Source organism: Bradyrhizobium sp. KBS0727, assembly GCF_005937885.2.
GTDB lineage: Bacteria > Pseudomonadota > Alphaproteobacteria > Rhizobiales > Xanthobacteraceae > Bradyrhizobium.
In genome coordinates, this window is the sequence record NZ_CP042176.1 from 987,501 (window position 1) to 1,215,298 (window position 227,798).

Consider the following 227,798-nt stretch of genomic DNA (forward strand, 5'->3'; position numbering starts at 1 on the left):
GGTTCTGGCCGCGCAAAAGGACGTCGACGCGATCACCGACAAGATTCCGGAGAATGCCAAGCCGGATCCGAAGATCGATGCGCAGCTCGACGCGGTCGCCAAGAAGGCCGGCTTTGCCAGCTATGACGAATACAACACTGTCGTCGACAATATCAGCCTGGTGCTGGGCGGCTTCGATCCCGCCACCAAGAAATATGTTGGAACCGAGACCGTCATGAAGGCCCAGATCGCCCAGGTCGAGGCCGACAAGAAGATGTCCCCCAAGGACAAGAAGGCCGCGCTGGCCGACCTCAACGAGGCCCTGAAGTCGCCGCCGCCGGCGGTCGAGAACAAGGGCAATATCGATCTGGTCGGAAAATACTACGACAAGCTCGCGGCCGCGCTGGCCGATAGCCAGCAATAAGTCCGATCGGCGAGATCAACGAAAAGCCCCGGAGAAACCTCCGGGGCTTTTTGCCGTTTTGATAGGAATTCTCAGGTGCGGGTGCGCATCCGCATCATGAAGCTGTCGTAGCTCAATTCCGCGACCTGCATCCACGCCAGCGATTCGTTTCTGAAGGCGGACAGGCTCGCATACATCTTGTTGAAGTGCGGATTGGTCTTGGACAGGTCCGCGTAGATTTCGTTGGCGGCGCTGTAGCAGGCCTCCAGCACTTCCTGCGGGAACGGCTTCAGGATCGCGCCGGCCACCAGCAACCGCTTCAAGGCCGGCGGGTTGACGTAGTCATATTTGCCGGTGACCCAGGTGAAGGTATCGCGCGAAGCACTTTCAATCGCGGCCTGATAGTGCCTCGGCAGCGCGTTCCACTTGTCGAGGTTGATCACGTTGTGGCCCTGGCCGGTGCCCTCCCACCAGCCCGGATAATAGTAAAATTTCGCGACCTTCACGAAGCCGAGCTTCTCGTCGTCGTAAGGCCCGACCCACTCGGCGGCGTCGATGGTGCCCTTCTCCAGCGCCGGATAGATATCGCCGCCGGCAATCTGCTGCGGCACGCCGCCGACCTTGGCGATGATGGTGCCGGCAAACCCGCCGACGCGGAATTTGAGGCCCTTGAAGTCCTCCATCGACTTGATCTCCTTCCGGAACCAGCCGCCCATCTGGGCGCCGGTCGAGCCGGTCGGAATGCACATCGTGTTGGATTCCTTCAGGAGGTCGTTGAGGAGATCCTGCCCGCCGCCGAACAGCAGCCAGGAGATGTGAGCCCGCGTGTTCAGTCCGAATGGCAGCGAGGTGCCGAAGGTGAATGCCGGATTCTTGCCCCAGTAGTAATAGAGCGCGGTGTTGCCCATTTCGACGGTGCCGTTCGACACGGCGTCGAGCACTTGCAGGCCCGGAACGATTTCACCGGCGGCGAACGATTGAATCTGGAATTTGTTGTCGGTGATCTCGGCCACGCGTTTGACGAAATATTCGCAGCCGCCGTAGAGCGTATCGAGTGCCTTCGGCCAGCTCGCCGTCAATCGCCACCTGATTTCAGGATTCGATTGAGCGATCGCGGGTGCAGCTACTGCGCTCGCAGCGAGACCGACACCACCGACCTTCAAGAAATCACGACGTTTCATGCGCTTCCCCTGTGTGCTTGTGATGCATGACCAAGGAGCAACGATCTTGAATGTCGTTTTCTTTTTGCCGATGGCCGATGCTGGATTGGTGATTGAAAATACGGGCCCTGAAACCGAGGCTCTTGGTCTTCGATACAATTCCCCCGAATTGATGGACCTCCGGTCAGGATGACCAATTGGCCATCGATAATCAAGCGTTCTGCGTCGGCCGCAGTTGCGAGAAGCCGCACTTTCCGACCAGACGAAAGGCTAAGACCGCACGCTGACGCGACCGGCTCCGTCTGCTACTGAAAGCGCCAATTGGCGCTGGAGCATGGAATGGCTGACAAGAAAGTAGTGGTGGCAGGCGCGACCGGACTGGTCGGCAATGCCGCGTTGCGGCACTTCGGCGGCACGGGTGGGTGCGACGTTGTAGCGCTGGCGCGGCGCGAGCCGCGCGAACTCTACGGCGCCCGTTACGTTCCGATCGACCTTGCCGATCCCGCGCAATGCCTGCGGGCCGCCGCTGAAATGAACGGCGCAACCCATCTCGTCTATGCCGCGCTTTATGAAGCGCCGAGCCTGATCGACGGCTGGCGCGACGCCAACCAGATCCGTACCAACGACCTGATGCTGCGCAACCTGATGGCCGCGCTCGAGCCGGTGGCGCCCGGGCTTCGCCACGTCGCGCTGCTGCAGGGCACCAAGGCCTACGGTGTCCATGTCCGTCCGCTCACGGTGCCGGCGCGCGAAGGCCGCTCCGAAATGTACGAACAGCCGAATTTCTACTGGGCGCAGGAGAACTTCTTGCGCGAGTTACAAAAAGGCAAGCACTGGCACTGGAGTATTCTGCGCCCGGTCCTGATCGTGGGCCTCGCCATGGGCGGCGCGATGGATCTGATCCCGCCGCTCGGCGTTTACGCGGCGATGCTGCGCGAGCAGGGCCGCGCGCTCGATTATCCCGGCGGCGCTGCGAGGGTGTCGCAGGCGGTCGACGTCGATCTGCTGGCGCGCGCCATCGCATGGTCGGGCGAGGCGACAGCGGCGCGCAACGAGGCCTTCAACGTCACCAATGGCGATGTCTTTACCTGGGAGAATGTCTGGCCGGCGATTGCAGATGCGCTCGACATGAAGCCGGGCGCCGCCGTGCCGCTGTCGCTGGCGCAGGAATATCCGAAATGGATCGCGCCATGGGACGAACTGCGCCGCAAGCGTGATCTGGTTGCGCCGGATCTGGAGGCCTTCGTCGGCCTGTCGTTTCAATATGCCGATTACAGCATGCGCCACGGTCAGACCCAGTCGGGTCCGCCGTCGATCGTCTCGACCGTGAAGATCAACCAGGCCGGTTTTACGGAGATGATGGATACCGAAGCGATGTTCCGCAAATGGTTCAGGCAGGCGCGGTCGAGCCGGCTGCTGCCTTAGACGCTCGACGAAAATGCCGCTTCCATCGCCTTGCGCGTCTTGATGGTGTCGTTGTTGGCATCGACCTCGACGTCGCTCCAGCGCACCACCGCACCGTGGGCAACGTTGTTCTTCAGCTTGACGCGATGGGCGAGCCCGATCGGCAACGCGCCCACGGCGAGGCTCGCGGACGCCGGCATCAGTTTTCCCCACACCGTGTAGCCGCCTTCACCATCGAGCATTTCTCCCGCTTTCAGGTCGCGCTTCGCTATGGCTGCGACGTCGCCGCGAAAGCCGTGCGGTTGCCCGGTCGGCTCGTTGCGCAGCGCCGCCGACAGGATCGAGATGTTCAGCTCCAGCCCGATCAGATGGTAGGGCTTGTACATCGCGGCATAACGCCCCGAGGCGTCGGTCTTCAGCCCGTATTGCTTGAAACAATCGGCGGCGTAGTCGTTCGGTGCTTCCAGCACGACGTAGACGCCCCAGCGCAGGTCGCGGAACACCGGACGCCCGTCGCGTTCCAGCGACGACACCACTTCGACCACGCCGGATTTCTCCAGCACGCCACCGTGATCGCGCGGCCTCATCACATGCGGCAGGTCGTCGACGCCGCAGGGCGGGAACAGCAGGCCGTCCGTGGGGACGTCGAGCCCGGTGGCGTTGGCGATCGCCGCCATTTCGATCGCGGATTTGGTACCGTCCAGAAACGAATTGAACATTTGCGGGTTCATACCGGCGGATTGCGCTTCGCCGGCCGTCAGCCCGTAGTGGCTCCAGACGCCGTCCGGGGTCACGTCGTGATAGGCGGGCAGGTATTTGGTGCCCTTGCCGGCGGCGACGACGCGAAAGCCTGTCGCGCGCGCCCAGTCCACCATCTCGGCGGTGAGCGCCGGCTGGTCGCCATAGGCCAGCGAGTAGACCACGCCGGCCTTGCGCGCCTCCTCGGCGAGCAGCGGCCCCGCCAGCACGTCGGCCTCGACATTGACCATCACGACATGCTTGCCCGCCGCAATCGCCGCGCGGGCATGCCTGATGCCGACCGCGGGGTTGCCGGTGGCTTCCACCACGACATCCATCGCGCCACCCGCGATCGCGCGCAGGCCGTCGTCGGTGAAGGCCGTCCGCGCGATCCGCGCCTGGTCCCAGCCGACCGTGCGGCAGGCCTCGCGCGCCCGATCGCGGTCGAGATCGATGATGATGGGTACCTCGAGCCCCGGCGTGTGCGGCACCTGCGCAAGAAACATCGAGCCGAATTTGCCGGCGCCGATCAAGGCAACGCGAACCGGCTTGCCGGCCGCGAGGCGCGCGTTGAGGAGATGATGAAGGTTCATGGGGGATCCGATAAATAGCCGGTCATTCCGGGGCGCGACGCAGTCGAATCCCGAGATGAAAAGTAATGTCGACCTTCCGGGTTCGACGCTGGCGCGTCGCCCCGGAATGACGGTGCAAACTTACTCCGCCGCCTGCCGATGTGCGCGCGCCAGCCGCAGCAGCGCATCGTCGTCGACGGTCTGGATCGGCGTGAAATCGCGATGGGCGATGTATTCCGGCCGCGTCGGCGTGCGGATGTAGTTCGAGACCGCGTTCAAGGTCAGATAGACGATCTTGCGCGGGTAGGGCGTGATGTTGCCGGCCGAACCGTGCACCAGGTTGCCGTGGAACATCAGCATGCCGCCGGCCTTGCCGGTCGGTGCGACGATGCCGCCTTCCTTCACCAGCCTGGTCACGGTGGCCTCGTCGAGTGTCCACAGCGGATAGGACGTGGTCGCGAGGTCATGCGCGGCCGGCAAATCGCCGGCGTGCTGGCTCCTTGGCACCAGCATCAACGGGCCGTTGATCGGCATCACCTCGTCGAGGAAGATCGCGATGTTCATCGCGCGCGGCAGCGGCATGCCGTCGTCGCGCTTCCAGGTGCCGTAATCCTGGTGCCACTGCCAGACGTCGCCGGTAAAGGCGGATTTGGCGTTGATCTTGTACTGATGCATGTAGACCTTCTCGCCGAACACCTGCTCGACCGGGTCGATCATGCGCGGATGGGCGCCGAGCGCCCCGAACGCCTCGTTGTAGAGATGGGCGGCAAAGGCGGTCCGCGGCGCGCCGCTCTTCTCGCGCCACACTTCGGGGCGGTCGGTGTCGTAGATGTCCTCGGCCTCGCGTGCGAGGTAGGCGACTTCCTCGGGGCTGAACAGCTCGGGCAGGAACAGCCAGCCTTCGCGGTTGAACGTGTCGATTTGCTGCGGCGTCAATTTCATGGCGTTCTCTCCTGTGTGTGTTTTGTCATTCCGGGGCGCGCGAAGCGTGAACCTCAGATGCGCAATTGCGCATCGGGGAATCTCGACCTTCCGGGTTCGATGCTTCGCATCGCCCCGGAACGACGGCGTTCTAACTACGCGGCCCTATCGGTCGCCTTCAGTCTCTCCTCGGTCATCCGTCCCGCCGTCTGCGCATGTGCCAGCGCCGTGGCCTCCGCCGCCTTGGCGTTGCCGGCCAGGATCTGGGCGGCGATGGTTTCGTGTTCGGCCCAGGCGCTGTCGCGGTAGTCGAGTTCGGCCAGCACCGTCGCCATCGAGCGGCGCATATGCGGCCATTGCGGCGCGATCATTTCCTCGATCGCGGGATTGCCGGCGAGACGATAGATGGCGCTGTGAAAGTCGACGTCGAGCGCGATCAGTTGCGCCAGCGGCGTGTTGCCGCCGATCGCCCGCCCGGCCTGCAGCGCCGCCTCGAGTTGCGCGCGCCCGGTTGGATCCGTCCCGGCCCGTGCTGCGGCAAGCCGCGCGGCGAGGGCGTCAATGGCGCCGCGCACCTCGTAGAGCTGGCGAATGCGCGAGGGGTCCAGCCTGGTCACCTCAAATCCGCGGCGGCCGCTTTCGGCGACGAGGCCCTGCCGGTGCAGCAAATGCAGGGCGTGCGAAACCGGCTGGCGCGAGACGCCGAGCCGTTCGGCCAACTCATTCTGGCGGATGCGGTGACCCGGCGGCAGCGAGCGATCGGTGATCGCCTCCAGGATCCGGGCGTAGACCTGGTCGATCAGGTTCGGGAGCGGGTCCAGAGGAATCATACCAGTGTCCAATTTGGAATACGGAATTCCGTATTCGGTAACTAACCCCGGCAGGAGGGTGGGGTCAAGGGCGAACATCCCGGGTAGGGAAACCGCGGGGTAAGGAACCGCTGGTGCTAAATTTACCGTTGCGCGCTAAACAACGACCCGGCCGAACCGGCTGGGCTTTCGCATCCGTTGCCCTGATCCGCTCAAGCCGCCCCATCTCTCCCGTCAGAGTTCTGATCCGTGCTGCGACCGACCATCCGAAAACGCATTCTTGGCATTGCCATCGGCTTGATCTTGCTGATGGCGATCACGTCGGCGTTGTCGACAGTGATGACGCGAAAGATTGCTCATCAGCTCGAAGAGTTCAGCACCAAATATGTCGAGGCCTATGGCCATCTGGCGCGGATGAATATCCGCTCGCTGGAGCAGGCGCTGGCGATGCGGCGGATGGTGATCACGAAAATGCAGTCGCCGCCGGACGATGCCGGGTTCGCCGATCGCCAAAAGACTTACGAGGCCAAGGGGCAGGAAATCGACCAGGAAGCCCAGGCGGCGCGCGCCCTGATCAACGCGATCATCGACGATACCTCCACCGCGTCCGACAACGCCCGGCTCGGCCGGATCGACGACCGGATCGAACACGTCAACGGCGATTTGCGCCGCTATCTCAGCGAGGAATACAAGCGGCTGTTGTCGCTGCTCGAAGCCGGCAATTTTCAGGCAGCCAGGTCCAGCCTGATCCTCTCCGACACATTTCGTGACGAATTCAACCAGAAGGTCGAGGAAATCCGCACGGATATGATGGCGCAGGTCCGCAGCGATTCCATCGTGACGATGCGCGACCAGCAGACGGCCATTGCCATATCAGCCATCCTGACGGTGCTGGCGGCCATCCTCGGCCTGATGTTCTCGCTCTTCATCAGCACCGGCATCACGCGCCCGGTGCGCCGCTTGCTTGACGGCACCCGCGCGGTCGAGGCCGGCCGGCTCGACGGATCGATCGACGTCACCACGCGCGACGAAATCGGGCAATTGACGTCCGCGTTCAACAACATGGTCGAGCAGTTGCGCTACAAGGAGCGGTTGCGCGAAACCTTCGGCAGGTATGTCGACCCGCGCGTCGTGGAAGGGCTGATCGACCCGAAGTCGCTGACGTCAAGCGACGGCGAACGGCGGGTGATGACGGTGCTGTTCTGCGACATGAAGGGATTTACCGGCCTCAGCGAGGGCATGACCCCCCAGGGCCTCGTCAAGGTGATGAACCACTATCTGTCGACGATGTCGGGGCCGATCCGCAGCCATCGCGGCATCATCGACAAATATATCGGCGACGCGATCATGGCCTATTGGGGCCCTCCCTTTACGGAAAGCGACGAACAGGCGCGGCTGGCCTGCCTGGCCGCCGTCGAGATGGCCCGTCGCGGCGTGGCACTGCGGACCGAGCTGCCCGAATTGCTCGGCGTGCGGACCATCCCGAGCGATTGCACCATCCGTATCGGCATCGCGACCGGCGAGGTGCTGGTCGGCAGCATCGGCTCGGAATTCATGATGAGCTACACCGTCATGGGCGATGCCGTGAACCTGGCGTCGCGCCTGGAAGGCGCCAACAAGATCTACGGCAGCGGCTCACTGGCCTCGGAACCGACGATCAAGGCCGCCGGCGACGCGGTCGAGTTTCGCGAGATCGACCGGCTGGTCGTTGTCGGCCAGAGCCATCCCGAGGCGGTGTTCGAGATCATGGGATGCAAGGACGAACTCGACGAAAGCCAGTTACGCCTGCGGGAGTGTTATGCCGAAGGGCTGGCCGCCTATCGCGCCCGCCGCTGGGACGACGCGAGCCAGGCTTTCCATGCGGCGCTCGACGTTGTTCCAGGCGACGGGCCGTCGACGGCGATGGCGCGGCGTGTTTCGCATTTCCAGGCCAATCCGCCGGCTGCGGATTGGGATGGCGCGTGGCGCCTCGATCAAAAGTAACGCGGCCTTTACGCCGCCAGAAAATCCAGCACCACTTCGCAAAATTCCTGCGGCGCCTGTTCGAACATCCAGTGGCGGGTGCCCGGGATCACGGCGGTCCTGGCGCCGGGAATATGCTCGGCCAGCACGCGCCATATCAGGGATAACGCGCCCTTGGTGTCGCCGCCGCCGATCAACAGCGTCGGCGTCCTGATCGATGCCGCCTCGCTCTTGGCAAAAGGTCTGCGGTTCTCTCCGACCTGACCAATCAGCGTGAAAATATTGTCGCGCAATTGCTGCTTCGGTGCGGCCGGCAGGCGCGCCCAAGTGCCGTCGCCGTCGATGCCGTCAACGAACAAGGCCAGCGCGCCCTCGATATCACCGGTCCTGATTTTTTCCACGGCTGCCGGAATGCGCACGCCGATCGGGGTGAAGCCGGGAGTTTCGGTCACGGGATTGAGCGTTGCATCGAGGTCGCCGCCCGGTTCGGCGAGCACCAGTTTTCGCAGCCATTCGGGCCGCGCCTGCGCCACCCGGAAGCCGATATGGCCGCCGCGGGAATGGCCCAACAGGTCGACGGGTCCGGTATTGAGCTTCTCGATGACGCCGATGACGTCGGCGACATGCTGCGCCATCAGATAGTCGGTGCCGACGCCGTCCCAGTGTTCGGGGAAAAAGCGACGCAGGCTGAGTGCAATCACGCGGCGTTTTTTGGACAGCGGCCCGAGCACGGCATTCCAGGTGCGGAAATCGCCGAGCGTGCCATGCACGCAGACCAGCAGTGGTCCGCGGCCGATATCGAGATAGGCCATGTCGTAGCCGTTGACGGTGAGCGCCTGCATCGCGATCAGGCCCCCGCCAGGAAGTCGAGCACGATCTCGCAATATTTCTGCGGCGCCTGTTCGAACATCGGATGCGTGGCGCCCGGGATCATCTCGGTGCGCGATCCCTTCACATTCGCCGCCAGCGCATGCAACACCTGCGGCAGCGTCCCCTTGGTATTGGCGCCGCCGATGAACAAGGTCGGTGTCTTGATCGCTTCGGCGTCCGCCTTCGAGAAGGGTGGGCGCTGGTCTTTCATCTGCCCGATCAGCGTGGTGGCGTTGTCGCGCAGCAGCTGCTTGGGCGTCGCCGGCAACCGCTTCCAGGCGCCGGGGCCTTCCAGCGCATCCATGAAAATCTGCAGGCCACCGTCGATGTCGCCGTTGGCGATCACCTCGGCGGAAGCCGCTATGCGCGCCGCCAGCGGCGAGGGGCCGGGCTTGAACGCAGGATCGAGCGTGGCATCCAGCTCGCCGCCGGGTTCGGCCAGGATTAGCTTGCGCAGCAAGTCCGGCCGGCGCTGGGCGACGCGGAAGCAGATATGCCCGCCGCGGGAATGGCCCATCAGATCGACCGGCTGGCCGTCCAGCTTCTCGATAAAGGCGATGAGGTCGTCGACATGCTGTGCGATCGAATAGGTGTCGCCGACGCCGTCCCAATGCTCGGGAAAGAAATGCCGTAGCGACACCGCGATTATCCGGTGCTTTCGCGTCAGCGGGCCCAGCACCGACGACCAGATCCGGAAATCGCACAGCGAGCCGTGCACGCACACCAGCGGCGGCGCCTGCCCGGTGCTCTCGCCGACCTCGAGATAGGCCATGTCATAACCGTTGACGCTGAGCGTTTGCATGGGAGGCTCGTGAAGATGGGAGGGGCTGGAGGCCATTGAATGGCTGACGCGAGAACCCCAGATCAGCGGAAGTTGTTTACGCCGTCAAGTTCCCTCAGGTTTCGGGTGGATAGCAATAATCTCCAAGCCTAGATTTGGGCTGGAAACGAAGCTGGTGGCATTGAACGGGAGAATTGGAGCCAGCCATGACCGGGCACCATTTTGCGATATTCGACACCGCGATCGGCCGCTGCGGCATCGTCTGGGGCGAGCGCGGCATCACCTCGGTGCAATTGCCGATGGGCAACGAGAAAATGACCCGCACCCGCCTCCAGCAGCGCCATGACGATCTCGTCGAGGCGCCGCCGCCGGCGAAAGTACAGGCCGCGATCGACGGGATTGTCGAACTGCTGGAGGGCAAGCCGAACGACCTCGCCGACGTCGTGCTCGATCTCGACGATGTTCCGGCCTTCAACCGCGGCGTCTACGACATCGCGCGCACCATTCCGCCGGGCAAGACGCTGACCTATGGCGATATCGCCAAGAAGCTCGGCGGCGTCGAGCTGTCACGCGACGTCGGTCAGGCGCTCGGGCGCAACCCCTGTCCGATCGTGGTGCCCTGCCATCGCGTGCTGGCCGCCGGTAACAAGCCCGGCGGTTTCTCCGCCAATGGCGGGGTGGTGACCAAGCTGAAGATGCTGGAGATCGAAGGCGCCCCGGTGAACTACACGCCGAGCCTGTTCGACTGAGCGCGGACTTTAGCGTCCCTTGAAATCGGGCTTCCGTTTCTCGTTGAAGGCGAGCACGCCCTCGCGGCGGTCTTCGGTCGGGACCATCCGGTTGTAGGCCTCGATCTCGAGCGCCAGCCCGTCGCGCAGCGACGACTGCAGGCCGCGATGGATCGACAATTTGGCTTGCCGCACCGAGATCGGCGCATTGCGGGCAATATGCGATGCGGTCGCCAACGCTTCCCGCAACAGATCGGCCTGTGGGAATACTTCGTTGACGAGACCCCAGGCGTGCGCTTGCGTCGCCGTAAAGGGCTTGCCGGTCAGGATCAGCTCCTTGGCGCGGCGCTCGCCGACGGCGCGCGGCAGCGTTTGCGTGCCGCCGCCGCCCGGCATGATGCCGAGTGTCACTTCGGTCAGTGCAAAGCGCGCGGTGTCGGCGGCGTAGAGGAAGTCGCAGCATCCGGCGATCTCGCAGCCGCCGCCATAGGCCGCACCGTTGATCGCGCCGATGATCGGCACCGGGCAGTCGATCAGCGCCCGCACCATCCGTTCGAAGATGACATGCTGACGCGTCCATGCCTCGTCGGTCATGCCGCGGCGTTCCTTGAGGTCGCCGCCGGCGCAGAAGGCCTTTTCGCCCGATCCGGTCAGCACGATGCAGCGCAGGGCTTTGGGATCGAGCGCCACGTCTTCGAAAAACTGCACGAGGTCGCGCCCCATCTGGGTGTTGAGCGCGTTGGAGGCGTCCGGCCGGTTCAACCGGACGATCGTCACGTGCTCGCTGACAGTCTCCAGCGCCAGGGTTTCGAATTCAGGCGTTTTCGTGAGGGAACTCATATGACCTCGCAGGAAAATCCGTTGCCGGCACGGCGAATCTTTCCCGCCGACGGGGAGGGGAAATGCGCGGTGCAGCACAGCGTTTCGGTGTCGCAATAGCGCTCCATGAAGCCGCGCCGCGTTGCGGCTGCCTGGGCCTCGTCGACGTCGAACTTCGCCGACAATTCCGGATACCGCGTCTGCAACGGGGTATGCATCAGATCGCCCGAGAACACCGCGTCGTCCTTGCCGCGGCCGAAGGTGAAGGCGACATGGCCGGGCGTATGGCCCGGCGTCGGCAGGATGCGGGCGTGATCGCCGATCTGGTGGTCGTCGCGCACGATCTCGGCCTGTTTGGCTTCGACGACCGGCAGCACGCTGTCGGCGAACGGCGGCACCGGCGTTTTCGCGTGCGTCTCCGTCCAGTAGTCGAATTCGGTCTTGCCGAACACGTAGCGCGCCTTCGGGAAGGTCGGCACCCAGCGGCCGTTGTCGAGCCTTGTGTTCCAGCCGACATGATCGACATGCAGATGCGTGCACATCACGTAGTCGATGTCACCTGGCGTAAAGCCCGCGGCAGCCAGCGCGCGCAGATAGGTGTCGTCGGTCTTCATGTTCCATTTCGGACGTTGCGGCCGCGGCTTGTCGTTGCCGATGCAGCTGTCGATCAGGATGGTGTGGTGCGGCGTCTTCACCACATAGGACTGGAAGCACAGCATCAGCACGTCCTTGTCGTCGAGAGCGCCAACCTGCTGCATCCACGACCGGTTCTCGGCCAGAACTTCCGGCGTCAGGCCCGGCAGCATCTCCAGCGCCGGCAGGAAAGAAGTTTCCTGCTCGATGATGCGATGGATGGTGAGGTCGCCGACAGTGAAGTTGAGTTTCATGCCTTCTCCTCGATTTTTCCTGGGCTCAGCCGGGCGGCGATGCCGCGCCGCCGCGCGCCGCCGCGGCCAGCACAAGCATGGCAGCAAGGCCGAGACGCCGCACGCTGTCGTCGCCTTCGCCCATGCTGCTGTCTCCGAGGGAAGGATTACGCCGTCGGCGGCACCGAGATTTTCACCGACGGCCGCTCCAGCATTTTCTGATGGAAGGCGTCGAGCCTCGGATAGGCCTTGCGCCAGCCGCAATCGGCAAAGCGGAAATCGGCATAGCCGAGCACGCAGACGAGGCCGATCTGGGCGATGTTGAACGGACCCGACAATACATCAGACTTGTTCTCGAACCGCGCCATGCCGGCCCAGGCCCGGTTCCAATGGTCTTTATGCCAGTCGCTCCAGCGCAGCCCTTCCGGGCGCACCATTTTCTCGTAACGGCACAGCAGCATCGAATCGAGCATGCCCTGCAGCAGGGAATGGTCGCTCTTGACCTTCCAGCGCTCGGGGCCGGAAGCCGGGACCAGCTTGCCGCCGCCGGCGAGTTCGTCGAGATATTCGACGATGACGTAGGAATCGAGCAGCACGTCGCCGTTGTCGAGGATCAGGACCGGCAGCTTCTTCAGCGGCGTGATCTTCGAATATTCCTCGTTGGGCTGGCCCGGGGCGACGGCGGCCGGAACGAACTCGATCTTGTCGACCAGGCCGGTCTCGATCGCGGCGATGCGTACCTTGCGGGCGAATGGCGAGGCAGGAGAGAAGGTGAGTTTCATTTTTTAATCCCTTGGAGGGTTTTTCCCCGTCATGCCCGGGCTTGTCCCGGGCATCCACGTTCTTGCTGCTGGTGGAGAGAAGTCGTGGATGGCCGGGTCATCTGGCGCGAAGACGCGCTTCGCGCTTCTGCCCGGCCATGACGCGTTAGGTTGGTCAGTCTCTACGCCGCGATGATTTCCTGGCGCTGCTCGCCGAGGCCTTCGATGCCGAGGGTGACGACGTCGCCGACATTGAGGAACTGCGGCGGCTTCATGCCGGTGCCGACGCCGGGAGGCGTGCCCGTGGTGACGATGTCGCCGGGCAGCAGCGTCATGAACTGCGAGACGTAGGAAATGCACTTCGCCATGGTGAAGATCATGGTCGAGGTCGATCCGGTCTGGCGGCGCTGGCCGTTGACGTCGAGCCACATCGACAGCTTTTGCACATCAGGGATTTCATCCCTGGTCACCAGCCACGGGCCGACCGGGCCGAAGGTGTCGTGCGACTTGCCCTTGGTCCACTGACCGAGGCGCTCGATCTGGAAATTGCGTTCCGAGACGTCGTTGCAGACGCAATAGCCGGCGACATGATTGAGGGCATCGGCTTCGCTGACATACTTGGCGCGGGTGCCGATGATGGCGGCGATCTCGACTTCCCAGTCGAGCTTGGTCGAGCCGCGGGGTTTTTCGACCGCGTCATTGGGGCCGGACAGCGCGGTGTTGGCCTTGATGAAGAAGATCGGCTCGGTCGGAATCGGCGATCCGGTTTCCTTGGCGTGATCGACATAATTGAGGCCGATCGCGACGAATTTCGAGATGCCGGTGACCGGCGCGCCGAAGCGCGGCGAGCCGCTGACGGCGGGCAGCTTGGACGCATCGAGGCCTGCGAGCTTGGCCAGCGAGGCCGGCGCATAGGCCTCGCCGTCGAGGTCCTTCACATGGGCGGAAAGATCGCGCAATTGGCCGGATTTATCGATCAGGCCGGGCTTTTCCGCACCCTTGGCGCCGTAACGAACAAGCTTCATTTTCTTCACTCCCTGGCGGGTTTTCTTGAGGATTTATCGACTTGGAATGCTTTTGGAACAGCGCGGGGGGAAATTCAACTGCCGATGCATGGTCGCGCTGCATTGCACACCCTCATCCTGAGGAGGCCGCAACGCGGCCGTCTCGAAGGATGGGCCGCGGCCTCATGGTTCGAGACGGCGCAAGCGCCTCCTCACCATGAGGGGAGAGAGGACAGCAATCAGCCCAACGCGATGAACTTGAAGGCAGCCCCCTCGCGCTTGATATGGCCGGCATTGAAGTGTCCGCCGATCACCAGCGTCGGCGTATCGGCAAAGCGCGAGAACAACTCGCGCCGCGTCGCCGCGGACTGTTTTGGATCGGAATCCGCGGTTGACGACCAGTCGAGATGGGCCATCTGGCAGGGATGGTGGGCGACGTCGCCGGTGAGCAGGGCTTCGTGGCCGTCTGACTTGATGTGGATGCTCACATGGCCGGGGCTGTGGCCGGGCGTCGGGATCAGGGTGATCTCGTCCGCGAGCCGGGCATCGGAGGCGACCAGATCGGCCCAACCGGCGTCGGCGATCGGTTTCACGGAATCGTTGAACACGGCCAGTTTATCCAGCTCTTCGTGGCTGTGGTCGCGCCAGTGCTCGTATTCGGTCTTGCCGAACACGTATCGCGCCCCAGGGAAAGTCGGCACCCATTTGCCGTCGACCAGTTTCGTGTTCCAGCCGACATGGTCGACATGCAGATGGGTGCAAAGCACGGTGTCGATGCTGTCGGGCGCGAAGCCGGCCGCCGTCAGGGTCTCGAGGAACGGATCCTTGCGGTTGTTCCAGGTCGGCACGTTGCGGCCCTGCTTGTCGTTGCCGAGCCCGGTATCGACGATGATCCGGTGCGACGGCGTTTCCACCAATAGCGAGTGGATCGACATTTTCAGCCGGCCTTCCTCGGTGGCGAAATGCGGGATCAGCCAGGGCAGTTTCTGGGTCTCTTCATTGGTCGCGAGCGGCAGGATGAAGCGGGTGCTGCCGACGGTTTCCATTTCGACGACCTTGGTGATTTTGACCTTGCCCACATTCCAGTGCATCCGGCGCTTCCCTGTTTTATTCGGCGTTCTTGTTCCGGCTTACCGCGCGCAGTCGACGATGACGGTGCCGAGCTTGTCGCCCTTCTCCACCGCCAAATGCGCCTGCGCAGTGTCCGACAGCGCAAACTGGCCGGCGACGTTGTGAAGACGGGGGCCGGCCGCGAGCCATTTCGTGATGTCGGCCTGGGCTGCCGCCAATAGTGACGGCGGCAGCGCGAACAGCACCAGCGCGCGCAAGGCGATGCATCTTTCCATCAGGTCGCGCATCGGCACCAGCGGCGTCCGGTTGCCGTTGGTGGCGTAGATGGCGATGGTCGAATTCATGGCCATCAGTTTCAAGGTGATCTCGATGTTGCCGCCGAAATCGACATCGACCACGCGGTCGACGCCGCGCTGCCCGGTGAAGGCCAGCACCTTCGCGATGACGTCCTCGTTGCGGTAATTGATGACGAGATCGGCGCCGGCGAGCCGCGCCTGCTCCGCCTTTGCCGCCGAACTGACGGTCGCGATCACCTTGGCGCCGCCCCATTTGGCGAGCTGCACGGCATAATGGCCGACAGCGCCGGCGCCGCCGGTGACGAGCACGGTCTGTTCCGCGATCGGTCCGTCGCAATAGAGGCAGCACCACGCCGTCATGGCGGGGATGCCGAGCGTGGCGCCTGATGCAAACGACAGATGGTCCGGCAGCGGCGTCACCAGATGTTCGGCAAGCGTGATGTACTCGGCCGCGGTACCGAAAGCGCGGCCGTTGCGCTGGCCGTTGAACAACCAGACCCGCTGACCGACCTTCAATCGTGTGACGCCGTCGCCGACCTGATCGACAATCCCGGCGCCATCGCTGTTCGGAATCACGCGCGGATATTCCAGCGCGCGATAGCTGCCGCCGCGGCGGCCGACATCGGCGGGGTTGACGCCGGACGCCTCCAGCCGAACCCGGACTTCGCCCGGGCCCGCCACCGGCGTCGGCATCTCGCCACAGGTCAAAACCTCGGGCGCGGGGCCCGTTCGTTCGTACCAGACTGCTTTCATCTAACGCCCCTTCGGCGGCACTAGAGCGTGCCCGGAAATGCGCCGCCGTCGAGCAGGATGTTCTGCCCGGTGATGAAGCCGGCCTTGGCGCTGCACAGGAACGCGCAGGCCTCGCCGAATTCCTCGGGATCGCCGAAGCGTCCGGCCGGATTGAGCTTGGCGCGTTCCGCCAGTACCTGCTCCACGGAAAGACCGCGCTTTTCAGATTCGCCCTTCGCCGTGCCGCGCAGGCGGTCGGTGTTGAAAGGGCCGGGCAACAGGCCGTTGATGGTGACGTTGTTGATGACGGTCTTGCGTGAGAGGCCGGCGACGAATCCGGTGAGGCCGGCGCGGGCGCCGTTGGAAAGGCCCAAAATCTCGATCGGCGCCTTCACCGCGGCTGAAGTGATGTTGACGATGCGGCCGAACTTGCGCGCCATCATGCCGTCCACCGTCGCCTTGATCAGTTCGATCGGGGTCAGCATGTTGGCGTCGATCGCCTTGATCCAGTCGTCGCGGGTCCAGTTGCGGAAGTCGCCGGGCGGCGGGCCGCCGGCGTTGTTGATCAGGATATCCGGATCGGGGCAGGCTTTCAGCGCGGCCGCGCGGCCGTCCGGCGTGGTGATGTCGCCAGCCACCTCGGTGACGGTGACGCCGGGGTTGGCTTTGCGGATTTCATCGGCGGTCTTTTTCAGCGCTTCGGCGCCGCGCGCCGTCAGCGTTACGTGCACGCCCTCGTTGGCCAGCGCCATTGCGCAGGCACGCCCGAGTCCCTTGCTGGATGCGCACACGATGGCGCGGCGGCCTTTGATTCCAAGATCCACAGTTTCACTCCCGTTATGTCAGGTGATTTTTTGAAGTCCGATGGGGGCACTGTAACCAAGTCAGGCATCCCTGATAAGTGCCTGCGCGCTCACCGAAACGCATATCAGTAAGGCTATTATATCTGCTGGTTTCGCTTCAGCCGATCGAGGGTGGCGGCGACATTCGGCGGTAGCGATTTGACGCCTTTTTGTCCGGCCGCCGAGAGCCATGGCCGCAGGTGCGAGCCGGTCAACCAGGGTGGCTGAAGCCGCGGCGGCAGCATCTGGTCGACGACCAGAACGACGGTAACCGCGATCAGGCCGACGCGCACTGCGCCCAGCACGGCGCCACAGAGCCGGTCCACGATGCCGGCTTGCGTTCCGGTGGCCTCGTCGACCGCCACCCGCGCCAGCTTTCCGAGCGCCATGCCGGCGAACAGAAAGATGCCGAAGAACACCAACCCGTTCTGCCCCAGCACGGAGGCGAGATTGCCGCTCGCGGACGGCGACAGCGCGGACATCGCCCACATCGCGATCGGCGCTGCCACCAGATAAGCGAGGATCGTGACCGCGCTGCGCACCAGTCCGGTGTTGAAGCCGGTGACGATGGCGAACACCAGGCCGACACAGACGATGCCATCGAAACTGTTCATGGCGAAACTCTCCGCCGGCTCCAGTACGATGGTTGTATCAAGGAACCGGGTTCGCGATTGCTAAAATCGTCTGTATCCGCGTCATTGCGAGCGAAGCGAAGCAATCCATGCTTCCGCCGCAACATGGATCGCTTCGTCGTGGAGCCTGTCATCGGGCGCGCATTCGCGCGACCCGGTGGCTCCCTTGCACAAACGCTTTGCGTTTGTTGCAGGCAATGACGGGCGCGGCTTACCCCGCCCGCATCTCGGCCTTGATCATGTCGGCGGCCTTCTCGCCGATCATGATGGTCGGCGCGTTGGTGTTGCCGCCGATCAGGGTCGGCATCACGGAGGCATCGACCACGCGCAGGCCTTCGAGGCCGTACACTTTCAGCTTGGGATCGACCACCGCCATCGGGTCGTTGACGCCCATCTTGCAGGAGCCGACCGGGTGATAGACGGTATCGACGCGCTGGCGCAGCAGCTTTCGGATGTCGTCGTCGGTGTGCACGCCTTCGGTGTACATTTCCTTTTTCTGCAGCGCCTTCAGCGCCGGGGTCTCCATCAGCCGCCGCGTGGTCTTGAAGCCCGCGACCATGGTCTCCAGATCCGCCTCGTCGCCGAAGAAATTCGGATCGATCAAGGGCGCAGCGAACGGATCGGCGCTGCCGAGCGCGACGGTGCCGCGGCTCTTCGGCCGCAGCAGGCAGACGTGGCAGGTGAAGCCGGTGCCGCGATGGCGCTTGCGGCCGTGATCGTCGGCCATCGCCATGCCGAAATGCAGCTGGATGTCGGGGATGTCGAGGTCGGGGCGAGTCTTGAGGAAGCCGCCGCATTCGGCGAAGTTCGACGTCATCGGCCCGCGGCGTTCGCGCCGATACTGGCCGACGGCACGTAGCAGCCGCGGTATGGCCTTGAGCGAGAGGCCGTTGAAGTTCGGATTGTCGGACATGTAGCCGAACACGAAATCCGGATGGTCCTGCAGGTTTTGTCCGACACCCGGCAGATGATGTACGCTCGCAATGCCGTGCTTGCCGAGCGCAGCAGCATCGCCGACGCCGGACAATTGCAGCAGTTGCGGGGTCTGGAACGCGCCGGAAGCTACGATCACCTCGCGCCGCGCGCGGATATGCTTCAGCTCTTTGCCCTGGCGGTATTCGACGCCGACGGCGCGCTTGCCCTCGAACAGGATGCGGGTCGCATGCGCGCCGGTCTCGACCCGCAGATTGGCACGGTTATTCATGTGCGGATGGATATAGGCGCGCGCCGCGCTGCAGCGCTCGCCGTTCCGCTGCGTCACCTGGTAGATGCCGAGCCCTTCGTGTTCGTCGGCATTGAAATCCTCGCGAAGGCGAAACTGTCCTTCCTGCGCCGCCTGCAGGAAGATCTGCTGCACCGGATTGTCGGTGCGCAGCTTGTTGACGGAGAGCGGACCGTCCTTGCCGTGATACTCGCCGCCGAAATCGGCGTTGTTTTCCGAGCGCTTGAAATAGGGCAGCACGTCGCTGAACGACCAGCCGGTGTTGCCGAGCGAGGCCCATTGATCGTAGTCCGCACGGTGGCCGCGGATATAGACCATCGCGTTGATCGCCGACGAACCGCCGAGCCCCTTGCCGCGCGGCTGATAGCCGATGCGGCCGTTGAGGCCCTTCTGCGGGACGGTGTTGAAAGCCCAGTTGTTGACGTTGCCGGCGACCATCAGCACCAGCGCGAACGGCGTCGTCACCACCCAGTTGTCGTTCTTGCCGCCGGCATCCAGCAGCGCCACCGAGGTCCGCGGATCCTCCGACAGCCGTCCCGCCACCGCGCAACCGCCGGAGCCGCCGCCCACCACCACGAAATCGTATGTATCCGTCACGCGTATTTCCCCCAGTTGTTCTTGTTCGTCATTCCGAGGCGATGCGTAGCATCGAACCCGGAATCCCGAGGCTTCTCGGTCGTTATTCGCCCCAAAACTCCGCTTTTGCGGGGTTTATGGCAAGGCCGGTTCCAAACGGTGGTTTTGCCGCGTTTTCGGCGTCACAAAAACCTCAAAAACCGAGGCATTGGGCCTTTCCAAAGCAGGTGCACGTTGATACATACCCCTCGCACCCGATGGCTTTGCCCGGGTTGCCTTCTCAGGAAGCCTCCGGTCGGGACGATCGACGCCCAAAGCGTTGGCCGCTTTCGCTTCGGATCAGTTTTTCGAAAGGCATCGCAACGGTTTAACGCGGGGTGGAGCAGCCCGGTAGCTCGTCAGGCTCATAACCTGAAGGTCATAGGTTCAAATCCTATCCCCGCAACCAAGCTAAGATGCTGAATTTAAAGCACTAGATTGAAAAGCCGCCCTTTGGGGCGGCTTTTTTCTTTTCAAGAATCGCCACCGAGTCGCCACGGCGCTAAATTCGTTTGCCTGGCTTTGGCCGGATGTTTGTTGCCGGCAAAGCGTGGTCGATCTCCATAGGCGTTCGATCTGTTCGAGAACCGTGCCGCATGTTCGAATCCCTCTCGCTCCGCCAGCTTGGCCGCAGCCGTCTGTTCTCTGCGCGAAGATGTTGGCAATTGAGCCCAGTATTTGCAGCGATTTCTAATTTGGGTTCCGGGCCTCTAAACGGCGGAATGGGCCGGAAATCCCGGCTTTTCGCGCGTTTAAATTTGTCTCTGAAGCTTCGGTTTACCGAATTCAAGGGGTCTACGGCCTGATCCGCGAATATACCCGTCTTGCGGAGGCTATCGGTGGAGACCAGTTCGATCAGGACTGTTCAAGCGAAATGTGCGGGCTAGCGCTACGCGCTTAGATGTCCATGGATGGTCAAGCGGTCAAAGCGCAGATGTTCACTCCGTTCTTCACGACCAAACCGCCTGGTGAAGGCACTGGACTTGGCTTGTCGATGAGTCATGACATCGTTGTGAAGCAGCATGGCTGCAGGATCGATGTGGAGACGAATTCTGGAGAGTTCGCCGAGTTTATTATCACATTGCCGCGCAACGACAGCATGGCCGCCCGCCGGAAAGTGGAATGACCCGCGATTGGTGCCGAACGGACAGGCCGACTGCATTGAACGATTTCTGCTGCAACGGCAAACCGGTTTGTCTTCTTTGACGTTGGGTCAATCGCTTGTCTACTTGTTGGCACGCTTTCGAGCGATCGGCTGACCAGATGTGCCCCAGTTCCACGCGGCGGATCAGGACGCCGAAGGACAGATGCAGTTGCGCAGCCGTAGCGGCTTTCGACCTCGCAAAGTCTCAAGCACGGCTGGAGGCAACGGCTATGACGTCTGCGCTCTCGCTCGACCGACCTGCCGACAAAAACTGTAAATAACTCATTAAGTTAGCTGGCAGCACTTTGAATTGAAGTGTTGCCATTGGGAGACAGGGGCTGACGCGGTATCGGGCGTAAGCTCTACGTGGAATTTGCACCAAACGTCCTTAAACCGGGGATTGATCATGAAGAAGATATTATTGAGTGCGGTGGCTCTCGTCGTGCTGGGTATGGCTGCTCCTGCATCCGCTGCTGATCTTGCGGCACGGCCTTACAAGGCGGCCCCAATCGCAGCTCCGATGATGTACGACTGGTCGGGGTTCTATATCGGTGCGAACGGCGGGTACGGCTGGGCGCGGCAATGTCTTGATATCACCCAGGTGGGTGCCGTTAACGTGTTCAGCGAAGGCTGCAATGATAAGGGTGGAGGCGTTGTCGGTGGCCAGATCGGTTACCGCTGGCAAGCAAGCAACTGGGTGTTTGGATTGGAAGCTCAGGGCGACTGGGCCAATCTTCGTACCGAGCGTGTTTTCGTGAATACGCCATTGCTGGCCACAAACACCTGGAAATCCACCATCAATGGTCTGGGCCTCTTCACCGGTCAGGTCGGTTATGCCTGGAATAACACTCTTCTTTATGTGAAGGGCGGCGCTGCTGTTGCAAACCAGCGCTTTGACATCTTCAATACTGCAACCGGCATCGGCCTCGCGCAGGCGGAGCGGACCCGGTGGGGTGGGGTGGTCGGCGTGGGCTTGGAGTACGGCTTCTCGCCGAACTGGACTGCCGGCATCGAATACGATTACCTCTTCAGAGAGAGCGACAGCCGCACGATCTTGACGCCTACCCTGCAAGTCCCCTCGGTCACCGCCAACACCAGGACAGATATCAGCATGATCACTGGCCGCATCAGCTACAAGTTTGGCGGTTACGGTGCTCCGATTGCAGCCAGGTACTGAGCTAGTCTGCATTTCCTGCGTAACACTAAAGCCCCGGCATAGTCCGGGGCTTTTTGTTCTTAGCCCGCTCCCGCGAGTGCTGCGGCCGCGGTGCCTTGTTGCCGGTCACGCTCTGTGAGCGGATCTCATTGTAGTTTTTACGCGGACCCCAAAAAGCACTTCAGGCTTCCTGATGATCTTGCTTGCCGGCCCGAAACACCATCGACACAGGCGCCGCCGTGTCGCCATTACTTGCGCAAGGACGTTTCGTCCGGAATCTGCGGGTGATCTCCCAATTCAACAATCGAGCCGATCGAAAGCGTCCAGGCCGTGTTGCTGAGACGACCGTTAGCATAATCGCTGATCCAACCTCAGGACAACCGCCCCGATTTCGTCCTGAACTTACAGACATGGCCCCAGATAAAACGGCCGCCATGGGGGATGGCGGCCGTTACTCAGGTGCGGTGGGGGCACCGCTTCCGGTGGGCAGTGGATGCTCTGGAAATTAACTCATAGAAGATTTTGAACCGGCCGGTTTGATCAATGTCAACACAGGGTTGCCATTCAACGCGTTGCGGGTATTCCCAAAGCAGGCCTCAAAGATGCAAACCGCATTCAATTGATTCATAATCATAACAACGTCCTGACCATTGATCCGGATCAACCGGTGGCCTCAGCTTTCGGGCAGCTTAGCGCAACGGCTATTGCAGCCGCGTTAGCCAAATCAGGACGTCAATGGCCGACACTTGGTACGTTACATTTGAAGTTCACAAACGCGGTGCATTGCCCAGAAGGCGAAGCCCGCGACAGACCAAAACGTTTGATACCGAAGTGCAAGCCAAGAGTTTTGCGCGAGCCAAACTTGACGAGGGGCTGGTCGTCTATGCCGGCACAATCAACCCATCCCGTCCGAGACGGTTGATTCCGTCTGTCGGAATCTCGAATTGGATTGAGGAAGAACGAGATTAGAATACCGCAAGTTCTCTAGGCGGGATTATGGTCGCGAAACGCGGAGCTGAGTAAGCGACTGCCGCGAGCGCATGTTGCTTGTCACTTGGGCCAAGCGACCGCTTCTGGGGCGCAAAGCGGTCAGTCATTACGACGGGTGGATACGCTTTCGCCATCGGGCGTTGCCTGGCTTTGCCTCACGCCCCCTTCGAAGTACACGCGTGTTCCGTCCCAGGAACACTCAACGATTTCGATTTGCCCGTTCCGCCCTTGATAACGCCCCAGCAATTTCACGGCCGACAACCACATTAAGAGCTAAGCATCATAACACATGCGCTAAACATCTATTATCATGTGACGTTCAACGCGCCAACCGTTTCGGAATTGCACATAATGTTTCCGTACCCTTGCGAGAAAATCGGGTAAATCCGCTCGGCCGTCTCAGTTTGTTTCCAATGAATCAAGATTTGCATATGATATACTTTGCATCCAAACTGATGCTCGAAACAATAGTTTGGATAGTATAGATATATTCGACGTAAATCTCACTGGAGACGGCCATTAGATGATTACGGCCAACCAACTGAGGGCGGCCCGTGCGCTGCTGAACATGGATCAACGGCAAACTGCCGATCTTGCAGATCTTTCAGTCCCTACCATCCAGCGCATGGAGGCGAGCGACGGCGTTGTCCGCGGGAACGTCGATTCTCTGATGAAGCTGATTTCCGCGCTGGAGAATGCCGGGATCGAATTGATCAATCCGGGTGTTACGAGCTCAGCCGGCGGCCGCGGCGTTCGCCTCAGGGAAGATGTTACGAAGCCAAAGATGAAGAACATGAAGCAGTCCAAGCCCTCGCTGCTGCGGACTTTGGCGCGGACTCGATGAATAGTGTGGAAGACGCTCAGACAGCATTTCAAGATCAATACGCGGCGTCGGTTGCGGCATGCGCGTCTGCTCCGAAACTGGCCACGCAAACGCTCGCCGGTGCCGACCACAATATGGGCGCGGCAGCGTAGGGGCCGAGCTGCCAATTCATCGCCACAAGGATGTCGGGAGGCGGCTGCAGGGCAAGCCGGCTTGGAATAGCCGAAGTCGTTTCCAGAGCCTCAAGTGGAAGTGGCGCTTTTTGCCGTTCGATCGAGCAGGGAAAGAAGTCCCTGCAAAATCGTAACGGGCGGTGGCGGACAGCCCGGAATATGAAGATCGACGGGAACGATCTGCGAGACCCCTCCGACCACCGCGTAGCTGCCGGCAAAACACCCGCCATCTCGTGCGCAGTCTCCGAGGGCAATGACCCATTTCGGGTCGGGGGTCGCATGATAGGTTCGCTCCAGTGCATCGCGCATGTTCTTGGTCACGGGCCCCGTGACCAAGAGAACGTCGGCGTGGCGTGGAGAGGCGACGAAGCGAATACCAAAACGTTCGACGTCGTAATAGGCATTGCTCAGCGCATGGATCTCCAGCTCGCAACCATTGCATGACCCGGCATCGATTTCGCGGATCGAGAGGCTTCTGCCGAGGCGTCGCCGGGCGGCACGCTGCAAGGCCGTGGCGAGTTCTTCGACGGCGGCCTCGTCGAGCGCGGGAGCCTGCTCCGTGAGCGGGCCCCGGAAGAAATTTTGAAAGAGAAGTTTGCGCATCGTCTTCTCCTACAGGTCCTGCCCGGAATAGGAACAGTTGAACGATTTGTTGCAGAGCGGGAAGTCGGCGACGATGTTGTTTTCGATGGCCGCTTCGAGCAGCGGCCATTGAAACCAGGATGGATCGCGAAGATGGCAGCGGTCGACCCGGCCACCGTCGAGCCGGAGCCAGACCAGGATGTCGCCCCTGAAACCTTCGACCAGCGCCATGCCCTCGCGCGGCTCAGCCACGGAGGGGATCGGTACGTTCAGCGGGCCGCCGGGAAGCCGCTCCAGAATCTGATGTACCAAGGAAAGACTCTGCTCGACTTCCCGAATCCGGATCCAGACGCGGGCATTGACGTCACCCTCGTCGAGCACCGGCACCTCGAAACGCAGATCGCCATACGGCGGATAACCGGGAGTGCGACGGGCATCGAACGTCCTCCCGGACGCGCGACCCACATAGCCTCCGGCACCGTATTGTTTTGTTAACGCCGCCGTGACGATACCGGTGTCGACGGTACGATCCTGAAGCGAGGCGGTGTTGTCGTAGAGTTCGACCAAGACGGGAAAGCGAACGTGGACATTGTCGAGCACCGCGCGGATGCTTGCCTGCCCCTTTTCGTCGAGATCGCGAACCAGCCCGCCGGGCACGATGACGTCTCGCATCAGGCGGTGACCGAAGGCTGTGTTCGCGGCGCGGAGAATGTCCTCACGCAGCACGTTGCAGTGGGCCTGCATCAAGCCGAACGACGCGTCGTTGCAGATCGCGCCGATATCGCCGAGGTGATTGGCAAGCCGCTCAAGTTCGGCCAGCAGCCCCCGCAGCCAGACCGCGCGGTGTGGCACTTCCAGTTGCAGGGCAGCCTCGACGGCCTTCGAAAACGCATAAGCATAGGCGACGGTGCTGTCGCCCGATACACGTCCGGCGAGTTGCGCGGCGCGCTCGATACTGGCACCTCGCATCAGCCCTTCTATACCCTTGTGGGTATATCCCAGCCGCTGTTCCAGCCGGACCACGGTTTCGCCGCTGGCGGTGAACCGGAAATGTCCGGGTTCGATAATGCCGGCGTGCACCGGACCGACCGCAATCTGGTGCAGGCCATCGCCTTCCGTCGGCAGGAAGCTGTAGGGCGAAGTCGTCGCCAGCGCGTCGATTCGACTTCCCAACGGGAAGCGCACGCCCCAGCGGTTGTGATCGAGCCAGGGCCGGGTGTCGGGCAAGCCTTCCGCCGACAGTCCGAACAGATCATTGACCGCGCGCTCCAGCCGAAGCGCCGGCGGGTGGTACTTGCCGACGGAAGGGTAAACGCGATCAGGGCAGTCCAGGCTGACGACCGCGATCTCAGCGGTATCCCGGTCCATAATCGCCATGTGTACCGCCGAGAGTTCACCCCAGAGCCCAAGCAGGCTCCAGCGTCCCTGTGCCAACTCGCTTGCTGCAAATTGCCAGACCGAAGCGTCAACCACGACGCGCGGCCACGGATGATGTTGCTGGATCTTGCGGCCTTCCAGCATCAGGTCAATCAGCGACGGCATGTCACGTTTATCCTCCGCTATCCAAGGAGACGAGCCACATTCTGGAACCAGACCACGAGCGGCGCGGGCAGATAGATTCCTGCGCCCAGAACCAATGAAAGATGCGCAAACATCGGCACGTAGGAAGCTTCCGCCGACGCCGTGCTGCCGCGGGGCGCGCCGAAGGCGACGCTGGTCAGGCGCAACGTCAATGCGCCAAACGCCAGCAGAAGCCCGAACACCAGCACGATCGCCAGTAGCGGCTGCCGCGCGAAGGTCGAACTCACGACGAGAAATTCGCTCATGAAGATGCCGAGCGGCGGCAGTCCGGCGATCGCGACCACGCCCACTACGAAACCCCAGCCTAGTGCTGGATGGGTCACCGTCAGGCCGCGGATCCTGTTGATCCGCTGCGTGCCCTTGATCTGCGAGATATGGCCGACGGCGTAGAAGATCGCCGACTTGGTCAGGCTGTGCATCACCATGTGCAGCAATCCTGCAAAATTGGCCAGCGGGCCGCCCATCCCGAACGCAAACACGATGATGCCCATGTGTTCGATCGAGGAGTAGGCGAACAGCCGTTTGATGTCCCGCCGGCGGTAGAGCATGAAGGCGGCGAAAACCAGCGAGACCAGACCCATCGTCACCATCAGCGGGCCCGGAGCGATCGCGTTAGGATTGGCGGCGAGCAATATCTTGAAGCGAAGCAGCGCATAGAGCGCGACGTTCAGAAGCAGACCGGACAGCACCGCGGATATCGGGGTCGGGCCTTCGGCGTGGGCATCGGGCAGCCAGGCATGCAGCGGCGCGAGGCCGACCTTGGTCCCATAGCCGAGAAACAGGAATATGAAGGCAACATTGAGCAGGGCCGGATCGAAGGCCGCCGCATGCTGGATCAACAGCGTCCAGACCATGCCGTCCTGGCCTTCGCCGACGATCGGCCGCGCCGCCATGTAGACGAGGATGGTGCCGAACAGGGCGAACGCAATTCCGACGCTGCCCAGGATAAAATATTTCCACGCCGCTTCCAGCGCGGCGTGGGTGCGGTAGATGCCGACCATCAGCACGGTGGTGAGCGTGGCGATTTCGACCGCCACCCACATCAGGCCGATGTTATTCGACACGAAAGCCAGATTCATACCGAACATCATGGTCTGGAACATGGCGTGGTAGAAACGCAGATAAACCGGCGTCAATCGCTCGGTATCGAGTTCGTGGGCGATATAGCTCGCGCTGAAAATGCTGGTCGTGAAGCCGACGAAGGTATTGAGCACGATGAAGACGATGTTGAGATCGTCGATCAGCACGTAGGGTCCAGGCTGCGGTCGCTCGATGACGAAGAGGGAAAGCGCCGATAGAAACGTCGCGAGACTTGCAATGACATTCAGCCGCGCCGTCAGCCGGTAGCCGGGCAGGATGGCCAGCAACGCTGCCGAGCCGATCGGAATCAGCAGCACCGCCGCCACGGGATCGAAGGAAGGCAGGTTCATCGGTGCTCGCCCCGGTAGTCGTCGAGGGCGGAAACGTCGACGGAATCGAAGCGTTCACGGATCCGGAACAGGAAGATACCGATGACGATGAAGGCGATCAGGATCGAGAACGCCACGCTGATTTCGACCACCAGCGGCATGCCCCTGGCGCCGGTGGCCGCCAGCACCAGTCCGTTCTCGAGCGACATGAATCCCACGACCTGGCTGACGGCATTGCGCCGCGTCACCATGACCAGAAGTCCGAGCAGAACGACCGAGAGTGCGAAGGCGAGATCCTCGCGCGCCAGCGGATCGGCCTCGGCGGTGACCCGCAGCATCAGCACCATGGAGAGCGCGACCAATGCCATCCCGGCCAGCATGGTCGGGCCGATCCCCACGGCCGACTCAATGTCGCGATGAATGCCAAGCTGCTTGATGATGCGATGCAGCGCCACCGGAATAACGATCGCCTTGAAGACGAGGGCGATGGCCGCCGTGATGTAGAGATGCGGCGCTCCCTGAACGAAGGCTTGCCAGGCGACCGAAAGCGCCAGCACGACGGCGTGCAACGCAAAGACGTTGAGCAGCGAATAGAGTCGATCCTGGTACAGCATCATGAAGCTGATCAGGACCAACCCGCCGGCCAGCGTGTGCGAGACGTCGAAGGCGAGGCTGTGCATCTGCATCAGAAGCTCCTCGACACGAACAGCAGCAGCGTACCGAGCAAGCCCAGCATGAGTGCGGCCCCAAGGAATTGCGGAACGCGGAAAACGCGCATCTTCGCCGTGGCGGTTTCAAACAGCGCAAGGAAGAAGCCCGCTGCCGCAAGTTTGACGATATAGGCTCCGGCGCCGACGGCATACGACAGCGGACCGGTACCGAAGACTGCGATCTTCCAGGGCAGGAACACGCAGGCGATCAGCGAGATATAGAGCAGCAGTTTGAGGAAGGCGCCGAATTCGATCATCGCGAGATGACGTCCGGAATATTCGAGCACCATCGCCTCGTGCACCATGGTGAGTTCCAGATGCGTGGTGGGGTTGTCGATCGGGATGCGCGCGTTCTCGGCGAGCGCGACCATGATCAGCGCGATCACCGCCATCCCCAGCGATACCCGTAGTCCGACGTAGGACGAGGCCATGAAATTGGCCACGGTCGAAAGCTGGGTCGAGCCGGCTACCAGTGCCAGGCAAAAGAAGATTAGCAGCATCGCCGGCTCTGCGAGTGCTGCGATCATGACCTCGCGGCTGGAGCCGATGCCGCCAAAGCTGGTGCCGACGTCCATTCCTGCGAGCGCCAGAAAGAAGCGTGCGCTTCCGAGCAGCGCAACGATGGCGATCAGATCGGCGGTCCAGTTGAACAGCAGGCCTGTCGCAAAGGTCGGCACCAGCGCGGCGGCAACCCAGATCGCGGCAAAGGTCACATAGGGTGTCACGCGGAACAGCCACGAGGCGTTGTCGGCCAGCACCACCTCCTTGCGGAGCAAGCGCAGGAGGTCGCGATACGGCTGTAAGACCGACGCTCCCTGGCGCAGTACCAGCCGCGCCTTGATCTTGCGCACGAAGCCGGTCAGCAGCGGCGCGAGCAGCAGCACCAGCAGCATCTGCACACCCTGTACCACGATGTCTGAGATCACGACCATATCGCGAGCACCAGAAGCAACGTGACGAGGGTGGCAAAGACGAGACTGAGATATCGCCGGATAGTCAGGAACTGGAGACGGTTGAGCCGATCGGCTGAAAAGCCGACCGCACCCGCGATTGGCTGATAGATTCCCTCCCAGACCAGATCATGCAATTCGATCCGCAGCCGCGCCGGCCTGGTATCTCCGGGGGCCGGCATGTCGACGTGGTCGCGCGCGCTAAACACGAGTGTGCCGAAAACTCGGCGGATCGGCTGTGCGAAGCTTCCGGCCGAATACTGGGCCGCAGGCGTCGGGTCGGAGAAACCGCAACCCCAGGCGGGTCCCCGCCGCAGCGCATGCGAGGCGAAGCGATGGATAACGAAGACGGCAAGAGAGGCGGATATGGTGATGAATAGCATCACCAGCAATCCGTTGTACGAACTGCGGCTCTCCGCAATCGGCACGATTGAAAGCCAGGGTTCATTGGCCTGGATCGGCATGCGGCCACCGAGGATCTCGGTCGTGACCGGCGAAAGCGCATCGATCACCAGTCCCGGCAGGATTCCGGCCAGCAGGCAAAGCGCGGCAAGGATAAACATGGCTGACAGCGAGTAACGGTCGACCTCGTGGGCGGTTTCCGCGGCCGTGCTACGCGGCCGCCCGAGAAACGCTATCCCGTAGGCCTTGACAAAGCAGGCCGCGGCCAACGCGGCCGCCAGGGCCAATAGCGCGCCAACCGCGGGCACCGTGACCTTCAGCGCCCATTGCGGCAACTCCGGACTTTGCAGCACCGCCTGGAACATCAGCCATTCCGAAACGAAGCCGTTGAAGGGCGGCAGTGCGGAGATCGCGACGCAGCCGACGAGAACGACGAAGCTGGTGCGCGGCATGCGATGAATGAGGCCACCCAGCCTGTCCATGTCCCGCTCGCCGGTCGCGGTCAGGACCGCGCCGGCGCCGAAGAACAGCAGGCCCTTGAAGAAGGAGTGATTGAGCACGTGAAACAGCGCCGCCGTGAAGGCCAACGCCGCCGCGAGCTTCAGTCCGTTGGCCTGGAAGGCCAGGGCGAGGCCGAGGCTGGCAAAGATGACGCCGATGTTTTCAATCGTGCTGTAGGCCAGCAGGCGCTTCAAATCCTTTTCCATCATGGCGTAGAGGATTCCCATGACGGCGGTGATGCCGCCGAGGATCAGCACGACGACGCTGGCCCACCAGGTTGGTGGCCCCAGCAGGTCAAAGATGACGCGAATGAAGCCGTAGATCGCGACTTTGGTCATGACGCCGCTCATCAGCGCCGACACGTGGCTGGGGGCGGCGGGATGCGCGAGCGGCAGCCAGACATGCAATGGCACGAGACCGGCCTTTGAGCCGGCGCCGAGCAGCATCAGGATCAACACCAATGTCGCGGCGTAAGGCGTGTGTTGTGCGGCGCGGATGGCCGCGAATCCGTAATCTCCCGCCGGTCCCGCCAGCAGGCCGAAAGCCAGCAGCAATGCGAGCGTGCCGAAGCTTGCCATCACCAGGTAAACATAACCCGCCTTCGCGTTGCCCGGTTCACGATGGTGCGACATGACCAGCGCCCAGGAAGCGAGCGACATGAATTCCCAGCAAAGCAGATAGGAAAACGCGTCATCCGCCAGTACCACAAGATTCATCCCGGCCAGAAAGGCAGGAAAGAAGGGAAGGACGCGGTGCGGCGCCGGATCGTGGTGGCCATAGCCAAGACCGTAAAGGCTGGCCGATGCGCCTCCCAGATTGACGACGACAAGGAAGAACGCCGCCAGCGCATCGAGGCGGAAATGGGCGCCGAGCCACGGCAGTCCAATCGGCAAGGTCAGGCCGGAGTCATTGAGAACGTCACCGAGCAGACAGCGGATCGACCCGAACAATGCGACCAGGGAAACAGCCATAGTGACGCCGTAGACAATTGCCGTGGAACTCTTCGCGCCGCTCAGAACGAGCGCAAGCCCGGCGATCCCCAACAATCCCGCGGCACATGACATCTGCAAAACAACGGGAGACATCAAGCGCGGCCCCGCGTTCCGTTCGATGCTTTGTGTTCTCGCTGACTGTCCAAATCGGCTTTAGCTGAACGCGAATTCATCTTCAGTCGCACGCCGCGGCCCTGCGAATTGCTGAGGGCTCCTTCGTCGATCATCTCGATCCCGGCGGCGTCGAATGCGGCAATCAACTTGACCAGCGAATCGACATTGCCTCGAACCAGCGCTTCGCTTGCCTCCATTCGCTGGATGGTAGGCGCGGAAAGTCCGGAGAGTTCTGCGAGTCGGCGCTGATCGATGCCGAGCAGCAACCTGGCAGCCCGCAATTGAGCTGCCGTGATCATCGATATCTGTTTCACCGTCGGGATCCCGGCCAATATCAAACATCATTTTCCATCCTAACTAATGATGTAATATTGTCAATAATTGATATCTAGGATATCTATTCTAAGGGATGCATTTCAGGCGCTGAAGTACGCGTTCGCGGGGTCCGGGCATATCGATCACCGGCGCAGCTTGAGCGAGACATTCTGCTCGCGCAGCAAACGGCCGTGCCCCGGAGTTTCTCAGGGCTGGTTGGAGGACGAGAGGGGCCTGCTATTTCGTTCAGACCGGGCCGCGGACTGCCGGCCTTGGCTCAGATCAGCAAGAAATACTCTAATCTTCTCAAAGGCCGCCGAATGAGGACCAATGACGCTTCAAATGGCCGCCGTCAGCGAATGTCGGTATCGGTGGTTGCGCCTCCCCGCAACCAAGTTGATGAAAACCCCAGCAATCTGAATAGATTGCTGGGGTTTTGTTTTTGAGGTCGAACCGTCGCCCGAACAAAATCAATGGCTCAGTTTGGTAGGTTCAAATCGCCCGCAACCAATTGCGGAATGCATAAGCGCAGCGGGCGAACGGCGATGATGGCGTATTCCTTCGTGTCAGCGAGGAGGGTTTCGAGAAATGCTTGGCCTTACGGATCGTTGACGTGCAATCCGATCATCCTCGTCGTCGAACGGCGGAACGCATCTCTGTGGAAATGGCGGTTGATAGCGCCGCGTCGCCCGCTCGCGCACCGAACACCAGAGTAAGGCCAACTCAGTTGGCGGCGTTTCCCGCGCGCAGAACGAGCCGGATGCTCGGAGCGACGGTTCAAGCGACCGACCTAATCCTTTTGGTGTACCCCGCGGTAGTTTCCCAAGCCGGAATAAACTTCCTTGCAGGGGCAGGAGCTAAAGCGCCCGATAGTCTGTGGATGATCCAATTGCCTAGTCCAGGCGTCGACAATGTCCGATCCACGATCACGAACGCCGGAGCTAAATTTCCGCCGAGGCATTAGCTATGCTGGCGGCCTGGTCGTAATTGGAGTGATCTATTTCGCCCTGGCAAAAGGCGGGCTTGCTCTCGCCTCCATTAATCCTAGCGCAACGCCAATTTGGCCACCAACGGGTGTCGCGCTGGCGGCGGTGTTGTTGTGGGGATATCGGATTTGGCCCGCAATTTTCACGGCGGCGGCGATCGCCAATGCGACGACCGCCGGCTCGGTTGCCACCGCAATCGCGATTGCGACCGGTAACTCTCTTGAAGCGGTAGTTGGCGCTTACCTGATCAATCGATGGTCGAGCGGATGTGGTACGTTTTCGAGGCCAAATTCTGTCGCGAAGTTTACTCTGATTTGCTTCGTAATCGCGACACCGATCAGCGCCAGCATTGGACTGACCAGCCTGGCAACCGCCGGGTACATCGAACGAACGAATTTCGCGAACGCCTGGGTCACATGGTGGCTGGGAGATGTGACCGGCGCGCTGGTCATTGCCCCCGTTATCGTGCTTTGGGCGTCGAGCCACTACCGCGCTTTCAACCGCAATGAATTTTTAGAGACGGTCGGCGTCCTCGTAACGGCGGCGGCTGTTGGACTCATAGCTTTTAGCCCCCTGATCGAGCAAACGCCGAGCCGCGATCCACTGGGTTTTCTTGCGATCCTGCCAATGTTGTGGGCGGCGTTGCGCCGTGGTCCACGTGACACCGCAACGGTTGGGCTGGTGCTTGCGGGCATCACGATTTGGGGAACGCTCGCGGGCGGCGGCCCCTTCACGACCGCGGATCTCAACGTTTCGTTCCTGCTGGTGTTGATGTTCTTGATCAGTATTACCGTTCCAAGCCTGTTACTGAGCGCCGACGTCGAGGTGCGCAAGAAAGCAGAGAAACGTCTGCGCAGCGCGCAGATCGAACTGGAACGGAAGGTTGCAGAGCGCACGCAAGAGCTGGAACTCGCCAATGCCGCAAAATCGCGCTTTCTTGCCATGGCAGGCCATGATTTGCGGCAGCCATTACATGCGCTAGGGCTGTTCGTTGCCCAGCTGCGCACACCGCTCAGATCGGGAGAAAGGACGAGGACGATCGAGCGGATCGATGCAACGCGCAAAGAAATGGATGAAATGCTCAATTCGCTCCTGGATATTTCCAGGCTCGATGCCGGGATCCTTACACCCAATCTTACCGAATTCCCGATCGCGCGCCTGTTGCAAAAAATTGAGACGACGTTCGATCAGGCAACGCGGGAAAAAGGCTTGCGTCTACGCGTTGTGCGAAGTGAAGCCTGGGTGCGGAGCGACACCATGCTGCTGGAACGCATACTGCTCAATCTGGTATCCAATGCTGTGCGCTATACATTGCGGGGCGGAATCATCGTCGGATGTCGCCGGCGCGGTGGAATGTTGCGTATCGAAGTATGGGACAGCGGTCCCGGCATTCCTGAGGACCAGAAGCAGAATATCTTTGGCGAGTTTTTTCAGCTTCCTGCCCCAGGACGGAACCCGTACGGCAGCCTGGGGCTCGGCCTGGCTATTGTCGACAGGCTTCGCGTACTTCTCAACCATCAAATCGACTTAACTTCGACTGTGGGTCGAGGTTCGCGATTCGCAATCCTGGTTCCGATGGTCGATGAATGCGTCAGGTCCGACGAGTCCGTCGACTCACCTCACCCCGCAGCCTTTGCGGTAGAAGGCAAGGTCATTCTTGTTATTGCCGATGCTACAATTCAGCAGGAGGGAACAGGCGGATTACTTGGCAAATGGGGATACTCCGTCTTTACCGCCGGATCCGACGAAGCTGCACTTATCCGACTTGCTGAGCGCCAACAACGCCCCGATCTCATCATCTCGGATTATCATCTTGCGAGCGGAAAGACCGGGATCGGAGCGATTGACCAAATCAATGCGGCGTTTGGTTCATCAATTCCAGCTATTCTTATCAGCGGCGATACGGCACCTGAACCACTGCATCACGCCAAGGATCGAGGATACATTTTGCTGCACAAGCCTGTCGACCCAATGCGGCTCCGCGCTGTCGTGCACGAACTCTTTAGGGATCATGACGATAGGAGAGACACCGGGGCGGCTTTATGACTCAGATTTCGGCGGCAATTCCCAGCCCATTTTCCCCGCCTTGATTACTGCCTCGGTGCGGCTCGTTACGCTGAGCGCCTTGAGTATGACCGTGATGTGGTTCTTAACTGTCGGCACTGCCATATTGAGGGTCTTGGCAATGGCCTTGTTGCTTTTTCCCTTCATCAGCAGCGCAAGCACTTCAGTCTGCCGATCGGTCAACCCGAGACCCTTGAGAGGGTCGCGCGTCGCCAGCCTATTTGCAGGCCGCGAAGACGTTGTTTCCTCCAGAATCGCCGAGGGAATGTAAATACCGCCCGAGAACACTAACTTGATGGCGTTGAGCATCACCTCACGTTCGGTGGTTTTCGGGATGAAACCCAGCGCGCCAAGTTTGAAAGCGCGCTTGACTGTATCTTGATCATCCGAGGACGAGAGAATGATGATAGCAATGGTCGCATAGCGGTCACGCAGTTCGCGGAGGACAGAGAAGCCATCCCGATCAGGCAGATTGATATCAAGCAAAATGAGGCTCATGTCGGGATGTTCGTCGACTATGCGCATTGCCTGACGGCTGTTCGAAGCTTCAAATATCGCGGCGTCTCGCTTCAGTTGTTTCAGGACACCGTGCAACGCCTCGCGGATCAATGCATGATCGTCGACGATAAGTACCTTCATAAAGCGCTCTCCGTCATCCAATTGCACGGAGATCCAATTGAAAAAAATCATACACCCGCCATCGGGTCTTTGGCGAGGAAGAAGCTGGCGAAAGACCGGCTCCCGAAACCGCCCATCCTCCATCGTTGGCCCAACCAGCGATCCGCGGTCCGGCACTCAAGGTAGGAGCCGAATGCCGTTGTGTGCTGTAGTTGCAATCACCTCACAGCAGGACGGAAGAGAGCGAGTGCGGACCACGAGGCTCAAGGTCTCCTGTCCTGTGCGCAATGGGTGAAGAGTTCATGAAGAGTCTGACGGATGTCAAATTGATGCCGAGATCCGTACGGTACCTTGATCATAGGACCTAGGAACCTCTCCGGGTGGACCTTCGGCTGATTGACGCGCCGTGCCGTTGAATGATGATCGTCGACCGACCGCCTCACGCGTTACGAGGTTCGACCAAGCGCCGCGATATGATCGTTATCGCAATAGCTGTTGTGGCCGGGTTCGGCGTGAAGCAGTTTTAGCCGCGGTGTTGTCACAAACCGGCAGTACGGCGGCAAAATTTTTTATCAAATTGGGTCCCTCTTGCAGCGTGCTCGCACGCCGAACGAGGCAACCAGATGCATGATCGAACTGCCACCCCGAAGCCGTTGGTAGGCGCGCTGCCGGAGCTGAAAGGCGACGGCCGCGATCTGCGCATTGATGCGTGCCGCGGCATCGCGCTCTGGTGCATCTTTCTTGACCATGTCCCCAACAACATCGGGAGCTGGCTGACGCTGCGTAACTACGGCTTCAGCGATGCCGCGGAAGTATTCATGTTTGTCTCGGGTGTGACCTGTGCAATGGCCTACGGCAAGGCACAGTTGCGCGGGGGCTGGACCGGCGCGATCGGCCGGACGCTGTGGCGAAGCTGGGATATTTATGTTGCATTTCTGCTGCTCACGCTCGCCTGCGCCATCATGGTTCACCTCGCGGGCGGCGGCCGTCTTGCCGACGAGAGCAATATGCGCATTCTGTTGGAACAGCCGGGCGTGACGCTCGCGCACGCGGCGATCCTGCAATACCGCCCCGTCAACACCGATGTCTTGCCGCTCTTCGTGCTCTATCACCTTTTGTTCGTGCCGCTGCTGTGGCTGCTACTGCGCGTGCCGAACGCAACGATCGGCGCGTCGCTGTTGCTTTACGCGCTGGTGCACGTCTTCGGCTGGACCATCCCGGCATGGCCGAGCAGCCACTGGTTCTTCAATCCGCTGGCTTGGCAGCTGCCGTTTGTGCTTGGCGCGTGGTGGATCATCGAGGGCAAGAGATTCCGGCCGTGGGTGGCTTCACACACCGCGCTTGTGGCTGCCGTTCTCTATCTGGTGTTCAGCCTCATCATCGCATTGAGCTGGAGCATCAAACCGCTGGAAGCACTGGTCCCGCAGGCGTTGCTGAAGCTGCTTTACCCGATGGACAAATCGAATCTCGATCCGTTGCGACTGCTGCATTTTTTGGCCCTTGCGGTTCTGGTTGTATGGTTCGTGCCTCGCAATTGGCGAGGGCTGACGTCGGCGGTGATGCGCGGCGCCATTCTCTGTGGCCAGAACTCGCTGCCAATCTACTGCCTCGGCGTTCTGCTGACGCTCGCCAGCCACTTGGCGCTGCTCGACATCTCGGAGGGGCTGACAATGCAGATCGCGCTCAGTGTTGGTGGCATCCTGGTGATGATCGTGGCGGCGACGCTACTGAACCTGGTCAAGATCAAACCCAGGCAGCAGTCGCAGGCGAAGCCCGTCGAACAGCCAACCAATTTTGAGATGGTCATCAATCTCCAGACAGCCAAGGCGCTCGGCGTTGATATTCCGCCCACGCTGCTCGCCCGTGCCGTCGAGGTGATCGAATATAGAGATGCTGCCTGCTCCGGTGCGCGAGTCCGGAATTAATGGCACCTTTGAGACATTGAAGTCCTGCTTTTCCAAGGATTTATTCCGGCCATCGAACAGGAGCCAAGGCCATGATTTCCCGAAGGACCCACAAGGTAGCGGTGCTGATCGCGACGTACGTCGTGTTTGCCTGCGTAGCGGCATTATTGTCGGTCAACCTGACATCACCCACCAGCGCCGAGCTCGGCGCTGACTGGCAGTGCAGCCGGTTTGCGCTCGTATTCTCGAGCTGCACCATGGTACGTGCACACGAGCGGGTTTCACCGGCGTCCGCAAGCGGACCTAATACACGACAAACCGGACACCATGCTGCGAATGCCAGCTGAAATCAGCGGATACGCTCTGCGACGGCTCCTGCTCCCGACCGTGCCGAACTGACGTTCCGCGTCGGAGCATCGGATCATAACGAGGTCGCGGTTTTCCCCGCGGTGCTTGCGGCCCTGAGGTGGTCGGCCCCGAAGGCCCGCATCGCGGTAAGCACGGTTGATCGCCATCGACTCGGCACAGCCCGCCCTTGGCGGGCTTTCGCGTTTTGCGCTATCTGTTCGCTTTGATGGGGAGTGACGCCGATGCCGTTCTGGACTTGCGAACAATGTGGCGCCCAGTTTCCTGATACGGCCGTGCCGCCCTCGGCGTGTCCGGTTTGCGAGGACGAGCGGCAGTATGTGAACTGGAAGGGCCAGAGCTGGCTTGCCCGCGAGGATATGGCGAAGCGTTTCAGGCTGGCCTGGCGCGATGATCTCGGCATCGCGGGATTAGGCGTTGAGCCCGGCTTTGCGATCGGGCAACGCGCCTTGCTGCTGCCGGCGGGCGACGGCTGCGTGATGTGGGATTGCGTCCCCCTGGTGACGCGCGAGGCGGTGGACTATGTCCGCTCGCTTGGCGGGCTGAAGGCGATTGCGATTTCCCACCCGCATTATTATGGCGCGGTCGCCGACTGGAGCGAGGCGTTCGGCGGCGTGCCGGTCTATCTGCATGGCGAGGATCGCGGCTTCGTTACGCGGCCGCATCCCGCCATCGTGCCGTGGACCGGCGACAGCCATCGGATCTCGGATGACATCATGCTGGTGCGGACCGGCGGACATTTTGCCGGCGGCACCATCCTGCACTGGCGCGCGGGCGCGGGAGGGCAGGGCGCGTTGCTCACCGGCGATGTCGCGATGGTGGCGATGGACCGCCGTTCGCTGAGCTTCATGTACAGTTATCCGAACTACATTCCCCTCAACGCGGCGGCGGTGAATCGCATCGCGCGCGCGGTCGCGCCGCTGGCGTTCGATCGCATCTATGGCGCCTGGTGGGGCCGCAATATCGCGGGCGACGCCAAGGCGGCGTTCGACGCCTCGGTGCGGCGATATCTGGCGGCGATTGCGGGCTAGTGTTCCCGGCATCCGCCGCAATCTTGCCACCCCGGATCGCTTCGCTATATCAGGGCATTCCCATCCACTTCGTTTCGCGAGTGAGCCCCCTATGACCACGACCACCGCCGCCCCCGAATCCCAGCCGTTCCAGGCCGAGGTCGCCGAACTCTTGAACCTGATGGTGCACTCGGTCTATTCGGAGACCGATATTTTCCTGCGGGAACTGATTTCGAATGCCTCCGACGCCTGCGACAAGCTGCGCTATGAGGCGATATCGGCACCGGAACTGATCACCGACGGCGCGCCGCCTGTCATCCGCATCGTGCCGGACAAGAAGGCGAATACGCTCGCTGTGATCGACAGCGGCATCGGCATGGACCGGCAGGAGCTGATCGACAATCTCGGCACCATCGCGCGCTCCGGCACCAAATCGTTCCTGTCGCGGCTGACCGAGGCCAAGGACGGCGCGGGCCTGATCGGCCAGTTCGGCGTTGGTTTCTATGCAGCCTTCATGGTCGCCGAGCGCATCGTCGTCACCAGCCGGCGCGCCGGATCGGATCAGGTCTGGGTCTGGTCGTCCTCGGGCGGCAGCGGATTCGAAATCGCGCCGGGCAGCGATGAGGATGCCGCCCGCGTCACGCGCGGCACCGAGATCGTGCTGCACCTGAAGGAGAACGCAAAAAAGTATCTCGAAACCCACGAGATCGAGCGTATCGTCCGTGCCTATTCCGACAACATCCAGTTTCCGATCGAACTGGTTCCGGAGGAGGGTGAGCCGCGCCAGATCAATTCGGCCAGTGCGCTGTGGCAGCGGCCGAAATCCGAACTTGCGCCTGAAGATTACAAGCAGGCCTATCAGCAGATCGCCGGCGCGTTCGACGAGCCCGCGATGACGTTGCACTATCGCGCCGAAGGCCGGCAGTCCTATGCGGTGCTGCTGTTCGCGCCGTCCACGAAACCGTTCGACCTGTTCGACCAGGCGCGCAAGGGCAAGGTCAAGCTCTACGTCCGCCGCGTCTTCATTGCCGACGACGCCGATCTCTTGCCGGCCTATCTGCGTTTCATCCGCGGCGTGATCGACAGCGAGGACCTGCCGCTCAATATCTCGCGCGAGATGCTGCAGAACAATCCGCAACTGGCGCAGATCCGCAAGGCCGTCACCAGCCGCGTCGTTTCGGAACTGGAGACGCTCGGCGACAAGGAGCCGGAAGCGTTCGCCAAAATCTGGGACGCGTTCGGCGCCGTCATCAAGGAAGGCATCTGGGAGGATTTCGAGCGGCGCGAGAAGGTGCTGGCGCTGTCGCGCTTCACCACGACCAAAGGCGAGAAGCGTTCGCTCAAGCAATATGTCGAAGACCTCAAGCCGAACCAGACCGAGATCTATTATCTCACCGGCGAAAGCGTCGAGCGGCTGAAGTCGAACCCGAAGCTGGAGTCGGCGGCGGCACGCGGCATCGAGGTGCTGCTGCTGACCGATCCGGTCGATGCGTTCTGGACCTCGGCTCCAACAGACTTCGGCGGCAAGCCGCTGAAATCGCTCAGCCAGGGCGACATCGATTTCAGCCTGATCCCGCTGTTGGAAGACAAAGCCAGTGACAACAAGGACGCCGTGGACGCCGACGAAGCCACCACGATCGCGCTGATCAGGGACGCGCTCGGCGAGCGCGTCTCCGACGTGCGTGCCTCGCAGCGGCTGACATCGAGCGCGTCGTGCCTGGTGGCCGGCGGCGATGGTCGCGATCGCCAGCTCGAGCGGCTGCTGGCAATGCAAAACAAGGGGCCGATCACCAGGCCGGTCCTCGAGATCAACATGCGCCATCCGCTGGTCGCAGCGGTTGCCGGCGCCGGCGAGACCGCGTCGGATCTGTCGCTGCTGCTGCTGGAGCAGGCGCAAATCCTCGACGGCGAGCTGCCGGAAGATCCGGCCGGCTTCACCAGCCGGCTCAACCGGCTGGTGCTGGGCGGGATCGCGAAGGGGGAGGGCTGAGTCGCCCCCCTGAAGGCTCTCTATCGCGGTGTCAGCGTGATCGCTTCCGATGTTGCGGCTTCGACGGCGGCGCGGCTGTAGAGCAACGGAACGTATTGGCCCGTCGCCCATAGCGGCGCGAGGTCGCGATAATGCCCGTTGAAGGGATCGCCGGATTGCCCGGGCGTGTTGATGGCGCGGCTTGCATCCCAGTTGCCGACATCGAGCACCATTCGGAACGAGGCGCCCGCCGTCAGCTGATAGTCGGTACGGCGATAGGTCGCCGCGTGCGGCACATTGGCCGCGCCGCCAAGCGCCAACGGCCCGACGTTAAGCTGCGGCACCGTTGCCTTGTCGGCCAGCGGCGATAGCGCGTGATCGAATTGCGCCTTGTGCAGCTTGCCCCAGGCCCAGTCGGAAGAATCCGGGCCAAGCCGGTTAGCGACTTCGGCGACAGCGCTGCCCAAGCTGTCGCGTAGGACGCGGTCACGCGTGGCGGCAGGATCGGACCCCAGCAAGTCGCCGGAATTTTCGAGGGCCGCGACGATCGCTGAAATGCTGGCGGGGTCGGGCGCAATGATGTCGACGACCTTTGGCGCGACCGCCTTGACCAGCGTGGAGCCGAGATGGTTGGCGATCCAGACCTCAAACACAGCTGCGGCCGGGCTGTCCACGGTGTCGCGCGCGTCCCAGCCCTTCAGCAACTCCAGCCCCTTCTTGACGTTGGGGTCCTCCGAGTTCAGGGGCTTCAGCAGGACCACGAGCCGCCGGGCCAGCATCGACGTGTCGTCATTCTGCAAATCCATGGCGTCCGCGAGCGTCATCTTCTTGTTGGCCTTGAGCACCTCGACAATGCGCAGCCAGCGCGCTTCATCCGACCACTCAAAGCCAAGCTTGCGTTCCGCGACCGGATAACCGTCCGGCAGATTCATCTGGTTCGCGGTCGCGAACCATCCTTGCTCGGGACGATAGACGCGCGGCAACTCATCCAGTCCCAGAAACCCCTGCCACTCGTAACGGCCATCGCCCGGTATTGGCAGCAGCCCATCATAGTTGACGCGGCGCGGCGTCTTGCCGGCGGCGACCCAGCCGATATTGCCTTTCACGTCGGCATAGACCTGATTTTCCGATGGCGCTCCCCAGCGTCGCATCGCCGCCAGAAAGCCGTTCCAGTCCTTGGCGGTCATATAGTCGGACGAGCCGAAATAGGCCGACGTCCCCGGCTCGGACCAGACCGAGCGAATGGCGAAGGCCCGCTTGTTCGCGGCATCGACGAACACGACCGGGCCGTGCCGCGTGAATTTCAGCTCGATGTCCCTCGGCGCCTCGCCCTTGACCTCCTCGGTTTCGTGAAAGACGCGCATCGTTTCCCAGCCGTCGCGATAGCGGTACTGGTTCATATCGGCGGGGTTCAGTTCGTAGACGTAGAGATCCTCCTGATCGACGTTGAAGATCGTCAGGCCGAAGGCGATCGTCCCGTTGTGGCCGATCGATATTCCGGGCAGCGCAGGTTCGCCGGCGCCGATCACCGACAGCCCCGGCGCATTCAGCCCGACGATGTAGCGCAGCGACGGAACGCTGTGTTCGCGATGTGGATCATTGGCGAGGATCGGACGACCGGTCGCGGAGCGCGCCGGGGCGACGACCCAGTTGTTGGAGCCGATGGTGTCACGCTGCTCGTCGGCTTGCGCGAGCTGGGTGTCGAGATCGAGCGATGCCGCCTTCTCGCCGGCGCGCCCAAACGTGACCGGCCGCGTGGCCAGCAGGTAGGCGGCGAGCACGTCTTTCGGAATGCTGCAGGGGTCGAGACCGTCGGGGATTTTGGTCGTCCATGGCGGCTGCAGCTTGACGCGCAGGCGATCGGTTTCGAGCCCTGCGGCGCAGGCGACTTGCGAGCGCCTTACCTCGGAGGCGACGTTCCTCGTCAATCCGTGGCTGCGAATGCGAACGACGTCGTCCGCGGTCCACAGATCCGGCATCGTTCCGGCGATCTTGAACTCCACCGGACGTGGCCGGGATCCGCTGCGCACGTCGGCGACATAGGCATTGACGCCCGCGACGAAGGCCTCGGCATAGTCCCTGGCTTTGGGCCCATAGGATCCCCATTCCGTCGCCATGTCACCGCGGTAGAGAAACAGCCGGAGCGCCCGGTCCTGCTCGACGTAAGCGGGACCGAAATCCCTGGCGAGAAGTCCCAGGCCGCGCTTGCGCCACAGGTCGATCTGCCAAAGCCGGTCCCGGGCCGCATTGATGCCCTGCAGGAAGAAAAGATCGCGCTCGTTGGCCGCATAAATGTGAGGAATACCCCAGACATCGACCAGAATTTTTCCGGGCGCCTTCAAGCCTGCGACGCTGCTGCTCGACAGCCGCGCCGCGGAAGACAGGGCTTCCTGTTCGCGCGCGACCGCAGCGGACCCGGCGGTCATTGCCACGGCGGCGAGAAGCAGCGATCGGGTGGCTTGTTTGAGGCTCTTGTTCATTTCCTCTTCCTTTTTTTGCCGTCAACGCCACATGCCTTGCGGGACCGGGGCGATTGCGGAGTGGTTCACCGAACTTGCAGCCGAATGGTTGCGCCCGCAAGTGGGACTGCAGGGGCGCTGAATTCACGGATGCCGGCCCCAGTTGAACCAATTTCCAGGATTGGCCGTATCTGCTAGATAGCCCGGGAAGGGGAGTCCCCGACATCGTGATGACCACGCCCGACGGCAGCGAGATTTTCTACGGCAGCATCCCGGTCTTTCGCGGCTTCACCAGCCTGATGGATCCGGCGCTGTATTCGGCACTGCCTGACGACTGGAGCGTCGGCGTCGCCGACATCGTGGAATCGACCAGGGCGATTGCGGAGGCGCGCTACAAGGCCGTGAACATGGCAGGCGCCTCGGTGATCGCCGCCGTCACCAATGCGCTTGAAGGCCGTGAGTTTCCGTTCGTGTTCGGCGGCGACGGCGCCAGCTTTGCGGTGTCGCCCGGCGATCTCGAACGCGCCCGCGAAGCGCTGGCGGCGACCGCCATCTGGGTCGAGGAAAGCCTCAACCTGGTTTTGCGGGTCGCGCTGATTCCGGTCGCTTCGATCCGCGCGCAGGGCCTCGATGTCCGCGTTGCCCGCTTTGGACCGTCGCCTAATCTGTCTTATGCGATGTTTTCGGGCGGCGGTCTCGGCTGGGCAGATGCGGCGATGAAGCGGGGTGAATTCGCGGTACCGAAAGCGCCCCCCGGGAGCCAGCCCGATCTTTCCGGACTTTCATGCCGGTTCGAGGAAATTCCCTCGACGCGTGGGCTCATTCTTTCGGTGCTGGTGATGCCGGTCGCCGGCGCCGATCCGCTGGCGTTTCGTCAAGTGATCGAGGACGTCATCTCGCTCGTCGAGCGGAGCCCCGAAGCGGGACGGCCGGTGCCGCCGGGCGGGCCGCCGTTGCGATGGCCGCCGGCGGGCGTGGAGTACGAGGCACGCGCCGCGCGCGGCGGGCCGTTGCTGAAGCGGCGCATCGTCGTGCTGGCAATGACGCTGTGGGCCTTCGTGGTGCTGCGCCTTCGCATCAAGGTCGGGAATTTCGTGCCGAAGACCTATGTGCAGCAGGTGGTGGAGAATTCCGACTTCCGCAAATATGACGACGGCCTGCGGATGATTCTCGATTGCACGCCGGAGCTCGAGCGTGCGCTGACACAGCGCCTGGCGGCTGCCGCTTCAAGCGGGATCGTGCGCTATGGCCTGCACCGGCAGGATGCGGCGATGATGACCTGCTTCACGCCGTCGGTGATGCGCAGCGACCACGTCCACTTCATCGACGGCGCGCGCGGTGGCTATGCGTCGGCGGCAACCGCGCTGAAAGCGACGATGGCGTGAGCGGGTGGTGCCCAATCTCGCGTTAGAGTATGCGGAGGCGCCCCCACCCCAGCCCTCCCCGCAAGCGGCAGAGGGAGTCCGACCGACTGCGCGCCGCGCGGTTCTTATCTTTGCAAGGAAAGCTAGCTGCCCCAAGCGCGGTCTGTCCCCTCTCCCGCTTGCTTGCGGGGGAGGGCTAGGGTGGGGGTCGCGCGGCGTCGGCAGTCTCGCGAATAGCGCGAACTCACTTCCCGACCCGCGTCCAGTTCTCGCCGCCGCAAAGTGCGCCGACGCAGCCTTCCACCCGGAGCGTATCCGCCCCCGTGACCGAAACGTTGCTCGCATAGGTCGAGCCGTCATCGGCGTTGTAGATCTGGCCCGACCATTTTCCGGAGCCGGTCAGCTGCATGCCGCTGAACAGCGGAAGGCCGATCATCGGACGCTTTTTAAGCGCCGGATTCGGATTCTTGTCGTCGACCTGGGGTTTGCCGGTGGCGGGATCGATCGGGTCGCGCAGGCCAACGATTACCCCGCAAATTCCGCCGCCGCATTTGCTGACCCGCACCCGGGCATCGCCGGCCTGGGTCAGCCAGGTGCCGGTCGGCTCGCCGGCGCCTTGGGCGCGGGCGGACGGAGCAGCGAGCAACGCCGCCAAAATCGCGATGATGAAACCGTATCGGCAGGCCATGAATCATTCCCCGAAAAAAGGCAGGCCTGCATAACAATAAATCAGATTGTGCAACGCCGTATTATGGCGCTTTCGAACGATGCATGCCCTCGGACGAGATCCGGGGTGGCCGCCGGTTCGCGTTGGGAAAACGCCTCAAATCAAAAGTCTCGAGTTCGGTTCTGATTTCTCGAGTCCGGTTCTGATTTAATGAAATCGACGACGCGCGCGGCTATTTGCCCCACCGCGTCAAGCGAATGGAGAGCGCCGTGCCGAGGCCGTAGACGACCATCGCCGCTCCCACCAGCGCAAACAACGTCCACGCCGGCGCACCCGACGCCGCCAGCCACCAGCCGCCGAGGCCGACCAGCAGCAATCTGGCGGTGCCCGCCAGCACCGGACCGCCGACTTTGGCGGCGCCCTGCGACGAGAAATAAAGGCACGCGCCCATTCCGAAGAAGGCGAATGCCGGCCCTGCCAGCGAGAAGTAGGAATTGGCAGCGGCCGTGACGCCGGGATCGCTGGTAAACAGCGAGACCCAGAGCGCCGGCCATATCGCCACGACGATGCCGATCAGGCCCACGATCAGGCTGGAGGCCGCGCCTGCCGTCCAGGCCACCTGACGCGCGCGCGTCACCAGACCGGCGCCCATCGCCATGCCGACCATCGGAACCGAGGCAACGCCAAAAGCAAAAGCGATCGGCGTCAGCAGGAATTCCAGCCGCGAACCCATGCCGTAGCCGGCCAGCGTCTCGGTGCCGAACGAAGCGAGGATCTTGGTGAAGATCAGGATGGTCAGCACCGTCTGCAATGGCGACAGGCAGGAGACTGCGCCGACCTTGAGAATGTCGAAGAACATGTCGCGCTGAAACGTGAAGGCCGCGAAGTTCAGTTTCAACCGGCTGCGGCCGCTGGCGAGATACCAGGCCAGGAAGATCGCGCCGAGCGTGAAAGCGGTGAGCTGGCCGGTGGCGACGCCCGCCATGCCGAGCTTCGGCAGGCCGAACAGCCCGAGACCGAATCCGCCGCCGACCGCAACCTGCACAATGGCGGTGCCGATCAGCGTCACCGAGGGTATGCGCATGTCGCCGGTGCCGCGCACCACCGAGGCCAGCGTGTTGACCAGCCAGATCGAGATCGCGCCGGAGAACAGCACGTGCGAATATTGCATGGACTGTTCGAGCACGCCGCCGCGTCCGCCCAGCAGCGAATAGAACTGGCGGCCGAAGCTCAGCATCATCACCGTGAAGAACAGTCCGGCGCAGGCGCCGATGATGGCCGCATGCAGCGCCAGCGTCGCGGCGCGATCGCGATTTCCGGCGCCGAGCGCGCGGCTGATGGCGGAGGAAACACCGCCGCCCATTGCGCCGGCCGACATCATCTGCGTCAGCATCACGAAGGGAAACACCAGCGCGATCCCGGCCAGCGGCTCGGTGCCGAGCCGGCCGATGTAGGAGGTCTCGGCGACCGCCACCAGCGCGGTGCCGAACATTGCGATCGTGTTGGGTACAGCGAGCGTCAACAGCGTCGGCAGGATCGGCGCGACCAACAGGCTGTTGACCGCGGAAGGCGGCACGGCCGCGGGGCGCACGTCGAGCGGGGCGTCAATCGTCATGCGTCACGTACTTTCAGCCGGAGCCGTATAGATTACGGACAACATATTATGCGGCGGGGCCGGCGCAAGCCACCCGCCCCAACGCAGGGGTCACCACGGCAGGCCGCATAGGTCGATGACGCCGTCGCGCGGCTTGCGGGTGAAATCGAACACGAACGGCGCCATCGCGTCGAAGCGAACCCGTCCTTCTGGCTGCTCGGCATAGACTTCGCCTTCGAAGCGATGCCAGCCGCGCGCCTGATAGAATGCCTCATTGTGCGGCTCGCAGAACAGCATGGCGAATCTGATTGCTTCGTGGTCGCGCATGGTCTGAACCGCCGCGTTGAGGGCAAGCGTGGCATAGCCGTGGCCGCGGCAATCCTCCCGGGTCGAGACGCCGCCGATGCCGCCGATATCGAGCTTGCGCCCGTTCCAGGTGACGGTGCGGAAGTAGATGCCGACATGGCAGGCCAATCCGGCTTTGGCCGATTCTTCCGGTGCGTCGATCAGCACCCGCAGATCGGCATGGGCCCATTTGACGTGACCCCAGGACAGTTTTTCGACCACATCGCGCGGCCAGACTGCTTGCATCAGCGGCTCGACCACAGGCCATGATGCGTCGCCGTTGAGGACGTCGATCTCGATGCTCATTTCCTTACCTCGTCGCGCCAGCACGCATTGCGCTTTGTATCTGTCATACGCCGGATGCGGTGGGGCGTTACCGGAGAAGGCGGCTGTTTTGTCAAATTGCGGTATTTTAGATCGATGGAACCTTCTATAAGGGTTCCCGTTAGATCACGTCTCCCACCAGTTCGGACATCACGCCATGACCTTCACGCTGCCCAATCTGCCCTATGCCCATGACGCCCTTGCGCCCTATATGTCCAAGGAAACGCTCGAATTCCATCACGACAAGCACCATCAGGCTTACGTGACCAACCTGAACAACGCGATCAAGGGGACCGAATACGAAGGCAAATCCCTCGAGGAGATCGTCAAGACTTCGTTCGGCAAGAACGCGGCGGTGTTCAATAATGCCGGCCAGCACTACAACCATCTGCATTTCTGGCCCTGGATGAAGCCGCATGGCGGCGGCAGCAAGCTGCCCAGCCGTCTGGAAAAGAAGATCAACGAGGACCTCGGCGGGTTCGAAAAGTTCAAGACCGATTTCGCCGCCGCCGGTGTCGGCCAGTTCGGCTCCGGCTGGTGCTGGCTCCAGGTCAAGAACGGCAAGCTCGAAATCGCCAAGACCGCGAACGGCGAGAACCCGCTGGTCCACGGCGCCACGCCGATCCTCGGCTGCGACGTCTGGGAGCACTCCTACTACATCGACTACCGCAACCGCCGTCCCGACTACCTGAAGGCGTTCGTCGATCAACTCGTGAACTGGGACTATGTCGACGAGATGTTCGGCAAGGTGTGAGTCTCCGTCATTCCGGAGCGATGCGAAGCATCGAACCATGATGTGCAATTGCACATCTGAGAATCTCGAGATTCCCTGATGCGCAATTGCGCATCTGAGGTTCGCTTCGCGCCTCGGAATGACGTGACAGAAAGAAATCTCAAGGGGCGGCAGTGCAAACTGCCGCCCTTTCGCTTGATACGCGATTTCACGGCCTTGCCGCGACCGCGCGCTTGCGGCACAAGCTGAATGCCTGACGACATTCGCTGACGCGGGAATGCTGCGATGAGCTATTTGCTGGTCTTTTTCGGGGGCGGTCTTGGCGCGACGCTGCGCCATCTCATCAATCTCACCTGCGCGCGCTGTATCGGCATCGGATTTCCCTGGGGCACCTTCATCATCAACATCACGGGCTCGACCGTGATGGGGCTGATCGCGGGCTATCTCGCCTTCAAGGGCGAAGCCTCGCAGCCCTGGCGGCTGTTCCTGATGACCGGCATTCTCGGCGGCTACACGACATTTTCCGCCTTCTCGCTCGACGCCGCGCTGCTCTACGAGCGCGGTGAACTCGGGCTTGCGGCACTCTACGTGTTCGGATCGGTCGCGCTCTCGATCGCGGGCCTGTTCGGCGGCCTTGCGCTGGTGCGCTCGCTCACCTGAACGGCTGGTCAAGCCTCCGTGACGTCGCCGCATGGGCATGCCTGAGAGGCGCATGGGTGGAGCCCAGCTTCCGTTTGCCTCGGTAGGGTGCCGGGACTAAGCAGGGTGGATTCTCATCACCCGCCCGACTCATTGCCTTGTCAGAATCCGTAAAAGGCCCGGCGCCTGCCGATGACGCCGCAGACGCCGAGCAGCCGCCTCGGCGCGCCCGCAAGCCGGTCGGCTGGTCGATGATCATGATCGGCGTGCTGGTCGCGGCCTCCGCCACGCTGGTCTGGCGGCGTGACGGCATCGACGGCGTGCTTGAAATTCTCACCCACGATCTGGCGCTGTTCGGCGGCATCCTGCCGCGCGTGCTGGCCGGCTGCCTGCTCGGCGCGTTCATCACCGAGGTTTTGCCGCACGAGAAAATATCGCGCTCGCTCGGGCCGAATTCCGGCCTGAAGGGATTGCTGATCGGAACCGCGTTCGGCGCCATCCTGCCGGGCGGGCCGTTTACCGCCTATCCGGTGGCGGCAGCTTTGCTCACGGTCGGCGCCGATTTCGGCGCGACCATTGCGATGGTGGTGAGCTGGACGCTGATCGGCTACGGCCGGGCGGTGGCCTGGGAGTTGCCGATCCTCGGCGTCGACTTCACGCTGTGGCGGATCGTGATCTCGCTGCCGATCCCGGTGCTGGCCGGTGCGCTCGGGCGTTTCGTCTTTGTGCGGATGTATCCGAAAAGCGCGGAGCCGCTGTCATGACCGCAGCGCTGATCATCGATCTCACGCTGTGGGGCTCGGTTGCGGCGCTCGCCTTCCTGGTCTGGCGGCGCGGGCGCGTCGTTCTGGTGTCGGCCGCGCGCGAAGGCACCATGGATTTCATCAACATCGTGCCCCGGATCGGGCTCGGCGTGATCGGTTCGGGCTACATCGCGGCCGTCATTCCGCAGGAGGTCATCACCGGCTGGCTCGGCCCGGACAGCGGCTGGCTCGGCGTGTTGGCCGCTGTGGTCGCGGGGGCGGCGACCCCGGGCGGCCCGGTGGTCGGTTTTTCGATCGGAGCGGCGGCCCTGAAGGTCGGGGGCGGCCCGCCGCAAGTGATCGCCTATGTGGTCGCCTGGGCGCTGTTCGCCTTTCAGCGGCTGATTCTGTGGGAAATCCCGTTTATGCCGGCCAAGTTCGTCTGGTTCCGTGCCGCGGTGTCGTTGCCGTTTCCGTTCCTGGCCGCGGCGCTGGCGATGGCGATCGGGAAGCCGTGAAAGAGCTTCAAGTCATTGCAATAAAAGATAATTTTCCAAGATTTGGCTGAAACGCCACTGGGCCATGTTTCGAACTGCTGGGCATCCGAAGTTCTGGTAGAATGTCCTCCATGGAAAAGCAGGACATCCTTGCCAGATTACGCGAGCATCAGGCCGCCCTGAATGCAAAGGGCGTGAGCCATGCCGCCTTGTTCGGGTCGCGCGCACGTGGAGATGACCGCCCGGATAGCGATATCGATATCCTGGTGGAGATCGCGCCTGACGTTCCAATGGACGTCTTCACGTATGTCGGAATTGTTCACAGCATCGAAGACCTGTTTCCTGTCAGGGTCGATGTTTCAAATCGTGTCGCCCTCAAACCCCACGTACGACCGTTCGCCGAGCGCGACGCTGTTTATGCGTTCTGAATCCGCCAAAGGGGCCTTGTACGATATTCGGGACAACATTCTGTTCGCCCGTCAATTTGTAGATGGTCTCACCTCCGAAACCTTCACGGCGTCACGTCTGCATGTCTATGCTGCGACGCGGGCTCTGGAAATCATCTCCGAAGCAAGTCGCCGACTGCCCGACGATCTACGCAATCGTCACCGCCATTTACCCTGGCGGTCCATTCGTGATGTTGGCAACTTTTACCGGCACCAATACGACAACGTCGCGGCTTCCTATGTCTGGGAAACCGTGACCGCGCATCTCCCGCCATTGCTCGCTGCCGTTCTCACCGAAATCGAAGCATTGGAGAGGTAGTGGGGGCGGGGGCTTACCTTGACCCCCTCCAGTTTCTGGACTCCCGTTATGTTATAATATAACATTTCGGCATGGCTCACTCCCACTCTCACGACCACCCCCCCGACCACGGACATCACGGGCACGCGCACGGGCATGCCCATAGCCATGGCCCGGAGACGCCCCATCCGGCGCAACCGGCCCCTTGGTCGATCCTGCGGATGACCGTGTTGTTGCGGCTTGGCGCCGCCGTGGTGGTCAGCGCCGGGCTGTGGGCGATCGTGCTGCTGGCGATGAGGTGAGCATGGCCGCGCAAATCCGGTTCCGCGACGTCACGCTCGGTTACGACCGCCATCCGGCGGTGCATCACCTCGATGGCGAGGTCGCGCAAGGCGCGCTGCTGGCAGTGATCGGCCCCAACGGCGCCGGCAAGTCGACGCTGTTTCGCGGGCTCGCCGGCATCCTCAAACCGCTTTCGGGATCGATCGATCTCGGCGGCCTCGACCTCCGCGACATCGCCTATCTGCCGCAGACCGCCGACATCGACCGAACGTTTCCAATCGCGGTGTTCGATTTCGTCGGCACCGGACTTTGGCGCGCCACCGGATTTTTCGGCGGCATGGGCAAGAAGGCGCGGGACAGCATCGCGCGGGCGCTGGCCGCGGTCGGCCTCAATGGCTTTGAGAACCGCGCGATCGGCACGCTATCCGGCGGGCAGATGCAACGCATGCTGTTCGCTCGCGTGCTGCTGCAGGACGCGCGGCTGATCGTGCTGGATGAACCCTTCAACGCCATCGACGCCAAAACCTCGGCCGACCTGCTGGCGCTGGTCAGGCGCTGGCACGCCGAGGGGCGCACGGTGCTGGCGGCGCTGCACGACATGGAGCTGGTGCGCGCGAATTTTCCGGAAACCCTGCTGCTGGCTCGCGGAGAGGTCGCATGGGGCGCGACCGCGCAGGTGTTGACGGTGGAGAATCTCGCCGAGGCGCGGCGGATGTGCGAGGCGTTCGACGATACGGCCGCGGCCTGCGCCGTGCACGACCTGCCGTCGCGGGCGGCTTGATTTCCATGATCTTCGACGCGCTGATCGCGCCCTTCACCGAATTCGAGTTCATGCGCCGCGCGCTGGCGGCCGTGATCGCGCTGTCGCTCGGCGGCGCGCCGATCGGCGTGTTCCTGATGCTGCGGCGGATGAGCCTGGTCGGCGATGCGATGGCGCATGCGATCCTGCCGGGCGCGGCGATCGGTTTCCTGATTTCGGGGCTCAACCTGTTCGCGATGACATCAGGCGGACTGATCGCCGGTTTTACCGTCGCGATCCTCGCCGGCGTGGTGGCGCGCACCACCGAGATCAAGGAAGACGCTTCGTTGGCGGCGTTCTATCTGGTGTCGCTGGCGCTCGGCGTCACCATCGTTTCCATCAAGGGCACCAATATCGATCTGCTTCATGTCTTGTTCGGCAACATCCTGGCGATGGATAACCAGACGCTGCTGGTGATCGCCTTCAACGCCACCATCACGCTGTTGTTGCTGGCGGTGATCTATCGGCCGCTGGTGATCGAATGCGTCGATCCGGTGTTCCTGCGCACCGTCAGCCGCGCAGGCGCGCCCGCGCATCTGGCGTTCCTGGCGCTGGTCGTGATCAACCTCGTCAACGGCTTTCATGCGCTCGGCACGCTGCTCGGCGTCGGCCTGATGATCCTGCCCGCAGGGATCGCGCGGTTCTGGTCGCGCGACATCACCGGCATGATCTGCATCGCGGTCGCGAGCGCCATGGTCTCCGGCTATGCCGGGCTGGTGCTGTCGTTCCAGACGCGGATTCCCTCTGGGCCTGCGATCATTCTGGTGGCGGCGGCGATCTATGTGTTTTCGGTGCTGTTCGGCAATGTCAGCGGCCTGGTCCGGCAGTTGTTTCCCGGCCGACATCTCGAGGCATGACCGCCATGCGCATGTTCTGGTTTGTCGCTCTCGCCTTGGTGGCCGTCACCGCTCCCGCGCATGCCGCCGACCGGCTCAACGTCGTCGCCAGCTTCTCGATCCTCGGCGATTTCGTCCGCAATGTCGGAGGTGAGCGTGTCAGTGTCACGACACTGGTCGGCCCCGACGGCGATGCGCATGTCTATGTGCCGACACCGGCGGATGCCAAAAGGATTGCCGACGCCAGACTGGTGTTCGTCAACGGCCTTGGCCTCGAAGGCTGGCTGCCGCGGCTGGTGCAGTCCGCCGGCGGCAAGGCGACGATCATCACCGCGACATCAGGCATCGCGCCGCTCAAGCTCGGCTCCGACGCCGATCCGCATGCCTGGCAATCGGTCGTCAACGCCAAAATCTATGTCGCCAATATCCGCGATGCGCTGGCAGCAGTCGATCCCGCCGATGCCGAGGCGTTCAAGTTCAATGCGGAGGCCTATCTGGCGAAGCTCGACGCGCTCGACCGCGAGGTGCGGCAGGCGGTGGCGCAAATTCCGGAAAACCGCCGCAAGGTGATCTCGACTCACCGCGCCTTCGGCTATTTCGCCGCCGCCTACGGCGTCGCGTTCATAGCCCCCTTGGGCGTCTCGACCGAATCCGAGGCCAGCGCCCGCGATATCGCCGGGATTATCACCCAGATTCGGCTTGCGAAAATACCGGCCGTTTTCCTGGAAAATATCAGCGACCCCAGGCTGATCCGCCAAATCGCGGCCGAGACCGGCGCCAGGGTCGGCGGCACCCTCTATTCCGACAGTTTGACCGGCGAAAAGGGCGATTCTCCCACTTACATTGACATGGTCAGGCACAATATAAGGGCCCTGACCAGCGCGCTCGGCCAATAAAGCAGGGGCCTCCCTGCCGTTGCTGGCGTGCTCAAGAGCATGGTCCGGAAAAGTGGATACCGGTTTTCCGATAAGATCATGCTCAAACAAAAGAATGCCCGGAGCTATTATGCCTGAAATTACGTCCCAAAAAATTCCAGTGACCGTGCTGACGGGCTATCTCGGCGCCGGCAAGACCACGCTGCTGAACCGGATCCTGTCAGAAAACCACGGCAAGAAATACGCCGTCATCGTCAACGAATTCGGCGAGATCGGCATCGACAACGACCTGATCATCGGTGCCGACGAAGAAGTGTTCGAGATGAACAATGGCTGCGTCTGCTGCACCGTGCGCGGCGATCTCGTCCGCATTCTCGACGGCCTGATGAAGCGCAAGGGCAAGTTCGACGCCATCATCGTCGAAACCACCGGCTTGGCCGATCCGGCGCCGGTGGCGCAGACCTTCTTCGTCGACGAGGACGTGCAGAAAAATGCGCGGCTCGATGCGGTGGTGACGGTGGCCGACGCCAAATGGCTGAGCGACCGCCTCAAGGACGCGCCCGAAGCCAAGAACCAGATCGCGTTCGCCGACGTCATCGTGCTGAACAAGACCGATCTCGTCTCCAAGGCCGAACTCGCCGAAGTCGAGGCCCGGATCCGCGCCATCAACCCCTATGCAAAACTGCACCGCACCGAGCGCTGCCAGGTCGCGATCGCCGATGTGCTGGAGCGTGGCGCGTTCGATCTCGATCGCATCCTGGAAATCGAACCGGAATTCCTCGACGCCGGCGACGATCACCACCATGACCACGACCATCACCACGGCGATGGCCATGACCATCACCACGATCACAACCATGGCGGCCTGAAGCATTACCACGACGAGGACATGCAATCGCTGTCGCTGCGGTCGGACAAGCCGCTCGATCCGACCAAGTTTATGCCATGGCTGCAGAACCTCGTCGCCAGCGAGGGCCAGAAGATCCTGCGCTCGAAGGGCATCCTCGCCTTCAGCGACGATGACGACCGCTACGTGTTCCAGGGCGTTCACATGATGCTGGAAGGCGATCATCAGCGTAAGTGGAAGGACGGCGAGGCACGCGAGAGCCGCGTCGTCTTCATCGGCCGCGAATTGCCGGAGCAGATGATCCGCGACGGTTTTGAAAGCTGTATCACCACGTGATGAAACAGTTCGATCCGGGCGACAGCCCCTCCATCGCTTCAATCACCGACAAGGTGCGGCCGCTTGCGGTCGGCATGCCGGTCACCGCGATCCATTTCCTCGGCGACACCGCGGTGTTTGTCGGCGCCGAGGAGAACGCCGCGCTGGTCAGCGCGGGCGGCGAGATCTCATCGGTCGCGATTCACAGCGGCGCCATTCTGTGCGCGGCCTCCGACGGCGAACGTGTCGTCACCGGCGGCGATGACGGCAAGGTCGTGGCGCTCGACGCCAGCGGCACGGTGACCGTGCTGGCGACCGATCCGAAGCGGCGCTGGATCGACAATGTCGCACTTCATCCCGATGGCGCGGTGGCGTGGTCATCAGGCAAGACCGCCTTCGTTCGCAGCGGCAAGGGCGAAGAAAAATCCCTCGATGCGCCGACGACGGTGGGTGGTCTCGCGTTTGCGCCCAAGGGGCTGCGGCTGGCGGTCGCCCATTACAACGGCGTGACGCTGTGGTTTCCCAACATGGCGGCGAAGCCGGAATTCTTGGAATGGGCCGGCTCGCATCTCGGCGTCACCTTCAGCCCGGACAACAAGTTCCTGGTTACCATGATGCACGAGCCGGCGATGCATGGTTGGCGGTTGGCCGATAACCGGCACATGCGCATGTCGGGCTATCCCGGCCGCGTCCGCTCGATGTCGTGGAGCGCCGGCGGCAAGGGACTGGCGACGTCAGGCGCCGATACCGTGATCGTCTGGCCGTTCACCAGCAAGGACGGCCCGATGGGCAAGGAGCCGGCTATGCTGGCGCCGTTGCAGGCGCGGGTCTCCATGGTGGCCTGCCATCCGAAGCAGGACGTCATGGGGGTCGGCTACAGCGACGGCACGGTGCTGATGGTGCGGCTCGAGGACGGTGCGGAGATCCTGGTGCGCCGCAATGGCGGCGAGGCCGTCTCGGCGCTGGCCTGGGGCGCCAAGGGCACCCAGCTCGCTTTCGCGACCGAAGATGGCGATGCGGGGATGGTTGAGCTGTGACATGATCGTCATCTCCTCAACCTAGAGCCGTTTCCGTTCCGATTGATTCGGAACGGGGCTCTAGATTTTTGATTTGACGCGTTTTCTTGACGCGAACCGGTTTCCACTTCGCTGGAAAACGCTCTAGAAGGCCAACATGCGTTTTCTCGAGACCTTCCAGAGCGCCGATTTTCTCGACACGCTGGTCAGCCTGAGCGCGGCGTTCGTGCTCGGCACGCTGATCGGCGCCGAGCGGCAATACCGGTTGCGGACCGCGGGCCTGCGCACCAACGTGCTGGTCGCGGTCGGGGCGGCGGCGTTCGTCGATCTGGCGATGCATCTGGCCGCCGCTGACGGCGCGGTGCGGGTGATCGCCTATGTGGTCTCCGGCATCGGTTTTCTCGGTGCCGGCGTCATCATGAAGGAGGGGACGAATGTGCGCGGCCTCAATACGGCTGCGACACTATGGGCCTCCGCCGCGGTCGGAAGCTGTGCCGGGGCCGACATGCTGGCGCAGGCCGCCGCGCTGACGGTGTTTGTGCTTGCCGGCAATACCTTGCTGCGGCCGCTGGTGAATGCCATCAACCGCTCGCCGATCGACGAGCAGGCGTCGGAAGCGACCTATTTCGTCAAGCTGCTGGTCGATGCCGACGCGTCGGCCGGACTGCGCGATCAGGTGGTGGAGCGGCTTGAAGCGGCACAATATCCGGTGGCCGAGATCGAAGCCTTCCCGCGCGGCGATTTGCAGGAGATTGTCGCGACCCTCGTCAGCACCGCGGTCCAGGCCAAAGAGCTCGATCTGGTGACCGCCGACCTGCAGCGGAAACCCGGCGTGCGCCATGCCACGTGGGAATCCAGCACTAAAGACTAGGGTTAAGACCCAATTAACCATGTTGAGATTCAACGGGTTGGTCAACCGAATCGGGGGCCAACAGATGCGGGCGAACTTGTTTTGGTTTAGCGACGGGCAATGGGCGAGGATTGAGCCGTTTATTCCAAGCAATCGCCGTGGCGTGAAGCCGACGAACAATCGGCGCATTTTGAGCGGGATCATGCATGTGCTCAAGAGCGGATGTCGATGGGTCGATTGTCCGCCGGAATATGGCCGGCCAAAACGGTCTACAATCGCTTCAACCGCTGGAGTGCGCAGGGAATTTGGCAGAGCATCTTCGAGGCGGTGGCCGAACCTGCTGAGCCGCCGGAACGAATGGCCCTCGACAGCACGCATATCAAAGCGCATCGCTGCGCTGGCGGCGGAAAAGGGGGGCGTCGGAACAGGCGATTGGCATCACCAAGGGCGGGCGCAACAGCGAGATTCACGGCCTTGTCGATAAGCTGTGCCGCCCGTGGGTCTTGATCCTCACGCCTGGCAACACCGCCGACTGCACAGTCGGGCCGGCATGCGTCAGTCTGCTCGACGGCATCGCGGAGTTGCTCGGTGACAAGGCTTATGACAGCAACTCGTTCCGCAAGTCTCTGCGCAAGGACGGCATCAAACCGGTGATCCCAGGCCGGTCAAATCGGAAGAAACGCATACGTCACGACAAGCAAGCCTATAAGGATCGCAACGTCATCGAGCGCTGCTACTGCAGGCTCAAGGACTTCAGGCGCATCGCAACGCGCTACGACAAACTCGCTCGGAACTACTTCTCAGCCCTGTGCCTCGTTGCCGCCGTGGCATTCTGGCTTTAGTCGTGCGCGGTTTCCGCTTTTGGGATAACATGGCGAGCGTGTCGGCACCCGGATGACGACGGGAAACCATGAAGGGGAGGTTGGAATGAGCTCGCAGCGACGGGGAGTGTCGGGAACCGCCGCGCAACGAACCATTGCCGTCTTGGGCTCGGCGGTTTTCTTCGTGGTCGCCCCATGTACGCTGGCGGGGCTCGTTCCATGGTCGATCACGGGTTGGCAACTCCGGCCGCCGTTCCTTGGTCTGGAGCTGACGCGCGGCATCGGCGCGTTAATGATTCTCGCAGGCGTGCCTGGGCTCGTTGACGCATTTGCGCGTTTCGCGCTGCAGGGTCTCGGCACCCCCGCGCCCATCGCGCCGACCCGGAATCTCGTGGTGACCGGTCTCTACCGTTATGTGCGTAATCCAATATACGTCGCGGTCGTTGCCATCATCCTGGGTCAAGCGGTGCTGATGGGCGATTGGCGCCTCATCGTCTACGGCGCGCTGCTCTGGCTCGCCTTCCACGTCTTCGTCGTGGCGTACGAAGAACCCACGCTCGAGCGGACGTTTGGGAGAGAGTACGAGGCGTTCCGTGCCGCCGTCCCGCGCTGGATACCGCGGATGACCCCATGGCGGTCGGAATGATCGGTGGCCCGCGGTTGTGCGAGCCGCTGCTCGCGACCGGTCTCGGACGCTTCACCGGCGGCGCTCGCGAGCAGGCACGAAGCAAGCCTAAAGGATCGCAACGTCATCGAGCGCTGCTACTGCAGGCTCAAGGACTTCAGGCGCATCGCAACGCGCTACGACAAACTCGCTCGGAACTACTTCTCGGCCCTGTGCCTCGTTGCCGCCGTGGCATTCTGGCTTTAATCAATTGAGTCTGGACCCTAGATTTCCTGCACCGGAACTATTTGTTCCCCCGGCCGTTGATCTCGTGAACGATTTCGCGAGGCGAACGACATGTCGGCCGACGACAGCAAGCGCGAGTACCGGGAAAGGCTGATGTTCGCGTCAGCGCTGTTTGCGGCGGGGCTCACGATCTCGGCGCTTGCGCTGCACCAGCTCCGGGCCAACGACCGGGATCACCTGGCGCAGGCGACGCCGCCGCTGCAATCCACGCCGGGCGCGGAGAGCAAGCCGTCAGCGCCATCCGGGCCGGTGACGACCGGCACCCGGCCGTCTGCTATTCCGCCGGAACCAGCCCGCCCTGACGCAGAAGCACAGAAGGCCGGCGCCCGGCCGGTGCTTCCACCGGCGCCGGCAGAAAAGACCGCGCCGCCGATCAGGGAAAAATAACAAAAACCGGCTCCGGACTTTTCCGATGCGCGCGGGGTTTGAGCTGTGCAAGTTTTGTGGGCACGTCGCCAGGGATTTTCCGCATGGATTTTCCACCTGCGCCGCCTCGCCGCGTTGGCCGGCTTGTAGCAATTGGTCCAAGGGCCTGAGCCTTGTGTTGATCCCCAATCAGCGGTTAGGCTTGTCGGTAATAACAGCCGGCCAACAGCCGGGAGGTCAGGGGAGCTGCGTATGCGCGAGCTAACGCCGGAAACGATCACGGACGCCGTTCTGGACCAGATGGCGACAACGCCGGATCCGCGCCTGAAGGCGATCATGGCGTCGGCTGTCAAGCACCTGCATGCCTTTGCCCGCGACGTTAATCTGACCCCGGGCGAATGGATCAAGGGCATCGAATTCATGACCCTGGCCGGCAAGATGTGTTCGCCGGAACGCCAGGAATTCATCCTGCTTTCCGATACGCTCGGCCTGTCGGCGCTGGTCAACGGCCTGCATGACAAGACCGCCATCGAGGAAGGCACCCATACCAGCCTGCTCGGCCCGTTCTATCGCGAGGCCACGCCGACGTTGAAGGCCGGCAGCTCGATCGCCCAAAATCCGAAACCGGGCAGCGAATGCGTGCTCTATGGCCGGGTGACCGATGCCGGCGGCAAGCCGGTCGCCAACGCCACGGTCTCGATCTGGCAAACCGGCGCCGACGGTCTCTACGACATTCAGTCGAGCGCGACCTCGGTCGATTATCGCGGCGTGTTCACGTCAGATGCGGAGGGCATCTACGTGCTGCGCACCGTCAAGCCGCTCGGATATTCGATACCGATGGACGGACCGGTCGGCGCGATGGTCAAGGCGCAGGCGCGGCATGGCATGCGGCCGGCGCATATTCATTTCCTGGTCGGCGCACCGGGCTATCGCGAACTGGTCACGGCGCTGTATCTGCGCGACGATCCGCATCTGGCCGACGACGTCGTGTTCGGCTCGTCGGGTGATCTCGCGGTCGACGTCGTGCCCGGCGATCCGGACTGCCCGATCAAGGGCATGCCCAGCATCCGCTTCGACATGCGGCTGTCGCGCGAAAGCGAGGCCGACAAGACCGGCGGGCGCGTCGGCGCCGACCCGGCGGCGATCATGAAACAGTCGAAACTCGCGCACGCGGGAGCCGGCGACTAATCTCGATCCGATACCATCCGATCCACAACGCCGGGCGAAGATCCGGCGCCGTGAAAACAGTCAATTGGGCATAAGGGGAGATCAATGAAACGCAGAACGTTTCTCGGCGGAGCAGTAGCTGTCGCGGCGCTTGGCAAGGGTTCGATCGCCTCGGCGCAGCAGCCGCCGATCAAGATCGGCATGTCGATGGCCCAGACCGGTGGTTTGGCGGGCGGCGGCAAGGCCGCTCAACTCGGCATCGAGATCTGGCGCGACGACATCAACGCCAAGGGCGGATTGCTCGGTCGCAAGGTCGAACTCATCGTCTATGACGACAAGTCGAGCGCGTCGGAAACGCCTGCGATCTACGCCAAGCTGGTCGACGTCGACAAGGTCGATCTGCTGTTTGCACCCTACGCGACGGTGCCGACCGCACCGATCATGCCGTTCGTCAAGCAGCGCGGCCTGCTGCTGATGGGGAATTTTTCGTTCCAGGTGAACAGTAAGGTCGGCCACGACATGTGGTTCAACAATGCGCCGTGGGGGCCGGCCGATAGCTGGGCGTCCTCGTTCCTCGATATCGGCCAGAAGGCCGGCGGCAAGACCATGGCGTTGCTCTCGGCGGACCAGGAATTCGCCCAGAATCTCGCGCTCACTGCGCGCGACGTCGCCAAGCAGCGCAACATTCCCGTCGTCTTCGACCAGAACTATCCGCCGAACACGGTGGAATTCTCCTCCATCATCCGCGCGCTCAAGGCTGCCAAGCCCGACATTGTCTATGTCGCGTCCTATCCGCCGGATTCGGCCGGCATCCTGCGCGCCGTGAATGAGATCGGGATCGGCGACGACGTCAAGATTTTCGGCGGCGGCATGGTCGGCCTGCAATTCGCGGCCGTGATGGCCAACCTCGGATCGCTGCTCAACGGCGTCGTCAACTACAATACCTGGCTGCCCGAACAGAGCATGTATTTCGACGGCACCAAGACCTTCTTCGAGACCTACACCAAGCGCGCGGTGGAGGCCAAGGTCGATCCGCTCGGCTACTATCTGGCGCCGTTCGGCTATGCGCAGGGCCAGATGATCGAGGCGGCGGTCAACGCCACCAAGTCGCTCGACCAGAAGGCGCTGGCGAAATACCTGCGGGAGAACGAGCATAAGACCATCGTCGGGCCGATCGCGTTTTCGGCGGATGGCGAGCGCAAGGAAACCGCAACCCTGCAGGCGCAGTTCCGGGGCGTCGTCGACAAGGACGTCGAACAGTTCCGAAAGTCCGGCAAGCAGGTGATCCTGTTCCCCGATAAACTGAAAACCGGAACGCTCGTCAGTCCCTTCGAGGCTGCTCGCAAATAGGTTCGCGGCTTTTCTGGCTCGGGAAAGGCCCATAGCGTTTTCGAGCGTAGCGAAGAAAACGCGTTAAACGAAAGGCTGGAGCCCGGTTCCGACGCCATCAGAACCGACAGGGCTCCAAGGGGGATATCCAACGTGTTTTCAATGGACCTGCTGCTCGGTGCGGTGGTGCTGGGGGTACTGCTCGGCTGCTTCTATGCAGCCGTCAGCGTCGGGCTGTCGGTTTCGTTCGGGCTGCTCGACGTGCCCCATGTCGCGCATCCGGCGTTTCTGGTGCTGGCGTCCTATGGGGTATTCCTGCTCAACGACCGCTATGACATCGATCCTCTGCTGGCAGGACTTCTGATCACGCCGCTGTTCTTCGTGTTCGGCCTGGTCGCCTATCGGATTTACTACGAAATCTTCGAGAGGCGCGGCAGCGATGCCGCCGTCCGCGGCATCGCGTTCTTCTTCGGCATCGCCTTCATCATCGAGGTGCTGATCATCCTGCAGTTCGGCGTCGACCAGCAGTCGGTCTCGGCGAGCTATATCGGCAAGGCCTGGCGGTTCGGTGAGTTCCGGATCCCGATCCGGCAACTGGTCGCGTTTGCTGTCGCGCTGGGGCTGACGGTCCTGCTGGCGGTGTATCTGTCGAAAACCTTCATGGGCCGGGCGATCCGCGCCGTGGCGCAGGACGAGGAGGCGCTGCGGCTGATGGGCGCCAACCCGGTCCGGATCAAGCAATTCGCCTTCGGCATTGCCACGGCCGTGCTCGGCATGGCGGGCGCACTCCTGATCATCGTGGCGCCGGTCGAGCCGACGCTGGACCGCGCCTATATCGGGCGCACGTTCTGCGTGGTCGTGATGGCTGGGCTCGGCAGCATGACCGGCACGCTGGTTGCCGCCATCATCCTCGGCGTTGCCGAAACCATCGTGCTCACGCTGTTCGGGGCCTCCTGGGCGCCGGCGATCTCGTTCGCGATGCTGCTCGCGGTGCTCGCCATTCGGCCGCAAGGTTTGCTCGGCAGATGACCACACGACGCAACAGCATCGCCTTCTGGGCCGGCATCGCGGTCTTTCTCGTCGCCGTCATGGCGATGACGCAGATCGTCCGCAACGAATATCCGTTCTTTGCCGGCTATGTGATCCTGCAGTTTATCGTGCTCTCGGTCGCCTGGAGCATCCTCGGCGGCTATGCCGGTTACGTCAATTTCGGCACCAACGCCTTCTTCGGCGTCGGGGTCTACACCGCGGTGGCGTTGTTCAAGGTGTCCGGCGCGCCGCTCGTGGTGCAGATCGCCGCGGCCGCGGTCGTCGGCATGCTGCTCGGGCTTGCGGTCGGCCTGCTGACCTTGCGCATGCGGGGCATCTTCTTTTCGATCGCGACGATTGCGCTGGCGATCATCATCGAGACCACGGTCATGAACTGGCGGTTCGTCGGCGGCGCTGCCGGCATCCAGTTACAGCGGCCGCCGGTGATGGCGCCGTTCGACAGTTACGTGAAGATGCTGTTCTTCGTGCAGGGCGTGCTGGTGGTGATTGCGGTGGCGATCGCGCGCTATATCCAGAATTCCCGGATCGGCCGCGGCCTGCAGGCGCTGCGGGACGACGAACTCGCGGCGGAATGCACCGGTGTGCCGACGCTTAAACTCAAATTGGTCGCCTGCATGATCTCGGGCGCGCTGATCTCCGCGGCCGGCGCGCCGGCGGCGATGTATCTGCAATATGCCGACCCGTCGTCGGCCTTCAATCTCAGTTATTCGGTCTCGGTGCTGGCGATGGCGCTGATCGGCGGCACCGCGCACTGGATCGGCCCGGTGCTCGGGGCGATCCTGCTCGGCACCACGCAGCAGCTTCTGGCCGTCACCATCTCGTCCGAAGTCAACGTGCTGGTGCTCGGCATCATGCTGGTCGTGTTCGTGGTGGCGGCGCCCAAGGGCATTATCGGGCTGCTGCGGCCGCGCTACCGGTTGCGCGCGGGGGGCAGGACATGACGCAAGGTATCCCGTCAGTCGACGCGCCTCTGCTGCGGATCGGCAGCCTGACCAAGACCTTCGGCGGCTTCACCGCGCTCGACAATATCAGCGTCGATATCAGGAAAGGTGAGCGCTTCGGCCTGATCGGACCGAACGGTTCCGGCAAGACCACGCTGATCAACTGCATTTCCGGCGCGTTGCGTCAAAATGCCGGCAGCGTGATGTTCTGCGGCGAGGACATCACCCAATTGCCGCCGCACCTGCGCGCGCGCCGTGGCATCGCACGCTCTTTCCAGATTCCGCGGCCGTTCAAGAGCATGACGGTGCTGGAAAACCTCATGGTCGGCCTCGACTTCGCGTCAGCGCCCGGCGCTGCCGCCGCGGCCTTGCCGGAGGAAGAAGTCGCGATGTCGATCCTCGCGCGGATGGGGCTGGCGGCCAAGGCCGGCGCGCCGACCGATACGCTGAGCCAGGTCGAATTGCGCAAGATGGAGCTTGCGCGCGCCATGGCGATGCGCCCGAAGCTTTTGATTTCCGACGAAGCCATGGCCGGGCTGTCCCATTCCGAAGTCGACGAGGTGCTGGACCTCCTGATCAGCCTCGGCGACGAGGACATCACCATCATCATGATCGAGCACATCATGCAGGCGGTGATGCGCTTTTCGAAGCGGATGATGTGCCTCGATGCCGGCAAGATCATCGCCCTCGGCGCGCCGGACGAGGTGATGGCGAACCAGCGGGTGCAGGAGGCCTATCTTGGCACTTAGCCTCGCCATCGACGGCCTCCACGCCGGCTACGGCGCCGTCAAGGCGCTGCGCGGCGTCACGCTCGACGTCGAGGCCGGCGAGACCGTCGCGCTGCTCGGCACCAACGGCAACGGCAAGAGCACGTTGATGAAGTGCATCATGGGCCTGATCCGGCCGGAGCGCGGCGGCATATCGCTGACCATCGACGGCGTGGCGCATGACCTGACCAAACTCTCGACCGAACAGATCGTCGATCTCGGCGTGGCGCTGGTGCCGGAGGGGCGACGGCTGTTTCCCAAGCTGACGGTCACGGAAAACCTGATGCTCGGGGCCTTCCGCAAGGTCGCCCGCGGCACCATCGACCGGAACATCGCGCTGGCTTTCGAAACTTTTCCGGTATTGAAGGAGCGCGCCAACCAGCTTGCCGGCACCATGTCCGGCGGGCAGCAGCAGATGCTGGCGATCGCACGCGCGCTGATGTCGTCGCCGCGGCTCTTGCTGATCGACGAGCCGTCGGTCGGGCTGTCGCCGCTTCTGGTGTCGCAGACCATCGCCAAGATCGGCGAGCTCAAGGCGCGAGTCGGCCTGACGGTGCTGATGGCGGAGCAGAATTTCAATCAGGCCATCCGGATTGCCGACCGCGGCTACATCATCGTCCATGGCGAGATCGCGGTCGCGGCCCGGTCGGTCGACGAGTTGAAGGCCAACGACATCGTCAAGCGGCTCTATCTCGGCGGCGTCGCCTGACTGGTATGACCGCAGGATGAATTTGCTGGCGATGATTTGATCGTCTGCCGGTTTTACAGTCTCGCCTGCCGCTATCGGGTGCGCCATAATCCCTCCATCGCGCGAGTGCGCAGGCGACAAACGAGGGCAGCAATGAAGATCGACGACGTCAGGCGAACCGCTTATTCGATGCCGCTGACCAACCCGGCGTTTCCGCCGGCGCCCTATCGCTTCTTCAACCGCGAATATTTCATCATCACCTATCGCACCGATCCGGAGGCGCTGGCCGCCGTGGTGCCGGAGCCGCTCGAAATCGCCGAGCCGCTGGTCAAATACGAGTTCATCCGCATGCCTGATTCAACCGGCTTCGGCGACTACACCGAAACCGGGCAGGTGATCCCGGTGCGCTACAAGGGCGAGGACGGTGGCTACGTTCATTCGATGTACCTGGACGACGAAGCACCGATTGCCGGCGGCCGCGAGCTCTGGGGCTTTCCGAAGAAACTGGCGTCGCCTAAGATCGCGGTCGAGAGCGACGTGCTGGTCGGCACGCTGCATTACGGCTCGGTGCTCTGCGCCTCCGCCACCATGGGCTACAAGCACCGCGAGATCGACCACGACGCGGTGCTGAAGTCGATGAAGGCGCCGAACTTCATGCTGAAGATCATTCCGCATGTCGACGGCAGCCCGCGGATATGCGAACTGGTGCGCTATTATCTCGAGGACATCGCGCTGAAGGAGGCGTGGACCGGGCCGGGCGCGCTCGGCCTGTTTCCGCACGCGCTGGCCGACGTCGCGCGGCTGCCGGTGCGCGAAGTGGTTTCAGCCACGCATTTCAAGGCGGACCTGACGCTCGGGTTGGGGACGGTGGATTTCGATTATCTGGCGAAGTGACAGCAGTCATTCCGGGGCGATGCGAAGCATCGAACCCGGAATCTCGAGATTCCCCGGGGTGCAATTGCACCCCTGAGGTCTGGTCCTGCGGACCATCCCGGAATGACAACCAACCCCCTCAGTGCGCGCCCTTCAGCGTGCAGGAGGTGGAGCAGGTCGTGGTCACGCCGCGCTCGCAGGCGATGCAGACCGCGACGCACTGCTTCATGTCCTTGGGATTGTAGGCGCTGTAAAGCTGCCTGGTGCAGCTTTCGATCGAGCCGGTGACGTCGTTGTCGGGGGTGCAGGCCGCCAATGCGGCTGCGCACAGCACGATTGCGATGATGGCGCGCATGTTGCTCGCTCCGCTGAGGGAGCCGTCGCTCAAATGGAGCTGCGGCGACGGGCCTTGGCCCCCGCAAGAAATTCACCCCTCAGGATGGCGCGAACAGATTAAGCGACCGTTACGGCAGAATGCGCGGCGGGATCGGTAGTTCCACGCGGCCGATTGGCAGTCCCGGATGTGCGGCGCACACCCGGGATGATCTTCGGGTTCCCTAACGCACCAGCACGTTGCGGAACTGCCAGGGATCGGATGTATCGATGTCTTCCGGGAACAGGCCGGGCCGGTCCGATAGCGGCGTCCAGTCGGTGTAGTAGCCCTTCACCGGGCCGAGATACGGCATCTGGATTTCCAGCAGACGATCGAAATCCATCTCGTCGGCTTCGACGATGCCTTCGTTCGGGTTTTCCAGTGCCCACACCATGCCGCCGAGCACGGCGGAGGTCACCTGCAGGCCGGTGGCGTTCTGATAGGGTGCGAGTTTGCGGGTCTCTTCGATGGAGAGCTGCGAGCCGTACCAGTAGGCATTGTTGTCATGGCCGAACAGCAGCACGCCGAGTTCGTCGATACCGTCGACGATTTCGTCCTCATCGAGGATGTGGTGCTTTTCCTGCATCTTCGCTGCGCGGCCGAACATTTCATGCAGCGACAGCACGGCATCGTCAGCCGGATGATAGGCATAGTGGCAAGTCGGCCGATAGATCGTCGTGCCCGATGCGTCACGCACCGTGAAGTAATCGGAGATCGAGATCGACTCGTTGTGGGTGACGAGGAAGCCATACTGCGCGCCGCGGGTCGGGCACCAGGTGCGCACGCGCGTGTTGGCGCCGGGCTGCATTAGATAGATGGCTGCGCCGCAGCCAGCCTCGTGGGTATGCGCATTCTCGGGCATCCATTTTTCATGGGTGCCCCAACCGAGTTCGGACGGCTGCACGCCTTCCGACAGGAAACCTTCCACCGACCAGGTGTTGACGAATACGTCCGGCTCTTTCGGCGACTTGGAGCGCTGGGTGTCGCGTTCGGCGATGTGGATGCCCTTGATGCCAGCCTGCCGCATCAAGTCCGCCCATTCGGCTTTGGTCTTCGGCTTGGGGGCATTGAGCTTCAGATCAGCGGCGACATTGAGTAGCGCCTGCTTGACGAAAAAGGAGACCATGCCGGGATTGGCGCCACAGCAGGAGACGGCCGTCGTCGAGCCCGCGGGGCGCGCCTTCTTGGCGGCCAGCGTCACTTCGCGAAGGGCGTAGTTGGAGCGCGCTTCCGGGCCCTTCGAAGCATCGAAATAGAAGCCGAGCCAGGGCTCGTTGACGGTGTCGATATAAAGAACGCCAAGTTCGTTGCAGAGCTCCATGATGTCGGTAGAACCGGTATCGACCGAGAGATTGACGCAAAAACCCTGGCCGCCGCCTTCAGTGAGCAACGGGGTAAGCAAGTCGCGATAATTGTCCTTGGTCAGGCCCTGCTGGATGAATCTGACATTGTGCCTCTCGCAATGTGCCTTGCGGCCCTCGTCCTTGGGATCGATCACGGTGATGCGCGACTTGTCGTAATCGAGATGCCGCTCGATCATCGGCAATGTGCCTTTGCCGATGGAGCCGAAGCCGATCATGACAATGGGGCCGGTAATTTTCGCGTAGATCTGCGATGTGGGGGAAGGGGACATTGGCATTGGACTCCGGGAGAGAAGGCGAGCGCGCAAAAAGGCGCGTTCAGGGAAGGCAAGGTTGCAGTGGCTGGGGTGATCGTTGCCGATCGGTGTCAGGCGGTCAATTGGGTCCGCGAACGTCCAGGACGGTGAGCGATCGCTGTTCGCCCGACGGCGTTTCGAAGCTGATGGCCTGTCCGGCCGACAGCCCGATCAGCGCGGCGCCGATCGGGGTCAGAACCGAGACGCGGCCGGCGTCGATGTCAGCCGCGTTCGGATAGACCAGCGTGACCTGCTTCTGCAAGCCCGTCGCGTCGTCGCGGAAGGTCACTTCGGATTCCATCCCGACGATTCCCGGGAGCGGCGCCGTATCGGGAACGACCGTCGCGCGTTCGATTTCCCGGGCGAGGAATTCGGCCGTGGCCGAAAAGGTCTCGGCGGAAGCGTCGGCGAGATGGCCGAGCCGTTCGCGCTCCGCCTGTCGGATCTTGATGGGAGGAAGCTGTGTGCGAGGCAAATGGGGCATGGTTTTTCACGGTTATTCGGACGCGTCATGCCGACGGCATGAAGCGATCAATACTGGACAGGTGTGACGTTGCGGTGAGTTTAAATCGCAGGCAATCGAAAACCCGGACGGGGCAAAGCTCTCCGTCCGGGCTACCTTCCTGCGAGAAGGTGACCGGCGCGCAGCAACAATCGTTTGCTATGCAGGCTCATCATGATGTCCTGAACCTAGGTGCGTTGCCGGCAAAGTCAACCGGCGAGGCGATGTGGTATTCGGTCGCGTAACCAGCCGACCGGCGGATTTCAGGCGCGGCGCTTGGCCGTGACTTCGATTTCAACTTTCATCTCCGGCTTCAGGAGAGCTGCGACGACCAGCAGCGTCGCGGCCGGCCGGATGTCGCCGAGGACCTCGCCGCAGACGGCGAAGTGGGCGTCCGCATCCGCAGCATCGGTGAGGTAGTAGGTGGCGCGGACGATGTCGGCCATCGCGAAGCCGCCCTCTTTCAGCGCGGCCTCGATGGTCTTGAAGCAGTTGCGTGACTGGCTGGTGACATCCGCCGGCATGGTCATGGTCGCATAGTCGTAGCCGGTGGTGCCGGCGACAAAGGCGAAATCGCCGTCGATCACGGCGCGGCTGTAGCCGGCGGTCTTTTCAAACGGCGAGCCAGTGGAAATCAGACGTCGGGGCATCGGGACCTCGATCCGGGGAATGATCCGAAAAAGCGGGTTTCGCGCGGTTTAGGGGCTTTTCCCCTGATCGCGCAACCCCGCTTCAGGCCGCGTGCGGCACCGGCAGCAGCGCCTTGCGGGCGCGAGCTGACCGGGCTTTAAGCGCCGGCTTGCCGGTCGCGGTGATCATGCCCCAGGCGCCGTCGAGCGCGCCCTCGCGCAGTTCAAGGCCGAGCAGCCGGTCGCGCTCGAACGGGCCGGGCAGCAAAAGCTCTCCGGTCTTCGCGCCCGAGAAGCCGAAGCGGGCGTAGTAGGGTGCATCACCGAGCAGAATGACCGCGCGATGGCCACGCGCCTTCGCCGCCGCGAGCGCGTGGTCCATCAGCGCAGCCCCAGCACCGAACTTGCGGGAGGATGCCTCTACCGCGAGCGGGCCGAGCATGAGCGCCGGCTTGCCGCCGACGCTGACGTGCCACAACCGCACGGTGCCCACCAGGCGGCCTCGCACCAACGCCGATAAGGCAAGGCCTTCGGCGGGCGCACGTCCGTCACGCAGGCGCTGGCAGGTGCGGTTAAGGCGATTCTCGCCAAAGCAGGCATCCAGCAGCGCTTCACGCGCAACGACGTCCGATGCCCGTTCCGCACGGATCGCGAACGGAGCGGCATCGGAGGTGAGGGCGATGGTGGTCTTCCGCAAAGCAGTCATGGCACGTCAGTCCCCACTCCCACGGCCGGTCCGGCCGCGGAGCGTTGTCGAAAATTCGCAAACGAAGGGAGTGGGAGCCGGCGCACCGGCTCCCGTTATTCGAACCTCACGAAGAGGCTGTTCAGATGTGGTAGGTCCGCAGCGGCGGGATGCCGTTGAACGCCACCGACGAGTAGGTCGAGGTATAGGCCCCGGTGCCTTCGATCAGCAGCTTGTCGCCGATCTCGAGCGTCACCGGGAGCGGATACGGCATCTTCTCGTACAGCACGTCGGCGCTATCGCAGGTCGGGCCTGCGAGCACGCACGGCGTCATCTCCGCGCCGTCATGCGGCGTGCGGATGGCGTAACGGATCGACTCGTCCATCGTCTCGGCGAGGCCGCCGAACTTGCCGATGTCGAGATACACCCAGCGCACCTCGTCCTCGTCGCTCTTCCTGGAGATCAGGACGACTTCGGTCTCGATGATGCCGGCATTGCCGACCATGCCGCGTCCCGGTTCGATGATGGTTTCCGGGATCTGGTTGCCGAAATGCTTGCGCAGCGCACGGAAGATCGACCGGCCGTATTGCACGACCGGAGGAACGTCCTTGAGGTACTTGGTCGGGAATCCGCCGCCCATGTTGACCATGGACAGGTTGATTCCGCGCTCCGCGCAGTCACGGAACACCGTCGAGGCCATCGACAGCGCACGGTCCCACGCCTTCACCTTGCGCTGCTGCGAGCCGACGTGGAACGAGATCCCGCACGGCTCCAGGCCCAGGCGCTTGGCGAGGTCGAGCACCTCGACCGCCATCTCCGGATCGCAACCGAACTTGCGCGACAGCGGCCATTCGGCGCCTGCGCAATCATAGAGAATGCGGCAGAACACCTTGGCGCCGGGGGCGGCACGGGCGATCTTTTCGACTTCGGCGGCGCAGTCGACCGCGAACAGGCGAATGCCGAGCGCGAAGGCGCGCGCGATGTCGCGCTCCTTCTTGATCGTATTGCCATAGGAGATGCGGTCCGGCGTCGCACCTGCGGCCAGCGCCATTTCGATTTCGGCAACCGTCGCGGTGTCGAAGCACGAGCCCATCGAGGCCAGGAGCGACAGCACTTCCGGCGACGGATTTGCCTTCACCGCGTAGAACACGCGGCTGTCCGGCAAGGCCTTCGAGAAGGTCTGGTAGTTGTCGCGCACGACTTCGAGGTCGACCACGAGGCACGGCTCGGTGTCCTGGCCCTCGCTGCGGCGGTTGCGCAGGAATTCCTGAATACGTTCGGTCATAGCACTCTCCCAAACGGCCCAGCGACGGGGATCCGTTCAAAAAATTGATGTCGGATATGAGTGCCCGGCCCAATTGCGCGATGGAGGCGCAACGAAGCCAAAAGACTCAGATCAGACTGTGCTGCCGTGGATTGGTTGGGAATTTTCCCGCCCGCACACCTGGCAATGAAGGACAAGCCTTTTCAGTAGCCCGCGCCGGCGTTGGAATGCCGGTAGAGACCAAAAAAGCCCGATCCGTCGTTGCTTTAAGTCGCGTCCCCCGTTGAGAGCGGGGTGCGCCGGTTCGCCTCCGGCTGCCAGTCACGGTTGCAAAGGATGCAGAGACCTTCAACGGCATCTCTTGAGAGAGATGCTGGCCACTCGAGCTCGACTAACTCAAGCTTGAATGACCCTCGGTTCTTCATCCCTTGGCGGCTGTCCGGCCTCTTGTCCGGATACCTACCGACTGACACACGACCACAGGCACGTGCGAAATTGGGCAAAAGTGCAAATAAGGGTTTTGAGTCCGCTTCGCAACATTTTTTTTAGGTTGATGACAGATTTACCTAACACCTGCTTACAGCAGCGGGCTCGCGAGCTGTCAGCGACGCCGAACATGAATGGATGTTAAGATTTTGTCGGCAAGCGCGCTTGCGTTCGTGCCTGTGCCGCAGCGGTTTCTCGGATTCGCAAATCAGGCGCGCCTGGCCCGCTTGAAAAACGGCTCGATGCGCTGGGCCGCGCGGATGAAGGCCACCATGATCAGCACGCCGAGCGCAAACAGCACGGCCTGCAGGATGTGCGCGCCGGTGTCGTCGAGCCCGAACAGAATCGCGAGCGCCCAGCCGCCGGCAAACGCCGCGCCGAACACCTCCGCGCCGATCAGGATCGCCGCCGAGATCACGGTGACGACGCTCGGCCAGACGATCTCGCGGGTGGGCTTGGAGGCGGGCAGTTGGCTCATCGATCAGGTCCTGTTTGAGGGCCGCAATCTCTCCGAAAAGCCTCCCGCTATCAAGCGTAAAAGGCCCAAAAATGCCGCATCGCGTGATATAGATTGCCGCAGATTTCAGGCGTTTCGGGTCAAGGAAACGCGTCAAAACCAAGGCGGAAGCCTGAACGGGCTTCACGGCCGAAATGGGAATTGTGATGTCAGAACCCCTGCAGAATACGGGCAATCCGGAAGCCAACCCGCTGCTGCGGCCGTGGCAGACGCCGTTCGAGACCCCGCCCTTTGCCGAGATCGCGCCCGAGCACTTCCTGCCGGCCTTCGAGCGGGCCTTTGCCGACCATTCGGCCGAGGTCGCGGCGATCAGCCACGACCCTTCGGCGCCCGACTTCGCCAACACCGTCACGGCGCTGGAGCGCTCCGGCAAGCTGCTCTCGAAGGTCTCGGCGGTGTTCTACGACCTGGTCTCGGCGAACTCCAACCCGGCGATTCTGGAGATCGACAAGGAGGTCTCGCCGCGGATGGCGCGGCACTGGAATCCGATCATGATGAACGCGGTGCTGTTCGGCCGCATCGCGCTGATCCACAACAACCGCGCCTCGCTGGGGCTGACCGGTGAGCAGATGCGGCTCTTGGAGCGCACCTACAACAACTTCTACCGCGCCGGCGCCGGCCTCGACGAGGCCGCCAAGGCGCGCCGGGCCGAGATCAACGAGCGGCTGGCGGAGCTCGGGACGTCCTTCAGCCACCATCTGCTCGGCGACGAACAGGACTGGTTCATGGAGCTCGGCGAGGACGATTTCGGCGGCCTGTCGGAGGCGTTCATCGCGTCGGCGAAGGCTGCGGCAGAAGAGCGCGGGCTCGCCGGCAAGGCGATCGTGACGCTGTCGCGCTCCTCGGTCGAGCCGTTCCTGAAGAGCTCATCCCGCCGCGACCTGCGCGAGAAGGCGTTCCGGGCCTTCACCGCGCGCGGCGACAACGGCAACGCCAACGACAACAACGCGACCATCGTCGAAATTCTCAGCCTGCGTGAAGAGGCTGCCAAGATCATGGGCTATCCGACCTATGCCGCTTACCGGCTGGAGGATTCCATGGCCAAGACGCCGGACGCCGTGCGCGGCCTGCTGGAGCGGGTCTGGAAGCCGGCGCGGGCCCGGGCACTGGCCGACCGTGACGCTCTGCAGGCGCTGATCGCGGAGGAGGGCGGCAACTTCTCGCTCGCCCCGTGGGACTGGCGCTACTACGCCGAAAAGCTGCGCCAGCGCCGCGCCAATTTCGACGACGCGGCCATAAAACCCTATCTGGTGCTCGACCACATGATCGAGGCCGCCTTCGACTGCGCCACCCGCCTGTTCGGCGTCACCTTCTCCGAGCGCAAGGATGTCCCGGTCTGGCATCCCGACGTCCGGGTCTGGGAGGTGAAGGATGCCGGCGGCCAGCACAAGGCGCTGTTCTATGGCGACTACTTCGCCAGGCCCTCGAAGCGCTCCGGCGCCTGGATGACCTCGCTGCGCGACCAGCAGAAGCTCGACGGCGATATCGCGCCGCTGGTGATCAATGTCTGCAATTTCTCCAAGGGCGCCGGCAGCGAGCCGTCGCTGCTATCGCCCGACGACGCGCGGACGCTGTTCCACGAGTTCGGCCACGGCCTGCACGGCATGCTGTCTGATGTGACCTATCCCTCGCTGTCGGGGACGTCGGTCTTTACCGACTTCGTCGAGCTGCCCTCGCAGCTCTACGAGCACTGGCAGGAGCAGCCGCAGGTGCTGCGGCAATTCGCCAAGCACTACCAGACCGGCGAGCCGCTGCCGGATGACCTGCTCCAGCGTTTTCTGGCGGCGCGAAAATTCAACCAGGGCTTTGCCACCGTCGAGTTCGTCTCCTCGGCGCTGGTCGACCTGGAATTCCACACCCAGCCGGCCGCCGCCAGCCGCGACGTGCGGGCGTTCGAGAAGGCCGAGCTGGAAAAGATCGGCATGCCCGCGGAAATCGCGCTGCGGCACCGGCCCACCCAGTTCGGCCATATCTTCTCCGGCGATCACTATGCGTCCGGCTATTACAGCTACATGTGGTCCGAGGTGATGGACGCCGACGCGTTCGGCGCCTTCGAGGAGGCCGGCAACATCTTCGATCCCGCCACCGCCAAACGCCTGCTCGACGACATCTATTCGTCGGGCGGTTCGGTGGACCCCGAGGATGCCTATGTCGCCTTCCGCGGCCGCGAGCCCGAGCCCGACGCGCTGTTGCGCCGGCGCGGCCTGCTCGAAACATCAGAGGCGGCGTGAGCTTACGCAATATGGAGCAAGGGATATTGGATCGTCATTGCGAGCGCAGCGAAGCAATCCACCTCGCGGCAAGGCAAGTGTGGATTGCTTCGTCGCTTCGCTCCCTTGCACAAACGCTTTGCGTTTGTTGCAGGCAATGACGGGAAAGGCCGGGTTCAGTTTGCCACAGAAATCAGCGATAGGCAGGCTGCTGTGCCTGCTGCTTGTCGCGACGGCCGGACTTGCTCTCGGCCTATCCTCCGCAAAAGCCCATCCGCATGTCTGGATCACGGCCAAAAGCCGGGTGATCTACGCGCCCGACGGCTCGGTCTCGGGCGTGCGCCATGCCTGGACCTTTGACGACATGTTCTCGACCTATGCGCTGCAGGGCATCGAGCAAAAGACCAAAGGCGCCTACAGCCGCGAGGAGCTGGCGCCGCTGGCGCAGACCAACGTGGAATCGCTGAAGGAGTTCGGCTTCTTCACCTTTGCCAGGGCCGACGGCAGCAAGCAGCGATTCCTCGAGCCGGTGGATTACTTCCTCGAATTCAAGGACAGTCTGCTGAGCCTGCATTTCACGCTGCCGGCGAAGACGCCGTTCAAGGCGAAGCAACTTGTGTTGGAGGTGTTCGACCGCGCCTTCTTCATCGACTTCAAATATGCCGACCAGGATCCGGTGACGCTGGTCGGCGCGCCCGCCGCGTGCCGGATGCAGTTCCAGCGGCCCAATGACGGCTCTGCCGCCGCGCAAAAGCTCGGCGAGCAGGATTTTGCCGGCGGCGAGGGCGGCAATTTCGGCCTGATGTTCGCCAACAAGATCACGGTGGATTGCCCGTGATGTCACGCAGGGCCTTCGCACGCGGTCTGGCGACCGGCGTAGCGGCGCTTGCCGCCGTTTTCGTTCTCGACGGCGCGCTGCATGTCCTGCTGGCGCAGAATCCGTTCGGCGGCCCGCGGCCGGCCGCCGCCGAGCCGCAGGTCGGCGGCATCGTCGGATGGCTGCTGGCAAAACAGTCGGAGTTCTATCGTGAAATGTCTTCGACGATCCGCGCCGCGAAGTCGGACGGCTCAGCGGTCGGGACGCTGCTGGCGATCTCGTTTGCCTACGGGATCTTTCACGCCGCCGGCCCCGGCCACGGCAAGGCCGTGATCTCGTCCTACCTCGTCGCCAACCGCGAGACCGCGCGGCGCGGCATCGCGCTGTCGTTTGCCTCGGCGCTGCTGCAGGCGCTGGTAGCGGTGGTGGTCGTCGGCGTCTGCGCGTGGCTGCTCAATGCCACTGCGAAAACGATGTGCGGGGCCGAGAAGGCGATCGAGATCTTAAGCTACGCCCTGATCGCGGCGTTCGGCGCCCGCCTGGTCTGGACCAAGGGCGGCGGTTTTATGCGCGCGCTGCAGGCGAAGCCGGAGCCGGCGATGGTCGCGGCCCATGACCGTCATGATCATGATCACGCGCACGGCCACGGCCATCATCATCACGATCATGGACATGACCACGATCATCACCACGACCATGACGCGCATGTGCATGACGAGCATTGCGGCCATTCGCACGGGCCGACGCCGGATCAGCTCGCCGGCCCGGGCGGCTGGCGGCGCGGTTTTGGCGCGATCTTCGCGGTCGGCTTGCGGCCCTGTTCGGGCGCGATCCTGGTGCTGGTTTTTGCTTTGGCCCAAGGCCTGTTCTGGGCCGGCATCGCCGCCACCTTCGTGATGGGCCTCGGCACCGCGATCACGGTCGCCACCATCGCCGTGCTCGCGGTCTCCGCGCGAGGCCTCGCCCAGCGCCTCAGCGGCGGCAGCGACGGCCGCGGCACGCTGGTCATGCGCGGCATCGAATTCGCCGCGGCGGGCCTGGTGCTGCTGTTCGGGCTAGGATTGCTGTTCGGCTATCTCGCGGCCGAACGGGTGACGTGTTTATGATATGTCGTCATTCCGGGGCGATGCGAAGCATCGAACCCGGAATCTCGAGATTCCGGGTCTGGTCCTTCGGACCATCCCGGAATGACCAAGAGAAGTGCCGGAGTCCCCATGTCACGCGACCAATTCTGGTTCTTCCACCCCTTCCGGGTGCGCTACTCCGAAATCGACGGCCAAGGCGTCGTCTTCAACGCGCATTACCTGACGTATTTCGATACGACCATCACCGAGTATTTTCGTGCGTTGGGGTACGATCAGTTTGCCGACGCCAAGGCGACCGGTATCGACTTCCATGTCGTCAAATCCCTGATCGAGTACAAGGCGCCGGTGCTGTTCGACTGGGAATTGGACGTCGGCGCCAGGGTGGCGCGGATCGGCAATTCAAGCCTTACGTTCGAACTCGCGATCTATCTGAAGGGCAGCGGTGAGGCGCTGGTGACCGGCGAAATCGTCTGGGTCTACACCGACCAGAAATCCCATCGTCCGGTCCCGATCCAGAAATCGATCCGCGACCTGATCGCGACGCGGGAGCAACGACTGTGAGTTTCTTCGAGCGTCTCAAGACAGCCGCGTCGGCCGAGTGGCGGGCCTACACCGGGCATCCCTTCACCGACGCGATGGCCGACGGTTCGCTCCCTGAGGCGGCGTTCCGTCACTACCTCGTTCAGGATTATCTGTTCCTGATCGAATTTGCCCGGGCCTACGCGCTCGCGATCTACAAGTCACCAAGCCTCGCCGATATGCGGGAGTCGGCGGGGGGTCTTTCGGCCATCCTCGACGTCGAGATGGACCTTCACATCAAACTCTGCGCCGGCTGGGGGCTGTCGCCAGGCGATCTCGAACACGCGCCTCCCGCGGTCGAGATGCTGGCCTATACGCGCTATGTGCTGGATGCGGGAATGCGCGGCGATCTGCTGACGCTCAAGGTGGCGCTGGCGCCTTGCGTGATCGGCTATGCCGAGATCGCGACGCGGCTCGCCTCGCGGCCCGGGGCACTTGCGGCAACGAATCCGTACAGCGTCTGGATCTCGGAATATGCCGGCGCGCCATACCAGGAGGTCGCAGAGAATGCGCGCGCGCAACTGGAGAGTCTGGCTGATCGCTACGCCACGCCGGCCCGCGAGGCGGAACTGATCGCGATATTCAGGGAAGCCACCCGGCTTGAGGCCGATTTCTGGCAAATGGGTTGGCGCGTAAGGTCGTGAGTCGCCCTCGCTGGCAAGAGCGGTGCGAAGGAAATGCCTGCGACAAAATAACCCGACGGGCAAATCGCCAAAAGTCTGTCCAGCCCTTCACGCAAAAATATTTCGCTGGCGCCGTCGGGCAAATCAGTCGTTCAACTCCGGCCATCCTGTCCCACCAGAGGGGCGTTGGCCATCGTCGCAAACGAGGGGCAGGGAGCGGTGGACGCGAAGGCTGCGACTGACGAGCGCGGCACTTGCGTACGGTGAAATCGTTTGGGTCCGACGCCCCGGTGCTGGCGTCAAGTCGGCGGGAGCGAAAGCTTCCAATGATGATGGTGGCAAGAAAGCCGGTCACCAGGACGATCACGTATAAGCCGTAAAGCCATTGCGCAGGGAAGGCCGGATGCCTCCGCCAAACCTGTATGCTTGCGTGCACATTCTTGTTGCAACTATCGCACGCAAGACCGCGGGTGCGGCGCGCACCCGGTCTTCCCTGCGCCCTCTATCTTTCGAGGGCAAACGAAATGCAAAACTCCGGGCAGAACATGCCGCGAGAACGCACTCCGCTGTCATCGTCCGCGAAGGCGGACGATCCAGTATTCCCGAGACAGCGATGATTGAATCGATAGGCCGCAGCGTACTGGATACCCCGCATACGCGGGGTATGACGTTGCGTGACTGGACTCCGCCCCTCATCCTGAGGAGCCGCGAAGCGGCGTCTCGAAGGATAGGCCACGGGCCACATGGTTCGAGACGGCGCTGCGCGCCTCCTCACCATGAGGAGCTACCCCGGCAAATACGCCTTGATCGCCGGCAGAAAGAAAATCGCGACATTGATCACAAACCCGATGTTCCACAGGATCGATCGCAACCGCGGGCGGTTGCCGAGATAGGTGAAGACATAGGCGATCCGCACGATCAGGAACAGCACCGCCAGTTCGTCGATCAGGCGCTGCGGCCCGAGGCGAAATTCCGCCAGCAGGACGGCCGCCGCAAAGAACGGAAAGGCCTCGATCCCGTTAAGGTGGGCGCCCAGCGCGCGGGCGCGGATGGCGTCCTCGTAAAACGCCGGGTCGCGCGGCCTGGCATTGTCATATTTGCGAAAGCCGATCCATTTGACCGGCACGATGGTCAAAAGATACAGCGCCACCGCCCCGAAAACGCAGAATTCGGCGACTGTCATCGTCCCTCCCGCCCGCGGCAATCTGGTGAAGCGTACCGAACGGAGGCCAATCTTGACAAGGATGGTGCAACGCGCGAAGCCACTGAAATCATGACCGTGGTCGTTCCCATTGGAAGCGCGAAGCCTGAGCCGGCCGCCCGGCCGGAACGTGTCGGCGTGCTGCTGGTCAATCTCGGCACGCCCGACACGGCGGATGCCCGGGGCGTGCGGGTCTACCTGAAGGAATTCCTCTCCGACCCGCGCGTGATCGAGGATCAGGGCCTGAAGTGGAAGCTGATCCTCAACGGGATCATCCTGCGCATCCGTCCCCGCCGCAAGGCCCGCGACTACCGGAAGATCTGGAACACCGAAAAGAACGAGTCGCCGCTGAAGACGATCACGCGCGCGCAGGCCGAGAAGCTCGCGGCTGGCATAGCCGACCATGACCACGTCGTTGTCGACTGGGCGATGCGCTACGGCAATCCCTCGATCCGATCGCGCATCGACGCACTGACCGTGCAGGGCTGCGACCGCCTGCTGGTGGTGCCGCTCTATCCGCAATATTCGGCAGCGACCTCGGCAACCGTCTGCGACGAGGTGTTCAAGGTGCTGGCCGGCATGCGCGCGCAGCCGACGCTGCGGGTGACGCCGCCTTATTACGACGATCCTGATTACATCGACGCGCTCGCGGTCTCCATGTCAGCGTATCTGGCGACGCTGCCGTTTCAGCCCGAGCTGATCGTGGCGTCGTATCACGGCATGCCGCAGACCTATGTCGACAAGGGCGATCCCTATTACGCGCAGTGCGTTGCAACAACGGACGCGTTGCGGAAGCGCATGGGGCTTGATGCCTCCAAACTGATGCTTACGTTTCAGTCGCGCTTCGGCTTCGACGCGTGGTTGCAGCCCTATACGGACAAGACCATCGCGCAGCTTGCCAAGGATGGCGTGCGGCGCATCGCCGTCGTGACGCCCGGCTTCTCCGCCGATTGCCTGGAGACACTGGAAGAGATCGCGCAGGAAAATGCCGAGATCTTCAAGCACAGTGGCGGCGAGCAATTTTCCGCCATCCCTTGCCTCAACGACAGTGAGCCCGGCATGGACGTCATCCGCCAGCTCGTGCTGCGCGAGCTGCAAGGCTGGATCTGAGGATGGATCTAAGGCTGGATCTGAGTCTGGATTTGACGATTATGTGAAGCCGGCGGCTTCATCAAGGAAACGAGGCACTTGGCCGCGGTTCAGGGCGGGTACATCTGGCGGCCCCGAAACTCCCCCTTACCTGTACTATAGCGTTTTCGAGCGAAGTGGGCACCGGTTCGCGTAAAGAAAACGCGTCAAAACAAAAGAGTAGAGCCCGGTTCTGATTCAATCAGAACCGATAAGGCTCTAACGACGTTGTACTGAACCGGCGCGGCCGGCATTCAGACCAATAATAATACGTCCGCGGACATTGGTGATGCGGCTTTGGAGGACTTTATGACTGGTTTCGACATTTTCGCGATTGCGTTTGTACTGCTCGTCATCGTCACGCTGTTCGCGGGCGTCAAGACGGTGGCGCAGGGCTACGACTGGACCATCGAGCGGTTCGGAAAATACACCCGCACACTGTCGCCGGGACTAAATATCATCGTTCCCTATTTCGACCGCGTCGGGCGCAAGATGAACATGATGGAGCAGGTGATCTCCATTCCCGAGCAGGAAGTGATCACCAAGGACAACGCCACCGTGACGGTGGACGGCGTCGCCTTTTTCCAGGTGTTCGACGCCGCCAAGGCCAGTTACGAGGTGTCCAATCTCGATCAGGCGATCATCGTGCTGACCATGACCAACATCCGTTCGGTGATGGGTTCGATGGATCTCGACCAGGTGCTGTCGCATCGCGACGAGATCAACGAGCGCCTGCTGCGCGTGGTCGACGCCGCGGTGTCGCCGTGGGGGTTGAAGGTCAACCGCATCGAGATCAAGGATATCGTGCCGCCGGCCGACCTGGTCGAGGCGATGGGACGTCAGATGAAGGCCGAGCGCGTCAAGCGCGCCGACATCCTGCAGGCGGAAGGCCAGCGCCAATCTGAAATTCTTCGCGCCGAAGGCGCCAAGCAGGGCCAGATCCTGCAGGCCGAAGGCCGCAAGGAAGCGGCGTTCCGCGACGCCGAGGCCCGCGAGCGCTCGGCCGAGGCCGAAGCCAAGGCGACGCAGATGGTCTCCGACGCGATCGCCAAGGGCGACGTCGCCGCGCTGAACTATTTCATCGCCGACAAGTACATCAAGGCGTTCGGGCAGTTTGCGGATTCGCCGAACCAGAAAATCCTGATGCTGCCGATGGAGGCGACCGCGATACTCTCGTCGCTCGCCGGCATCGGCGAAATCGCCAAGGCCACCTTCGGCGAAAGCGCGGCTTCCGCTGCGGCCGCCGCGCGGCGCGGTTCGGTGCCGCCAGCCGGCCCGACCCCGCCGCCGCCGTTCACGCCGCAGCGGTGAGGCTTTTCATTACCGCTCCCCGGAAGGAGAGCGGGGCGATACCGAGAAGGCAAATTTGAAGGGTCGTGTCATGGCCGAGATGTTTTCGACGTTAGGCACCTGGAACTGGCTGATCTTCGGCTTCGTCCTGATGGCGCTGGAATTGCTCGCGCCGGGTGTGTTCCTGTTCTGGCTCGGGCTCGCCGCTTTGCTGGTCGGGTTGTTGTCGTTTGCGATCAACCCGGCGTGGCAGACGCAGCTCTTGATGTTTGCGGTATTCGCGGTCGCTGCCGTGCCGGCGTGGCGTTATTTCGCGCGCAGCGCTTCCAGCCACAGCGTCAGCAATCCCTTTCTCAACAAGCGGACCGAAGCCCTGATCGGCCGGGTGTTCACGCTGGAAAAGCCGATCGTCAACGGCTCCGGCACGGTGCGGATCGACGACACCATCTGGCGCGTTGCCGGGCCGGACACGCCGGCTGGCAGCCGGGTCAAGGTCGTGCAGGCCGACGGTGCCAGCCTGACGGTGGCGGCGGCCTAGTTCGAACCGCTGATATGTTTGCTCCAGCGCTCCGCAAAACGGGTGAGGGGAAGGAAGGTCTGCTCCAGTTCGCGGCCCAGTGGTGTCAGGCGGTAGCCGTCGCCTTGTTCGAGTTCGACCAGGCCGGCTTCGCGCAGCTCGGTCAGCCGGGCCTGGACGATGGTCGGCGAGGCGTCGTCGCAGGCGGTGCGCAGCGCGCGCGAGGTCAAGGGAGCGTCGCGCAGCTCCCAGACGATCCGCAAGGTCCAGCGCCGGCCGAGCAGATCGAGCAGCGCCATGATCGGCCGGCCCGACCGGGAGCCGCGGACGGCCTGTTTCTTCGGGATGGAGGCCGGTTTTGCCATCGAAAGCCCTCTTGCGGATTGCTACATATATTGTAGCGTAGTGCTACGTTAAGTGTAGCACAGGAGTTGGTGATGTCCCAGACCATGTCGCGCCTCGCGCCGCTGGCGCCGCCTTATGCACCTGAAATCCAGGCGCAGTTCGACCGCGTCATGCGTGGCGCGCCGCCGCTGCTGCTGTTCCGCGTGATGGCGGGTCACGCCCGCGCCTGGGAGAAGTTCCGGGCCGGCAGCCTGCTCGATCGCGGCCCGCTGTCGTTGCGGGAGCGCGAGATCGTCATCGATCGCACCTGCGCCCGAACCGGTTGCGAATACGAATGGGGCGTACATGTCGCGACGTTCGCGGAAGTCGCGCACCTGACCGACGTCCAGATCCGCGCCACCGTGGTTGATAACGCCGATGCCGCCTGCTGGTCGGCCGCCGAGCAGGCGCTGATCGCGGCTGTCGACGCACTGCACGACCGCGCGACGCTGACCGATGCCGAGTTCAAGGCGCTGTCGTCGCATTACGACGAGGCGCAGATTCTCGAGATCATCATGCTGTGCGGATTCTATCGCACCGTGTCGTATCTGGCGAACACGCTGGCGCTGCCGCTGGAGGAGAAGGCGGCGCGGTTTCCGAACTAAGCCACCCCGGCCCGCAGCAAATCGTGCAGATGCACGATGCCGACCGGCTTGCCGGCGTCGGTGACGATCAGCGCTGTTATCTTCGAGGAGTTGAGAATCTCCAGCGCCTCGCTGGCCAGCATGTCGCGGCCGATCGTTTTCGGATTACTCGTCATGACTTCGTCGACGCTGGCGGTCATCAGGTCGGAGCGCATGTGGCGGCGCAGGTCGCCGTCGGTGACGATGCCGGCGATATGGCCACGTGCGTCGGTGATGCCGACGCAGCCAAAGCCCTTCGACGTCATCTCGACCAGCGCATCCGACATCTTGGTGCCGAGCGGCTTCAGCGGCACGCTATCGCCGGCATGCATGAGGTCGCGGGTGTATTTCAGCAGCGCGCCGAGCTTGCCGCCGGGATGCAGCACGCTGAAATCGACCGAGGTGAAGCCGCGGCCTTCCAGCAGCGCGATCGCCAGCGCATCGCCGAGCGCCAGCATCATCAGCGAGGAGGTGGTGGGCGCGAGATTATGCGGGCAGGCCTCGCGCGCCTTCGGCAGCGTCAGCGCGACGTCGGCAGCCTTGGCGAGCGAGGATTCCCGCTCCGCGCTGATCGCGATCACCGGAATCCGGAAACGCTTGGCGTAGGTGATGAGATTCTTCATCTCCGGCTGCTCGCCGGACCACGACAGCGCCAGGATGACGTCGTCGGCGGTGATCATGCCGAGGTCGCCGTGGCTCGCTTCCGCGGCATGGACGAAAAACGCCGGCGTGCCGGTCGAGGCGAACGTCGCGGCGATCTTGCGGCCGATATGGCCGGACTTGCCGAGCCCGGTGACGATCAGCCGTCCCTTGGCGTTTTTGATCCGGTCGGCGGCCGCGACGAAGGGCGCCCGCAGATCGGACTGCAGCGCCGCCGTGATCGCGGCGATACCGCTTCCCTCCGCATCCAGCGTGCGCAGGGCGGACTGGATGGCGGTGTCAGCGTGATCGGTGCCGGATGATTGTGCCATCAGCGGATTCGGATTGGCCATGTCTGCCTTGAGAAGATGTCTGCTTCCAGGGAGGAGGGGCTCAGCCCCCGGACCCCTCCTTAGCATGGCCCGCGCGGTGATGCGACGCGCAGCCGGCCGCTCTCAACGGCTCATTAACCATAATTGTTTTAACTCCATTAACGACGTTTTCCGCGGCATTCGGGGCTCGTCATTTAAGTATCTGACGTTGTTGGGGTATTTTTTATCGTGATGGCGGGTCCAGCAAGGGTCCGAAGCCTGCGCGCGCGTCCCGTTGGCGCGGCCTTGTCGTGCCTCGCGATGATCGCCCTGAGCGGAACCCGGGTTCATGCCCAGACCGTCACCCCCGACCTGTTCAGTTCGACACGCTCGAGCCAGATGACATCAGCGGATTCGCCGTTGCGCCGGACCAGCGCCGATGCCGCCGACCGCACCGGCGATGCCACCAGCGACACCCGGTTGCGCGATCAGGACAGGCCCGCGCCGTCACGGATCGGACAGATCCCGCGTTATGGCACGGCCGCCGCCAGCGGCGCGGCGGACTGGGGCTACGACTCGCTCAACCGCAAACGCAAGCAGCCGAAATATTATCCGGGGCAGGTCAAGCCGAAGCCGCCGGTCGGGCCCGGCAATCCGCCACCACCGCTGGCGTCAGGCGCGCCGCGGCTTTCGGTTCCGCCGTCGCAATCCGCCAACAAGACCCCGATCGCGCCCGCGATGGCCGGCACCGTGGTCGGACAGCCGTTGCGCAAGCGGCTCAAGGTCGACGACGATCCGTTCGGCGCGGTCGGTGATTACGCCGGCAGCTTCCTGATCAAATCGGCGCTCGAACTCTCGGCCGGCTATGACACCAACCCGGCCCGCACGGCGGTGCCCCGCGGATCGCCGTTCTATGTGGTCGCACCCGAATTCCTCGCCGTCTCCGACTGGGAGCGCCACGCGCTGGTCGCCGACTTGCGCGGATCCTTCACCGGCTACGGCAACACCTTTCCGCCGCCGGCCGACGGCACGGTCTCGCCGGCGCCGGTCAATCTCGATCGTCCGGATTTCATCGGCCATGTCGACGGCCGCCTCGACGTCACCAACGATACCCACCTGCTGGCGCAGACGCGGCTGCGGGTCGCGACCGACAATCCCGGCAGCCCGAACATCCAGGCCGGTCTCGCCAGATATCCGGTCTATGCGTCGTTCGGCGGCACCTTCGGCGTCGACCAGAATTTCAACCGGCTGCAGATTTCCGCCGGCGCCACCGTCGACCGCACCGCCTATACCGACTCCAAGCTGACCGACGGCACCTTCTCCACCAACGACGACCGCAACTTCAACCAGTTCGGCGGCATCGGCCGCGTCAGCTACGACCTGATGCCCGGCATCAAGCCGTTCATGCAAGTCGAGGGCGACAGCCGCGTCCATGACCTCAGGCTCGACCGCAACGGCTATGCGCGCGACTCCAGCGGCGGTTACGTCAAGGGAGGCACCAGCTTCGAGTTCTCGCGGCTCTTGATCGGCGAAATCGGCGTCGGCTACGCCGCGCGCGATTATGTCGATCCCAGGCTCATCCGGCTCGAGGGCCTTTTGGTGTCATCCTCGCTGATCTGGACCGTGACGCCGCTGACGACGGCCAAGTTCTATTCCGACACCGGGATCTCGGAAACCACGCTGCCCGGCACTTCGGGCGTGCTGACGCATACCTACACCGTCGAAGTCGATCATGACTTTCGCCGCTGGCTGACCGGGATCGGCAAGTTCACCTGGGGTTCGCTCGACTATCAGGGCGACAGCCGCTACGACAAGTTCTACTCGCTGTCCGGCGACGCGATCTACAAGATGAGCCGCAACCTCTGGCTCAAGGGCACGCTGCGCCGCGATTGGCTGGATTCGAATTTGCCGGGCAACAGCACGGCGTCGACGATCGTGATGCTGGGCGTGCGATTGCAGAATTAGCTGTTGTCATGCCCCGCGAAGGCGGGGCATCCAGTACGCCGCAGCTTCGCGATGTTTCACGGATGTCTGGAAGACTAGGTCCCCCGCCTGCGCGGGGGACGACCAATTTTACCTCGGCAGCGTCGTCGATCCCATCAGGAACTGGTCGATCGCGCGGGCGCAGAGGCGGCCTTCACGGATCGCCCACACCACCAGCGACTGGCCGCGGCGCATGTCGCCCGCCGAAAACACCTTTTTCAGCGAGGTTTGGTAGTCCTGCAAGTTGGCGCGGACGTTGCCGCGCTGGTCGAGGTCGACGCCGAGCGTCTTCAGCATGCCCTCATGCACCGGATGCACGAAGCCCATCGCCAGCAGCACGAGCTGGGCCTCGAGTTCGAATTCGGTGCCCGCGATCGGCTTGAACTTGTCGTCGACCTGCACGCAGTGCAGCTTCTGCACCTTGCCGTCGACGCCGGAAAACTTCTGCGTCAGCACCGCGAATTCGCGGCGTGCGCCTTCGGCCTGGCTCGTCGAGGTCCGCATCTTCAGCGGCCAGTTCGGCCAGGTCAGGCCCTTGTTCTCATGCTCGGGCGGTGCCGGCATGATTTCGAGCTGGGTCACGGACTTGGCACCCTGCCGGAACGACGTGCCGATGCAGTCCGATCCGGTGTCGCCGCCGCCGATCACGACGACATGCTTGCCGCCGGCGAGGATGTCCTTGGCGCCGTCTAGCGGCTCCGAAGCGACGCGGCGGTTTTGCTGCGGCAGGAAGTCCATCGCGAAGTGAATGCCGTCAAGGTCGCGGCCGGGGATCGGCAGGTCGCGGCCGGCTTCGGCGCCGCCGGTCAGCGCCACCGCGTCGTATTGCGTGAGCAGTTGCTGCGGATCGAGCGCGCCCGGTGAGCTGCCGCCGACATGGACGCCGTAATGGAACGTGACGCCCTCGGCCTCCATCTGCGCCACGCGGCGATCGATGATGTGCTTCTCCATCTTGAAGTCGGGAATGCCGTAGCGGAGCAGGCCGCCGGCCTTGGCGAACTTCTCGTAGACATGGACGTCATGGCCGGCGCGCGCGAGCTGCTGGGCTGCAGCAAGGCCCGCCGGCCCGGAGCCGACGATCGCGACCTTCTTGCCGGTCCTGGTGGGCGCGATCTCCGGCTTCAGCCAGCCATTGTCCCAGGCGCGATCGACGATCGCGCATTCGATGGTCTTGATGGTGACCGGGTTGTCGTCGATGTTGAGCGTGCAGGACGCTTCGCACGGCGCCGGACAGATGCGGCCGGTGAATTCCGGGAAGTTGTTGGTCGAGTGCAGGTTGCGCGAGGCCTCTTCCCAGTTGTCCTGATAGACGAGGTCGTTGAAATCGGGGATCTGGTTGTTGACCGGGCAGCCCGGCGTGCCCGGCTGAACCGAACCGGTGCCGTGGCAATAGGGGATGCCGCAATTCATGCAGCGCGCGGCCTGGTCGCGGGTGTCCTTCTCGCTCAGGGGAATGACGAATTCGCGATAGTTCTTCAAACGCTCTGCGACCGGCTCATACTTGCGATCATGCCGGTCGATATCGAGAAAACCTGTGATCTTGCCCATAGAACCTGACGCCCCTGAACCTTTGCTCCGTCATTCCGGACCAGCGCATGAGCGCTGGATGCGGAACCTTGATGTTGTCTTGCGCGGCTCCGGGTTCGCGCGTCGCGCGCCCCGGAATTGCGCCTGATGATGTTTACGCCCCGATCGCGATCTTCGGCTCGGCGTCGGCGTTTGCCTTCATTTCCTTCAGGGCGCGGCGGTATTCCACCGGCATCACCTTGCGGAATTTAGGCAGCCACGTCTTCCAGTTCGCGAGGATATCGGCGGCCTTCTTCGAGTCGGTCAGCTTGGCGTGACGCGTGATCAGGACGTGCAGCCGCTCGACGTCGGATTCGAGCAGGTCCTTGAACACGTCGACGCGGCCGTGCGCCTCGAGGTCGCCGGTGTGGTGATAGGTATTCTCGTTGATCATCTCTTCCGAGAGCACCGGTTCGAGCTCGACCATCGACATGTTGCAGAGCTTGGCGAAGTCGCCGGCCTCGTCCAGCACATAGGCGATGCCGCCGGACATGCCGGCCGCGAAGTTGCGCCCGGTCTTGCCCAGCACCACGACGATGCCGCCGGTCATGTATTCGCAGCAATGGTCGCCGGCGCCTTCGACGACTGCGATCGCGCCGGAGTTACGCACCGCGAAGCGCTCGCCGGCGATGCCGCGGAAATAGCATTCGCCCTCGATCGCGCCGTACATCACGGTGTTGCCGACGATGATCGACTCTTCCGGCACGATGCCGGAATTCTTCGGCGGCTTGACGATGATGCGGCCGCCGGACAGGCCCTTGCCGACATAGTCGTTGCCTTCGCCTTCGAGCTCGAAGGTGACGCCGCGCGCCAGCCACGCGCCGAAGGCCTGGCCCGCGGTGCCCTTCAGGCTGACCTGAATGGTGTCATGCGGCAGCCCGGCATTGCCGTAGATCTTCGCAATCGTCCCCGACAGCATCGCGCCGGCGGAACGGTCGGTGTTGTTGATCTCTTCCTCGATTTTGACCGGCGCGCCGCGGTCGATCGCGGCTCTCGCCTTTTCGATCAGCCGGCGATCCAGCACCGCTTCCAGATGATGGTTCTGGTTCTCGGCGTGATAGATCTTCTGGCCGGGCAACGCCTTCTGCCGGACGAACAGCTTTGAGAAGTCGAGCCCCTTCGCCTTCCAGTGCGCCACCAGGGTGGACTGATCGAGCATCTGGGTCTGGCCGATCATCTCGTTGAAGGTGCGGTAGCCAAGCTGCGCCATGATCTCGCGGACTTCCTCGGCGACGAAGAAGAAGTAGTTGATGACGTGCTCGGGCTGGCCGGTAAAGCGCTTGCGCAACACCGGATCCTGCGTCGCGACGCCGACCGGGCAGGTGTTGAGATGGCACTTGCGCATCATGATGCAGCCCGCTGCGATCAAGGGCGCGGTGGCGAAGCCGAACTCGTCGGCGCCGAGCAGGGCGCCGATCACGACGTCGCGTCCGGTGCGGAAGCCGCCGTCGACCTGGACCACGATGCGGCTGCGCAGCCGTTCGCGCACCAGCGTCTGGTGGGTTTCGGCAAGGCCGATTTCCCACGGCGAACCGGCGTGCTTGATCGAGGTGAGGGGGGAGGCACCGGTGCCGCCCTCGAAGCCCGCGATGGTGACATGGTCGGCGCGCGCCTTGGCAACGCCCGCGGCAACGGTGCCGACGCCGATTTCGGAGACCAGCTTGACCGAGACCTGACCGTCCGGATTGACGTTCTTGAGGTCGTAGATCAGCTGCGCCAGATCCTCGATCGAATAGATGTCGTGATGCGGCGGCGGCGAGATCAGGCCGACGCCCGGCGTCGAATGCCGCACCCGCGCAATGATCGCGTCGACCTTGTGGCCGGGCAGCTGTCCGCCTTCGCCGGGCTTGGCGCCCTGCGCCATCTTGATCTGCATCATGTCGGAGTTGACGAGATATTCCGTCGTCACGCCGAAGCGGCCCGAGGCGACCTGCTTGATCGCCGAGCGCATGCTGTCGCCGTTCGGCATCGGCTTGAAGCGATCGGCCTCTTCGCCGCCTTCGCCGGTGTTGGACTTGCCGCCGATCCGGTTCATGGCGATCGCGAGCGTGGTGTGCGCCTCGCGCGAGATCGAGCCGAACGACATGGCACCCGTGGCAAAACGCTTGACGATCTCCTTGGCCGGCTCGACCTGGTCGAGCTTGATCGGCTTGCGCTTCTCGTCCTCGGCGGTCTTGATCCGGAACAGGCCGCGCAAGGTCACCAGCCGCTCGGACTGCTCGTTGAGGACCTTGGCGAACGCCTTGTAACGCTCCAGCGAATTGCCGCGCGCCGCGTGTTGCAGCAGGCCGACCGTCTCGGCGGTCCAGGCGTGATCCTCGCCGCGGGTGCGGTAGGCATATTCGCCGCCGACGTCGAGCGCGGTCTTGTAGACCGGCGCTTCGCCGAACGCGTCCGAATGGCGCCGCACGGTTTCCTCGGCGATTTCGGTCAGCCCGACGCCTTCGATGCGGGTGTGGGTGCCGGCGAAATACTTGGCGACGAAATCGGCCTTCAGTCCGACGGCGTCGAAGATCTGCGCGCCGCAATAGGACTGGTAGGTCGAGATGCCCATCTTGGACATCACCTTGAGCAGGCCCTTGCCGATCGACTTGATGTAGCGCTTGACGATTTCATAGTCGTCGAGCGAGCCGGGCAGGCGGTCCTTCATCGCGATGATGGTCTCGAACGCCAAATACGGGTTGATCGCTTCGGCGCCGTAGCCGGCCAGGCAAGCAAAGTGATGCACTTCGCGCGGCTCGCCGGATTCGACCACAAGGCCGACCGAGGTGCGCAATCCGGTGCGGATCAGGTGGTGATGCACGGCGGCGCAGGCCAAGAGCGACGGGATCGGAATCCGGTCCGAGCCCGCCATGCGGTCGGACAGGATGATGATGTTGACGCCCTCGCGCACCGCGCCCTCGGCGCGCGCGCACAATTCGTCGAGCACCTGCTCCATCCCCGCCGCGCCGAAGCCGGCATGGAAGGTGGTGTCGAGCGTGCGCGACTTGAAATGGGTGTCGGCGACGTCGGAGATCGAGCGGATCTTTTCCAGATCGGCGTCGGTCAGGATCGGCTGGCGCACTTCGAGCCGCTTGGTCGAAGCGAGGCCCTGCAGGTCGAACAGGTTCGGCCGCGGTCCGATGATCGAGACCAGGCTCATCACCAGCTCCTCGCGGATCGGATCGATCGGCGGGTTGGTGACCTGCGCAAAATTCTGCTTGAAGTAGGTGAACAGCGGCTTCGGCCGGTCCGACAGCGCCGAGATCGGCGTGTCGTTGCCCATCGAGCCCGCGGCTTCCTCGCCGGTGGCCGCCATCGGCGTCATCAGGATGGTGATGTCTTCCTGCGAATAGCCGAACGCCTGCTGGCGGTCGAGCAGCGGCAGGTTGGAGCGCATGCCCTTGGTGGCGGCGTCCGGCAGATCCTCGAGCTGGATCTGGGTACGGTGCAGCCAGTCGGCGTAAGGATGGCTCTTGGCGAGCTCGGCCTTGATCTCGTCGTCGGGAATCAGGCGTCCCTGCTCGAGGTCGACCAGCAGCATCTTGCCGGGCTGCAGCCGCCACTTGGTGACGATCTGGTCCTCGGGAATCTTCAGCACGCCCATTTCGGACGCCATCACGATGCGGTCGTCCCTGGTGACGAGGTAGCGCGCCGGGCGCAGGCCGTTGCGGTCGAGCGTGGCGCCGATCTGGCGGCCGTCGGTGAAGGCGATCGCGGCAGGGCCGTCCCACGGCTCCATCAGCGCGGCATGATATTCGTAGAAGGCGCGGCGCTGCTCATCCATCAAGGGATTGCCGGCCCACGCTTCCGGAATCATCATCATCACGGCGTGCGGCAGCGAGTAGCCGCCCTGCACCAGGAATTCGAGGGCGTTGTCGAAGCAAGCGGTGTCGCTCTGGCCCTCATAGGAGATCGGCCACAGCCGGCTGATGTCCTTGCCGTAGAGTTCGGAATGCACCGAAGCCTGGCGCGCCGCCATCCAGTTGACGTTGCCGCGCAGCGTATTGATTTCGCCGTTATGGGCGATGAAGCGGTAGGGATGCGCCAGCGACCAGGTCGGGAAGGTGTTGGTCGAAAAGCGCTGATGCACCAGCGCCAGCGCGCTCTCGAAATCCGGCTCGTGCAGATCGGGATAGTACTTGCCGAGCTGGTCGGCCAGGAACATGCCCTTGTAGATCACCGTGCGGCACGACAGCGAGGCCGGGTAATAGCCGGCGAGACCGCGCTCGCGGCGCTGGTAGATCGCCTGCGAGATCGATTTGCGCAGAATGTAGAGCCGGCGCTCGAATTCGTCTTCGCTCTTGGCGGTGCCGTTGCGGCCGATGAACACCTGCATGTGGTAGGGTTCGGTCGGCTTGACGGTTTCACCCAGCGACGAGTTGTCGGACGGCACGTCGCGCCAGCCGAGCAGCAAGAGGCCTTCGGCCTTGATCTGTTCGGCAACGATGCTCTGGATGACTTTGCGCCACGCCGTCTCCTTCGGCAGGAACAGGGCGCCGATCGCGTAGTGGCCGGGCTCCGGCAGCTTGAAGCCGATCTCGGCGGCCTTGCGCTTGAAGAAGGCGTGCGGAATTTGCACCAGGATGCCGGCGCCGTCGCCGGCGCGCGGATCGGCGCCGACCGCGCCGCGATGCTCGAGGTTGCAGAGAATGCTGATCGCGTCGGAGACGATCTGGTGCGACTTGCGGCCCTTGATGTTGGCGATGAAGCCAACGCCGCAGGAATCCTTCTCCATGCCGAGGTCGTACATGCCCTCGGCCGGTGGACGCCAGCTATGTTCGCGCGGGGGATCGACGGCGACGGTGTCGGCCGGTTTCGAAGCCGCGGTCGCCGACAGTGCTGCTGTCCCGATATTTTCGCGCTCGAATTCCGACCCGCTCATCTCAATCCTCTCAAATAGGCTAAGGGCCACTGCATCGTCGGCGCACCTTGGGCGTTCGCGGCACCCACCGGGCCACCGCTCGTCCTCCGCGAGCCGCAATTTTCTAAATTCAGGCCTGGGCGTTCAACGTCCCTGAGGAACGGCCTTGCCTGCACTTCCCTGGAGCTCGAAGCACCCAGATTTCGTTGCAATCCCTGTGCCGGGACCGCCCCGTAATTGAGACAGTGATACTGTCCTAACTCCGACCATGCCAAATTTTTGTCTATCACACAAGCACGTGAGAGTCCTCGCTTGCATGGCTGATCCGTGCCTCTCGCGGGCCGAACCGCCGCCCCGGATTTGAGGCAAACGCGCCGCGATCCGGCCCAAGGACCGCCGGATTTCGCGATGAAATTTGCGCTGGGGACGAATGGGTTCGCCCCGGGTACAGGCGAGAGGGCGAAAACGCTCCGGCCTTCGCGTTCAGAGGCGTTGGGATTTACAGGAGCATTCAACGATGAAGTTGTTCACCGGATGTTTGGCGGCGAGCCTGGTTCTGTTCGCGGCCGGCGCGCAAGCGCAGATGCTGGCGCCTTACACACCCGCCTCCGATTTTGGCGGTCCCTATGCGGCGGTACCGGACGCCCCGGGCGCGCATTACGGCTACGGCCCGCGGCTGCTGCCGCCCGAGGAAGTCTATACGGTGGTGCGCGAAAACGGGTTCTCGCCGCTCGGCATCCCCCGGCAGCGCGGCTTCGTCTACGCGATCGACGTGATCGATCGCCGCGGTGAAAGCGGCCGGCTGATCGTCGATGCCCGTGACGGGCGGATTATCCGCTTCAGGCCGGGTTACGGGATCGGGAACAATTTCAACGAGGAGCCGGCGGTGATCTACGGCCAGCCCGGGGCGCTGCCGCCGAACACCCTGGTCAAGGGCGAGCCGCGGCCGCCGCGGTCGATCCCGCATGTGGCCAGCCGTTCCGTGCCGGTGCCGAAGGCGAGTCCGCTCGCTGCCAAGCCCGAACCCCAGCCTGAACAACAGCAATCGGCGGCGACGCAGTCGAAGCCGGCGGAGGTGCCAGCGGCTCCGCCGGCCGTGACGACCGGTCAGGCTCCCGCGAAGCCCGTGGCCGAGATTGCGCCGACGAAAGACATGCCGAAGGTGCAGGGGCTGGAGTGACGTAGCGCCTGCTAGCGTGGAGCTGAAGCGAACTTTCTATCGCGTAGTCATTCCGGGGCGCGAAGCGAACCCGGAATCTCGAGATTCCGGGACTGGTCCTGGCGGACCATCCCGGAATGACGAGCTAAACAACGCCCATCAAAAAAAACGCCCCGGTTTCCCCGGGGCGTTCTTCATCGGCCAATATCTGCCGAAAGCCTGACCGCGTCAGGCGGCGACGGAGGCGTCGACCACCTGCGGGGCGGTTGCACCGGAAGAGATCGGAATGCTGCGCGGCTTCTTGGCCTCGGGAATCTCGCGGACGAGGTCGACATGAAGCAGGCCGTTCTCGAGCGAGGCGTTCTTCACCTGCACGAAGTCGGCGAGCTGGAAAGCGCGCTCGAAGGCCCGCGCCGCGATGCCGCGGTAGAGCACTTCGGATTTCACGACGCCGTTTTCGTTGGCGGATTTCTCGCCCTTGATCGTCAGCGTGTTTTCCTTCGCGACGATCGAAAGCTCGCCCTGCGCGAAGCCGGAGACCGCAACGCTGATGCGGTAGGTGTTCTCACCGGTGCGCTCGATATTGTAGGGGGGATAGCCGGGGCTGCCGTCTGCGTTCGCCTGATCGAGCAGGCTGAAGAAGCGATCGAAGCCGACGGTGGAACGATAGAACGGGGTGAGATCGTAGGTACGCATAGGTAGTCCTCCATTGAGCGACTGTCTGGGTTAACCCGCCCGCCATCGGGCCGGGCCTTCGTTCGTGCAGCCTTGGTGTTTTGATCCGAGAGCATTTCGGTTCCGAAACACTGGTAGCGGCCTGCACAGAGGTGATATGGGAGGGGAGAAACGGCGTTCAAGAGGGCTGCAAACACCTCCCTTTTTCGCGCTCCCGCCTTGATTTCCAGCCCTTTTCACCTATCCGGTTCCGGTCATGACGCTCGTCTCGATTCCCGCCAATCCGGTTCCGGAGGATGTCGTCTCAGGCACCATCAAGACGCCCGACGGTGCCGAATTGCGCTTCGCGCGCTGGGCGCCGCCTGCGGGGCGCAAGGGTACGGTCTGCGTCTTCACTGGGCGGAGCGAATCGATCGAGAAATATTTCGAGACGGTGCGGGATTTGCGCGATCGCGGTTTCGCGGTGGCGATGATCGACTGGCGCGGCCAGGGGCATTCGTCGCGGCGCTTGCGCGATCCGCGCAAGGGCTATGTCCGCGATTTCTCCGATTTCGAAGTCGATGTCGAAACCTTCGTGCAGCAGGTGGTGCTGCCGGATTGTCCGCCGCCCTATTTCGCGCTGGCGCATTCGATGGGCGGCGCGGTCATGCTGCGGATCGCGCATGCCGGCAAGCGCTGGTTCGATCGCATGGTGCTGTCGGCGCCGATGATCGACCTGCCGGGGCGCGCCACCTCGTTTCCGGCGCGCGCTCTGTTGCGGATCATGCGGTTCGCCGGCCAGGGCGGTCGCTACGTGCCCGGCGGCAGCGACGCGCTGACCGGCTCGGAATCCTTCATCAACAATCCCTTCACCAGCGATCCGGTGCGGTTCGCCCGCAACGCCGCGATCCTGGAGGAAGACCCGACGCTCGGCATCGGCTCGCCGACGGTGGCCTGGGCCGATACCGCGTTCCGGGCGATGCACACCTTTCGCGGCGCGAACTACCCGTCCGAAATCCGCCAGCCGATCCTGATGCTGGCCGCCAGCAACGACAGCATCGTCTCGACGTCGGCGATCGAGGAGTTCGCCTATCACCTGCGCGCTGGGTCGCATCTGGTGATCGCGGGCTCCAAGCATGAGATCCTGCAGGAGCAGGACCGCTACCGCGCGCAATTCTGGGCGGCGTTCGACGCCTTCGTGCCGGGCACGCCGCTGTTCAAGTGAAGGCAAAGCGTTTTCGAGCGAAGTGGTACCGGTTCGCGTAAAGAAAACGCGTCAAACAAAGACTACGGCTTCGGCAGACGCGCGACGATCCGGGCGGGGAAACGCCGCTCGACGAACAGCGTCCTGACTTCCGCGACGCTGAGATAGCGATCGTCGCCGTCGCCCTTGCCCATGATGCGCAGCAGGACCGGCCATTCGCCCTTCATCAGGATCGGATAATACCAGCGCGCCGCATCGCCGGCGCGCGCGAGATTGGCGGCCATGTAGGTCTCGATCTCTTTGGTGTTGAGTCCGCGCTCGACGCCGCCGGCGCCGTCCGGCCGGTCCTTGCCGAAGGTGGCGAGGCGGGTGATCTCGTCCTCATGCACATGCGCGTCGACATCGAGAATGCGCGAGCCGGCGCCATGCTTGTCGAGCGGGCCGTTGCGCAACGCGTCCAGCACCGCGCCGGAAGTGAGACTTCGCAACGGATTGCCGTTCGCCATCAGCGCGACGCCGTAGGTCTCCAGCCAGACCTTGATCTTGCTCGCGCCGACTTCGCCGCTGGCGAGCTCGATCGTTTCGGAGATGGTCGAAAGCGGCACGATGTGGCCGCCGACGTAACCGTTCGCAACCAACGCGCGGAGGAACGGGCAGGGATTGTCGGGCGAAACGGCAGCGGCAGGTGCGGCGTTCGGAGCGGTACCAATGCGGTCGTCGGTCATGGCTCCAAACCCTTCGAAAGCAGCGGATGAAAAATGGACGTCTGACGTGATGGCAGGTTTTGAAAGGGCGAATTATGGATCGTCGCACTACTTCTGGGTGCAGCCGAGTTTTCGCGGAATTCGCAGCCGTGTCAACTCAAGGCTGTCTCGACTCGAGACGGTCTCGACCCGAGGCTTGGGCCGGGCCCGGCATATATGATTTGGAATCAGGAATCCGCGGCGAGCTTGGGCGAGGATTCGACCAGCGTCAGTTTACCGAAAGGTATGCCGGCCTTCAAAAGGCCCTCGCGGTAATGGGCGATGTCACCCGGGGCTTTCCAGTGGAGATGCCGCAACATTCGCTCGGCGGTCAGGCCCGGATAGTTGCTCAGCAGCACCTCGGCCGCGTTTTTCGCTTCCGCGGTCCGCCCCAGTTGCGCGAGGGCCGCCGCCCGTATCGCCAGCGCCTGCAGCTGGTTGGGATTGAGATACAGTTCTTCGCGCGCCCATGACAAAGCGGCGTCATATTGCCCCAGCAGATAGTGACTGAACGCGTTCACGGCCGCCCATTGATATCGGGGGTCGGAGTTGCCGCGCTGCGCCGCCATCGAGAACAGTTCGATGGCGTGCCGGTGTTCGCCGATCACGAGGTGGCACATGCCGAGCACGCCGCGGGCGCCCATGTCGTACGGGTTCAGCGCGACCGCCCGCTTGGCGGCGTCCATCGCCGCCTCGTAGTGCCCCTGCACCGCGCTCACATAAGCCAGAATCTGAAACGCAAAGGAGGAGCGTGGATCGAGCCGGACGCTGCTCTGCGCGAGCGACATCGCGGAATCCCACAATTCGCGCGTGCTGCGGATCCATCCGAACTGAATGCCCTGGATCTGGATGGTGGCGAGATAGGCGCGCGCGATCGACAACGTCGGATCGAGCGCGATGGCTTCCCTGAACAGGCAGATCGAGGTTTCCCAGTCGTCCTTGGTCTGCAGGTAGTAGTACGACAAGCCCTTCAGGAAGCGATCCCACGCGGTCAGGTCGTTCGACGACGGCCGCGGCGGTGCGGAGGCTTCCGCCCGGTAGATCTCGGCCGCGATCGCCGCCGACAGGCTGGTGGTGATTTCGTCCTGCATCGCGAACAGATCGCCGATGTCCCGGTCAAACCGGCCGGTCCATAATTGTTCGCCGGTCTCCGGCGCGATCAGCTCCGAGGTGACGCGAATCTTGGTGCCGGCCCGCCGCACCGATCCCTGGATCAGGTAGGTGGCGTCGATTTCGCGCGCGATCAGCCGCGTGCTCTGATTGTTGCCCTTGAACGCGAAGGTCGAGTTGCGGCTGAGCACCCGGTAAAACGATTGCAACGACAGCGCGTGGATCAGGTCCTCGGTCAGGCCGTCGGAAAAATATTCGTCGGCGCCGTCGCTCAGATTCGCAAAGGGCAGCACACCCACGATCGCGGTTCGATACTGGGCTGCGAGATTCGAGGTCTCGACCGAAACCCCTTTTGATCCTCGACCGGCGCTGTCGGAACCTTGGGGGCGCCAGGTCCAGACCTCGATCGGTTCCTCGATGTTCTTGAACCGGTGGGGCCCGGAATCGACCAGGTGGACGCTGAGACGCTTGCCGGCCTCATGGCAGGCCTTGCCGGACACCGCCACGCCGCCAGGGGCTGCGACCGATTCGAGGCGGACGGCAATGTTGACGTCGTCGCCGAACACCTCATCCTCGTCGGCCATCACATCGCCCATGTGGATGCCCATGCGGAACTGCATGACGCGATCGGCGGGGATGTGGTTGTTGCGCTCCGCCATCAGGCCCTGCATCGCGATCGCGGCCTCGATGGCGCCGACGATGCTCGGAAATTCCAGCAGGAAGCCGTCGCCGGTGTTCTTCACCAGCCGGCCGCCATGGTTGAGAATGATCGGGTAGATCGCGCCGCGATGGGCCTTGAACGTGGCATGCGTACCTGCCTCGTCGGCTCCCATCATGCGGGAGTAGCCGGCGACGTCAGCACAGACGATGGCAGCTAGGCGTCTTTCCATATCCCCAAGATATCCCAAAGGCTCCAGAACCGGCAGATACCAGTACGTGGTCGGTCGATTGATTCCAATGTTTATAAAAGGCGCCGCATCTGGCGGAAGCCCGATCCGATCATGATAGTAATGCAATCCGCGCGGAAATGGCACGGGACAATCGGGCGCAAGCGCCGGGAAAACGGTCAGGCAATGGGCGGAACGCTCGGCATTCACGAACTTTGGCTCTTTATCCTCTCCGGCGTGCTTCTCAATGTCACACCGGGGCCGGACACCGCCTATATTATCGGCCGCAGCGTCCAGCTCGGATGGCGCGGCGGGGCGGCCGCCGCGCTGGGGATAAGCTGCGGCTGCCTGGTTCATGTGTTCGGTGCCGCCGTCGGCCTGTCGGCGCTCCTGATGGCGTCTTCGGCGGCATTCGCTGCCGTCAAAATGGTCGGTGCAGCCTATCTGCTGTTCTCCGGTGTCCAGATGTTGCTGGCGCGGCCCCGTCCCGTCGCCGAGGCGGCCGCCGATGCCGGCGGTACGTCGCTGCGCCGCGTGTTCTGGCAGGGCGCCCTGACCAACGTGCTCAATCCGAAGGTGGCGCTGTTCTTCCTGGCGTTCCTGCCGCAATTTGTGGCGGCGGACTCCTCCCACAAGGCGCTCGCGTTCCTGACCCTCGGCCTGATCTTCATTTGCAGCGGAACGCTGTGGTGTTTCGGCATCGCGGCCTTCGCGGCGAAAGCCGCCGGCCGCCTCCGGCAATCGGCGGGCGCGATAGCCTGGGTCAACCGCCTGCTCGGCGGGATGTTCGTCTATCTCGGCGTCCGCGTCGCCATGATGGATACGCGCTGAAGTCAGCCGTCACCGTTTGTGTCGGCGGTGACGTTTCAGGTGGACATTTTCAGTAGGGCATTGCCGGCAAGATAGACCCCGAGAACGATCATCGCGACCTGGAAAAACAGACGGAAAATATCCGGCTGCAGCCGGGTGCGAACGGCCTGGCCGACGAACATGCCGGCGAATGAGCACGCCATGGCGACCGCGCCCGGCAGCGCGGTTGCAGCCGTCAGCAGGCCCTCGCTGGTCAGGTTGAAGCCGAGCGCCAGCGTTGCGACCGTGAAGAACACGCCGAGCGCCTGGATCAGCTCTTCCTTTTCCATGCCGATTGCCTGCAAGAACGGCACCGAGGGAATGACCTGTACGCCGGTCGCGGCCGAAATCATCCCGGTGATCAGGCCGACGATGCCGCCGAGCCATTTCTCGTTCGCCGGCGCTACGGTGAAATGGAACTTGTAGAGGCCGATGATGGCATTGATCGCCAGCAACAGGCCGAGCGCGATCGCCGTATAGCGTGCATAGGGGCCGGTCAGCGCGCCGCCGTTCAGCCAGATGCCGGCCGCGGTTCCGATCAGCAGTGGCCAGAGCCGCCGGAGGATGTCGCGCAAATAGGGGCCGCCGAAGGTCTGCCAGATATTGGTGACGATCGCCGGCACGATGACGATGGCGATGGCCTGGGCCGGCGGCATCGACACCGCGAGCAGGCCCATCGACACGGTCGGCAGGCCGAGCCCGAGGGCGCCTTTGACAAATCCCGCAAGCAGGAAGGCGACGGCGATGAGGAGCAGCAGGGAATCGAACATGGGCGCACATTGACCGATCGATGCTGGCGGCACAATCTGGAGATTACGGAGATAGCCTTCGTCCAAGCCGAAAGCAGGGGGATTGAACCATGGCCATGCGTTTCGATCTGGTCGACCTTCAGCTCTTCATCGCGGTGGCCGAGACGCGCAGCATCACCAACGGCGCGCAGCGGCTTCATCTCGCGCTGGCTTCGGCCAGTGCGCGGATCAAGGGACTGGAACAGGCGCTCGGCGTCGTGCTGCTGACGCGCGGCCGCCGTGGCGTCGAACTGACGCCGGCCGGCGAAAGCCTGCTCGATCATGCCCGGATCGTCACCCACAATATCGAAGCGCTGCGCGGTGATCTCTTGGCCTTTTCCCGCGGCGTCAGGGCCACCGTGCGCTTCCTCGCCAACACCTCGGGCCTGTCGGAATATCTGCCGAAGGCGCTGGCGGCCTTCCTCGGCCAGCATCCCCACATCTCGATCGACGTCGAGGAGCGCGAAAGCGGCGACATCGCCCACGCCATCCTGACCGGTGCCGCCGATCTTGGCCTCGCCGCCGAACACGCCTTGCCGGACAGTATCGAGCGCATCCCGTTCAGCGAAGACCGTCTGGTGCTGATTGCCGCGCGCACCGACGAACTGGCGGGCCGGCGGCAGGTCGATTTCCGCGAGGTCGTCGAGCGGGATTTTGTTGGATTGATCGCCTCGAGCGCGCTGCATGCCCATGTCACCGGACATGCGGCTCGGCTCGGCGCGCGGCTTCGGTTTCGCGCCCGGCTGAACAATTTCGACGCGATCGGCGAAATGGTCGCCGCCGGCATCGGTGTTGCCGTGATGCCGGAGGTCGCGGCGAGGCGTTGCGCCCGCGCGATGAAGATCAATGTCGTCAGGATCAGGGATCCCTGGGCCAACCGGCGGCTCGCGATCTGCGCCCGCAGTTTCAAGTCGCTGCCGCGGCCGGCGAAACAGCTCGCCGACCATCTGCGCACGGCAGCACCGTGACGCTTACTTCGCCGTATCGAGGCCTGCGGCCTTGATGACGCGCGCCCACTTTTGCGCCTCGGCCGTGATGTAGTCGCGAAAATGTTTCGGCCTGTCGCCGGCCACCGTGAGGCCCTGGTCGGCCAGTTTTTGCTTCACCTGCGGATCGTCCATGGCCTGGTTGGTGACGGCATTGAGCAGGTTGACGATATTTTCAGGCGTCCCGCCCGGGGCGATCATGCCGTACCAGTTCTGGATCAGGAGATCCGGCATGCCGACCTCGGCGGTGGTCGGCACGTCGGGCGCCGTCGGGGCACGTTCGGGTGCGCCTAGCGCGATGGGGCGCAAACTTCCGGCCTTGATGTGCGGCAAGATCACCGGCAGGTCGAGGAATGCCATCTGTACCTGCTGGCCGAGCAGATCGTTGATGGCGGGCGCAGCACCCCGATAGGGGATGTGAACGATGTCGATGTTGGCCGTCAGCTTGAGCAGCTCGCCCGCCAGATGCGGCAGGCCGCCAACGCCGGCGGACGCAAAATTGAGTTTCCCCGGCTGGGCCTTGGCGAGGGCGACAAGCTCGGCCATGTTTTTGGCGGGCACGTTACTGGCAACGACAAGCATCTCCGGCACCGTCGTCACCAGGGTGATCGGCGCGAGATCCCTGGCAACATCGTAGGGCACCCTTTCCATGGTCGGGTTGATCACGAGCGAACTCGCGCTCACGATTCCGATCGTGTAGCCGTCAGGTGCCGCCTTTGCGACCGCGTCGGTGCCGAGCACACCGCCCTGGCCGCCGCGATTGTCGATGATAACAGGTTGCTTGGTGATTTCCGACATCCGCTGGCCGACCACGCGCGCGATGATGTCGTTGGGCCCGCCGGCCGGGAACGGCACGATGAGTTTGATCGGTTTGGTCGGAAAATCCTGTGCGGCGGCCAACGTCGGCAACAGCAACAGCGTCAATCCCGCGAGCAACCGGCCCAGGATTTTCATCAATGCCTCCCGCGCGGCTCCGCATCTCCTGCGCGTTCACGCCGCTGGCAGCAATTCTATAGCGTTTTCGAGCGAAGTGGATACCGGTTCGCGTAAAGAAGACCGGCGTTGCCGGCGCGGGCCGTTCGCGACCGATCAGGCGTCAACTGTTCAGCAGTTTCAGCGCCGCCTCGTGCACACGGGCGTCACCGGCGGCGACGATGCGGCCGCCGTTCGTGGCGGGCTGGCCTTCCCAGTTGGTGACGACGCCGCCGGCGCCGGTGATGATCGGGATCAGGGCGGCGATATCATAGGGCTTCAGCTCGGTCTCGACCACGAGATCGAGATGGCCGGCCGCCAGCATGCAGTAGGAGTAGCAATCGCCGCCGTAGCGCGACAGTCGCACTTCCTTTTCGATCCGGCCGAAAACCTCGCGGTCGGCGGCGTTCATCAATAATGGGCTGGTGGTGTAGGAGGTCGCTTCCTTCAGCGAGGCGCAGCGCCGCACCGAAAGTTTTCGTTCGCCCGACGGCCCGGAATAATGCGCTGAGCCGCTATCGCCGGAAAAGCGCTCGCCGATATAGGGCTGGTGCATCATGCCGAACACCGGCGTGCCCTGGTGCAACAGCGCGATCAGCGTGCCCCAGATCGGAAAGCCCGCGATGAAGGATTTGGTGCCGTCGATGGGATCGAGCACCCAGACATATTCGGCGTCCTCGCGCTCGCTGCCGAATTCCTCGCCGACGATGCCGTGCTGGGGAAAGTTGGCCTTGATCAGGCGGCGCATGACGGCTTCGGCGGCGCGGTCGGCCTCGGTGACGGGGTCGAAGTCGCTCGTGCTCTTGTTGTCGACCAGGAGCGAGGTTCGGAAGAACGGCAGGATGGTTTCGCCGGAAGAAGTCGCGAGGCGGCCGATGAAGGCTGTGAAATCGATGACCGTCACGGCTGATCCCTGGAAAGGCGCGGCGCCCGCGCGAGAATTCTTGTTCTTGCCTAGCTCAATCCTGCGGCGTGCGCACGAATAACGGCGCGTTATTCCCACCTCATCGGTGACTGCCGGCTTTCGAATCACGTTCGTTTAGGCGTGTATTTTCGGTAAGTCCGTCAATCACGAAAGCGCGATGTCTGGGGATCATGGCTGATCTGCAGCACCTGCCGGGCAGAGAAAATAGAACGTAAGGTATTGAAAATATTTGGTAAAAGAGTATTTAATCAGTCTGTGGCAAATCGGCCAGCCCGGCCAGGATTGCGCAGGAAATGTTTCGAAAACTCTTGCGTTTTGTGCAGCGCGGTCGCATATTGTTGCGGTGCGGTAGCGCCTCGCGCTATCGCTGCCCTCCTTGGGCGTTTCCTCCCTAGACTTGGGCCGCTTGTTCATTCAAGCGGCCCTTTTTTCTTTTGGGGATCGGCGGTCATTCCGGACGACGCGAAGCGGCGATCCGGAATCTCGAGCTTCCGGGTTCGATGCTTCGCATCGCCCCGGAATGACGGTTAGAGATGATTACTCCGCGGCGGCCTGGAACGGCCCGAGATCGCCGAGCGGGACCTTTGCCAGCGCGTCGGCGAGCTTGGTGAAATCGGCGGCCACCTGCGCAAAGCGCGCCGAGCGTTCCCGGCGTCGCTCATCCATATAGATCGCGCGGTTGAGTTCGAGCTGCACGGTGTGCAATCCGCTTGCCGGGTTGCCGTAGTGCTCGGTGATGAAGCCGCCGGCATAGGGCTTGTTGCGCCCGATCGAATAGCCGAGCCCGCTCATGATTTCCTCGACGAGGTCGGGCAGCAGACTGGCGCAACTGGTGCCGTAGCGGTCGCCGATCACGATATCGGGCCGCCGCGGTTCGTCGCGCGACACGCCGACCGACGGCATCGAATGACAATCCACCAGGATCACGGTGCCGAACGCCTGATGGGCCTTGTTGATCAGCCGCCGCAGCGCGCGGTGATAGGGCTTGTAGAGCGCCTCGATCCGTCCCAGCGCCTCGTCGACATTGATCCGTTCGCGATAGATTTCCTGCCCGTCGCCGACCACGCGCGGGATGGTGCCGAGGCCGCCGGCGACCCGCATCGAACGGGTGTTGGCAAAGCTCGGCAGCCGGCCGTTGAACATGCGCGGATCGAGTTCGTAAGGCTCGCGGTTCACGTCGACATAGGAACGCGGGAAATTGACCCGCACGGTCGGAAAACCCCGGTCGGCGAGATCGGCGATCAATTCGTCCATGAAGGAGTCCTCGGAGCGGCGCAGGCTCGCGAGGTCGATGCGGGAAGCGTTGAGAAAATCCGGCGGATAGACCGAACCGGAATGCGGCGAGTTGAAGATGATCGGCGCCCGCCAGTCGGCCGGCTCCACGATCTCGAACGGAGGCGACAGTTCGCCATCAAGCTGCGTCATCGTCGGGCGCCATCCCTGAGATCCGGTTTTCCTTCGGCCAAATCGACGAGGTGGCCGATTCTGCCGGAAAACGGCGGCTTTATAACGAAGCATTGTCGGTAATCGCAATCATTCTGCCAAGCGAAAAAAGCCGCATGACGGCTGGAACATGTCGCAAACACGTGAAAAACGCCTGCCCTGATTGATCTTGGGCCGCGATAGGGTACAGAAATGGCGGCGCGACATCCTTCGCACGCCGACGCCCCTTCACCCGATATTTACCGTCTGTCGGGCTTAGTGGGTGGAGTGATCCTCCAAGCCGGATTCGACGACTGAACACCATGCACAAAATCCTTCTCGCCGAAGACGACAACGACATGCGCCGCTTCCTGGTGAAGGCGCTGGAAAACGCCGGATTTCAGGTCTCGTCCCACGACAACGGCCTGTCGGCCTATCAACGGCTGCGCGAGGAACCGTTCGAGATGCTGCTCACCGATATCGTGATGCCCGAAATGGACGGCATCGAGCTGGCGCGCCGCGCCTCGGAACTCGACCCCGACATCAAGATCATGTTCATCACCGGCTTTGCCGCGGTTGCCCTGAATTCCGATTCGGAAGCGCCGAAGAACGCCAAGGTGCTGGCCAAGCCCGTTCACCTCCGCGAACTCGTCAGCGAAGTGAACAAGATGCTGGCGGCCTGATTCGGCGTCATTTGGGGTCAAAACACTCCAGAAATTAGTCCCGAGCGTCCTTGCCGGGGCGCTTTGGAGCCGATATACGGACCCCACCCAATACGACTTGGGGCATGTTATTTATGCCCCGACAAAAGCTAGAGCGGGATGACCGGTCTAGGGCGCGTAGCTCAGCGGGAGAGCACTACCTTGACATGGTAGGGGTCACAGGTTCGATCCCTGTCGCGCCCACCACGCTTCGCCCTGACGGGCTACGCGTGGCGCAGCCACACCGAGACCGTCAGGACGAGGCGTGTCCGGCGAAGCTTGAGCGAAGCGAAAGCGTAGACGGACTGTTTCCTCGCGGATTTGCAGCGTTTCGGTGCCGGCTCGGCAAGCCACGTTCTCCTCACCAAAGCTAAGCGTGGTAGAGACCGTCAGAGCGACCCGGCCCACCGAAATTTTCTACCTGATATTCTTCTGGTAGCCGTCGACATAGACCGCCGCCAGCAGCACCAGGCCCTTGACGACGTATTGCCAGTAGATCCCGATGCCGAGGATCGACATGCCGTTGTTCATCACGCCCATCACGAAGGCGCCGATCACGACGCCCATCACCTTGCCGACGCCGCCCGAGGCGGAGGCGCCGCCGATGAAGCAGGCAGCGATGACGTCGAGCTCGAAGGAATTTCCGGCGCTCGGCGTTGCCGAGTTCAACCGTGCCGCGACGATCAGCCCGGCAAGGCCGGCCAGCGCGCCCATATTGACGAAGGTCAGGAAGATCAGCCGCTCGGTCCGGATGCCGGAGAGCTGCGCCGCCATCCGGTTGCCGCCGAGCGCATAGATGCGGCGTCCGATCGTCATGCGCTGCGTCACGAACATGTAGAGCAGGATCAGCGCACCCATGATGATCAGCACATTGGGCAGACCGCGATAGGATGCCAGCAGGTAGCAAAAACCGGCGATCAGGAGGGCGAACACGGCGTTCTTTCCGATGAACAACGCCAGCGGCTCCGTCTCCATCGTGTGGGCCTTGGCGCGGCGCCAGCGGCGAGCGCTGGTGAAGATCAGCAAGGCGGCGCCGACGAGGCCGACCAGCATCGAGGTCCAGCGGAAGTTGGCGCCGATGCCGTCGCCGAACAGTGCCAGCAGCGGCGCGCTGACCACGTCGGGGATGAATCCGGAACTGATGCTCTGGAAATCTTTGGGAAAAGGCCCGACGAACTGGCCGAGCAGGATGTTGCCGGTGAGCCCGCGAAACACCAGCATGCCGCCGAGCGTCACGATGAAGGACGGAATTTTGGCGTAGGCCACAAAATAGCCCTGCGCCGCGCCGATCAGGCCGCCGGCCACGAGGGAGATGCCGACCACGGGAATCCAGGGCAGCTTGTAGTCGACCATCATGGTCGCGGCGATGGCGCCGATGAAGCCGACGATCGAACCTACCGACAGATCGATATTGCCGCCGACGATGATCAAGAGCATGCCGAGCGCCATGATGACGATGTAGCTGTTCTGCAGGATCAGGTTAGTGATGTTGACGGGCGCCAGCAGCACGCCGCCGGTCAAATATTCAAACAGCGCAATGATCACCAGCAGGGAACCGAGCAGGCCGTAGTCGCGCAGGTTGCTCTTCCAGATGCCGGCGCCGGCCTGGTCCTTGCTCGGGGTCTCGACGGCGTCGTGTTTCACAGCGCGGTTCCGTGTTGTCGCATGATCGAGGCCATGATTTTTTCCTGGCTGGCTTCATGGGCCGGCATTTCATCGACGAGGCGGCCTTCGTTCATGACATAGAGGCGGTCGCAGATGCCGAGCAGCTCGGGCATTTCCGACGATATGACGATCACGCCTTTGCCGCTGGCCGCGAGGTCGTTGATGATGGTGTAGATCTCGTATTTGGCGCCGATATCGATGCCGCGCGTCGGCTCGTCGAGAATCAGCACCTTGGGATCGGCGAACAGCCACTTGCTCAGCACCACCTTCTGCTGGTTGCCGCCCGACAGGTTGAGCGCCTTCTGCAGGATGCCGGACGAGCGGATGTTCAGCCGGGAACGGTATTGATCGGCGACTTCGGCTTCTCGGCGCTCGTCGATCACGCCGTGCCAGGCGACGCCGGCCAGGTTGGCCAGCGTGATATTGCTCTTGATGTCTTCGCCCAGAATCAGCCCGAGGCCCTTGCGGTCCTCGGTAAGGTAGGCAAGTCCCCCGGCAACCGCCTTCTGAATCGAACCGAGGTCGATCTCGCGGCCTTGCATGAAGGCCTGGCCGGTCACGTTGCGGCCATAGGCGCGGCCGAACACGCTCATCGCCAGTTCGGTGCGCCCGGCGCCCATCAGGCCGGCGATACCGACAACCTCGCCCTGCCTGACGTGAAGACTGACGCCCTTGATTACTTCGCGGCCGGCATGCAGCGGATGCTCGACGCGCCAGTCCCTGATCTCGAACAGCGTGTCGCCGACCCTGGGGTCGCGGTGCGGGTAGCGTTCCGACATTTCGCGGCCGACCATGCTCTTGATGATGCGCGCCTCGCTGATCTCCTCGGTGTGGCAGTCGATGGTCTCCACCGTGCTGCCGTCGCGCAGCACGGTGATGGAGTCGGCGACTTCGGCGAGTTCGCTGAGCTTGTGGGAAATCAGGATCGAGGCGATGCCATGGCTCCGCAATTCCTTGAGCAGGCCGAGCAGCGCTTCGCTATCACTTTCGTTCAGGCTGGCGGTCGGCTCGTCCAGGATCAGCAACCGGACCTTCTTGGCGAGCGCCTTGGCGATTTCGACCAGCTGCTGCTTGCCGACGCCGAGATCTGTGATCAGCGCGGTGGGCTGCTCGTTTAGTCCGACCTTGGCCAGCAACTCGCGGGTGCGGCGGAAGGCCTCGTCCCAGTCGATGATGCCCATGACAGCCGGTTCATGGCCGAGGAAGATGTTTTCTGCGATCGACAGCAGCGGCACCAGCGCCAGCTCCTGGTGGATGATGATGATGCCGAGCCGTTCGCTGTCGGAGATATCGGCGAACTGCCGCCTCTCGCCATCATAGAAGATGTCGCCTTCGTAGGAGCCGTGCGGATAGACCCCGCTGAGGACCTTCATCAGGGTCGATTTACCGGCGCCGTTCTCGCCGCAGATCGCGTGAATTTTCCCGGCCTCAACCCTGAGATTGACGTTGCGCAGGGCTTTCACGCCGGGAAAGCTCTTGGATATGCCTCGCATTTCCAGAATGGCGGTCATTGCCCACCCGTCAACCCGGCCACAGCAGCAGCTTTCCCGTGGCTCACTTGAACTGTTCGGCCTTGTAGTAGCCGGTGTCGATCAGCGCGGTCTTCCAGTTGTCGAGATCCACCGCGACCGGCTTCAGCAGATAGGACGGAACCACCTTGACGCCGTTGTTGTAGGTCTTGGTGTCGTTGATCTCGGGCTTGCCGCCGGACAGCACCGCGTCGACCATTCCGGCCGCGATCTTGGCGAGGTCGCGCGTGTCCTTGAAGATCGTCGAATACTGCTCGTGGTTGACGATGGATTTGACCGAAGGCACCTCGGCGTCCTGGCCCGATATGACAGGCATCGGCATTTCCTTCGAGCCGTAGCCGACGCCCCTCAGCGCGGCAATGATGCCGATGCTGAGGCCGTCATAGGGCGACAACACTGCGTCGACATGCTTGCGCGTATAGAACGCGCTGAGCAGGTTTTCCATGCGGGCCTGGGCGACGGAGGCCTCCCAGCGCAGCGTTGAGACCTTGTCCATGCCGATCTGCTTGCTTTGCACCACGAGCTTGCCGCTGTCGATATAAGGTTTCAGCACCGACATCGCGCCGTCGTAGAAGAAGAAGGCATTGTTGTCGTCGGGCGAGCCGCCGAACAGTTCGATATTGAAGGGACCCTTGCCCTCCTTCAAGCCAAGTCCCTTTTCGATGCTGGCGGCCTGCAGCACCCCGACCTGAAAATTGTCGAAGGTGGCGTAGTAATCGACATTGGCCGAACCGCGGATCAGGCGATCGTAGGAGATCACCTTGATGCCGGCGTCGGCCGCGCGCTGCAGCGCGTCGGACAAAGTGGTGCCGTCGATCGCGGCGATCACCAGCGCCTTCTCCTTCTTGGTGATCATGTTCTCGATCTGCGCGAGCTGGTTGGGAATGTCGTTGTCGGCGTATTGCAGGTCGGTCTTGTAGCCCTTGGCCTGCAACACCCTCACGATGTTGTCGCCATCAGCGATCCAGCGCGCCGACGATTTGGTCGGCATCGCGATCCCGATGGTGCCCTTGTCTTGCGCCTGTGCCGGGCCAGCCAGCGTGGCCAATCCGAGCGCGACGGCAGCGGCGAGGGTTTTGACATTCAGCATCGGGTTCCTCCTGTAGGCAACTTTTATTGTAGCTCGGTCATCGGGGCAGCATAGCATCTTCGGGCAGCCGTTACCCCGCGATATGCCGGCCCGCGATATAGCCGAACGTCAGCGCCGGGCCGAGCGTGATGCCGGCGCCGGGATAGTTCCCGCCCATGATGCTGGCCATGTCGTTGCCGGCGGCATAGAGGCCGGCGATCGGCTGGCCGTCGCCATCGAGCGCACGCGCATTCTCGTCGGTCCTGATGCCGGCATAGGTGCCGAGATCGCCGATCACCATCTTGATGGCGTAGAACGGTCCGTCCTTGATCGGCGCGATGCAGGGGTTCGGGCCGTGCAGCGCGTCGCCCTGGTAGCGGTTATAGGCGCGCGATCCCTTGCCGAAGGCGGGATCCTGCCCACTGGCGGCGGTCTCGTTGAACGCCTTGACCGTGGCTTCGAGTCCCCCGGCATCGATGCCCGTATTGGCGGCGAGTTCGGTCAACGTTTCGCCGCGCTTGAGATAGCCGGTCTTCAGATGATGCCCGAGCGGCATCGGGAACGGCGGCACGCAGCCGAGCCCGTACTTTCGAAGCGCGCGGTGATCGCACAACAGGAACGCCGTGATCTCCTCGCCGGGTTTTGCGGCCTTCATCATCTCCTGCACGAAGTCATGATAGGAATTGCCTTCATTGGCAAAGCGCTTTCCGTCGCGCGTCACCGCGATGACGCCGGGTTTGGCGCGGTCGATGAAATGCGGCATCACGCCCTTGCTGCCGTCCTTGCGCGTGGTGACCGATACCGGCACCCAGGCGGCGGCGTTCGGCAATGAATCCTCGACGTGGCCGCCGGCGGCTTCCGCCAATCGCAAGCCGTCGCCGGTGTTGCCGGGCGGTCCCGGCGAGAAATGTTCGGCGCCGGTGGGGGCGTGCGGGAACATCGCCTTGCGCCTTTCGACATCGTGCGGAAAGCCGCCGCAGGCCAGCACCACGCCGCGCCGGGCGGTGACACGCACGCGTTTGCTGTCACGTTCGATGATCGCGCCGCGCACCGCGCCGTCCTCGACGATCAATTCGCGTACCGGCGACGACAGCCACAGCGGAATATTGAGGTCGAAGGCCGATTTCGCCAGCCGCCCGGCGAGCGCGTTGCCGTTGGTCAGCGTCATGCCGCGGCCGTAGCGCATCACGTCGAGCGCATGGCGGCTCAGGCGCTTGGCGACGTACCAGGCTGACATGGGCGACTTGGTCGCGCGCATAAAATGAATGATCTCCTTGCCGGAGCCCAGCATCATGCCGAACACGGTGAGCTCGGGCAGGGGGCTGCCGATATCCTTGAGCTTGGGGCCGAGTTCGTGGCCGTCGAACGGCCGCGTCACCATCGAGCGCCCGCCCTGCGCGCCGCCGGGCGCTTCGGCATGGTAATCCGGAAAGGTTAGCGGCATGTCGAACCGCAGCGCGGTCTTGCTGGTGAAAAAGTCCACCGCTTCGGGGCCCTTGGTCAGGAACGCATCGACGCGCGCGGCATCGAAACTGTTGCCGGCCTCATGGCGCAGATAGGTCCGTGCCTGGTCCGGGCTCTCGGCAATGCCCCAGTCGCGCGCCAGCGAGGTGCCGGGAATCCAGAGCCAGCCGCCGGAGCGCGCCGTGGTGCCGCCGAAGCGCGGCTCTTTTTCCACGATCAGCACGTTGAGCCCGTGATGCCCCGCGGTCACCGCCGCCGACATCCCGGCACAACCCGAGCCGACCACCAGCGCGTCGCATTCGTAGGTTTCTTGTATCTGATCCGCCACGCGATCCGCCCTGGTTATTTCTTTTTTCCGGCGGTCATTTGGGTGGGGATCGATTGACGTGTCAATCTAGCCAGCGACAAGCGCTGCGTTCACCTCGCCCCGCTTGCGGGGAGAGGTCGGATTTTACGCGAAGCGCAAAATCCGGGTGAGGGGGGCTATCCGCGAGTCCGAGTGCGTGGTGAGACCCCCTCACCCCAACCCTCTCCCCGCAAGCGGGGCGAGGGAGTTACCGTCTCAATTCCCCGGCTCGAACGAACAGCTCGCGCCGCTGCCGTCCTTTTGCTTGATCGCTTTGGGGTCGAGCGTGCAGTTCAGGTTCGACAGGCTTTCGAACACTGATCCGGCGGCGCCGTCGGAAGGCACGCCGGCTAACGCTTCGGTGGCGAAGATCTCGCTGGCGCGGCGGCCGCTGATGGTTTGCTTCTTGCCTCTGAACGTCAGCTCGCAGGAGCGCGCGGTGATGTCGACATTGCTGACCCGGCAGACGATCTTGTCCGCTGTGATCGTAATCTTCTTCGCGTAAGGGACATCCTTCTCGCCGACGAACAATGCGGCGGCGGTTTCCCGTTCGTCCCCTGACAGCAGCGGCGAATACAACGCCACCACGCCGGCCAGCGCCAGTGCATTGGGGCCGCTGACGGTTGCCGGAGCCGCATGGGCCGCTGCCGCGCTCGTTAGGAGAAGCGAGGCGGCGAGGATCGCCAGTCTGCCGGAATTCATTCTTGGTCTCCTTGAGGTAGGCCACAACCGCGCGTTGCCGTCCGTAGCAGGGCCGGAAAACGGCGCCGGTGACGAATATTTCACGCGCGGTGGTGCCGGCGCCAGCCCCTTCCGGTGCGCTTCCCGGGCAGGGCGGCCACGCAGTTATAGCCTTGCGCCTGAGCCCGGTCGGGGTCACATTTGCGCCGCGACGCTAGATCGCCAAGGCGTAGCGTTTTCAAGCGAAGTGGACTCCGGTTCGCGTGAAGAAGACGCGTCAAATATAAGAGCCCCGAGGAATCCCGATGGCGGCGACGCGGATCGACTGCGACATCCATCCGGCGGTGGGCGGAACCCGCACCACGCTGTTGCCCTATCTCGACGACCACTGGAAAGAGCAGGTGGTCAGCCGGGCGATCGACGGCCTCGACCTCAATTCCTATCCGCCCGCGATGCCGTTCTCGGGCCGCGCCGACTGGCGGCCGGCCCACGGCAAGCCGGGAAGCGACCTCGCCATGGTGCAGCGCGGGGCGTTCGACCAGCTCGGCGCCAGCCACGCCATCTGCAATGTGCTGTACGGCGCGCAGGCGGTGTTCGATCCCTATATGGCGTCGGCCTTCTGCAAGGCGATCAACGACTGGATCGCGGCCGAATGGCTTTCGAAGGACAAGCGGTTGCGCGCCTCGATCGTGGTGCCGCTGCAGGCGCCGGACCTCGCCGTGGAGGAGATCGAGCGGCTCGCCGGCGACAACAGGTTCGTTTCCGTGCTGGTGCTGGCGCAGGGCGACAGTCTCCTGGGCAAGCGGCACTTCTGGCCGGTCTGGCAGGCGGCCGAAAAACACAAGCTCCCGATCGCGATCCATGCCGGCAGCCAGTATCGCGGCGCGCCGAGTTCGATCGGCTGGCCGTCCTATCGCTACGAATATTATTTGGCCGAAGCGCAGGCGATGCAGGCGCAGATCCTGAGCCTGGTCTATGAAGGCGTGTTCGGAAAATTTCCGGGGCTCAAGGTCGTGCTGATGGAATCCGGCGTGAGCTGGCTGCCGGCCTTCATGTGGCGCGCCAACAAGACCTGGCGCGGCGTCCGTGTCGAGGTGCCCTGGGTCGAGCGCGAGCCGGCGTCGATCATCCGCGACCATTTCCGCGTCACCATGCAGCCGTTCGACGGGCCGCCGGATGCGGCAGGGGTTGCCGACATCATCGAGCAGATCGGCTCCGACAAGATGTTCTTGTTCGCGTCGGATTATCCGCACTGGCAGTTCGACGGCGACGATCCGATGCCGGCGCATCTGCCGGCCAGTCTCATCTCGCGTATGTGCGAAGACAATCCGCTTGAAACCTTTCCGCGGCTGAAGCTGGCCGCTTGAACTTGACTTCGCCAGGGAGGACAGCATGAGCGACGTCATCGACCGTCCCATCCCACAACAGGAAGCTGCCGCCAAGAGCCGGTTGCGCATCATCGACTGCGACGTGCATCCGAGCATTCACGCGCATGCCGATATCGAGCAGTTCATGACCAAGCGGTGGGCGGAGCATTTGCGCACCTATGGCAGCCATCTGCGCACGCCCTATATTGGCACCACGCCCTATCCGCGTTCCTCGCCGCTGATCGCGCGCCGCGACGCCTGGCCACCGACCGGCGGCCCGCCTGGCTCGGATCTCGCCTTCATGCAGAAGCAGCATCTCGATCCGCTCGATGTGGAATACGGCATCCTGCAGGTGCTCGACCTCTTCATCTTCTCGCAGCAGAACCTTGAATTCGGTGCCGCGATCCAGCGCGCCATCAACGACTGGCAGCTGGCGTTCTGGTCCGATCGCGATCCGCGCCTGAAGGCCTCGATCCTGGCCGGCCAGGACGACACGCAACTTGCGATCGCCGAGATCGAACGCTGCGCCAAGGTCGGCCGCTATGTGCAGATCAATGTCTGCCCGCGCGCCAACGAGCCGCTGGGGCGCCGCCGCTACTGGCCGATCTATGCGCGCGCCCAGGAACTCGGCCTGCCGCTCGGCATTCATGTTGGCGGCTATGGCGGACATGCGCCGACCGGCGGCGGCTGGCCGTCTTATTATGCCGAGGAGCACCAGAGCAACGCCCACACCATGGCGGCGCAGCTCACAAGCCTCGTGCTCGAAGGCATTCCGGAGCGTTTCCCGAACCTCAAGATCGTGTTCATCGAGGGCGGCTTCGGCTGGATCCCGTCGGCGACATGGCGCATGGACCGGCACTTCGAGGCCTTCCGCAGCGAGGTGCCGCATCTGAAGCGCAAGCCGTCGGAATATGTGAAGGAGCATTTCTGGTTCACGACCCAGCCGATCGACGAGCCCGATGAAGCCAAACACCTGCGCTCGCTGATCGATTGGGTTGGCGCCGACAGATTGCTGTTCTCGTCGGATTATCCGCATTGGGATTTCGACGACCCGCGCTATGCCTTCAGGACGCCGCTGACCGATGTCGAGCGAGCCAAGATATTCAACGGCAACGCGCGCTCGATCTACAAGTTCTGAAACAGGTTCAGATGACCCGTCACATCGTCGCTCGCACCTCTGATATCCCGCCCGGCGGCAACAAGGTCGTCGGGGTCGAAGGCCGCGACATCGTCGTGTTCCACGTCAACGGCGAGTTCTTCGCGCTGCTCAATCGCTGCCCGCATGCCGGCGCGCCGCTGGAGAAGGCGGCCTGCGTGGCGCGGCTGACTTCGCCGGAGCCGGGCATCTACCAGCGTTCGCGGGTCGGCGAGCTGTTGCGCTGTGCCTGGCACGGCTGGGAATTCGACATGCGCAACGGGCAGTCGTATTTCGATCCGAACCGCGTCAAGATACGCTCCTATCCGGTCGCGGTCGAAAGCGGCGAGGAACTGCAGAAGGGGCCTTACGTCGCCGAGACCTTCCCGGTGCATGTCGAGGACAGCTACGTGATCATCGAGACGTGAGGCACGTCGCCTTCGATCTCGGCTACACCATTCCAATCATCATCTCATCCCAGGGAGCCATTCCATGACGCACGCCATTCGCTATCACAGGACCGGCGGTCCCGACGTTCTGGTCTGGGAGGAAGTGCAAGTCGGCAAGCCCGGCCCCGGCGAGGCGCGCATCCGCCACACGGCCGTGGGCCTGAACTTCGTCGACATCTATAACCGCTCCGGCGTCTATCCGGTGCAACTGCCGAGCGGGCTCGGCGGCGAGGCGGCCGGCGTGGTCGAGGAAGTGGGCGCCGGCGTCACCGATCTCAAGCCCGGCGACCGCGTCGCCTATGGCGCCGCGCCGCTTGGTGCCTATGCCGAGGCGCGGCTGATCCCGGCCGACCGGCTGTTGAAAATCCCGGAAGGAATCGATGACAAGACGGCGGCGGCGATGATGCTGAAGGGGCTGACCGCGCAATATCTGATCCGCCAGACCTATCGCGTCAAATCCGGCGATACCATTCTGCTGCATGCCGCGGCCGGCGGCGTCGGCCTGATCCTGAGCCAGTGGGCCAAGCATCTCGGCGCCACCGTGATTGGCACCGTCGGCAGCGACGAGAAGGCCAAGCTCGCGAAAGCCCACGGTTGCGCCCACACGATCGTCTACACGCGGGAAGATTTCGTCAAACGCGTCGATGAGATCACCGGCGGCAACAAGGTACCTGTTGTCTATGACTCTGTCGGCAAGGACACGTTCCTGAAATCGCTGGATTGCCTGGCGCCACTCGGCGTCGCCGCATTGTTCGGCCAGTCCTCCGGCAGCGTCGATCCGCTCAACCTCGGCCTCCTGGCGCAGAAGGGATCGCTCTACGTCACCCGCCCGACGCTCAATACTTACGCCGCCAAGCGCGCCAACCTGGTCGCGATGGCAAACGAGCTGTTCGAGGTGGTGAAATCAGGCGCGGTCAAGATCGAGGTGCACCAGACCTACCCGCTCAAGGACGCGGCCAAGGCGCATGCCGATCTCGCCGCGCGCAAGACCACGGGCTCGACGGTTTTGACCGTGTGACGCCAAGGGGCGCGTTCCAGGCCGCCATTTTTGCGGCGGCCTGATGCATAAATGCGCTGACCGCGCGACAGCTCGCCGCTGCCAAATCGTCACGGGCGTGCTATAGAAGGCGCCAGCGATTTTTCATGACAAGGTGCGGCCGATGTCGAAGCAAGCGATGCGCGAGGAGGCCGAGCGCCTGATCCGCGAGACGATGGAAAAGAAGGCCCTCACCATCAAGCAGGGCAACACAAGGATCGAGACCACCTGCGGCAAATGCGGCGCGCCCAATCGCCTGCAGGCCGAAAAAGGCGCCACCCGCGTCAAGTTCGCCTGCAAGCAGTGCGGCCACAAGCAAGAGACGCTTTGATCTTTACTTCGTAGTTGACCCGTCATTCCGGGACGGTCCGAAGGACCAGACCCGGAAGTTCGAGATTCCCCGATGCGCAATTGCGCATCTGAGGTTCGATGCTGCGCATCGCCCCGGAATGACCGGGACCTACTCCGCCTTCACAAACCGCGCAAAAGCCTCCGCATAGTCCGGATGCCAGCGCGACAGCGCGGGGCGGTTTTCGATGATGTCGCCGGCGGCCCACGCCATGCGCCGCTCGTCGAGTTGCCGCGGCACGTCGTTGTCGGGACAGAGAATGTAGAAATCGCCGGCGTCGATGCGTTCGACCATGAAGTCGATGGTCTGCTCCGGCGTCCAGGCGCCGGGCGGTTTCTCGCTGCGGCCGCGCGCGGTGAGCCCGGTGAAGACGTGACCGGGGATCATCAGGTGCGCGCTGATGCGGCAACCTGGTTTGTTGCGCAATTCGTGCTGCAGCGCCTCGGTGAGCGCCTTCACGCCGGCCTTGGAGACGTTGTAGGCGGGATTGCCGGGCGGCGTCGTGATGCCCTGCTTGGAGCCGGTGTTGATGATCAGCCCGGTGCGGCCTCGCTCGATCATCTGCGGCGCAAAGGCCTGCGTGCCGTGTATGACACCCCAGAGATTGACGTTGAGAATGCGCTGCCAGTTCTCCAGCGGGCCGAAGCTGGTACTGTCGGGGCCGATGCCGGCATTGTTCATCAGGATGTCGGTGCCGCCGAATTTTTTCCGCACCGCGGTCTCCAGTCCCGTGACATCCTCGAACCGGCTGACGTCGACGGCTGATGTCATGATGTCGGCGGCGCCGCCTTTGGCGACGGACGCCAGTTTGGCGCCGGCTTCCGCGAGCCGCTCCGCGCCGATATCGGCGATGCAGACCTTCATGCCCGATCCGGCAAAGCGCATGGCCGCCGCAAGGCCGATCCCCGATGCGCCTCCGGTGATGACGGCAACGTTATTCGGCGACATGGCGGGATGGGGCATCGGTCTTTCTCCTGACAAAGATCTGGCGCGTTCTTTCAGCTAATATCCCGACCCTACCATGCGCGAACCGGCATGGCAGGCCTTCGTTTCCGGCTTGCGCCGAAGGGTGGGTCTGCTTTACGATTCCTGCCCAACGCTATATCTTCTGAACTATAACGATGCCGCCCCAGGGAGTGCAAACATGGCGCTTACGCAAGCTATACCGATGACGCGTCATCCTTACGCGGATGGTTCCTACAAGAAGATGCTGATCGACGGCAAATGGGTCGATGCCGCGTCGGCTAAGAAGTTCGAGACGCGCAACCCGGCGACCGGCGAGTTGCTCGCGACCGTCGCCGAGGGCGACGCCGAGGACATCAACCGCGCCGTGGCTGCCGCCCGCCGCGCCTTCGAAGGGCCGTGGAGCAAGGTCAAGCCGTTCGAGCGCCAGGCGCTGCTGTTGAAACTCACCGATATCGTCGAGAAGAATTTTGAGGAATTGTCGCAACTCGACACGCTCGACATGGGCGCGCCGATCAGCCGCACCCGCGGCAACAAGCTCCGCGTGCTCGGCATGCTGCGCTATTATGCCGGGCAGGCAACCGCGCTGCATGGTGAGACCATCGAGAACTCGCTGCCCGGCGAAATCTTCTCCTACACGCTGAAGGAGCCGGTCGGCGTCGTCGGCGCCATCATTCCCTGGAACGGCCCGCTCACCGCCAGCGTCTGGAAGATCGGCCCGGCCATCGCCACCGGCTGTACGGTGGTGCTGAAGCCCGCGGAGGAAGCGCCGCTGACCTCGCTGCGGCTGGCTGAACTCTGCATGGAAGCCGGCATTCCGCCCGGCGTCGTCAACGTGGTTCCGGGCTACGGCGAAACCGCCGGTGCTGCGCTGGCGTCGCATCCCGATGTCGACAAGGTCGCCTTCACCGGCTCGCATATGACCGGGCAATCGATTGTCCGGGCATCCGCCGGCAACCTGAAGCGCGTCTCGCTCGAACTCGGCGGCAAATCCCCCGACATCGTGTTCGCGGACGCCGACCTCGACGCCGCGGTGCCGGGGGCTGCGATGGCGGTGTTCGCCAATTCCGGCCAGATCTGCAGCGCCGGCACGCGGCTGTTCGTCGAGCACAAGATCTACGACGAATTCGTCGGCCGCGTCGCCGAGTTTGGCAAGAAGCTGCAGGTCGGCAACGGCCTCGATCCCAATACGCAGATCGGTCCGCTGGTGTCGCAGCAGCAGATGGAGCGCGTCTCCAGCTATCTGTCGATCGGCCAGAAGGAAGGCGCGCAGGCGCTGGCCGGCGGCGCGCCGCTGACCGAAGGCGCGCTGTCGAAGGGCTACTTCGTTGCCCCGACGGTGTTCGCCAACGTGCAGGACAATATGCGGATCGCGCAGGAAGAAATCTTCGGGCCGGTGATCTCGGCGATCTCGTTCAAGGACAGTGACGACCTGATCAAGCGCGCCAACGCCACCACCTTCGGGCTCGGCAGCGGCGTCTGGACCACCAATGTCAGCAAGGCGCACCAGGTCGCCAGATCGCTGCGCGCCGGTTCGGTCTGGGTCAATTGCTACCAGGCGATGGATCCGGCGGTACCGTTCGGCGGCTACAAGATGAGCGGCTACGGCCGCGAGTCCGGCAAGCAGCACGTCGAGGAGTATCTCAACGTCAAGGCGGTCTGGATCAAGACGGGTTAGGCGATCCGTAGATCTGTGGCCTCATGGTTCGAGACGCGCGGCATGGCCGCGCTCCTCACCATGAGGGGACAGACAGGCCTGGAAAGCATAGTTGACCTCATCCTGAGGAGGCGCGAAGCGCCGTCTCGAAGGATGAAGCCCGGGTCGCCCAGCGTATTTGGATTCACCTTCCCGCGCGCTTCTTCGGGCGGCCGATCTCGGCCCGCAGCGCCTGCAATTCCTTGCGCACGGCGCTGGCGGCGTCACGCTCGATCTTGCGATAGCGCGCGACCAGCGAGAGGCCGAACGGCGTCAGCACCGCGCCGCCGCCGTTCTTGCCGCCGGTCTGCCGTTCCACCGCCGCTTGCCGGCAGATGCGGTTGGTCTCGTCGACCAGATCCCATGCCCGCTTGTAGGACATGTCCATGGCGCGGCCGGCGGCCGAAATCGAGCCGTGCTCGTGGATATTCTCCAGCAACGCGATCTTGCCCGGCCCGATCCGGCCCTCGGTATCGAGATCGATGCGGACGCTGAGAGAAGGCAGCGCCCGGGCGCTCGGTTTCTGCATGGAAGAAGTGCTCGCTTGCATTGGTCGTCAGGTTGCCACCAATAGCGTTTTCAAGCGAAGTGGTCACGGTTCGCGTGAAGAAAACGCGTCGTACTTGATCTCATACACCTTTTACGAACAAGCTGAGCCGGTTACATATCCGTACAATCACGGGAGTTGCGGGACAGTCATGAATTTTCCATCGTTGTTTTCACCACTGAAGGTTGGTCCGTACCAGCTTTCACATCGCGTCGTGCTGGCGCCGTTGACGCGGATGCGGGCGACGAAGCCTTCGCTGGCGCCGCGACCGCTGAACGCGGAATATTACACTCAACGCGCGACGCCGGGCGGTTTGCTGATCGCCGAAGCTTCGCCTGTTACGGCGACGGGGTTCGGCAGTCCCGGCGTGCCCGGCATCTATACCGATGCGCAGATCGCAGGCTGGCGCGAGGTGGTCGATGCGGTTCACGCCAAGGGCGGCGTGATCTTCCTGCAGCTCTGGCATGTCGGTCGCGTCTCGCATTCCTCGTTCCAGCCGGGAAACGTATTGCCTGTTGCGCCCTCTGCGGTAGCGATTGCCGATCTCAAGACCGGAACGGCCGACGGCAAGGCAGTGCCTTACGAAACCCCGCGCGCGCTGGAGACATCGGAAATTCCAGGCGTGATCGACGCCTACCGGCAGGCCGCGAAGAACGCATTGAAAGCCGGTTTTGACGGCGTCGAGATTCACGGCGCCAACGGCTACCTGATCGAGCAGTTCCTGCAATCACACACCAATCTGCGCACCGATCAATATGGCGGCTCCATCGAGAATCGCGCGCGGTTTTTGATGGAAGTGACCAGGGCCGTGGTCGAGGTCTGGGGTTCGAATCGCGTCGGCGTGCGGTTGTCGCCCTATGGCGTTGCGAACGGCTCCGGCGAGCCCGATCCGATGCCGCTGTACACGCACGTGGTGCAGCAGCTCAATCCGCTTGGCCTTGCATATTTACATTTCATCGAGCCGCGCTCCTCCGGCGCCGGGCGAGCCGAGGTCAACCACCAGAACGTGCCGTCGGCGATGGTGCTGTTCCGCCCGATCTGGAAAGGCGTGCTGATCACCGCCGGCGGCTTCACCGGCGAAACGGCGGATGCCGCGATCCGGGACGGCCATGCCGATGCGATCGCGTTCGGCCGCCTCTTCATCTCCAACCCCGACCTGCCGCGCCGCCTGCAGCGCGGCTTCCCGCTGACCCCCTACAACCGCGCGACGTTCTATGGCGGCGACGTGGCGGGGTACACGGATTATCCCGAGCATGGTGAGTTGGGAAAGGCGTAACTCTCTCTCTCCGTCATTCCGGGGCGATGCGAAGCATCGAACCCGGAATCTCGAGATTCCCCGATGCGCAATTGCGCATCTGAGGTCTGGTGCTAACGCACCATCCCGGAATGACGGACTCAATCTTCGCAATGACGAACTTGGGGACGGAGTTCAAACATGTTTCCAGAAGACGACGAGCAGCCTCAAAAGAAGAAATCCAAAGCCGTCTCCGCCGGCAAGCCCGCCGCGGGCCAATGCCTGTGCGGCAAGGTCGCCTTCGAGATCGACGTGCCGGCGCGCTGGGCCTGGCACGATCATTCAGCCCCGAGCCGCCGCGCGCATGGCGCTGTCTACGCGACCTATGTCGGAAGCTGGCGCAAGCGCTTCCGCATCATCAAGGGCGAAAAAAGCCTCACGCGTTACGAGGACAAGGCCAGCAAGACCGCGCGCAGCTTCTGCGCGCATTGCGGCACGCCCGTCATCTACGAGCGCGGCCGTTCACCGCATATGGTCAACATTCCCCGCGCGCTGTTCACCGACCGCACCGGCCGCCAGCCGCTCTATCACATCGCGATCGAGCAATTGCAGGAATGGGCCTGGACCGGCGAACCGCTGGTGCCGTTGAAAGGCTTTCCCGGCGTGGTCTGGCAGCGCTCGAAAAAGAAGAAGGCCGCCGATCGCGAAGGCATGTTCTAGCTCAAATGGCTTCATCCTTCGAGACGCCTGCTGCGCAGGCTCCTCAGGATGAGGTCTTGGATGATTTCTCAGGACAAGGTCTTAAACCCTCATGGTGAGGAGCGCGTCTTCGCGCGTCTCGAACCATGAGGCCCCGGGAGCTTCGTGCAGGGCAGCCATGACCGTCCTCCATTGCATCACGCCTTCAAGTTTGGTCAGGTGCCGTCGCCCCGCGGGTCAACGCATCGGCGGGTTGGAGGAAACATGAAAAACAAGATCACCGGGCGCTCGGCATTCCTCGCATTGCTGAAGGACGAGGGCATTACGCATCTGTTCGGCAATCCCGGCACCACCGAACTGCCGATCATGCACGCGCTGAAGGAGCATCCGGACCTCACCTATGTGATGGCGATGCAGGAAAGCCTCGTGGTCGCCATGGCCGACGGCTTCAGCCGCGCCTCCGGCAAGCTGGTCGCCTGCAACGTCCATGTCGCGCCCGGTCTCGGCAACGCGATGGGCTCGCTATTCAATGCGAGTTTTACCGGCACGCCGATGATCCTGACCGCCGGCCAGCAGGAGCAAGGCCACGGCCTGACCGAGCCGGTGCTGTACGGGCCGCTGGTGCAGATGGCCGAACCGCTGGTGAAATGGGCGGTCGAGGTGACGCGGCTGGAGGATCTGCCGCGGATCGTGCGCCGCGCCGCCAAGATCGCGATGACGCCGCCGACCGGCCCGGTGTTCATCTCGCTGCCGGGCGATATCCTCAACGCCGAGGCCGGCATCGAACTCGGCCGCTCGACCCGCATCGACACCCGCGTCCGGCCGTCGGACGAATCGCTGAAGGCGTTCGCGGCACGTATCCTGAAAGCCGAGCGGCCGGTGATCATCGTCGGCGACGAGGTGGTCAAGAGCGATGCGTTGAAGGAAGCCGCAGAGTTCGCGGAAACGCTGGGTTGTCCGGCCTACCAGTCGTCGACGCCGTTCGGCGCACATTTCCTGTCCGAAAGCCCGTGCTTCATGGGCGCGCTGGCGCGGATCCAGAAACTGGCCCGCGACGCGCTGCAGCCCTACGACCTCATCATCGCCGTCGGCGGCGATCCGTTGCGGATGTCGGTTTACAGCGAAGTCGATCCGCTGCCCGACGGCCTGGCGATCGTGCAGGTCGGTCTCGTCGATCACGACCTTGCCAAGAATTACGGCGTCGACATCGCGCTCAAGGCCGACGTCAAGGAAACCCTGCGCGCGCTGATTCCGGCTTTGAAGGCGGCCGGCGGCAGTGCGCTGGAGACCCGCGCCAAACAGGGACTGGCCGCGCTGGCGTCGAAGAACTGGACCGCCAAACGCAAGCTGGTGGTCGATCACATTTCGAAATCCGCCACCACCACGCCGATCGATCCGGACTGGCTGGCACTGCAGGTCGTCGAGTCCATGCCCGACAACGCCATCCTGGTCGACGAGGGCCTGACCTCGTCGCGGCAGGTGATCGCGTTGCGTCCGCATCGCGACCGCTATGGCTATCACGCGCTGGCCTCGGGCGGCATCGGCTGGGGACTGCCGGCCTCGGTCGGCGTCAGCCTCGCCAATCCCGATAGACCTGTCGTGTGCTACTCCGGTGACGGCTCCTCGATGTATTCGATCCAGTCGCTGTGGACCGCGGCCAATCAAAACCTGCCGCTGACCTTCGTGATCGTCAACAATGGCGGCTACCGCATCATCAAGCAACGGCTGCTCGCCTTCCACGGCGACGACCACTACGTTGGCATGGACTTCAAGGACCCGCCGGTCGATTTCACCGCGCTGGCCAAATCGATGGGCCTGGAAGCCACCCGTGTTAGCGATCCCACCCAGTTGAAGTCGGTGTTGTCGTCGGCCTTCAGCCGCCCCGGCGCCAAGCTGATCGAGGTGATGGTGAACAACGCGGTGAATTGACGGCCGCTTTCACCGTCATTCCGGGGCGATGCGCAAGCATCGAACCCGGAATCTCGAGATTCCCCGATGCGCAATTGCGCATCTGAGGTCTGGTCCTTCGGACCATCCCGGAATGACGGCGCCAGTAGCGGCCGACATCAACCAACAAGTTTCATGCCCGACGCCCTGCGACAAAACAACCCGTCGGGCAAATCACCAAAAGTCTGTCCAGCCCTCCCGCTAAAAATATTTCCGTTGCCCCGTCGGGCAAATCAGTCGTTCAACTTCGCCCGTCTACCGCGACAAGAGGGGCGATCGCGATCGTCACGACCGTGCGGTGGGATGCGATGGACGCTGATGCTGCGACTGACGAGCGCGGCAAAAGCGTACGGCGAAGTCGTGTGGTCCTGATGCCGCGACGCTGGCGTCAAGTTTGTGGGAAGCTAACGCTTCTCATTGATGACGGTGACAACAAAGCCCGTTCACCGGGGAGAGCTCGAAGTAAGCCGTAAAGCCGTTGCGTGGGGGAGGCCGGTGTGTTCACCGCTGAACCTGTATGCTCGTGGGCGCACTCTTCTGTGCATCATGCCTGCGAGACCGTGGGTGCAGCGCGCACCCGGTCTTCCCCGCGCCCTCTATCTTCTGAGAGGGTAAGGATTTCCAGCAAAACTTCGGGCGCCTCGCGCCGCGGGAATGATCTCCGCTGTCATCGTCCGCGAAGGCGGACGATCCAGTATTCCAGAGACGCCAATCATGGAAGCGATGGGCCACGGCGTACTGGATACCCCGCATGCGCGGGGTACGACGGCGGTGTGTGTGGCCCTACTCCGCCGCCTTGGCGGCGGCATGCGGACGATAGCGGCTCGCCGGATGCTGCTCCGTCAGCCGCGCGCGTCCAGCGCCGAACAGCTTTTCGCGCAGCGTGCCCTTGGCGTAGGCGTCCTTGTAGAGGCCGCGCCGGGTCAGTTCCGGGACCAGCATCTCGGTGATGTCCTCGAAGTCGCCGGGCGAGACCGCAAACGGCACATTGAGGCCGTCGACGTCGGTCTGCTCGAACCAGGCCTCGATATCGTCGGCGACCTTTTCGGGGGTGCCGACCACGACCGGTCCGGCGCCGCCGATGCCGACATGCTCGATGACCTCGCGCACGGTCCAGACCCGGTCCGGATCGGCGCGGGTGACGTTGTCCATGGCGCTGCGGCCGGCATCGTTCTGGACGTGGCGCACTTCCTGGTCGAGATCGTAGCCGGAGAAATCGACGCCGGTCCAGCCCGACATCAGCGCCAGCGCGCCCTCGGGATTGATGTGGCGGCGATAGTCGGCGTATTTCGCTTTGGCCTCGGCATCGGTGCGGCCGAGAATGATCGTCATCATGCTGAACATCAGGATCTCAGCCGGGTTACGGCCGTTCTCCTTCGCCAGCGCCCGGATCGCCGCCACCCGCGGCCCGATGATCTTGGCCGACGGGCCCGACATGAACACGCATTCGGCATGCTGGCCGGCGAATTGCCGGCCGCGTGGCGAGGTGCCGGCCTGGTACAGCACCGGCGTCCGCTGCGGCGACGGTTCGCTCAGGTGGATGGCGTTGAGCCGGTAGTTATTGCCCTCGTGTTCGATGCGATGCACCTTCGCGGGATCGGCGAAAATCCCGCGCGCGCGGTCGCGCAGCACGGCGTCATCCTCCCAGCTTCCTTCCCAGAGCTTGTAGACCAGCTCCATATATTCGTCGGCGATGTCGTAGCGGTCGTCATGCGCGGTCTGCTTGTCCTTGCCGGCGCCGCGGGCGGCGCTGTCGAGATAGCCGGTCACCACGTTCCAACCGATGCGGCCATTGGTAAGGTGATCGAGCGTCGACATTCGCCGCGCGAACGGATAGGGCGGCTCGAACGACAGGTTGCTGGTGACGCCGAAGCCGAGATGCTCGGTCACGGCGGCCATCGCCGGGATCAGCATCAGCGGTTCGTTCGACGGCGTCTGCGCGGCATTGCGCAGGGCGGCATCCGGGCTGTTGCCGTAGACGTCGTAGACGCCGAGCACGTCGGCGAGAAACAGCCCGTCGAACCGCCCGCGTTCCAGCGTCCTGGCGAGGTCGATCCAGTAGGGCAGGCGGTTATAGTCGAGGGTGCGGTCGCGCGGATGGGTCCACAACCCCGGCGACTGATGCGCCACGCAGTTCATGGCAAAGGCGTTGAGCCGGATCTGTTTTGTCATGCAAGGAAACTTCTAAGGCAACTTCTAAAAGCCGGTCACGCGGCGCCGCCGCGCGACGATGGTGAGGATAACAGTCTACTGCCCGGCCTGCTTGAACGGCAATGGCTCACCCGCCGGCGGGGCGACGCGGGCAACGTTGAGCGTCATCGAGACCACGTCGTAGTAGCCGTTGACCGCGACCAGGTCCATGATGCCCTGTTCGCCGAATTTTCCGAGCGCCCGGGCATAGATCGCGTCGTCGACGCCGTGATCCCTGCGAAGCTGGGTGGTGAGCTCCCAGACGATCGCTTCGTCTTCCTTCATATTGTCGGGCTTGTTCCCGGCGCCGATCGCGGCAACGATGGCCGGGTCGAGGCCGGCCTTGATCGCCAGCGGGGCGTGGGCATACCACTCGTATTGCGAACCCCAATGTTGCGCGGTCATGATGATCGCCATTTCGTTGAGGCGCTTGTCGAGCGAGGTGTCGAAGCGGATATATTCGCCGACCTTCTGCAACCGGTCGGCCAGCACCGGGCTGCGCAGCCAGGCATTGAACGGGCCGCCGATCCCTTTACGCGGCCCCGACATGATGGCATCGGCCACGGCGCGCTGGGCGGTCGTCATCTTGTCGAGCGGCATTTCCGCCATCCGTTCACCGGTGAGCGCCATTGCCGAACCGGCAAACAACAGACAGATCGCAGACGCACGCAGGATCGTTTTCATGAACGGCCTCCCTGATATTCGCCCGATCGGATGCCGGGCTGCACCGCGAAATTGTTGCATCCCCGGTGATTTTAGCAAGGCCCATTCGGCCCTTCAGTACCACTTCCAGCCGGCGAAGGTTCTCGATAGGTTGGCGGCCGGGACTTGTGAGTGTGATTTGTGAGTGTGAAAGGAAGACCATGGCGACCAGAGCCGACGCGATTGCGAAAGCGCGCGAACATCTTCATTCCGGCGACTTCATTGCCGAGCTGAACCGCAGGGTCGGGTTCAAGACGCAGAGCCAGGAACCGCTGCCGGGCGATCCGATGCGGGCCTATCTCGTGGAGGGGCTGACACCGGCATTCGCTGAAATGGGATTTACGACGCGAATCGTGGAATCGCCGATCGGCAAGGGACCTTATCTGCTGGCTGACTATCACGAGGACCCCTCGCTGTTGACCGTGCTCTCCTATGGCCACGGCGACGTCGTCGGCGGCATGGTTGGCGAATGGCGGGACAATCTCGATCCGTGGCAGACCACAACCAAGGGCGAGCGGGTCTATGGCCGCGGAACCGCCGACAACAAGGGGCAGCACAGCATCAATATGGCGGCGCTGCGCGCGGTCCGCGAGGCCCGTGGCGGCAAGCTCGGCTTCAACGCCAAGTTCATCATCGAGACCTCCGAGGAGATCGGCTCGCCGGATCTGGCGCAAGTCTGCAAGTCGCTGCATGAGGAATTGAAGTCCGACCTGTTGCTGGCTTCCGACGGTCCCCGGCTATCGGCGGATCGTCCCACCATTTTCCTGGGCTGCCGTGGCGGCGTCCGCATTCATCTCGACGTGAATCTGCGCGAAGGCGGCAATCACTCCGGCAATTGGGGCGGGCTGCTCGCCAACCCCGCGACCATCCTCGCCAACGCCATCGCAGCCCTGGTCGATCACAGGGGGCGGATGAAGTTGGATATCATGAAGCCGCCGCGCATCTCGAACCAGATTCGCTCCGTGCTGGCCGAAGTGGAGGTCAAGCCGACGGCGGATGAGCCGCAGCTCTCCGAGAATTGGGGCGAGGACGACCTGTCGGCCGCCGAACGCGTCTATGCCTGGAACACGCTGGAAGTGCTGGCGATGTCGTCGGGCAATATCGAGGAGCCGGCGAATGCAATTCCCGGGCGGGCGCGCGCGGTCCTGCAGCTTCGCTTCGTGGTCGGCACCGAATATGAAAAGGTCGTCGATGCGGTCAGGGACTATCTGCACGCCAATGGCTTTCCGATGATCGAGGTCACCGGGCAGCAGAGGTTCGGCGCGTCGCGAACCGATGTCGATAGCCCCTGGGTGAACTGGGCGGCGAATTCGATCCGCAAGACCACAGGCAAGGCTCCGGCGATCCTGCCGAACATCGGTGGCTCGCTGCCGAATGGCGTATTCGCCGAAGGGCTTGGCCTGCCAACCATCTGGATCCCCCATTCCTATGCGGGCTGCTCCCAGCATGCGCCGGACGAGCACATTCTGCTGCCGATCACCGAGGAAGCGCTGGCCATGATGGCCGGGCTGTTCTGGGATCTCGGTGAAATGCCGCGCAAGTCCTGACGGGATACGGCGCGGCGACATGGACACTGGTGGGGAAAGGGTATCGTAGATGGCGTTGTCAGGAACCGAAGTGCGAGACGTAGCGTACGCGTCGAAGCAAAAGGACGTTACAAAGCTGATCGTTGCGACCTCGATCGGCAACGCGCTGGAATGGTACGACATCGCCGTCTACGGCTATTTTGCCATCTATGTGTCGAAAGCGTTCTTTCCGAACGAGGACCAGACGGCGTCGCTGCTGCTGACATTGGGCACGTTCGGCCTGTCGTATCTGGCGCGCCCGATCGGCGGAGTTGTGCTCGGCGCCTATGCCGATCGCTTCGGCCGCAAGGCGTCGTTGATGGTTTCCATCGTCATGATGACGTTCGGTACGCTGGCGGTCGGACTGATGCCGGGTTACGCGACCATCGGCATTCTCGCGCCGATCGCGGTCATTCTCGCGCGACTGTTGCAGGGCTTTTCCGCCGGAGGCGAGTTCGGCAGCTCGACCGCGTTTCTGGTCGAGCACATGCCGCACCGGCGTGGCTTCGTGGCAAGCTGGCAATTCGCCAGTCAGGGACTGAGCGGACTGCTGGCGTCGGGATTTGGCGTCTGGCTCACCTCGGCCATGACCTCGGCCGATCTGGAATCCTGGGGCTGGCGCATTCCGTTTCTGTTCGGCGTACTGATCGGGCCGATTGGCATTTATATCCGGAACAATATCGACGATGCGACGGCGCCGCCCGCGGCCAAGGGCGAGTCCGTCGTTACCAAGGTGTTCGCCGAGCAGAAGCTTCGGGTGTTGCTGGGTATAGGCGCCATCGCGGTGACGACCTCGGTCAACTACCTCATCGTCTACATGCCGACCTACGTGGTCAAAACGCTCAAGCTGCCGCCGTCGGTGGGTTTCCAGGCGGCGCTGGCCGCCGGCATCGCGGTCACCGTGCTGCCGCCGATCGCCGGAATTATCTCGGACCGGATCGGGCGCACCACCCACATGATCGCATTCTGTCTGCTGTTGCTGGTATCGGCCTTTCCGGCCTTCCTGATACTGACGCGGACGCCGACGCCGATGGTGATCATCCTGGTCGTGCTTTGCCTCGGCGCCATGAAGGCGCTCTACTTCGGGCCGCTCGCGGCGCTGATGTCCGAACTGTTCCCGCCGATGACGCGCGGCACCGGGCTTGGCCTGAGCTACAATATCGGGGTCACGGTATTCGGCGGCATGTCGCCGGTGACCATGGCCTGGATGGGGAGCTTTGCCTTTTTCGGCAATCTCGCACCCGGATATTACATCACCCTTTGCGGCATCGTCAGCCTCTGCGCGCTGGTCACGATCCGGCGAACGTCGGCGGACGACGGGTTCGCCTAGCGGAATAGTATTTCCACGTCGGAGAAAAGCCTCGAAATTCGAGCAGTTATCCTGCAAGGAAAGGTCTGTCAGACGAAATAATGCCTGTCACTAGCGCTTCGCTCGCTCTAGGATCGGGGCAAAGCGGAGACCAGACGATGGCGGCGACGCCCAAAAGAAAGTCGGCGCCGTCCGTGGTCGGTCAGGCCGACAAGTTCAACGCCATCCAGAAGGTCTGCGCGATCCTGCGCGTGCTGGCGCAGAACTCGCCGCTGCGGCTGACCGAGATTGCCGACGCCACCTCGCTGAACAAGGCGACGACGTTGCGTATTCTGGGCTCGCTGATCGACGAGGGCTTCGTCAGCCGTGTCGCCGGTGCGAAAACCTATGAACTCGGCCAGGAAGCGCGGGTGATGGCGATCAGCGCGCGCCGCACCGTCGATATCGCCGAACTGGCGCAGCCGAGCCTGCTGCGGCTGTCGGAGAGATCCGCCGACACCGCCTTGTTATCGGTTCGCAGCGGCGTCGAGGCATTGTATCTGGCGCGCTCGGTCGGCAGCCATCCGCTGCAGCCGAATTACCTGCAGATCGGCAGTCGTCGGCCGCTCGGCGTCGGCGCCGGCAGCCTCGCGCTGATGGTATGGCTGCCGGATGCCGAGATCGAAGCGATCATCGAAGTGTTGACGCCTCGCCTGGCGAAGTCGCCGCGCATCACGCCGAAATATCTGCGCGAACGGATCGTTGCCGCACGCAAGCACGGCCACACCTTGCTGCTCGATGCCGCCTATCCCGGCATGGGCGGCGTCGGCGTGCCCGTCCGCGACGACGCCGGGCAGGTGGTCGCGGCCCTGAGCATCGGCGCTTCCAGCGATCGCATCCGGCGGCGCGAGAGCGAACTCGCCGAGATGCTGAAAAAGGAAGTGCAGATCCTGACGCGGGCGATGGCGCAGCCGGCCAAGCCGGGCACGCTGAAGGCGATCAAGGCGGGATAGGGGCAGAGACAGGATGCTGTTGAAGCAATAATCAAGGCCGCCTAAAGGTCGCGGGTCCTTGCGATATCAGGAGCGTCGGGCCATCCTATGCCGGCCACTGCCGGCATCGCGGGACACGCCCTGGAGCGCATGATTTCAGTTACGACCGCCACCGACGCCGCTGTCATTCAGGCGTTCGCCGGAATTCCGGCCCTTCTCGACCAGACGCCGGCGCTGATCGCGCGCGGCCGTTTCCTCGATTGCGAATGTCTGCTCGGGCCGATCGGCCACCCCTTTCACGTCTCGATCCGTCAGGGACGGATCGTCGACCTGACACCGGCGCCGGTCTTGATGCGGTCGTGGCGATTTTCCTATCGCGCCTCGGCCGCGGCCTGGGCCGAATATTGGCAGGCGGCGCCGCGGCCGGGCTTCCATGATCTGTTGGCGCTGACCAAAAGAGGCGAAGCGGTGCTGGAAGGCGACCTGCATCCCTTCATTGCCAACCTGCAGTATTTTAAGGATGTGCTGGCGTTGCCGCGGCAGAACTTCGTCATGGTGGCGTCATGAACGGCGATATCGAGACGTTGGTCGGCCGTTACGTTCACGTCGATATCGACGGCGAGATGCACCGCATCTATTTCGAGGAAAATGGCGCCGGCATTCCGCTGGTGTGTCTGCACACCGCGGGCGCCGACGGAAGGCAGTGGCGGCATCTGCTTGGCGATGAAGCGTTCGCGAAAAATTTCCGCATCATCGCCTTCGACATGCCCTGGCACGGCAAATCCAATCCGCCGGCGAACTGGGACGGTTCGGAATATCAGCTCACCACGGCGCGCTATACGCAGACGATCCGTGCCTTCTGCCAGGCGCTGAAACTCGACAGGCCGGTCGTGATGGGGTGCTCGATCGGCGGCCGCATCGTTCTCAACCTGGCGATCGATTATGCCGCGGAATTCCGTGCGCTGATCGGGCTCGAGGCCGCCGACTTCCAGGCGCCGTGGTACGACACCGCGTGGCTCAATCGCCCGGACGTCCATGGCGGCGAAGTCTGCGCCGCGCTGGTATCCGGCCTGATCGCGCCGCAAAGCCCGGCCGCTTCGCGGACAGAGACGCTGTGGGCCTACAAACAGGGCGGTCCCGGCGTCTTCAAGGGCGACCTCTATTTCTACCGGGTCGACGGCGACCTGCGCGGCCGGGTGGCGCAGATCGATACTAAAGTATGCCCGCTGTTTCTGCTCACCGGCGAGTATGATTTCTCCTGCACGCCGGAAGATACCAAACGGACCGCCGCCGCGATATCAGGCGCCAGTGTCACCATCATGGAGCAGCTCGGCCATTTTCCAATGAGCGAAAATCCCGATCAGTTTCGCCGCTACATCTCGCCGGTGCTCGGCGAGATTCTCAAGCAATCGACGTAACCCAGACGAGGAGTACAGGTATGAAACGCTCGACTATCATCGGCTTGTCGTTCACCGCCGCGCTTTGCGCAGGCCAGGCGCGAGCCGAGGACCTGACGGGGACGCTGAAGAACATCAAGGAAACCGGCGCCATCACGCTCGGCTTCCGCGACTCCTCGATCCCGTTCTCCTATCTGGACGACAGCCAGAAGCCGATCGGCTATGCCATGGACATCTGCTACAAGATCGTCGATGCCGTGAAGAAGGAACTCAAGCTCGACAAGCTCGAGGTCAAGCTCAATCCGGTGACGTCGTCGACCCGCATTCCGCTGCTCGCCAACGGCACGATCGATCTCGAATGCGGCTCGACCACCAACAATACCGAGCGCCAGAAGCAGATCGCCTACACCAACACCCACTTCCTGACCGCAAGCCGCTACGTCACCAAGAAGGCGAGCAAGATCAATTCGATCGACGATCTCAAGGGCAAGACGGTGGTCTCGACCGCGGGCACCACCAATATCAAGCAGCTCACCGAAGCCAACGCCGCGCGCAATCTCAACGTCAACATCATTCCGGCCAAGGATCACGCCGAGGCCTTCCTGATGGTCGAGACCGACCGCGCGGTCGCCTTCGTGATGGACGACATCCTGCTGGCGAGCCTTGCCGCCGGATCGAAGACGCCGGATGACTACGTCATCTCCAAGGATGCGTTCTCCAAGCCCGAGCCCTACGGCATCATGCTGCGCAAGGACGACCCGGCCTTCAAGAAGGTGGTCGATGCAGCGACTGCCGCACTCTATACCGGCGGCGAGGGCCAGAAGATCTACGACAAATGGTTCACGCAGAAGGTTCCGCCGAAGGGGCTGAACCTCAATGTGCCGATCGGCACCGAACTGAAGAACGAATTCGCCAAGCCCTCGGACTCGCCGGATCCGGATTCCTATAAGTAGATCCAGACCCCTCCTGGCGAGGAGGCGCTTCAAGTCCCGGCCATTCCCGCAAGGAATGGCCGGAAGTTTGCATGGACGTTGCTCGCATAAACGCTAATCTCACAAGCGTTGGCGCTTTATGTCGGCAGCGCTTCGCGGGGGCGAAAGTGAACTATCACTGGAACTGGCGCATTTTCTGGGAGCCGTCGCCAAACGGCACCGGCAACTATCTCGACATGCTGCTGTCCGGGCTGGTGCTGACGATCAAGACGGCGCTGCTGGCCTGGATCATCGCGCTGGTGATCGGGACGATCATCGGCGTGATGCGTACGCTGCCGTCGAAGACCGCGTCGACGATCGCCTTCTGCTACGTCGAGTTCTTCCGCAACATTCCGTTGCTGGTGCAGCTGTTCCTGTGGTTCTTCGTGCTGCCGGAACTGCTGCCGCGCACCGCGGGATTGTGGCTGAAGCAAATGCCCAACGCGCCGTTCTGGACGGCGGCGGTCGGCATCGGCCTGTTCATGTCGGTGCGCGTGGCCGAACAGCTCCGCGCCGGCATCGGTTCGTTGCCGCGCGGGCAGAAGATGGCCGCGACCGCGCTGGGCCTTACAACGACGCAAGCCTATCGCTACGTGCTGCTGCCGATCGCTTTCCGCGTTATCCTGCCGCCGCTGACGTCCGAATTTCTCAACACCATCAAGAACACGTCGGTTGCCATTACCATCGGACTGATCGAACTGACCGGCGAAGCCCGCGCCATGCAGGAATTCTCGTTCCAGGTGTTCGAAGCCTTCACGGCCGCGACGGTGTTGTATCTTCTCATCAACATTGTCGTCGTGACCGCCATGCGCTTTCTCGAGCGCCGGGTAGCCATTCCCGGCTACATCTCCGGGAAGTGAAGGTCACCTGATGTTCAGCACCTTTGATTTCGACGTCATCCGCCGGTCGCTGGGATACCTGTTTCTCGACGGCATGACGTTCACGCTGACGCTCACGGCGCTTTCTGCGGCCGGCGGCCTGGTGTTCGGCACCTTGATCGCGCTGATGCGATTGTCCGGCTTCAAATTGCTCGGCCGCATCGCGGGCCTTTATGTCGATCTGATGCGCTCGCTGCCGCTAGTGCTGGTCATCTTCTGGTTCTACTTCCTGGTACCTTATATAGGGCAATGGCTGACGGGCGCGTCGCGGCCGATACGCGTCGGCGCGTTCGCGTCGTCGCTCATCACCTTCATTCTGTTCGAGGCGGCGTATTTCTCCGAGATCATGCGCGCCGGCATTCAGTCGATCTCCAAGGGGCAGCCGGCGGCCGCCAATGCGCTCGGCCTGACCTACAGCCAGACCATGCGCTATATCGTGCTGCCGCAGGCGTTCCGGAACATGCTGCCGGTGCTGCTGACGCAGACCATCGTGCTGTTCCAGGACACTTCGCTGGTCTACGTGCTGTCGATCCCGGACTTTCTCGGCGCCGCCAGCAAAGTGGCGCAGCGCGACGGCCGGTTGGTTGAAATGTATCTGTTCGCCGCTGCGGTCTATTTCGCGATTTCCAGTCTCGCATCCTACGGCGTCCGCCGCCTGCAGGCACGCATTGCCATTGTCCGGTAAAGGCTCAGCATGATCGAAATCAGCCACGTCAATAAATGGTACGGCACGGTCTTCCAGGCGCTCAAGGACTGCACCACCAGCGTCGCCAAAGGCGAGGTGGTGGTGGTGTGCGGTCCCTCGGGCTCGGGAAAATCGACGCTGATCAAATGCGTCAACGCGCTGGAGCCGTTTCAGGAAGGCGAGATCATCCTCGACGGCATCAAGGTCAAAGATCCCAAAACCGACCTGCCGAAACTGCGCGCCCGGGTCGGCATGGTGTTTCAGCACTTCGAGCTGTTTCCGCATCTGCGGATCATCGAAAACCTGTGCCTGGCGCAGGAGAAGGTGCTGGGCCGCTCGCACGCCGAGGCGATGGCCAAAGCTGAAAAGCTGCTCGACCGGGTCGGCCTGAAGGCGCATGCCAGCAAATATCCGGCCGAACTGTCCGGCGGTCAGCAGCAGCGCGTGGCGATTGCGCGGGCGCTCGCGATGGACCCGATCGCGATGCTGTTCGACGAGCCGACCTCGGCGCTCGATCCCGAAATGATCTCGGAGGTACTCGACGTCATGGTCGATCTTGCCCGCGAGGGCATGACCATGATGGTGGTGACCCATGAAATGGGCTTTGCCAGCAAGGTCGCACACCGGGTGATCTTCATGGACCAGGGCGAAATCGTCGAGGACGCGCTGAAGACCGATTTCTTCGGCAGCCCCCGCAGCGACCGTGCGCAGAAATTTCTGTCGAAGATATTGTCGCATTGAGGCGCGCCGCCCATTCACGTCATTGCGAGCGAAGCGAAGCAATCCATCGTTCCCTACAAAGAAAGAATGGATTGCTTCGTCCGCTTCGCTCCTCGCAATGACGGGGGAGGCATTTCGGGACGCCCGGCATGACATCGCCAGGGTTCCTACCCCTTAACAAATTGCGTATAAGGTCCGCCGCAACCGCTTCGCAGGCCCGACAGGAGAACCCGCTTGGAACAAATCGCTTACGTCAACGGCTCGTATGTGCCCCTGAAGGACGCCAAGGTCTCGATCCTTGACCGCGGCTTCCTGTTTGCCGACGGGATCTACGAGGTCGCCGCGGTGCTGGACGGCAAGCTGATCGACAACGCCTCGCATCTGGCCCGGCTGGAGCGTTCGGTCGGCGAGATCGAGCTGGCACTGCCGGTGAGCGTCGCGGAAATCGAGGTGATCCAGCGCGAACTGGTCAAACGCAATAATCTCGTCAACGGCATGGTCTATCTGGAAGTGACGCGCGGCGCCGACACCAGCCGCGACTTTGCCTTCCCCAAGGGCGTCAAGCCGACGCTGATCATGTTCACTTCGGTCAAGGACATCATCAACGCGCCGTCGGCCAAGACCGGTATCGGCGTGATCACGGTGCCTGATCTGCGCTGGACGCGTCGCGACATCAAGAGCGTGGCGCTGCTGGCGCAGGTGCTGGCGAAGCAGGCCGCGGCGGTCGCCGGCGCCGGTGAGGCCTGGATGATCGAGGACGGCAAGGTGACCGAGGGCGGCTCGTCGTCGTGCTTCATCCTGACCCAGGACGACGTGATCGTGACGCGCCAGAACGGCAGCGAGATTCTGCCGGGCTGCACCCGCAAGGCGGTGGTCGCGCTCGCCGAAGAGCGCCAGCTCCGCGTCGAGGAACGCGCGTTCACGATCGAGGAGGCGCTGGCCGCCAAGGAGGCCTTCGTCACCAGCGCCACGGTGTTCGTGCAGGCGGTGGTGACGATCGACGGCACGAAGGTCGGAAACGGCAAGCCCGGCCCGATGACCGACCGGCTGCGCGAGATCTATGTCGAGTTTGCGAAGAAGACGGCGGTGTAGTGGCTTCAGAAGCCGCGGCTAACTCTCCGTCTCATCGCCCGCCTTGTGCGCGATTGCGCACTGGGGCGGGCGATCTAGTATCCCAGAGACGTTCGTTGATTGACCGAGAAGCCGCGGCGTACTGGATGCCCCGCCTTCGCGGGGCATGACAGTTGCCCGCCTACGCCACCGCCGCCGATACCTTCACCGGATGTATCGCACGGAACGCGATCGCGAGCCGGTTCCAGGCGTTGATGGCCCCGATCAGCATGGTCAGATTGACCGTCTCCGCTTCATTGAAATGGGCGCGGACGTCTTCGTAGAGATCATCCGGGGCATGCGTTTCGGCGATCAGCGTCACCGCCTCGGTCCACGCCAAAGCGGCGCGTTCGCGGTCGGTGTAGAGCGGCGACTCGCGCCAGGCATTCAGCAGATACAGCCGCTGCTCGGTTTCGCCTTGCTTGCGGGCGTCCTGGGTGTGCATGTTGATGCAAAAGGCGCAGCCGTTGATCTGCGAGGCCCGGGTCTTGACCAGTTCGATCAGCGATTTTTCGAGGCCGGAGCTCTGGATCTGGGCTTCGAGCGCGCTGAGCGCTTTGATGGTGTCGGGGGCGGCCTGGTAGAAGTTCATCCGGGGTTTCATGGTCGGTCTCCTCTCTCGGGGTTGAAGGTATATTCCAAAAGCGTTTTCGTGAAAACGCGTCTAAAAAGTCAGTGTGCGCCGCCATCTGCAAGATGGTCGGGCTTCTTCAGCAGCAAGGCTGCCATGAGTGCGACGATTAGCGCGGCGCCGAGCAGGTAGAAGGTATCGCTGAAGGCCAGGATGAAGGCCTGCTTCTGCACGATCCTGCCGATGGCGATCACCGCGCGATGCGTCGCCTCCGCGTGATCGGCGATGCCGTGATTGATGAAATACTGCGTCAACTGGTCGATCCGGTTGCGCGTCGCCTGTTCCAGCATCGACACCGACTGCATCAGCACGTTGGAATGATACTGCTCGCGCTTGGTCAGGAAGGTCTGCAGCATGGCGATGCCGACGGCGCCGCCGAGGTTACGCATCATGTTGAACAGTCCGGACGCCGATCCTGCGTTTTCCGTCTCGATGCCCGCGGTCGCGACCGCCGACAGCGGTGCCATCACCAACGCCTGGCCGAGCGCACGGACGATGTTGGGCCAGAACAACTGATCGGTGGCGTAGTCGTTGGTCATGTAGATGTTCATGAAGTTGGAGGCGGCGAACAGCGCAAAGCCGATGCCGATGATCAGGCGCGGATCGAAGCGCTTCATCAGCCGCGGCACCAACGGGATCAGCAACAGTTGCGGCAACCCGGTCCATGCCAGCACCATGCCGATCTGTTCGGCATTGTAGCCCTGAATGCGTGACAGATAGACCGGCAGGATGAACACCGAACCGTACAGCGCGATGCCGAGCAGGAAATTGGCCAGCATGCCGAAGCCGAAATTGCGGCGGAGCAGCAGGCGCAGGTTGAGCAGCGGCTTTTGGGTGGTGAGTTCGATCCACAGGAACGCGCTCAACGCCACGGCCGCGATGACCGAGAGCTTGACGATGAAGGATGAACCGAACCAGTCGTCCTTGTTGCCTTCCTCGAGCACGGTCTGCAGCGCGGAGAGGCCGATCGCCATGGTGGCGATACCGGCCCAGTCACCTTCGCGCAGCAGCGACAGCCTCATCGGTCTGGCTTCCAGCGAGAACCACAGCATCGCGATCATCACCGCGCCCGGCACCAGGTTGACATAGAAGATGAACTGCCAGCCCCAGTTTTCCGTGAGAAAGCCGCCGATGGTCGGGCCGATCGCCGGCGCGAAGGTGGCCGACAGCGCGAACAGCGCCAGACCGACCGGCTGCTTTGCTTTCGGCAATAGCGTGATGATCAGCGTGAACGCCATCGGGATCAGCACGCCGCCGGTAAAGCCCTGGATCGCGCGCAGCACGATCATCTGCGGCAGGTTCTGCGCAAAGGCGCAGGCGACCGAGAGAACGAGAAACAGGATGGCGTTGGTCAGGAGATAGCGTCGGATCGAGAATACCTGGGCGAGCCAGCCGCTTAAGGGGATCACCACGATCTCGGCGATCAGGTAGGAGGTCGAGATCCAGCCGCCGTCATCGATCCCGGCGCCGATTGCGCCCTGGATGTCGGCCAGCGAAGCATTGACGATCTGGATGTTGAGCACCGCCATGAAGGCGCCGAGCGTTGCGCCGATGACTGCGATCCAGGTCTTGGAAGAGACCGCAGGTTCAGCCTTTCCGGGCGCGGCGGCTTGCGCGGAACGACCGACAGGGTTGGCAGGGGAGGCGGCGTTCATTGCGGGCTGGAGTGCGGTCATGAGGGTCTCCTCTTGCTCAGGCAGAGGCAGGATGCACTAGGCGTGCAGGTCCGATAATTGGGTGGGATATGGAAGGATTGTCCGGCAAGACTTGATAATTCCCGGCTGAACAGGCGCCTTGGCCGCCGTTTGGTGGGCCAGCGCGGCATCCGAGGCCAGCCGAGCCCGGGTTTCGCGCTCGGCCAGTACAGTTGCCTTGGTGTTGACGGTGGGCTCCGCCGACATGCCCGGCCGCAGCAGGCCGGTCAGGTTATGGTCGTCGAGCACGATCTTCACCGGCACGCGCTGCACGATCTTGGTGAAATTGCCGGTGGCGTTGTCGGGCGGCAGCAGCGCGAATTCGAGCCCGCTGGCTGGCGACAGGCTGTCGACATGGCCGCGCAGCTTGGTGCCATGGAAACTGTCGATCCGGATTTCGACCGGCTGGCCGTTGCGCACATGCGTAAGCTGGGTTTCCTTGAAATTCGCGACCACATAGACCGCATCCAGCGGCACCACCGCCATCAACTGCGTGCCGGCCTGCACGAACTGACCTGTTCTCAGCGACCGCGCGCCAACCGTGCCGTCCACCGGCGCCGAAATCCGGGTGTAGGACAGGTTCAGCGCCGCCTGCTGTTCGACCGCGCGGGCGCGATCGAGCTGCGCCACGGCCTTGGCGCGCTCGGTGGTGAGAACGTCGATCTTCCGCTGCGCCGCGATCAGTCCGGATTTCTCGTGCTGCAACTGAGCGTTCTTCTCGCGCAACGCCGCATCGGTCTGCTGCGCGCGCTGAATGGTGCCGGAGCCGGTTTTCATCAGGCCGTCGTAACGGGCCTGTTCCTCGCGTGCGAATTGCAGATTGGCTTCGGCGGCGGCGACGTCGGCGGTTTCCTGTTCGATGATCGGCTGCTGCAGGGCGATCTGCGCATCGAGGTTGCGCACCGCGGCTTCGGCCGCATCGACATCGGCGTGCGCGGAATCGAGCGCGGCCCTGAAATCGCGATCGTCGATCCGGGCCAGAAGCTGGCCGGCCGTGACCGGCTGGTTGTCGCCGACCAGAACCTGCGCGATGTAGCCGGACACTTTTGGCGAGATGATCGTGGAGTCGGCTTTGACGTAGGCGTCGTCGGTCGATTCCAGGTAGCGGCCGGTGGTGAGATAGCCGTAGCCAAAATCCGCTGATGTCGCGATTCCGAGCGCCAGAATGAGCGCCAGGGCCGCGCGCTTGATCGCCTTCCGCGATGGACGAAGGTTTATTTTGTCTGTGATATCAGTGGTATAAGAAGCGGTCGACATGGCGTCCTCGTCATCGGCGAAGCGTCCTCGGGAGCAGGGCGCTGGCTACGCCCGCAAGATGCAATGTCGGCTCGCGTGTGATAATCCCGGCAATAATGGAAGCATTATCCCGCGGAAGTGGATAATCGGGGGCTTGCCAATGGACCGGCTGACCAGTTTGACGGCCTTTGTCCGGGTGGTGGATAGCGGCGGGTTTTCCGCCGCGGCGCGCCGCCTCGAGATGTCGACGACCATGGTGAGCAACCATGTGCAATCGCTCGAAGACCGGCTCGGCGCGCGGCTGCTTCAGCGCACCACGCGCAAGGTCAGCCTCACCGAAGTCGGCAAGGCCTATTACGACCGTTGCGTCCAGATCCTCGCCGATATCGAACAGGCCGACGACCTCGCCGGCGCCCAGCAACAGACGCCGCGCGGCACGCTGCGGATCTACTGCGCGACCCATATCGTGCAGTTCGTGTCGCCGGTGGTGGCCGAATTCCTCGCCGCTCATCCCGAGGTCAAGGTGGATCTGCAGATGGGCGAGCGAACGGTCGACATGATCGACGAGGGATACGATGTCGCGATCCGCATGACGCAGCCGCCGGACTCAAGCCTGATCGTGCGCAGCCTCGCCACCTGGCGGCAAGTGCTGTGCTGCTCGCACGCCTATATCGAGAAATATGGCCGGCCGCAGCGATTGTCTGATCTGTCGGAGCGCAATTGCGTTCGCCACGTCAACTATCCCTGGGGGGACGACTGGCGGTTCGTCGACCGCAAGGGAGCGCCGGCTTCGGTGCGGGTGTCCGGCAATCTGATCAGCAACAGCGGCGAGACGCTGCGGGTGGCGGCGCTGCACGGCCACGCGATATCTCTTGCCGCGGGTTTTCTGGTCCATGACGATCTCGAGGCCGGTCGCCTGGTGCGCCTGCTGCCGGAGTATCGTCCGGTCGAATTATCCATGAACGCGGTCTATCCGCACCGCCATCATCTCTCGGCGAAGGTCAGGACCTTCATCGACATGCTGGCCCATCACAGCGCGGAACAGCAGAAGCTGATTAATCCGTATTCGTGATCGGTGTTGGCGTCACGTTAGCGTCGTCATTCCGGGATGGTCCGAAGGACCAGACCCGGAATCTCGAGATTCCGGGTTCGATGCTCCGCATCGCCCCGGAATGACGGACGAACAGAACTACGGCTTCAGCAGCAACTTCTGCACCCGCCAGTTCAACAATTCCGCCACGAACAGCACGTTCTCCGACGGGCACGCCATCGCGTGGATCCAGCCGAACTGCTTCAACTGCTTGCCGGACTGGCCGAGCACGCCGAGCAGCTTGCCGTCGAGGCTGAGCTTGTATATCCGGCCGGGCCAGGCGTCGGAACTGTACAGCACCTGATTCGGCGGCGGCGTAATGCACAGCGACCAGGGCGAGCCCGGATAGAAGGTGCCGCCGGCCATCATTGCCTCATCCGGGATCTTGCCGATCGCGGGCTTGGCGCCCGGCGGCACCGGCACGTCGATCGTGAACTGGCGCAGGAATTTGCCGTCGCCGTCGAACACCTGGATGCGGTGGTTGCCGCGGTCGGCGACATAGACATTGCCGTTGGCGTCGGAGGCGATCGAATGAGGGGTGTTGAACTGGCCGGGCTCGTTGCCACGGTCGCCCCATGACTTCAGCCAGTTGCCGTCCTTGTCCACCTTGGCGACACGCGAGTTGATGTAGCCGTCGCTAATAAAAGTGTTGCCGGCCTTGTCCCAGGTGACGTCGGTGACCTGCCGGAACCTGCCGTCCTCGGACGGCAGCGGTGGCTTCGGATGCTTCAGCGGCGCGGTGTCCTCGTCGGAGGCTTCCCGCTTGCGGCCGAATACCATGACGACGCGGCCTTCGGGATCGAACTTGATCACCATGTCCGAACCTTTATCCGTCACCCAGATGTTGTCCTGAGGATCGATCTTGACGGTGTGCCCGAACGACCAGGCGTAAAGGTTCTTGCCGATTTCGCGGATGAACTTGCCTTGCGCGTCGAATTCCAAGAGTTGCGTCGCCGCGGCGGCATAGGCCGGGCCACTGGTGTTGCCGCGCGACAGCGCGAACACATGTCCCTTGGAATTGACCGATACCCCCGACACTTCGCCGAAATACATGTTCGGCGGCAATTTTAAGGGATTGGGCACGGAGTCGAATGCGATATTGGGAACAGGCTGCTGCGCGAACGCCTGTGGCGCCACCAACAGCATCAATCCGGCCAGCCAGTGCCTCATGTGAATCCTCCCGGGGATTTTGGTTCTTGTTGTTAGGTGGGATGCTAGTCGATGGCCGCGCGATTGGCATGCGATCCCGGCGTCATGACCGATGGTCATCAGACGCATAGCATTGCGGGGGCGGGCGTGATTTGCTGATGCTTCCTTATCCGCGCCGCAAGCCAGGTCTCATGCAAGCCCGAAACAACACCAACAAGTCATCCGTTCTGTTCGCGCTTGCAGCATGCGCGTTGCTGTCTGTGTTTCCAACCGGGACGGCCTTCGCGGCCTATCCCGAGCGCATCGTCAAGATCGTGGTCCCGTTCGCGCCGGGCGGCGGCACCGACGTGGTGGCGCGGACGCTGGCGCAGGAGATGTCGAAGGATCTCGGCGTCTCCGTCATCATCGAGAACAAGCCGGGCGCGGGCACCATCATCGGAACGCAGTCGGTCGCGGCAAGCGCGCCGGACGGCTATACGCTGTTGATGGGGACGTTCGCCAACGCCGTCAATCCAAGCCTGCAAGCCAAGCTGCCCTACGACGCCCATGGCGACTTTGCCGCGGTGGCGCTGGTGGCGCGTTCGTTCAACCTCGTCGTGGTCAATCCGGCGTCCCCGATCAAATCGATCGCGGACCTCGTCGCGGCGGCCAAAGCCGAGCCTGACAAGCTCTCCTATGGCACCTACGGCACCGGCACGTCCGCGCATCTCGCCGGTGAATTGTTCAAGCACATGGCCAAGGTCAATCTGACCACGGTGCCCTACAAGGGCGCGGCACCGGCGATCACCGACTTGCTCGGCGGGCAAATCCAGGTGATGTTCACGACGGTGGCGAGTGCTGCTTCGCTGGTCGAGTCCGGGCAATTGCGCGCCATCGCCGTGACCTCGGCGGAACGCTCGCCGGCATTCCCGCAATTGCCGACGGTGTCGGAAGCCGGCGTCCCCGGCTATGCCGCCGAAGCCTGGTATGGCGTTTACGCGCCTTCGAAGACGCCGCCCGAGATCATCGACCGCCTGAACAAATCGGCCGCGAAAGCCGTGCAATCCGTCGCCTTCAAAAAGCTCGGCGTCAACGAAGGCCTCGTGATGGTGGCCGAGCCGCCCGAAGTGCTCGACCGCTATTTTTTCCGCGAGGAAGCGCGCTGGCGCCAGGTCATCAGGGATGCCGGCATCAAGCCGGAGTAGCAAATAATCGTTGCCACGATCACTTTATCGCGCATCGCATCGCAGCAACGCTTAATTTCGCTTGGCGGCGCGACGATCTGATTCTTAAATCATTGGAGTTCAGGAACGCCGGTGAGGTAAGCCGGCGCGAGGCTGGAGTCCGCTCATGTGGATCCTGTTGCTGCTGCCGTTTGTCGGCTTGTTGTGGGTGCCCTTCTATAACTTTACCGAGCCTTCGCTGTTCGGCTTTCCATTCTTCTACTGGTACCAGCTCGCCTGGGTACCGATCTCCTCGCTCCTGATCTGGCGGGTCTATCGCAGCCGTACGCCTGACGAAGCACCTTGAAGGGCATCGCCATGGCCGATCATATCGAATGGGTTGCGCTCGCGGTTTTCCTCTTCTTCTTTGCGCTCGTCACCGTCATGGGCTTTCTGGCCGCGCGCTGGAAGGCCGGACCGGTCAGCGAACATCTGGATGAATGGGGGCTCGGGGGCCGGCAGTTCGGCACCTGGATCACCTGGTTCCTGGTCGGCGGCGATTTCTATACCGCCTATACCGTGATTGCCGTGCCGGCCCTGGTCTATGCGGTCGGCGCCTACGGCTTCTTTGCGCTGCCCTACACCGTCATCGTCTATCCCTTCGTATTCGCGGTCATGCCCATATTGTGGAGCCGCGCGCATGCCAACGGCCACGTCACCGCGGCCGACGTGGTTCACGGCACCTACGGTTCGCGCGCGCTTGAACTGGCGGTCGCGATGACGGGCATGGTCGCGACCATGCCCTATATCGCCCTGCAACTGATCGGCATGGGGGTCGTTATCAAGGCGATGGGGCTGACAGGCGAATTGCCGCTTGTCGCCGCCTTCATCATCCTGGCTCTGTATACCTATAGTTCCGGCTTGCGCGCACCGGCGCTGATCGCCTTCGTCAAGGACATCATGATCTACATCGTGGTGCTGGTGGCCGTTGTCATCGTGCCCGCCAAACTCGGCGGCTATGGCGCGGTGTTCGCCGCCGCCAACGATGCGTTTGCGGCCAAGGGCGGCGCGACCGGCCTGATCCTGAAGCCGGCGCAGATGTTGCCCTATGCGACGCTGGCGCTGGGCTCGGCGCTCGCCGCCTTCATGTATCCGCATACACTGACCGGCATCTTCGCCTCGAAGTCCGCCGACACCATCCGCAAGAATGCGATCCTGCTGCCGGCCTATACATTGTTGCTGGGCCTGATCGCGCTGCTTGGCTACATGGCCTATGCCGCCAATATCAAGGTATCCTCGCCGAACGACGTGGTGCCGATGCTGTTCAAGGTGCTGTTTCCGTCCTGGTTCGCGGGCTTCGCGTTCGCGGCGATCGCGATCGGCGCGCTGGTGCCGGCGGCGGTCATGAGCATCGGCGCCGCCAACCTCTTCACCCGCAATGTCTGGAAATCCTATGTCGATCCCAACATCAGCCACGCCGGCGAGGCGGCGGTGGCGAAGATCGCGTCGCTGGTGGTGAAGGTCGGCGCGCTCACCTTCATCCTGTTCCTGCCGACGCAGTATGCGCTCGATCTGCAACTGCTCGGCGGCCTCTGGATCCTGCAGACGTTTCCGGCGCTGGTGTTCGGACTGTTCACGCGCTGGTTCCGTTCCGAAGGCCTGCTGCTCGGCTGGGCGGCCGGCATCGGATGGGGTTCGTGGACGGCATGGAGCAACGGCCTGAAGCCGCTGGCGACAATCGATCTCGGCGGCGCCAGCTACGTGTTCTACGTCGGGCTTGGCGCATTGATCCTGAACATCGCGGTGGCGGCAATCGCCACCGTGATTGTCGGGCTGGTTTCGCCGAATCGAACCAGCGCTACGGCTCAATCCTGATGTTGGCGGCCTTGGCGACTCAAGGATGCCGGCATCAAGCCGGAACAGGGAATATCTGCTGCTCCCGGGGGTTAGATTTTTCTGGGCGAACCAAACCTCGCTCTCGAACAAGAACAGGGAGGATGATCATGTTTGGCATGGCACGAGGCATGATGATGGCCGCCAGCCTCATTTCTATCGGCATGGCCCTGCCGGCATCGGCCCAGGAAACCGTCCGCATCCGCGGCACCGTCGAGCGCATCGAGGGACCGGTTTATGTGGTGAAAAATCGCGACGGCACCGAGCTGAAGCTGAGCTTGACCGACAATCCCCTGTTCGTTGCGATCGTCCCTTCGAGCATGGCCGACATCAAGCAGGGCATGTTCGTCGGTTCCGCCGGCATGATACAGCCTGACGGCACGCAGAAGGCCATAGAGGTTCATATCTTCCCGGAAGCGATGCGTGGCACTGGCGAAGGCCATTATGATTGGGACCTGTTGCCCAAGAGCAAGATGACCAATGGCAATGTCGAGCAGGCGGTTACGGGCGTCGACGGGCCGGTGCTGTCCGTCAAGTACAAGGACGGCGACAAGAAATTGATCGTCACGCCGGAAACGGTCGTGGTTACCTACGAATTCGGAAAGAAGGAAGAGGTGCAGCCGGGCACCAGGATCTTTGTCGCGGCCGCGAAGAAGCAGCCCGACGGAACGGTGCAAGCACCGCGCATTACCTACGGTCGCAACGGTCAGGCGCCGGCATTCTGATCACACGGTATTCCGACGGCGCTACTGCTCAATCCTGATGTTGGCGGCCTTGGCGACTTCGCCCCATCGCGCAATATCGGTGGCCAGCACTCTTGCGAACGCCTCCGACGAGTTGCCGACGGTATCGATGCCGAGCGGCTTCAGGCGCGCGATCACGTCAGGCAGTCCGGCGATACGCATCAGTTCGCCTTCGAGTTTTTTCACGATCGCAGCCGGCGTACCCTTCGATACAAAAATGCCGCTCCACAGGACGGCGTCGACATCCGCGCCGGCCTCCTGCAGGGTCGGCACGTCAGGCAATTCTTCCATCCGCTTCGGTGCGGCGACGGCGAGCGCCCGCACCGTACCGCTCTTGACCTGCGGCAGTACCGGGCCCGCGTCGGCGATAGTCGTGGTGACCTGGCCGGATACCACCGCCAGCACCGATTCGTTGGCGCTCTTGTAGGGGATGACCTGCATCGGCGCGCCGGTCTTCTGCTTGAACAGTTCGGTCACCAGCTGGAACGAAGCCGACGAACTCGCATAGTTCATCTTGTCCGGATTGGCTTTGGCATACATCACGAGTTCAGCCGCCGATTTGATCGGCGACGAGGCGTTGACGATCATGATCAGCGGAAACGAGGCCAGCTCGGAGACCGCGACAAAGTCGTTGATCGCATCATAGGGCAACTTGGCATAGACCGCTGGATTGATCGAGATGCCGCTGGCGCTCATCAGCAGCGTGTAACCGTCGGGCTGCGACTTTGCGACATATTCGGTCGCGACGATGGCGCCGCCACCCGGCTTGTTTTCGACGATCACCGGCTGGCCGAGGCTTTCGGATAATTTTTGCCCGAAGACGCGGGCGATGATGTCGTTGCCGCCGCCTGCCGCAAATCCGACGATGATGTGGATCGGCCGGCTTGGATATTTCGAAGGGTCTTCCTGCGCGCGAGCCGGCGCGGCGAGCGTCAGCCATCCAAGGCACGCCGCAATCAGAAAAGTCCGGCCGGGCGTTCGCATGCAATCGACCCTTTAAAGCAACGATGACTAGAGCCGCGTCACCTTGATATGCAATACGGCGGCCTTGCCGTCATCGAGCGCTGCAAATGCGCGATCGATGGCGTCAGCGAGTTGGTCGGGCTCGGTGACGCATTCGCCGTAAGCGCCGAACGCCTTAGCGACGTCGGAGAAATCCCTTTTTTCGCCCTGGCGGCCCGAGGTCAACCGTGACTGGAACTGGTCGGTTTCGGCGGCGATACCCTTGGGGTAGACCCGTTGCACGGCAGATTTCACGGCCTGCCAGCCGCCATTGTCGAGCACGACGGTCAAAATCGGGATCTGGTATTGCTGCGCCACCGCGTAGACGCTGTCGGGGGAGGAGAAATGAAAGCCGCCGTCGCCGATCACCTGCACGACGCGGCGGCCGGGCTGCGCGAGTTTTAGCCCCAGCGCCATGCCGCCGGAGAACCCGAGCCCGCCGCCGGCAAGACCGACATAGCTCTTCGGCCGGGTGCGGCTGAGGTGCTCCTGCAGGATTGGCCCGTTGCGGATCGCCTCATTGAGGACGACATCGTCAGGCGAAAGCTTTGCGCTGAGCGTCGCGAAGACGAAGGCCGGGTTCAGCGCACCCGACACGCCCTTGTTGCCGCTCGCCGTTGCGCGTCGTTTTGTCGAGACCTCGCGTGCGCCGCTCCAGCTGGCGATGCGTTCCGTGACACGCTTGCGATAGGCGTCGTCGGCGCGGGCTTCGACCGCTTCCAGCACCTGGCTCAGCACGGTTGCGCAATCGCCCTGAATCCGCATGTCGGTTGCAAAGCCCCACATCGGAAAATCCACCTTGAGCGGATCGATATCGATCTGGATCCATTTGATCGCGCTCGCACGCTTGGCATATTGCGGCACGAACGGCACGTCGGAATCGAGCAGCAGACCGAGATCGGCGTGCTCCAGCAAAGGCAGCGGGTCGGAGCCGGCGAAGCACGGCGAATCCTGGGGGATGTTGAGATCGATCGAATTGAATTCGGCGACGCGGATGCCGCAGGTACGCGCCAGCCGATCGAGGGCCGTGACCGCTTCCGGCTTGCGGCCGAGATAGGCTGCGAACGCCACCGGGTTCTCGGCCGCCATCAACGCCTGCGCAATCGCGTTGGCTCGCGCGGGCTCGACGCCACCGGCGTGCACGCTGCCATAGCGCGCCGCCGGATAGGCCGGCATGGCGGTCTCGTCCCATTCTTCGGCCAGTGTCTCGCGCGGCAGCATCATGTAGACCGGGCCGGGCGGGTCGCTGTGCGCGAAGGCGCCGGCGCGGGCCAGCGCCTCCTTCACCACCACGCCGGACGGCAGCGAATATTCCCATTTGACATAGGGGCGGACGATGCTCGCGATGTCGAACGGGTCCTGCACGAAATGCACGTACGTGTCGCGTGAGCCGGTCAGTTCGCCATGCAGCGTGTGTGGCGCGCGGCCGGCGAACAGCAGCACCGGCAGGCGATAGCGGAACAGGTTCTGGATCGCCATGCAGGCGTTTGCGGTGCCGGCGTCGACATGCACCAGCACGGCCTGGGCGCGTCCGGTTGCCAGCGCATAGCCGCCGGCCATGTGCACCGCGACCACCTCGTGCGGGCACAGGATCACCTCGGGATGCGTGCGGCCCTCCTTGTCCCAGCGCGCCATCTCCTCGATCAGCGAAACATGGTCGGTGCCGAGATTGGCGAAGATGTATTCGACACCGAGATCGACCAGGCCCTCGAGGAAGTAGTGTGCGGTGCTGTACCGGCCCATATCCTATCGCTTCTCGGCGACGAACTTGTTGCGCAAAGTGCCGATGCCGGTGATGTCGATTTCGACGACGTCGCCGGCTTTCAGGTCGGGGGAGGCGCCGTCGGTGCCCATCCAGATCACGTCGCCCGGCCACAGCGTGAAATATTTGGTCAGTTCGACGATGAACGGCACGATGCCGAAGATCATGTCGTTGGTGTGGAAATGGCCGGTCTGCTTGCCGTTGACCCGGATGGTGGTTTCCATCTTGTCGAGGTCGACGTCGGTCTCGATCCACGGACCCATCGGCTTGAAGGTGTCGGCGTTCTTGGAGCGCCACAGCCCGCGATCGGCCTTCTGCCAGGTGCGTTCGCTGACATCGTTGCCGATGGTGTAGCCGAACACGCAGGACATCGCATTGGCCTCGGTGAGGTGTTTTGCCTTTTTGCCGATCACCACCGCGAGTTCGCCTTCGTAGTGAATCTTCTCGGTCGCGGTGGCCGGAATCACGACGTCCTCGTCATGCGCGATCAGGGCGTTCTGGGCGCGATAGCCGATCTCCGGCCGGTCAGGCACGTTCGGCACCGTGCCGGCCTTGTCGGCGGCTTCCTTGAGGTGCTTGAGATAGTTCAGGCCGACGCAATAGAAGGTGCGCGGGATCAGCGGCAGCTCGACCTTCACGTCCTTCAATGCATGGGTTTGCCTATCCCGCTGCCATTCACCAAACGGATCGCCGCTGACTGATATCACCTTGTCGCCCTCGACGAGGCCCCAGGACGTCTTTCCGGCGGCGGTGAATTTGAGCCAACGCATGTGGTTTCCTCTTGTTCTTATTCGCTCTGTTATTCGGCCGCGGTTTGGGGCGGGGTCTTCCAGGCGCCGGCGGCGGGGCGCCGCAGACCAAGATTTTCGCGCAGCGTCTTGCCGGCATAATCCTTGTGGAACAGGCCGCGGCGCTGCAGTTCCGGTACCACATGCTTGACGAAATCGGCATAGGAGCCGGGCACATAGGTCGCCGCGATCACAAAGCCGTCGCAGCCGCGACCCACGAACATCTCTTCCAGCCGATCGGCGATTTCCTTCGGTCCACCCACCATGGCGTCCTGGGTCTGGCCGCGGCCGGAGAAGGTGATGAAGTCGCGCGTGCTCGGATTTGGCTTGCCTGATGTCTTGAGCACGCCGTCGCGGATGCCGAGCATGCCTTGCATGCCCTGAAGCTCTTCGATGGTCAGCGGCTCGTCGATGCCCTTGGCGGCGAAGTCGAAATTCAGTCCCTCGGCCAGCAGCGACAGCGCATCGATCTCCAATGGCAATTTGCCGATCAGCGCCATCTTGTCTTCGGCTTCGGCCTTGGTGGCGCCGCACACCGGTGTGATCAGGTTGCACAGAAACATCTGGTCGGGATCGCGGCCGGCTTTCGCGGCTTCGTTTCGGATCGCGTCATAGCCCTGCTTGGCGCCGGCAAGGTTGCGCGCCGCAGTGAAGATCACCTCGCCCCACCGGCCGGCGAAGCGTTGGCCGCGGCCGGAGGCGCCGGCCTGGATGATGACGGGGTGGCCTTGCTGCGAGCGCGGCACGGTGAACGGCCCGCGCGACTTGAAGAACGGGCCGTTGTGATCGAGCCGCTTGACCTTGGTCGGATCGGCGAAGCGACCGCTCTTCTTGTCGACGATCAGCGAACCGTCTTCCCAGGAGTCCCAGTGGCCAAGCACGACTTCCATGAACTCGTCAGCGCGGTCGTAGCGCGGATCATGGTCGAGGTGCTGTGCGCGGCCCATATTATGGGCTTCGCCGTCGTTCACTGACGTGACGACGTTCCAGGCGGCGCGGCCGTTCGTCATCAGGTCGAGGGTGGCAAACCGGCGCGCGACGTCGAACGGCTCGTAATAGGTGGTCGAACAGGTCGAGGCGAGCCCGAGCCTGGTGGTGACCATGCCCATCGTGGTCAGCACCACGATCGGGTCCATCTTCACGCAGCGGATGCCGTATTCCACGGTATGGGCGTGGTCGTTGCCGTAACGGTCCGGCATCGCCAGGCGATCGTCGAAGAACGCCATGTGGAATTTGCCGGCTTCGAGAATCCGGGCGATCTCCTGGTAATAATCGGCCGACATCGAGTCGTCGCGCGACTCCGGATGGCGCCACGAACTCGGAAGATTGGTGCAGTTCTGCGCCTGCAGGAAGCCCACCATCGCCATTTGCCGTGTCATGTCGTTCTCCTTGTGCGGGCGGGGTTCATTTCAGGTCGAGTTCGGCGGCAAGCTTGTAGTCGGTGGCGAGCGCCTTCAACTTATCCCAGGTGGCGTCCTCGATCTCGATGCCTTCGGCCCTCCGCTTCTTTTCGCGGATATATTCCAGCTCGCCCGGATAGAACACGCCCGGCGAACCTTCCGACGGCGGCGTCGATTTGAGATAGCGCGCGAACTCGCCGACTTCCTTTTCAAAATCCTTCAGCGGCCGGAACGCGGCGACGTTGAACACCGCCATGAAAGTTCCGTCGTTGTGGCGGCCGGTCGGCTCGACGCCAAAACCGAGACCCGTGAGCAGGCCGCACAGCACCTCGACCATCGCGGCGAGGCCCGAACCCTTGTAACCCTCGCTGCCGCCGAGCGGCAGCAGCGCGCCGCCCTTGCGGTACTGGGTGGGGTCGGTGGTGTGCCGGCCCTCGGCATCGATGATCCAGCCTTGCGGAATCTGTTCGCCGCGTGCGACGGACAGCGCGATCTTGCCGGCCGCGACCGCCGACGTCGCCATGTCCAGATAGAACGGAGCTTCGAGGTCGGAGGGCACTGCGATCGAAATCGGATTGGTGCCGAGGCGGGCCTCGCGGCCGCCGAACGGGGCCACGTGCTTCGGCGAACGGCCGGAATCGGCGGCCGCGATGCCGATCATGCCGGCCCGCATCGCCATCATCGGATAGGCGGCGAGCCGTCCGACATGGCTCTGGCGGAACACGGTGCAGGCCGCGACGTTGGCGGTCCTGGCCTTTTCGATCGTCATGGCCATCGCCTTGGCGTTGACGTGAAAGCCAAACCCCCAATGCCCGTCGATCACCGTCGTGGTCGGCGATTCCTGCACGATGGTCCATTTTGCACCGGGCACGATATGGCCGGCTTTGACGCGGTCGATATAGGTCGGAATCGCGATCACCCCGTGCGAGTCATGCCCGGCGAGGTTGGCGTTGACGCAGCCCACCGCCACGGCGCCGGCTTCCTCCTCCGATGCGCCGGCAGCCCTGAGCAGCGCCGCGCCGATGCGCGTGAGACGGTCGGCCTGAACGATCGGCATGGGATTTCCTCGTTGAATGCCCGCGCGAGCGGCGGGTCTTGCTTGTTGCAGTCTTGCTTGTTGTTCGGATGGCATGGTCTCAAAGCGGTGGCTTGAGAGCAAGCGCAGAATGTCCTGCTAGCCATGCCGCAGCATGCGCTTCGCGCGGCCGGGATTTCATCAGGCGGAACCGATGTGGCGGGATACGGAAATTGCCGGCCCGGCACTTCGCGCGCCCGTGGCCTGTGACATCACCAACAGAATCTTAATTTCCCGGTGTTTCTGCGGAGGCCGTTCGCCGGGTATTTACTCTGAATCGCATCTTCCGGCGGCCAATAACCTCCATTTAGGCGTCTCCGACGCATAACTCCCGCGGGGGCTGGCCCGTGTTGTCCGCAGGGAGCTTGGGGACGTTGAAGACCGAAATCGTGCGCACGTTCGCGGCGTTGAACGCCACCAACGAAGCGATCCTGTACGCAAAATCACCCGAAGAATTGTACCGGAAAGTCAGCGAAGCCGCCTTCTTCAGCGGAGATTTCCTGGCGTCGGCCATCTTCTTGCTGGAGCCGGGCACCGACCTCTTGCGTTTCGCTGCCGGCTGTGGCGATGACATCGCTCGCCTCCGCAGCATCGACATTTCGGTCGTGGCCGGAGCGCCCGAGGGCTCGGGGGTTTGCGGGCAGGCCTTTCGCGACCAGCGGGTCATCATCAGCAACGATTTCCTCCACGACGCGCGTTCGCTGGCCTGGCGGGACGGTGCGTTGACTGGGCAGGTCGGTGCGGCGGCGGCGCTGCCGCTGACCTGCAATGGCCGCAGTGTCGGCGTCTTCCTCGTCACCCGGCGCGAACCCGGTTCGCTCAGTCGCCAGATCATTTCGATGCTGGAGCGCGTGTCGGCGAACGTTTCGTTTGCACTCGACAATTTCGATCACGAGGCCGCGCGCAAGGACGGCGAGCGGGCGATGCGGCGGCTGAACCGGATGTTCGGCGCCATCAGCGCCACCAACGAAGCTATTCTGCGCGCCAAGACCGAACAGGAACTCTATCAGCGCGTTTGCGATGCCGCCGTCCACAGCGGAAAATCCGTTGCCACCGCCGTCCTGCTTGCCGAAGCTGGTTCGACCTGGCTGAAGCCCGTTGCCGGCACCGGCGAAAGCCTTCATCTGATTACACGATCGAGCTACTCGATCGACCCCGACAATGAATATGGCGAGGGGATTGCAGGCGAAGCATTCCGGACGCAACGCCCTTGCGTCAACGACGACCTTGCAACGACCATGCAGGGCGGATCCTTGCGGCAGGCTCAGCGCGATTCCGGCGCGATGGCCTGTGTGGCTGTTCCGCTGACCAGGGGCGGCCGAAGCGTGGGCGTGCTGTTGTTCTTTGTCGGCAAGTCCTGGGCGGTAGATGAGGAGATCATCGCGCTGCTGGCACGGATTGCCGAGAACGTGTCGTTCGCGCTCGATAATTTCGAGCGTGCGAGCGAAAAGGCTACTGCCGACCAGCAGCAGGAGCGGTTGACGCGCATGTTCGCGGCGCTCAGCGCCACCAACGAAGCGATCATGCGGGCGAAGTCCCGCGCCGAACTCTATAAACTGGTGTGCGAAGCCGCCGCCAACGGCGGGCGCTTCAAGTCGGCCAGCATCATGCTGGCGAGGGCCGACAGCGACTATCCCGACATGGTGGCCGCGGCTGGACCGACCGCTGAAAACATGCGCCAGGTGAGGATTTCGTTCAGCGCGGCTCACCGGGAAGGGCTTGGGCTGTGCGGGAACGCGTTCCGCTCCCGGCAAGCTTGCGTCGCCAACGATCTGCGTTCCGACGCGCGAGGCGCCACGTTTCAAAAATTCATTTTCAGTGACGGCGCAAGGTCAGGCGCGGCCTTTCCGCTGTTCGTCGCCGGTCAGCCCGTCGGCGTCATGTTCTTTATCTCCTCCGAGAAAGATACCTTCACATCCGAATTCGCCGAAATGCTGCAGCGGCTCGCCGACAATGTGTCGTTTGCATTGGAGAACTTCGATCGCGCCGACGAGAAGGCCAGGACCGAGGGGCAGAGGGAGCGCCTGGCGCGCATGCTCGCGGCGCTCAGCGCGACCAACGAAGCAATTATTCGCGCAAGGTCGCGCGGCGAGCTGTTCGAACTGGTGTGCGAAGCGGCGGCCCAGGGCGGCAAGTTCACCTCGACCTCGATCGCGCTGACGCAACCGGATAGCGACTATCTGGATGTCGTGGCCGCTGCAGGGCCCACGGTCGCCAGCGCGCGCGAAGTAAAATTGTCGGTCAACGAAGCGCATCCGGAAGGGCGCGGGGTCGGCGGCACGGCGATACGTTCGCGACGGCCGGACATTATCAACGACTATCTTGCCGACCCGCGAAGTCAGGCGTTTCATGCCCGCGCGCGCAACGATGGCGCGAATTCCGGCGCGGCCTTCCCGCTGTTCGTGCAGGGGCGGGTGGTCGGCGTCATGGTCTACATTTCCCTCGAGAAGGATACGTTCACGCCGGAGTTTGCCGAATTGCTGCAGCGGCTCGCCGACAACGTGTCGTTCGCGCTGGAGAATTTCGACCGCGCCGACGAGAAGGCCAGAACCGAGGAACAGAAGGAGCGGCTGGGGCGTATGTTCGCCGCTCTCAGCGCAACCAACGAAGCGATCATGCGGGCGAAGTCCCGGACCGAGCTGTTCGAGCTGGTCTGCGAGGCGGCCGCCACCGGCGGCAAGTTTACCTCGACCACCATCGCGCTGGCGAAACCCGGCAGCGACTATCTCGATGTCGTCGCCACCGGCGGACCGGCTGCCGTCAGCGCACGCGCGGTCAAGATGTCCATCAACGAAGCGCACCCCGAAGGGCGCGGCGCGTGCGGCATGGCGTTCCGTTCGGGGGCAGCGTGCATCATCAACGACTATCTCGCCGATCCGCGCTGCCAGGCATTCCATGGCCAGGCGCGCAAGGACGGAACCAGATCCGGCGCGTCGTTTCCGCTGTTCGCGCGCGGGCAGGTGGTCGGCATGCTCGTTTTCGTTGCGACCGAGAAGGACACCTTCACGCCTGAGTTCGCCGAATTGCTGCAGCGGCTCGCCGACAATGTGTCGTTCGCGCTGGAGAGTTTCGCCCGCGTCGACGAAAAGGCACAAGCCGACCAGCGCATCGAGTATCTGGCGTCGCATGACAGCCTGACCAACCTGCCGAACCGCGACATGTTCAACGAGATGCTGCGGCGGGCGATCGACGCCGCGCAGCGGTATCAGCGCCAGTTTGCCGTGCTGTTCATCGATCTCGACAGGTTCAAGATCATCAACGATTCGCTGGGGCATGACGCCGGCGACATGTTGCTGGTGGAAATCGGCGGCAGGCTGCGGCGCGCGCTGCGCTCGAGCGACGTCGTGGCGAGGCTCGGCGGTGACGAATTCGTGGTCATCCTGGAAGAGGCTGCCGAACGCCACGAAGTCGAACGCATCGCCAGCGAATTGTTGTCCGTGCTCGGCCAGCCGCTGCAGCTGAGTGGCCACGAATGCCACACCACGGCCTCGATCGGAATTGCGATGTATCCGTGCGACGGCGCGGACATGCAGACGCTGACCAAGAATGCCGACATGGCGATGTATCTCGCCAAGGAAGACGGCAAGAACGGCTTCCGCTTCTTCACCAGGGAAATCAAGACGCAGTCGATCGAGCGCCTGACGCTGGAGAGCGCGCTGCGCCGCGCCCAGGAGCGTGACCAGTTTTCGCTGCACTATCAGCCCAAGATCGACATGACGAGCGGCCAGATCACCGGCGTCGAAGCGCTGTTGCGCTGGATCCATCCCGAACTCGGCACCATCTCGCCGGGCCAGTTCATTCCGCTCGCCGAGGAAACCGGGCTGATCGTCCCGATCGGCCGCTGGGTGCTGAAGGAAGCCTGTGCGCAGAACATGGCGTGGCAGCGCCGTGGCCTGCGGCCAGTGACGATGGCGGTCAACCTGTCGCCGCGGCAGTTCGCCGACCCGCATCTACTGCACGATGTCGACGAGGCGCTGCTGGCAAGCGGCATGTCGCCGGTGCTGCTGCAGCTCGAAGTCACCGAAAGCATGGTGATGCGCAACGTATCGCGCGCGATCAAGGTGCTCGATGCGATCCAGAGCCGTGGTATCCGGCTGGCGATCGACGATTTCGGCACCGGCTATTCGTCGATGTCGCTGATGAAGCAGTTCCCGATCGACACCATCAAGATCGACCGTTCCTTCGTGCGCGATCTGCCGAACGATTCCGAGGACCAGGCGATTGCGCAGGCGATCATCAGCATGGGCAAGGCGCTCGGGATGACCGTCATCGCCGAGGGCGTCGAGACCGTCGAGCAGGAGACCTTCCTGCGCAATCATGCCTGCGACGAAATGCAGGGTTTTCTGTTCTCGAAGCCGCTGCCGCCGCGCGAGATGGCCAATCTGCTGCGGGCGGAGGCGCAGATGGCCTCGCCGCCGCTACAGCCCAACGCGGACGACGAAATCCTTAAGGCCGAAGTTCGAGCCAGACTGAGCTTCGGTCAAGGCTGAAAGGCGCTGTCGTCAGTCGGCTGCGGATGCAAATCGCGAACCTCAGGTTCGGTCATTGCCGCCTTGCGCGGAAAATCATAGGGCCAGGGCACCAGCGTCTCCCCGGCCATCGCCTTGAGAAAGACGTCGGCGCCGCCGGTGCAGGTCGCGCCATCAGGCAATCCGAGCTCCGCGCACCATTCAACCGGTAGCGATTCCCGGATGTTGCGCAGCTCCATCGCCGGTCCCCACCACCAGGCCGGAGCCGGCGATCGCGCCTCCTCGGGAACCGCGCGCCATCGGGCAAACTCGCCGATCATGCGCTCGAATTGCAGTCTCGCCGCTGGATGCATTCAATCTCCTGACATCCGATGATATCCGCATCCGCGCGCGGCGCAATGCGCGTCGGCCGGTTATTGCCGGTTATGCTGCCCGCATCGGGGCATATCCGCGCCGGGGCGGGAATAGAACGCATCAACGAAGAAAAAGTCGTCAGGCCTTCGATTTTTTCTTCGAATGTGCTTTGGCCGGCAAGCCCAGCAGCCGCTCGGCGTTGCCGCCGGCCACCAGCGCCATGTCCTTGTCGCTGACGCCCTTAACCCGGCTCAGGAAGCCTACGGGATCGGGCTCGGCCATGTCGAACGGATAATCCGTGCCCAGCATGATGTGATCGGCGCCCCATATCTCGATCAAATGCTTGAGTTCGCGCTCGTCGAACACCACGGTATCGAAATAGAGCCTTTTCAGGTATTCCGACGGCTTCTTCCGGATGGTGACGCGGCAATCCTCGCGATGTGCCCATGCGTGGTCGAAACGGCCCCAATAGCCCGGGATATAGCCGCCGCCATGGGCGACGCAGATTTTCAGTTTGGGAAACCGTTCGAGATAGCCGTCGAAAACCAGTTGCCCGACGCACAGTGCGGAATCCAGCGGATGTCCGATCGTGTTCGGGAAATAATGATCTTCCATGCGTCCGACCAGGCTGGTGCCGAACGGATGCAGGAAGATCATCACGTCGAGCTCCTCGACGCGGGCGAAGAATTTTTCCAGTCCCGCGCGGGTCAGGTCGACGCCCCGGACATTGGTGCAGAGTTCGACGCCGCGGAAGCCGAGCTCGCCGACGGTGCGGTTGAGTTCGGCTACGGCCATGCCGGGATCCTGCAGTGGTACCGTGCCCATGCCCATCAGCCGGTCGGGGTGTTTCGCCACCATTTCCGCGATGTGATTGTTGACCATGCGGCAGCTTTCGCGGGCAACGTCCGGCGGCGCCGCATAAACGAAATGACCGGGATAGGGCGAGATCACCTGCACATCGATGCCGTCGCGGTCCATGTCGGCAAGGCGGGTCTCGAGATTGGTCAGTTTTGGAAAGTCGATCTTGCCGCGTTGCGGCTGAATGCTTCGGGTGAGATCGTTGACATGCGCGTTGGCGTTGGGCGTGTGTCCACCGCCCTGAATGCCGGTGGCCTTCAGCACAAAGGCGTTCGCCTCGGGCACCATGCAGTGGCAATGAATGTCGATGGTGTGCCAGGGCTTCCTTGTCTTCCCGGAGCGCAACGGCGCGCTGCCGTGATCGGTCGCGGGGCCGCATACTTTGCATTGAAACAGCATGGGAAATTCCGTGGGAAATGATCGCGGGAATAGAGTTGCCGCGCCGGGGTTACTTTTCTTCCGCCGCGTGAGCTGTTTCGCGCTCATCTCTGTTGCCGCCGATGCTAGCCGGTCTCGTTCCCGCGGGGCAAGCCGCGTAGACGCCTGCGGGAAACGTACGTGCGACAAAATGGAGTGACCTACAACGCAACTGCAGCATGAAAAACGGGATTTACGCCGCGCATTGCGGTGCTAGGTTGCGGCCCAACAAAACGCTCAGGGGAGGACTTGCTACATGAAACGTATGTCGACACTCGCGGCCGGCTTGCTGATCGGCGCCGCCGCCCTGCAATTTTCCGGCGTGGCGTCGGGCCAGAGCGATGGCTGGATCACGCTGCTCGACAGCACCAAGAAGGGCGACTGGACCGAAGTCGGCAAGGCCAACTGGGAGATGAAGGACGGCGCGCTGGGCGCCGACAAGCTCGAAGGCAAGGATCTGTCGTATCTCGTCAGCAAGGATTCCTACAAGGACTTCCAGATCAAGGCGGAGTTCTGGACCGACGAGGAAGCCAATAGCGGCATCTTCATTCGCTGCGACGCCAGGGACAAGATCGATTCCAAGATCTGTTATGAGGTCAACATCTTCGACAAGCGGCCCGACCCGAGCTACGGCACCGGCGCTATCGTCGACGTCGGCAAGGTTGATCCGATGCCGAAGGCGGCAGGCAAGTGGAACACCTACGAGATCACCGCCCAGGGCTCGCATCTCGTCGTCGTGCTCAACGGCCAGAAGACCGTCGATGCGCAGGACTCCAAGCACAATGCGGGCGGGCCGATCGCGCTTCAATACGGCTCGGGCGTGGTCAAGTTCCGCAAGGTGCAGATCAAGCCGCTGTAGTTACGCAGCCAGCGATCGTCCCGCTTCAGCTTCCACAAGCTCACCCGCCTTTGGCGGGTGAGTTTCCGTTTCCGCAATGTCGCAGGCGTTACTTCACGATGGACGTCGTGTTGACGACGGTTGCGCTGGCCGTGCCGGTGGCAAGGCCCTTGACGGTGTAGGCGTTGACGGCGGCCATCAGCGGATCGTTCACGGTGGCCGTGATCAATCGCAGATACGTCAGCAGTTTGCTCGATTCGACCGACGTCGAGTTCGAGGCAAAGACGACGTCCTTGTTGTGCATCTCGAACTTGGTGGCGAGGAAGTAGCCGGCAGGATCGCGCAGGTTGAGATTGTAGATGACCGGAACGATCGGGCCGCTGAACCGCGAACAGTCGACGCCGAGCTGTTCGGCGACTTCACGCCGCTCGCCGCGATAGAGATACACCGAGGCGGGGTCCGCGAGATTGTCGTTAAGCCCGCCGGTCTTTCCCAAGGCTTCTGCAATCGAGAGCCGCCAGGCGCCAAACCCGAATTGTCCCTGCTGTCCCGACGCGCCAAAGGCCACGAAGGTCTGCGGCTGCGTGAACACGTAGATCGTGTCCTGAGGCCGGACGTAAATGTTGTTGGTCGGTTCGTTGAGAAGAGACCCGAATGGCGCGGTCGCCTGGCGTCCCTCGCGTTCGAGCATCACAAAGGTGTCGTAGCCCGGATTTCGGGGGCCGCCGGCGCGCGAGATGGCATCGAGCAGGCGTTCGCCCGCGGCGTTCGCCGGGAAGCGGGATGGGGTGCCGACTTCGCCGAGCACGCTGATGGAGGAGGCCTTCTGGTCGACGAGGGCAACCACCGCCTGCGGCTCGAGCGCACGGTTCTTGAGTGCGTTGACGATCGCCGTCTGCACTTGCACCGCGGTCCGCCCCTGTGCCTTGATGTTGCCGGCATAGGGAACCGTGATATTGCCTTGGGTGTCGACCGACTGGTTCGGCAGCGTCACATAGTTGCCCGGGCGGACGCCGGCATCGACCGGAATGAACAGGCCGCCGGCGGCGGCCTCGAATATCGTGACACTGACGGTATCGCCAATGCCGAAGCGAATTTCGGCTGGACCGCGCCGGTCGATAAACACCCGGCCTATTCTGAACGAATTGCGCTCCAGGATGTTTTCGATGTCCGGAGTGACCTTGACCATGACATATGGCAGGGCGGCAGGGTCAACCTGCTCCATGCGCGCCAGGGCATTCGATGGTCCCGAGGTCGGGAGGGAGGAGCAGCCGCCGTGAGCAAGGAGCGCCGATAGGACGGCGGCGCGGGCGAGAAACCGCAGCGCGCCGGCCTGATCTCGTGGCAGCCGCGGTGACCGCACTCTGCCCAGGACCGCGTCAACCTTTCGCTCGTCGCAAAAGTTTAGTCTTTTTGCCACGAGAACGGGACTCCGGGTTAACGGGACGCTACCTGCGAAAAATTATTCACTTATGTTTAAAGGCGGGTTAATGCCGCGGCGCAGCGAGCAATTCTGCAGGCAGCGTAACCGCAGGTTGCGGGGAATCGCGTGCGACAGGGGGCTAAAATGTCCGATCACCATGCCGCGAGCGCTGACTCGAGCCGGCCGCCTTGCCCGGAGGCGCCGGAGAGCATGGGTGGAGATCCCGCGCGAACGCGCTTGCTGCGCCGGAGCTCAGCTCTGGTAATAATCCCCGGACTTGATGCCCTTGTAGGATTCGATGTTCTGGATCGCGACAGGGTCGGCCTTGTTGAGGATGACACAGGCGAGACGGTCGCGAACGACCTCCGCTTCCACGAGCGCGTCGAGGACGAGATCCCGTTTCGTCTCGCCCCACTCCACGACGAAGACGAACTGATCGACAAAGCGTTCGATCACCTTCACATCCACGACCGACATGACCGGCGCGATCTCGATGATGATGTAATCGTAGGATTTGCGGGCAACGGCCAGCAGTTGCGCCATCATCGGCGATCCCAGCAATTCGGCCGAGTTTGGAATGCGGGCCGGGGAAACGCACGGCAGCACATGAAGCCCTGAACGTTGCCGCCTGGAGACAAGCCAGGGAAGCCGGGTGGGATTTTCCAGCGCTTCCAGCAGTCCCTCACGCGCATCGGGCGCCAATGCGGCGCTCAGCCTTCTGACGTGGAAATCGCTGTCGATGGCAAGGGTACGCGCACCTGACGCGGCGATCATGAGCGCCGCCAGATTGGCGCCGACGGTCGTCTTTCCTTCCTTCGGCTGCGAGGACACGATCCCGATGACCTTGGCGCCGTGCACGTTCCGGTTGGTATCGATCTGCGCCTTGACGTTGCGAAGCGCCTCGGTGAAGCGGGAATAGGGCGCGTCGAGGACAAATTCTTCCATCGGCGTCGACTTCGCCTCGACCAGCGGCAAGACGACGCATTTATTTCCGGTGACCTGCTCGACCGCCTTGGGGGTCCGGAACACGTCAGCGACCCATTCCTTGCCGACTGCGGCGCCGGCGCCAAGGAAAAGACCGAGCATCATGCTTCCCGCGAGCACGGCCCAACCCTTCTTGGAAGTCTTGGAAAGCGCGGGAACGGCTCGGGTAATGACCCGTGCGCTCTGCACCGGCATGGTCTCGGTCTCGATCGTGTTGATCTCTTTGTACTTCTGCAGCGTGCTGTCGTAGAGCTTGTGCAGGGCCTCGGCCGAGCTTTCGAGTTCGCGCAACTCGCTGCCGGCCTTGGTGCCTCCAGCCAGATTGGCGACGGCGGCGGCGATCTCGGTCTCGCGCGCCTTGGCGATCTGATATTCACTGGCGTAGGAATCGGCAATTCGCTGTTCCTCGCTTTTGATCGCACTCTGCAAGTCGTCGGCCTGACGGCGGAGCTTGACAGCGATGTCGTGCTTGCTTCCGACCTTGGACGCCACGTCGGCGGCCCTTGCCGACACCTCCCGGTACTGCGAACGAAGTTTTACGAGGTCGCTGTTGTTCAAGGCAAAGTTGATCACGCCGGATCTGGCCGGGTTCAGCAACGCGTCGGTTCCGACGATGGTTGTTATTTCATCGCCGTTCTTTTGTTGAATGCGATCGAACCGGCTCTTGGCTTCGGCCGTCGCGATCTGCGCGTTGGATAGTTGGATTTCCAGGTTGGCTCGCTGATCCTGGCCGCCCTGGCCGGGCCCGCCGCTCTTCAGGTTGTTGGCGGACTTGAAATCCTGCAGCGCGCGATCGGCCTCCGCCGCCTGCTTCTTCAGTTCGACCAGGCGATCCTGCAGCCATTGGCTCGCGACCTTGGTCGACTTGAGCTTGGCGTCGAGTGTTGTCGCGATATAGCTGTCGGCCAATGCATTGGCGATTTTGGCCGCCTTGTTGCGGTCTTCCGATTCGACGGAGACGTTGATGACGTTGGCGACGTCTTCCCGATTGACGGTCATTCGCTTGCCGACGGCCTCGACGGCGGCGCGCTCGAGCGCTGCCTCGGGATCGGCCGGCGGCGCGACGCTCATGCCGAGCAGGTTCCCCACCGCCTTTTTGAGGTCGCCGAGATAATCCGAAATCCGTGCGCCGCCCATCTTGGGCTGGCCGACGAATTCACTGTCGCGGGTCAGGCCCAGCGATCGCACGACGGGAATCACCACGCTGTCCGATGACACCACGAAGGTCTGGCTGCCGATCTCCGGCTCGTCAAACGTCGGCTGGTCGACGATCTTGTTGTTCTGCAAATACCGGCTCACGCTGCGGTCGACCAGAATGCGGGCGGAGCTCTTGTAGGGGTTCGGCACGGTGACGAAATAGACGGCCGCCAGCGCCAGTCCGATCAGAAATCCGTACAGGGGAAGACGCCAGCCCCGGCGCAATGTCTCGAGAACATCGGTGACGCCAATCGAGGGACGCGCGCTTGACCGCCGCGAAAATTCCGATCCATCGGAATAATCGTGCTCGGATTCGAGAGGCAATTCGTTGGTTCTGGCATCCATTGGATCGTATCCACTCGAGCGCTATTCAATCGTTGAGAGGGGCCGCGTAAAATCAGCGGCCGTTGCTCAGCTCTCAGGCGATCTCTTTCTTTGCAATTCTCGTCGTTGCTTCCCGTCGACAGCGGCGATGGCCCGCAACGTATCCTTGTTTGTCTTGAAGTTCTGGCTGATCAGTGCCGATGGTTAATGTGCATTAATTAATCAATCAGGAGCTTCGGCGGGCGAGGTCTGTATGCCCTGGGATGTGCGTGTCGACTGGTTGGTGGCCGCCGGGGTGGTGCCCTCGCTGATCCCTACGGTCGGAGGTATCGGCGATGAGGTGCCGGCGGGTTCGCTGCCGTTAACGGAATGGAACCAGGCGTTGGAAGCGGCGGGTCTGCGCGTGCCACGCGACGGGCCGGGGCGGCCGGCTCGCGGGCTGCCGGGCTTGGTGCCGCCAGATCCTGGTCCTCTCGCTGCGTGCGATGCCCTGGCGTGAAGCGGCTTCCAGTAACGGGCGATTTCGGCGACCAGAATCAGGAACACGATCCACAGCATTTCGAAGCCGCGCATCCACACGCTTTCGAGGCCGTTGGTGATGATGATTTGAAGGGCAAGCGTGAGCAGAAGCCAGGCCCGGGTCATGTCGCGACCGGCCACGCGCCCGATGGCGTGAAGCGTTGCGAAGATAAACGCCAGGAACAGCGCGTAACCGGCGTAGCCCAACTCGACCGTCACGTCCAAATAGCCGTTATGACCGTTCGGCATGTCCTTCACCCAGCCCGGGGCATTGACGATGCTGGGCGCATCGGGTCCGACCAGCCAGAACGATTGATATCCCCATCCCAGCAACGGCCGATGTTCGATTTCGGACTCCACGAAGTCCCAGATGATGGAGCGGCCGGTGAAGGTCGGATCGCCGTACAGGATGTAGGATATGCGATAGACGCTGAAGCCGGTCAGCGTCGTCAATATCATCCAGCAAGCCGGGATCGACAGCAGAATGAGCGCCGGGGAAAAGCGCGTCGCTCTTCGGATCAGCAATGTCGCTCCAGCCAGCAGTGGCGTCAGAAATGCGAGCCCCATCGCCGTTTTGGAATTACTCAAGACGAGCAGGACGGCGGCGGTGATGGCGATGAGAATACCAAACACCCGCCGTCTGCCGGGATGAAGCGTTTCATGAAGCGCCAGCAACAGCGCGATCGCCTCGCATTCGCCGAGATAGTTCTTTCCGGAGAAGTATCCCGGATAGCCCCAGGTCGCAAACTTGGTGTCGATCGGCGGCCTTCCGAGCACGAAGAATACATTGAGGATGGTGGCGATCGCAAAACACAGAAACAGGCCGCGCACCAGATCGGCCTTTCGCGATGCCAGCATCGCAGGCACGACGATGGAGACAACGATCATCGCCTGTTGCGAAAACCGGATGAACGAGGTCTCCGGCTTGAAAGCCCACAATACGCTGGTGCCCGCCAATGCGAGGTAGGCGAACAGCCAGACGATATGGGGAGGAAAGCTGAGGCGCGAAAAATTCCGGACCGCCAGGACGACGGCAATCGCCGCGAGCGCCGGCCAGAAAATCTTGCTCTCCGGCCGGGCTTCCATCAGGCAGGCCGAGTCGGTGGGGTCGCACGAGACGATGATGAGCGGGAACACGATCGTCGCATAGACGCACGCCAGGATCGGAATGAGAGCGTATCCGTCGATCGTCCGTGTCGACGATCGCGCTCCATCCATTTCGAGAGAATGCGTGGCGGCTCTGGGCATGCGGCACTCTAGCAGCGGTCGCTTTTGAGGTGTGTTCCTAGCATGCCGATAGTTAATGCCGGATGTGCCGCGCCGATCACTTAACCCTAATTTCAGACTTGCTGGTCAGCTGCGCCGTTCCGCTCGACATCGCAGGGTTCGACTGCGCAGATTCCGGCGACGCGCAGCCATTTTCCGAAGGGGATGCGCGATGCGCCACATCCGATTTCGCCGCTCCGGTATTGCTGGAGAGATGCACCGACAGGCTGGCCAGATGCTCGTTCAAGCGTTCGTTACTTCATCGCCGAATTCCACTCCACGGGCCACGCCGGGCACCCCATCCTCGGCGAGCGCGACCTCTCGGCTTGACCTGCACAGCCATTTGCCCGTGCTCGACGGCGTACGGGGCCTCGCGATCCTGATGGTGCTGCTGCTTCACTTCCTCGGCAACATGGAACCGACCAATGCGGTCGAGCGTGCCATCGTCGGCATCACCAACTACGGATCCTACGGCGTCGAACTGTTCTTCGTCCTGTCCGGCTTCCTGATCACGGGCATTCTGTATGACGCCCGCAACAAGCCGAGTTACTTTCGCAATTTCTACATGCGCCGCGTGCTACGGATCTTTCCGCTGTATTACGGCGTGCTGGCGCTGGTGTTCTTTGTCGCGCCGCTGATCTCGGTCCTGCGCGGACCGTCGCTCGACTACTTGGTGGATCGTCAGGCATGGGCCTGGCTTTACGCGGTCAATATCTACATCGCGATCCAGGGCGACTGGTCGTTCTCCTATCTGGAGCACCTTTGGTCGCTGTGCATCGAGGAGCATTTCTATCTGGTCTGGCCGCTCGCGGTGTTCCTGATGGCGCGCCGGCCGCGGATGCTGATCGCCGTGTGCCTGGCGGTTTCGCTCGGCGCCATGCTGGCCCGCTTGACCGGATCGCTGATGGGGTTGAGCTGGTGGACCACTTACGTCCTGACGCCGTTTCGTCTCGATGGACTAGCGCTCGGCGCGTTCCTGGCTGTGATGGCGCGGCAGCCCGGCGGACTGGACCGGCTGGTGCGGGCATTACCCGCAGTGGCGACTGCAGCCACGGCGCTTTTGGTGCTGACGTTTGTCTGGACCCGGCTGGTGTCGCGCGACAGCATGGAGCTGGTGCTGCCGTCTCGTGCCGCCGTGATCCAGGTACTGCTGGCCTGCCTGTTGATCTGGGCGCTGGTGGCATCCGAGAGATCGTCGATCTCGCGGTTCTTCCGCAGCCGCTGGCTGATCTTTCTCGGCACCTACAGCTACGGCCTGTACGTCTACCATCACTTCATTTCGTATTACCTGACCGTCAATCATACCGAACGCGAGCTGACGATCTGGCTCGGCTCGCATGGCGCGGCGATTGCGCTGCAGGCCACGCTTGGCGTGGCCGTGTCGGCGGCGATTGCCTATGCGAGCTACGAGTTGTTTGAGAAGCGCTTCCTCGGATTGAAGCGATTTTATGCGACCGCCAAGGACCCGACGTCCTGAGCGATGACGGTTCTGGCTAAGCCTCGTCGTTCAGGATTTGGCGATAAAAGCCTTCCAGCGCCTTGGCCGCGGCGCTCCAGGCATAGCGCGCTTCCGACAATTGCCGTGCCGAATTTCCGATCCGCGCCGCCAATTCAGGTTCGGCCAATAGTCGTATCACCGCGGCCGCAAACGCGTCGGGCTGGTCCTCGATCAGGATGTCACGGCCGGGAACCGCGTCGATGCCTTCAGCGCCAAGTGTGGTGGAGACCATCGCCTTGCCCATCGCCATCGCTTCGACGATCTTGAGGCGCGTGCCGCCGCCGAGCCGCAACGGCACGATGACGGCCGCGGCGGCGGCGATGAGAGGCCGCAAGTCCGGCACAAACCCGGTGAACGCGATCCGCGGGCCGGCCAGCGCCAGCAGCTGCGGTGACGGCGAGCCGCCGATGATCTTGCAGCGCGCATCCGGGTTCGCCTCGGCGATCCGCGGCCAGATATCCTGGATGAAGTGGGTCGCGCCGTCGATATTGGGCATGTAGGACATCAGCCCGAAGAACACGATCGTACGGCCGTCCGGTTGTGGATCGGTGGGGCGCGGCTTGTAGAAATCGACGTCGGCCGCGTTGGGGATGACCATCGTGCGCGCGCCGGGGATATCGTCGAGCAGGCGCTGCTGGTCCGCGACGCTGCAGAGGTAGACGCCGTCGGCGCGACGATAGGTCCCGAGTTCTTCCCGCCGCAACTTGCGCCAGTTGGCTTCGGCATAGAGGCGCCGGAGCAGGCTGCCGCCGGTCCGCGTGTATTGCCGCGCCAGATCGTAGTCGATGTTGTGGGAGTCCACGACCAAAGCCGGGATCTTCGCGCCCGATGGAGCCTGTCGCAGGTCGCAATGGCCGAGGAAGGTGAATTCGAGGTTGACGATGTCGAACCGTTTGGCGCGCAGCACCTTGTCGAGTGCCTGCTGCATCTCCGGCACCACGACCCGCAGCCGTTCGAAGCTTCGGGTCGAGGCCAGCGACCGGAGCTGCAGCAACCGCTTGGCGAGGCCGTCGCGGCCATAGGGATTTTTGATCAGCACGACCTCGCGGCAGTAGGCCTGCATCGCAAGCCGGCATTCCTCGATGTCGAATTCGTCGTCGACCAGCATCACGGCCGTGATGTCGTGGCGTTGCGCGAGCTGGGTCATCAGCCCATGCAGACGCGCCTGCGCGCCAAAGCGCGGCGGGCTCGCCGGCATCTGCGAGACGTAGAGGATATTGAGGCGCTCGGGGCTCATCGGTCTGCTTATAGGCGCGGCAGCCGGCTTCGCCCGCCGGAAATGCGCGGCAGTTTGGATTAACGTTAAGGCAAGCCGCCGAGGCGCGGCGCTCTCACGTTCTGCGACGTGCAGGGCAAATCGTGGGATAAGCACGCTTCTCAAGGACCCAAGTTGATGTGCGGCATTGCCGGTATAATCGGACGACTGGACCAGACCAACCGCACAGCGCTGCAGCGGATGAACGACGCAATGGTCCACCGCGGCCCGGACGCCGCGGGCGTTTGGGCCTCGACGCCGGATGACCGCGGCTGGGGTGCGCTATTGGCGCATCGCCGGCTCTCGATCCTCGATCTGTCGCCGGCCGGCGCGCAGCCGATGCTGGATCCGGTGACCGGGCACGTCATCGCTTTCAATGGCGAGATTTACAATTACCGGGATTTGAGACGGCGTCTGGAGTCCGAGGGGCAGCAATTCCAGTCCAGCGGCGACACCGCCGTGATGTTGCGCGCGCTCGGCCTGCACGGGCCGGACGCCGTGAAATGGCTGCGCGGCATGTTCGCCTTTGCCTGCTGGGACCAGAAGCAGCGCCGGCTTCTGCTGGCGAGAGATCAGTTGGGCATCAAGCCGCTCTACGTGGCGCGATCGTCGGATCCGAACAGCGGCTGGTCGGTCGTGTTTGCCTCGGAGCTTCGCGCGCTGCTGGCATCCGGGCTTTTGGGCACGCCACGCCTCGATCCGCAGGCGGCGGCGAGCAGTGTGTGGAACGGTTTCGTGGCCGGACCCGGCACGGCCGTCAAAGGCGTCGATCTGCTCTGGCCCGGGCAGCTTCTCGAACTCGACGGTTCGGGCAACGAAGTTCGCCAGGAAGATTTCTGGCGTATCCCCGAGCGCGCACCCGATCCGACCATGGACGAGCACGAACTGGCCGGGATCCTGGAGGAGGGGCTGCGGCTCCATCTCGCCAGCGATGTGCCGCTGGCAGTGTTTCTCTCCGGCGGCGTCGACTCCTCGGCGATGGCCAATCTGGCGCAGCGTGCCGCCAAAAGTCCGATCCATACCTTCACGCTTGCCTTTGAAGAGCAGGAACTCAACGAAGGACCGATCGCGCGACAGATCGCGGTGGCAATCGGCACCGAGCATCACGAGGTGGTGCTGACGGAAGGACATTTCGTTGCAAACCTGGAAGCGGCGCTCGATAGCCTCGACCAGCCGACCTTCGACGGGTTGAATGCCTACTTCATGTCGCGCGCCATTCGCGACGCCGGATTTACCGTTGCGATCTCCGGCACTGGCGGCGACGAATTGTTTGGCGGTTATCCGACCTTCCGGGATCTGCCGGTTTTGCAGCGCTGGTCCAGGCGCGTCGGCTTCTTGCCGCGCGAACTGCAGGTGGCCGCGGCGAAGCTCGTGACCTGGCCGTTGCGGCGCTCCGGTCAAGCGGTGCCGCCGCAGACCCGCTGGGCCAAGCTTCCGGAAATGGTCCGTCACGGCGACGATCTCCTCGCGCTCTATCAGTTGGCCAGCGCGCTGTTCCTGCCGGGATGGCAGCGTGAATTGCTGGCGCCCGGTTTTGCCGACGTGCTGGCCGATGGCCTGCCTTCCGCCATGCGCCAGCGGCTCACTACTGAGACCCGCGGCCGCATGCCGCTGTCGGCGATCAGCGTCATGGAGCAGCGGCTGTTTCTCGGTGAGCGGCTGCTGCGCGACAACGACGTGGCCAGCATGGCCGCCTCGCTGGAACAGCGGGTGCCGCTGGTGGACCATGTGCTGTTCGAAAGCGTGGATCGTCTGCCGGATCAGACGCGCTATCAGCCGCTCGGTCGCAAGGACATGTTGCGACGGATCGGCCTGCGCGGTCTCGACCCGGCGCTGTTCGATCGGCCGAAGAGCGGATTTGTTTTGCCGTTCGATCGCTGGATCCGGCAGGGTTTGAAGAAGGTCATGGACCAGACCATGCGCGACCCGCAGGCGATCGCGCCGTGCGGTCTCGATCCCGTGGCGGTCGAGCGGCTCTGGAAAACCTTCCTCGACGGATCGTCCGGCTTCTACTGGTCGCGGGTCTGGTCGGTCTACGTCTTCATCCGATGGTGCCACCGCAACCAGGTGTATTGCTGAAGACGATCTCGCTAAGGCCTCGTTTCGCCGAAGCCTCGCGTCTTCCGCCGATACGGTGGAGGCGATGGATTACTTTACTAGTTCCATCAATGCCGGCTGCAGTCCGGGCGACGTCGCTGGTTCGCCCGCAAAGTAGCGGCGGATCCGCTCGAGGATCTGTTCAGCAGCGTGCCCGTCTCCGTAGGGATTTTTCGCAGTAGCCATCAACCGGTAGGCCGTTTCATTCGTCAGCAGCCGCACGGCGTGCTCGACGATGGCGTGCGCATTCGGACCGGTCGACAGCGCGGTGCCGGCCGTGACGCCTTCGGGACGTTCGGTGGTGTCGCGCATCACCAGGACCGGCTTCCCCAGCGAGGGCGCCTCTTCCTGGACGCCGCCCGAGTCGGTCAGCACCAGCTTGCAACGCGCCATCAGGGCGACGAAGTTGCGATAACCCTGCGGCGCGATCAGTCGGACGTTCGGCAGGCCGCCGAGCAGCCGGTTGACGTGCGTCAGGACGTTGGGGTTGAGATGGACCGGGTAAACGAACCGATGATCGGGGAAGCGCTCGGCCAGAGTTGCAATCGCCTGACAGATTTGCGCGATGCCATCGCCAAAATTTTCACGGCGGTGCCCGGTGATAAGCACGGTAGGTACCTGCGCCCAGTCGGCGCCGAGCAGCCGGCTCAGTTCAGCGTCGATGTCAGCGCGTATCACCGGGTCGGCGGCCTGGCGCGCCACTTCGATGCGCAGGGCGTCGATGACGGTGTTGCCGGTGACCGAAATCGTTTCGTCGGGAACATGTTCACGGAGCAACGCTGCGCGCGCCGCCTCGGTCGGCGCGAAGTGAAGCGCGACCAGCGGCGTGGCGAGTTTGCGGTTCGCCTCCTCGGGGAAGGGCGACCAGATGTTGCCGGTGCGCAGCCCCGCCTCGACATGGCCGATCGGGATGCGCCGGTAGAAGCATGCGAGCGACGCCGCCAGCACGGTGGTGGTGTCGCCCTGTACCAGCGCCATATCCGGCTGTGCCGTTTCCAGCCAGCCGTCGATGCCGTGCAGGAGTCGGGCGGTCAGTCCCGCTAGGGTCTGGTTGGGGCGCATCACGTCGAGGTCGGCATCGACGGCAAAAGCCGAAGGTATCGGCGACCTGGCGGAACATCTCCTTGTGCTGGCCTGTCGCCACCACGGTGCAGTGAAAGTCTTTGGAGCCGCGTAGCGCCGCCACAACGGGCGCGAGCTTTACCGCCTCGGGGCGCGTGCCCATGAAGACCAGGATGTTGCGCTTGGCGGCCATCGCTCGTTCCTGTTTGCGTCACTTCTGGCTCTGTTGCGCCGGCGGCCGCCCGAAGCGGCGGGCGACAACCTCGAGGCCGGCAACCCAGCTGAATTCGCTGTTGAGGGTGAGGTAACGCTTCCAGAGCTTGCGCGGCTCCATCAGGAGCCGCCAGAACCATTCCATGCCCGCCATCTGGACCCAATGCGGGGCGCGCTTGATGAAACCAGCGAGCACGTCGAAGCTGCCGCCGACGCCGACGATGACGGGTACCTGCAGGCGCTCGCGGTGACGTTCGACCCACGTTTCCTTGAAGGGCGTGGGCATGCCGACGAACAGCATGTGCGCCTTGCTGGCCCGGATTTCCTCGATGATACGCGGATGATCGCCAAGGCTGAAGTAGCCATCGCGGAAACCTGCGATCTCGATACCGGGGTATTGCAGCCGGGAGCGCTCGACGAGCGCCGAGACGACTTCGCGCTTGGCGCCGAGAAAATAGACTCGCAACCGATGTTCACCGGCAGCCGCCAGCAGGCGCGCCATGAGGTCGACACCGGCGACGCGTTCCGGCACCGGCTGGCCGGAGGCCCGCAGCGCCCAGACCACCGACATGCCGTCCGCCAGGATCAGGCGTCCCGCACGGCAGGCCGTTGCCAGCTCCGGATCGCGGCGCATCATGCACAAGTGCGAAGCGTTCGCGGTGATCACCGTATTGGAGGAGGGCGGCTCCTGGCATAGCTCCAGGCATCGGGCCACCGCCGCTTCGATGGTCACGGTATCGAACTTGAGGCCCATCAGTTCGGCGCGCTCGGTGTTCTTCACCGAGGTTTCATCATGACCCGGGGTCGGGTGGCTCTCATGCCAGAGATGCGCCCGCTCGGCGTTGACGCGGGCGGTGGCGGCGCGCTTGCCCATGCGTAGGCAGGCGTGCTGATAGGAGCGCAGGAACTGTCTGAACTCGGGATCGTCGTAGCGCGGCAGGCCCCTGAGCCAGCTTCGCATGTAGCCCCACAACATGGCGACGCTGCCGATCAGCGCCGGGTGCGCCGTCAAGCGGTAGGTGGCGACGGCCAGATAATAGAGCGGCGAGGTGCCCATGAAATACTGACCGAACCCGGCGCGAAGCCGTCCGGTCCAGATGCCCTTCTGGCTGGCGCCCTGCGGGCGCAGATGAACGAAGCGGATCGGTTCGAGATCGACGCTCTCGGCGATCCAGCCGAGCATGCGCGCCCTGTGGCAGTCGATGCCGTCCCACATCACCTGGCGCACGAAGCCGCCGATCTCCTTGAAGCAGGCGACCCGGTAGAACTTGGTCATGCCCACCGACATCTCGTCGCCGCAGACTTCCAGCACCAGGGCGCCGCTTCGGGGGTGAACGAACCACGGCTTGCCTGACGTCGTCCCGATGCGCGGATTGCTTTCCATCCGCTCCATCAAGACCTCGAAGTAGCGAACCGGCAGGTCGAGATCCATGTCGAGCTTGCACACATAGTCGAAGTTCTCGATCTGCACTTGCTCGAGACCAGTATAGAAAGCCTCGATGACGCCGGGCCCTACCTTGCGGCCGCCGCGATCGTCGCGCCGTATCACGCGCAGGTAAGGCAGTCGCTTTGAATAATCTTCCAGGATCGCCGCCGTCTCGTCGGTCGACCCATCGTCCACGACCACCCAGAGCGCCGGCGGCACCGACTGCAACGCCACGCTATCGAGCGTGCGGCGAAGGTATTGCGCCTCGTCCCGACAGGGCGACACCAGCAAATACCGTCGCGAGCGGCTCACGTTAAGGCGCTCGTCGGACGCGGCTGTCGGGTTTTCGAACAGTTCGCGATTGGGTTCATGTTTCATCGGTGGACATCACTTGGCTGTCTATGCGCCGCTTTCGACCGCTGCTGTCCTTATTCGGGACATAGCGCTCGGGTGCTTGGGCGCGATGAGACGTATTCAGCAGGTATCATGCCGGACGCCGTTCGTGGCCGTTCGGGGCATGCGGTTCGCGAGTTAATGTTAAGCGGAGCTTCCGCTGGGGACGCACAAATACCAATGTCATACCAGCGTGCGACGGCAGCAACGGCACGTCGTCAGGCTCGTCGCGCGCAAGGGACTTAACCAAATGAAGGCGACCACATCGGCGCGTCCATCGCTCTTTCCCTTCTACGCTACCGTGGCGATTGCAGCCGTCGGCGCTGCGCTCTGCGCGCCCTCGCGCGTTGCCGCGGCTGGCAACGAGATGGCGTCGCCATCTACCACGATCGCTTCGAGCGGCTTCCTGCCGGCGGATCGCGCGACGATCTGGAAACCGGGGATGATGGCCGTCGGCGGCATTCCAGCGCGCTCGACGGTTTGTGCGTCGCTAACTCCAAACAGTCCTGCAGCCGACGACACGGCACGGATACAGGCTGCGATTAACGTCTGTCCGGTTGGGCAGGTGGTGCAACTCGCGGCCGGAACGTTTTTGATCAACGGGGGCAATTTCCTGCTGATCAACAAAGGGATCACGCTGCGTGGCGCCGGACCTGATCAGACGACTTTGGCGAAGACCGACGGCGCAAAGCCATTCCAGTCCGCCGTCGGCCCCAAACCCTCGCCGCTGATTGTCGTCGGTCCGTCGATGTTCTCGACCACCGACAACAGCAGCGATGCGGTGGGCTCCACCAATCTCAACGCCGATGCCGTCAAGGGCACGTACGCGGTCAACGTCGCCGACGTGACCGGGTTCACGCCCGGTCAGATTGTCCTGCTTGACGAAGCCTCCGGCGCCGACTGGCGGACCGACCCGCAGGGCCGCGGACAGATCTGGGCTTCATCCGACTGGCGGGTGGTCTGGAACAAGCACAAGCCCGCTGTTCAATATGTCGATGACTTCGCGCCCGATGCGTTCCCGACCACGCCGCAAAGCGCCGGCTCCTGGTTCTCGCGGCCGGACCGGCCGACCGCCGAGATCAAGCAAATCGCTTCGATCTCCGGAGCCACCATTACCTTCACGACGCCGATCCATATTACTTACCGCGCCGCTCAGGCCGCCCAGCTCTCGCATTACGCGCGGTCGCATGTGATGAACGCCGGCGTCGAGGACCTGAAACTGACCGGCGGCGATGCCGGCAATCTCCGCTTCAACTGGGCGGCGCAATCCTGGGCGAGAAACATCGACAACACGGTGTGGCACGACGAGGGCTTTGCGATTCACAGCTCGTTCCGGATCGAGCTCCGCGAATTCTATGTTCACGATGCCGCCTGGGCGCAGCCGGGCGGCGGCGGTTACGCCATCAGCCTGTCGGCCGGATCGTCCGAAGTGCTGATCGAAAACGGCATCGCGGTCAGGGCCAACAAGGTCATCGCGGCGCGATCGGCGGGCGCGGGTTCGGTGATCGGCTACAACTACATGGACATGAGCTACATCAATACCCAGGGGTCCTGGATCGAGGCAGGCTTGAACGCCAGCCACATGGTCGGACCCCATCACGTTCTGTTCGAGGGCAATTACGGCCACAACGCCGACAGCGACAACACCCACGGCAACAGCGTCTACCTCACCTTCTTCCGCAATCATTTGCGCGGCATCCGGGCGCCGTTCGACAACCAGGCTGGCGGGAGAATCGACGACGCCACGCAATCTCGCAACGGACCGCAACGCGCGGCCGGCCTGATGGCAAATTCCTACTGGATGTCGTTTGCTGGAAATGTGCTCGGCGCCGACGGCCAGATGGGCGGATGGGTCTACGAAACCCGCTTTGCCGACGGCAAGCCTGGAATCTGGATGCTGGGCTGGGACGCGGTTACTCCCTATCCGACCGACACCAAGGTATCCGCCACCGCCATCCGCCACGGCAACTTCGATTATCTCACCAACGCGGTGAAATGGGATCCAGCCATCGCCGATCACACGCTGCCCGACTCGTTATATCTGACCGGGAAGCCCGCCTTCTTTAATGCTGGGCGCGGCTACACCTGGCCATGGGTGGACGCGGCAGGCCCAACCAAGCTCCACGTGTTGCCGGCCAAGGCACGCTACGATGCCGGAACGCCGTTCACGCAACCGTGAGCGGCGCGCGACGAGACGAAAGTAAGCTGTTGTGCGCGGCTTCCTGCGGTTCCGTTTCCGAAGTATTGGATTGAATTTGATAACTATCTGGCAGGCGCGATCGTGCATTCGGCGATGGCAGCCATGGAGCCGTTAATACTAACTGGGTAAAGCAGTTGTTATAGTGGCGTTATACCACCGAAAGTGCCGGTTGCGTCGATGCGTCGCGTGAAAAGGCAATGCTGCGCGCGCTATGACTGGGCTCGTGTTCGGTAAAGCAAAAACATGAAACGCTTGGGGCTACCACCGATCGATGCCTGCGGCAGGCCTTTCCTGTCCGGCGGCGGCTATCGCTGGTTTGCGAAAGCTCGTCGGCCTCACATTCATCAACCGGTCTGGCTCGCCATCTGATGCGGAAATCCATCTTCCATGAAGACTGGTGGCTAGATGCGCTGGCGCCCGGACGCTGGCGCGAAGTGATGTGTCATCGCGGCGGTCGCCTGGCCGGATCGCTGCGGTTTGTCGAACGCTGCGAAGGCAATGTGAAGATCTGCGAGATGCCGCAGATCACACGCTTTCTCGGACCGGTCGTAGCACCTCAGTCAGGCAAGACGGAAGCGCGAACCCGCTCGACCCACTCCATCATCGCGGAGCTGCTGAAGCAGATCGCCGGTCACGATCATGTCGAGATGACCCTGGATTCCGGTTTTGGCGACCTCGCGCCGTTTCTGGCCGCAGGCTACGACGTCAAGGTGCATCCGACCTTTCTGCTCGATTGCAGCGGCGAATCCATTGAGCCGCTGTGGGCAGGCCTGCGTGACAAGACCAAGAACATCATTCGCCGGGCGCGGGAGCGCCTGACGGTTCACGAGATCGAGGATGTGAGGAAGTTCGCGAGCTTCTATGAAGCCAATCTGGAAGGCGCCGAATCCTACTTCGATCTAGCATTGCTGGCGCCTGCCTTTGCGGCGGCCAGCGCCCGCCGGCAATGCAAGATCGTTGCGGCCGTCGATGCCGAGGGTGTCGCGCACGCCAAGGTGTTCTTCGTCTGGGACGACAAATACGTGCACTATTTCCTGTCGACGCGCGACAGGAGCGTGGCGCACCCGGGCGCCGTCAGCCTGCTGCTGTGGAGCGGGATCGAACTGGCGCATTCGCTCGGTCTGTGTTTCGATTTCGATGGCGGCATCGCAAACGATGCCAGGTATCGCTTCATGGTGGCGTTCGGTGGCGAAATCGCCAACCGTTTCGATGTCATGCGCTCGACGGCCAATTACCGGGTTCAACACACCATTCGAAAAATACCGCGGGCGCTGATGCGCAGGATATCGGCTCGCAACGGAATGGCACAGTTCGCATTGTGGTGAAGCCGCGACGGAAAGCTTCGTAAACCTTAACGCCTGACATCGCGTACTGGTTACGACGTTGGATTAACTACGGTTTCATCGAGCGCGTGAATTAACGATCTGACATCGTGTACACCGTCGTCCAAATTGCGGACGTCAAACCAACAGGGTGTGTGAACAATGCGCGTTTTGCTGACTGGACATCTCGGCTACATCGGCTCGGTTATGACGCCCATGCTGCTTCAGGCCGGACACGAAGTGATCGGCCTCGACAGCGATCTCTATGAGCGCTGCACGTTCCCGCAAGGCGGCGTCATCAGCGACGTGCCGACCATCCTCAAGGATACCCGCGACGCCGACATCGCCGACTTAAGGAGCGTCGATGCCGTCATCCACCTTGCCGCGCTCTCCAACGATCCGCTCGGTAACCTCAAGCCGGGTCTGACCGACGAGATCAATCATCGCGCCAGCGTGCGGCTCGCCGAACTCGCCAAGAAGGCCGGCGTCCACCGCTTCGTGTTCGCCTCGTCCTGCAGCAACTACGGCAAGTCGGGCGAAGGCATGATTGACGAAACCGGCGCGCTCAATCCGGTGACGGCCTATGGCGAATCGAAGGTTGCTTCCGAACGCGGCATCGCAAAGCTCGCCGGCGACGGCTTCTGCCCGGTCTATCTGCGGCCGGCCACGGCCTACGGCGTGTCGCCGCGGCTGCGGTTCGACGTAGTGCTAAACAATCTCGTTGCCTGGGCGATCACCACAAAGAAAATCCACATGAAGTCGGACGGCACGCCGTGGCGTCCGATCGTGCATATCGAGGATATCTCGCGCGCCTTCATCGCGGCACTCGAGGCTCCGGTGGAAGCGGTGTTCAACGAAGCCTTCAATGTCGGCCAGACCGCTCACAACTACCAGATCCGCGATCTCGCAAAGATCGTCGCCGACGTCGTGCCCGGCTGCGAGGTCGATTTCGCCGACGGCGCCGGTCCGGATACCCGTTCGTATCGCGTCAGCTTCGAAAAGATCAAAACCCGGCTGCCGAACTTCAAGCCGCAATGGGATGCCCGGAAGGGTGCCGAGCAGCTCTACAAGGCATATCGGGCATCCGCCATCACGCTGGAGGACTTCGAAGGCCCGCGCTACCAGCGCATCGGTCACATCAACAAGCTGCTGGCTGACGGAATCCTCGAAACCGATCTGCGGCACCGCACGAGCGGAAGCAGGACTTCAGCCTCGGCTGGTGCTGCGCCGCTGCTGGCCGGTTCCTGAGGCTGGACGCCGGGCCAGACGGCCCATGAAAGGAGCGGGATGTCCCTGGACAAACCTCTCATCGACGATGTCGGAACAGAAATCCTTGCGCTCGCCGCAAGGATTTTCCCGATTTGCCGGAGCATAACCGGCAACGGGGTCCGGCAGACCCTGCGCGAGGTCGGCGCGCATATCGACCTCGATATCCACGAAGTTGCCACCGGAACGCCGGTCTTGGACTGGACCATTCCGCGCGAATGGAACATTCGCGACGCCTGGATCAAGAACGAAGGCGGCGAAAAGATCGTCGATTTCGGCCGATCGAACCTGCACGTGATGAGCTACAGCGTGCCGGTGCAGCGGCGGATGTCGCTCGCTGAGCTGAAGAAGCACATCTACACGCTGCCCGATCAGCCCGACCTGATTCCCTATCGAACGTCCTATTACGCGGAAAACTGGGCGTTCTGCATGCCGCACCGGCAGTTCGAGGCGCTGCGCGATGAGACCTACGAGGTCTCGATCGATTCCAGCCTGACGGATGGGCATCTCACCTATGGCGAATATCTGCACAAGGGCGAGACGGAGGACGAGTTCCTGTTGTCCGCCCATGTCTGCCATCCTTCGCTGGCGAATGACAATTGCTCGGGTATCGCGCTGCTGACGCATCTGGCCAAGCGTATCTCAGGTTTGCGCACCCGCTACAGCTACCGCTTCCTGTTCGCGCCCGGCACGATCGGCGCCATCACCTGGCTCGCCCGCAACGAAGATCGCGTGCATCGGATCAAGCACGGCCTCGTCGTTTCGATGGTCGGAGACCGCGGCGGCCCGACCTACAAGAAGAGCCGACGTGGAAATGCGGAAATCGACCGCACCATGATCCATGCGCTGAACCATTCCGGATTGTCGCCCGTGATCGAGGAATTCTACCCGTACGGCTATGACGAGCGGCAATATTGCTCGCCGGGGTTCAACCTGCCGGTCGGCCTGTTTTCGCGCAGCAAGTTCGGCGCTATTCCCGAATACCACACCTCGGCGGACAATCTCGACTTCATCCGGCCCGAGGCGTTGAGCGAGTCCTACCGGTTGATCAACGAAACCATCGGCGCGATCGAGGGCAACGGGATCTACTGCAACACCTCGCCGAAGGGCGAGCCGCAGCTTGGAAAGCGCGGGCTCTATGGCGCGATCGGGGGCGACAAGGACGCCGCTGCCGCGAACATGGCGATGCTCTGGATCCTCAATCAATCGGACGGCACCAACTCGTTGCTCGACATCGCGGAACGGGCAAAGCTGCCGTTTGCGGTCGTGCAAAGGACAGCCAAGCTATTGGGCGATCACGGGCTGTTGAAGCCGCTCGCATCCGCCTGATGACGAAGCGCGGACCGGATCAGGCCTTGAAATCCGGCCAGCCCAGATCCTTTTCCGCAATCGTGGTAACCGGCAGCGGCCACTTCACGTCAAACGCCGGATCGTTGTAGCGAGCGCCGTCGGCGGCGCCGGGCACGTGAAACTTCGAGATCAGATAGTTGACCCGCGTGTCATCCTGCAACGTCTGGAGACCGTGGGCAAAGCCTTCCGGAATATAGAGCTGCAGTCCGTTTTCGCCCGAAAGTTCGAAGCCGCGCGATTGACGGAACGTCGGCGACTCCGGGCGGATGTCGATGATCACGTCCCAGATCGATCCGCTGAGACAGCGCACCAGCTTCACTTCGCCGTGAGGATCGCGCTGAAAATGCATGCCGCGAACTGTCCCCTTGCGCAGCGAGGAGGAGACGCTGTGCTGTGGAAAAGAGGTTTCGAGGCCGTGATCACAGAACTCGTTGACGCAAAAGGTGCGCACAAAGAAACCGCGGCTGTCTTGTACCGGCTCGGGACGTACGAGCCACGCGCCTTCGAGACCGATCGCTTCGAACCGCATGATGAATCTCTGCTCCAGTAAGGCCAGAATTAACCAGCCCGCACGCTAGCGAATGTCGGCTTAAATAATGGTAACTACTTAGAATTTTACCATAATACGGTACAACGCTTTAAATGGCATTGGCTTATGCAATAGATGACGCTGACGAAGCAAAGCACTCGTTCGAGCAGCCCATTCCAATTTGCGAAGCACAGGCCCATGAACGCACATTCTTTCTCGCAACTGATTGCGTCGAAAACCACCCACGGTCGTTGCCGGCTGTGCGACAAGGCTCTCAACACCAGCTTCATGGACCTCGGAATGTCTCCGCTGTGCGAGAGCTTTCTGACGGCCGAGCAGACCGATGCAATGGAGCCGTTCTATCCGCTGCACGCGCTGGTGTGCGATCGCTGCTTCCTGGTGCAGCTCAAGGAATACGTCCAGCCCGAACATATCTTCACCGAGTATGCCTACTTCTCGTCCTATTCGACGTCCTGGGTCGAGCATGCGCGGCGCTACTGCGAAATGATCAAGGCCCGCCTGGCGCTCGGCGCCAACAGCCGGGTTTACGAGATCGCCAGCAACGACGGCTACCTGCTGCAGCACTTCCTGCCGCTTGGCGTTCCCGTCACCGGCATCGAGCCGGCCGCCAACGTCGCCGAAGTGGCGCGCAAGAAAAACATCCCGACGCTGGTCGAGTTCTTCGGCCTCAGCCTCGCGCAGAGGCTGGCATCCGAAGGCAAGACCGCCGACCTCATCATCGGCAACAACGTGTTGGCGCAGGTGCCCGACCTCAACGACTTCACGGCGGGCATGGCGCATCTCTTGGCGCCGCAGGGCGTGATCACGCTGGAGTTTCCGCATCTCGAGAAGCTCATCAACGAGAACCAGTTCGATACCATCTATCACGAGCACTTCTCGTACTTCTCGCTGGTCACCATCGACCGCATGGCGAAGCGCCACGGCCTCAAGGTGTTCGACGTCGAGGAGATCGGTACCCATGGTGGGTCGCTGCGGGTCTATCTCTGCCGCGATGACGCCGCGCACACGGTCACGTCGAAAGTCACCGCGCTGCTGGTCCATGAGCGCCAGATCGGCTTCGAGGACATTGCCAGCTACGCACGCTTCGCCGCCGGTGTTCACGATACCAAGCGCAAGCTGTTGTCGTTCCTGATCGGGTGCAAGGAAAAGGGCGCGCGCATCTGCGGCTACGGCGCGCCGGGCAAGGGCAACACGCTGCTCAATTACTGCGGCATCGGCACCGATTTCCTCGACTTCACCGTGGACCGCAATCCCTACAAGCACGGCCGCTATACGCCGGGCATGCACATTCCGATCTATCCGGTCGAGGTCATCAACGAGGTGAAGCCGGATTATCTGTTCATCCTGCCCTGGAACCTGAAGAACGAGATCGTTGCGCAGATGCGCCACGTCGGCGACTGGGGCGGCAAGTTCATCGTACCGATACCAAGCGTGCATGTCATCGACCCGCGGGAGCTTTCGAAATGAAGGTCGTTCTTTTTTGCGGCGGGCTGGGTACCCGGATTCGGGAATATTCCGAAAGCATCCCGAAGCCGATGGTGCCGGTTGGACATCAGCCGATCATGTGCCACGTCATGCAGTATTACAGCCAGTACGGGCATGACGATTTCATTCTGTGCCTCGGCTACAAGGCCAACGTGATCAAGGACTACTTCCTGAACTACCGGCAGACCGCCAACAGCGATTGCGTCATTTCGGAGTTCGGCAAGAAGGTCGAGATCCTTGGCGACCGGCCGCCGGACTGGCGCGTCTCGCTGGTGGATACCGGCACCTGGCGCAACATCGGCGAACGCCTGATGGCGGTCAAACACCTCGTCAAGGACGAGGAAATCTTCCTCGCCAACTACAGCGACGGGCTGACCGACGCGCCGCTGCCGGAGATGATCGAGAAATTCAAGGCGAGCGGCAAGATCGGCTGCTTCATCGCGATCCATCCGCCGATCAGCTTCCACCTGACCGAGTTCGACGCCGATGGTTCCGTGCAGCGGATCCGCTCGAGCCAGGAATCCGATATCTGGATCAACGGCGGGTTTTTCATTTTCCGGAAAGAGATCTTCGACTTCATCAAGGAAGGCGAGGAACTCGTGCTGGAGCCGTTCAACCGCCTGATCGAGGGCGGTCACTTGATGGCCTACAAGTATGAAGGTTTCTGGCGCGCGATGGATACGCTGCGCGACCGCCAGGTTCTCGAGGACATGGTGGAGCGTGGCGACACGCCGTGGCGCATTCAGCAAGTCCTGCCGAGCATCAAGGCCGCGTGATGAAAGGGTTGCAGCTTGCCAAGCCGGGCGAGCGTCTCTCGGTTCTGTGTCTGGGAGCGCATTCGGACGATATTGAAATCGGCGCCGGCGGCACGCTGCTCAGTCTGATGGAACGCGGGATACAACTCGACGTGCACTGGTGCGTGTTGAGCGGCGGTGGCATCCGCGACGACGAGGCCAGAAAATCCGCGGCCGACTTTCTTGCGAAGGCCGCCAAGGCCCAGGTCGAGGTGATGTCGTTTCGTGACGGTTTCTTCCCCGAGCAGGGTGAATCAATCAAGCAGTGGTTCGAGGCGCTGAAGCCAAGGGTGGATCCGGATCTGATCCTGACCCATCGGCGCGACGATGCGCATCAGGACCATCGCAAGGTTTGCCAACTGACGTGGAATACGTTCCGGGATCATCAGATCCTCGAATATGAAATTCCGAAGTGGGACGGCGACATCGGTCAGCCCAACGTCTACGTGCCGGTTTCTGCTGTGGCGCTGAAGCGCAAGATCGAGCTGTTGATTTCGCATTTTGGCAGCCAGCGCTCAAAGCGCTGGTTCGACGACGAAACGTTTCGGGGATTGGCGCGGATCAGGGGCATGGAGTGCTGTGCGCCGGAGCGTTACGCCGAAGCCTTTTTTGGACGCAAGCTTGCGCTGATTTGACGATACGGCGCGCGAGTGCACTGCTGACGCAGTGCCGGGACTTAACAGATTTATTCGAGTGAGCATCGCGATGTGCAACGAACATTCTCCGCAGATTCACGCCGATGAGTGGGTCCAGGTCAAGTCAAAGGAAGAAATTCTGGCGACGCTGGATGCCAATGGTCGTCTCGACGAACTGCCGTTCATGCCGGAGATGCTCAAATACTGCGGCGCCCGGGTGAAGGTCGGCAAGCGGGCGCACAAGACCTGCGATCCCGCACTCGGGATCGGCGGTCGCAAGATGGCCAACACCGTCCATCTGTCGAACATCCGTTGCAATGGCGCGGCGCATGACGGCTGCGAGGCCGGATGCCTGATCTTCTGGAAAGAGGCGTGGCTGAAGCCGATCAGCGCTGAGCCGGCGAAGGTTAATGCGGCGTCCGCACCGCTTGTTCCGTCCAGCGGTGCCGGATGCGCCGAAGAGGTCCTGCATTCGAGCATCAGGGTCCCGATGGCCGCCGGCGAGACTGAACAGCTCTATGTCTGTCAGAACACGCAGATCAAGTTCGCCACCCAGCCGTTGCCCTGGTGGGATGTTCGCCAATACGTGGAAGATTACACCTCGGGCAATGTACGCCTGTCGGAACTGGCGGTTGGGTTGCTGTACTCCACCTACCGCACGGTCGCCGAAGCCGGCGTCGGGGTCGGTTTCGCGATGCGCTGGGTCTACGATCAATTCCAGCGCACGATCGGTGGCGTACCCTATCCGAACCGGCCCTACGGCGTTCCGAAGGGCACTCCGGTGCCGAGAGCGACGCTCGATCTGGAAGTCGGCGAGAAGGTTCGCGTCAAGCCCTACAAGGAAATTCTGAAGACCCTGGATTCCACCTATCGGAACCGCGGGCTGTATTTCGATGGCGAGATGGTGCCATTCACCGAACGCGAATACGAAGTTGAACGCCGGCAGAAGCAGATCATCGACGAGGCGTCCGGCAAGATGATCCGGTTCAAGACCGATGCCATCATCCTCAAGGATGCCGTCTGCGAAGCGCGTTATGCGATTTGCCGCCGCTTCTGTCCGCGCGCGATCTATCCCTATTGGCGCGAGATCTGGCTGGAGCGCGTGCCCAAAACCGCGGTCAAGGCGGACTGACCCCTGACGACTGCAAGGAACGATCGTTTTGTCTGAGTCCGGCGCCGACAAATATTTCCTGGAAAACAAGGCCTATGCCGGCCTTGGCCGGGCGTCGTTGCACAGCGGCGTGATCTTCATCGCCGCGCGCGGCGCAAATATCTTCGTTCAGCTGGCCTCGACGATCCTGCTGGCGCGCGTGCTCAGTCCGCACGACTTCGGTCTTGTGGCCATGGTGGTGGCGCTGGTCGGTTTCGCGCCGATGCTGATCGATCTCGGCACCAGCGAAGCGTCGACGCAGAAGACCCATATCACCCAGGCAGATATCAGCGCGCTGTTCTGGCTGAACATCGCGATCGCGCTGGTCCTGACCGTTCTGCTCGCCGGTGGCAGCGGCGCCGTGGCGGTGTTCTTTGGTGAACCGTCCCTGACCGGCATCGCGCTGGTGTTGTCGGTCACCTTTATCCTGACGGCGCTGTCGACCCAGCACTACGCGCTGATGCGAAGGGCGATGCAGTTCCGTCACATCGCGATGATCGATATATCCGCGAACCTGATCGGCAGCATCGTCAGCGTCGCCATGGCGCTGACGGGCTGGGGCTACTGGTCGCTGGTGGCAAAGCCGATCGTGACCGCGGCCCTGACGGCGGTGTTCGTCTGGATGAGCTGCCACTGGGTCCCAGGTCGGCCGCGTTTCTCGTCGGACGTGAAGGAGCTGGTCGGCTTCGGACTGGGCGTGACCGGTTTCACCATGACGGATTATCTGGCGAAATCGGCGGATCGGATTGCGATCGGCTATTTCCTGGGCGCGGGCCCGCTCGGCTATTTCCAGAACGCATTCACGATCTACAGCAACGTGCTCAGTATTCTCACCGAACCGCTGCATAACATCGCGGCCTCGAGCCTGAGCAAGCTCCGGAACGACATCGACGAACTCAAGCGTTCCTGGACGATGGCGCTGTCGTCGTTGAGCTTCTTCTCCGCGCCGGCCTTTGCGGTGCTCGCGGTGACCGGGCAGGATTTCGTGGTGCTGCTGCTCGGGCAGAAATGGGCGCCTGCAGGGCCGCTGTTATGCATCTTCGCCGTGCGGGGCATTGCCCATAGCGTTGAGCGCACCATGGGATGGATTCATGTCGCGGCCGGGCGCGCCGATCGCTGGATGTGGTGGGGCGCCTTTAGTGCCGTGTTCCAGCTATTGGCATTGGCGGCCGGCTTGCCGTTCGGCGTTACCGGTGTCGCCATCGCCTACACGATTGCGATGTTTGTTTTGTTCGTCCCGGCGCTGGTCTATGCCGGGCGGCCGGTCGGCATCGGAACCAGGGATGTGTTGCAGGCCGTCGGTCCCCAGACGGTCGCGGGGCTCGTCGCCGTTGCGGTGGGCTTTGTGGTGCAACTGGAGTTTCTCGGCGAGCTGTCCCAGTTCATGCGCGTTTTCGTTTCCGGCATGGTTTGCGTGGCAGCCTATTTCGCCGTGGTGATCGGTGTCTTCCGAGTTGCCGATCCGCTGCGGCTGGTTTTTTCCGTGCTGCGCGATTTTCGTGCCGTTCGTTCACCCGTCAATTCTTGAGCCCAGACCCAGGCATACCGATGCAACATCTCGAACGATTTCTTGTCGAACTCGACAGCGGCCCATCAAGCGCGGTTTCCCGCGTGGCGCTTGGCCTGTGCATTCCGCCGGTGTTTCGCGCGCTGTCCGGCGGCGCTGACCGGATCTGGATCGACCTGGCCTTATTCCTCGCACTACTGATCGGACTTCGGGTCGGTCCGGCCGTGCTGCGCAAGGTCCTGCCATTTTCCGCCGAAGCGAAGCAGATCTGGTTCAATCGTCGCCAGATCGCCAAGCGGCATGACAGCTACCAATGGCAGAAGCTGTTCTGGGTTGGCCTGGGCCTGTTGCCCTATGCCGTCGCTGGCGGCGGCCTCCGAACTGGCGAATGGGTGTTGACGGCGATCTGCCTGATCGGTGGCGGTGCTGGATTGCTGATCTGGCGCCGGATCAATGCTGCGCCCGCCGCGGCGCAGATCAAAGTGCCCGTCCTCAATCAAGCGAAGGCGTGACGCGGGTTCTAGCTAGAAGCTGAGCGGCTGTGCCGGAAGTTCGCGGCATTCGGAATAGACCGACCGGTCCTGCAGGTCCGCCCGTTCCAGGCATTGCGCGGTATCGCTGACCGTTCCCGCGACGCTGAAGTCATAGGCCTGGTTCTTGAACATCAGAACATAACGCCCCGGTGACAGGGTGAAATTCGGATCGGACGGCCGGATCAGGATCATCTCCTGATTCGTCGGCACCGGCGCAATCCGCAGATCGACCGCTCCACCGCGTACCGCCCAGGTATCCTCGATGGCCATCGACTTCGGCTTGCTGCCGGCGAACGTCGTCGCCTGCATGACCTTTGCGACGATCCGCACCGAGGCCGTTTCGGGGACGCTGGTGGCCAATTCACGGTGATAGACCACGAAGGATAGATGTCCGTTGGCGAGCGGCGCCGGCGCCGGTTTCGATATCGTGCTCGAAATCGACACGCGCGCATCGGGAACGCGGATCGGCAACGGCTCGAGCGGCGTCAGTTGCCCGTCGCTGATGGCATAGACGCCGTAGGTGTCGGGAGCCGCGAACGGGGTGGCGGCGGGCGTCTGGCGGGCGATCGGCGCGGCGTTCGATGGTGCCTGTTGCGTTGCTTTTGCCACCGGCCAGGAGACGTGGACCAGCATGTCGGCAACTTTTTGCCGCGCCGGGCTCAGCCAGGGCATTCCACCCCAGAGCTTCATGGTGATCAGGCCGGTTCCTGCCAGCATCAGCACCGTAAGCAACGCGACCTTGGCTGCGAGGCTCAAGCGGAAGCCTTTGGCCCGCGTGGCGGGAATCTTCGCGGCAATCCTGACGCCAGGAACGATCAACGGCGGCGGTGTTTTCGCGCGTGCGGGCGCCGCTTTGGTGTTTGCATCGACGGTGCCGGCGCCGGGGTTTCGCTGGGCCGGATCGACAGGTGGACGGCGATTGCCGTCCGGCGCCTGCGGTTGCCGCTCAGGTGGGCGGCCGGGGGTCTCCGAAGCAGGAGCGCGGCACGGCTGCGCCGGTTCGCCTGGCGCATCGTAGACGGTGAATGGAGGGCGGGCTTTCTGCTGGATGTCGGCCGCGAACTTGCTGCTGCGTGACATGCCGGGCGGTCTGGTCCTGGCCCCGAACTCCCGTGTGGCTTCTGCCCGACCCGGCTTGCCGGCAAAGCCCTTGGCGCCGGAACGTGCGGTTTCGAGGCGTCGCATGTCTTTCAGTTCGCGCGCGATATCGAGGACCTCCTCACGGAGGCGCTTGAGTTCGGATTTCTGATGCCGCTCGGCTTCGATGCGAAGCTCGTTCTCGTTCAAGAATCTGGCGTTGTGGCGCGATCGATCCGGCGAATGGGAAAACGGCGCGCCCTCCGGGCGGCGCTCGTCGGTGGCCGCATACGGTTCGCGGCGCTGAGGTCCTGCCCGATACCGTCGCGGCGCCGGCCGGGACGGCGCGGTCCCGCCTTGCTGAAGGCCAGCCTCGGGAGCCGGTCTGCGATGACCAGCAATGTACAAATTACGCTTCACGGCGAACCTCAGCCAAAACCGTCGGAGTCCGTGTCAGGCGGCGGCACTTTTGCCGGCAACTCGTCATCGGGCATCCGAAACACAGGGACGTCGTGTCAGTCCCAAAAAAATCGAGGCTGTCACCGGAAGTAATGAGTCGGCCGTCCGTTCCTCCACAATTTCACGAATTCGTTAACCATATGTTTCGAGGGTTCATTAACTTTCTGACGGCTGATGCCGCGCAAATGCGGATGAGGCATCGAGCTGGTTCGGCACCAGCAACCGCGCGTTGCTGACGCTGACATGATCGCCGTGGCGAAACGTATCGTGCTAGGCCTGCGAAGCGATCCGGTCGAGCCGATCGGCGCGGGCTTCCATGCCGTCGGTCGGCGCCAGGCCGAGGACATCGAACACGATCCTGATGCGATGCAGCCAGTCGTGCCGGCGCGCGGCCTCAACGACGTTCCTGGCGCGAACCGTCTGCAACCGCGCCGGGTTGCCGTTCACGTCCGCCAGGATATCGGCAATGTCGGGGGAATCGAACGGGAGGTGGATCACCGCGTCCGGCCAGTCGAACTGCCGCTTGAATTCGTCGGTGCGCGGCGCTTCGCCGATCATGGCCGTGCCCGCGGCGATGCCCTCGTAGAAGCGTGCGGAAATCTCGTCGCGACCGGCGGTGAACTCGGGATTGTTGACGTGGCTGCGATTGGCGATGAAGTAGCGGCTGTGTCTGAGGATTGTCGCCAGCATGAGACGATGCTCCCCAGGGTTGTCGACGCGAAACGTACGCTGCTTCAGGTCGGAGCCGCTCGCGGCCACGGTGTCGTAGTAGTAGAAGGCGTGCCGTCGTTCGGCATCCGCCAGCAATGCCTGATGCGTGACCGCTGAGCGGCGGCCGATGTTGCAGACGTCGATCGGCCGCGGCTGATCCAGCGCCGCTGGTGCGAAACGCAGTACATCGGTCGCCAGCGGAAGGTAGCTGCAGGGCCGGCCGGTGATGCGCGCGACGTCGTCGACGCAGTGACGCAGCCCGAGAAAGATATGATCGAATTCGGACAGCAGCTCGAGCAGATATTCCGGCAACTGGTCGGTCCAGACCTCGGTGATGAAGCAGGCTGTCTTGCGGCAGCGCTGGCGCCAGTCCGGGATCGTCGCCAGCGAGTACAATTCGAAGGCGTTGCTGAAGACCGGAAAGAACAATTCGTAATCGTGCTCCAGCGCCACCTTGCCCCGCGGCGACGGCGCAAGCCGAAGTGCAACGCGCGATGATCCGGTCGTGGCACGCGCCAGCTTGTAGGCTCGCCGCGAGAACTCGAGTGAGGGTAGATCCGTAGCGTCGATGCGCTCGGCACCGGTAACGGCCTGAAAAGTATCCTCGAACTCATAGGCGAGGCAAAACGCGACCAGATCGGAAATCCGACGCTGCGATAGGAGCAATACCTTGCCGTGCACGAGTCCGCGCCTACGATCAGTTCGACATTTGTGGGTGCGACAAAAAAGCAACAAATCATGTTTCTGCCACAGTGACAATGCGCGCCGGCAGATCTCGCGCGACACCGTTAATCGGAGATGAGGGCTTCGCGCCGGCACCGCGCGCCAACATCGTCGCACACAAGCGGCTCGTGCCTGGACGGCAGAAGATCCGCATCACGACGCCCGTTTGAAAGTGGGTTGCCGGCAAGCCACGGTCGCGTGAAGAGAATTAACGCGTTGTGGCAGCGCGGACACGGTTGTGCAAATTGGTCACATCTACCGGAAATGTGCCGCCGTTCTTCCTGTGTTCGCAAGAGTTCATGATGGGCTTGCCGGGGCGGGCGTATGCTCTGAGTCGGGTCACGGGCTACTGGTGAATGCTTCCATGGGGAGAGCCGACATGCCAGCCTATATCCATCATCACAATGACATCGAGCCAGCTTTCGTCATTTGTCCGAGTTGCGTCGGACTTCCGATGTTCGTGCGCGACGTCGAGCCGCATTGGAGCATGGCGAAGATCGACTTCACCTATGAATGCGCCGACTGCGGCGCGGAAATAAAGCAGACGATCGTCAAGCCGCAGCTGCGGCATTGATGACTTCATTGCTTCGCAGGGTGGGCAAAGGCGCGCTTGCGCCGTGCCCACCTTCAACATTCGCAACATGGTGGCACGCTTCCGCCTTCGCTCGTTGAGCTACGGCGGGCAAGTCGCTTTGCCCACCGCTACGAGCGGCGGCTAAATCTTTCGCACCACGCCCGGCCGGCCCAGGCCGCATTCCAGCGCATCGCGGTCCCATTTCGCTGCCACCGCTGCGGCCTCATATGTGCTTTGCAGGAAGTCGAGCAGCGCCTTGTCGGGATCGGCGGCCGTGCGCACGGCATCGTAGGGCAGGACGAATTCGCCGAGCGCTTCGCTGAAGAACGCCGCGTCGGGCGTTACCTTCGCGGTACGGAAGCCCGCAGGCTCCGGATAGGCATAGGAATAGAACGCGGGATAATCGACGGCGCCGCCGCCCGGCCAGAAGCCGGCGCTGCTCACTTCGTGCGAATAAGCCTCCTGCACCACGTCATTGGGCAGGTACGGCACCCCACCGGGATGACGCGGTGCACGACGGCCCGAGAAGCGCGTCACCGCCAGGTCGAAACTGCCCCAGAAGAAATGCACCGGGCTAGCCTTGCCGAGAAAGCCGGTGCGGAACTTCTTGAAGGCGCGGTCGCAATTCACAAGGATCTGCAGGAAGCGCCGCACTGCATCGGGATCGTAGGACGCATGCAGGGTGTCCTGCGAGAACCGCACCGGTTCCGGCAATTCGTTCGGCATCTCGTCGATGCTGACGGCAATGCCGAGTTCGGCCAGTGCTGCCAACGTGGCGGCGTAAAAGCTTGCGACCGAGTGCCCGGCCAGCGCGAACTGCCGATGCACGCCGTCGCTGGTGGAGATGCGCAAGGCGTGATCGATGAAATCGAAATCGATCTGGAACGTTCTGCTGCCGCCCGGGATCGGCGAGGTCGTCAACCCACGCGGCGTGACATAGAGCGTCACATGCCAGGAGTGGTTCAGCCAGGGTGTTTCGGCCAGCCGGATCTTGCCGACGATCTGGGTCCAGAGCTGCACCGTCGCATAAGTGTCCCGCCACGCCGCGGTCGGCAATTCCGGCCACGGGGTTTGTGAAATGTTGCTCATGCCTGAACCCCATGCGTGCTGATCGTGAAGGCAGAAAGCGTATCACGTATCGGTCGCGCCGGCCCAATGCCCCGGGGAGATTCTCAGAACTTCACGATTTGGTGCATTCCGGGCAGCGTCGCGTGCCGTGCGAGGCGCGGTAGAGGCTCCGGCACCACCAGCGCCGCGCAATCGCCTGCAGCGGATTGCGCACCGCCTGCGCCATAAAAAGAATTTCGATCATGCCGATGTCCATCGTCCCCGAAGGGAGAGATAGGGCGGCATTCGGATAAGAGAACGCCGCCCATATCGCATCAGCCATGCAGCTTTTTCGCGGTCTCCGCGATCACACGTCCTTGATAGCGCGCGCCGGCGAGTTCGTTCTCGCTCGGCTGGCGGCTGCCGTCGCCGCCGGTGATGGTGGTGGCGCCATAGGGCGCACCGCCGGTGATCTCGTCGATCCTCATCTGGCCGGCAAAACCGTAGTTGAGGCCCACGATGGTCATACCAAAGTGCAACAGATTGGTGATAATCGAGAACAGCGTGGTCTCCTGGCCACCATGCTGGGTCGCGCTCGCGGTAAAGGCGCCGCCGACCTTGCCGTGCAGGGCGCCCTTGAGCCAGAGGCCGCCGGCCTGATCGAGGAAGTTCGCCATCTGCGACGACATCCGGCCGAAGCGGGTGCCGGTGCCGACAACGATCGCGTCGTAACTGGCGAGTTCTTCGATCTTGGCGACGGGCGCTGCCTGATCGATCTTGTAATGCGACGCCTTGGCGACATCGGCCGGCACCAGTTCGGGCACGCGTTTGACATCGACAGTGGCGCCGGCTTCGCGCGCGCCTTCGGCGACGGCATTCGCCATCGCCTCGATGTGGCCGTAAGCGGAATAATAGAGCACGAGTACTTTGGCCATGATGGCTCTCCTGTGGGTTTGGTTAGGTTAGGTTTGATTGTTTGGAGGTGTCATTGCCGGGCTTGACCCGGCAATCCACGTCCTTCTTTTGCGTGAAGTCGTGGATGGCCGGGACAAGCCCGGCCATGACGGTGAGGGTGGTTGGCGATCTCGGCCTCTACGCGGCGTCGACCAGCACCAGTTCGGAATCTTCCAGCGCGGTGATGGTCAGCTTGGCTTCATCGCGGATCGCGGCGCCGTCGCGGGCGTTGACGCGCACGCCGTTGACTTCGATGCTGCCGGCCGCGGGTACCAGATAGAGGTTGCGGGTCTTGCTGGCGTCGTATTCCGCGCTCTCGCCGGCCTTCAGCGTGGTGGCGAGCACCCGCGCATCGGCCCGGATCGGCAGGGCGTCCGCATCACCGGCAATGCCGCTGGCGATGGTGACGAGCTTGCCGGAGCGATCCGACTTCGGAAACGGTTTTGCGCCCCAGGTCGGCTGGCCGCCCTTGCTTGTCGGTTCGATCCAGATCTGGAAAATTCGGGTCTTGGTCGGCTCCAGGTTGTACTCGGAGTGGCGAATGCCGCTGCCGGCGCTCATCACCTGCACGTCGCCCGCTTCAGTCCGGCCCTTGTTGCCGAGGCTGTCCTGGTGCGTGATCGCGCCTTCGCGGACATAGGTGATGATTTCCATGTTGGCATGGGGATGGGCGGGAAAGCCGCTATTCGGCTCGATCTCGTCGTCGTTCCACACCCGCAACGCGCCGTGGCCCATGTTGTCGGGATCGTAGTGGCCGCCGAACGAGAAATGGTGCTTGGCCTTCAGCCAGCCGTGATCGGCGCCGCCGAGTTTTGCAAATGGTCTGAGTTCGATCATCGAAGTTCTCCTTGAGTTCTGAATTGAGCTGGAGGAACCGGACGGATTTGCGTCCGGTATCTCCAATCGTTGAAATCAGGCGCCGAAGCCGCCATCGACGTTGAGCACCGTGCCGGTCACGAAAGAGGCCTGCGGGCTGGTCAGGAACACGACGCCGGCTGCGATCTCTTCCGCGGTGCCGTAGCGTTGCAGCGCGTGCTGCGTGCGCTGGGCTTCGGCGAAGTCGCCGCCATCCTTCGGGTTCATGTCGGTGTCGATCGAGCCCGGCTGCAGCACGTTGACGGTGATGCCGCGCGGTCCGAGGTCGCGCGATGCGCCCTTGGTGTAGCCGACGATTGCAGCCTTTGACGCGGCGTAGTCGGCAAGGCCGGGGAACGAGGCGCGGGTGGCGATACCGGAGCCGACGGTGACGATGCGTCCACCGTCACCCATCAGCTTCGACGCCGTGCGGATCGCGGTAATGACGCCGTGAACGTTGATCGCATCCTGGCGGGCGAGCGCTGCGGTATCGGCGTTGGCATCGTCGACCGCGCCGCTGACGGCAACGCCGGCATTGTTGACGAGGATGTCGAGCCGGCCGAATTGTTTCGCGACGTCTTTCACCAATTGTTCGACCTCGGCCGACGAGGCTTGGTCGGCCTTGTAAGCGCGGGCTTCGACGCCCTTGGCCTTCAATTCGCGGACGACCGCCTCGGCCTTGTCGGGCGAGGCAACGTAGCTGATGGCGACATTGGCGCCTTCATCGGCCAGTGCGCGGGCGCTGGCAGCGCCGATGCCGCGCGAACCGCCGGTCACGAGGGCAACCTTGCCTGAGAGTTTCTTGCTCATTGGATTTCTCCGTTTCCTGAATTCCGATGGCCCTTGGATATGCCTCCCGCTGTGGTATAGAAATAGAAACTATTGAAACTCATTGTTTCCAATATTGTCCTCAGGGTAAGCTATGTCGAAACTCCCGGATTTCGAAGCGCTCGCGATCTTCGCGAAAGTCGTGGAATTACGGTCGTTTGCGGCCGCCGCGACCGAACTGGCGCTGTCCAAGGCGACGGTGTCGAAGGCGGTCAGCCGGCTGGAACAGCGGCTCGGGGCGCGGCTGTTCAACCGCACCTCGCGGCGGCTGGCGCTGACCGATGCCGGGCAGAAGCTTTCCGCGCACGCGGCGCGCCTGCTGGCGGACGGCGAGGCGGTCGAAAACGAGGCGCTGTCGCAATCGAGCGCGCCGCGCGGGCTGGTGCGGCTCGCGGTGCCGATGACGTTCGGGGTCAAGGCGGTGGCGCCGCTGCTGCCGGAATTCCTCGAAGCCTATCCGGAAGTCTCGATCGATCTTCAGCTCAGCGACGCGACGGTCGATCTGATCGGCGAAGGCTTCGACGCCGGCCTGCGCATCGCGCGGTTGCCTGACTCCTCGCTGATCGCGCGGCGGCTCTGCGCGATGCCGCGCTATACGGTGGCAGCACCTTCTTATCTCAAGCGCTACGGCCGGCCGACGCATCCGATGCATCTCGCGCAGCACAAATGCTTTGGTTACACGTATCTCTCGACACCCAACGTTTGGCACTACACCAACGCATCGGGCGAAGAGGCCAGCGTGCGTCCGGCCGGACAACTCCGCGTCAACAATGGCGAAGCGCTGTTGCCGTCCGTCGTCGCGGGTCTCGGCATTGCCGATTTGCCGGACTTCATCGTCGGCGACGCGATCGCATCGGGTGAGGTCGAGGTGATCCTGAAAGGCTGGAAGCAGCCAGAAGGCGCGGTGCATCTGGTGACCCCGCCCGGCGGCCCGCGCCCCGCGCGCGTCGAGGTGCTGGCGGAGTTTCTGGCGAAGAAATTTTCGAAGGGGAAGGCGCGGGGTGCGTAGGGCGACCGGAGTGTGAACACCTAAACCCGGGAAAGCGGCTGCCGGACGTCGGCTTTGGTGCACACAGCGGACTCAAGTCGGACATGGCTCCATGTCGCAAAGTGCCATAAGCAGGCTTCCGTCCGTTCTCCGAGAACAGGAGAATTGCTGAATGACAAAAATGTAAGTGGGTCACGAACCTGGCTTGCCGTCTGCCGCGCCAAGGTCGTGACCGCAAACAAGTGTTTTACCGCCGCACCCCAACGCGATTGACGCCACCATTTAAATTGCCACCGGCGTTATGACGGACCGCAGCGCGCGCCACCGGACGAGGCCTGAGCACGACGCCTGCCCGGGCAACGCAGCCGGTCGGATATTCAACGTACTGGCAGTACACGACCGCCTTGGCTGGGGCTGGATTGAGAGTGAGACCTGCAAGCCCCAACAAGGCGCTAGCAGCAATCCCGGCAACAGTCGCTGACTTGATCGAAGGACGCTTCCTCGGATGCATGGCAGACCTCCCTCTTCGCACTTGCGTCACTGAAAGGTGACGGGAGCCGCCTCAGGTGCGGCACAACATAGCGTGAGCGCCAAAGGATCGCTGACGTTGACCTAGATCAAAGGAGGGTCTGCCTACCTTGGCCCTCACATCATGCGGCTGTAGCCAGCGACGTCCGCCGTCAGAACTGCCGCCAGCCGCCTTTCCAATCAAAGCACGACAGACCACGGGCTAGGCTCCAATGTCCTCTTTGGGGGTCACTACGGACGTCGCCGAGCGTCCGAGCCAAGTCCTTTTCGTGCCCATTATCAACATTGCGTAGCCGCAGTCGTCAGCTTGCCTGCTGGACGCCCTGGGAACTTTCCGTTGCGGGCGACGGTTGGTTTGATGATTTTTGGTTCTCCCGTGTTCTGGAACGCCAGGCCCGGCGCTTGACCTACGGACTTGCGCTCAGCCGCTTGCTTCTTGGGGCGGCAAAGAGCGCCTTTGCCGACCTTACGGAGTTCGGGCTAGGCTACCCGCAACCAAAACAAAATCATTTGGGGAAATGCCGATGAACCGCCGCGAACTTCTCAAGGCCGCTGCCGCGCTGCCGCTTGCACAAGCCACGCTCTCGAGCGCGGCCTTCGCGCAAAGCCCATATCCTTCGCGCAACATCACCATGATCGTGCCGTTTCCGCCCGGCGGTCAGGCCGATCTCGCGGCGCGTCCCATCGCACAGGCGCTGGAGCGGATCCTCGGCAAGCCCGTCATCGTCGACAACCGCGCCGGCGGCGGCGGTGGGTCGGTCGGCAATGCGCAGGCCGCGCGCGCCGAGCCCGACGGCTACACGCTATTGATGACGCTGTCGTCGCTGGCGGTGCTGCCCGAAGCCGACCGGCTGTTCGACCGGCCGGTGTCGTATGAAGTCGCGCAATTTGCGCCGGTCGCGCGCGTGCTGGCCGATCCGACATTGCTGGCGGTGCCGGCCTCGGCGCCGTGGAAGACGCTGCAGGATTTTGTTGACGACGCCAAAAAGCGCCCGGGACAAATTCCCTACGGCTCGTCCGGCCCCTACGGCACGCTGCATGTGGCGATGGAGATGTTTGCCGCCAGCGCCGGCATCAAATTGCTGCACGTGCCGTTCCGCGGCGCCGGTCCGGCGCTGACCGCGCTGTTGAGCGGCACGGTGCAGGCGCTGGCATCGGCGCCGGGCACGCTGAAGCAGCAGGTCGACGACGGCAAGATGCGGGTGCTGGCAAACTGGGGCGCCGAACGCGTCGCGAGTTTCCCCGATCTGCCGACCTTCAAGGAGCTCGGCTACAGGGACGTCGAGTTCTACATCTGGGCGGGATTGTTCGCGCAAAGCAATTTGCCGGCGCCGATCATGACGCGGCTGCGCGAGGCGATGGCGCAGGCAGTGAAGGCGCCTGAAGTTGTAAAAACCTTCGAGACCGCAGGCAGCCCGGTCGCGTACCAGGACGCGCCGGAGTTTTCAAAGTTCATGGCCGAGGACAGCGCACGACTGGTTGCGGCAGTGAAGAAGATCGGCAAGGTGGAGTAGGGAACCCGCTTCACATTTTTTTGTCTGCTCCGCCGTGGCACGGTCGCATTCCCTTCCGCATTCCCTTGGCAGGTTTACGACCGTCGCCGCGCGAGTTCCGCGCCACCTCAAATCGAACAAGGGACCCGGACATGCAGACGCAGCGGATTGTCCTCAGTCTTGCCATTGCGATTGGCACCTTCAGCCCCGCGCTATCGGAAGAGTACCGCGGAACCTGGGAACAGCAGATGGCCTGCACGCCCGACGTGATGCGGCTGTGCAGCGATCAGATTCCCGACGTCAACCGGATCGTGACCTGCCTGCGGCAGAATACGCCGTCGCTTGGCAGTTCCTGCCGCGCGGTATTCGAATCGAACGCCAGCGCGGAACAGCAACCCACCCGCGTGCCGCCGCCGCCAACGCAACGGCCGCGTGCGGCGCAGCCGGCACCTCTCGTTCAGCCGAGGCCGTCCTACAATAACGACGAGTAGCGACGCCGCTCAGAGCGTTTTCAAGCGAAGCATGCCCTCGGACTTGATCCGTGGGTGGACACCGGTTCGCGTGTAGAAAACGCGTCAAAACAAAAATCTTAGAGCCCCGTGCCGATTGAAGCGGAACGGGGCTCTAAGACTTGTGCTCGCAGACGTCGACCCATTCGGCCGCGGTCAGTTCCGCCATCCGTTGCGGCGCGATCCGCACCGCGCTGTGGGTCGAGCCCGCCGCCGGCACCACGATGTCGAACGCCTTCAGTGAGACGTCGCAATAGATCGGCAGCGGCGTCTTCAGTCCGAACGGGCAGACGCCGCCGACCTCGTGGCCGGTGATCTCGGCGACCTCGTCGAGCCCGAGCATCTTCGGCTTGCCGCCGAAGGCCGCCTTCACCTTCTTGTTGTCCATCCGCGAGGTGCCGGCCGCGACGATCAGCACCACGCGATCGCCGACCCGCAACGACAGCGTCTTGGCGATCCGCGCCGGTTCGACGCCATAGGCCTCGGCGGCGAGAATCACGGTGGCCGAACTCATCGTCGATTCGATCACGGAAATGTCGGGCGCCTTCTCGGCGAAGAAGGCGCGAACGGACTCGATGCTCATGAGGTCAGGACTTGCAGGTCAGGATTTGGCCACCAATGCGGGCAGTTCGGAGAGGGCATGGATGCGATGATCGGGCGCGAGCCCCAGTTCGTCCATCTGGGTACGGAGCGCCTTGAACATCGTCAAGGGTGCGACGAGATCGCTGTTGACGCAGGCCTGCGCCATCGCTTCCGGGCTCACCCGCTCGATCCAGGCGACGTTGAGCCCGAACGCCTTGGCGCCGCAGGCGTCCCAGGGATTGGAGGAGATGAACAGCACGTCGTTCGGCAGGATCTGCAAAGTGGATTCGATCAAGGTGTAGGCATCCGGGCTGGGTTTGAAGATCTTGTTGGCATCGATACTGATGGTGGCGTCAAGCACGCGGTCGAGGCCGGAGTTCTTGACCAGCGCTGCGAGCATGTCGGGGCTACCGTTGGAGAGGATGGCGAGCTTCTTGTCCTTCATGTCAGTCAGCGAGGCAAGCGCATCCGGATAGAGATCGAGATGCAGGTATTTGTCCATGATGCGGGCGAACGCTTGCTCGTCATATTTCAGGCCGAGGCAGCGCAGCGTGTAGGCCAGCGACTCCTGCGTCACGACGGAAAAATCCTCGTAACGCCGCATCAGCGACCGCAGCCAGGTATATTCGAGCTGCTTGATGCGCCAGATTTGCGTGATGATCTCGCCGTAGCCAGGAAATGCCTGTTCGGTGACGGTGGCGACGGATTGAATGTCATAGAGCGTGCCATAGGCATCGAAGACGACGGCTTTGATAGTCACGATAGATACTCTTCTGTCTGATTGCGCCGCGGTTGGCCGCGGCCAGCTTCGTTTGTCGGTATGTACCAATTTACTTCGGAACCACGCCGGTGTGAATTGGCGGCAACGCAGATTGCCAGGATCACCAGCACTGCGACGCTGACGCCTTGCGCCTGGATACCAGCGAGATCGCGGGCACGCCGATGACGACCGCCGCATACGCGCCGCGCCGATCTTGGCGCGATCTGGCCAGTCTGCGTCATATACTCGATCAGCGAACTGCATCGCGCTTGATTTCAACAGCTTGAATCACGCCTACTCGGTTCGCAACGTCGAGCGTACAGGTCCGAAATGAGCCGGATAGCGGACATATCGAAGATATGGCAAAATCGACGCGAATGACCCGAAACGGTCGTCGGCCATGCCGGACAGCGGCCCAACATACTGCTATAAGCGTTGAGCTTCCTAAGATGCTGTCAGAACGGGCAACTTGCCTGAGCGCAGCCGAGGCGCCGGCGGTCGATTGCCCGACGATGTTATCCGCGCATTCTCGCGCTTCGATGTGCCTGAGGGTTCTGGGAAATGACTTCGACAGCGCAGGATACGGAGCGACATTGACGAGGAGGGGCGGCATTGTCGGATATTGTCAGGGAATTGCAGAAAGGTATCGCACGCAAGAGCGCCGGCAGACGCCCCTTTTCGTGCATTCGAGATCTCCTCGCCGACCATGCGGAAAATGCGCCGGAGCGCCACGCCATTCTGGCCCCCGCGCGCCTCCCGATGGCGTATGGCGCGCTGTGGACGCAGGCGAATGAGGTGGTTTTCGGGTTGCGGAACATCGGCGTGCGCCGAACTGACAGGGTCGCGGTGGTGTTGTCGGACGGACCAGAGGCTGCAGTAGCGGCGATCACGGTTGCAGCCGGCGCAGTTTGTGTACCTCTCAATCCGGGTTTCACCTGTGATGAATACCAGCGTTATTTCGGCGAATTGCACCTAGCGGCGCTATTGACGCACGGTGACTTGAATTCGGCCAGCCGACGCGCCGCCCACATCCAGGGCGTGCCCGTGATCGATGTGTCGATGCGGCCCAACGAGGTGGCCGGCGCGTTCACTGTTGTCGGTCGGGCGCCGCAACGGCTGGCTGACGATGAGTTTGCGTCCAGCGCTGACGACGCGTTCATCTTGATGACATCTGGCAGTACGTCGCGGCCCAAAACGGTCCCTCTGACCCATGCGAGCGTCTGTCTGTCAGCCGACAACGTTGGCGCCGCCTTGGAGCTTGAGGCCCGCGACCGATTGCTGAGCGTGCTGCCTCTCTTTCATGGGCATGGCTTGATATCGGGACTTCTGGCCACGCTTGCGGCAGGCTCCAGTGCGGTCTGTCCGCCTGGCTTCGATGCATCAGCGTTCTTCGGCTGGCTGACGGAGTTTCGACCAACCTGGTACACGGCGGTACCGGCGATCCATCGCGCGCTATTGGCAGTGGCGGATCCCTACAGGCGGGCTGCGCAGCGGTCTTCCCTGCGGCTCGTTCGTTCGGCTTCGACGTCTCTGTCGCCTGAAGTGCTCGACGGACTGGAAGCGTTGTTTGGTGTTCCCGTTATCGACACCTACGGCATGACGGAGGCCGCCACCCAGATAGCTGCAAATCCCTTGCAGCGGCGAAAGCGCGGTTCAGTCGGCCGGCCGGCCGGCCCCGAGATCGCGATACTGGACAGTGCAGGCCGTCCCTTGCCATCCGGCAAACGTGGAGAGATCGCGTTGCGAGGTCCCACCATAACTAGAGGGTACGACAATGATGCCACAGCTACCGAGTCCGCATTTCAGGACGGCTGGTTCCGGACCGGCGACCTCGGATACCTGGACGCCGACCAGTATCTCTTCATCGTTGGTCGCATCAAGGAGATCATCCATAAGGGCGGGCAGAAGGTTGCCCCCGCCGAGGTAGAGGGCGCCTTGCTGAGCCACCCGGCTGTGATCGAAGCCGCTGTTTTCCCTGTTCCTCACGAGCGATTAGGCGCGGACGTCGCCGCCGCTATCATGCTGCGTCAGGACGCAAAGGTGAGCGCACAAAGTCTCCGAGACTTTGCCCGAGGACGCCTGGCCGGGTTTAAGGTCCCTGGCCTCATCCTGATTGTGCCGGAGATCCCGAAAGGCGCCGGCGGGAAGATCAAGCGCAATGAACTTGCGGCCGCCTTTTCAAAGACCCGACCAATCCAGGACGGCGGCAAGGGAGTTGCCCCCAGCTCGGAACTGGAGCGTCAGCTGGCCGGTATCTGGAAAGACATCCTGGATCTCGATCAGATCAGCGTTGACCAGGATGTCTTCGCGCTCGGGGTAGATTCACTTGCCATGACGCAGATGATTTTGCGTGTGGAAGAGCGCTTCGGCATCACCTTGTCGTTAGAGGATATCTTCAATTCGTCGACCGTTGCGGCTCTTGCGCTTCGCCTTGACTCATCAAAACAGGGTGCCGGCTCGTTGGCGCGCCCGCACGATCCGCCAACGGAGATCTCGCGCGCTGATCGAGATGGTCCACAGCCGGTGTCCATCGTGCAGGAGCGCATGCTACGCATCGAGCGAAAACTACCCGGTTTGCCTCAGTTCAATCTGCCGTTCGCTTATCGATTGCAGGGCCGACTAAACATTCCCGTGCTCGAGCAGAGCCTTGCCGCCCTCGTGCGTAGGCACGATATTCTGCGCACAGTGTTTATCTGGCAGGGTGAGGTTCCTCTCGCTCGCGTCGTGCCGGACGTCGATGTCAAATCAATCCTGACCGTGAAGGATTATGCAGCCCCGGCGCATACCGGAGATGCCCGGGCCAAGGAACTGCTGCTGGTAAAGGCGAAGTTGGAAGCCGAGCGGAGCTCCTTGGCGCCGATCGACACGAACAATGCGCCACTGTTCCGGGCCTATATCTTCCGGCTCGACGTTAGGGACCATGTCTTGCTTCTGGTCATGCACGATATCATCATTGATGGCTGGTCGATGGCAATCTTCATGGAGGAGCTTTCGGAGATCTATGCAGCTTCGATTTCCGGTGCGAAGGCGCTGCTGCCCGAACCACCGTTTCAGTTTTCCGACTTCGCCCGCTGGCAGCGTTTGTGGTCCAGCACCGAGGAAGCAAACAGACAGTTCGCTTACTGGAAGCGGTGCCTCGACAAAGCCTCGCCTCCATTTGCGGCCCCGAAAAGCAGCGTTGGAGGCGAATTGACCTCGCGCGTTCTCCAGGAACCATTTCGAATATCGAACAATCTGGCGACCCAGCTGAGCGCCATGAGCCGTGACCGGGGCGTAACTCTGTTCATGAGTCTACTCGCCGGTTTCAAGACCATGCTGCTGCTCCGGAGCCAGCGCAACGACATTTGCGTAGCGACTTTGATGGCCAATCGGCCTCAACTCAGGACCGAACGCGTGATCGGTCCGTTCGCGAACACAACGATCATCCGCACCCAACTTGATGCTGATCTGACCTTTAGCGAAGCGCTCAATCGCGTACGCAAGGCCGTCTTGGAGGCTCACGCCAGACAAGAACTTCCCTTCGATATCATTGCCGGCCGACTAGCGGAAGAAACCGGCTTGTGCCCGGCATCACTCGTTCAAGTTTATTTCGTTCTCCAAGTTGCGTTCCGCCGCGCGCTCCGGCCGCCCGATCTGACGATTCGGCCGTTCGGCTACCAGGAAGAACGGTCCGCCATGCCGATCGATCGCGCTTGGCTTTCGATAACCCTCAAGGACACCCCGTCGGGGATTACCGGCATATGCGGACGCAAGGACGACTTGTTCGAGCCAAACACCGTCCAGAATTGGATTGCCGATTACACGGCAATCTTGGCCAATGCGGCCGCAAACCCCAACGAGCAGCTTGGCCGATTGATTGATCCTTGAAAGGATCAGGTCAGTCGCACCAAGCCGGTGAAAAAAGTGCAACGCTTTGTGCCGGTGTCCTGCCACGCGCAAGGTCGCCCAAAATTCGTCCGATCCGAGTATCATCCAGCTTGATTATCCACTAGAAATTGTCGACAATTCAGCCGCGTACTGGACAAGGGATTGATCAAATCTAGTTTTGCCACTTGGAGGCGGACATGTGTAGATTTGCAGTGGATCTCATCGACTTCGAGGAATTGAGCGCGGCGCAAAGGAAAGCACTGCTAAAGGACCTACAGAAGCGCAGGGATGCTCTGCAAGCGCAGCTGGAGGGTGTCAATGAATCCCTGAAGGGCGTCAACCAAGCGCTCAAGACGGTCCAGAAAGTATCAAAGCGCCGTTAGTGCCTGGGCCGCCAGCGCCCGACAAGGCTGCAACCAGGTCTCCGTGCTTCATCCGTGCCGGGGCTCCGTGATCGGAGCTCGAGGCAGCCCCCAAACATGGGCTTGCCGAATGCGGAAAAGACGGCGGAGCGCCTGACCAAAGGGCACGCAAAATCGACGCTGCTCCGGACGGCAGGGTGTGAAGCCCTTAGTCACGTCATGGCCGGCCACCGTTGCGGCCATGTCAGGGTTGAATTCCGAGCACCTTAAGTATTGGCGTCCACTCGGTGTAATCTTTCTCATGTATCGCTCGTGCCTCAGCACCGGATCGCCATACATGCTTAAATCCGACATTTTGCAGTTTTTCTTGAGAACGTTGCGATGCTTGCCGGAAGATCTCGGAGAGTCGGGCGACTTCCTCCGCTGATGTTTCCGGCGGAGCGAAGATGCCGACCCATCCTTCCGTCTCAATCCCACTGCCGGTTTGCGCAAGAATGCGAAGCGAGTCTTGAAACGGAAGAAAGTCTGGAAAAGGAACAATCGCAACCGCGACGTGCCCCCCAAGGACACTGAGGATCGCCGGCGCCGACCCTTGATAGGGCACGTGTACCATCGGCACTCCGTAGTCGTCGAAAAGCTTTGTACCTATGAGATGGGGAATGCTCCCGGCGCCTGCGGTGGCTACGGTGCGATATTTCTCCTCGCGCGAGGCTTCCTGCATGTATTCAGCAAGATGCGCGGGAGCGTCTTTTCTCGAGACAGCAACGTATGGGAAGGTCGCCAAAATTCCGATGGGCACGAGCCCGCTTTGAGGAGACGTTCTGAGCGACGACGTGGAGGACATGAACAAGAGTGTCTGCGTCCCCTTTTGCCGAAGTACCCAATCCGCCGCGATTGCCCCTCCCGCACCAGGTCGATTTTCCACGATCGTCGAGGTTCGCGTAATCTGCTCTGCTGCTTCAGCAACGATTCTGGCTGCGGTTGAAGAGGTTCCCCCTGCCGAAAATCCCACAACCAATGTAATCTGCCCATCATTCGGCAGTGCGGGACTGGAGAGCATCACAAGCGCGGCGAGAAATAGCGGCGTGAGCCTCGTCATGCGGTAATCCTTTTCGACGAGTATCGCGTTTTTCAAAGACAACTGGACCACGCGCCCTTAAAGGCCGCAACCTCCGAAAGAACGTCGTCTGACCGGCTTGGCGCTGTCCGGCCCGCTGCGGGCGCGCCCCATCCGTCCGCGAATCGCACGCGGTTCGCTGTCAAAACAGGCAGAATTCGATACCGAGGTCGATCTCGCCGATCTCGTACGCGGGCTGGCACGGCCTGAAGGACACCGGTGTTCGGAGCCCGATAGACACCTCCTGCTTCTGACAATAGACTTTGATTAAAGATCGGATCGGATCAGGGCGAGCTTTTATGGCCGCAGACCGTGTGGAACGGCGACTGAGTGCCATTTTCGTGGCCGATGTGGCTGGCTACAGCCGCCTAATGGGTGCTGATGAGGAGGGTACGCACGCCCGGCTGAACGAACATCTGTCCGCGCTCCTCCATCCCGAGATCGAAAAGCACAGCGGACGGCTCATCAGAAGCGCCGGCGACGGAGTGTTGGTGGAGTTTGCCAGCGTGGTCAGCGCGATGCGATGCGCCGTTGCGATACAGCGTGGCATGATCATCCGAAACACCGATGTGCGAATTGAGAAACGGATCGAGTTCCGCATTGGCATCAACGCGGGCGACATCATTATAGACGGCGGCGATATCTTTGGAGACGGGGTAAATGTTGCGGCTCGGCTCGAGGCGCTTTGCGAGCCGGGCGGTATCTGTGTGTCGCAACGCGTCCGAGAAGATACGCAGGATAAGCTTGACGTCGAATTCGAAGATAGTGGCGAGCATCAACTGAAGAACATTGCGCGACCGGTGCGGGTCTATCGCGTGTCGTTCGGCAATGCTCCGGCGCGATTGGCGCTTGCGCTTCCCGACAAGCCATCGGTCGCTGTCCTGGCTTTTGAGAATATGAGTCGCGACCCGGAGCAGGAGTACTTTGCGGATGGAATTTCGGAAGACATTATCACTGAGTTGTCCCGCTTCTCCGACTTGTTCGTGATCGCCCGCAATTCGAGTTTTCGATACAAGGGCAGCGCGGTTGATTTGCGTCAGGTGGGTCAAGAACTCGGCGTGCGCTATGTTCTGGAGGGCAGCGTTCGGCGGGGCAATGACCGAGTTCGGATCTCGGCGCAGCTGATTGATGCTGCAAGTGGCGTCCACCGCTGGGCCGAGCACTATGATCAGAAGTTAGAGGATGTATTTGCGATTCAGGACGACGTTGCGCGGACAATCGCCGCAATTCTGGTCGCGCATGTGAACATGGCGGAAGCCGAACGCACCTTGCTCAAGCCGCCCGCGACTTGGCAGGCCTACGATCACTACATGCGCGCGGCTGCGGCCTGGATATCGTTCCAGTCCTCGTGGCAAATGGCGGAATTATTGAGGACACGAGGGCATCTTGCGGATTCGCTGGCCATCGATCCGAAATATGCCCGTTGCTATGCAATGCTGGCCAGCACTCACCGGGTGGCTTGGCTCAATCCCCTGAACGATGAATATTTGAGCCCGACTATCCTTGACCTGGCCATCAAATTGTCGCGCACGGCAATTGCGCTCAATCCGAGCCTGCCCGAAGCCTATGCCGAATTGGGCTACAACATCATCCGGAAGCGTGACTTCGACGCAGCGACTGCCGCCGCCGAAAGAGCGCTTACGCTAAATCCCAATTTCGCGGATTACCGCCTTGCGCAGATATTTTACTCGGTGGGAGAGCCGGTCAGAGCTATTGCCATCGCCAAGTCGCAAATGCGCCTTGATCCATTCCATCCGCATTTCGCGCCGTTGATGGCCGGCGTAGCTCACTACCACCTCAAGGAGTACCACGATGCCCAACATTGGTTGACTGAAGCGATTGGCCGCGCGCCGAATCACCAGTATGGCCACGCCTTCTTGGCCGCGACATACGCTCAACTGGGACGAATGGAAGATGCTCGTGCAGAGGCAAGCGAGGTTCTACGCCTGAATCCAGGATACAGCATCAGCGGCACCCAGCAGCAGGTATCCATTCTCAAACGCGCCGAAGACTTGGAGCACCTGGTTGACGGGCTGCGAAAGGCCGGCCTTCCACCATAGTCTTGGCGAAAGGCGCAGCGGCAAGACAGTCGCCCTGCCGTCTTGCGCGGTGGTCGCCCGGCCGAAGTTTGCTTGTTGCACCTTTGAGACATGCTGACGGACTCTGAGAATGTCCGCTCATTGGGGGCAGTCCGCAAGGTGTCGGATAGCGGACATCGGTCAAGCCGCGCCAATGAATCTCCATTTTACGCGTACACGGCCTAGTTCCCGCCAATCGTCGTTTTCAGAAATTTCCGCACCGCGCCGATCGATTGGTCTGTTGCCGATGGATTGTATTCGAGATGGTGTCCGAGCAGTTGCACCGGTGTCGCGAGGCCCGGCGCGTCGAAGGCATGATAGGCGCCAGGATAGACGATCAGCTTGATCGGAACGCCCCGGTCCTTCTGCCGTGATATGCCCCAGTCGTCCCGGCCGTCTACCATATTGCGGCACTCCGCTGCCAACGTCCAATCGTCGAGTTCGCCGATCAGGATCAGCGTCGGCACCGTCATGTCGCCCTTGAAGCCGAGGCAGTGCGGATAGAAGGCGATGGCGGCGCGGAATTTGTTCGGCGAGGCCTGTTCGACGATACCGCGCTCGACGGACGACAGTGCCTGCCACGCGCCTTGCGAGAATCCGAGCACGGCGACGCGGTTGGAATCGACAAATCGCTGCTGCACCAGGAATCCCAGCGCGCGGTAGGCATCGAGCGCGAGGTCGACCGGCGCGCCGCCGCTGCAGGTGTTCTTCAGGCCGCGCGGCCCAAAGCTGTCGACGGTAAGCGTGACATAGCCCCAGCCGGCGATCCGTCGGCCCCAGCGTTCATCGAGCCGCTGGGCGCTGCCATTGCAGCTATGCAGCAGCACCACGGCAGGCGAGGGACCGGCGCCGGCCGGTTGCCGCAGGTACCCCTGCAGCGGCTGCAGCCTGGAAAGCGGCGTCTCGAAATCGACGACGCTGGCCGATGGCTCGGCAATCGCGGCAGCGCATCCGGTCAGCATGGCAATAACGACGGCAGCCGCTTTGACGAGGTACATGATGGACCTCCTTCGCGCCCAACAGCCCCCGCCGTGGCGATGTCTCCGGGCCGTGAACCCATCTGTGGACGCCCCGCAAGATGCAAGCGGTTTTTGAAGAAGTTCGGCACGTAGTCGGATGCTGCCATCTGTCCGGCCTCTGATGATGCAGCGATAAAGCTGCGGGCCCGTATGGGAGTTCGCGGACCGGAACCAAATCATAAATGCGTGCTCCAGGCACGATGGGTTCATCTGGTTCTTCCGGTCCCGTCTCGCCGACTGTTGCGCCATACCCTCCTTCGACCGACTACATCTCTGACGACCTCAGGCCCGCCAGGCTCACGCCTTGGCGGCGACCGGAGCCTTGTAATTCTCCTGCTTTACAAGTAGCGCCCAAACGATCCGCGCCATCTTGTTGGCGAGCGCAACAGTCACCAACATCCGCGGCTTGCGAGCCAGTATCTGTTCGAGCCAAGAACCCTTTGGTGCGCCGCGTTTGCCTGCCTGCTTTACGACGGCGCTACTGCCAATGATGAGTAGGCGTCTGAGCGTGCGCTCGCCCATTTTGGACGTCGCGCCAAGCTTCTGCTTGCCGCCTGTCGACCTTTGAAGAGGCGTGTAATCTAAATTCCTGTTCGCCGTCGGCCCAATTCAATCAACGCGAGTGTCAATTCATCAACTGGATGTGATCACAATACGCGCATATTGCAAGCGGGGTGACCACGTCGGTTGGCTTCGCTAAATCTCGCGTTGCGGCCTGCGCACCCCCGCCGACGGCAGCATCGAAGCGGACCGACAATGCGTAGCTGCCTTGCTTCCATGAGTGCTATCGCGCCAATTCCAACAGCCGACGACAGTCCGCCGGCAGCCGCCGTTCGTTGAGGTTGGTCACGCAGAGCAATAGTCCCTGCTGCCGGGCAGGTTGCATGTACCACGCCGACATCGGACGAGGCGCGAGGCCGAACTCCAGCGCGCGTGAAGCGATGTGCACGTCTGACGCGGACCTGGGAAGCAGGAGCACCACTGCAAGACCGGCGGTCGCCTGCACCTTTATCGAGTTTGGCGCCATTTCTCCCAGGCAACGAAGCAGGCTCTCCCGTCGAGCGGCGTAAAGCCGCTTCATGCGGCGCAGATGGCGAAGATAGTGACCTTCCCGCAGGAATTCCGCCACAGCGCGCTGCATGCCTGCAGCCGGCGCCGGCGCCAGGGAAGCAGCGAGCTCAGCGAACCGACGGCTCAGTTCCGGCGGCACGACCATGAAACCCAGGCGAAGCGCCGGGCTGATCGTTTTGCTGAAACTGCCTATGTGCAACACCCGTCCTCCATGATCGAGAGATGCAAGAGCCGGAGCCGCCCGTCCTTTCAGCTGTAGTTCGCTCAGGTAATCGTCCTCGATGATCCAGCTGTCGTTGCGCCGAGCCCAGGCGAGCAGTGCAAGCCGCCGCGGCAGCGACATCGTCATGCCGAGCGGCGCCTGCTGGCCTGGTGTCACAACTGCCAATTTCGCTCCAGCGGCAGTGTGGACACCAGCGGCAACATCCAGTCCTTCCGCATCGACCGAGACTGCTGTCACAACCATGCCAGCCAGGCCGAGTGCGGTGCGAGTGAGCGGAAAGCCTGGATCCTCGATCCAGGCTTCCATTCTTTCAAGCTGAAGCCCTCGGATGGCCAGACCGAGCGCACCGGAGAATCCACCTGTTATGAGCACCTGAGAGGGATTGCACCTGACGCCGCGGGCCAGCCCCAAGTAGGCCGCGACCTCCTTTCGCAGCTCCGGATCGCCACGCGGATCCGGATACGTCACCGGCGCCACCGCAGCCCGCCGGGTCTCACGAGTAAGGATGCGTGACCACAGCTTGAATGGGAAGGCGTCTTGAGCGGGCACGCCCATCTGAAATGCCAGCGGCGCGTTTCCGTACTCGTGAAAGAGGTCCGGTAGAAGCGGGGCTTCCGGCGACCCATCAGGTATTGAGGATCGGGACTGCCGCTCGGCCACACGAGTTCCTCCCGGCCCGAGACCAATCGCGAATTGCTCCGCGATGAGACGCTCGTAAGCCACACGCACGGTGCCGCGGGAGACGCCGAGTTGAGCGGCCAGATCTTGCCAAGAGGGCAACCGCGCGCCCGAGGCGAGCCGTCCGTTCTCGATACCCTCCCGGATCGCCGAATATATCTGGGCAGCCAGCGGAATCCTTCTGGCACGATCGAGTTGAATAGGGAGGGCGGCCATCGCGCGATGGTACAGCCAGAATCGGCAATCTTGGTACTGTTTTTATGACCGGGCGCAACGCATCTGTTCGCTAGCAGCGACCGGCGCGGTCCCGATCCGTCAGGCTTAGCGGAAGCCCGGGTCAAAATAACCGAGGAGAAAATCATCATGAAGGCAATCGTTGTGACGGAACAGGCGGTGGGAACGGCCGGGATGAAGCTGGTAGAGCGGCCCGAGCCGCAGGCAGCGATAAACGACGTCGTCGTGAGGGTTCATGCGTCGGGATTCGTTCCGACTGAGCTGACGTGGCCCTCGACCTGGACCGATCGCCTCGACCGTGACCGAACACCCTCGATCCCCGGCCATGAGCTGGCCGGAGTGGTCACCGCTCTCGGCTACGGCACGACCGGGCTGTCGGTGGGACAGCGAGTGTTCGGCCTCGCCGACTGGTATCGCGACGGCACCTTGGCGGAGTATGTAGCCATGGAGGCACGCAACCTCGCGCCGCTGCCGGGCGACGTCGACTTCACGGTGGGCGCGAGTCTGCCAATCTCGGGCCTCACCGCGTGGCAGGGACTGTTCCAGCACGGTCGCCTTCAGGCGGGGCAGAGCGTACTCGTGCACGGCGCGGCCGGCGCAGTCGGTTCGACGGTGACGCAGCTCGCACGAGAGTTCGGCGCCCACGTCATCGGCGCCGGACGCGCCGCCGACCGTCAGGCGGTGCTCGACTTCGGCGCGCAGGACTTCGTCGACCTCGACAACGACGCCCTGGAAGACGTCGGCAGAGTCGATCTGGTGTTCGATGGCATCGGCGGCGACGTCGGCAAGCGGTCCGCAGCCCTGATTCGAGCCGGAGGAACGCTGGTGTCCATCATCGGGCCGGCCGAGGCACGGCCCGCCGATGGCCTCGCGGTCGACTTCGTCGTCGAGTCCGATCGTGCCCAACTGAGTGAGATCGTCCAGCGGGTGCGGGACGGACGACTGCGGACGAACATCGACAACGTCTCGACCCTCGATGATGCCGTCGCCGCCTTGAACCCGACCGCGCGACGCAAGGGAAAGACGATCATCCGCGTTCGTCCCTGAGCAACGCACGCCCATTGATGCACGCAGCCGGCCCGCGCTGTCCAGGTCGATCGGCTGGCGAGCGCCGATGTCAACCTATCCCCTCACCCAGAGGAAACACCATGACCGACGGAATCACGATGACCAACGGAACCACCATGACCAACGCCGTCATCGAATGCATCCTGAGCCGCAGCGCCGCCAAGTACTACGACCCTGCTGCCACCTTGAGCGACGACCAAATCCGCGAGCTGGTGCGAATCGGCACCACCGCGCCGACGTCCTTCCACTTGCAGAACTGGCGCTTCATCGCCGTACGCACGCCAGAAGCCAAGGCTCGGTTGCGTCCGATTGCGTGGGATCAGCCCGCGATCACCGAAGCAGCCGTTACCTTCATCGTCTGCGGCCAGTTGGCCGATTCCAGCGTAATACCAGGGCGCCTGGCACCGCTGGTGGAAGCGGGCATCATGCCGGCAAAGATGGTGCCGGATTGGGAAATCCCCGCACGCGATCTGTATATGGAGTATCCGCAGCGCCAGCGCGACGAGGCGGTACGCACCGGCACCTTCGGCGCGGCGGCGATGATCTATGCGGCCCGCTCGCTGGGCCTGGGTTCGACGCCGATGATCGGTTTCGATGCCGAAGCAGTGGCCCGCGAGTTCGCTCTGGCCGAGGACGAAGTGCCGGTCATGCTGTTGTCCGTAGGAACGGAGCGTCCGGGAAACTGGCCGCAGAAGCCGCGCCGTCCGGTGGCCGATGTGCTGGAATTCGCATAGTTGCGCGCGCCCGCGAATTGGTCGAGGCGCCAGCCGCGGACAGCTCGCGCGCCGCGAATCGTTCGACCTGACCTGAGGGATTTGTCGTGAGCAGCGCGTCGCTGATCCTGACCGACGGCAGCCTGGCGTTCTCCGAGCCTAAGGGCGCCGGCGCGCAGGGCAGCACAAAGGTGCTCGCCGCGTCGAGCCTGGGTAGCTGCCTCGTGTTCGTCAGCAGCGCCGTGGTCACGGTCGCGCTCGCGGCGATTGGCCGAGAGATGCGCCTGTCGCCGCTCGACCTGCAGTGGGTGATGAACGCCGAGCTCCTGCCGCTCGCGGCCCTGACCTTGGTCGCCGGCGCTCTGGGTGACCGGTTCGGACAGAAGCGGATATTCCTCGCGGGGATCGCTCTCTATGGCCTGGGCACGACCGCGATTGGTTTCGCGCCGAGTTTCGCCCCACTCATCGTCAGCCGGTTCCTGCAAGGCTTGGGCGAAGCCTTGATCCTGCCCAACGGCCTTTCCGTGCTCGGGCAGGCCTTTCCCGCCGACAAGAAAGCCCGTGCGGTCGGCATCTGGTCCGCCGCCGCGGCTGTCGCCAGCGGCGTCGCGCCCGCAATCGCCGGCGCGATCCTCGATCACGGGTCCTGGCGGACAACCTTTCTGATGCTCCTGCCCGTCGTTGCCGGCGCGCTGGCCGTCGGCACCGTGTGGATACCCAAGGACCCCCCGACGAGCCACGCCCGGGTCGACGTCGGCGGCGCGGTCTTTTCGACAGTCGGGCTCGGCGGGCTGGGTGCGGGGCTGACCAGCCTGACCAACGGTTCCGGTCTGAACCTTTGGGTGCTCGTCACCCTGATCGTCGGTCTGGGCGGCTTAGCCTGCCTCATCGTGACCGAACGCCGATTAGGCGACAACGCCATGCTGCCCCCGTCCCTCTTCGCCTCGCGGTCGGTCGTCGGCGCGAACCTATTCACCGCGCTCCTCTACGGAGCGTTCACGATCATGCTAACCTTGATCCCGTTCGTGATGATCCGGGGCGCGCACCTGCCGACACTGGTGGCGGGCCTGGCCTTCATTCCCCTGCAAGTGCTGATTACGGTCGTCTCGCCGCTCGCCGGCATGCTCTGCCGCGGGTTCGGCCGGCGCTTGCCATTGTTCGCCGGCGGCGCCGTCGTCGCCTTGGGATGCGCCATGACGCTCCGTGTCGGTTCGAGCGCGACCTATTGGGCGGACATCTTCCCCGCCATCCTGTTGCTGTCGCTGGGCATGAGCCTGGCGATCGCGCCGTTGACGACCCTCGTCCTCACCTCCGTCGAGTCCGATCGCGCCGGAACAGCGTCTGGCGTCAACAGCGCGGTATCACGTGTCGGGTCCCTCTTCGCCATCGCTCTGCTCGGCGGCGTCCTGCAGCAGGGCGGTCCTCAGCTGTTCTCAGGATTCCACATGGCAATCGCTGTCGCCGCGGTCGCGTGTGTTCTCGCCACGCTCGCGGTGTTCATTATCGAGCCGGGGCCCCACGTCGACTTCATCCCGCGAGACTGACCCGTTCGGTGTCCGTAATCAGCAGGCCGGCAAGTCCGCGTACTAATTATATACCCAAAAGCTTCCGGGCGTTGGCCTTCATCACCTTGGGCCTGATCTCGTCGCGGATCTCGAGCTTGGCGAAATCGGCGAGCCAGCGGTCCGGTGTGATCACCGGCCAGTCCGAGCCGAACAGCATCTTGTCCTGCAGGATCGAGTTGATATAGCGCACCAGAATCGGCGGAAAATATTTCGGCGACCAGCCGGAGAGGTCGATATAGACGTTCGGCTTGTGGGTCGCGACCGACAGCGCCTCTTCCTGCCAGGGGAAGGACGGGTGAGCGAGAATGATTTTCAGATCCGGAAAATCCGCCGCCACGTCGTCCATGTACATCGGGTTGGAATATTTCAGCCGCATCCCCATGCCGCCGGGCATGCCGCTTCCGACGCCGGTCTGTCCGGTGTGAAACAGCGCGATCGCGCCGCCCTCGTTGATGGCTTCGTAGAGCGGATAGGCCATGCGGTCGTTGGCATAGAAGCCCTGCATGGTCGGATGGAATTTGAAGCCGCGGACGCCGTATTCCTCGATCAGCTTCTTCGCCTCGCGCACGCCGAGCTTGCCCTTGTGCGGATCGATGCTGACGAACGGTATCAGGACGTCGAGATGGTCGGAGGCAATCTCCAGCATCTCGTAATTGTTGTAACGGCGAAAACCGGTTTCGCGCTCGGCATCGACCGGGAAGATCACGGCAGCGATGTTCTTGGAGCGGTAGTAGGCCGCGGTTTCCGGCACGGTCGGCGGATGCTTGTGCGGCGACTTGAAATACTCGGCCATCTGCGCCTGGAAATCGTCATAGCCGTCGTCGCCATGCATGCCGCAGGGTTCTTCGGCATGGGTGTGGATGTCGATGGCTGTGACTTTTTCGATATCAGGCAGTTTGAGCTTGGGCATTTGGGGTTTCCAGGCTTGCTTTTTGGGTTCGGGAAATTGATTATACTATATAACAAATTCCGCAAGGCGGCAGAAACAAGAGCGCGGAAACAGGGAGGATCGCATGGTCCAAGGCCAACCTGAAGCCAAACCGGAGTCGGAAGCCTTCGAAACCGATTTCTGGAAAGACGCCAATCTGCGCAAGGCGTGGGACGACATCGTCCCCGGCGCGCCGCGCAAGACCCTTCCCTACACGCTGACCAGAGAAGCGATCGAGCTCTACTGCAAATCGGTCGGCGAGGATCACCCGATCTATTTCGACGAGGCCTATGCCAAAACCACCCGCTATGGCGGGCTGATCGCGCCGCCCTCGATCCATATCCTCCTGATGTTTTCCTGCACGCCGGCGGATGACTGGATGCGCTCGCCGGGCACCGTCAATGCCGGGCAGTCCTGGAGCTACAACCTTCCGGCGCGGCCGGGTGACGTGATCCGGCTCGAGGCCCGCGCGCTCGACAAGTTCATCAAGCGCGAGCGGCTGTTCGTGGTGCACGATAACGTCTTCTTCAACCAGCGCGATGAAGTGATCTGCTCCGGCCGCGGCTGGACCATCCGGCCGGTTTGAGGGGAGGGCGCGATGACCACCACATTCGAAAATCTCACTGCCGGCGATGCCATCGACGGACCCACCTTCGCGGTCTCTCGCGAATCCATTCGCCTGTTTTGCGACGCTTCGCTCGACTACAACCCGCTGCATCTCGACGACGACTATATGAAGGGCAGCTTTGGCAAGACCAATTTCGGCGGCATCATCATGCACGGCATGAACAATTTCGGGCTGATCTCGCGGATGCTGACCGACTGGGCCTATCCGCGCGGCGCCATCCATCGCCGGCTGGAAACGCGATGGGTCAAGCCGGTGCGGCCCGGCGACACCATCCAGCCCAGCGGCATCGTCAAGTCGAAGCAGGTGACCAAGAGTTCGCGCTGGGTGCTGATCGACGTCATGGTCCGCAACCAGGCCGGCGACAAGGTCGCGACCGGTGAGGCGATGGTGGAATTTCCGCACGATTGATGGCGGCGGGAGTTGCAGCGCGATGTTGGAATAGTGCCGGTGATTTGCCCGACGTGTCAAAATGTTTTCGCTGTAAAGCCTCCCCGCCAGCGAGCACCTTGCTACTTTGCATGGGGTTGTTTTTGATACTTTTGATTGGGACCGTCTACTCGGCGGGAACGCCAGTCGTTCCGCGGGTCGTCAGCCGGCTGCCCCTGGGCCGATTGGCGAGGTGCGCGTTCGGCGCCACCACGTCGGTGGCGAGGCCGATACCTGCCAGGAAGCGGATGGTGAGCCAGGTGTTGTCGATTTCCCACCAGCGATGACCATGGCGCGCCGAGCGCGGGTCGGCGTGATGGTTGTTGTGCCAGCCTTCGCCGTTGGAGATCAGGCCGACAATGAGGTTGTTGCGGCTGTCCTCGTCGGTCTCGTAATTCCGGTAGCCCCATAGATGGTTCACCGAATTGACCGCCCAGGTAATATGCCAAACCAAAACAGTACGGACGAACACGCCGAACATCAGGATGCTCAGTCCGGTCTGTGTTGCCTCTGATAGCGTTTCCCCGAACAGCCACGCCGTCGCGAAGCCGGCGGCGAAGAACAACGGCATTTGCAGCAGATTGATCCAGACCAGCCCATTATGGCGTTCGAGCGCGACATAGAAGCGATCGCGCAGGATGTCCTTGGCATAACGCTCGTAGATCCCGAGCCGCGACAGTTCGGGCTGGTGGACCAGGATCCAGCCGATGTGGCTCCAGAAAAAACTTGCCAGCGGCGTATGCGGGTCCGGCTGTTCGTCGGCGAATTGATGGTGACGGCGATGGATCGCGACCCAACGCGCGGGCGTTTCCTGCAGGCAAGACATCGCGATCACGACCATCATGTGCTCCAGCCATTTCGGGCATGTCACGCCGCGATGGGTCAGAAGCCGGTGGTAGCAAAGGTTGATGCCGAACAGCCCGCACAGGTGAGTGCCGGCGATCGCCAGGATGAGCCCGCTCCAACTGAAATAACCCGGCAGGAAGGCCAGCAATGCCAGCACATGATAGGCGCCGATCACGATGATGTAGGGCCAGTTGAGCTGAAACGGCCGCACGCCCGCCGGGAGCGGAATCGGGGAGTTCGCCAAGGACGGGGACAGGGCGGGGGAAAGGTCAGTGGGGTCAAGTACGGCAGCTTTTGCGATCGGCCGGGGAGCGGTCGTCATTCCGGGATTGGTCCATTTCATGGGAGATCTGGCCAACGCGTTACCGGCCCTGATCCCTCTTATACGGTTCGAGCCTGCTTCGGGGTCCAAAATCTGAGGCTAATTGACGCTCGCTTTGACAAAATCGCTGGAGAATCAGTTCCATAGCGGAACTGGAGGACGGATTGATGCGCAATCGCAGGGTCGATTGACATCCAGCCCCGCGATGGCTTAGAAACCGCGCATCCCGGGCGGATCGCCGCTGGCGGGGTTAATCCCATTTTGCCACACTCGGGCATGTATTCAGGTTCGGCCTTCAACACGGCCTTTCGAAGCATCAGGATTGTCCCATGAAGGTCCGTAACTCGTTGAAATCGCTGCGCGGCCGTCACCGCAACAACCGTCTGGTCCGCCGCAAGGGCCGGGTTTACGTGATCAACAAGGTGCAGCGCCGCTTCAAGGCTCGCCAAGGCTGATCTGACAAGGCCGATCTGACAAGGCTAAGCCGACCAGGCTAAGGCCTTCGCCCGGCTTTTTCGCCCCGCGACCCCTCGCTTCACAGGTCTTTGACGACGTGCTGCTTTGCAGCGCGGTTTTGCACGTCTAGACTTGGCGTATGGCTTTGAGATTCCCGGACGCTCGAGACTGCCGGATTGCGATAACAGCCGCTGTTTTGACAGCCGTGCCGCTCATGGCTTTTGCCCAGAGCGACACGCCCCGCGATCCCCGGGTCATTCCCCCGCCGAAGAGCCAGAAGAAGCTGCCGGAAGCACCGAGCAAGCTGCCCAAGGTCGGCGCAGATCGCACCCGCGGACTGGATTTCCTGTTCGGCGCGCTAAAGGCCGCGCCCGATGAAGCCAGCGCCAAGCATGTCGAAGCGCGGATCTGGGCGATGTGGATGCAGACCCCGAGCGACACTGCGGCGCTGTTGATGCTGCGCGCCAAGGCGGCGATGGACGCGCAGCAGATGGATGTTGCGCTCAAACTGCTCGATGCCGTGGTCAAGCTGCGGCCCGATTATGTCGAGGCCTGGAATCGGCGCGCGACGCTGTTTTATCTGAAGAACGACTATGCGCATTCGCTCGAGGACATCCGCGAGGTGCTGATCCGCGAGCCCCGCCATTTCGGCGCGCTGGCCGGCCTCGGCATGATCATGCAGGACATCGGCGACGAGAAGCGCGCGCTCGACGCGTTCCGCAAGGCGCTCGCCGTCAACCCGCACCTCGAAAAGGTGCCGGAGCTGGTCAAGACGCTGACCGAAAAGGTCGAAGGCCGCGATATCTGATTTGTCCTTTGGAAGCGGACGTCGACGCCAAGCTTGCGCGCTCGACGATTCGCGTATGCCCGCCCGAGCCTCCCGAACCGCGGGATGCAGACAAGGACGATTAGAGCGTTTTCGAAGCTAACTGGGTATTCTGTTTCGAAATTCTAGTGCACGGCGCTGCTGCCGCGGGCCATGCCGTCGAGTCCGACCGCTGCGTAGAACTCCGCCAGTTCCGCCTCGAGCCGCTCGTTGACCAGCAACAGGGCCTTCAGCGCACCGCGAATGTCGCCGTTGCAGTTTGCCACGATCTGATCGATGGCCGCTTCGCTTGCATTGGAAATCATGGCTAGTTCTCCGATTGTACTCTGGAACAAACTTGTGGCCACCGCCGCTGTTCCTGTGGATGTCGGGTACAGTCTCGGGCGTCGGCCACCCCCATCAGGCACGCCGACACATGGCGAAAGTGTCAACGCATTCGTATAAAGTGGCGATGACGGTCGGATGACCCCGTTATCCACAGGGGGTGCATTCTGTGGATAACCGTGCCGAAACCCCGCGCAGGCCCCGGCCGTAGCTCATTGGTGCGAAAAATCATTCAGGCATTTTCCATGGTGGCGGTGACGGTCGTGGCCGCGCTGGCGGTTCTGGCGCTGGTCACGCAGGCCGGCGTTATGTTGGTGCAGCGGGCCCATCCTGCGTCAGGCGTTATGGTTGGGGTGGCCGGGGCCAGCCTTCACATCGTCGAACTCGGCCCGCGCGATGCCGCCGGTCCGCCGATCGTGCTGCTGCACGGCGCCAGCTCCAATCTCGAAGCGATGCGGCGGCCGCTCGGCGAGCACTTGGCGAAAAATCACCGCGTGATCCTGATCGACCGCCCCGGGCACGGCTGGAGCACGCGCGCGCGCCTGGACGACACGACGCCCGAAATCCAGGGCCGGATGATCGACGAGGCACTGGCCAGGCTCGGCATCGGCAAGGCGATCCTGGTGGTGCATTCCTGGGCCGGTGCGCTCGGCGCGCGGATGGCGCTGGATTATCCGGAGCGCGTCGCGGGTCTCGTGATGCTGGCGCCGGTGGCCTATCCATGGCCGGGCGGCGTCGGGCGCTACAACAAGATCGTGGCCTTGCCGGTGATCGGCCCGCTTTTGGCCTACACGATCACGCTGCCGCTCGGCGCCGTTCTGGCCGAGCCCGGCGCGCGCGGCGTGTTCTTTCCGCAGGCGATGCCAGACCGATATATCAGCGATACCGCGACGATGTTGCTGGTGCGGCCGCGCGAATTCCTCGCCAATGCGCACGACCTGGCGGCGCTGAAGGCGGCCGTCGCCGAGCAGGCGCAGCGCTATGCCGAGATCAAGGCGCCGGTCACGATCATTTCGGGCGACGGCTCGGACAAGACGGTGTCGACCCATATCCACTCGCAGCCGCTGGCCGCCACCGCGCCCAATGCCAAACTGATCGTGCTGCCCGGCGTTGGCCACATGGTGCAGAACGCGGCGCCCGATCGCGTGATGGCCGAGATCGAGGCGATGATCGGTAGAACCATGCCGCGCGCGGGGGCGACGGCAGCGAACTGAGTGAGCGCCGCCGGCGGACGGAATCTGATCGCGCCGGCTTCCATCTTGCCGGGATCGGCGTAGCCTATCCATTGCACTACGGCGACTGTTGCGGGATTCCGCTGCTCGTCCCGCCAGGATGCGCGTGAGTGAGAGTTGCGATCTCAGGGCAGCCGACCGTGAGGGAGAGCGCCATGTACGCTGCCATACGTCAAGGCAAGGCAAAGGCCGGCAAGGTCGAAGAGCTGACGCGCCGGATCAAGGAGGGTGCTATTCCCGTGATCAGCGGGGTCGAAGGCTTCATGGGCTATTACGTGGTCTATACGCCCGACGACACCGTGATCGCGATCAGCCTGTTCAACAATTTTGCGGGCGCCGAGGAATCCAACAAGCGCGCGCTGGCCTGGATCGAGCATGATCTTGAGCAGCTGCTCACTGGGCCGGCGACGGCGGTGGCCGGGCCGGTGATCGTGCATACGCTGGCGTAGAGGCGCAGAGACCAGGTCAGCGGCGATTCCGCATCGCTAGCGGAATCGCCGGGCAGCCTTACTTGGACTTGGTCTTACCGTCCTTGTCGTATTGCGAGACGTAAGCCCAGAGATTGTTGATCTCGGTCTCGTTCTTGATGCCGGCGAAGGCCATCTTGGTACCGGGAATCTTGGCCTTCGGGTCCTTGATGTACTCCTTGAACTGGGCCTCGTTCCAGGTGATGCCGGAGTTCTTGTTGGCGTCCGAATAGGAATAGCCTTCCGCGGTGCCGGACTTGCGGCCGTCGAGCCCATTCAGTTCGGGGCCGACCTTGTTCTTGGCGCCGTCGCCGATGGCGTGGCAGGCCAGGCACTTGTTGAACGAGGCCTTGCCGGCCGCGAGGTCGGCGTCCTGCGCCAGCGCGCTCGACGCCGCGGCGGTCATGGAGGTTAGGGCAATCAGCGCGCTCAAGGTCAGTTTGATCATGGGGTGCTCTTCGTCTTCGGTGGGATGACTGTAGCTGCGATTTGCTTGTGGCATGGCCGGCTTCGACAGGACAAGTCATGAAACCTTGACAGGTTTCATGACGGTGGACTTGCCCCAGAGAGAACTCATCGTCGCGACGGAGGCAATCCGACCTTGGTGGCCTACCCAAGCCTGCTCAGACGTGCTTGATTTAGCATCATAAATCGATAATCCGTGGGCTTGGAATCCAACGGCTTGGAATCGAGCGACCTGGAGGAATACGCGTGGCCATCATGATGCCGGCTTCCGATCAGGCGGTTCTGGATCGGCGCGACGCCATCGTCGCCGCCTTGCGTGCGATCGTGCCGGGCGAGGGCGTGATCGATACGCCTGCCGAAATGCTCCCCTACGAGTCCGACGGGCTGATGGCGTACCGCCAGCCGCCGATGGTCGTGGTGCTGCCCGACACCACCGAACAGGTCTCGAAAGTCCTGAAATACTGCTCCGAACAGGGCATCAAGGTGGTGCCGCGCGGCTCCGGCACGTCGCTGTCCGGCGGCGCGCTGCCGCTGGCCGACGGCGTGCTGCTGGGCCTGGGCAAGTTCAAGCGCATCCGCGAGATCGATTTCGACAACCGCGTCGTGGTCACCGAGCCCGGCGTCACCAATCTCGCCATCAGCCAGGCGGTGGCGCATGCCGGCTTCTACTATGCGCCGGATCCGTCGTCGCAGATCGCCTGCTCGATCGGCGGCAACGTCGCGGAAAACTCCGGCGGGGTGCATTGCCTGAAATACGGCATGACCACCAACAACGTGCTCGGTTGCGAAATCGTGCTGATGTCGGGCGAAATCCTGAAAATCGGCGGCAAGTCGGCGGAAAATGCCGGCTATGACTTGATGGGGATTATCACCGGCTCCGAAGGCCTGCTCGGCGTCATCACCGAGATCACGGTGCGGATCCTGCAAAAGCCCGAGACCGCCCGCGCGCTGATGGTCGGTTTCGCCGAGGTCGAGGCCGCCGGCGAATGCGTGGCCCGCATCATCGGCGCCGGCATCATTCCGGGCGGCATGGAGATGATGGACAAGCCCGCGATCCACGCCGCCGAAGCCTTCGTCCACGCCGGCTACCCGCTCGATGTCGAGGCGCTCCTGATCATCGAGCTCGATGGGCCGAGCGTCGAAGTCGACGAACTGATCCGCCGCGTCGAGGCGATCGCGCAGGGCTGCGGCTCGACCACCTGCCAGATTTCCACGTCCGAGACCGAGCGCAACCTGTTCTGGGCCGGCCGCAAGGCGGCGTTTCCGGCGGTGGGCCGGATTTCGCCGGACTATCTCTGCATGGACGGCACCATTCCGCGCGGCGCGCTGCCCAAGGCGCTGGCGCGTATTCGCGAGCTGTCGGAAAAATACGGTCTCGGCGTCGCCAACGTGTTTCACGCCGGCGACGGCAATCTGCACCCGCTGATCCTGTACGACGCCAACAGGCCCGGCGAGATGGAGAAGGCGGAAGCTTTCGGCGCCGACATTCTGCGCTGCTGCGTCGAACTCGGCGGCGTGCTCACCGGCGAACATGGCGTCGGCATCGAGAAGCGCGACCTGATGCCGGAAATGTTCACCGAGATCGATCTCAACCAGCAGCAGCGGCTGAAATGCGCGTTCGACGCCGACGGCCTGCTCAATCCCGGCAAGGTGTTTCCGACGCTGCACCGTTGCGCCGAGCTCGGCCGCGTCCATGTGCACGGCGGCAAGCTGGCGTTTCCCGAACTTCCGCGGTTTTGATCGTGTGCGTCATCCATTTTCCAGTCGTCATACCCCGCGCAGGCGGGGTATCCAGTATTCCGCGCTGCCGATTTTTCTCATCGACAGCAGCGAATACTGGATCGCCCGCTCCAGTGCGCGATGCGCACAAGGCGGACGATGACAGCAACGAGCAGATGTAATCGCGTGGACACTCTCAAGGTACGTGACGCCAAAGACGTCGAACAGGTGGTGCGGGCGGCGATCGCCAGCGAGCAGCCGCTCGAGATCACCGGTCATGGCACCCGGCGCCAGATCGGCCAGCCGATGGCGACCAATGCGCTGCTCGACCTGTCCGCGCTGAATGCGGTCTCCGCCTACGAGCCGAACGAACTGATCATCACGGTGCAGGCCGGCGCCCCGCTCGCCGACGTGCAGTCGCTGATCGATTCCAAGAACCAGCAATTCGCGTTCGAGCCGATCGACACCTCGCTGCTGCTCGGCATGTCCGGCAACGGCACCATCGGCGGCATGATCGGCGCGGGCCTCGCCGGTCCCCGCCGCATCAAGGCCGGCGGCGCCCGCGATCACCTCCTGGGCGCGCATGCGGTGTCCGGCTTCGGCGACAGCTTCAAGACCGGGGGCAGGGTGGTGAAGAACGTCACCGGCTACGATCTCTGCAAATTGCTGACGGGGTCGTGGGGCACGCTGGCGGTGATGACCGAAGTGACGTTGAAAGTGATGCCGAAGCCCGAAAGCGAGCGGACGCTGATGCTGCGCGCGCTCGACGACCTGACCGCGAACCGGGCGATGACGGCGGCGCTCGGCTCGCCCTTCGACGTCTCGGGCGCGGCGCATCTGCCGAATTCGGTGTTCCGGCCGGCCGAAGGCATGCTGGCGGAGCTGGGGTCTCAGGGCCAGGCGGTCACGCTGATCCGGCTGGAAGGCATTGCGGCCTCGGTCGCGGATCGCGCCGGTTCACTGTCCAAAGCACTCGCGCCGTTTGGGGCGGTGGAGATTTTGCAGGATGCGGCCTCCGTCGCGGCCTGGCGTGCGATCCGCGATATCGAGCCGTTCGCGGCGCGCGGCTCGCTCGGCGCCTGGCCGGTGTGGCGGATCGTCTGTCCGCCGGCCGCCGGCGGCGCCCTTGGCCAGGCGCTGGCGCGCGATAGCGGGGGCGACGTGATCTATGACTGGGGCGGCGGCCTGATCTGGGCGGCGTTGCCGCCCAGGCCGGACGCGCAGGCGGCGTTGGTGCGCCAGCGCGTCGAGGCCGCCGGCGGCCACGCCATGCTGGTCCGGGCCTCCGAACCGGTACGGCGCAACGTCGATGTGTTCCATCCGCAACCGGGCGGTCTCGCGTCGTTGAGCGAACGGGTGCGGCACAGCTTCGATCCCAAGACCATTCTCAACCGCGGCCGGCTGACGCGGGGATCTGCGACATGAAAACCGAATTCTCACTCGCCCAACTCGCCGACCCCGATATCGCCGAAGCCGACAAGATCCTGCGCGCCTGCGTGCATTGCGGCTTCTGCACCGCGACCTGTCCGACCTATGTGCTGCTCGGCGACGAACTCGATAGCCCGCGCGGCCGGATCTACCTGATCAAGGAGATGCTGGAGAAGGACAAGCCGCCGACGCCGGAAGTGGTCAAGCACATCGACCGCTGCCTTTCCTGCCTGGCTTGCATGACCACCTGTCCGTCGGGGGTGAACTACATGCACCTGGTCGACCAGGCGCGGGTCCGGATCGAGCGGGATTTCTCCAGGCCGCTGCCGGAGCGGATCCTGCGCGCGGTGCTGGCCTTCGTGCTGCCGCGGCCAAAGCTGTTTCGCGCCAGCATGATCCTGGCGCGGCTTGGCCGGCCGTTCGTCGCTCTGTTGCCGGCGCCGAAGCCTGCGGCGACCCCCTCGCTACTGCGGCGGATCAAGGCGATGCTGGCGCTGGCGCCGAACCGTCTGCCGGCGCCGGGACCGTCAGGCGGAAGCGTTTTTCCGGCCATCGGCGACAAGCGGGGGCGGGTCGCGCTGCTGCAGGGTTGCGCCCAGCAGGTGCTGGCGCCGCGGATCAACCAGGCCGCCATCAACCTCTTGACGCGCCATGGCATCGAGGTCGTGCTGGTCAAGGACGAGCAATGCTGCGGCGCGCTCACCCATCACCTCGGGCAGGACGGCGATGCGCTGGCGCGAGCCCGCGGCAACGTCAGCGTGTGGCGAAGGGAAGCGGAGCAAGGCGGCCTCGACGCTATCCTGGTGACCGCCTCCGGCTGCGGGACCGTCATCAAGGACTACGGTTTCATGCTGCGCGAGGACCGCGAATTCGCCGGCCCCGCCGCGCAAATATCCGCTCTCGCAAAGGATATCACCGAGTATCTCGGCGGCCTCGATCTCCATCCGTCGACACAGCGGGGCGACGTAACGATCGCCTATCACTCGGCTTGTTCGCTGCAGCACGGACAGAAAATCACGCAGCTTCCGAAAGATTTGCTTTCCAAGAATGGATTCGTGGTGAAAGATGTACCCGAGAGCCATTTGTGTTGCGGTTCGGCGGGGACCTACAACATTCTCCAGCCCGACATTGCGAGCAGGTTGCGCGATCGAAAGGTCGCCAATATTGCGACAGTCAAACCGGACATGATCGCTGCGGGCAATATTGGGTGCATGGTTCAAATTGCCGGCGGTACGTCAGTTCCTGTGGTGCACACCATTGAGCTTCTCGATTGGGCGACAGGAGGTCCCAAACCTGAATTGAGAGAGACCCGGAATTGAACTGATCGAGATCGAACTGATCGATCGGCCCCGACCGTGTCCGGAAAAAGCAGGCACCGGTTTTCCGAAACGATCATGCTTCTTGCTCAGACGATCTGGCTCAGACGATCCAACTCGCAACGATCCAACTTGATGGACTATTCGAAGCGCGCGACGACTGCACGACGACAGGACTCATGGACCAGCGGCAACAGGAGGACCACGATGGCAAAGGCGAAGAAGAGCAAGAAAAGCAAGAAGGCTAAAAAGGCCAAGAAGGCCGTAACGGCGAAGAAGAAATCTGCGAAGAAATCGTCGAAAAAGACCGCCAGGAAATCGGCGAAGAAGGCCAAAAAGGCTGCCAAGAAAACAGCCAAGAAGGCCGTGAAGAAATCCGCCAAGAAAGCGGCCAAGAAAGCAGCGCCGAAAAAGGCCGCCAAGAAGAGCCCGGCAAAGAAAAAGAAGGCGGCGGCCCCCAAGCCGGCGGCAGCCCCTAAGGCGGCTGCCCCAAAGCCAGTAGCAGCCCCGGCTCCGGCGCCCGCACCGGAGCCCGCGCCCGCTCCGAGCTGGGCTACCCCGGAACCGTCAACCCCGTCATGGGGATCGTCCAACGGGGGCGACCAGCACTAGAGCGCTGCCAGCGACACTCCGCTCGAAGGGCCGCAGCATCGCTGCGGCCCTTTTGGCTTGAGGGCTTTTCCCGGGCGTGACCCCGGATTTCTACGGGTGATTGATTCGCGGAAGTCGCTGTCCCACAGCCGTCGGCTCCGCTGTCTCTCCGGTTCAAACGCATTTTTGAACCGCTGGAAAACGGCCGAAATTGTGCTCGGAATGCAACACCCGCCGACAACATTTCTTGAAACGGTCCAAACGCCTAAAAAGGCGGCACATGCTTGACTTTTTGGCTTCACGGTTCCGACGCCGCGTACCAGATTGCAATCACGTTAAGGAATTTGGTTGCAGTCGGTTATCGCATGCCCCGGGGGGCGCCGGAACGGGACTGTCTTAGAAGGTGATGGGGATCGTCATGAAGAAAGTCGTCTTGTTGGCAACGGCGCTGGCAATGGTTTCGGGTTCGGCTCTCGCTGCGGATATGGCCGTCAAGGCCGTGAAGGCTCCGCCGCCTGTTGCATTCGATCCCTGGGATATCGCCTTCGGCAGCGCGATCATGAACGACTACATCTTCCGTGGCGTTACCCAGTCCAACCACAAGCCTTCGGTCGCCGCCTATTTCGAGCCGCGCTACAACATTAACAAGGACGTCCAGCTCTACATCGGCGCCGCCGGCGAGAGCATCTCCTTCCCGAACCGCGCGGCTGCGGAAATCGACATCTACGGCGGTATCCGCCCGACCATCGGCATGTTCGCCTTCGACTTCGGTGTCTGGGGTTACCTGTATCCGGGCGGAACCTGCTACAACGCCGCTGCGTTCCCCGGCTCGGGCATTCCCGGCTCGGAAGCGGGCTGCGTTCAGAACGCCGACGCGATCACCGGCGGCCTGCCGATCAACGGCAACGTCGCCAAGAAGAGCGCCAGCTTTTATGAAGGCTATGCCAAGGTCAACGTCACCCTCAACGACCAGTTCGCAGTCGGCCTGAACGAGTACTATTCACCGAACTTCCTCAACCTCGGCGCCTGGGGCAACTACGCTTCGATCACCGGCAAGTGGACCGCGCCCAGCACCACCTTCGGCTCTTCCGGCGTCGGCATGTACATCTCGGGCGAGTTCGGCCGTCAGTGGCTCGGAACTTCCGATGCCTTCTACGGCGTCGCCCAGCTGCCGGGTGGCCCCAACTACACCCGTGGCATTCCTGAGCCGAGCTACAACACCTGGAACGTCGGCATCGGCTTCACCTACAAGGTGTTCACGCTGGACCTGCGCTACTCCGACACCAACCTCTCGAAGGGTGCCTGCAACGCCTTCACCAGCGACTACACCGCCAAGATTGCAACGGCTGGCAGCGTTTCCGCGATCAACCCGGGTGGCTTCGAATCCAACTGGTGCGGCGCGGCCGGCATCGTCAAGCTCTCGGCTGACCTGACTGCGGTCACCAACCTGAAATAAGATCTTCCTGTCGAAGACTAGGGGGGCGGCAGAGCAATCTGCCGCCCCCTTTCTTTTATGTGGGGGCCGGATGCAACGAGGCTGGCGGCGCGTGCTGGACGGGGCGATTTCCCGCAACGATCATCGCAATTGGCTGGCGGGGGCGGTCGCCGGCCTCGGCGGCGCGATCGCGATCGGCGCCATGGAATGGCTCTCGGTGGCGGCGCATTACCCGCTGGCCGTGATTCCGTTCGCGACCTCCATCGTACTGGTGATCGGATCGCCCGATGTCGCGCCGGCGCAGCCGCGCGCCGTGATCGGCGGCCATCTCGTGACGGCGCTGGTCGGCTTTGTTGTTCTGAAATTGACCGGGCCCCAGGGCTGGGCGGCGGCCGCCGCCGTCGGGCTGTCGATCGTCGCGATGTACATCACCGGGACTTTCCACCCGCCGGCAGGCATCAACCCGTTGCTGGTGGTGTCGGGCAATCTGCCGGCGACGTTTCTGCTCGCGCCGGTGCTGGCCGGCGCGGTGCTTCTGACCGCCTTCGCCTTTGTCTGGCACCGCTGGGTGCGGCGCCAGAACTGGCCGCAGCGCTGGGTGTAAGATTGGGTTCAGCGCTACCCAACTATCAGGCCGGCTTACCGTCCCGCAACGCGAAGCGATCGCCGTCGCGAACCATGCTGATATTGCGTTGATGGAAGGCGTCCAGCGTCGAGCGGTGGCCGATCGAGACGATGGTGGTCTGAGGCAGTTTCTCCGCCAGCAGCTTGTACAACGCCGCTTCCGAGGGCTCGTCGAGCGAAGCGGTTGCTTCATCGAGAAACAGATAGTCCGGCGCATGCAACAGCGCACGCGCCAATCCGAGGCGTTGCTGTTCGCCGAGCGAGAGCATCCGGTTCCAGTGCCCTTCCTCTTCAAGCCGCGCGGCGAGATTCGGCAACCCCACCAGCACAAGTGCGTCCGTGAGCTGATCGGCACTGAACCGTTCGATTTCACCAGGATAGGCGATCGCCCCGTGCAGCGTTCCGATCGGGAAATACGGCCGCTGCGGCAGCATCATCACCGAGGCATCTCCGGGTATGGCGACCGAACCGGTGCCGAACGGCCAGATGCCGGCGATGGCGCGGAACAGCGTCGATTTGCCGGAGCCCGATGGGCCGGTCAGCAGCGTGCGCTCGCCGCTCCGAAGGCTGAGGCCGTTGGCCGAGACCATCGGCGAGCCGTTGGGTAGCTGCACCTCGAGCCCGCGCAGGTCGATCGCCTTGCCGCCGCCCGACGAATCCACGGCGATCGCGGTGGTGCCGTCCGCAAACGCGGCCGCGCGGGCGATCGACGTTTCGAATCCGTCGAGACGGGCGACAATGGCGCGCCAGTCCGCCAGCGACCGATAGATGGTGACGAAGACCGACAGCGACTTTTGCACACTGCCGAAAGCGGAAGCTGTCTGCGTCATGCCGCCGAGCTGGATTTTCTTGGCGAAGTAGGCCGGTGCCACCAGGATGTAGGGAAAGATCACCGCGGCCTGCGAATAGCTCGCGGTGAACGCGGTCAGCCGTTTGGTCCGGCTCATGATGCCGTACCAGTTTTCCACCACGTTGTTGAAGCGATGCCAAAGCTGCTGGCGCTCCGCGCTCTCGCCTTTCAACAGCGCGATCTGCTCGGAATTTTCGCGCGCGCGCACCAGGTTGAAGCGGAAGTCGGCCTCGTAGCGCTGCTGCTGGAAGTCGAGCTGGACCAGCGGCGAACCGATCCACTGGGTCAGCGCCGTTCCGAAGATCGCGTAGATCAGCGCGCCCCACACCATATAGCCGGGGATGTCGAAGTCCTTGCCGAACAGATGCAGCGGTGCTGCCGCCGACAGGCCCCACAGGATGAGGACAAAGGAGAATAACGTCACCACCGAGTTCAGGAGGTTCAGGCCGATGTCCAGCGTCCGCTCGACGAACAGCTTGACGTCATCGGCGATGCGCTGGTCCGGGTTATCGGCGGTGTCGCCCTGCAGCTGCATGCGATAATGATTGGCGCTGTGCAGCCATTCGCCGAGATAATGCCTGGTCAGCCATCGCCGCCAGCGGATCTGCAGCCACTGATTAAGGTAGAGCTGGTAGACGGCCAGCGCGATGAAGCAGGCCGCCAGCAAACAAAACACGCCGATCTCCCGGACGAAGACGTCCGAGTTGTACTCCTGAAGCGCGTTGAAGAAGCGGTTGCTCCACTGGTTCAGGAGCACGTCGATCGCGACCAGCGCCAGTTCGATCGAGATCACCGCGGCGAGCAGGCCGCGGCCGGCCCATTTGTCCTCGGAACGGAAGTAGGGAGTGGCGATGCGCCACACGGACGCGAGCGTCGAGCGGATGTTGTTCACAGATTTACCGTCTCCGGAGGGTGACCTTCAAAGGCCTGAAAAATCGGGATAATCAGCGGTGAAGCTAGACTAAAGTCGTAGGTTTCATGTGCAGCGTCATCTTGTCCCGGTGTTCGAGTCAACCCTAGCATGCCCGCAATGGCGAGGGGCGGGGGGCCCTCTTACTTCGCGAGCTTGTGAGCGATTTTGGCGGTGCCCAATTCGCAGGCGATCTTGCACCATTTCCCAGGGGACTCCCGCGATCACGTCGTAGCGTTTTCGAGCGAAGTGGTCACCGGTTCGCGCCAAGAAAACGCGTCAAAACAAAGAGCAGAGCCCGGTCCTGATGCAATCAGAACCGATAAGGCTCTGAGACGCGCCTGACCGTTCACGCAGGCGGGCGCGTCGCATAATAGCGTGGGGGAGGATCCGCTTATGTGGAATCAAATCTACAATCCGCTCGGCAACGCCGCGTTGTCGACCGTCGCCGCCGCAATTCCGGTGGTCTTGCTGCTGGTGCTGATCGCGAGCGGCAAGGTCAAGGCGCATATCGCGGCCATCATCGCGCTGGTTGTCGCCAACATCATCGCGATTGCGATCTTCACCATGCCCGCGGGCATGTCGATCCGGGCCTCGCTGCTCGGCGTGGTGTCCGGGTTCTTTCCGATCGGCTGGATCGTGCTGAACGTCATCTTCCTCTATCAGGTCACGGTCTCGACCGGCCGCTTCGAACTGTTGAAGCGCGCGGTCGGCGGCGTCACCGAGGACCGGCGGCTGCAGCTCCTGCTGATCGCGTTTTCGTTCGGCGCGTTCTTCGAAGGTGCTTCGGGCTTCGGCACCCCGGTCGCGATCACGGGCTCGATCCTGCTCGGCCTCGGCTTCTCGCCACTCGCCGCGTCCGGCCTGTCGCTGATCGCCAATACCGCGCCCGTCGCCTACGGCGCGCTCGGCACGCCGATCGCGGGCCTCGCCCAGGTCACCGGTCTCGACCCCTATATCCTCGGCGCCATGGTCGGCCGGCAGTTGCCGCTGTTCTCGCTGATCGTGCCGTTCTGGGTGGTGTGCGCGTTCGCCGGCTGGCGGGGCATGAAGGACGTCTGGCCGGCCATTCTGGTCACCGGCGTATCCTTTGCCGTCCCGCAATTCGTGATCTCGAACTACATCAATCCCTGGATCGTCGACATCGGCGCCTCGCTGATTTCGATGGGCTGCCTGATCCTGTTCCTGAAAGTCTGGCAGCCGAGGCAGCTCTGGCTGTCGCCGGCCTTGCGCGGCACCGACGAGTCGGCCGCGACCATGACGACGCCGAAGCCGCTCGACAAGACGCCGCTGACCCAGCGCGAATTGTGGAACGCATTGCTGCCGTGGATCATCGTCTGCGTCGTGATGCTGATCTGGGGCAGTGGCTGGTTCAAGAACTGGGCCAATGCGATCTTCATCTGGAACTATCCGGTTCCCGAGCTGCACAACCTGATCAACTCGGTGCCGCCGGTGGCCGCCAAGCCGACGCCGCAAGGCGCGGTGTTCGGCTTCACCTATCTGTCCTTTACCGGAACCGGCATGCTGATCGCCGCGATCATCTCCGGTTTGCTGATGGGCGTCGGGCCCGCGAGGCTGATCGGTGAATACGGCCGCACCATCAAGTTGTGCGCGATCTCGCTGATCACGATCTCGGCGATGCTCGCGATCGGCACGCTGACGCGGCTCTCCGGCGTCGACGCCACGCTCGGTCTCGCCTTCGCGGCGACCGGGGTGCTCTATCCGTTCTTCGGCACGCTGCTCGGCTGGCTGGGCGTCGCGCTGACCGGATCGGACACGGCCTCCAACGTGTTGTTCGGCAACCTGCAGAAGATCACCTCCGAACAGCTCGGCCTGTCGCCAATCCTGATGAGCGCCGCCAACTCGTCGGGCGGCGTCATGGGCAAGATGATCGACGCGCAGTCGATCGTCGTCGCCTCGACCGCGACCAACTGGTACGGCCACGAAGGCTCGATCCTGCGTTACGTGTTCCTGCACTCGATCGTGCTGGCCTGCCTCGTCGGCCTGTTCGTGACGCTGCAGGCCTATGTATATCCGTTCACGCTGATGGTCCTGAAATAGGGCCGCCATCTCGGCGATGGCCAACGATCCCCGCGGCGGTGCCGCGGGGATTTTTGTTAGGCGCGGTATTTTTACCAGCCGGTGGTCAGGCAGGCGTTCGCAGTGAGAACCTTTCCCAAAGCGCGACAGGCGTTAAACGTCCGTTAATTTCCAGGACAGTATTATCGCGTAGTTGATCTATATTTTTTAGACGGCAGCTGCACCGAAGCAGCTTCATCCATATTGCGACAGCTCGGGCTCATTTTTTGGCCGCGGGCCTTTGGCGATGCTGATTTCGGTAGGGAATTGCGCGGATGGTCGAAACCCGAACTGCACCCCGCCACCGTGTCATGAAGCCTGCCAAAATTGAATATGGCGGCATCAAAACGCCTTGCACGATCCGAGACATATCGGTCACTGGCGCGGCGCTGGAAATTTCCGAATTGACCGGGATCGTCCCACCGGCGTTCAACTTGATCATGCCGGAGGATGGCTTGAAGCTGCCATGTCATGTGGTCTGGCGCAGGGAGTTTCGGATCGGTGTCGCGTTCGACTAGGCCGCGGTTGGAAAGCCGCCGTTTGATGAGACAAACCAAATCCTTCACGTCGGGAGGCTGAACAATGACGACATACGAAAGACGATCCGGAACAGACACGCGCGTGGCGATCGAGAAACAGTCGATTGGGGAGCGGCGATCCGGTATCGACAGACGAGCGGGCCGCGAGTCGACGAAGCAAATGCCGTCCAACGAGCAATTGCTGCTTTTTGTGCGGCGCTTGAGACGAACGATGCGCGATGAAAAAGGCCGGACCCATCTTGGAGTGGCAATCGGGGAGCAGGATTTTACGTTCTATCCCGAGGTCATCCGCCTCGTGGAATGGATCGAGGGCCTGACCAGTGCGGATTCTGAACAGTCGGCAGCGACCGCGCAGAAAATCACGTTGCGCAAGAACTGACGGCTTTTATTTGCATCTCGCCGCCGATTGTCGATTGCGGGGCCACGCCCTCTCGCATGATCAGGAGTTTTGAGTATACCCTAGCCAACTACATCGTTGTTCAATAGAACGGCGCGCAGTGTCGGGTGCTTCGGTATTTCGAGAGGCTTTATGCATTCATTC

204 protein-coding genes, 2 tRNA genes and 5 pseudogenes (2 of these 211 cut by a window edge) are annotated in these 227,798 nt (G+C 62.8%); 117 read left to right on the forward strand and 94 right to left on the reverse strand.

Annotated elements, in window-relative coordinates:
• On the forward strand, positions 1 to 403 hold the 3' portion of the coding sequence (locus FFI89_RS04615; RefSeq protein WP_138833319.1) for a hypothetical protein. The gene continues 200 nt to the left of window position 1, outside the view; only the last 403 of its 603 coding nucleotides appear in the window; its start codon lies off the left edge, out of view; its stop codon occupies positions 401 to 403.
• A 71-nt stretch (positions 404 to 474) separates the two neighbouring features.
• On the opposite strand, the gene FFI89_RS04620 is transcribed toward FFI89_RS04615, so the two are convergent.
• Positions 475 to 1,563 carry a TRAP transporter substrate-binding protein gene (locus FFI89_RS04620; RefSeq protein WP_138833321.1) on the reverse strand — a complete coding sequence of 363 codons (1,089 nt, stop codon included), beginning with the start codon at positions 1,561 to 1,563 and terminating at the stop codon, positions 475 to 477.
• A gap of 318 nt (positions 1,564 to 1,881) precedes the next feature.
• Between FFI89_RS04620 and FFI89_RS04625 the strand changes: the two genes are divergently transcribed.
• Positions 1,882 to 2,967 (forward strand): NAD-dependent epimerase/dehydratase family protein, encoded by a 1,086-nt coding sequence (locus tag FFI89_RS04625; RefSeq protein WP_138833323.1) that lies wholly within the window; start codon positions 1,882 to 1,884, stop codon positions 2,965 to 2,967.
• On the opposite strand, the gene FFI89_RS04630 is transcribed toward FFI89_RS04625, so the two are convergent.
• From FFI89_RS04630 to FFI89_RS04640, 3 genes are all read right to left on the reverse strand, one after another.
• Complete coding sequence (locus FFI89_RS04630; protein WP_138833325.1) at positions 2,964 to 4,277, reverse strand: NAD(P)H-dependent oxidoreductase; 1,314 nt, start codon at positions 4,275 to 4,277, stop codon at positions 2,964 to 2,966. The two genes, FFI89_RS04625 and FFI89_RS04630, sit on opposite strands and share 4 nt — an antisense overlap.
• 120 nt (positions 4,278 to 4,397) lie before the next feature.
• Positions 4,398 to 5,198: a phytanoyl-CoA dioxygenase family protein gene (locus FFI89_RS04635; protein WP_138833327.1), complete on the reverse strand. Its 801-nt coding sequence runs from the start codon at positions 5,196 to 5,198 to the stop codon at positions 4,398 to 4,400.
• 134 nt (positions 5,199 to 5,332) lie between these two features.
• Positions 5,333 to 6,007 (reverse strand): GntR family transcriptional regulator, encoded by a 675-nt coding sequence (locus FFI89_RS04640; RefSeq protein WP_138833329.1) that lies wholly within the window; start codon positions 6,005 to 6,007, stop codon positions 5,333 to 5,335.
• A 228-nt stretch (positions 6,008 to 6,235) separates the two neighbouring features.
• Between FFI89_RS04640 and FFI89_RS04645 the strand changes: the two genes are divergently transcribed.
• Positions 6,236 to 7,969, forward strand: coding sequence for an adenylate/guanylate cyclase domain-containing protein (locus tag FFI89_RS04645; RefSeq protein WP_138833331.1), 1,734 nt, complete (start codon positions 6,236 to 6,238; stop codon positions 7,967 to 7,969).
• Positions 7,970 to 7,977: 8 nt separating this feature from the next.
• On the opposite strand, the gene FFI89_RS04650 is transcribed toward FFI89_RS04645, so the two are convergent.
• Both FFI89_RS04650 and FFI89_RS04655 read right to left on the reverse strand, forming a co-directional pair.
• Positions 7,978 to 8,790, reverse strand: a complete 813-nt coding sequence (locus FFI89_RS04650; protein WP_138833333.1) for an alpha/beta fold hydrolase — start codon at positions 8,788 to 8,790, stop codon at positions 7,978 to 7,980.
• Positions 8,791 to 8,795: 5 nt separating this feature from the next.
• Positions 8,796 to 9,620 carry an alpha/beta fold hydrolase gene (locus FFI89_RS04655; RefSeq protein WP_138833335.1) on the reverse strand — a complete coding sequence of 275 codons (825 nt, stop codon included), beginning with the start codon at positions 9,618 to 9,620 and terminating at the stop codon, positions 8,796 to 8,798.
• A gap of 185 nt (positions 9,621 to 9,805) precedes the next feature.
• On the opposite strand from FFI89_RS04655, the gene FFI89_RS04660 reads away from it, so the two are divergent.
• Entirely contained in the window at positions 9,806 to 10,348 is a 543-nt protein-coding gene (locus FFI89_RS04660; protein ID WP_138833337.1) for a methylated-DNA--[protein]-cysteine S-methyltransferase, read from the forward strand.
• A 9-nt stretch (positions 10,349 to 10,357) separates the two neighbouring features.
• Here the strand turns inward: FFI89_RS04660 and FFI89_RS04665 are convergent, their stop codons facing one another.
• The 9 genes from FFI89_RS04665 to FFI89_RS04705 all read right to left on the reverse strand — a co-directional run bounded on the left by FFI89_RS04665 (position 10,358) and on the right by FFI89_RS04705 (position 19,169).
• Positions 10,358 to 11,167 carry an enoyl-CoA hydratase/isomerase family protein gene (locus FFI89_RS04665; protein ID WP_138833339.1) on the reverse strand — a complete coding sequence of 270 codons (810 nt, stop codon included), beginning with the start codon at positions 11,165 to 11,167 and terminating at the stop codon, positions 10,358 to 10,360.
• Positions 11,164 to 12,033: an MBL fold metallo-hydrolase gene (locus tag FFI89_RS04670; protein WP_138833341.1), complete on the reverse strand. Its 870-nt coding sequence runs from the start codon at positions 12,031 to 12,033 to the stop codon at positions 11,164 to 11,166. The genes FFI89_RS04665 and FFI89_RS04670 overlap by 4 nt, the downstream gene beginning before the upstream one ends.
• Before the next feature lie 146 nt (positions 12,034 to 12,179).
• The gene (locus tag FFI89_RS04675; protein WP_138833343.1) at positions 12,180 to 12,794 is read right to left on the reverse strand and encodes a glutathione S-transferase family protein; all 615 of its coding nucleotides are present in this window, start codon (positions 12,792 to 12,794) and stop codon (positions 12,180 to 12,182) included.
• A 161-nt stretch (positions 12,795 to 12,955) separates the two neighbouring features.
• The gene (locus FFI89_RS04680; protein ID WP_138833345.1) at positions 12,956 to 13,798 is read right to left on the reverse strand and encodes a fumarylacetoacetate hydrolase family protein; all 843 of its coding nucleotides are present in this window, start codon (positions 13,796 to 13,798) and stop codon (positions 12,956 to 12,958) included.
• A 218-nt stretch (positions 13,799 to 14,016) separates the two neighbouring features.
• A complete protein-coding gene (locus tag FFI89_RS04685) occupies positions 14,017 to 14,868 on the reverse strand; it encodes an MBL fold metallo-hydrolase (RefSeq protein WP_138833347.1) in 852 nt (283 codons plus the stop codon).
• A 39-nt stretch (positions 14,869 to 14,907) separates the two neighbouring features.
• Entirely contained in the window at positions 14,908 to 15,897 is a 990-nt protein-coding gene (locus FFI89_RS04690; RefSeq protein WP_138833349.1) for an NADPH:quinone reductase, read from the reverse strand.
• 20 nt (positions 15,898 to 15,917) lie between these two features.
• A complete protein-coding gene (locus tag FFI89_RS04695) occupies positions 15,918 to 16,700 on the reverse strand; it encodes an SDR family oxidoreductase (protein WP_138833351.1) in 783 nt (260 codons plus the stop codon).
• A 116-nt stretch (positions 16,701 to 16,816) separates the two neighbouring features.
• The gene (locus FFI89_RS04700; protein WP_138833353.1) at positions 16,817 to 17,332 is read right to left on the reverse strand and encodes a CvpA family protein; all 516 of its coding nucleotides are present in this window, start codon (positions 17,330 to 17,332) and stop codon (positions 16,817 to 16,819) included.
• A gap of 229 nt (positions 17,333 to 17,561) precedes the next feature.
• The gene (locus FFI89_RS04705) at positions 17,562 to 19,169 is read right to left on the reverse strand and encodes a GMC family oxidoreductase (protein ID WP_138833354.1); all 1,608 of its coding nucleotides are present in this window, start codon (positions 19,167 to 19,169) and stop codon (positions 17,562 to 17,564) included.
• Positions 19,170 to 19,519: 350 nt separating this feature from the next.
• Here FFI89_RS04705 and FFI89_RS04710 point away from each other — a divergent pair.
• From FFI89_RS04710 to FFI89_RS04735, 4 genes and pseudogenes are all read left to right on the forward strand, one after another.
• Positions 19,520 to 19,596, forward strand: a tRNA-Met gene (locus tag FFI89_RS04710).
• Between the two features lie 513 nt (positions 19,597 to 20,109).
• Positions 20,110 to 20,313, forward strand: a pseudogene (locus FFI89_RS04715) (ATP-binding protein); the annotation flags it as partial.
• A 424-nt stretch (positions 20,314 to 20,737) separates the two neighbouring features.
• A complete protein-coding gene (locus FFI89_RS04720; protein WP_138833356.1) occupies positions 20,738 to 21,508 on the forward strand; it encodes an outer membrane protein in 771 nt (256 codons plus the stop codon).
• Between the two features lie 1,492 nt (positions 21,509 to 23,000).
• Positions 23,001 to 23,321, forward strand: a complete 321-nt coding sequence (locus tag FFI89_RS04735; RefSeq protein ID WP_138833360.1) for a helix-turn-helix transcriptional regulator — start codon at positions 23,001 to 23,003, stop codon at positions 23,319 to 23,321.
• Between the two features lie 221 nt (positions 23,322 to 23,542).
• Here the strand turns inward: FFI89_RS04735 and FFI89_RS04740 are convergent, their stop codons facing one another.
• Genes FFI89_RS04740 through FFI89_RS04770 form a run of 7 tightly spaced genes read right to left on the reverse strand, consistent with a single transcriptional unit; the run spans position 23,543 to position 31,013 of the window.
• Positions 23,543 to 24,076 carry an NADH-quinone oxidoreductase subunit B family protein gene (locus FFI89_RS04740; RefSeq protein ID WP_138833362.1) on the reverse strand — a complete coding sequence of 178 codons (534 nt, stop codon included), beginning with the start codon at positions 24,074 to 24,076 and terminating at the stop codon, positions 23,543 to 23,545.
• Between the two features lie 9 nt (positions 24,077 to 24,085).
• The gene (locus FFI89_RS04745; RefSeq protein ID WP_138833364.1) at positions 24,086 to 25,597 is read right to left on the reverse strand and encodes an NADH-quinone oxidoreductase subunit C; all 1,512 of its coding nucleotides are present in this window, start codon (positions 25,595 to 25,597) and stop codon (positions 24,086 to 24,088) included.
• A gap of 17 nt (positions 25,598 to 25,614) precedes the next feature.
• Entirely contained in the window at positions 25,615 to 27,066 is a 1,452-nt protein-coding gene (locus FFI89_RS04750; RefSeq protein ID WP_138833366.1) for a hydrogenase 4 subunit F, read from the reverse strand.
• Positions 27,063 to 27,725, reverse strand: a complete 663-nt coding sequence (locus FFI89_RS04755; protein WP_168213143.1) for a hydrogenase-4 component E — start codon at positions 27,723 to 27,725, stop codon at positions 27,063 to 27,065. Before FFI89_RS04755 ends, FFI89_RS04750 begins: the two co-directional genes overlap by 4 nt.
• Positions 27,726 to 27,730: 5 nt before the next feature.
• Positions 27,731 to 28,687, reverse strand: a complete 957-nt coding sequence (locus FFI89_RS04760; RefSeq protein WP_138833370.1) for a respiratory chain complex I subunit 1 family protein — start codon at positions 28,685 to 28,687, stop codon at positions 27,731 to 27,733.
• On the reverse strand, positions 28,678 to 30,693 hold the full coding sequence (gene hyfB / locus FFI89_RS04765) for a hydrogenase 4 subunit B (RefSeq protein WP_138833372.1): 2,016 nt from the start codon (positions 30,691 to 30,693) through the stop codon (positions 28,678 to 28,680). Before hyfB ends, FFI89_RS04760 begins: the two co-directional genes overlap by 10 nt.
• Positions 30,693 to 31,013, reverse strand: coding sequence for a helix-turn-helix domain-containing protein (locus tag FFI89_RS04770; protein ID WP_138836093.1), 321 nt, complete (start codon positions 31,011 to 31,013; stop codon positions 30,693 to 30,695). Before FFI89_RS04770 ends, hyfB begins: the two co-directional genes overlap by 1 nt.
• 927 nt (positions 31,014 to 31,940) lie before the next feature.
• Between FFI89_RS04770 and FFI89_RS04775 the strand changes: the two genes are divergently transcribed.
• Positions 31,941 to 34,061, forward strand: a complete 2,121-nt coding sequence (locus FFI89_RS04775) for an MASE1 domain-containing protein (protein ID WP_138833374.1) — start codon at positions 31,941 to 31,943, stop codon at positions 34,059 to 34,061.
• Here the strand turns inward: FFI89_RS04775 and FFI89_RS04780 are convergent.
• On the reverse strand, positions 34,056 to 34,718 hold the full coding sequence (locus FFI89_RS04780) for a response regulator transcription factor (RefSeq protein ID WP_138833376.1): 663 nt from the start codon (positions 34,716 to 34,718) through the stop codon (positions 34,056 to 34,058). The two genes, FFI89_RS04775 and FFI89_RS04780, sit on opposite strands and share 6 nt — an antisense overlap.
• Before the next feature lie 602 nt (positions 34,719 to 35,320).
• On the opposite strand from FFI89_RS04780, the gene opgC reads away from it, so the two are divergent.
• From opgC to htpG, 4 genes are all read left to right on the forward strand, one after another.
• Positions 35,321 to 36,622, forward strand: a complete 1,302-nt coding sequence (gene opgC, locus FFI89_RS04785; RefSeq protein WP_168212786.1) for an OpgC domain-containing protein — start codon at positions 35,321 to 35,323, stop codon at positions 36,620 to 36,622.
• A 71-nt stretch (positions 36,623 to 36,693) separates the two neighbouring features.
• Entirely contained in the window at positions 36,694 to 36,948 is a 255-nt protein-coding gene (locus FFI89_RS34225) for a hypothetical protein (RefSeq protein WP_168212787.1), read from the forward strand.
• 243 nt (positions 36,949 to 37,191) lie between these two features.
• Positions 37,192 to 37,998, forward strand: coding sequence for an MBL fold metallo-hydrolase (locus FFI89_RS04790; RefSeq protein ID WP_138833378.1), 807 nt, complete (start codon positions 37,192 to 37,194; stop codon positions 37,996 to 37,998).
• A gap of 91 nt (positions 37,999 to 38,089) precedes the next feature.
• Positions 38,090 to 39,967 (forward strand): molecular chaperone HtpG, encoded by a 1,878-nt coding sequence (htpG, locus tag FFI89_RS04795; RefSeq protein WP_138833380.1) that lies wholly within the window; start codon positions 38,090 to 38,092, stop codon positions 39,965 to 39,967.
• Positions 39,968 to 39,987: 20 nt separating this feature from the next.
• Here the strand turns inward: htpG and FFI89_RS04800 are convergent, their stop codons facing one another.
• On the reverse strand, positions 39,988 to 42,426 hold the full coding sequence (locus FFI89_RS04800) for a penicillin acylase family protein (RefSeq protein WP_138833382.1): 2,439 nt from the start codon (positions 42,424 to 42,426) through the stop codon (positions 39,988 to 39,990).
• 209 nt (positions 42,427 to 42,635) lie between these two features.
• Between FFI89_RS04800 and FFI89_RS04805 the strand changes: the two genes are divergently transcribed.
• Complete coding sequence (locus FFI89_RS04805) at positions 42,636 to 43,790, forward strand: DUF3095 domain-containing protein (RefSeq protein ID WP_138833384.1); 1,155 nt, start codon at positions 42,636 to 42,638, stop codon at positions 43,788 to 43,790.
• A 223-nt stretch (positions 43,791 to 44,013) separates the two neighbouring features.
• Here FFI89_RS04805 and FFI89_RS04810 read toward each other — a convergent pair whose 3' ends face one another.
• The 3 genes from FFI89_RS04810 to FFI89_RS04820 form a co-directional block, all read right to left on the reverse strand.
• Complete coding sequence (locus tag FFI89_RS04810) at positions 44,014 to 44,457, reverse strand: DUF2147 domain-containing protein (protein WP_138833386.1); 444 nt, start codon at positions 44,455 to 44,457, stop codon at positions 44,014 to 44,016.
• Positions 44,458 to 44,668: 211 nt separating this feature from the next.
• Complete coding sequence (locus FFI89_RS04815; protein ID WP_138833388.1) at positions 44,669 to 46,051, reverse strand: MATE family efflux transporter; 1,383 nt, start codon at positions 46,049 to 46,051, stop codon at positions 44,669 to 44,671.
• A 90-nt stretch (positions 46,052 to 46,141) separates the two neighbouring features.
• A complete protein-coding gene (locus FFI89_RS04820) occupies positions 46,142 to 46,681 on the reverse strand; it encodes a GNAT family N-acetyltransferase (RefSeq protein ID WP_138833390.1) in 540 nt (179 codons plus the stop codon).
• A gap of 175 nt (positions 46,682 to 46,856) precedes the next feature.
• On the opposite strand from FFI89_RS04820, the gene FFI89_RS04825 reads away from it, so the two are divergent.
• The 24 genes and pseudogenes from FFI89_RS04825 (at position 46,857) to FFI89_RS04950 (ending at position 64,808) form a co-directional block, all read left to right on the forward strand.
• Complete coding sequence (locus tag FFI89_RS04825) at positions 46,857 to 47,453, forward strand: superoxide dismutase (RefSeq protein ID WP_138833392.1); 597 nt, start codon at positions 46,857 to 46,859, stop codon at positions 47,451 to 47,453.
• Between the two features lie 264 nt (positions 47,454 to 47,717).
• Positions 47,718 to 48,092, forward strand: a complete 375-nt coding sequence (crcB, locus tag FFI89_RS04835; protein WP_138833394.1) for a fluoride efflux transporter CrcB — start codon at positions 47,718 to 47,720, stop codon at positions 48,090 to 48,092.
• A 137-nt stretch (positions 48,093 to 48,229) separates the two neighbouring features.
• Complete coding sequence (locus FFI89_RS04840; RefSeq protein ID WP_138833396.1) at positions 48,230 to 48,835, forward strand: permease; 606 nt, start codon at positions 48,230 to 48,232, stop codon at positions 48,833 to 48,835.
• On the forward strand, positions 48,832 to 49,332 hold the full coding sequence (locus FFI89_RS04845; RefSeq protein WP_138833398.1) for a hypothetical protein: 501 nt from the start codon (positions 48,832 to 48,834) through the stop codon (positions 49,330 to 49,332). Before FFI89_RS04840 ends, FFI89_RS04845 begins: the two co-directional genes overlap by 4 nt.
• A 110-nt stretch (positions 49,333 to 49,442) precedes the next feature.
• Positions 49,443 to 49,739 carry a nucleotidyltransferase family protein gene (locus FFI89_RS04850; RefSeq protein ID WP_138833400.1) on the forward strand — a complete coding sequence of 99 codons (297 nt, stop codon included), beginning with the start codon at positions 49,443 to 49,445 and terminating at the stop codon, positions 49,737 to 49,739.
• A complete protein-coding gene (locus tag FFI89_RS04855; RefSeq protein WP_138833402.1) occupies positions 49,729 to 50,076 on the forward strand; it encodes a DUF86 domain-containing protein in 348 nt (115 codons plus the stop codon). Before FFI89_RS04850 ends, FFI89_RS04855 begins: the two co-directional genes overlap by 11 nt.
• Before the next feature lie 71 nt (positions 50,077 to 50,147).
• Positions 50,148 to 50,357, forward strand: coding sequence for a hypothetical protein (locus FFI89_RS04860; protein WP_138833404.1), 210 nt, complete (start codon positions 50,148 to 50,150; stop codon positions 50,355 to 50,357).
• A 2-nt stretch (positions 50,358 to 50,359) separates the two neighbouring features.
• Positions 50,360 to 51,118 (forward strand): metal ABC transporter ATP-binding protein, encoded by a 759-nt coding sequence (locus tag FFI89_RS04865; protein WP_168212788.1) that lies wholly within the window; start codon positions 50,360 to 50,362, stop codon positions 51,116 to 51,118.
• A 5-nt stretch (positions 51,119 to 51,123) separates the two neighbouring features.
• Positions 51,124 to 51,993: a metal ABC transporter permease gene (locus FFI89_RS04870; protein ID WP_138833407.1), complete on the forward strand. Its 870-nt coding sequence runs from the start codon at positions 51,124 to 51,126 to the stop codon at positions 51,991 to 51,993.
• Positions 51,990 to 52,868, forward strand: a complete 879-nt coding sequence (locus FFI89_RS04875) for a metal ABC transporter substrate-binding protein (protein WP_138833409.1) — start codon at positions 51,990 to 51,992, stop codon at positions 52,866 to 52,868. The genes FFI89_RS04870 and FFI89_RS04875 overlap by 4 nt, the downstream gene beginning before the upstream one ends.
• Before the next feature lie 109 nt (positions 52,869 to 52,977).
• The gene (locus FFI89_RS04880; protein WP_138833411.1) at positions 52,978 to 54,030 is read left to right on the forward strand and encodes a GTP-binding protein; all 1,053 of its coding nucleotides are present in this window, start codon (positions 52,978 to 52,980) and stop codon (positions 54,028 to 54,030) included.
• Positions 54,030 to 55,046, forward strand: a complete 1,017-nt coding sequence (locus tag FFI89_RS04885) for a WD40 repeat domain-containing protein (RefSeq protein WP_168212789.1) — start codon at positions 54,030 to 54,032, stop codon at positions 55,044 to 55,046. Before FFI89_RS04880 ends, FFI89_RS04885 begins: the two co-directional genes overlap by 1 nt.
• 136 nt (positions 55,047 to 55,182) lie before the next feature.
• A complete protein-coding gene (locus FFI89_RS04895; protein WP_138833415.1) occupies positions 55,183 to 55,896 on the forward strand; it encodes an MgtC/SapB family protein in 714 nt (237 codons plus the stop codon).
• A gap of 64 nt (positions 55,897 to 55,960) precedes the next feature.
• Positions 55,961 to 56,717, forward strand: a pseudogene (locus tag FFI89_RS04900) (IS5 family transposase).
• Between the two features lie 85 nt (positions 56,718 to 56,802).
• A complete protein-coding gene (locus FFI89_RS04905; RefSeq protein ID WP_168212790.1) occupies positions 56,803 to 57,342 on the forward strand; it encodes an isoprenylcysteine carboxylmethyltransferase family protein in 540 nt (179 codons plus the stop codon).
• A 90-nt stretch (positions 57,343 to 57,432) separates the two neighbouring features.
• Positions 57,433 to 57,567: pseudogene (locus tag FFI89_RS34780) on the forward strand (IS5/IS1182 family transposase); the annotation flags it as partial.
• A 90-nt stretch (positions 57,568 to 57,657) separates the two neighbouring features.
• Positions 57,658 to 57,993, forward strand: coding sequence for a hypothetical protein (locus FFI89_RS04915; RefSeq protein ID WP_138833421.1), 336 nt, complete (start codon positions 57,658 to 57,660; stop codon positions 57,991 to 57,993).
• A gap of 231 nt (positions 57,994 to 58,224) precedes the next feature.
• Positions 58,225 to 59,160, forward strand: coding sequence for a dioxygenase (locus FFI89_RS04920; protein ID WP_138833423.1), 936 nt, complete (start codon positions 58,225 to 58,227; stop codon positions 59,158 to 59,160).
• Positions 59,161 to 59,244: 84 nt separating this feature from the next.
• Positions 59,245 to 60,489 (forward strand): amino acid ABC transporter substrate-binding protein, encoded by a 1,245-nt coding sequence (locus FFI89_RS04925; RefSeq protein ID WP_138833425.1) that lies wholly within the window; start codon positions 59,245 to 59,247, stop codon positions 60,487 to 60,489.
• A 141-nt stretch (positions 60,490 to 60,630) separates the two neighbouring features.
• A complete protein-coding gene (locus FFI89_RS04930; RefSeq protein WP_246669477.1) occupies positions 60,631 to 61,497 on the forward strand; it encodes a branched-chain amino acid ABC transporter permease in 867 nt (288 codons plus the stop codon).
• Positions 61,494 to 62,459, forward strand: a complete 966-nt coding sequence (locus FFI89_RS04935; protein WP_138833429.1) for a branched-chain amino acid ABC transporter permease — start codon at positions 61,494 to 61,496, stop codon at positions 62,457 to 62,459. Before FFI89_RS04930 ends, FFI89_RS04935 begins: the two co-directional genes overlap by 4 nt.
• On the forward strand, positions 62,456 to 63,208 hold the full coding sequence (locus FFI89_RS04940) for an ABC transporter ATP-binding protein (protein ID WP_138833431.1): 753 nt from the start codon (positions 62,456 to 62,458) through the stop codon (positions 63,206 to 63,208). The genes FFI89_RS04935 and FFI89_RS04940 overlap by 4 nt, the downstream gene beginning before the upstream one ends.
• Complete coding sequence (locus FFI89_RS04945; protein ID WP_138833433.1) at positions 63,198 to 63,935, forward strand: ABC transporter ATP-binding protein; 738 nt, start codon at positions 63,198 to 63,200, stop codon at positions 63,933 to 63,935. The genes FFI89_RS04940 and FFI89_RS04945 overlap by 11 nt, the downstream gene beginning before the upstream one ends.
• A gap of 132 nt (positions 63,936 to 64,067) precedes the next feature.
• A complete protein-coding gene (locus FFI89_RS04950; protein WP_138833435.1) occupies positions 64,068 to 64,808 on the forward strand; it encodes an acetoacetate decarboxylase in 741 nt (246 codons plus the stop codon).
• Positions 64,809 to 64,926: 118 nt separating this feature from the next.
• Here the strand turns inward: FFI89_RS04950 and FFI89_RS04960 are convergent, their stop codons facing one another.
• The 7 genes from FFI89_RS04960 to FFI89_RS04995 all read right to left on the reverse strand — a co-directional run bounded on the left by FFI89_RS04960 (position 64,927) and on the right by FFI89_RS04995 (position 70,861).
• On the reverse strand, positions 64,927 to 65,142 hold the full coding sequence (locus tag FFI89_RS04960; protein ID WP_138833437.1) for a hypothetical protein: 216 nt from the start codon (positions 65,140 to 65,142) through the stop codon (positions 64,927 to 64,929).
• Positions 65,143 to 65,344: 202 nt separating this feature from the next.
• Entirely contained in the window at positions 65,345 to 66,793 is a 1,449-nt protein-coding gene (locus FFI89_RS04965; RefSeq protein ID WP_138833439.1) for a homospermidine synthase, read from the reverse strand.
• A gap of 103 nt (positions 66,794 to 66,896) precedes the next feature.
• Complete coding sequence (rnk, locus tag FFI89_RS04970) at positions 66,897 to 67,301, reverse strand: nucleoside diphosphate kinase regulator (RefSeq protein ID WP_138833441.1); 405 nt, start codon at positions 67,299 to 67,301, stop codon at positions 66,897 to 66,899.
• A 281-nt stretch (positions 67,302 to 67,582) separates the two neighbouring features.
• Positions 67,583 to 67,969 carry a RidA family protein gene (locus FFI89_RS04975; RefSeq protein ID WP_138833442.1) on the reverse strand — a complete coding sequence of 129 codons (387 nt, stop codon included), beginning with the start codon at positions 67,967 to 67,969 and terminating at the stop codon, positions 67,583 to 67,585.
• Positions 67,970 to 68,051: 82 nt separating this feature from the next.
• The gene (locus tag FFI89_RS04980; protein ID WP_138833444.1) at positions 68,052 to 68,654 is read right to left on the reverse strand and encodes a GNAT family N-acetyltransferase; all 603 of its coding nucleotides are present in this window, start codon (positions 68,652 to 68,654) and stop codon (positions 68,052 to 68,054) included.
• Positions 68,655 to 68,775: 121 nt separating this feature from the next.
• Entirely contained in the window at positions 68,776 to 69,918 is a 1,143-nt protein-coding gene (locus FFI89_RS04985; protein WP_138833446.1) for a type III PLP-dependent enzyme, read from the reverse strand.
• A 673-nt stretch (positions 69,919 to 70,591) separates the two neighbouring features.
• Positions 70,592 to 70,861, reverse strand: a complete 270-nt coding sequence (locus FFI89_RS04995) for a hypothetical protein (RefSeq protein ID WP_138833448.1) — start codon at positions 70,859 to 70,861, stop codon at positions 70,592 to 70,594.
• Between the two features lie 185 nt (positions 70,862 to 71,046).
• Between FFI89_RS04995 and FFI89_RS05000 the strand changes: the two genes are divergently transcribed.
• The 5 genes from FFI89_RS05000 to tenA all read left to right on the forward strand — a co-directional run bounded on the left by FFI89_RS05000 (position 71,047) and on the right by tenA (position 76,235).
• The gene (locus FFI89_RS05000; protein ID WP_138833450.1) at positions 71,047 to 73,131 is read left to right on the forward strand and encodes a M3 family metallopeptidase; all 2,085 of its coding nucleotides are present in this window, start codon (positions 71,047 to 71,049) and stop codon (positions 73,129 to 73,131) included.
• Positions 73,132 to 73,309: 178 nt separating this feature from the next.
• Positions 73,310 to 73,948, forward strand: a complete 639-nt coding sequence (locus FFI89_RS05005) for a DUF1007 family protein (RefSeq protein ID WP_246669478.1) — start codon at positions 73,310 to 73,312, stop codon at positions 73,946 to 73,948.
• Positions 73,948 to 75,033 (forward strand): nickel/cobalt transporter, encoded by a 1,086-nt coding sequence (locus tag FFI89_RS05010; RefSeq protein WP_138833454.1) that lies wholly within the window; start codon positions 73,948 to 73,950, stop codon positions 75,031 to 75,033. The genes FFI89_RS05005 and FFI89_RS05010 overlap by 1 nt, the downstream gene beginning before the upstream one ends.
• 108 nt (positions 75,034 to 75,141) lie before the next feature.
• Positions 75,142 to 75,573 (forward strand): thioesterase family protein, encoded by a 432-nt coding sequence (locus FFI89_RS05015; protein WP_138833456.1) that lies wholly within the window; start codon positions 75,142 to 75,144, stop codon positions 75,571 to 75,573.
• On the forward strand, positions 75,570 to 76,235 hold the full coding sequence (tenA, locus tag FFI89_RS05020; protein ID WP_138833458.1) for a thiaminase II: 666 nt from the start codon (positions 75,570 to 75,572) through the stop codon (positions 76,233 to 76,235). Before FFI89_RS05015 ends, tenA begins: the two co-directional genes overlap by 4 nt.
• 763 nt (positions 76,236 to 76,998) lie before the next feature.
• Here tenA and FFI89_RS05025 read toward each other — a convergent pair.
• On the reverse strand, positions 76,999 to 77,397 hold the full coding sequence (locus FFI89_RS05025; protein WP_138833460.1) for an MAPEG family protein: 399 nt from the start codon (positions 77,395 to 77,397) through the stop codon (positions 76,999 to 77,001).
• Between the two features lie 90 nt (positions 77,398 to 77,487).
• Here FFI89_RS05025 and hemH point away from each other — a divergent pair, with 90 nt between their 5' ends.
• From hemH to FFI89_RS05040, 3 genes are all read left to right on the forward strand, one after another.
• Positions 77,488 to 78,525, forward strand: coding sequence for a ferrochelatase (gene hemH / locus FFI89_RS05030; RefSeq protein WP_138833462.1), 1,038 nt, complete (start codon positions 77,488 to 77,490; stop codon positions 78,523 to 78,525).
• A 327-nt stretch (positions 78,526 to 78,852) separates the two neighbouring features.
• On the forward strand, positions 78,853 to 79,854 hold the full coding sequence (locus tag FFI89_RS05035; RefSeq protein WP_138833464.1) for an SPFH domain-containing protein: 1,002 nt from the start codon (positions 78,853 to 78,855) through the stop codon (positions 79,852 to 79,854).
• Between the two features lie 70 nt (positions 79,855 to 79,924).
• Positions 79,925 to 80,371, forward strand: a complete 447-nt coding sequence (locus tag FFI89_RS05040; protein ID WP_138833466.1) for an NfeD family protein — start codon at positions 79,925 to 79,927, stop codon at positions 80,369 to 80,371.
• Here the strand turns inward: FFI89_RS05040 and FFI89_RS05045 are convergent.
• Positions 80,368 to 80,715, reverse strand: coding sequence for a helix-turn-helix domain-containing protein (locus FFI89_RS05045; protein ID WP_138833468.1), 348 nt, complete (start codon positions 80,713 to 80,715; stop codon positions 80,368 to 80,370). The two genes, FFI89_RS05040 and FFI89_RS05045, sit on opposite strands and share 4 nt — an antisense overlap.
• 72 nt (positions 80,716 to 80,787) lie before the next feature.
• On the opposite strand from FFI89_RS05045, the gene FFI89_RS05050 reads away from it, so the two are divergent.
• Positions 80,788 to 81,339 carry a carboxymuconolactone decarboxylase family protein gene (locus FFI89_RS05050; protein WP_138833470.1) on the forward strand — a complete coding sequence of 184 codons (552 nt, stop codon included), beginning with the start codon at positions 80,788 to 80,790 and terminating at the stop codon, positions 81,337 to 81,339.
• Here FFI89_RS05050 and FFI89_RS05055 read toward each other — a convergent pair.
• Positions 81,336 to 82,349, reverse strand: a complete 1,014-nt coding sequence (locus FFI89_RS05055; protein WP_138833472.1) for an SIS domain-containing protein — start codon at positions 82,347 to 82,349, stop codon at positions 81,336 to 81,338. The two genes, FFI89_RS05050 and FFI89_RS05055, sit on opposite strands and share 4 nt — an antisense overlap.
• 210 nt (positions 82,350 to 82,559) lie before the next feature.
• On the opposite strand from FFI89_RS05055, the gene FFI89_RS05060 reads away from it, so the two are divergent.
• Complete coding sequence (locus FFI89_RS05060; RefSeq protein WP_138836095.1) at positions 82,560 to 84,272, forward strand: outer membrane beta-barrel protein; 1,713 nt, start codon at positions 82,560 to 82,562, stop codon at positions 84,270 to 84,272.
• A 108-nt stretch (positions 84,273 to 84,380) separates the two neighbouring features.
• On the opposite strand, the gene FFI89_RS05065 is transcribed toward FFI89_RS05060, so the two are convergent.
• A complete protein-coding gene (locus FFI89_RS05065) occupies positions 84,381 to 85,838 on the reverse strand; it encodes a glutamate synthase subunit beta (RefSeq protein ID WP_138833474.1) in 1,458 nt (485 codons plus the stop codon).
• 133 nt (positions 85,839 to 85,971) lie between these two features.
• Positions 85,972 to 90,720: a glutamate synthase large subunit gene (gene gltB, locus FFI89_RS05070; RefSeq protein WP_138833476.1), complete on the reverse strand. Its 4,749-nt coding sequence runs from the start codon at positions 90,718 to 90,720 to the stop codon at positions 85,972 to 85,974.
• A gap of 496 nt (positions 90,721 to 91,216) precedes the next feature.
• Between gltB and FFI89_RS05075 the strand changes: the two genes are divergently transcribed.
• Positions 91,217 to 91,879 (forward strand): hypothetical protein, encoded by a 663-nt coding sequence (locus FFI89_RS05075; protein WP_138833478.1) that lies wholly within the window; start codon positions 91,217 to 91,219, stop codon positions 91,877 to 91,879.
• A 207-nt stretch (positions 91,880 to 92,086) separates the two neighbouring features.
• Here FFI89_RS05075 and FFI89_RS05080 read toward each other — a convergent pair whose 3' ends face one another.
• Entirely contained in the window at positions 92,087 to 92,554 is a 468-nt protein-coding gene (locus FFI89_RS05080) for an Hsp20 family protein (RefSeq protein WP_138833480.1), read from the reverse strand.
• A 235-nt stretch (positions 92,555 to 92,789) separates the two neighbouring features.
• Here FFI89_RS05080 and FFI89_RS05085 point away from each other — a divergent pair, with 235 nt between their 5' ends.
• The gene (locus FFI89_RS05085) at positions 92,790 to 93,737 is read left to right on the forward strand and encodes an alpha/beta fold hydrolase (RefSeq protein ID WP_138833482.1); all 948 of its coding nucleotides are present in this window, start codon (positions 92,790 to 92,792) and stop codon (positions 93,735 to 93,737) included.
• 65 nt (positions 93,738 to 93,802) lie between these two features.
• Here FFI89_RS05085 and FFI89_RS05090 read toward each other — a convergent pair.
• Both FFI89_RS05090 and FFI89_RS05095 read right to left on the reverse strand, forming a co-directional pair.
• Positions 93,803 to 94,441, reverse strand: a pseudogene (locus FFI89_RS05090) (cytochrome C); the annotation flags it as partial.
• A 206-nt stretch (positions 94,442 to 94,647) separates the two neighbouring features.
• Positions 94,648 to 96,459 (reverse strand): adenylate/guanylate cyclase domain-containing protein, encoded by a 1,812-nt coding sequence (locus FFI89_RS05095; protein ID WP_138833487.1) that lies wholly within the window; start codon positions 96,457 to 96,459, stop codon positions 94,648 to 94,650.
• 183 nt (positions 96,460 to 96,642) lie between these two features.
• Between FFI89_RS05095 and FFI89_RS05100 the strand changes: the two genes are divergently transcribed.
• The gene (locus tag FFI89_RS05100; protein ID WP_138833489.1) at positions 96,643 to 97,287 is read left to right on the forward strand and encodes a LysE family translocator; all 645 of its coding nucleotides are present in this window, start codon (positions 96,643 to 96,645) and stop codon (positions 97,285 to 97,287) included.
• Between the two features lie 35 nt (positions 97,288 to 97,322).
• Here the strand turns inward: FFI89_RS05100 and FFI89_RS05105 are convergent, their stop codons facing one another.
• Complete coding sequence (locus FFI89_RS05105) at positions 97,323 to 98,075, reverse strand: sulfite exporter TauE/SafE family protein (RefSeq protein ID WP_138833491.1); 753 nt, start codon at positions 98,073 to 98,075, stop codon at positions 97,323 to 97,325.
• Between the two features lie 95 nt (positions 98,076 to 98,170).
• Here FFI89_RS05105 and FFI89_RS05110 point away from each other — a divergent pair, with 95 nt between their 5' ends.
• Positions 98,171 to 99,061, forward strand: coding sequence for a LysR substrate-binding domain-containing protein (locus FFI89_RS05110; protein ID WP_138836097.1), 891 nt, complete (start codon positions 98,171 to 98,173; stop codon positions 99,059 to 99,061).
• Positions 99,062 to 99,064: 3 nt separating this feature from the next.
• On the opposite strand, the gene FFI89_RS05115 is transcribed toward FFI89_RS05110, so the two are convergent.
• From FFI89_RS05115 to FFI89_RS05125, 3 genes are all read right to left on the reverse strand, one after another.
• On the reverse strand, positions 99,065 to 100,033 hold the full coding sequence (locus FFI89_RS05115; RefSeq protein WP_138833493.1) for a tripartite tricarboxylate transporter substrate binding protein: 969 nt from the start codon (positions 100,031 to 100,033) through the stop codon (positions 99,065 to 99,067).
• A 142-nt stretch (positions 100,034 to 100,175) separates the two neighbouring features.
• Positions 100,176 to 100,955 carry a histidinol-phosphatase gene (hisN, locus tag FFI89_RS05120; RefSeq protein WP_138833495.1) on the reverse strand — a complete coding sequence of 260 codons (780 nt, stop codon included), beginning with the start codon at positions 100,953 to 100,955 and terminating at the stop codon, positions 100,176 to 100,178.
• A gap of 558 nt (positions 100,956 to 101,513) precedes the next feature.
• A complete protein-coding gene (locus FFI89_RS05125) occupies positions 101,514 to 102,401 on the reverse strand; it encodes an N-formylglutamate amidohydrolase (RefSeq protein WP_138833497.1) in 888 nt (295 codons plus the stop codon).
• A 320-nt stretch (positions 102,402 to 102,721) separates the two neighbouring features.
• On the opposite strand from FFI89_RS05125, the gene cpdR reads away from it, so the two are divergent.
• Both cpdR and FFI89_RS05135 read left to right on the forward strand, forming a co-directional pair.
• Positions 102,722 to 103,081, forward strand: coding sequence for a cell cycle two-component system response regulator CpdR (gene cpdR, locus FFI89_RS05130; RefSeq protein ID WP_138833499.1), 360 nt, complete (start codon positions 102,722 to 102,724; stop codon positions 103,079 to 103,081).
• Positions 103,082 to 103,231: 150 nt separating this feature from the next.
• A tRNA-Val gene (locus FFI89_RS05135) sits at positions 103,232 to 103,306 on the forward strand.
• Positions 103,307 to 103,516: 210 nt separating this feature from the next.
• Here FFI89_RS05135 and mmsB read toward each other — a convergent pair.
• The 5 genes from mmsB to FFI89_RS05160 all read right to left on the reverse strand — a co-directional run bounded on the left by mmsB (position 103,517) and on the right by FFI89_RS05160 (position 109,874).
• Complete coding sequence (gene mmsB / locus FFI89_RS05140) at positions 103,517 to 104,743, reverse strand: multiple monosaccharide ABC transporter permease (RefSeq protein ID WP_138833501.1); 1,227 nt, start codon at positions 104,741 to 104,743, stop codon at positions 103,517 to 103,519.
• Positions 104,740 to 106,275: a multiple monosaccharide ABC transporter ATP-binding protein gene (gene mmsA / locus FFI89_RS05145; RefSeq protein ID WP_138833503.1), complete on the reverse strand. Its 1,536-nt coding sequence runs from the start codon at positions 106,273 to 106,275 to the stop codon at positions 104,740 to 104,742. Before mmsA ends, mmsB begins: the two co-directional genes overlap by 4 nt.
• A 43-nt stretch (positions 106,276 to 106,318) precedes the next feature.
• Positions 106,319 to 107,383, reverse strand: a complete 1,065-nt coding sequence (gene chvE, locus FFI89_RS05150; RefSeq protein WP_138833505.1) for a multiple monosaccharide ABC transporter substrate-binding protein — start codon at positions 107,381 to 107,383, stop codon at positions 106,319 to 106,321.
• Between the two features lie 70 nt (positions 107,384 to 107,453).
• Complete coding sequence (locus FFI89_RS05155) at positions 107,454 to 109,088, reverse strand: FAD-dependent oxidoreductase (RefSeq protein WP_246669479.1); 1,635 nt, start codon at positions 109,086 to 109,088, stop codon at positions 107,454 to 107,456.
• Between the two features lie 300 nt (positions 109,089 to 109,388).
• Positions 109,389 to 109,874, reverse strand: a complete 486-nt coding sequence (locus FFI89_RS05160) for a hypothetical protein (protein WP_138833508.1) — start codon at positions 109,872 to 109,874, stop codon at positions 109,389 to 109,391.
• A 284-nt stretch (positions 109,875 to 110,158) separates the two neighbouring features.
• Between FFI89_RS05160 and FFI89_RS05165 the strand changes: the two genes are divergently transcribed.
• From FFI89_RS05165 to FFI89_RS05185, 5 genes are all read left to right on the forward strand, one after another.
• Positions 110,159 to 111,220, forward strand: a complete 1,062-nt coding sequence (locus tag FFI89_RS05165; protein ID WP_138833510.1) for an amidohydrolase family protein — start codon at positions 110,159 to 110,161, stop codon at positions 111,218 to 111,220.
• A 25-nt stretch (positions 111,221 to 111,245) separates the two neighbouring features.
• Positions 111,246 to 112,358 carry an amidohydrolase family protein gene (locus tag FFI89_RS05170; RefSeq protein ID WP_138833512.1) on the forward strand — a complete coding sequence of 371 codons (1,113 nt, stop codon included), beginning with the start codon at positions 111,246 to 111,248 and terminating at the stop codon, positions 112,356 to 112,358.
• An 11-nt stretch (positions 112,359 to 112,369) separates the two neighbouring features.
• Positions 112,370 to 112,783: a Rieske (2Fe-2S) protein gene (locus FFI89_RS05175; RefSeq protein ID WP_138833514.1), complete on the forward strand. Its 414-nt coding sequence runs from the start codon at positions 112,370 to 112,372 to the stop codon at positions 112,781 to 112,783.
• Between the two features lie 64 nt (positions 112,784 to 112,847).
• Positions 112,848 to 113,822, forward strand: a complete 975-nt coding sequence (locus FFI89_RS05180; protein WP_138833516.1) for a quinone oxidoreductase — start codon at positions 112,848 to 112,850, stop codon at positions 113,820 to 113,822.
• 142 nt (positions 113,823 to 113,964) lie between these two features.
• Positions 113,965 to 114,171, forward strand: a complete 207-nt coding sequence (locus tag FFI89_RS05185) for a hypothetical protein (RefSeq protein ID WP_138833518.1) — start codon at positions 113,965 to 113,967, stop codon at positions 114,169 to 114,171.
• Between the two features lie 129 nt (positions 114,172 to 114,300).
• Here the strand turns inward: FFI89_RS05185 and FFI89_RS05190 are convergent, their stop codons facing one another.
• Positions 114,301 to 115,152, reverse strand: a complete 852-nt coding sequence (locus FFI89_RS05190; protein ID WP_138833520.1) for an SDR family oxidoreductase — start codon at positions 115,150 to 115,152, stop codon at positions 114,301 to 114,303.
• Positions 115,153 to 115,333: 181 nt separating this feature from the next.
• Here FFI89_RS05190 and FFI89_RS05195 point away from each other — a divergent pair, with 181 nt between their 5' ends.
• A complete protein-coding gene (locus FFI89_RS05195) occupies positions 115,334 to 116,830 on the forward strand; it encodes an aldehyde dehydrogenase family protein (RefSeq protein WP_138833521.1) in 1,497 nt (498 codons plus the stop codon).
• A gap of 163 nt (positions 116,831 to 116,993) precedes the next feature.
• Here the strand turns inward: FFI89_RS05195 and FFI89_RS05200 are convergent, their stop codons facing one another.
• Positions 116,994 to 117,377, reverse strand: coding sequence for a winged helix-turn-helix domain-containing protein (locus FFI89_RS05200; RefSeq protein WP_138833523.1), 384 nt, complete (start codon positions 117,375 to 117,377; stop codon positions 116,994 to 116,996).
• A 169-nt stretch (positions 117,378 to 117,546) separates the two neighbouring features.
• On the opposite strand from FFI89_RS05200, the gene FFI89_RS05205 reads away from it, so the two are divergent.
• From FFI89_RS05205 to FFI89_RS05215, 3 genes are all read left to right on the forward strand, one after another.
• Positions 117,547 to 118,671 carry an alkene reductase gene (locus FFI89_RS05205; protein ID WP_138833525.1) on the forward strand — a complete coding sequence of 375 codons (1,125 nt, stop codon included), beginning with the start codon at positions 117,547 to 117,549 and terminating at the stop codon, positions 118,669 to 118,671.
• Between the two features lie 159 nt (positions 118,672 to 118,830).
• Positions 118,831 to 119,349, forward strand: coding sequence for a GFA family protein (locus tag FFI89_RS05210; RefSeq protein WP_138833527.1), 519 nt, complete (start codon positions 118,831 to 118,833; stop codon positions 119,347 to 119,349).
• A gap of 243 nt (positions 119,350 to 119,592) precedes the next feature.
• The gene (locus FFI89_RS05215; RefSeq protein WP_138833529.1) at positions 119,593 to 121,257 is read left to right on the forward strand and encodes a thiamine pyrophosphate-binding protein; all 1,665 of its coding nucleotides are present in this window, start codon (positions 119,593 to 119,595) and stop codon (positions 121,255 to 121,257) included.
• A gap of 801 nt (positions 121,258 to 122,058) precedes the next feature.
• On the opposite strand, the gene FFI89_RS05225 is transcribed toward FFI89_RS05215, so the two are convergent.
• Both FFI89_RS05225 and FFI89_RS05230 read right to left on the reverse strand, forming a co-directional pair.
• The gene (locus tag FFI89_RS05225) at positions 122,059 to 123,447 is read right to left on the reverse strand and encodes an LLM class flavin-dependent oxidoreductase (RefSeq protein ID WP_138833531.1); all 1,389 of its coding nucleotides are present in this window, start codon (positions 123,445 to 123,447) and stop codon (positions 122,059 to 122,061) included.
• 75 nt (positions 123,448 to 123,522) lie between these two features.
• Entirely contained in the window at positions 123,523 to 124,149 is a 627-nt protein-coding gene (locus FFI89_RS05230; RefSeq protein ID WP_168212791.1) for a carboxymuconolactone decarboxylase family protein, read from the reverse strand.
• Positions 124,150 to 124,328: 179 nt separating this feature from the next.
• Here FFI89_RS05230 and FFI89_RS05235 point away from each other — a divergent pair, with 179 nt between their 5' ends.
• The 10 genes from FFI89_RS05235 to FFI89_RS05280 all read left to right on the forward strand — a co-directional run bounded on the left by FFI89_RS05235 (position 124,329) and on the right by FFI89_RS05280 (position 133,755).
• Positions 124,329 to 125,714, forward strand: coding sequence for a M20 family metallopeptidase (locus tag FFI89_RS05235; RefSeq protein ID WP_138833535.1), 1,386 nt, complete (start codon positions 124,329 to 124,331; stop codon positions 125,712 to 125,714).
• A 70-nt stretch (positions 125,715 to 125,784) separates the two neighbouring features.
• Positions 125,785 to 127,062: an MFS transporter gene (locus FFI89_RS05240; protein WP_246669362.1), complete on the forward strand. Its 1,278-nt coding sequence runs from the start codon at positions 125,785 to 125,787 to the stop codon at positions 127,060 to 127,062.
• A 137-nt stretch (positions 127,063 to 127,199) separates the two neighbouring features.
• Complete coding sequence (locus FFI89_RS05245; RefSeq protein ID WP_168212792.1) at positions 127,200 to 128,033, forward strand: IclR family transcriptional regulator; 834 nt, start codon at positions 127,200 to 127,202, stop codon at positions 128,031 to 128,033.
• An 87-nt stretch (positions 128,034 to 128,120) separates the two neighbouring features.
• Positions 128,121 to 128,579, forward strand: a complete 459-nt coding sequence (locus FFI89_RS05250; protein ID WP_246669363.1) for a hypothetical protein — start codon at positions 128,121 to 128,123, stop codon at positions 128,577 to 128,579.
• Entirely contained in the window at positions 128,576 to 129,430 is an 855-nt protein-coding gene (locus FFI89_RS05255) for an alpha/beta fold hydrolase (RefSeq protein WP_138833541.1), read from the forward strand. Before FFI89_RS05250 ends, FFI89_RS05255 begins: the two co-directional genes overlap by 4 nt.
• Before the next feature lie 20 nt (positions 129,431 to 129,450).
• A complete protein-coding gene (locus FFI89_RS05260; RefSeq protein WP_138833543.1) occupies positions 129,451 to 130,362 on the forward strand; it encodes an amino acid ABC transporter substrate-binding protein in 912 nt (303 codons plus the stop codon).
• A gap of 146 nt (positions 130,363 to 130,508) precedes the next feature.
• Complete coding sequence (locus tag FFI89_RS05265) at positions 130,509 to 131,240, forward strand: amino acid ABC transporter permease (protein ID WP_138833545.1); 732 nt, start codon at positions 130,509 to 130,511, stop codon at positions 131,238 to 131,240.
• Positions 131,241 to 131,250: 10 nt separating this feature from the next.
• Positions 131,251 to 131,943 (forward strand): amino acid ABC transporter permease, encoded by a 693-nt coding sequence (locus FFI89_RS05270; protein ID WP_138833547.1) that lies wholly within the window; start codon positions 131,251 to 131,253, stop codon positions 131,941 to 131,943.
• A 9-nt stretch (positions 131,944 to 131,952) separates the two neighbouring features.
• Positions 131,953 to 132,684 (forward strand): amino acid ABC transporter ATP-binding protein, encoded by a 732-nt coding sequence (locus tag FFI89_RS05275; RefSeq protein ID WP_138833549.1) that lies wholly within the window; start codon positions 131,953 to 131,955, stop codon positions 132,682 to 132,684.
• A 213-nt stretch (positions 132,685 to 132,897) separates the two neighbouring features.
• Positions 132,898 to 133,755 carry a D-amino-acid transaminase gene (locus tag FFI89_RS05280; protein ID WP_138833551.1) on the forward strand — a complete coding sequence of 286 codons (858 nt, stop codon included), beginning with the start codon at positions 132,898 to 132,900 and terminating at the stop codon, positions 133,753 to 133,755.
• Positions 133,756 to 133,915: 160 nt separating this feature from the next.
• On the opposite strand, the gene FFI89_RS05285 is transcribed toward FFI89_RS05280, so the two are convergent.
• From FFI89_RS05285 to FFI89_RS05295, 3 genes are all read right to left on the reverse strand, one after another.
• The gene (locus tag FFI89_RS05285) at positions 133,916 to 134,377 is read right to left on the reverse strand and encodes a carboxymuconolactone decarboxylase family protein (protein ID WP_138833553.1); all 462 of its coding nucleotides are present in this window, start codon (positions 134,375 to 134,377) and stop codon (positions 133,916 to 133,918) included.
• Between the two features lie 68 nt (positions 134,378 to 134,445).
• The gene (locus tag FFI89_RS05290; protein WP_138833555.1) at positions 134,446 to 136,080 is read right to left on the reverse strand and encodes an MDR family MFS transporter; all 1,635 of its coding nucleotides are present in this window, start codon (positions 136,078 to 136,080) and stop codon (positions 134,446 to 134,448) included.
• Between the two features lie 36 nt (positions 136,081 to 136,116).
• Complete coding sequence (locus FFI89_RS05295; protein WP_138833557.1) at positions 136,117 to 137,355, reverse strand: HlyD family secretion protein; 1,239 nt, start codon at positions 137,353 to 137,355, stop codon at positions 136,117 to 136,119.
• 139 nt (positions 137,356 to 137,494) lie between these two features.
• Between FFI89_RS05295 and FFI89_RS05300 the strand changes: the two genes are divergently transcribed.
• Positions 137,495 to 138,406, forward strand: coding sequence for a LysR family transcriptional regulator (locus FFI89_RS05300; RefSeq protein WP_138833559.1), 912 nt, complete (start codon positions 137,495 to 137,497; stop codon positions 138,404 to 138,406).
• 117 nt (positions 138,407 to 138,523) lie between these two features.
• Here the strand turns inward: FFI89_RS05300 and FFI89_RS05305 are convergent, their stop codons facing one another.
• On the reverse strand, positions 138,524 to 139,594 hold the full coding sequence (locus FFI89_RS05305) for a peptidyl-alpha-hydroxyglycine alpha-amidating lyase family protein (RefSeq protein WP_138833561.1): 1,071 nt from the start codon (positions 139,592 to 139,594) through the stop codon (positions 138,524 to 138,526).
• A gap of 170 nt (positions 139,595 to 139,764) precedes the next feature.
• Between FFI89_RS05305 and FFI89_RS05310 the strand changes: the two genes are divergently transcribed.
• The 4 genes from FFI89_RS05310 (at position 139,765) to FFI89_RS05325 (ending at position 143,333) form a co-directional block, all read left to right on the forward strand.
• Complete coding sequence (locus tag FFI89_RS05310) at positions 139,765 to 140,757, forward strand: tripartite tricarboxylate transporter substrate binding protein (protein ID WP_246669364.1); 993 nt, start codon at positions 139,765 to 139,767, stop codon at positions 140,755 to 140,757.
• A gap of 145 nt (positions 140,758 to 140,902) precedes the next feature.
• Positions 140,903 to 141,082: a DUF3311 domain-containing protein gene (locus FFI89_RS05315; protein WP_138833565.1), complete on the forward strand. Its 180-nt coding sequence runs from the start codon at positions 140,903 to 140,905 to the stop codon at positions 141,080 to 141,082.
• An 11-nt stretch (positions 141,083 to 141,093) separates the two neighbouring features.
• Complete coding sequence (gene mctP / locus FFI89_RS05320) at positions 141,094 to 142,590, forward strand: monocarboxylate uptake permease MctP (RefSeq protein ID WP_138833567.1); 1,497 nt, start codon at positions 141,094 to 141,096, stop codon at positions 142,588 to 142,590.
• A gap of 128 nt (positions 142,591 to 142,718) precedes the next feature.
• Positions 142,719 to 143,333 carry a hypothetical protein gene (locus FFI89_RS05325; RefSeq protein ID WP_138833569.1) on the forward strand — a complete coding sequence of 205 codons (615 nt, stop codon included), beginning with the start codon at positions 142,719 to 142,721 and terminating at the stop codon, positions 143,331 to 143,333.
• A 21-nt stretch (positions 143,334 to 143,354) separates the two neighbouring features.
• On the opposite strand, the gene FFI89_RS05330 is transcribed toward FFI89_RS05325, so the two are convergent.
• Genes FFI89_RS05330 through FFI89_RS05350 form a run of 5 tightly spaced genes read right to left on the reverse strand, consistent with a single transcriptional unit; the run spans position 143,355 to position 149,360 of the window.
• On the reverse strand, positions 143,355 to 144,335 hold the full coding sequence (locus FFI89_RS05330; protein ID WP_138833571.1) for a tripartite tricarboxylate transporter substrate binding protein: 981 nt from the start codon (positions 144,333 to 144,335) through the stop codon (positions 143,355 to 143,357).
• A 27-nt stretch (positions 144,336 to 144,362) separates the two neighbouring features.
• Positions 144,363 to 146,096 (reverse strand): thiamine pyrophosphate-requiring protein, encoded by a 1,734-nt coding sequence (locus tag FFI89_RS05335; protein WP_138833573.1) that lies wholly within the window; start codon positions 146,094 to 146,096, stop codon positions 144,363 to 144,365.
• A 3-nt stretch (positions 146,097 to 146,099) separates the two neighbouring features.
• Positions 146,100 to 146,885, reverse strand: a complete 786-nt coding sequence (locus FFI89_RS05340) for a fumarylacetoacetate hydrolase family protein (RefSeq protein WP_138833575.1) — start codon at positions 146,883 to 146,885, stop codon at positions 146,100 to 146,102.
• A 29-nt stretch (positions 146,886 to 146,914) separates the two neighbouring features.
• Positions 146,915 to 148,282: an LLM class flavin-dependent oxidoreductase gene (locus FFI89_RS05345; RefSeq protein ID WP_138833577.1), complete on the reverse strand. Its 1,368-nt coding sequence runs from the start codon at positions 148,280 to 148,282 to the stop codon at positions 146,915 to 146,917.
• Between the two features lie 25 nt (positions 148,283 to 148,307).
• Entirely contained in the window at positions 148,308 to 149,360 is a 1,053-nt protein-coding gene (locus tag FFI89_RS05350) for an Ldh family oxidoreductase (protein WP_138833579.1), read from the reverse strand.
• A gap of 392 nt (positions 149,361 to 149,752) precedes the next feature.
• On the opposite strand from FFI89_RS05350, the gene FFI89_RS05355 reads away from it, so the two are divergent.
• The gene (locus tag FFI89_RS05355) at positions 149,753 to 153,868 is read left to right on the forward strand and encodes a GAF domain-containing protein (RefSeq protein WP_138833581.1); all 4,116 of its coding nucleotides are present in this window, start codon (positions 149,753 to 149,755) and stop codon (positions 153,866 to 153,868) included.
• Here FFI89_RS05355 and FFI89_RS05360 read toward each other — a convergent pair.
• Entirely contained in the window at positions 153,859 to 154,200 is a 342-nt protein-coding gene (locus tag FFI89_RS05360; RefSeq protein WP_138833583.1) for a hypothetical protein, read from the reverse strand. The two genes, FFI89_RS05355 and FFI89_RS05360, sit on opposite strands and share 10 nt — an antisense overlap.
• Positions 154,201 to 154,339: 139 nt before the next feature.
• The gene (locus FFI89_RS05365) at positions 154,340 to 155,458 is read right to left on the reverse strand and encodes an amidohydrolase family protein (RefSeq protein WP_168212793.1); all 1,119 of its coding nucleotides are present in this window, start codon (positions 155,456 to 155,458) and stop codon (positions 154,340 to 154,342) included.
• A 274-nt stretch (positions 155,459 to 155,732) separates the two neighbouring features.
• Between FFI89_RS05365 and FFI89_RS05370 the strand changes: the two genes are divergently transcribed.
• Positions 155,733 to 156,335: a DUF1080 domain-containing protein gene (locus FFI89_RS05370; RefSeq protein ID WP_138833586.1), complete on the forward strand. Its 603-nt coding sequence runs from the start codon at positions 155,733 to 155,735 to the stop codon at positions 156,333 to 156,335.
• 88 nt (positions 156,336 to 156,423) lie between these two features.
• Here the strand turns inward: FFI89_RS05370 and FFI89_RS05375 are convergent, their stop codons facing one another.
• From FFI89_RS05375 to FFI89_RS05390, 4 genes are all read right to left on the reverse strand, one after another.
• Positions 156,424 to 157,503 carry a polysaccharide biosynthesis/export family protein gene (locus FFI89_RS05375; RefSeq protein ID WP_371722467.1) on the reverse strand — a complete coding sequence of 360 codons (1,080 nt, stop codon included), beginning with the start codon at positions 157,501 to 157,503 and terminating at the stop codon, positions 156,424 to 156,426.
• A gap of 486 nt (positions 157,504 to 157,989) precedes the next feature.
• Positions 157,990 to 160,263 (reverse strand): AAA family ATPase, encoded by a 2,274-nt coding sequence (locus tag FFI89_RS05380; RefSeq protein ID WP_138833590.1) that lies wholly within the window; start codon positions 160,261 to 160,263, stop codon positions 157,990 to 157,992.
• 201 nt (positions 160,264 to 160,464) lie between these two features.
• Positions 160,465 to 162,009 (reverse strand): O-antigen ligase, encoded by a 1,545-nt coding sequence (locus tag FFI89_RS05385; protein WP_246669365.1) that lies wholly within the window; start codon positions 162,007 to 162,009, stop codon positions 160,465 to 160,467.
• A gap of 76 nt (positions 162,010 to 162,085) precedes the next feature.
• Positions 162,086 to 162,274, reverse strand: a complete 189-nt coding sequence (locus tag FFI89_RS05390; RefSeq protein WP_138833592.1) for a hypothetical protein — start codon at positions 162,272 to 162,274, stop codon at positions 162,086 to 162,088.
• On the opposite strand from FFI89_RS05390, the gene FFI89_RS05395 reads away from it, so the two are divergent.
• Entirely contained in the window at positions 162,263 to 163,504 is a 1,242-nt protein-coding gene (locus tag FFI89_RS05395; RefSeq protein ID WP_138833594.1) for an acyltransferase, read from the forward strand. The two genes, FFI89_RS05390 and FFI89_RS05395, sit on opposite strands and share 12 nt — an antisense overlap.
• A 16-nt stretch (positions 163,505 to 163,520) precedes the next feature.
• Here FFI89_RS05395 and FFI89_RS05400 read toward each other — a convergent pair whose 3' ends face one another.
• Positions 163,521 to 164,762: a glycosyltransferase family 4 protein gene (locus FFI89_RS05400; protein ID WP_138833596.1), complete on the reverse strand. Its 1,242-nt coding sequence runs from the start codon at positions 164,760 to 164,762 to the stop codon at positions 163,521 to 163,523.
• Between the two features lie 156 nt (positions 164,763 to 164,918).
• Here FFI89_RS05400 and asnB point away from each other — a divergent pair, with 156 nt between their 5' ends.
• Positions 164,919 to 166,859, forward strand: coding sequence for an asparagine synthase (glutamine-hydrolyzing) (gene asnB, locus FFI89_RS05405; RefSeq protein WP_138833598.1), 1,941 nt, complete (start codon positions 164,919 to 164,921; stop codon positions 166,857 to 166,859).
• Between the two features lie 69 nt (positions 166,860 to 166,928).
• Here asnB and wecB read toward each other — a convergent pair whose 3' ends face one another.
• Entirely contained in the window at positions 166,929 to 167,939 is a 1,011-nt protein-coding gene (wecB, locus tag FFI89_RS05410) for a non-hydrolyzing UDP-N-acetylglucosamine 2-epimerase (RefSeq protein WP_371722496.1), read from the reverse strand.
• A 211-nt stretch (positions 167,940 to 168,150) separates the two neighbouring features.
• Entirely contained in the window at positions 168,151 to 169,956 is a 1,806-nt protein-coding gene (locus tag FFI89_RS34785) for a WecB/TagA/CpsF family glycosyltransferase (protein WP_246669366.1), read from the reverse strand.
• Positions 169,957 to 170,221: 265 nt separating this feature from the next.
• On the opposite strand from FFI89_RS34785, the gene FFI89_RS05425 reads away from it, so the two are divergent.
• From FFI89_RS05425 to FFI89_RS05440, 4 genes are all read left to right on the forward strand, one after another.
• On the forward strand, positions 170,222 to 172,150 hold the full coding sequence (locus FFI89_RS05425) for a glycoside hydrolase family 55 protein (protein ID WP_246669367.1): 1,929 nt from the start codon (positions 170,222 to 170,224) through the stop codon (positions 172,148 to 172,150).
• A 389-nt stretch (positions 172,151 to 172,539) separates the two neighbouring features.
• Complete coding sequence (locus tag FFI89_RS05430; RefSeq protein ID WP_246669368.1) at positions 172,540 to 173,496, forward strand: GNAT family N-acetyltransferase; 957 nt, start codon at positions 172,540 to 172,542, stop codon at positions 173,494 to 173,496.
• 159 nt (positions 173,497 to 173,655) lie between these two features.
• Entirely contained in the window at positions 173,656 to 174,741 is a 1,086-nt protein-coding gene (locus FFI89_RS05435) for an NAD(P)-dependent oxidoreductase (RefSeq protein WP_138833600.1), read from the forward strand.
• 39 nt (positions 174,742 to 174,780) lie between these two features.
• Positions 174,781 to 176,088 carry a DUF4910 domain-containing protein gene (locus FFI89_RS05440; protein ID WP_138833602.1) on the forward strand — a complete coding sequence of 436 codons (1,308 nt, stop codon included), beginning with the start codon at positions 174,781 to 174,783 and terminating at the stop codon, positions 176,086 to 176,088.
• Positions 176,089 to 176,107: 19 nt separating this feature from the next.
• On the opposite strand, the gene FFI89_RS05445 is transcribed toward FFI89_RS05440, so the two are convergent.
• On the reverse strand, positions 176,108 to 176,638 hold the full coding sequence (locus tag FFI89_RS05445; RefSeq protein ID WP_138833604.1) for a dTDP-4-dehydrorhamnose 3,5-epimerase family protein: 531 nt from the start codon (positions 176,636 to 176,638) through the stop codon (positions 176,108 to 176,110).
• Between the two features lie 198 nt (positions 176,639 to 176,836).
• On the opposite strand from FFI89_RS05445, the gene FFI89_RS05450 reads away from it, so the two are divergent.
• The 6 genes from FFI89_RS05450 to FFI89_RS05475 all read left to right on the forward strand — a co-directional run bounded on the left by FFI89_RS05450 (position 176,837) and on the right by FFI89_RS05475 (position 182,742).
• A complete protein-coding gene (locus FFI89_RS05450) occupies positions 176,837 to 178,126 on the forward strand; it encodes a class I SAM-dependent methyltransferase (protein WP_138833606.1) in 1,290 nt (429 codons plus the stop codon).
• Positions 178,123 to 178,920, forward strand: a complete 798-nt coding sequence (locus tag FFI89_RS05455) for a sugar phosphate nucleotidyltransferase (protein WP_138833608.1) — start codon at positions 178,123 to 178,125, stop codon at positions 178,918 to 178,920. Before FFI89_RS05450 ends, FFI89_RS05455 begins: the two co-directional genes overlap by 4 nt.
• Positions 178,920 to 179,573, forward strand: a complete 654-nt coding sequence (locus FFI89_RS05460; protein ID WP_138836109.1) for a PIG-L deacetylase family protein — start codon at positions 178,920 to 178,922, stop codon at positions 179,571 to 179,573. The genes FFI89_RS05455 and FFI89_RS05460 overlap by 1 nt, the downstream gene beginning before the upstream one ends.
• 70 nt (positions 179,574 to 179,643) lie before the next feature.
• Positions 179,644 to 180,705, forward strand: a complete 1,062-nt coding sequence (locus FFI89_RS05465; RefSeq protein WP_138833610.1) for a hypothetical protein — start codon at positions 179,644 to 179,646, stop codon at positions 180,703 to 180,705.
• Between the two features lie 28 nt (positions 180,706 to 180,733).
• Entirely contained in the window at positions 180,734 to 182,251 is a 1,518-nt protein-coding gene (locus FFI89_RS05470; protein WP_138833612.1) for a lipopolysaccharide biosynthesis protein, read from the forward strand.
• Between the two features lie 83 nt (positions 182,252 to 182,334).
• Positions 182,335 to 182,742: a hypothetical protein gene (locus FFI89_RS05475; RefSeq protein WP_138833614.1), complete on the forward strand. Its 408-nt coding sequence runs from the start codon at positions 182,335 to 182,337 to the stop codon at positions 182,740 to 182,742.
• Positions 182,743 to 182,754: 12 nt separating this feature from the next.
• Here FFI89_RS05475 and FFI89_RS05480 read toward each other — a convergent pair whose 3' ends face one another.
• Positions 182,755 to 184,050, reverse strand: coding sequence for a hypothetical protein (locus FFI89_RS05480; protein WP_138833617.1), 1,296 nt, complete (start codon positions 184,048 to 184,050; stop codon positions 182,755 to 182,757).
• A 519-nt stretch (positions 184,051 to 184,569) separates the two neighbouring features.
• Positions 184,570 to 185,691: a glycosyltransferase gene (locus FFI89_RS05485; RefSeq protein ID WP_138833619.1), complete on the reverse strand. Its 1,122-nt coding sequence runs from the start codon at positions 185,689 to 185,691 to the stop codon at positions 184,570 to 184,572.
• A gap of 421 nt (positions 185,692 to 186,112) precedes the next feature.
• Here FFI89_RS05485 and FFI89_RS05490 point away from each other — a divergent pair, with 421 nt between their 5' ends.
• Positions 186,113 to 186,307: a hypothetical protein gene (locus FFI89_RS05490; protein ID WP_138833621.1), complete on the forward strand. Its 195-nt coding sequence runs from the start codon at positions 186,113 to 186,115 to the stop codon at positions 186,305 to 186,307.
• A gap of 141 nt (positions 186,308 to 186,448) precedes the next feature.
• Here the strand turns inward: FFI89_RS05490 and FFI89_RS05495 are convergent, their stop codons facing one another.
• From FFI89_RS05495 to FFI89_RS05515, 5 genes are all read right to left on the reverse strand, one after another.
• On the reverse strand, positions 186,449 to 187,396 hold the full coding sequence (locus FFI89_RS05495; protein ID WP_138833623.1) for a DUF5996 family protein: 948 nt from the start codon (positions 187,394 to 187,396) through the stop codon (positions 186,449 to 186,451).
• A gap of 91 nt (positions 187,397 to 187,487) precedes the next feature.
• The gene (locus FFI89_RS34675; protein WP_138846656.1) at positions 187,488 to 187,697 is read right to left on the reverse strand and encodes a hypothetical protein; all 210 of its coding nucleotides are present in this window, start codon (positions 187,695 to 187,697) and stop codon (positions 187,488 to 187,490) included.
• Positions 187,690 to 188,289, reverse strand: coding sequence for an NAD(P)H:quinone oxidoreductase (gene wrbA / locus FFI89_RS05505; protein ID WP_138833625.1), 600 nt, complete (start codon positions 188,287 to 188,289; stop codon positions 187,690 to 187,692). Before wrbA ends, FFI89_RS34675 begins: the two co-directional genes overlap by 8 nt.
• A 157-nt stretch (positions 188,290 to 188,446) precedes the next feature.
• Positions 188,447 to 189,145: a pirin family protein gene (locus FFI89_RS05510; RefSeq protein ID WP_138833627.1), complete on the reverse strand. Its 699-nt coding sequence runs from the start codon at positions 189,143 to 189,145 to the stop codon at positions 188,447 to 188,449.
• A gap of 75 nt (positions 189,146 to 189,220) precedes the next feature.
• Entirely contained in the window at positions 189,221 to 189,973 is a 753-nt protein-coding gene (locus FFI89_RS05515; protein WP_138833629.1) for an SDR family NAD(P)-dependent oxidoreductase, read from the reverse strand.
• Positions 189,974 to 190,085: 112 nt separating this feature from the next.
• Between FFI89_RS05515 and FFI89_RS05520 the strand changes: the two genes are divergently transcribed.
• Positions 190,086 to 191,000, forward strand: coding sequence for a LysR family transcriptional regulator (locus FFI89_RS05520; protein ID WP_138833631.1), 915 nt, complete (start codon positions 190,086 to 190,088; stop codon positions 190,998 to 191,000).
• A 226-nt stretch (positions 191,001 to 191,226) separates the two neighbouring features.
• Here the strand turns inward: FFI89_RS05520 and FFI89_RS34790 are convergent, their stop codons facing one another.
• Positions 191,227 to 191,490, reverse strand: coding sequence for a hypothetical protein (locus tag FFI89_RS34790; protein WP_138833632.1), 264 nt, complete (start codon positions 191,488 to 191,490; stop codon positions 191,227 to 191,229).
• Positions 191,491 to 192,031: 541 nt separating this feature from the next.
• Here FFI89_RS34790 and FFI89_RS05535 point away from each other — a divergent pair.
• Together FFI89_RS05535 and FFI89_RS05540 are read left to right on the forward strand one after the other, a co-directional pair.
• Entirely contained in the window at positions 192,032 to 193,021 is a 990-nt protein-coding gene (locus FFI89_RS05535) for a tripartite tricarboxylate transporter substrate binding protein (RefSeq protein WP_138833634.1), read from the forward strand.
• A 131-nt stretch (positions 193,022 to 193,152) separates the two neighbouring features.
• The gene (locus FFI89_RS05540; RefSeq protein WP_138833636.1) at positions 193,153 to 193,491 is read left to right on the forward strand and encodes a hypothetical protein; all 339 of its coding nucleotides are present in this window, start codon (positions 193,153 to 193,155) and stop codon (positions 193,489 to 193,491) included.
• Between the two features lie 133 nt (positions 193,492 to 193,624).
• Here FFI89_RS05540 and FFI89_RS05545 read toward each other — a convergent pair whose 3' ends face one another.
• Both FFI89_RS05545 and FFI89_RS05550 read right to left on the reverse strand, forming a co-directional pair.
• On the reverse strand, positions 193,625 to 194,092 hold the full coding sequence (locus FFI89_RS05545; protein ID WP_138833638.1) for a YbaK/EbsC family protein: 468 nt from the start codon (positions 194,090 to 194,092) through the stop codon (positions 193,625 to 193,627).
• A gap of 18 nt (positions 194,093 to 194,110) precedes the next feature.
• Positions 194,111 to 194,851: a haloacid dehalogenase type II gene (locus FFI89_RS05550; protein WP_138833640.1), complete on the reverse strand. Its 741-nt coding sequence runs from the start codon at positions 194,849 to 194,851 to the stop codon at positions 194,111 to 194,113.
• 612 nt (positions 194,852 to 195,463) lie between these two features.
• Here FFI89_RS05550 and FFI89_RS05555 point away from each other — a divergent pair.
• Together FFI89_RS05555 and FFI89_RS34230 are read left to right on the forward strand one after the other, a co-directional pair.
• Complete coding sequence (locus FFI89_RS05555; RefSeq protein WP_138833642.1) at positions 195,464 to 198,718, forward strand: AMP-binding protein; 3,255 nt, start codon at positions 195,464 to 195,466, stop codon at positions 198,716 to 198,718.
• Positions 198,719 to 198,915: 197 nt separating this feature from the next.
• Positions 198,916 to 199,101, forward strand: a complete 186-nt coding sequence (locus FFI89_RS34230) for a hypothetical protein (RefSeq protein WP_138833647.1) — start codon at positions 198,916 to 198,918, stop codon at positions 199,099 to 199,101.
• A gap of 223 nt (positions 199,102 to 199,324) precedes the next feature.
• Here FFI89_RS34230 and FFI89_RS05560 read toward each other — a convergent pair whose 3' ends face one another.
• Complete coding sequence (locus FFI89_RS05560; RefSeq protein WP_138833649.1) at positions 199,325 to 200,179, reverse strand: tripartite tricarboxylate transporter substrate binding protein; 855 nt, start codon at positions 200,177 to 200,179, stop codon at positions 199,325 to 199,327.
• 317 nt (positions 200,180 to 200,496) lie between these two features.
• Here FFI89_RS05560 and FFI89_RS05565 point away from each other — a divergent pair, with 317 nt between their 5' ends.
• The gene (locus tag FFI89_RS05565; protein ID WP_138833651.1) at positions 200,497 to 202,257 is read left to right on the forward strand and encodes an adenylate/guanylate cyclase domain-containing protein; all 1,761 of its coding nucleotides are present in this window, start codon (positions 200,497 to 200,499) and stop codon (positions 202,255 to 202,257) included.
• Between the two features lie 200 nt (positions 202,258 to 202,457).
• Here FFI89_RS05565 and FFI89_RS05570 read toward each other — a convergent pair whose 3' ends face one another.
• The 3 genes and pseudogenes from FFI89_RS05570 to FFI89_RS05580 all read right to left on the reverse strand — a co-directional run bounded on the left by FFI89_RS05570 (position 202,458) and on the right by FFI89_RS05580 (position 205,482).
• Positions 202,458 to 203,273: a dienelactone hydrolase family protein gene (locus FFI89_RS05570; RefSeq protein WP_138833653.1), complete on the reverse strand. Its 816-nt coding sequence runs from the start codon at positions 203,271 to 203,273 to the stop codon at positions 202,458 to 202,460.
• A gap of 318 nt (positions 203,274 to 203,591) precedes the next feature.
• Positions 203,592 to 203,879 (reverse strand): annotated as a pseudogene (locus FFI89_RS05575) (transposase); the annotation flags it as partial.
• 199 nt (positions 203,880 to 204,078) lie between these two features.
• Positions 204,079 to 205,482, reverse strand: a complete 1,404-nt coding sequence (locus FFI89_RS05580) for a PLP-dependent aminotransferase family protein (protein ID WP_138833655.1) — start codon at positions 205,480 to 205,482, stop codon at positions 204,079 to 204,081.
• 147 nt (positions 205,483 to 205,629) lie between these two features.
• Here FFI89_RS05580 and FFI89_RS05585 point away from each other — a divergent pair, with 147 nt between their 5' ends.
• From FFI89_RS05585 to FFI89_RS05595, 3 genes are all read left to right on the forward strand, one after another.
• A complete protein-coding gene (locus tag FFI89_RS05585; RefSeq protein ID WP_138833658.1) occupies positions 205,630 to 206,547 on the forward strand; it encodes an NADP-dependent oxidoreductase in 918 nt (305 codons plus the stop codon).
• Between the two features lie 101 nt (positions 206,548 to 206,648).
• On the forward strand, positions 206,649 to 207,302 hold the full coding sequence (locus FFI89_RS05590; RefSeq protein WP_246669369.1) for a nitroreductase family protein: 654 nt from the start codon (positions 206,649 to 206,651) through the stop codon (positions 207,300 to 207,302).
• An 86-nt stretch (positions 207,303 to 207,388) separates the two neighbouring features.
• Entirely contained in the window at positions 207,389 to 208,825 is a 1,437-nt protein-coding gene (locus FFI89_RS05595) for an MFS transporter (RefSeq protein ID WP_138833660.1), read from the forward strand.
• A gap of 46 nt (positions 208,826 to 208,871) precedes the next feature.
• Here the strand turns inward: FFI89_RS05595 and FFI89_RS05600 are convergent, their stop codons facing one another.
• A complete protein-coding gene (locus FFI89_RS05600) occupies positions 208,872 to 209,756 on the reverse strand; it encodes an amidohydrolase family protein (RefSeq protein WP_138833662.1) in 885 nt (294 codons plus the stop codon).
• 103 nt (positions 209,757 to 209,859) lie between these two features.
• Between FFI89_RS05600 and FFI89_RS05605 the strand changes: the two genes are divergently transcribed.
• Entirely contained in the window at positions 209,860 to 210,360 is a 501-nt protein-coding gene (locus tag FFI89_RS05605) for a MaoC family dehydratase (protein ID WP_138833664.1), read from the forward strand.
• 12 nt (positions 210,361 to 210,372) lie between these two features.
• Positions 210,373 to 210,810, forward strand: coding sequence for a MaoC family dehydratase (locus FFI89_RS05610; protein ID WP_138833666.1), 438 nt, complete (start codon positions 210,373 to 210,375; stop codon positions 210,808 to 210,810).
• A 145-nt stretch (positions 210,811 to 210,955) separates the two neighbouring features.
• Here the strand turns inward: FFI89_RS05610 and FFI89_RS05615 are convergent, their stop codons facing one another.
• Entirely contained in the window at positions 210,956 to 211,918 is a 963-nt protein-coding gene (locus FFI89_RS05615; RefSeq protein WP_246669370.1) for a fatty acid desaturase, read from the reverse strand.
• A 407-nt stretch (positions 211,919 to 212,325) separates the two neighbouring features.
• Here FFI89_RS05615 and ykgO point away from each other — a divergent pair, with 407 nt between their 5' ends.
• On the forward strand, positions 212,326 to 212,451 hold the full coding sequence (gene ykgO / locus FFI89_RS05620; RefSeq protein WP_002718645.1) for a type B 50S ribosomal protein L36: 126 nt from the start codon (positions 212,326 to 212,328) through the stop codon (positions 212,449 to 212,451).
• 215 nt (positions 212,452 to 212,666) lie between these two features.
• Positions 212,667 to 213,260, forward strand: a complete 594-nt coding sequence (locus FFI89_RS05625; protein ID WP_371722468.1) for a tetratricopeptide repeat protein — start codon at positions 212,667 to 212,669, stop codon at positions 213,258 to 213,260.
• A 143-nt stretch (positions 213,261 to 213,403) separates the two neighbouring features.
• Here FFI89_RS05625 and FFI89_RS05630 read toward each other — a convergent pair whose 3' ends face one another.
• Positions 213,404 to 213,583, reverse strand: a complete 180-nt coding sequence (locus FFI89_RS05630; RefSeq protein ID WP_138833671.1) for a hypothetical protein — start codon at positions 213,581 to 213,583, stop codon at positions 213,404 to 213,406.
• A 264-nt stretch (positions 213,584 to 213,847) separates the two neighbouring features.
• Here FFI89_RS05630 and FFI89_RS05635 point away from each other — a divergent pair, with 264 nt between their 5' ends.
• A complete protein-coding gene (locus FFI89_RS05635) occupies positions 213,848 to 214,816 on the forward strand; it encodes an alpha/beta fold hydrolase (RefSeq protein ID WP_138836113.1) in 969 nt (322 codons plus the stop codon).
• Between the two features lie 173 nt (positions 214,817 to 214,989).
• Positions 214,990 to 215,283 carry an antibiotic biosynthesis monooxygenase gene (locus FFI89_RS05640; protein WP_074823716.1) on the forward strand — a complete coding sequence of 98 codons (294 nt, stop codon included), beginning with the start codon at positions 214,990 to 214,992 and terminating at the stop codon, positions 215,281 to 215,283.
• Between the two features lie 58 nt (positions 215,284 to 215,341).
• Here the strand turns inward: FFI89_RS05640 and cycA are convergent, their stop codons facing one another.
• Entirely contained in the window at positions 215,342 to 215,749 is a 408-nt protein-coding gene (gene cycA / locus FFI89_RS05645; RefSeq protein ID WP_138833673.1) for a cytochrome c-550 CycA, read from the reverse strand.
• Between the two features lie 263 nt (positions 215,750 to 216,012).
• Here cycA and FFI89_RS05650 point away from each other — a divergent pair, with 263 nt between their 5' ends.
• The 3 genes from FFI89_RS05650 to glcF all read left to right on the forward strand — a co-directional run bounded on the left by FFI89_RS05650 (position 216,013) and on the right by glcF (position 220,232).
• Complete coding sequence (locus tag FFI89_RS05650; RefSeq protein ID WP_138833675.1) at positions 216,013 to 217,506, forward strand: FAD-linked oxidase C-terminal domain-containing protein; 1,494 nt, start codon at positions 216,013 to 216,015, stop codon at positions 217,504 to 217,506.
• A 165-nt stretch (positions 217,507 to 217,671) separates the two neighbouring features.
• Positions 217,672 to 218,910, forward strand: a complete 1,239-nt coding sequence (locus FFI89_RS05655; protein WP_138833677.1) for an FAD-binding protein — start codon at positions 217,672 to 217,674, stop codon at positions 218,908 to 218,910.
• Positions 218,907 to 220,232: a glycolate oxidase subunit GlcF gene (gene glcF / locus FFI89_RS05660; protein WP_138833679.1), complete on the forward strand. Its 1,326-nt coding sequence runs from the start codon at positions 218,907 to 218,909 to the stop codon at positions 220,230 to 220,232. Before FFI89_RS05655 ends, glcF begins: the two co-directional genes overlap by 4 nt.
• Positions 220,233 to 220,369: 137 nt before the next feature.
• On the opposite strand, the gene FFI89_RS34680 is transcribed toward glcF, so the two are convergent.
• On the reverse strand, positions 220,370 to 220,822 hold the full coding sequence (locus FFI89_RS34680; protein ID WP_210249072.1) for a hypothetical protein: 453 nt from the start codon (positions 220,820 to 220,822) through the stop codon (positions 220,370 to 220,372).
• Positions 220,823 to 221,238: 416 nt separating this feature from the next.
• On the opposite strand from FFI89_RS34680, the gene FFI89_RS05670 reads away from it, so the two are divergent.
• On the forward strand, positions 221,239 to 222,276 hold the full coding sequence (locus tag FFI89_RS05670; protein ID WP_138833681.1) for a TorF family putative porin: 1,038 nt from the start codon (positions 221,239 to 221,241) through the stop codon (positions 222,274 to 222,276).
• Between the two features lie 70 nt (positions 222,277 to 222,346).
• Positions 222,347 to 222,859, forward strand: a complete 513-nt coding sequence (locus FFI89_RS05675; RefSeq protein WP_138833683.1) for an HPP family protein — start codon at positions 222,347 to 222,349, stop codon at positions 222,857 to 222,859.
• Positions 222,860 to 222,884: 25 nt separating this feature from the next.
• Here the strand turns inward: FFI89_RS05675 and FFI89_RS05680 are convergent, their stop codons facing one another.
• Positions 222,885 to 224,621, reverse strand: a complete 1,737-nt coding sequence (locus FFI89_RS05680) for an ABC transporter ATP-binding protein/permease (protein ID WP_138833684.1) — start codon at positions 224,619 to 224,621, stop codon at positions 222,885 to 222,887.
• A gap of 414 nt (positions 224,622 to 225,035) precedes the next feature.
• Here FFI89_RS05680 and FFI89_RS05685 point away from each other — a divergent pair, with 414 nt between their 5' ends.
• From FFI89_RS05685 to FFI89_RS05700, 4 genes are all read left to right on the forward strand, one after another.
• Positions 225,036 to 226,700 (forward strand): L-lactate permease, encoded by a 1,665-nt coding sequence (locus FFI89_RS05685; protein WP_138833686.1) that lies wholly within the window; start codon positions 225,036 to 225,038, stop codon positions 226,698 to 226,700.
• A gap of 293 nt (positions 226,701 to 226,993) precedes the next feature.
• Positions 226,994 to 227,236 (forward strand): PilZ domain-containing protein, encoded by a 243-nt coding sequence (locus tag FFI89_RS05690; protein ID WP_138833688.1) that lies wholly within the window; start codon positions 226,994 to 226,996, stop codon positions 227,234 to 227,236.
• 64 nt (positions 227,237 to 227,300) lie between these two features.
• The gene (locus FFI89_RS05695; protein WP_138833690.1) at positions 227,301 to 227,636 is read left to right on the forward strand and encodes a hypothetical protein; all 336 of its coding nucleotides are present in this window, start codon (positions 227,301 to 227,303) and stop codon (positions 227,634 to 227,636) included.
• A 150-nt stretch (positions 227,637 to 227,786) separates the two neighbouring features.
• Positions 227,787 to 227,798, forward strand: the start of a protein-coding gene (locus FFI89_RS05700; protein ID WP_138833692.1) for an META domain-containing protein. The gene runs 405 nt beyond the window's last position; only the first 12 of its 417 coding nucleotides appear in the window; its start codon is at positions 227,787 to 227,789; its stop codon lies beyond the right edge, outside the window.

Bases quoted from the DNA above. Each gene is read 5' to 3' on its own strand.
- FFI89_RS04620 (WP_138833321.1), bottom strand. From the start codon at position 1,563: ATGAAACGTCGTGATTTCTTGAAGGTCGGTGGTGTCGGTCTCGCTGCG.
- FFI89_RS04625 (WP_138833323.1), top strand. From the start codon at position 1,882: ATGGCTGACAAGAAAGTAGTGGTGGCAGGCGCGACCGGACTGGTCGGC.
- FFI89_RS04630 (WP_138833325.1), bottom strand. From the start codon at position 4,277: ATGAACCTTCATCATCTCCTCAACGCGCGCCTCGCGGCCGGCAAGCCG.
- FFI89_RS04635 (WP_138833327.1), bottom strand. From the start codon at position 5,198: ATGAAATTGACGCCGCAGCAAATCGACACGTTCAACCGCGAAGGCTGG.
- FFI89_RS04640 (WP_138833329.1), bottom strand. From the start codon at position 6,007: ATGATTCCTCTGGACCCGCTCCCGAACCTGATCGACCAGGTCTACGCC.
- FFI89_RS04650 (WP_138833333.1), bottom strand. From the start codon at position 8,790: ATGCAGGCGCTCACCGTCAACGGCTACGACATGGCCTATCTCGATATC.
- FFI89_RS04655 (WP_138833335.1), bottom strand. From the start codon at position 9,620: ATGCAAACGCTCAGCGTCAACGGTTATGACATGGCCTATCTCGAGGTC.
- FFI89_RS04660 (WP_138833337.1), top strand. From the start codon at position 9,806: ATGACCGGGCACCATTTTGCGATATTCGACACCGCGATCGGCCGCTGC.
- FFI89_RS04665 (WP_138833339.1), bottom strand. From the start codon at position 11,167: ATGAGTTCCCTCACGAAAACGCCTGAATTCGAAACCCTGGCGCTGGAG.
- FFI89_RS04670 (WP_138833341.1), bottom strand. From the start codon at position 12,033: ATGAAACTCAACTTCACTGTCGGCGACCTCACCATCCATCGCATCATC.
- FFI89_RS04675 (WP_138833343.1), bottom strand. From the start codon at position 12,794: ATGAAACTCACCTTCTCTCCTGCCTCGCCATTCGCCCGCAAGGTACGC.
- FFI89_RS04680 (WP_138833345.1), bottom strand. From the start codon at position 13,798: ATGAAGCTTGTTCGTTACGGCGCCAAGGGTGCGGAAAAGCCCGGCCTG.
- FFI89_RS04685 (WP_138833347.1), bottom strand. From the start codon at position 14,868: ATGCACTGGAATGTGGGCAAGGTCAAAATCACCAAGGTCGTCGAAATG.
- FFI89_RS04690 (WP_138833349.1), bottom strand. From the start codon at position 15,897: ATGAAAGCAGTCTGGTACGAACGAACGGGCCCCGCGCCCGAGGTTTTG.
- FFI89_RS04700 (WP_138833353.1), bottom strand. From the start codon at position 17,332: ATGAACAGTTTCGATGGCATCGTCTGTGTCGGCCTGGTGTTCGCCATC.
- FFI89_RS04720 (WP_138833356.1), top strand. From the start codon at position 20,738: ATGAAGAAGATATTATTGAGTGCGGTGGCTCTCGTCGTGCTGGGTATG.
- FFI89_RS04735 (WP_138833360.1), top strand. From the start codon at position 23,001: ATGATTACGGCCAACCAACTGAGGGCGGCCCGTGCGCTGCTGAACATG.
- FFI89_RS04740 (WP_138833362.1), bottom strand. From the start codon at position 24,076: ATGCGCAAACTTCTCTTTCAAAATTTCTTCCGGGGCCCGCTCACGGAG.
- FFI89_RS04745 (WP_138833364.1), bottom strand. From the start codon at position 25,597: ATGCCGTCGCTGATTGACCTGATGCTGGAAGGCCGCAAGATCCAGCAA.
- FFI89_RS04750 (WP_138833366.1), bottom strand. From the start codon at position 27,066: ATGAACCTGCCTTCCTTCGATCCCGTGGCGGCGGTGCTGCTGATTCCG.
- FFI89_RS04755 (WP_168213143.1), bottom strand. From the start codon at position 27,725: ATGCACAGCCTCGCCTTCGACGTCTCGCACACGCTGGCCGGCGGGTTG.
- FFI89_RS04760 (WP_138833370.1), bottom strand. From the start codon at position 28,687: ATGGTCGTGATCTCAGACATCGTGGTACAGGGTGTGCAGATGCTGCTG.
- hyfB (WP_138833372.1), bottom strand. From the start codon at position 30,693: ATGTCTCCCGTTGTTTTGCAGATGTCATGTGCCGCGGGATTGTTGGGG.
- FFI89_RS04770 (WP_138836093.1), bottom strand. From the start codon at position 31,013: ATGATCACGGCAGCTCAATTGCGGGCTGCCAGGTTGCTGCTCGGCATC.
- FFI89_RS04775 (WP_138833374.1), top strand. From the start codon at position 31,941: ATGTCCGATCCACGATCACGAACGCCGGAGCTAAATTTCCGCCGAGGC.
- FFI89_RS04780 (WP_138833376.1), bottom strand. From the start codon at position 34,718: ATGAAGGTACTTATCGTCGACGATCATGCATTGATCCGCGAGGCGTTG.
- opgC (WP_168212786.1), top strand. From the start codon at position 35,321: ATGCATGATCGAACTGCCACCCCGAAGCCGTTGGTAGGCGCGCTGCCG.
- FFI89_RS34225 (WP_168212787.1), top strand. From the start codon at position 36,694: ATGATTTCCCGAAGGACCCACAAGGTAGCGGTGCTGATCGCGACGTAC.
- FFI89_RS04790 (WP_138833378.1), top strand. From the start codon at position 37,192: ATGCCGTTCTGGACTTGCGAACAATGTGGCGCCCAGTTTCCTGATACG.
- htpG (WP_138833380.1), top strand. From the start codon at position 38,090: ATGACCACGACCACCGCCGCCCCCGAATCCCAGCCGTTCCAGGCCGAG.
- FFI89_RS04800 (WP_138833382.1), bottom strand. From the start codon at position 42,426: ATGAACAAGAGCCTCAAACAAGCCACCCGATCGCTGCTTCTCGCCGCC.
- FFI89_RS04805 (WP_138833384.1), top strand. From the start codon at position 42,636: ATGACCACGCCCGACGGCAGCGAGATTTTCTACGGCAGCATCCCGGTC.
- FFI89_RS04810 (WP_138833386.1), bottom strand. From the start codon at position 44,457: ATGGCCTGCCGATACGGTTTCATCATCGCGATTTTGGCGGCGTTGCTC.
- FFI89_RS04815 (WP_138833388.1), bottom strand. From the start codon at position 46,051: ATGACGATTGACGCCCCGCTCGACGTGCGCCCCGCGGCCGTGCCGCCT.
- FFI89_RS04820 (WP_138833390.1), bottom strand. From the start codon at position 46,681: ATGAGCATCGAGATCGACGTCCTCAACGGCGACGCATCATGGCCTGTG.
- FFI89_RS04825 (WP_138833392.1), top strand. From the start codon at position 46,857: ATGACCTTCACGCTGCCCAATCTGCCCTATGCCCATGACGCCCTTGCG.
- crcB (WP_138833394.1), top strand. From the start codon at position 47,718: ATGAGCTATTTGCTGGTCTTTTTCGGGGGCGGTCTTGGCGCGACGCTG.
- FFI89_RS04845 (WP_138833398.1), top strand. From the start codon at position 48,832: ATGACCGCAGCGCTGATCATCGATCTCACGCTGTGGGGCTCGGTTGCG.
- FFI89_RS04850 (WP_138833400.1), top strand. From the start codon at position 49,443: ATGGAAAAGCAGGACATCCTTGCCAGATTACGCGAGCATCAGGCCGCC.
- FFI89_RS04855 (WP_138833402.1), top strand. From the start codon at position 49,729: ATGCGTTCTGAATCCGCCAAAGGGGCCTTGTACGATATTCGGGACAAC.
- FFI89_RS04860 (WP_138833404.1), top strand. From the start codon at position 50,148: ATGGCTCACTCCCACTCTCACGACCACCCCCCCGACCACGGACATCAC.
- FFI89_RS04865 (WP_168212788.1), top strand. From the start codon at position 50,360: ATGGCCGCGCAAATCCGGTTCCGCGACGTCACGCTCGGTTACGACCGC.
- FFI89_RS04870 (WP_138833407.1), top strand. From the start codon at position 51,124: ATGATCTTCGACGCGCTGATCGCGCCCTTCACCGAATTCGAGTTCATG.
- FFI89_RS04875 (WP_138833409.1), top strand. From the start codon at position 51,990: ATGACCGCCATGCGCATGTTCTGGTTTGTCGCTCTCGCCTTGGTGGCC.
- FFI89_RS04880 (WP_138833411.1), top strand. From the start codon at position 52,978: ATGCCTGAAATTACGTCCCAAAAAATTCCAGTGACCGTGCTGACGGGC.
- FFI89_RS04885 (WP_168212789.1), top strand. From the start codon at position 54,030: ATGAAACAGTTCGATCCGGGCGACAGCCCCTCCATCGCTTCAATCACC.
- FFI89_RS04895 (WP_138833415.1), top strand. From the start codon at position 55,183: ATGCGTTTTCTCGAGACCTTCCAGAGCGCCGATTTTCTCGACACGCTG.
- FFI89_RS04905 (WP_168212790.1), top strand. From the start codon at position 56,803: ATGAGCTCGCAGCGACGGGGAGTGTCGGGAACCGCCGCGCAACGAACC.
- FFI89_RS04915 (WP_138833421.1), top strand. From the start codon at position 57,658: ATGTCGGCCGACGACAGCAAGCGCGAGTACCGGGAAAGGCTGATGTTC.
- FFI89_RS04920 (WP_138833423.1), top strand. From the start codon at position 58,225: ATGCGCGAGCTAACGCCGGAAACGATCACGGACGCCGTTCTGGACCAG.
- FFI89_RS04925 (WP_138833425.1), top strand. From the start codon at position 59,245: ATGAAACGCAGAACGTTTCTCGGCGGAGCAGTAGCTGTCGCGGCGCTT.
- FFI89_RS04930 (WP_246669477.1), top strand. From the start codon at position 60,631: ATGGACCTGCTGCTCGGTGCGGTGGTGCTGGGGGTACTGCTCGGCTGC.
- FFI89_RS04935 (WP_138833429.1), top strand. From the start codon at position 61,494: ATGACCACACGACGCAACAGCATCGCCTTCTGGGCCGGCATCGCGGTC.
- FFI89_RS04940 (WP_138833431.1), top strand. From the start codon at position 62,456: ATGACGCAAGGTATCCCGTCAGTCGACGCGCCTCTGCTGCGGATCGGC.
- FFI89_RS04950 (WP_138833435.1), top strand. From the start codon at position 64,068: ATGAAGATCGACGACGTCAGGCGAACCGCTTATTCGATGCCGCTGACC.
- FFI89_RS04960 (WP_138833437.1), bottom strand. From the start codon at position 65,142: ATGCGCGCCATCATCGCAATCGTGCTGTGCGCAGCCGCATTGGCGGCC.
- FFI89_RS04965 (WP_138833439.1), bottom strand. From the start codon at position 66,793: ATGTCCCCTTCCCCCACATCGCAGATCTACGCGAAAATTACCGGCCCC.
- rnk (WP_138833441.1), bottom strand. From the start codon at position 67,301: ATGCCCCATTTGCCTCGCACACAGCTTCCTCCCATCAAGATCCGACAG.
- FFI89_RS04975 (WP_138833442.1), bottom strand. From the start codon at position 67,969: ATGCCCCGACGTCTGATTTCCACTGGCTCGCCGTTTGAAAAGACCGCC.
- FFI89_RS04980 (WP_138833444.1), bottom strand. From the start codon at position 68,654: ATGACTGCTTTGCGGAAGACCACCATCGCCCTCACCTCCGATGCCGCT.
- FFI89_RS04985 (WP_138833446.1), bottom strand. From the start codon at position 69,918: ATGACCGAACGTATTCAGGAATTCCTGCGCAACCGCCGCAGCGAGGGC.
- FFI89_RS04995 (WP_138833448.1), bottom strand. From the start codon at position 70,861: ATGAGCCAACTGCCCGCCTCCAAGCCCACCCGCGAGATCGTCTGGCCG.
- FFI89_RS05000 (WP_138833450.1), top strand. From the start codon at position 71,047: ATGTCAGAACCCCTGCAGAATACGGGCAATCCGGAAGCCAACCCGCTG.
- FFI89_RS05010 (WP_138833454.1), top strand. From the start codon at position 73,948: ATGTCACGCAGGGCCTTCGCACGCGGTCTGGCGACCGGCGTAGCGGCG.
- FFI89_RS05015 (WP_138833456.1), top strand. From the start codon at position 75,142: ATGTCACGCGACCAATTCTGGTTCTTCCACCCCTTCCGGGTGCGCTAC.
- FFI89_RS05025 (WP_138833460.1), bottom strand. From the start codon at position 77,397: ATGACAGTCGCCGAATTCTGCGTTTTCGGGGCGGTGGCGCTGTATCTT.
- hemH (WP_138833462.1), top strand. From the start codon at position 77,488: ATGACCGTGGTCGTTCCCATTGGAAGCGCGAAGCCTGAGCCGGCCGCC.
- FFI89_RS05035 (WP_138833464.1), top strand. From the start codon at position 78,853: ATGACTGGTTTCGACATTTTCGCGATTGCGTTTGTACTGCTCGTCATC.
- FFI89_RS05040 (WP_138833466.1), top strand. From the start codon at position 79,925: ATGGCCGAGATGTTTTCGACGTTAGGCACCTGGAACTGGCTGATCTTC.
- FFI89_RS05045 (WP_138833468.1), bottom strand. From the start codon at position 80,715: ATGGCAAAACCGGCCTCCATCCCGAAGAAACAGGCCGTCCGCGGCTCC.
- FFI89_RS05050 (WP_138833470.1), top strand. From the start codon at position 80,788: ATGTCCCAGACCATGTCGCGCCTCGCGCCGCTGGCGCCGCCTTATGCA.
- FFI89_RS05055 (WP_138833472.1), bottom strand. From the start codon at position 82,349: ATGGCCAATCCGAATCCGCTGATGGCACAATCATCCGGCACCGATCAC.
- FFI89_RS05060 (WP_138836095.1), top strand. From the start codon at position 82,560: ATGGCGGGTCCAGCAAGGGTCCGAAGCCTGCGCGCGCGTCCCGTTGGC.
- FFI89_RS05065 (WP_138833474.1), bottom strand. From the start codon at position 85,838: ATGGGCAAGATCACAGGTTTTCTCGATATCGACCGGCATGATCGCAAG.
- gltB (WP_138833476.1), bottom strand. From the start codon at position 90,720: ATGAGCGGGTCGGAATTCGAGCGCGAAAATATCGGGACAGCAGCACTG.
- FFI89_RS05075 (WP_138833478.1), top strand. From the start codon at position 91,217: ATGAAGTTGTTCACCGGATGTTTGGCGGCGAGCCTGGTTCTGTTCGCG.
- FFI89_RS05080 (WP_138833480.1), bottom strand. From the start codon at position 92,554: ATGCGTACCTACGATCTCACCCCGTTCTATCGTTCCACCGTCGGCTTC.
- FFI89_RS05085 (WP_138833482.1), top strand. From the start codon at position 92,790: ATGACGCTCGTCTCGATTCCCGCCAATCCGGTTCCGGAGGATGTCGTC.
- FFI89_RS05095 (WP_138833487.1), bottom strand. From the start codon at position 96,459: ATGGAAAGACGCCTAGCTGCCATCGTCTGTGCTGACGTCGCCGGCTAC.
- FFI89_RS05100 (WP_138833489.1), top strand. From the start codon at position 96,643: ATGGGCGGAACGCTCGGCATTCACGAACTTTGGCTCTTTATCCTCTCC.
- FFI89_RS05105 (WP_138833491.1), bottom strand. From the start codon at position 98,075: ATGTTCGATTCCCTGCTGCTCCTCATCGCCGTCGCCTTCCTGCTTGCG.
- FFI89_RS05110 (WP_138836097.1), top strand. From the start codon at position 98,171: ATGCGTTTCGATCTGGTCGACCTTCAGCTCTTCATCGCGGTGGCCGAG.
- FFI89_RS05115 (WP_138833493.1), bottom strand. From the start codon at position 100,033: ATGAAAATCCTGGGCCGGTTGCTCGCGGGATTGACGCTGTTGCTGTTG.
- FFI89_RS05125 (WP_138833497.1), bottom strand. From the start codon at position 102,401: ATGACGCAGCTTGATGGCGAACTGTCGCCTCCGTTCGAGATCGTGGAG.
- cpdR (WP_138833499.1), top strand. From the start codon at position 102,722: ATGCACAAAATCCTTCTCGCCGAAGACGACAACGACATGCGCCGCTTC.
- mmsA (WP_138833503.1), bottom strand. From the start codon at position 106,275: ATGACCGCCATTCTGGAAATGCGAGGCATATCCAAGAGCTTTCCCGGC.
- chvE (WP_138833505.1), bottom strand. From the start codon at position 107,383: ATGCTGAATGTCAAAACCCTCGCCGCTGCCGTCGCGCTCGGATTGGCC.
- FFI89_RS05155 (WP_246669479.1), bottom strand. From the start codon at position 109,088: ATGTCGGCGGCGGTGACCGCGGGGCATCACGGGCTCAACGTGCTGATC.
- FFI89_RS05160 (WP_138833508.1), bottom strand. From the start codon at position 109,874: ATGAATTCCGGCAGACTGGCGATCCTCGCCGCCTCGCTTCTCCTAACG.
- FFI89_RS05165 (WP_138833510.1), top strand. From the start codon at position 110,159: ATGGCGGCGACGCGGATCGACTGCGACATCCATCCGGCGGTGGGCGGA.
- FFI89_RS05170 (WP_138833512.1), top strand. From the start codon at position 111,246: ATGAGCGACGTCATCGACCGTCCCATCCCACAACAGGAAGCTGCCGCC.
- FFI89_RS05175 (WP_138833514.1), top strand. From the start codon at position 112,370: ATGACCCGTCACATCGTCGCTCGCACCTCTGATATCCCGCCCGGCGGC.
- FFI89_RS05180 (WP_138833516.1), top strand. From the start codon at position 112,848: ATGACGCACGCCATTCGCTATCACAGGACCGGCGGTCCCGACGTTCTG.
- FFI89_RS05185 (WP_138833518.1), top strand. From the start codon at position 113,965: ATGTCGAAGCAAGCGATGCGCGAGGAGGCCGAGCGCCTGATCCGCGAG.
- FFI89_RS05190 (WP_138833520.1), bottom strand. From the start codon at position 115,152: ATGCCCCATCCCGCCATGTCGCCGAATAACGTTGCCGTCATCACCGGA.
- FFI89_RS05195 (WP_138833521.1), top strand. From the start codon at position 115,334: ATGGCGCTTACGCAAGCTATACCGATGACGCGTCATCCTTACGCGGAT.
- FFI89_RS05200 (WP_138833523.1), bottom strand. From the start codon at position 117,377: ATGCAGAAACCGAGCGCCCGGGCGCTGCCTTCTCTCAGCGTCCGCATC.
- FFI89_RS05205 (WP_138833525.1), top strand. From the start codon at position 117,547: ATGAATTTTCCATCGTTGTTTTCACCACTGAAGGTTGGTCCGTACCAG.
- FFI89_RS05210 (WP_138833527.1), top strand. From the start codon at position 118,831: ATGTTTCCAGAAGACGACGAGCAGCCTCAAAAGAAGAAATCCAAAGCC.
- FFI89_RS05215 (WP_138833529.1), top strand. From the start codon at position 119,593: ATGAAAAACAAGATCACCGGGCGCTCGGCATTCCTCGCATTGCTGAAG.
- FFI89_RS05225 (WP_138833531.1), bottom strand. From the start codon at position 123,447: ATGACAAAACAGATCCGGCTCAACGCCTTTGCCATGAACTGCGTGGCG.
- FFI89_RS05230 (WP_168212791.1), bottom strand. From the start codon at position 124,149: ATGAAAACGATCCTGCGTGCGTCTGCGATCTGTCTGTTGTTTGCCGGT.
- FFI89_RS05235 (WP_138833535.1), top strand. From the start codon at position 124,329: ATGGCGACCAGAGCCGACGCGATTGCGAAAGCGCGCGAACATCTTCAT.
- FFI89_RS05245 (WP_168212792.1), top strand. From the start codon at position 127,200: ATGGCGGCGACGCCCAAAAGAAAGTCGGCGCCGTCCGTGGTCGGTCAG.
- FFI89_RS05250 (WP_246669363.1), top strand. From the start codon at position 128,121: ATGCCGGCCACTGCCGGCATCGCGGGACACGCCCTGGAGCGCATGATT.
- FFI89_RS05255 (WP_138833541.1), top strand. From the start codon at position 128,576: ATGAACGGCGATATCGAGACGTTGGTCGGCCGTTACGTTCACGTCGAT.
- FFI89_RS05260 (WP_138833543.1), top strand. From the start codon at position 129,451: ATGAAACGCTCGACTATCATCGGCTTGTCGTTCACCGCCGCGCTTTGC.
- FFI89_RS05270 (WP_138833547.1), top strand. From the start codon at position 131,251: ATGTTCAGCACCTTTGATTTCGACGTCATCCGCCGGTCGCTGGGATAC.
- FFI89_RS05275 (WP_138833549.1), top strand. From the start codon at position 131,953: ATGATCGAAATCAGCCACGTCAATAAATGGTACGGCACGGTCTTCCAG.
- FFI89_RS05285 (WP_138833553.1), bottom strand. From the start codon at position 134,377: ATGAAACCCCGGATGAACTTCTACCAGGCCGCCCCCGACACCATCAAA.
- FFI89_RS05290 (WP_138833555.1), bottom strand. From the start codon at position 136,080: ATGACCGCACTCCAGCCCGCAATGAACGCCGCCTCCCCTGCCAACCCT.
- FFI89_RS05295 (WP_138833557.1), bottom strand. From the start codon at position 137,355: ATGTCGACCGCTTCTTATACCACTGATATCACAGACAAAATAAACCTT.
- FFI89_RS05300 (WP_138833559.1), top strand. From the start codon at position 137,495: ATGGACCGGCTGACCAGTTTGACGGCCTTTGTCCGGGTGGTGGATAGC.
- FFI89_RS05305 (WP_138833561.1), bottom strand. From the start codon at position 139,594: ATGAGGCACTGGCTGGCCGGATTGATGCTGTTGGTGGCGCCACAGGCG.
- FFI89_RS05310 (WP_246669364.1), top strand. From the start codon at position 139,765: ATGCAAGCCCGAAACAACACCAACAAGTCATCCGTTCTGTTCGCGCTT.
- FFI89_RS05315 (WP_138833565.1), top strand. From the start codon at position 140,903: ATGTGGATCCTGTTGCTGCTGCCGTTTGTCGGCTTGTTGTGGGTGCCC.
- mctP (WP_138833567.1), top strand. From the start codon at position 141,094: ATGGCCGATCATATCGAATGGGTTGCGCTCGCGGTTTTCCTCTTCTTC.
- FFI89_RS05325 (WP_138833569.1), top strand. From the start codon at position 142,719: ATGTTTGGCATGGCACGAGGCATGATGATGGCCGCCAGCCTCATTTCT.
- FFI89_RS05330 (WP_138833571.1), bottom strand. From the start codon at position 144,335: ATGCGAACGCCCGGCCGGACTTTTCTGATTGCGGCGTGCCTTGGATGG.
- FFI89_RS05335 (WP_138833573.1), bottom strand. From the start codon at position 146,096: ATGGGCCGGTACAGCACCGCACACTACTTCCTCGAGGGCCTGGTCGAT.
- FFI89_RS05340 (WP_138833575.1), bottom strand. From the start codon at position 146,885: ATGCGTTGGCTCAAATTCACCGCCGCCGGAAAGACGTCCTGGGGCCTC.
- FFI89_RS05345 (WP_138833577.1), bottom strand. From the start codon at position 148,282: ATGACACGGCAAATGGCGATGGTGGGCTTCCTGCAGGCGCAGAACTGC.
- FFI89_RS05350 (WP_138833579.1), bottom strand. From the start codon at position 149,360: ATGCCGATCGTTCAGGCCGACCGTCTCACGCGCATCGGCGCGGCGCTG.
- FFI89_RS05360 (WP_138833583.1), bottom strand. From the start codon at position 154,200: ATGCATCCAGCGGCGAGACTGCAATTCGAGCGCATGATCGGCGAGTTT.
- FFI89_RS05365 (WP_168212793.1), bottom strand. From the start codon at position 155,458: ATGCTGTTTCAATGCAAAGTATGCGGCCCCGCGACCGATCACGGCAGC.
- FFI89_RS05370 (WP_138833586.1), top strand. From the start codon at position 155,733: ATGAAACGTATGTCGACACTCGCGGCCGGCTTGCTGATCGGCGCCGCC.
- FFI89_RS05375 (WP_371722467.1), bottom strand. From the start codon at position 157,503: ATGGTCAAGGTCACTCCGGACATCGAAAACATCCTGGAGCGCAATTCG.
- FFI89_RS05380 (WP_138833590.1), bottom strand. From the start codon at position 160,263: ATGGATGCCAGAACCAACGAATTGCCTCTCGAATCCGAGCACGATTAT.
- FFI89_RS05385 (WP_246669365.1), bottom strand. From the start codon at position 162,009: ATGCCCAGAGCCGCCACGCATTCTCTCGAAATGGATGGAGCGCGATCG.
- FFI89_RS05395 (WP_138833594.1), top strand. From the start codon at position 162,263: ATGCTCGTTCAAGCGTTCGTTACTTCATCGCCGAATTCCACTCCACGG.
- FFI89_RS05400 (WP_138833596.1), bottom strand. From the start codon at position 164,762: ATGAGCCCCGAGCGCCTCAATATCCTCTACGTCTCGCAGATGCCGGCG.
- asnB (WP_138833598.1), top strand. From the start codon at position 164,919: ATGTGCGGCATTGCCGGTATAATCGGACGACTGGACCAGACCAACCGC.
- wecB (WP_371722496.1), bottom strand. From the start codon at position 167,939: ATGCGCCCCAACCAGACCCTAGCGGGACTGACCGCCCGACTCCTGCAC.
- FFI89_RS34785 (WP_246669366.1), bottom strand. From the start codon at position 169,956: ATGAAACATGAACCCAATCGCGAACTGTTCGAAAACCCGACAGCCGCG.
- FFI89_RS05425 (WP_246669367.1), top strand. From the start codon at position 170,222: ATGAAGGCGACCACATCGGCGCGTCCATCGCTCTTTCCCTTCTACGCT.
- FFI89_RS05430 (WP_246669368.1), top strand. From the start codon at position 172,540: ATGCGGAAATCCATCTTCCATGAAGACTGGTGGCTAGATGCGCTGGCG.
- FFI89_RS05435 (WP_138833600.1), top strand. From the start codon at position 173,656: ATGCGCGTTTTGCTGACTGGACATCTCGGCTACATCGGCTCGGTTATG.
- FFI89_RS05440 (WP_138833602.1), top strand. From the start codon at position 174,781: ATGTCCCTGGACAAACCTCTCATCGACGATGTCGGAACAGAAATCCTT.
- FFI89_RS05445 (WP_138833604.1), bottom strand. From the start codon at position 176,638: ATGCGGTTCGAAGCGATCGGTCTCGAAGGCGCGTGGCTCGTACGTCCC.
- FFI89_RS05450 (WP_138833606.1), top strand. From the start codon at position 176,837: ATGAACGCACATTCTTTCTCGCAACTGATTGCGTCGAAAACCACCCAC.
- FFI89_RS05455 (WP_138833608.1), top strand. From the start codon at position 178,123: ATGAAGGTCGTTCTTTTTTGCGGCGGGCTGGGTACCCGGATTCGGGAA.
- FFI89_RS05460 (WP_138836109.1), top strand. From the start codon at position 178,920: ATGAAAGGGTTGCAGCTTGCCAAGCCGGGCGAGCGTCTCTCGGTTCTG.
- FFI89_RS05465 (WP_138833610.1), top strand. From the start codon at position 179,644: ATGTGCAACGAACATTCTCCGCAGATTCACGCCGATGAGTGGGTCCAG.
- FFI89_RS05490 (WP_138833621.1), top strand. From the start codon at position 186,113: ATGCCAGCCTATATCCATCATCACAATGACATCGAGCCAGCTTTCGTC.
- FFI89_RS05495 (WP_138833623.1), bottom strand. From the start codon at position 187,396: ATGAGCAACATTTCACAAACCCCGTGGCCGGAATTGCCGACCGCGGCG.
- FFI89_RS34675 (WP_138846656.1), bottom strand. From the start codon at position 187,697: ATGGCTGATGCGATATGGGCGGCGTTCTCTTATCCGAATGCCGCCCTA.
- wrbA (WP_138833625.1), bottom strand. From the start codon at position 188,289: ATGGCCAAAGTACTCGTGCTCTATTATTCCGCTTACGGCCACATCGAG.
- FFI89_RS05510 (WP_138833627.1), bottom strand. From the start codon at position 189,145: ATGATCGAACTCAGACCATTTGCAAAACTCGGCGGCGCCGATCACGGC.
- FFI89_RS05515 (WP_138833629.1), bottom strand. From the start codon at position 189,973: ATGAGCAAGAAACTCTCAGGCAAGGTTGCCCTCGTGACCGGCGGTTCG.
- FFI89_RS05520 (WP_138833631.1), top strand. From the start codon at position 190,086: ATGTCGAAACTCCCGGATTTCGAAGCGCTCGCGATCTTCGCGAAAGTC.
- FFI89_RS34790 (WP_138833632.1), bottom strand. From the start codon at position 191,490: ATGCATCCGAGGAAGCGTCCTTCGATCAAGTCAGCGACTGTTGCCGGG.
- FFI89_RS05535 (WP_138833634.1), top strand. From the start codon at position 192,032: ATGAACCGCCGCGAACTTCTCAAGGCCGCTGCCGCGCTGCCGCTTGCA.
- FFI89_RS05540 (WP_138833636.1), top strand. From the start codon at position 193,153: ATGCAGACGCAGCGGATTGTCCTCAGTCTTGCCATTGCGATTGGCACC.
- FFI89_RS05545 (WP_138833638.1), bottom strand. From the start codon at position 194,092: ATGAGCATCGAGTCCGTTCGCGCCTTCTTCGCCGAGAAGGCGCCCGAC.
- FFI89_RS34230 (WP_138833647.1), top strand. From the start codon at position 198,916: ATGTGTAGATTTGCAGTGGATCTCATCGACTTCGAGGAATTGAGCGCG.
- FFI89_RS05560 (WP_138833649.1), bottom strand. From the start codon at position 200,179: ATGACGAGGCTCACGCCGCTATTTCTCGCCGCGCTTGTGATGCTCTCC.
- FFI89_RS05565 (WP_138833651.1), top strand. From the start codon at position 200,497: ATGGCCGCAGACCGTGTGGAACGGCGACTGAGTGCCATTTTCGTGGCC.
- FFI89_RS05570 (WP_138833653.1), bottom strand. From the start codon at position 203,273: ATGTACCTCGTCAAAGCGGCTGCCGTCGTTATTGCCATGCTGACCGGA.
- FFI89_RS05580 (WP_138833655.1), bottom strand. From the start codon at position 205,482: ATGGCCGCCCTCCCTATTCAACTCGATCGTGCCAGAAGGATTCCGCTG.
- FFI89_RS05585 (WP_138833658.1), top strand. From the start codon at position 205,630: ATGAAGGCAATCGTTGTGACGGAACAGGCGGTGGGAACGGCCGGGATG.
- FFI89_RS05590 (WP_246669369.1), top strand. From the start codon at position 206,649: ATGACCGACGGAATCACGATGACCAACGGAACCACCATGACCAACGCC.
- FFI89_RS05600 (WP_138833662.1), bottom strand. From the start codon at position 209,756: ATGCCCAAGCTCAAACTGCCTGATATCGAAAAAGTCACAGCCATCGAC.
- FFI89_RS05605 (WP_138833664.1), top strand. From the start codon at position 209,860: ATGGTCCAAGGCCAACCTGAAGCCAAACCGGAGTCGGAAGCCTTCGAA.
- FFI89_RS05610 (WP_138833666.1), top strand. From the start codon at position 210,373: ATGACCACCACATTCGAAAATCTCACTGCCGGCGATGCCATCGACGGA.
- ykgO (WP_002718645.1), top strand. From the start codon at position 212,326: ATGAAGGTCCGTAACTCGTTGAAATCGCTGCGCGGCCGTCACCGCAAC.
- FFI89_RS05625 (WP_371722468.1), top strand. From the start codon at position 212,667: ATGGCTTTTGCCCAGAGCGACACGCCCCGCGATCCCCGGGTCATTCCC.
- FFI89_RS05630 (WP_138833671.1), bottom strand. From the start codon at position 213,583: ATGATTTCCAATGCAAGCGAAGCGGCCATCGATCAGATCGTGGCAAAC.
- FFI89_RS05635 (WP_138836113.1), top strand. From the start codon at position 213,848: ATGGTGGCGGTGACGGTCGTGGCCGCGCTGGCGGTTCTGGCGCTGGTC.
- FFI89_RS05640 (WP_074823716.1), top strand. From the start codon at position 214,990: ATGTACGCTGCCATACGTCAAGGCAAGGCAAAGGCCGGCAAGGTCGAA.
- cycA (WP_138833673.1), bottom strand. From the start codon at position 215,749: ATGATCAAACTGACCTTGAGCGCGCTGATTGCCCTAACCTCCATGACC.
- glcF (WP_138833679.1), top strand. From the start codon at position 218,907: ATGAAAACCGAATTCTCACTCGCCCAACTCGCCGACCCCGATATCGCC.
- FFI89_RS05670 (WP_138833681.1), top strand. From the start codon at position 221,239: ATGAAGAAAGTCGTCTTGTTGGCAACGGCGCTGGCAATGGTTTCGGGT.
- FFI89_RS05675 (WP_138833683.1), top strand. From the start codon at position 222,347: ATGCAACGAGGCTGGCGGCGCGTGCTGGACGGGGCGATTTCCCGCAAC.
- FFI89_RS05685 (WP_138833686.1), top strand. From the start codon at position 225,036: ATGTGGAATCAAATCTACAATCCGCTCGGCAACGCCGCGTTGTCGACC.
- FFI89_RS05690 (WP_138833688.1), top strand. From the start codon at position 226,994: ATGGTCGAAACCCGAACTGCACCCCGCCACCGTGTCATGAAGCCTGCC.
- FFI89_RS05695 (WP_138833690.1), top strand. From the start codon at position 227,301: ATGACGACATACGAAAGACGATCCGGAACAGACACGCGCGTGGCGATC.